Origin of the sequence: Mycoplasma milvi (assembly GCF_048284715.1) — a bacterium.
Lineage (GTDB): Bacteria > Bacillota_I > Bacilli_A > Mycoplasmatales > Metamycoplasmataceae > Mycoplasmopsis.
Window position 1 is genome coordinate 1 of sequence record NZ_JBLWAH010000002.1, and the last position, 201,698, is coordinate 201,698.

A 201,698-nucleotide genomic window follows, 5' to 3' on the forward strand; every position below is an offset into this window, starting at 1 on the left:
ATATTTTCCTATAGTTGTTAATTCAGGTGCATTAAATTCTTGAATGCCTGAATTACAGAATGCGCCTCATGTACCAAGATAAGTTTCAAAATAACCATCTTCTATTGTTGTTAATCTATTAAATGTGGCTTTTTTAAGCGTTTCTAAGTCTTTAAACGCCTTTGGATTCAATGATTCTAGTGAGTTCATTTCTACTTCAGTAATTTTAGTGTTGGCAAAAGGCTTTTCTCCTAAAGAGGTTATATTATTAGCAGTAATTTTTCCTTTTAATAATGTAGAATTAAATGCATAATCACTAATAGAATTTACATTTTCAAAATTAAAGTCTTTAATTTTTGAACCATAAAAACTTGACCTTCCAATATATTTAACATTTGAACCTTCAAATTCATTTAGTTGAGTATTTGCAAATGTAAAATCACCAATCCTTTCAAGTTTTGGAGCGAGCACTTTAGTTAATTTACTAAAGTTTTGAAAAACACCATCAATGCTTCTTGTATCTATAATTCTTATGTTATCAGCAGTAAATTCTTTAAGTGTGTTTTTTGAATCTGCAAATAGATATTTTGTATCTATTTTTTCAACACCAACATTAGCTTTTATTAAAGCGACATTTTTTAATGCATCATCTGAAATTTCATGCAATTTAGGCGCATTTAGCTCACTAATCTTTGTGTTGCTTAATGCACCAGATTTTATTGTCTCAGTGTTTTCTAGGTTAATTTCTTTTATTGATGTATTTGCTAATGCATAGTTTCCTAATGTAATTAATTTAGTTGATGGAAGATTTTTAATTGCTGTATTAGCCAATGCATAATCGCCAATAGTTTCTAACACAGGGAAATTATATTCTGTAATATTTTTGTTTTTATAGAACGCATATGAACCTAATGATTTTAGTTTTGGAGCTTCAAATGTTGCTAAATCACTAGCAGCACTAAAGGCACCAACCTCATTGCTACCATAAGTAATGGTTTCTAGCGCTTCGAATTTAGCTGATGTAATCTTTTTCATTCCTCTAAATGCTTCAGCAGGTAATTTGACTAAAGCTTTCATTTCAATTGTTTGTATATTATCATTTTTCGTAAATGAATCTGGATCTATTCGTGTAACCTTATTTGCTACTAGATTAATAATATTATTGTGTCTAAAGGCTTTTTCTCTAATATCTAAAGCTTCTGGAATATCTACATTTGTTAAGTTTTCACATGCATCAAATGCCCCAACCCCTATATATTGAACCTTAGGTAAAGATACTGTAGTTAATGCCTTGTTTGTATCAAATGCACCAACAGATGTTTTTCCATATTCTTCATTAACTTTTCAATCATTAATTCTAAGTAAGTTATTAAATGAAATAGATTTAAGTAGTGGGTTCTTGGCAAAAGCACCTGATTCCAATGCTTTAACTTCATTCATCTCTACATTAACTAAATTCTTAGATCCTGCGAATGCATATTCTCCAATAGAAGTAACTTTGTTTGCTACAACTTCTGTTAGTAGTGAGTTAAGAAAGGCTCCTGAGCCAATTGTCTCTACGTTACTAAAGTCTAGTGATGTAAGTGTTGAATTTTTAAAAGCATAATTACCAATAGTTTTTAATTTAGGAGCAATAAGTGCTTTAATTTTAGCTTCTTGGAAGGCTCTTTCTCCAATATTTTCTAAGCTTGCAGCACTAATTGTTAAATTAGATTGTGAATTGTAGAATGCTTTAGCTGAAATATTTTTTAAGCTAGGAACATTAAGACTATTTAAAGTATTTAATTCTTGGAATGCACTTAGTTCATTGCTGTCAACATTATCCATTGTTTTAGCGCTATTTAATGTAATATCATTGATTACTTTGTTACGAGCAAAGGCTCCAACTGGAATGGTTTCTAAAGCTTGTAGTGTTATAGATTTAAGTAAGTTGTTTCCAGCAAAAGCATATTTACCTGCTGTAGTTACTTTAGGTAAGTTAAGTGATACCAGTTGAGTGTTATAGAAAGCTTTATCACCTACTAAAGCTAATTCAGGAGCTGAAATTACTGCTAATGCTGAGTTTTCAAAGGCATGAGCTCCAACAGCAGTAGCTTTACTTAGTGTTAAATTAGAAATGCTAGAATTTTTAAAAGCGTTTTCACCAATAGTCTTAACTTCAGGCAACACTAAAGTTCTTAGTACTTTATTATTAGCAAATAATCCATCAGGAATATTTTCGAGCACAGGAAGTGTTAAGTTAGTTAAAGCAATATTGTTATCAAATAAACTTGTGTTACTTTCACCAGCTGAAATGGTTCTTAAACTAGCAAATGAAGCACTTCTAAGGCCAGTATCATTTGCAAATACGTCATTTGGTAATGATGTAACTGAATTAAATTGCACACTAGATAAATTTGGGTTATTAGCAAATGCTTTAGATCCAATAGTTTTTAATTTTGGAGCTACTAAAGTCACAATTCTAGTATTATCAAATGCATTATTGTACACTTGAGTAACTTCTGGAGCAATAATGGTACTTAATGAAGTTACATCTTTAAAGGCATTAGCTGGAATTATGTCAATGTGTCCTAAATTAATGCTCTTAAGTCCATTAAATTTAAATGGAGTTCCATTTACTTCCCTTAAATTAGGAAAAGCAAATGAATAATTTGAACTAGCTGACTTATAAGTATTATCAAAAGCATCAGCTTCTACTTTTCATACTTGTGGCAACACATAGTCACCTGGCTGTAAATTATCCACTCTAATTAAAATCCCATTACTAATAGTAAATGTAGCTTGATTCATTTCAATAGTTACATTGCCTTTAGCAAATGGTGCATAGTTATTAAAGTAGCTGGTTTCAACTGCTTGCATTGCTTGTTGCACCATTGAAGGTTTGATTAGTTTTGGATCTTCAATTTTTGCAACATATTCAGTAATTTTAGCTGGGTTTACTACTTTTAAGTAGTCATAAGCTTCAATTTCAGCTTTATATTGCATTTTAAGATTGTTTGTAGTTGCTTCATTAATTTGATTTTGTGGTTGAACTGTAGTTAATAAATATGTGGCAAATTCATCAATTTTATTTTCATTTAGCAATTGCAATAAATGTTCTTTATATTGAGCTTTTTCATTGTCTTCAAGTGCATCAAAACCACTTGTTAACTCATCAAGATATTTATCATAAATTGCTCGACTAATATCATTTTTAACTGTTTGATAGTAAGTTAATACATCAATAAAGTCTTTAATTTCAAGCTCTTGATTAATTTTTTGTTGTAATTGTTCTTTAGCTTGTGGAGTAACTTTACTATCATTTAAAATAAGGTAATTATTTAATTGTTCTTTAGCTGCTTGCAAGTATTTTGTACGGTAGCTTGTTAGTATTTCTTCAAATTTAGCATGGGTTTGAGCATAATCTAAACTAAGATCAATACCATTAATTGCGTTAATTAAATTTAACACAGTAGGTTGATCAAAGAAGACTAAGTTTGGTAATTTACTTGTTATAAAAATGTTTGCTTCACTAAGTAAATGAATTTGATTCTTGCTAAACTTGTTAAATGCTTCTAAAGTAGGTTCAATCGCAATATTAGCTAGCATATCAAGAGCTTTAGTTTTTAAAATATTAATTTTAGCATCATATCCATTGATTAAGGTTTCCAAGCTTCCTTTTGCTTGAGCTAAGTTATCTTTTGAAGCTGTTTGTAGTACTTCTTTAACGAAAGCGCTGTTGCTTGCTTGGTTTATTTCTCCAATGTATTTAGTGATATTGTTAGCGGAAATATATTCAAATGAGTTTGAGACTTGCTTTTTAGCCCATTCTTGGTAACGAGCAAAATCTTTTGCTTGAATCAGATCAAGGATTTGTTGTAATTGTTCTTCAGTTACAAGTGATCTTTTTAGTATTTCACTCTTAAACTCAACAATATCTTGTTCACTAAGACAAGGGAATTTTTCTTTTGTATTTAAGATTACATATAAGCTATTGATATTTCTAGCTTCTTGCATTACATTTTGAAATTCTTCAATTTCATTGTAATTATCTTTCATTTGTTCTAATTGAGTTAGAAGTCTTTGTTTCATTTCATTACTATAACTTGTGAAATGTTCATTAATTTCATTACTATAAATTTCAAATAGTTGATTTGCTACACTAGCTTGTGCTTCTTGTTGAAGTTTTTCCAATGTAGCTAAGTTTTCTGCAGAATATTGAACAATTGCTTTAACTTTGTTATCTAAAGAATCACGTAAAGCAGCTGTAAATTCCCGTGCTTGATTATTTTTAATAAACTCAATAATTTCATTTCTTAAATTATTAAAGTTTGCTTCTTTAGCAGCTTGTAAAATAGCATTATAAGGTTCTGATTCAAGTTTATTTTGAGACTTAATTTGGGTTATAAAGTCATCATATTGTTGTTTAGATAATCTCTTTTGTAACTTATTGAGTTCAACAATATAACTTGCTTGCTTATCTGCTAATAATTTATTAAAAGCATTTGTGCTTTCTTCCTTATATTGATTATAGATATCAAATAATGGCTTAATATCAATTGTTTTATCACTATTAGTTTGTAATTTTTCTTTAATTTCACTTGATAAATATTTATTTGACAAGAGATCTTGTTTAATAATGTTTTTATATCAAACTAATAAGCCATTTACAGCTGCTTGATATTTAGCTAATGAATTAATATTTAAATCAATGCTGCTATCTAATTGTTGATTAAATACCTTAAAGGTATTTTCTTTTACAAATGCAGTTAATTCACTTGCTTTTGCTTGTAAACTTGTTGCTTTTGCTTTAAGTTCGCTTAAATATTGGTCTACTTTTGTAACACTTGCAGCTCCTGCTATTAATTTAGTAGTTTCTTCTTTAGCTTCTGGTGTTACAAAATCATAAATTTTGTCTACTTTTAGTTCATTTAGCGCATTATCTTTGGCTTCTTGTACTGGATTAGAACAAGCTACTGCTAAGCTTGAAACTCCAGTTAATGAGACCCCAAGTATTGATGCACTAATCAGTTTTGTTTTTACTTTTTTATGCATATCGGATGCTCCTTTGTTTAGTTTGTTTATTCATTCATTTTAATTATTTCAAAAAAAAAAAAAAAAAACAAAGGGTGAGCAAGACTACACCATAATACTAAACAATTATTTTGTATCAAAAATAATAAAAAATCACAACCATATGATTAGTTGTGATCAATTTAATACATTAAGTATATATTAGTTGCTTTTTGCTACACGTGGACGAACTACGTGGTAAGGCATTAAAGCAATAAATCTAGCTCTTTTAACTGCATTTGCTACTTTTCTTTGGTGTTTAGCACATGTACCTGTTGATGATTTAGCTTTGATTTGTCCTGTAGCTGTTACAAATTTGTTTAATAATTCAACATTTTTGTAATCTACATATTCCATGTGGTTATCACAAAATTCGCATGATTTTCTTCTTCCGAAAGCTTTTTTGTTACGTTTAATGAAAGCCATAATTGTCTCCTTTATTAATCTAAATCATTTCCAAAGTCAAATAAGGCAGAAATGTCTTGTTCAACTTCATTTGATTTAGCTTCGTTATTATTAATTTCAGTAGTTACATTTGGAGTTTGTTTTTTTTCAACAGATGAATAATCAATGTTTTCATTTCTGGTATATGTACGTTGATTATTATTTGCTGGTGCATTGTTAAATGTTGGTGTAAAGCTATTATTTACCACTGGTGCAGCGTTATTTCTCATGTCGCGCACAGCTTTAGATTCAAGTGGCACTACACGATCTACGGTAACATCTAGTGATCTAACTAATTGGTTAGTTTGATTACTATTGTATGTTGATGAATGTAATGAACCTTCAACTAAGATTAAGGCACCTTTAGGCAAGTTATTGGCAATGAATTCAGCTGATTGTCTTCAAGCTACTAGCGGAATAAAATCAGTGATTTCATTGTTACTTCCAAAACTTGGTCTATTTACTGCAAGTGTTAATCTAACATATGCAATGTTATTTGAGGTATGTGATAATTCAGGTGTACTGGTTATACGACCAACAAGTGTAATTTTGTTATACATGCTACTCCTTTAAAATGTAAAACTATTTTTCTGAGTTTTCTTTACGAACTCTAGGTTGACGTGGTTTTGCAACTTTTTCTTGAGCATTGTTTGCGTCTTTTGTAACTCTTTTTCTTCCACGTGCTTTTGCTTTATCATCAGCTTTTTTATTAAATCCTTTTTCTGTATCAAGGTTAATAACTAGTACTCTTCAGATATCTTTAACGATATTTGAACGACGTGTAAATTCAGCAATTGCATTTCCTTCAGCTTCAACTAAAGCTAAAACGTATTGAGCGTGTTTTGATTTGTTAATTTCGTAAGCAAGTTCGTTCTTTTCAAGTTTTTCAACTTTAGAAACACCTTTTCCAAAAACTTCTGTTAATAAATCGTTTAAAACTTTAACATCAGCTTTAGGATTTACGATTGACATAATTTCGTATTTGTTCATTTTTTCTCCTTATGGTCATTTCTGGGCTATATTAGCCAAGGAGTATTGCTATATACTCTTGTATATTATACAAGAGATATTATTTTTCATTTACCTTGATTATTTTTTTAAACAACTATGGCATAGGCATTTTATAAATAATTTATCAAATAAAGAAAATATAGCATGATTAAATGCTATATTCCTAATTTGTTATTCTAATACAAATGTTTGAGTAACATCTACAAACTTATTATTAATTTTTTGTTGATATTTAACTGTTAAAGTTTTCTTTTCAGCATCGAATTCACCATCTAGATAGTAAGTTTTATTTTTTCCTTTTCCTTTTGAAATTTTGTCAAAACTAATATTATCTTTTGACATGCTGTCAGCAAATATTAGTATTTCATTTTTGGTATTTCCACCACTTGCAATCCCGTATGCATTTGGTTTTTTATAATATTGAAAAATATTTTTTGGATTTTTTGCCATTTTTTCTTTTATATTTTCGAATGTCGCATCTTTTCCAATTATGAATGCTGTACCTTCAGTTACACTAACTTCTGGAGAAGGAGTAACTGGTTGTGGCTCTGGTTGAGGTGCATTTTGTTTTAAGCCTTCTAGCGCAATAACAAATGTACCAACTTGGGCTTTAGCAGCATTTTCATCAGTTGTTTGTGCAATTGGAGAAGTTAACATATAAAGAGCATTTGGTTTAGTAACTGTATCAAATGTTACTGTTACTAATAACTTACCTTCGCTATCAAAAGCTTCAACTTTTGTCACTCTTCCATTCATTTTTGCAAGCATATCTGCTGTTATAACAAATTTATCTGCTTCACTTGATCCAACTAATGTAACTTCTTTTGTAGCTAAAACAATTTGTTCTGCACTAATTTCGGATGGAAGCACTTGGTCTAATGCTTTTCCTAATTTTTCAACAGTTTTTTCTACATCTACAGTATATGGTTTATTAGCACCATTTCCATAGAAGTTTGAAATAGTTTTGGCTGAAAGTACTGTAGTTGGTAATTCATTTACTGTAACTTTACTTGCTTCAGATGAAACATCACTTTTATCTTTATAGGCAAAAATGTAATCTCTTGAATATCTATCTAAATAGATTACAGGTTCTAAAACAGCACTTTGTGTTTTAGGATCACTTGAAATAATGTTATTATCAACTTTAATTTCAACGCTTCCTTCAGGTGAAACAACTTCTACAAGAACTAATTTCTTTAGACTCTTTTCTTCATATTTACCATTTAAGAATTTGTAAGCCTTAGTCATTCCTTTTGTGGTATCAGGTTGGATTTTAATTTGATTTTTATCAATATTAGCTACTGGTTTGATTTCTAAAGTTTTAAAGATTTCATTAGCACTAGCTTTTGAAATAAATCCAGCTACATCATAGGTTTTTTCAATAGTCTTGGTGTCACTTGCATCTTTCTTAGATGTCACTTTAATTGTATATGTAATTTCATTAATTCCATTTAGCATCTTAGTTTTTAAAGCTTCTTTAGCTTCAGGACTTAATGCAGAGTTTTTGCTTAAGGCATCTGCATAAAAGACTGGATCCAGTGCTTCAATGGTGTAATCTTTATTTTCAGCAAATTTAGGAGCAACAAAGTCTTCATCTGTTGCACTAAAAGCTGTTTTCTTGCTTGCAGTCTCTACTAGGGTTGGAACTGCTTCCCCCATAAGAGCTTCAATTTCATTTTGATCTAATTCAGCAGCTTTTTTGATTTCGTCTTTCTTTAATTTTAAATTATCAACTAAAGTTGCAAGATTCATTGTTTCTTTAACTAATAATTCTAAGTTTGATTGAACTGAAGCTTCTAATGCTTCATATTTGGCTTTTAATACAGCTTTAACAGCATCATAATCAGTATCATTAGGTAAAAGTTCATGCGCTTTTTGAGCTGCTGCTGCCTTCATTTCAGGTAGAAATCCTTGAATAGTTGCAAGCGCATTTACTGGAGATTCACCTGATTTGATTTTAAGTGCTTTTGCTTTTTGAGCAATAGCTGTGATTTGATTTTTAAAGAAATCACTCATTCCAGCACTCAATGTTTCTAAATTAGCTACATCTTTAGTGCTGTCATTTGTTTTTAATGTGTCAAATACTGCTTTTGCAACTTGACCAAAGTCATCTGCTTTAGCAGTAAGAACATTAGCAATATCTTCAATAATTGCATTCATTTTGTCTGCATTAATGAAGTCTTTAATTGTGTTTATCCCGGTTTCAGATTTTAGATTTATTGCATTTTGTAGTGCATCTACTAATACTTTATTTAGAACTAAAGCTACTTGATTGTAGATATTTGCTATCTTTTCGTTTTCGCTTGCTGGTAGCACGCCTTCTACAGCCTTAAGTACTCCTAAGCTTTCCTTTTCTAATCCTTGAGCTACAGTAGTTGCATATTGAGAAATTAATTGTTTTTGTTCTTCAGATAAAGCATTTGCTTCTCTATTAACAACTTCATTATAACTTGCTGCAACTGGTGCTAAAATGGTACTTGCTACTTCTTCAGCACTTTTAGCAACTGGAGTAACTGGTGTTGGATCAGGTTGTGGTTCTGGTTTAACTGATTCAAATTTAATTTGAGCTGTTTTTACCTTAGAAAATGCAAAAACACCCTTGCCTAAATTCTTATTAACTCTAAATTTAAAGCTAATTGTTTTATTATCAGCATCAACTTCAACTTTAATTTCTGCAGATGGATTTGTTACTGTCCCATTATTAGCAGTTTTTGTAAATAAGAATTCGTCAGCAGCAGATAAACCTAATTTTGATTCTGAACTAAAGACTCTATCTGTTTTAGATGTTATTTCTTTAAAGGCATTTTTGCCACTACCACTCTTGTAGTTTAAGATTCCATCTTTAAAGTAGTATTTAATAACTTTGTTGTTTTCTAAATATTTAAATAGTGCATCTATTTCTTTTTCATCTGTAATTGCTACAAATTTTGGTTCTGCTTGATCTAGTTGATCAATCGCACTTTGTTCAACTTTAGCAAAATCAGCTATAACAATGTCTTTTGTAACTTTGTTCTCTGGTTTTGTCTTATCAGCTAGTTCCACTGTAAAAGTAATTTTTCCTTCAGCATTATTTGCTTCCATTTTAGTTACTTTTACATCATATTTATTTGTATCAATCCCTGTAATTTGGGGTTTTACTTCAAATGCTGATGCATTTGCATGAGCTTTATATTTATTGCTGAACTCATCTAAAGCTAAGACTGCTTTATCTAATTCAGTTTTTAATGCTGCTTTTGCTGCATCAGCTGATGGAGTATCTGAACCCGGGTTAATTCCTCGGAGTATCCGTGTTTCCAGGTTGAGGTGTTTCAGAAGCTAATTTTAAGTTATCAATTAATTCTGCCAATTTCTTAGTTTCATTAATTAATAATTCTAAATTGCTCTTAACTGAAGCTTCTAATGCTTCATATTTTGATTTAAGAATTGCTCTTACAGCCATATATTCATTTTCATTTGTTAATAAAGCATGAGCTTTTTGGGCTGCAGCTGTTTTAAGTTCTGGCAATAAGTTTTTCATTTGAGCAAGAGCAGCTGTTTGAGATGTTCCTTCTGCAAATGATAAGTCTTTAACTTTTTTAGCAATTTCTGCTACTTGTGTTTGGAAGAATGCTGTCATTTCAGTTACAAATGTATCTAATGTAGCAATGTTTTTTGTGCTTTCTTCCATCTTTAATGATTCAAAGATTGATTTTCCAACATTAGCAATTGTTTCAGCATTTGTACTTAAAACATCAGCAACATTGTTTTTAATTTCACCCATTTTTGCAGGTGATAAGTATGCTTTAATTTGTTGGATACCAGTTGTTTTTGTTTTTGTTTCGATAGCATTTTTAAGCATATTAACTAGTACATCATTTAATTTAGAAGCAACTTGTGTATATAGTGTAGTTACAGTTGTGTATTGAGCTTCAGGTAATACTCCCTCAACTGCTTTAAGAACAGCTGTAACTTCAGTTCCTAAACCATTTTGTACTTCTGTAGAATAGGCATCAATTTTAGCTACTTGGTCTGCACTTAAATTGTATGTTTTATTACTTGTAATTTGTTTATATGCACTAGCAATGCTTTCTTTAACAGAATTTTTAGCAGCTTCTTCGTTTGCTGGTGATACTGTTGGAGCAACATATTTAACTTTAAATCCATCAAATTTAGCATCTAAAGTAACTTTTAAGTCTTTAAAGCTTTTTGATTGAATTATATATTTGAATGTTAATGTTCCTTCTGTATCATTTGCAACAAGTTTAGCAACTGGTTTTGCTTTCGCATCAGTTGCATTAGTTGTTTCAATTGTTACAGTAAATAATGATTTATTGTATCCTACAAATAACACATCTGATGCTTTTATTGATGAAGCATATACTTCACTCTTGTTGATTGTATCTAATAAAGATACTTTGATATTAGCTTTAGCTTGTTGTAATTTAGTTTCTTGATCTTGATAATCTCTTTGGTTTTTATAAATTACTGAAGGAATAGCAACAGCAGCTGAACCAATTGCAAGCCCTCCAACTACAACTAATAAAAATTTTCCGACTTTTGACATTTAATTGTCCTTTCAACTTTTAATAAGTTTTATTTTTCATTTTTGATTGATGCAAGTATCTGTTCGATTTTTTGTCCATTTTTAGATACTTCATCTAAGTAAAAGTGTACACTTGGCACTTTTCTTCAGTCAAGTGATTGGGAAAGTACCTTTCTTACATACCCTGAAGCGTTATTTAATGCTTCAAGCCCTTTTTGCTCATTACTTAAAAATGAAACAAAAACTTTTACATGTGATAAGTCATTAGAAAGCGATACATCCATGACTACTGGATCAATTACATTAGTATTAGTGATATCGTTAGCTACAATATCAGCAATTAACTGTTGTAATCTCGCTTCTTTTCTTTTTAAATTGATTTCATTCATATTTTAATTATAAATGTTTTTTGGCTAAATAGCCTAGAACAATAGCCTTTTTTGTAAATTAGGGTATTTTTCCATTCTAGCCTAATGCTATAGTTTGCTTGTAATATTTGTCTGGTTGGCCACTCAGCATATATTTAATAATAAGTTGCTTGTTTGTTTCATCTAAACTAGCATCTAAGAATTTATTTTTCCCTTTTGGATTAGTAGTTAAAACATTTTCCATACTTAAACCACTGTCTGCCTTTAGAGTAAGCACTTTATTACTTTTGTTTTGAGAATTAGCAGTAATTCCTAAAAATGGTCCTTCTTTTTTAGTTTCATATTTTTGGAGTGCACCACCCTTACTTAAAAATTTATCTTTCTTAGCATTTCACAAAGTAAGAATGGCATCAAAATTCATTGCAGGGTTTAAATCAAAAATAGCTTTTTCTTCATAAACTGATTCTTCTACAGCTTTAGGAGCTTTAAATCCAGCTTTTTTAACCACAAAAGTTCCTGTCTTGAATTGATTTGGATCTTGACTTTGTTCAATACCTTTTCCTAAATATATTGTGCCATTTGGATCATTTATTGGAATGGTATTAAATTCAAATGTTACATATAGGCTTCCTTCTTTTTCATTTACCTTTAGTTCACTAATGTGTAAGTTAGACTTAGTTACAAAATCAGATGTTATATCAAACTTATCATATGGATTATTAAGTCTACTTTGTACGCTTGTGTGATTAATATCTAAAGCTTGAGTTAGCATCTCAATAGTTACATCTTTAGGATCAATTTCATTAAGTTTCTTTCCGACTAATTCTTCAAGCTTAGCTTTAGAAAAACCAATTGCTTGATTTAAATTGTAATTAGTTGCGATAGCAAGTGCTGATAAAGCACGAGATGGTAAGTTATTAAATACTATTGAAGTATTTTGATCGTCTTCAATATATTGTTTACCATTGCGATATGCAAAGAATGTATTAATAGACTTATCATCTAAATATAAGAATGGTTCAATTCTTAATTCATTCTTTGCAGGGTTTACAGCTAGCTTATTGTATTCATATGAAGCTTTTGCTAGTATTCCTTCATTTTTAATACTGATAGCTTTATTTACAGATTTTGGATAGTAGGCTCCATAAATAAATTTATAAGAGTTATTGGTGTTTTTGAATTCTTCTCTTGAGCTATCAATGTCAATTTCTAGCTTGCTTTTATCAATTACATAATTCTCATTAGCAAGCAAATTCATTGAATTTGCAAAAATTTCATTAGCTTTTGTTTCTGAAATATAGCCAGCTAATTGATATGATGTAGTAAATTCTTTAGATACATTTGCATCTGATTTTGAAGCTACCTTAAAGTGATAATCAACTTTCATTTTCCCTTGTTTGAGTCAATCATCAAAGTGGCCAAGTCTTTCTTTATCATCTGGCATGCTAATAGATACAACTGAAACTGCTTCTGTTTCACTTGGATTAAATTCAATATCTTTTAAGTCTTCAACTTGAGCTACTCAAGCTGTTTTCTTTTCAAAAACTTCATCTTTCAATGTAGGTGCATGTTTTATATATTTATTTACTAATGCATCATTGTCCAAGACTAAAAAGTCTTTATTGATAGTAACACTGGTTGTTTTGTCTTTGTCATTTGTATTTCCTGATTCTGTGCCTTGCTGTGGATCTTTTGTCCCACTTTGAGTTGCTGGGTTAGGTGTTTCTTTATTAATTGGATCCGTTTTTTGCTTGTCGTCTTGTTTAGTAGTTTTTCCATCATTGTGGCATTGTGTAGCCACTAATGGTAAGGTACTTAAACAAACTCCTGACATAGATATAAGTAGTAATTTAATTTTTTTCATATTCCTCCATAGTTTATAACATTTAATTATATTAATTACTATATAGAAAGATAGGAAACAGCTAAAAATCAGCAAGATTTGTGGAAATTTCCACAAAATGTGGAATGTGGAAAAAAGCCACCTTGTTGCCAAGATGACTTATATCCTCTGTTTTGTCTTGCTACTTACGTAGCAAAAATATTTTACCACATCACAGCTAACAACAGGCTGAATTTTTATTTTTTTTAGCTCTATTTTATAGGAGTTTTAAACCTAAAATTCAGTTATTTGCTAAATCAAAGCCTATTTATTTTTACTAATTTAAAAATAGAAGCTAAATTCAATTGCACTTCTTCTATAAGTATTTTATTGGTAAAAATGTGCCTCCTTTTTAAACAAATTATATTTATATACCTACACCATAGTGGTTTTAGCGAAGTGAGCTAAAAAAATTAGGGCAATAAATTTTTGCTTTTTCTTATATAATTAAAGCATGAAAAAATTAGGAATTATTTTGGACTCATTTAGTGGTCTATATCAAGAAGAAGCTGAACAAGCTGGATTTAAATTCATTCCATTACAAGTAGATTTAGATGGTGTTGTTTATCAAGATGGTCTAGAAGATAAAATTACTGTATTAGAAAAACTTTCTAAAGTCAATAGTTTTAAGTCTTCTAGCCCAAGATTAGAAATAATTAATACCATTGTAAAAGAGGCAAGCCAAGAATTTGATGAAGTTATTTACCTAGGAATTCACCCAGGATTAAGTTCAACTTCAAGCCATGTGCGTACTGTAGCTAATGATTATAAAAATGTATATGTATTTGAAAATCACTGAAGTGGAATTCAATTAGTTAATGCAGCTAAATATGCATTAAAGCTTTACAACGATGGATTATCTATGAAAGAAATCTTTGATTTATTACAAAAAATCAATGATTCTTCTGCTACTTATTTAGTTCCATTCGATATGAAATACATGATTCAAGGTGGAAGATTGCACGGTGTAAAAAAATTCATTATGACTAAAATTAGTTTACTTCCCATCTTAGAATATACAACTGATGGAAAAGTTAGTCCCGTATTCTTAAAGCGTACAATGAATGGGGCAATTGCTAAAGCTATTGAAAAAGCATACTTCTTTCATGAAGGTGAAGATTTAGCTAATTATGAATTCAACTGAATGCATGGGTTGGATCTAGAAGTCAATGCTGAAGTACTTAAGCAATGTGCTGAATTAGATATTAAGCTAGCACATGAACAAATTACCTCGAGTGTTATTGCAATTCACACTGGTCCTCAAGCCTTTGCTATCACAGTGATGCCAAAGCTTAATTTAGAAGACTAATGCCTAAACAAACCACTACTAAAAGTAAGAAAACTAAAAAATCTAAACATGCAGCTTTAAAAGCTGAAATGCAATGTAATAGTACCACATCACTGAATGATAAACGTTTTACCAAACTTGTTGATAGTATTATTATCGAAAATCAACAAGATGAATTTGAGATAAAAAAATATCGCAAGAATAAGTGAGCTTATTTCCTTGCGATAGGTTCAATTATTTTAATCATTGCTTTAGTTGTGATTATTATCCTAGCCATTGTTTATAAATGAGCTGGTTAATGAATAAATAAAGCAGAATTATGATTAATTGGAAGTTCTACATAGACTAGTGAAACTAGTGCTGTTGAGACTATATAAGCTAATGCAACAAACAAGATGTAAGTTGTGTTAGCTTTTATTTTATCCCTATCATACACTAGTGAAACTATATAAGATCCAGTTGAAACATAAATGTTAGTTGGGAAAGATAAACGTAACATTCATGAAGCTACTAGTAAGATTAAATAAGTCAAAAGTCCAGTATAAGTAGAAGATAAAATGTAGTTGTTACTTTTCTTGTTAATAACATATTGAATAATAAAGGTTAATAAGGTAAAAACAAAGATAAAGCCTGTATCTCAACTTAATTCCTTGCTTTGAATTAAGGCTACATTCTTATATGAATTGTTTAAGTGAGCATTATTGCGCTTAATTCAAGCTCATAGCAATCCTCCAATAATTCCACCAATAAAGTGGCCTAGAATAATTAGTCAAATATTAGCAACATGGATTTGAGTCTTAATTGGATTAAAAACATAGGTAAAGACATAAAAGAGTGTAACCATTGGGTTAACTATTGGAGGGATACTGTTATTAATCTTTAAGTATATTGCTCTTGGCTCAAAAATTTGGGCTAGTATTCTTAAGATAGCAAATGAAATAAAGGCTGAAGATAAAGTTGCCAATGCATAAAAGAAGGCATAAGTGAAATTTCTACGTTTATATTTTTTAGCAAAGTGGGTACATAAAAAAGACATAAGTGTTAAAAACGCAACACTTATGAGTTCTGCTATAAAGAATTCTCAAATAAAGTTATTGGTTAATAAATATTGCACTTATGTCTCCTGAATAATTAATTATTTTTTATTCACTTGGGTTTTTGAATTTTGTTTCATGTGTTTTGTTCCCTTAGTTACATAAATAATTCCTGAAACTACGCTTAAGATTAAAGCAACGTAAATTGGGATGTTTAATACATACATGAAGTGGTATTGTGTAATAAAGTTTGTGTAAGGTAATCAAATTAACATTAATAATGTAATGCAAATTCCGATTGATAAAATTAAAGTTTTAATTTTTCCAAGTTTACCAGCTGCAACTGAAACTCCAATTTTAGCTAGAAACATTCTGACACCATCTACAATAATGTCACGCAAAATAAAGATAGCCACTGCTCAAAATGGAAGTACATTAATAACCCCAAAATAAATTAGCACTAAATTAGTCATTACTTTGTCAGCAATTGGATCTCATACAATTCCAAAGTCAGTGACTAGATTTTGTTTACGAGCAATTTTTCCATCAAAGAAATCTGTAATCATTGCTCCTGCAAAAATTGCTAAGATAAATCCAGTAATTAATGAGAAAGCAATTTTAAATCCGGTTTCATGTAAATTAGCTAAATTTCCACCAAATTCAGATCCCTTTGATAAGGTATAGTAACCAGCAATCATTAATAGGAAAGCTGGAATAACTAAAATCAAACGAAGTAAAGTAAGCTTATTTGGCTTGTTCATTGTTTTCAAACTCATTCTTGTACACTCCTCTTATTTTTTCTTTAATATCATTTTCATCCTTAAATAAGGATTCAATTTCTGTTTTATTGAATTCTTCTACTTTTTTAGCAAACTTTTGTGGTGCTGCTGCGAAGTATTCAATATATTTAACACCTTTTTTGTCTCATAAATTAGCATTTAAGTCTCTTAAAGCTACTAAGTTATGTTCAAGCTCATGGTATTCTGATGAAGGAATTTCTTTTATATAATCGCGGAATTCAGGTGATTTATATAATGATAAAACAACATTACGAGTATTTTTATTAATTTCTCCCATTGAGTATTTTCCAATACTTGGAACAAATTCATCTAGTGTTGCACGATTTAGAACAACTAATTCATTGATCATGATAGATAATTCATAAGCATAAACTGCAGCATTTTTGCTAATTTCAACCATTTGGGCAGCTGCCTTCTTTTTTAAACGCTTGTCTTTGATGTATTGGTATAGGATTCAACCAATAAATAACACCATTACGACAGCAAATAGTATCCAAATACCTATTGTGGCATTCATTTCCATATTTTTTTCTCCTCTATTTAGTTATTTTTAACACTCATTTTGAGTCTTTTTTCACCACGAATTGCTTCATGATTTCATCAAGTTGTTCTTCGGAATAAGTTATTCCTTGGATCATTGCTGTATATAAATAATTTGAATATCCTTTAAAATCAAAGGTTGCTTTAGGAGTTACTTCAGTGTATAAAATTTTTCCACCTTCTGATAAAGATTCAGATATAGTAACTTCTGTATCAGCAACTTCTTGCTTAATTTGTGTTAGATATTCTTTCATGTCAGCCTTAGCTCTTAAATAATTTTCAGCTAATAACTTAACTCTTTCAACATCTGCTACTTTCATTTAATCTCCTTATATTCAACACATAAAATGTGCGAATGCTAAGACACCGATGTTTAATCCAAAGAAGATTAAAGTAGAAATAGCATCACTTAATGTGGCTAAAATTGGTGCCGACATAACAGCTGGGTCTTTTTTATGTTTAATTGCTACAAGTGGAATTACTGTTCCTAAAAATTTAGCAAAAATAACTACTACAAAAAGTGAAATTGAACTAGCTAGAATAATGAAGGAAATTGGACCTCAACTTGCTTCCGTTCCATCACCATTGTCTCTAAAACTTGGGATTGCGAAATAAATATAAAGTCTAGCTACATTAACTAGGAATAGAATTGAACCAATTACAGCTCCAACTGAAATTTCCTTACGGATAACTTTTCAAATATCTTTATGTTCAATTTCCCCTAAGGCACTAGCCCGGGTAATAGTAGTTGATGATTGTGAACCAGCATTACCAGCTGACCCAGAAATAATTGGAATTAGTCCAACTATAATCCCGGTTGATACTGCTACACCTAAGCCTTTAATAAAGTTTTCTGAGATATTTGAAAATTGTTGAATGATGTATTGAGAAAAGGTAGCTGAAATCATTAGAATAATTAGTCAAACTACCCGTGATTTAACTATTTGTAATAGTTTGGTTTTTAGATAACTTTCTTCAGCAGCTTCAGGATTAATACCAGCAAGCTTATACATATCTTCAGTTGCTTGTTCTTGAATAACATCAATAACTGCATCAGAAGAAATCATCCCAATTAAACGATTATCTGCTGAAACAACTGGAAGAGTTGATCTATCGTGATCCGCAAAGATGTTAGCTGCTTCTTCTTTGTTATCGTATGGGTGCACTGTAGCAACTGCGTTATATAAATTATCTAGTGTTTCATTTTCATCATCAGCAAAGACTAATTCTTCTAAAGTAATATCCCCAACTAAGAAACCATCTTCATCTGTGATATAGAAGTTGTGGCTAAGTTCAATATTGCTCTTATAGTCTTTCTTAATCTTTCTGATTGCTTTTTTAGCACTTCAGGTGTCATTTAAGACAGAAAGATCCACCGACATAATGCTTCCTACATGTTCATCATCATATGAAAGCAAGTTATTTAATTTAGCTCTTTTTTCATCTGGAGTTTGAGCTAGTATTTTTTTAGTAAAGTTAACTGGTAAGTCTTCTAAAACGTCAACCAACTCATCACTTTCTAGATCTTGAAGAATTTTCATTCCTCAATCTTCAGTAAATGATTTAGCAAGGTTAACTTTAGTGGTATCTTCTAAATAAGAAAATACTTCAGCTGCTTCTGCTGTTTTTAAGACTCTTAAAACATATAGTTGTTCTTCAGCAGTTAAGCTTTCAACTGCTTCAGCAAAGTCTGCATATGGGTATTCTTCACACAATTCACGAACTGCAATAATTTTCTTTTCTTTAATTAATTCAACTAAATCATTAATTAAAGTTTCTTTTACTTCAGGAGTAAATTCCATTATTGTTCTTTCAAGTACTTGATTAATTGTTCTTGGAATTGTTCAAGTTTAACTGGTTGTATTATGCTTCCTTTAAGGATTTTAATACTTCCATCTTCTTCTGATACCACCACTGTAGTAGCATCACATTGTTCTGAAATTCCCATTGCTGCTCTATGGCGTGAGCCATATTTTGAGTCTACACTTTTACGTGTGATTTTGTAAAAAGTAGCTGCATAATAAATTTTATTATCTCTAATAACTACAGCTCCATCATGTAATGGACTAGTCTTATTAAAGATCGCAATTAATAAAGAACTTGAAATGTTTGAATTAAGTACGACACCATCAGTTCTTAAGTTATCAATATTGTCATTATTTTCAATAGTGATTAATGCACCTATTTTGTTCTTTGAAAAATATTCGACACTTTCTCTTAATTGGTTGATTAAACGAATTTGACTGCTTTTACCTAATTTTTCATATTTAGTCTTTTTAATCTTTGAAGCCACAAAGCTATAAATGTGTGGTCATAGGTAAAGACCTAAAATGATAAATGCTACAACTAAAACGATTGAAGCAATTACGATTAAAGCAGTAATTGATTGGCTTGAAACTGTAATTTCATTTTTGCTTACAGCTTCAGCAAAATATTTAACCACTATAACCCCTTAACTAAGTAAGCAATTAAGATAATAAGTATCATTACACTCAGTGCAACTGTTGCACCTAGAAGATTAAGAAATAAATCTCGCTTATATCAAGGCAACGCCTTTTGAGATGTCTTATATTCTTCCTTTTCATTTTCTTTTTGAGCGGAAAGAATGGCGTGTTGAATTTCTTGTTTACGGAATTCAACTAAATCAATATATTTTGTTTTTTTGGTTTCATTTGTTGTCTTTTCTGTGTCCATAAAACGCCTCCTTCTTTGTTTATTTAAATTTTAAATTTTTTTATTAAAAATAAAAACATTTAAATAAAAAGTTTATTAAAACGAAGATTTACTTTTATCCCTAGCACAGTGCTGTAAATGAACTTTGCAAGTATTTTTTTGTCCTAGTATATGTAACTACATAAAACTAAAATTTAGTATCTTAATTCTTATCTAGTTTTTATAAAAATATTTTTCAATATGAACTTGTATTTCACAAAACAGTAAAATTTAAATCCCTGTAATAAGAGCAAAAGAAAAATGTAGAACTAAATCTACATTATTTTTTAATTCTTTTTGGTTTTGAAATATTTAAAGATAGATATTTATCATAAGCATCAAGTAAAAATTGCTTTGGTGCTAGATTATTTAATTTTTTATAGGCCTTTTTTACTGAGAAGTATTTTGCTCTCTTTGATTCACCTTTTACATGATGTGGAACTTCTACATCTTGCGTATAGGCTAAAAAGTATGTTACTTCTTTATCGTTTCCAGTTTCTTTTACTACATAGTTATCAACATAAGATACATCTGAAATAATTTGGAAATTCTTAATAGTTGTTTCTTCCATTACTTCACGGTGTGCAGTTTCAACTGGGGTTTCATCACCTTCAATGTGGCCTTTAGGAAACACTCAAATATCATTTAATTGTTTAACTAAAAGCACTTTAGTTCCGAAACGAAATCTTCTAAAAATTATGGCCCCACAGGATTTCTCTAACATTATTTATTTAACTCTTTCACTTTCTTTTGTAATTCTTCAACTTTATTTAATTGTTCTCAAGGAAGGTTCAGATCACTTCTTCCAAAGTGTCCAAAATATGATGTTTGAAGGAAGATTGGTTTTCTTAAGCCTAAAGCATCAATTATTCCTTTTGGTGTAAGGTTGAATATTTCACTTACAGCTTGTTCAATTACATCTTCTGGTACTGTATTTGTTCCAAAAGTATCAAGCATAATTGAAACAGGTTTAGCAACCCCGATTGCGTAAGCGATTTGAATTTCAGCTCTTTTAGCTAGTCCAGCTGCAACAATATTTTTTGCAATCCATCTAGCTGCATATGCTGCTGAACGATCTACTTTGGTTGAATCTTTTCCACTAAAAGCTCCACCTCCATGACGTGCAGCTCCACCATATGTATCAACTATGATTTTTCTTCCAGTTAATCCAGTATCTCCAATTGGTCCGCCAATTACGAAGTTACCTGTTGGATTAATTAGAATATTTTTTGGTGCTGCTAAATTATATTGTTCCATTACAGGAAGAATAATATGATTCTTAATGTATGACTTAAATTCAGCTTCATCATAGTTTTTAGCATGTTGAATACTCATTAATACAGTATCTACAAAAACATGATTTGGATCAGTGTAGTCTAGTGTAACTTGAGATTTCATGTCTGCTTTAGCATTCTTGAATTCTAGGCTAGTTCTAAGTTTTTCAGCTCTACGAACTAAAGCGTGAGCTAATGTGATACCAAGAGGCATATATTCGGGTGTTTCATCTGTAGCATATCCAAACATAATTCCTTGGTCGCCAGCTCCTATTTCATCACCTAATTCAACTCCCATAGCAATATCTTCACTTTGACGTTTAATATCAGTAATAAAGCTGGTTTCATTTGTATAGTAACCTAATTGTTTTAAAATGTTTTTAGCAATTTCAATTACATCAACATCAGCATTTGATTTAACTTCTCCAGCAATAAAGATATTGTGACCTGAAGCCATGCATTCTACTGCTACTTTTGAATCTGGATCTAGAGATAAATAAGCATCTAAGATTGCATCTGATAATTGATCGCAAACCTTATCTGGGTGTCCTCTTCCAACTGATTCACTACTAAATAATTTTCTCATATTACTCCTTTTGTAAATGGTTATAAAAACAAGGATTACCCTTGTTTAGAAATAGTAAATAAATTATAAAAGAAAACTAGTTTTTTAGAAATCTTATTTTAAGCTAGCCTTCTTTTTTTAGTGCTATCTGATAGCACTAAAGGTATTATCTTTTTTTAGAAACAAAATTCTTATCATTTCTTTCAAGTAAGTTAAGTAATTTAGCTACAAAGTCAGTTTCCTCAACCGTACGTTCTTCAATAAGAATTTGACTATAATCAACGAAAGTATCAAATAAGAGTTTTCCTTCAATATATTCAGGCTTATGTTTACTATTAGCTAACTTCTCCAAGTTACATGTTTCATAAGCTAAAGTAGTTTTACGATTAAAGAAATGAATTTTGTTTGTTTTAACTTTAGCTGGAAATTCTTTTTTAGATTCACAATCTTTTAAGTATTCATAAAAAGTTTTTGCTTCTGGATTTTCAGCTAAGTTTCAAGCATTCATTTCTTTATTTCAAGCATAAATTTCACGATAAATTGTTCAAATTAATAGCCCTGTAAAGAAAACATCAAGTAATCATAACACTACAGCTACTCCAGTTTGTGTAATTTTTGCTATTTGATCATTATCTTTGTTAACTTCTTGAAAGATTTGAGCCACAAAAATGAAAGCAATTGGGGTATATGCAACCGTTAATGATGCAATAATAACTGTAATTATTGTAAAGATAACAAATCTCATCTTTCAATATTTGTATAAGTTTTGGTTTAAAATCACTCTTTGTAACATCTTTTCATTATTATGTAGATGTAAACGATTGATTTTAACATGATTAATAAATTTTGCTTGTGCTAGCACTAAGGCTATAAAAGCTAAAAATGGTAATAATCCTATAACTCAAATGGCTGCTATTGGGATCATAATTCCTCCTAAAATAAAAAACTCATTATTTGTAAATAATGAGTTAATTATACTATTTATTCTTGCTCTGTTAAACTTTTTAATTGAGCTATTTCCTTATAAGAAGGAATTATTTTGCGATATGAGTGTCCAATTTTACCATTATTAAAAGCAACAGGAGTTACTATATTTGCATCATAAATAATAGCAACTTGTTCTTGTTGTGATTCAAAAATATTTAACACTGGATCATTTGCTCAAGAAGCATCAGAACTATCTTGATATACCATCTTATATTGTGAACCTGTAATTTGATTTAATATATTTAAAATTTCATTAACTTTTTCAACTTGCTCATAATTAACTTCAGTTAATCCTAAAATATCAAACCCACCAGCTGCAATTATCTTTGCGATTGAAGTGTATTTAAATGGAGGCATTTTATCACTTCCATAATTACAAATATTTCAATGCCCAATTCTTAGTGTATTTACACCTTTGGCATATTTTTCAATTGCTTTGTTAGTTTTTAGTTCAAATTTTGTTTCAATATCAGTAAATACCGGTGCATGGTCTGAAACACCATATCTAATAGGTCCAAATCCTGCTTTTTTTGAATCATAACCAGTTATTTTTTTATCTTTTTCGTTTAAGATATTATCCTTAAAGGCATTTAAAATATCTATTTTAAACTGTTTTTCAGGTGTGTTAGCTGTGGTTAAAAATTTAAGTTGTTCTTTATTGACATTTTTAAAAAACATTTTGTCATATGGTTGAGAATAAGGATTTCTGACACCAATAGAGGTGTAATATCCTAATGGATCTTGACTGTTTTCTAATCGGGTAATTGTTGCAAAATAGTTAGAAGTAAAGTTATCTTGAAGTGCAAAATTTTGAGCAGTTATATTTGTATCACCACCGAAAATAATATTACTATTTGCGCTAATATTTTCAAAATCATTCATAACATTAGGTAAAGCTAGAAATTCGCTAAACTCTTGTGAGCCCATTTTTTCTACACCTTGATATTTATTTATAAATATTTCATCTTTGTCAGAAATTGCGCCTTCTGTATAAGCCTTCTTGCTTCGAGATCCTGGTGAATCTAAATGACCAAAAATAGTTGTAAAGTTAATATCATGATTATTTAACTTAAATTGTGCCCCAAAAGGTGGTCTAACATAAGCTGTTTTATATGGTGAATCTATTATAAATTTAGAAGTATCAATTATAGCATCAGTTTTTTTCGGCTCATTATTTTTATCATTATCCACGATTTCATTTCCATCTGTATCAGAACCATTGTCAGAACCATTGTCAGAACCATTGCCATCGTTTGTTTCTGAATCATCAATAAATTCATAATCAGGGTCACTATCTTTTAGTTCTTTAATTTCAGCTTCTAATTTTTTAATTTTATTATTTAGAGTTGCATTTTCTGCTTCTTTAGTTTTTAATTCTGATTTTAAATTATTAATAGTTTCTTGGAGTTGTGCAATTTGAATATCATTATTTGTATTTTCATCTTTATTTTTCTTTTGCAATTCTTTAACAGTTTTTTGAGCACTTTGTAATTGCTTATTAATACTGTCTTTTTCCCTCTTTAAGGCATCAAATTTAGCTTTCAATTCATTTGCCTTTTGAATTAATTTATCTTTTTCCTTTATTTTTATGGTTAATTCATCAATTTTAGCTTGTTTTTTATCACCATCAGGTAAGCAACTGGCAGCCACAGTTGAGGCAGCTATTATTGAGGTAATACCTAAGGTTAAAAACGTTCATTTACTTCTTCTCATATCTTTATTGTATCCTAGATAGATATATCGGGCAGAAAATAGCAGAAAAAATGTGGAAATAACTTTTTATTTCCACATAGCATTTTATAAATATGATTTTTTAATTGGGAATTCTTGAGTAAGAGCAATAACTTGAGCTTTCAATTGAGCTAGGTTTTCTTCTCCTTCAGGAGAGTTTAAGAAGTCTAAATTTCTAAGTGCATAATCAATGATGTCACACAATTCTTGTCACTTAGTAAATCCTCTACTTGTCATAGCAGCTGTTCCAAGTCTTATTCCACTTCCAAGAGTAGGTGAAAGTGTATCGAAAGGAATAGTGTTTTTATTAATTGTTATATTAATCTTTTCAAGTAGTGTTTCAGCTTGCTTACCATTAATATTGTAAGTTTCTAGTACATTAACCATAAATAAGTGGTTATCTGTCCCTCCAGAAACAATTACTGCTCCTTTATCTTTAAAGGCTTGGCAGAATGTTTGTGCATTGGTAATTATATCAGCAGCATATTGTTTAAACATAGGTTGCATTGCTTCATAAAAAGCTACAGCCTTTCCTGCAATAGCATGGAATAAAGGACCACCTTGGTAGCCTGGGAATACTCAACGATCTACTTTTTTAGCAATCTCTTCATCATTGGTCATGATAATACCTCCACGTCCACCACGTAGGGTTTTATGTGTTGTAGAAGTAATAATGTCAGCATATCCAACTGGTGAAGGATGTAATCCTGCAGCAATTAATCCAGCTATATGAGCAATATCAGCCATTAATTTAGCTCCACATTTGTCAGCAATTTCTCTAAATTTAGCAAAGTCTACTGTTCTAGAGTAAGCTGAATAACCACAAATAATTAAATCAGGTTTTTCAATTAAGGCTTGTTGTAAGATTGCATCATAATCTAATAATCCATCTTTAGATAACTCATAAGAAACTGAGTTATAAAAGATCCCACTAAAGCTAATTTTATAACCGTGTGTTAAGTGTCCTCCACAGTTAAGGGCTAGTCCCATAATTTTTCCACCAGAAGGTACTACTGAAGCAATCGCAGCAGCGTTAGCTACAGATCCTGAATATGGTTGCACATTAGCATATTTAACCCCAAAAATAGCCTTTAAACGATCGATGGCAGCTTGTTCAACTATATCAACATTTTCACAGTTACCATAGTATCTTCTACCAGGATATCCTTCTCCATATTTATTTGTTAACACTGATCCTTGAGCTTTAAGGACATCTTCTGAAACATAGTTTTCAGAAGCGATTAATTCAATATGATCTTGTTGACGTGCAAGTTCATTGTTAATTGCATCTTGCACAACTTTGTCATGTAATTCTAAATTCTTATACATCTATTCTCCTTTTTTATTGAATTTGGAATCAATAAGTGAAATTATTTGTTCGGTTCCCACAAAACGAACTGTTGTATTAACTTTGTCACCTTTTTGGAATTGATCAATGACTTTAACTGTTTGTAGTTCATTAGCAGCATTATCAATTTGATTGATAAAGTCAAGTGCCGGTGAAATATAATCATTTGCGTCTAATTCAAAGGTAATATCAAGTGTTTTTAAAGGTTCTAAGTTAACTGCTTGGAATTTTAGTTCTGAGCTTTGTTCATTAAACATAGAAGTTAAAATTTCAGCGTACAAGGTTCCATTTGTAGTGTCATATTTAGGGTGAATTTTTCCAATTCATCCTACCATTTGGTCATGGAAGATAATTTCAGCTGAAGCATTTGGGTGAATCATTTCATTATCTGCTAATGGAACAAATTTTAAGTCTTTTCCAGTTATATTAATTAAATCAAGTTGCATTTGTTTAAATGATTTAGTGCTACTTGCGATTCCATATACCATTACATTGTTATTAATCATCCCTTTTTCAAAGATATTAATATCATTCATTTTACGTTTTAAGTTGTATTCAACTACTCCAGCAAGTGAAGTTACAATTGAATTTCTAACTACTTCACGTTCTTTAGATACGTAAGTTTGTAAAACTTGGTTAGTTGTAAAGTTAAATGGATTAAAGAGTGCTTTTTCATGTGATACTAAGGTAAATGTTCTAACTTCTGAATATCCTTGAGCCACAAAGTTAGCTGGGGTAGGATTAGCTTTCATTGTTTTAAGAGGTACGCTTGGTAAAATTTCTTCTCCGATACCATCATATGAATAGAAACGTAAAATTTCTTCAATTACATCTTCCATTACATTAACATCATATCTATATTCAGGAATTGTAATCTTGCTTAAATCACTAGCTAACTTAAATCCTAAATTAGCCAGAGCTTGGTAAGCAAATTCTAAACGCTTAGCATCTAGTTTCCCTCCATAAGCAGCTAATTTATCTTGTTCAAATTTAATCGTTTTAGCATTATTTTGAGGTTCATTAGCAAACTGATTTTTACTTGGTTGCTTTAATAAAGCTTGTGCTAAAGAATTCATTCCTTGATATGCTAAATGCTTTGTAATAGGTCTAGAAGCTTGAGCACCAGCAGGATTTGAAGTCTTAATTTCTCTTAAGGTATGTCTAATTTCACTAGGCACAAAGGCTGCAACTTCAAATAAGAAGTTTCTTGTTTGTTCACTAACTTGGTATTGGTTTAGGACACTAACACCTGCAAGTGAAATTAAATCATTATTAGCATAAATAGCTAATACATCTTTAACTAAGATTTCTTTATCATCAATTGTTACATTTCCTGAGATTTTTTTAGCACTTAAAGTAGCTTGAGTTGGCAATTTATCCAAGTCATAAACTTGAGCCGGAGTTCCTGCCATTAGAAGCAACATATTAGCTACATTATTAGCTCAAGATTGATTAGTATCAAATCCATGTTTAGCTAGTAACATTTTATCAACTAAATCAACACTAGCTTGTGATACTGTAACTGGAAGATAAAATGCATCATTAATTGCTTTGTTATTAAGGTCTAATTTTAAATCACATACAAGTTCGCTAGCTTTAATTGTTGTATCCATTAATTGATAATTTACTTCAACACCATAATATGCAGCAAGCTCACGAGCTAGTACAAAATAACTATTAGCATCATTACGGTTAGCTGTAATTGAAATTTCAATTAGATAGTCATCTAAGCCTAATTTTTCAATTGGATCATCGTTTAATGAAGCAAAGCTTGGATCAAAAGTAACAATTTGGTCTTTTTGGCTTAATAATTTTCAATCATAACCAATTTCACTTCAAGCTCCAAACATACCTTGTGAAGGTAATCCTTTTAATTCTACTTCACTAAAAGTGAAATCACCTTTACTTGCTCCAACTGGGAAGCAAATTGTTAAATCTCCAGGTTTTAAGATACGGTTATTAGTTTGAATTGTATATTGACCTGATTTAGTTTTTACTTCAACTACGTCTAAACGATCGCTATTTGGATTAGGCTTTACTGAGATAACTTCACAGAATTGTAGGCCTTTAACATTACTAAATGGTTTAACTTCTTCAACCTCAAATCCAATGCAATTTAAGGTCTTTTCAACGTCACTTGCAGAAAGTTTAACTCCCTTAAGCAATGAATTTAAATGATTTAATGAAATTAACATTATGCCTCCTTATTAGTATCTCAATTAATTGCTGTGATACCTTTTTCTATTAATTTATCGTTGATTTCTTTAAAAATATGTGAGTTTTCAAAACCTTTTTTATAGCTAAATGGACTTGGGTGTGAAGTTATAATTAAGTTGCTTGCTGCAATTGGTAAATCTGCAACAAATTTAGCTGCTTGCTTACCAAGAGCCACTACAATGACATCAGGATTTTGTCTAACTACTTGTAATAAAACTTCATGAGTGAATTTTTCTCATCCAAAAGTAGCATGTGAATTAGCACTTCCTTCTGAAACTGTTAGCACTGTATTAAGTAATAAAACTCCTTGTTTAGCTCATGAAACTAATGAAGTATTATCTAATTTAGCATTTGGATAATCTTTTTTGATTTCAGTAAAAATGTTTCTTAAAGAAGGAGTTAACTTTCCATTACCAGTTGAGAAAGCTAAACCATCTGCATACCCAACAGTATGATATGGATCTTGACCTAAAAGGACAACTTTTGTTTCATGTACTTGAAAGAAATCAAATGCGTGAAACATATCCATTTGATGTGGTAAAACTTGAGCTTCCTTTTCAGCTACTTCTAATTTATTAATAATTATTTCAAAATAAGGCTTCTTACCTTCAACTTGTAAAATATTTAAAAAACTATCTTTCATGTCTAAATTGCTCCATTATTCTTAAATCATTTCTATATAAGTCTCTAATATCGTTAAATCCATATTTAATCATTGTAATTCTTTCAATTCCAAGACCAGCAGCTAGTCCATTAAATTCTGGATCAAAGCCCGCCATTGCTAAAACATTTGGATGTAGCATTCCAGCTCCTAAAATTTCAATTCATCTGCCTTTGTAAAGCACATCAACTTCAACACTTGGCTCAGTAAATGGGAAGTAGCTTGGTCTAAGTCTAATTTCAACTTGTTCTTCAAGTACATATGAAAGTAAATCTTTTAGTGTTCAAATTAAATTTCCAAAAGAAATTCCTTTTCCCACTGAAACAATATCAACTTGGGTAAATTGGTGTGAGTGGGTTGCATCATCTTCATCATTACGATATACTTTTCCAATTGCAAAGGTTGAAAATATTTTATTTGGATTTTCAGCTAAAACTTTAGCTGTAATTCCAGTGTTATGTGTTCTAAGTAATGTAGTTGGATTGAAGTATAAAGAATCATGCATAGCTCTAGCAGGGTGATCACTTGGAATGTTTAATCTTTCAAAGTTAAATAGATCAGTAACAATTTCACCTTCTTCTTGTTGATAGTAACCATGTTGGTAGAATCACTCTTTTAATCTGTTTTCAACGATTGTAATTGGGTGTAAACTAGCTGGCTTGCTTAAAGGCGCAGTTACATCAATAAATTCAGAATTAACTTTGGCTTGAATTTCTAATTCTTTAATTCTATTTTCAGCTTGTTCGAAGAAGTTATTGTATGCTGTTTTAAGTTGATTAATTTTAGCTCCAAGTTCTTTTTTCATTTCTACTGGTGCAGCTTTTAATTCATTTTGTAACTGCGCTATTTCACCTGTAGCACCAAAAGCTTTAGCTTTAGCTTGTTTTAAGTCTTCTAATGTATTTATAGTTTCTAATTTAAGCTCCATTATAGCTCCTTATTTTTTTTAATTAAATTTCAATATTTTTCTATATTTAATTCATTTGAATTTTGCTGAGGTCAATAAAATTGCATGTTTTTAATTTCATTAGGTAGATATTGTTGGTTTACATAATTATTGGCATAATCATGTGGATATTTATAATCATTTCCATCTCCTAATTTAGCAGCTGATGCATAGTGTGCATCCCGCAAGTGCTTAGGGATTTCATAAACTCCTCCAGAAGCAATCAGTTGTTCTACCTGGCTAATAGCTAAATATGATGCATTGCTTTTAGGTGCTAATGCTAGGTCTAAAATAGCAAAGCCAATTGGTAGACGTCCTTCTGGCATCCCTAAACGTTCAAAACTTCTAATAGCTTCTGCCACTCTAAGTGAAACATTAGGTGCAGCAAGCCCAACATCTTCGTATGCCACGCAAAGCATTCTTCTAAATAACCCATCTAGATCACCTGATTGTAAAATCAGCATTCCTCAATATAAAGCAGCATCTGGATCACTCCCTCTTAAAGATTTATGAAATGCTGATAAATTATTATAATGAGCACTTGAATCTAAATCTGAATAAAAGTTCACATTTGGCACAACTGTTTTAATCACTTCATCGGTTACTTCTTGTCCTTCATCAACACAGTTAGCTAGCATTTGTAAATTATTAATGCTAGAACGCAAGTCACCAGCTGATAAACGTGCTAGCGCTAGTAATTGAACACGTGACACTTTTAATCCTGGATAAGTGGATGCAACAATTTGTTCCAGTTTATTGACAATATCTACTTCAGAGATCTTATTGAATTGTAAAATTTGCATTCTGCTACGCACTGCTGGAACAACCTTAAAATAAGGATTCTCAGTAGTGGTTGCATATACAATTATTTTGTCAAATTCAACATATGATAACAAGATATCTTGTTTATCTTTATTTAGTCGATGAATTTCATCAATAATAATGCATTGATTGTTTTCTAAAATATTTACAAGTTTAGATTTTGAGTCAACTGAAGCATTAAAATAATCATATTTTAAGCCCAGATCATTTGCTAACGCTATTGCAGTAGATGTTTTTCCTGTACCAGCTTCTCCAAAGAATAAGAAGCTGCTTGTAATTTTATTTGCAACTACTTTTTTCAATAATTTTATGATATTTTGTTGGCCAACAATATCATTTAATGTCTGTGGTCTTAGTGCATTTGCTAAGTTTTGACTCTTCATATAAAACCTCATTTAATTAAATATAAATATTTAATTCAATTATACAACACTATATATTTTTATGCTTTCTAAAAAGATTAATATCAGTTGGTCATAAAGTAGCATGTATGTTCCTTATTTAACTAAATAAGCTGCTTGCTAATCAAAAAATATCTGGCATACAGTTCCAGATATTTTTTGATTGAAATTGTCCAATAAGACTATTGGTACATTTTAAATTATGCATTAGATTAAATGCATTTAAAGCTCACAAAATTTTATTCAATATGAGGATTAAGTGCTCTTTGCATTAATTCATTTACATATTCTTGAATTTTCTTAGTAAATTTTTCTTGTTCGTTTTTTGAAAGTTTAGCAGCTTTTATAGAAATACTTGTTAGTTTATCTGACATTTCTTGAGCAATCTGCATTGCGTTTTGTGGGTTAGCTGTGATTTTTGTTATCATTTCATCAAAAACTGTTTTCATTTCTTTTGAAATACTTTCAGAAGAAACATCAGAGTTGTTGCATGCTACAGCTGATATTGGAAGAACAACTACAGTTGAACTAAGCCCTATGCTTAATAATAATTTTTTAAATTTCATATTTTCTCCTTTAAATTATTTATCAAGAACGATTTATTTTTGCCATTAATTGCTATTTCTCTATTTCAAATTTATTATCAGAATTTATATGTTGCAAATTATAATATACATATTGAATTTGGTCCAATGCATCAACTTTTGAGATAAAAAAGTAATCAAGGTCATAATTGAACGAAAATAAAAAGTAAAATATTTTTTCTATTTCTTCATTATTGGCACCGAGATTTCTTCAAAATCTCATACTAAATTGTAATCTTTGCAATCTGGTTTTTTTATCTTTCGGATTGATATATCACGGCTCATATATTCTTATATTGAAGGATAATTTATCATATTGACTTTTTATATTTTTAAATGACAATTCTTCAATTTGATTTTTGCCTTCTATCAGCACTCGGTTTGAAATTATATCATGTGTAATATCTTTGCATAGAAGATATAAATTCCATGCGTTTATAGGGAACAACATAAAGCCCATTCAGCAAAATACATTAAGAAATGTTATGAATCCACCTTTAACCGCATAATTAAACGCTAAGCATTGTACAATTGCATAAATTATTCTAAAAATTGGCTCGCAAATTGCTCTAATTTTTACTCTTCTTTTAAGGCATCTTAAAATAATTTCATATACTTCATTATATTTCTTAATATTGCATATTACAGAATGATTTTCACTTATCTCTGTTCTTTTAGCTGTTGTAGGCATAACATACATTTGAGCTAACTTAAATCTCAAAAGATATAAGATATTCATCTCAAAGCAATATAGCAACACATAAAATAAATGCTATTCAAGATAGGGGTGATTCCAGGTTGCTTTTATAATGCATTCTTATCTCCGATTATTTTTAAATTCTTTATTTCTCTACGACATTGTTTTAGTTGATCTTTAAGTTAATATTTCATCTATTTGGCAATGAATAAAAAATCCCTATTAAACTATTTATAAGATGTTTAGAATACTAAGGTTAACACTTTTTTATCTATTTTATGTACTTTGATTAGCTTTCGAAAACATCTTATAAATTATTATAAATAAGAATAAAAACATTTTAATAAAATTGTAAAAAGTTTCCACATTTTGACTTTTGTTCCTATCTGCTAGTGAAAAATATGAAAAAAGCACCATTTCTGGCGCTTATAAATCTTACATAGTAGTTGATATACTTTAGTTATAGAATCCATCATTTAATCAACATTATAATGTTTTCAAATCTTCTTCTAGGTTGCTGATTAATTGTTGTATTATCACTTTAGTATCTGCGACTTGCTTATCTACATCGATAGTTATTTTGTTTGCTAACGCAGTCATGTTTATATATGACTGGATAGTACGTGTTCTCTCATTAAGACTATTTAATTCATTATTAAGTTTTTCAATTGCATTTTTTATCATTTCTCTATAAACAACATCAATTCCTTGTTCTACATATTCTTTAATAATAGTTTGTACATATCTTTCGCTTTTATCCATAAACTTAGAATTATCTTTGGCAGAATCAATATTCATATATCTATTCTTATTGATGAAAATTGTTTTTCTTAAAGCATCTTTAAGAATTTTAGGGCTATTGGAATCCGATATTTTGCTAATGATAAATAAGTCTTTAAAATTGTTGATTGCTTGCTGATTAGTAACATATTTTGTCTCAATGTATGAGTTAATTGAAAACTGCTTATCATCAATTGCAAACCTAGACTTATCCTCTAATAAGTCTGCTTTAACTAGTCTTTCTGGACATATTGTTCCTGCAAGACACCCATTTGTATCAAAGTATGAAACATCAAGCATTTGACTCATTAAGGTAGCTATCTTCAAATCTAAATTAACTTGTCAAAAAATATTTTCATTTTTTATTTTGCCTTCTAAATAGTTAATCCAATTCTTTGTTTCATTTGTGTCTAATTGTTTTAGCAATTTCAACATTCAAAAGTCGTGTTCATATTCTGTTGTTTCTTTTAGAAGTTCTGCAATTTTTAGATCTTGTTTGTAATTTCTTTCTACTGCATTTATATTTCGATTTCTATTTTCTTTATATTCATCAAAAATATGACTGATATGATTTTCTGAATTAGTTTCTGCTCTTTTGCCAAGGAATGTTGCAATATCATTTAATTCATCAATAATCACATTTAGTTTTTCGCTCTTGTCACTGATTTGAGAATCTTTTGCAATACGAGCATACTTAGCTAAAAGTTTATTTGTTTGATCAATAATACCATCTAGTTTTGAATATTTTGAATCATTATATAAAGCAGGAAAAGCTAGTAAATTACTGTAAATCCCTTCATTTATATTATCTACTGAATCAGATACCTTGCTATTTAATTTTGAAACATTACTATCTTTGTCAGTTTGATTGCATGAAAAAGCAAAAGCAAGTGGTGTAATTGCTAATGGAACTGCAAAATAGAATTGCCATGTTTTCTTCATTTTTCTCCTTTTATCTTACATATAATAAAATTATAAAGGAGAGTTGAATAATTTTGTGCAATAAGCAAAAAGTTTCCACATTTTGACTTTTGTTCCTATCTGCTAGAGAAAAATATGAAAAAAGCACCTAAGTGCTTATAAGTTGTGGTATGGTTCTTTAATGTCTTTTAACACGAATTTATATTCAGGGAGCATACCTGTTAAAATTTCATACATGTGTCATGCATAAACTTGCTCATCTAAATGAGGGACTTCTAAGATATTTGTATTCAATTGATCAAAGACAATTCAGTCACTTCATCTAAAATCGCTTGAAATGATCAAGTCTACTTGTGAGGCTAAATCATTTATTTGACCAATATACCCGCTACCTGATAAAATGGCTACTGTAGCATATTTGTCATTATATTTATCAGCTGGCACATTGGTTCTAAATGCAGATAAATGCATTTTATCTTCTAATAATTTTTTAAGTTCTAAAAGGGATTTATTTGCCTTAAACACAGCGCTAAAGGTTTGAGTCTTATCTCAATCCATTGAGGCTTCTAGACCCATATATTTAACGATTTGATATGAAGTTCCATATGGATCACAATCATAATTAGTGTGCATTGAATATGCTGTAATTTGATGCTTTCTTAATAAGTTTAGAATTTCACGTTTATAAGGAGCTTTCTTGTCTTCAGCAAGTCAAGTTGCTTCAAATTTAAATGGGTGATGGGTTAAAATTACATTGCAATCATTAGCAATAGCTTCTTGTAACACATCCATAGTTAAGTCAATGGCTAAAACTGCTCCTTTAAAGCGTTTGCTTTGAACAGTTTTTACACTATACCCAGATGGATCTCATATTTCTTTATTTACATTTGGATACATTGAATTAACTATAGCAATAAAATCTTTGATTTTTAAACTTTTTTCTTGGCGCATTTTAGTTCTTTAAATAATCCTTCAAGTTTTTACCATGTTTAACATTACTCTTTAATTTACGTAAAATCTTGTTTTCAATTTGTCTTACACGTTCTTTTGAAACACCACCACGGTCGATTGAAAGTTCTTCTAAAGAGTGCACTCTATATCTTTCACCATTTTCATCAACCCCTACACCAAAGCGCTTACAGATTAATTTTCTATCTTCTGGTTCAAGTTCACTAATCATATCATCAAGAATCTTGCTTAATTCTTCATGAGATGCATAATCAACTGGTGAAATGATGTTTTCATCTTTAACAAAGTCACTAAATGATGAATCATTTTCTTTACCAACTTGTTTATCTAATGAAATTGGGTCAATATTAATTTTTCTAATGTATCTAACTTTAGCAGCATCAAAGCCATTTCCGTATTTGTCTGCAATTTCATCATCGCTAGGTTCTCTTCCTAGTTCTTGTTGTAATTCACGTTCGATTTTAGAAATCTTATTGATTGTTTCAACCATGTGCACCGGCACACGAATTGTTCTAGCTTGGTCAGCTACAGCACGAGTAATTGCTTGACGAATTCATCATGTTGCATATGTAGAAAACTTAAATCCTTTATTAACATCATATTTTTGAACAGCTTTTAGAATACCAGAGTTACCTTCAGAAATAAGATCAATGAATGAAAGCCCTCTGTTCTTGTATTTTTTAGCATTGTTAATAACTAAACGTAAGTTTCTTTGGATTAGCTTATCTCTTGCTCTTTTTCCTCTGAAACCACCTTTTTCCATTTGTTCAGCTAATTTACGTTCTTCTTCAACAGTAAGTAATTCTCCATACTTACCAATTCATCTCATGTATCACTTAACAATATCGTTAGTTTCAGTTAACTTGTTAGATAAGTCAGCTTTTTTCTTAGGAGTTTCATTTAAGTCTACTGCTTCAACATAATCAAATGATAAAGCGTTTAGGTTAATATCAAGGTCATCAGATTCTTCAAAGAAGTTTTCATTTAATTTTTCTTCATCTTCTTCAGAATCATCGTCTTCTTCTTCCTCTTCTTCGATTTCTTCATCTGGAATCTTGTAATAATCTTCGTCAACTTCATCATCTTCAACGTAATCATCATCTACAAAGTCATCATCTTTGTCATCTTCGAAGTCAATATCCATATCATCGTTATCGATTTCTGGTAATTCCTCATCCTCATCATCTAAGTCAAGTGCTTTTGAAGTTTTGCTTTTTGCTTTTGACTTATTTTTAGCTTTATCTTCGTTGATTTCATCTAGAAAATCATCTGCTGAATAATCACCATCTAAATATTCTTCTTCATCTTCAGCAATGATGTTATTATCTTTTAATTCTTCAAGAAAATCATCAAATTCAGCATCATCAATAAATAAATTTTTAGCTGCTAGAACTTCTAGTAATTCATCTTGTGTGAAGTAATCCTTATGTTTATGTTTTAATTGTTGTTTTAGATAAGTTATCACTGTGTTATAGTCAAATTTATTATCCATACAACCCCCTTTATTTCTTTTTGAGCGTTAAACGCTTATTTTTGTAGTTTATTAGTAAACTAATTTGGTCCTGAATATATGTGGGAACAGGTACATTACCATTTTCTGGATATACAAAGTTTTTAAATTTTTCTCACTCAGCTACTTGCTCATTTAATGCTGGCATTAATGGAATTGAAGAACCATTTGTAACTTTTGCTTCATTAATATTTTCATCAATATAATCTTTGATAATTAAGTTATTAGCAGCAGAATTAGTATCAATTGTATTTAGCATTAGATTTAATGAGTGAGATATTTGATCAAAAATTTGTTTTGCATCTTGAGGCGTTTCAAGTGTAATAGTATATTCAAATAAATCTTTGATGTTTTCTGGCTTAGCAAAAATAAGCGCAACATCGGAAGTACTTTTGAGTAATTCTAAAATATTTTCATTACTCATTGCCCTAATTAGTAGAGCTAAACGATTTTGATTAGTTAATAAATCTACTTTTTCTTGGTAGCTTTTAGCATGCTTATAATCTACTAGTTCTTCATCATTATGAAATACATCATAATGAGGGGCATTATCCAACTCTTTTATAGTTAGTGTGTAATTATACTCTTTTTGTAGTAAGCCAGCTATATATTTTTGTTGTTCAATATCAAGCAGATCAATATATGATTTAAGCACTAAAATAAATTTAGAAAAGGCTTCATAATCTTTAAGAGTATCAACTTTATGCTTTTGCTTTAATTTTTCATAAATAAAGTTGACAGCTGATACTTGTGAGTTTTTAATTAGCTCAGTTAATGTTTCGACTCCATATGTATTTAAAATCTCATCAGCATCTTTTGAATAATTATTTTCAATTAAGGACACTGTAAAATTGTGCTCTAATAAAATTTTTACAGTGCGTAGTGCAGCATCTATTCCAGCTGCATCATTATCTAAGAATAAAATAACTTTGTTGTTTTTAATTAAATTTAAATGTTCCTTGGTTAGAGCAACTCCCATTAAGGCTACTACGTTTTCAAATCCAGCTTTATATAATGCAATTGCATCCATAAATCCTTCAACTATAATAACTTCTTTTTTGCTTGCAATTGCTTCTTTTGCATTATTGAAGTTATATAAGATCTTAGATTTATTAAACAATTCAGTTGCTGGAGAGTTAACATATTTTGCTACAGGGTGAGCTTCAATTGATCTGGCTGAAAATCCAACTAATTCATTGAATTCATTTCTAATTCCAAATGTAACTCTTTCTCAAAATAGTTCGTGTAGGTCACTATTAATTAAACCAGCCTTAAGCATGAGACCAGTGTCATAGTTGAGTGACTTTAAATACTCAAGGGTCTTATTTTTTGGTGCATAACCAATATCAAACTTTTCACGCAATGTTGCATCATCAAGTTTTCTAGCTTTAAGATATTCCATTGCAGCTGGATTAGTTAGCACTTGAACCTTGTAATATGAATTAGTAATTGAAAGCATATCAATCAATTCTAAAATTTCTTGTGAATAGGCTTGAACATTTTGTAAATTCTTTAATGAACTAAAATCATATTGAATTCCAGCTCTTTGAGCTAAGAATTCAAGTGCCTGAATAAAGTTTCAATTTTTAATCCGTTGTAAGAAACCTACAACATTACCAGAAGCTCCACAAGGGAAGCATTTAAAGATTTGTTTTTGGGGAGAAACTGTAAAACTTGGGGTAGAATCTTCATGAAATGGACAAAGTCCTACATAGTTATTTCCTTTTTTAGTTAAATTAATAAACTCAGAAATTACATCAACTATGTTAGAACTAGTAATTATCTGATTAACTAATTCCGTTGGGATTCTCTTGTTTTCCATTCTTTCTCCAAAATTTTAACTATTTATGTGAGGCTAAAAACTCATTTAGTTTAGAGGTTTCCACTCTAACTTGTTCCATTGTGTCTCTATTTCTTAATGTCACGCAATTGTCTTCTAATGTATCATAATCCACTGTTAAACATCAATATGTTCCAATAGCATCTTGACGACGATATCTTTTTCCAATTGAACCAGCTTCATCATATGTTACTGAAATACCTTGGTCAATTAAACTTGCAAAGATTTCTTTACTTGTTTCAGATAACTTCTTAACAAGTGGTAAGACAGCTACTTTGTATGGTGCAAGATCATAAGTAAATTTAAGCACAACTCTTGAATCATTTTCAGCAAGTGTTTCTTCATAGTATGCATCTGAAATGATTGCAAGCATTAAACGATCAAGACCAATACTTGGTTCAATTACATAAGGGATCACTTTTGTATTAGTTTCAGGATCTAAGTAATCAAGTGATTCACCTGTCGCTTTCATGTGAGAAGTTAAATCATAATTTGTACGGTTAGCAACTCCTAAAAGTTCTCCTCATCCAAATGGGAATTTAAATTCTATATCACTAGTTGCATCTGAATAGTGAGATAGTTCTTCTGGTTCATGAGCTCTAATACGAATACTATCTTGCTTGATTCCTAATTTTTGTACAAAGTTATAAGCCTTGTTAATGTAATAATCAAATCAAACATTTGCTTCTTCTGGTTTAGTGAAGAATTCAAGTTCCATTTGTTCAAACTCTCTTGTTCTGAAAATAAAGTTACCTGGAGTTACTTCATTTCTAAAACTCTTTCCTACTTGAGCAATACCAAATGGTAGTTTAGCTCTCATAGTTCTTTGAACATTTTTGAAGTTTACAAAAATACCTTGAGCAGTTTCAGGTCTTAAATAAACTTTTGATTTAGCACCTTCAATAACCCCTTGAGATGTTTCAAACATTAAATTAAATTTCTTGATTTCTGATCAATTTGTTTTTTCACCTTCATATTCTTTAATGTGATCTTTAACAAATTGTGTCATTTCTTCAAATGTCATTTTTTCAGGAATAATATTTTCATCATATTCTTGAATTAATTTATCAGCTCTATATCTTTTTCCATTAACTTTGTTTTCGATTAATGGATCAGAGAAATTAGATACGTGACCTGATGTCACTCAAACGTTTGGATTCATTAATATTTTTGAATCAATTAAAAAGTTATTTCCCTCTCTTAAAACAAATTCTTTCTTTCAAGCGTTTGCTATGTTGTCTTTTAATAAAGCTCCTAGTGGCCCGTAATCTCATGTGTTTGATAATCCACCATAGATTTCGCTTCCTTGGAATACAAATCCACTATTTTTTAAATGATTTACTATTATTTGCATTGAGTCTTTGTTATTTAGCATATTGCTATTTTACCACAATATTAAAAAATTATATTTTTTAATAGCATAATTTTGAAAAAATGAAAATAATTTTTCCACATTTTATTTTAGGCGCAAAAAAAGCACATAACGTGCTTTCAAAATAAAACTAAAGTGTTGGAATAATTCCGATTCCCATTAAGATCACAAGTGTGATTAGGATTCCGTATGACAATGCTAGTAAGAAGATAGCAAATCAGTTAACTGTGCTTTCAGTTCTTTCAGCCGGAACTTCTTTAACAACTTCTTTTTCTTCAGCTGGTGTTTGGAATACCATGAAGTGTTGTCTTTGAGCATCATGTCCAATGAAAATAGCGTAGTGGTATTGGTCTTTTGGTACAAATCCTACATGTTTATCATTGAATAAAACGTATGAAGTTTTTTGTGCTAATTTGATGTTTCCATTTAATGAACATACTGAATAAATGCAATTTTCAGCTGTGTTTGCTATTTCTGGTTTACCAATAATTTTTGCGTCAAATTCTTGTACTGATTTTGTAAGTGAGTACATAATTGCTGCAAGTAATTCTTTTAAGTCTTCTGCTTTAAGTTCTTTTTCTAATGCTTTAGCAACTTCTAGTACATCTTTGAAATTCTTTTCAATAGCTTTAACATCATCAACAGATGTTTCTGTGTATTCTAATTGAACTACTGTTGAACGCATTTTTCTAGCATAAATTGCTAATACTTTTAATTGTTCTTCAACAGGTAAGTCTCTTACATAAGCATATTCTACAATTTTGTCTTCGACTACTGAAACAACTGGAAGAACAACTTCTTCTTTTTCAATAATTACTTCTTTTGTTGCATCTTTTTCTAATTTTTCAGATTTTTCTCTTAATTCTTCAATTTCTTTTAATAGTTGTTCTTTATCTGAATCTGAGTCTTGTAATCTTTTGTAAAGTTCTTGTAATTCTTTTTCATAATCTGTTGCGTGTTTTGCTGATAATAAAGCTGATAATTCTGCTAATTTTTTGTTTAATTTTTCAATTTCAATATCTTTAGCTGATTTCTTTCTTTCAATTTTGAAATCATCGTCAACTGGGAAGTATGTTTCTGGGTCTTTTAAGATTTTGAAGTCAACAACAGCTTTTAAGTTTTTAGCTGCTTCTTTTTCATTTCTTAATCCTGTTTTAGAATCAATTGCTAATTCTTCTGCTGTTGCATCATATTCTAATCCACCATCGAATTTGTCAACATTAAATTCGTAGGCCATAACTTCTTTGTTGCCTCTTAATTCTTTTTCAGCAATTACTAATCCACCTCAGATTTTTTTATCTGTTTGGAATCATGTTGCAGCATCGTATCCTAATGATAAGAATCATGTCATAGCATCTTTACGTGACTTAAATAAAGCTAATGGGCTTTCTACTTTTGGGTGTTTTAAAGCTCATGGATAGTTTTTATCTTTATTTGGTCTATATAAACATTGTAAACGTTTCATTTTTCCTCTTTCTAATAGTTATATTAGCCTTTAGGCTAGTTATATTATTTTTCTATATATAAAAATTATATCCATTTCGTACCTTTTTTCTAATATTTTCACATTTTCTGTTTATCCTTAAAAAATAGCACTAAAAGTATGCAAAATGTAAAAAAAATAAAAAAATATTAGGTAATTTTAGGGCAAAATAGACTTTTGTGACTATACGCAAGTTATAAAATGCTAAATTTAATGGCGTTTTAACCTCTTGTGGTTAAATAAATTACTATCTAGTAAAATTAATTTTATCACATATTACTTTCGAGTTAATTTCCTCTAATAAATAAAAACTGTTTTATAATTCTATATATATGGAAACAAAATTATTATATAAAGTAGGACAAGTTGTAACAGCAAAGGTTACAAGAACAGGCAGCAAGTTTGCCCTCCTCGAAGATAAAAATAACAGTAAATTTATTATTTACAAAAATGAAGTAACTGATTTTTACAAAATGCAAGTGTACGATATTTTACAAGTAAAAGATATCGTAAATTTTGTTGTAATTGGATATGACCAAAATACTAATCAATATATTGGATCATTTAAAAGAAATCACCCTAACTTTTTAAAGAGTGAACAATATTTTAGTAACAGTAAAAATCGTAAAAATGAATTAAAGGAAACAAAAAATGGCTTTACTAATCTAAGAGAATTTACTTTATCTTATATTGATCCAGAAGCTAATGAAAATGAAGATACAAATATTAAGGAATAATTATGCCTTTAATTTCAATTAAGACTAAATATTACCAAGAAAAAAATACTCAAAATCAAGAATCTCAAGTAGCAAATGACATAATATCAAAGGTTAAGTCACTAAACTTTAAAGGTTCTTCTTTTTTAGGTTTTGATGATATTGCACTAAATTTTAAAATCAATGGGATTGATCGCATTGTAGATTTTTGTAATAAACTTTATCGCAGAAAAACTAACACCTTAATTATTTGATGCAAGAAAGAAAATCAAGTTGCCATTGATGCAGCATTACAATTCATCTTTGGAGCAAGCGATTATCACAAGGACAATAAGATAGAGTTGGTTTTTATCAATGAACAATTACCAGAACACATTGTTTCTAAGACTATTAATCATTATCTAAATATAAACAAGCAAGATAATATAGCTTTACTTTTTTTAGACTCACTAGGTTATGATGATAATCAGCAAGCTGCAGTAAAAAACTTTATCTCAAAATTCAACTATCAATCTAGCGAATTCTTAATTAAGAAATCCATCTATTTTATAGGTAGAAAAAATATTTTTAGCACAATTGATAACATCTCAATTCCCCGGGAAAATGCTTTTTTCGTGTCTAATGATATTCATTCCGATTATGCTTTATTAAGTGAAATTGGACTAATTTTGCTAGCTACTCAAGGTGTTAATATTGAAAAAGTTATAGCAGGTTATACAGATGCAAATAAAAACATCTTAAACCCTGATGTTTACTTTAATAACGCCTTGAAATTAGCGCTTTATTTAAATGAAAATGATACAAAAAATAATCCTGGTGGATTTATTAATTTAAATATCGCTTATGACTTATTCCTAGACAAATATGTTCATTTTTATGCTCAATCACTTAATAAAATTACACTTGAGGAAAGTATTCTAAATCAAGCAGTTTTATTTCCAAATGATATCCCTTGACAAGCTGAAGATATTTTATCTGGGCAACGCAATAAATTCATTTTATTTTGAACTTTAAAACAAAGATTTTTTGACTATCAACTCTCTTCAAACATTGAAAATGATGACTTAATTGATCAGCTAAAAAACTATACAATTAACCAATTTAATGAGAAATCTTATGACGTTTTCTTAAACTATTTAACTAGTTTTAATGATGATGTTAATGCTATTGAAATTGCGATAGAAAACAATAGCGAAGAAGCTTTAGGAGAGTTAATTTCACTTTGCTATTGAACCAAAATTTTCTATTGTATCATCAATGATATTGACCCATTTAAATAATAAAATATTATCTTTTAGTGCGCTAATGGCTTAAAAAAGTCTTGGCGTTTTTTCTTTGCACTTTACTTGTAACTCTATAATATAGTGATTTTAGTATATAAAACCATTTCCATAGGGCAGTGGCATAAAATTACAGATTTGTGATACTATTTATTTATAAATAAATAAATACCTATGTAAAGGGGAAATTATGAAGAAAAATAAACTAGTAACATCAACAGCAAGTTTAATTGCTTTTATGGGGGCTAGTGCCTTAACTGTTGCATGTAAGGCACCAGGTTCATCTCGTGGTATTGATGCTTCAGACCCAGTTGGTGACAAATATGGTAATAATCCAGGTGGGCCAACAATTAAGCCAATTGATCCAGGGAAAGAACCACTTCCAGAAGTTAAACCTGAACCAATTCCTGCACCTAATCCAGAAACACCAGCTACTCAACTTAGAGAAGTTTCACCAGTCTTTATTCAAGCTGACCAAAAAATTAAGCTTGTAGCTTTAGGTGACTCAATTACTGCTGGATTTGATGGTGGCCTATTGCAAGACTATCCAGGTCAAATGGTTAATGGACAAATTGAAGGAGCTTCATATCCTGTCTTTTTAGCACAGCTTTTAAATCAAAATAATCGTGTTGAAAGCTTCGGGAACTATGCTGCCTCAGGAGCAAGAGCAATTGATTGAATTATGATGCTTGGAGCCAACTATCAAAACCCATACAGTGATAGTCCAACTTGAGATAAATTAGATCAAACTTTTGCAGGTAGACGTGGATTTGGACAATTTAAAGCTGGGTATGCTCAAGAAGTTGCTAATGATACCATTGCTGCTTTAAAGGATGCTAACTTAGTAACATTAAGTATAGGTGCTAATGACTTTTTCTATTTACTTACTAAGCACTTAACGCAAGCTAATCCAATGCAAATTATTAATGAGTTAAAGAAACCAAATCCGGATTACTTGTTAATTTACAAGTTTGTTAATGATGCAATTAAAGCTACTATTCCAGAAGTTGCCACTCGTGTTAAGATTTTAATTGATCGCATTGCTGAATTAGCTCCTCAAGCTAATATTAACTTAGTAACTTACCCAATGCCTATGTCAGGCCTTAAGAAGTCTTTAGATGACTTTATTCAAAGTTTAATTAAAACCAACCTTCCTCTTGATCCAGTAGTAGTTTTACTTGACCAAATTAACTTACCATTTAAACAAGTTGATGAACTATTAAATCAAGAATTCGGTAATAAAAATCGTGTAAGTATTGTTAATGCTTACAACTCAAAATATTGAAGCTCACATTCAGCTGACTTGTCAGATGTTTATTTTGATATTCACCCTAACACAAATGGATATAAAAAATTAGCACTTGATATGTACCTTAAAATGACTAATCCGAGTGTTAATATTTCTCATTATGATCCTAATTTTGACCTTAATAAAGCCTTTATTGAAAGTGATGCTTTAACTTTAAAATATGAAATTGCTGTTACCCAAAGTCCAGTTGAAGTTATTGGTAATAGTACTCAAGCTTACTTAGAAAAAAGTGATCCTTTCTTAGATAAAATCAATCAAACTCGTTCACCATACAACTATGGTGAAAGATTACTTAGAATGTCACAAACATTCAAAAACATTACTGTAGAAGCTATTTTAGCTCTAACTTCAAGTACTTTCTACAAACAACTAGATCCTGAAGGAAAACTAGCTGAATTAATTTTAGATAGCGAAAATAATGGAGAAAATGGTTTTGAATCAATTATCCAAGAAATCATTGATGAAAAGATCTTACAAAAGATCATGGGTGATTTCCAAGCTGAATTAACCAAACGTAATAAAGCTGGAGTTTTAAAATTAAGCGATATTCCAAACATCTTTATTAGCAATGCTCTAACTGATGATAATTTATTTAGACTGATTAATGCTTTAGCTAAAAGTAACTTTATTAATCACAATAAAGCAGGACTAGCTGATGCATTAACTACAGTGATTGACAACTTATTTAAGAAGAATCAAGACTTTATCGCCCAAGCCATTGTTAAGGGAATTAAACCAACATTAGAAAAAGCTCAAATTGCTGCAAGCGATGTTGAAGGTTTAATTAAAACCATTATTTCTTCTTCACAACTGAATCAAATTATTAACGCTTTAATTAAGACTTTTATTTCAAATTCAGCTCAATTCCAAACTGTTAATAATTATCCTGAGTTAATTAAAGCCTTCTTAAGCGATGAAACAAATATCAAACAAGTAGCTAACTCACTTTCTACTTTTGCTTGAGATATCTTAAATAATCCAACCATTAAAGCTACCTTACAAGATATTGTTTGAAAATTAATTAATCAATATCATGTAAATAGCAACCTTACTCAAGAACAATCCAATGCCTTTATTTCTAGCTTACTTGATAATATCACTCAATTTAAGGGAGATAAAACCGATAAGTTTATTGCTGATTTCATTTCTCAATTCCTAATGGAACTAAGAAATACTGAATTTAATAAGCTTGATATTGCTTTAAATAAAGCCTTTAGAAATGCTTTAAATAATTTACTTGGTAAAGATGATATTCAAGGCAGTCTTTCTCCATACAAAGCAATTAATATCTTAGTTGATTCAAATCTTATCGCTTCAAATAAAGATTTCCTTAAACAATTACTGCACAACGTAATTGAGCAAGCTCCAAATCTCAAACTTGGTAATGTAATTTATTCAGTTCTACCAGCTAGTGCTAAAAGTGTTCTAGCTCAAGATGGATTTATCACATTATTTAATGTTTTAATTAGTAATGAACATTCAAATGCCATCTTAATTAGTGCTCTAGATCATTTAATTGATAACTTTAATACCTTAAAAGATAGCAATGATCTTGGAACCCTAGTTGCTAACATTTTAAAAACTCAAGATTTAGCAACCTTAAAAACTCATTTAAAAGCAATTGGTAATGAATTATTAACTCAAGAATCAATTCAAGATACTATCATTACTCTACTTCGTAAATCATTTGAAAAGATTAAGGAACCAGCAAACATTACTGATAATGAAATCTCTAACTTCTTAAAAGACTTCAGAAGTGAAGGATTTAGCTTTATTAGTCAACTCAAATTTATTGATCCATTAATTGATACACTATTTGACTCCTTAACTAAAATTAAAGATTCAGCTACTCCTTATGTTGAACTAAAAGCCTTACCACAAGCTTTATTAAATTCACTTAAACAAACTGCACTAAGTGATCCATGGGCTCTAGTTGATAAGTTAGCAGATAGTAAGACAATTAATCAAAATAAAGAATTTATCAAAAAACTAGTTAGCTACTTATTTACAAGTCTTAACAAGAACAATGAATTAATCCAACAAATTCATTCATTAGCTCAAAACGCTCTTAATAAAGCAAATATTGAGCAATATGTTGATAAGGGTGAAATTAATGCTTTATTAGATCAAATCTTTAAGCAAAGTCAAATTAATTCCTTTATTCCTGCTTTAGCTAACTATACTATTGACCATATTGACTATATTAAACTAGCTAAAAATCCAAATGAATTACTAGTTAAATTATTTAGTGATGCAACCTTTAAAGAATTAATTAAAAATCAAATTCAACCTATTATTCCTCAACTTGTGCCTAACTTTAAGGCACCAAAAACAATCTTCAAACTTGTTAAGTATCTAGCTCAAAGCAATAATATTAAGCTAGAAGCCAAGTATGATGGAGTTATTGAAAAACTTATTTCAAATGCTCTTGATAACATTTGAAATAAAGACAAGATTGTCTCTCTTATTAATTCACTACTAGAACAAGCTATCCAAACTAGTGATGTCAATGCCTTTGTTAAGTCTTTACCTAACCTAATTAAAGATAATGTAGAAATCAATGCATTTAACTTAGTCAAAGGCTTATTAGTAGTTCCTCTTGATAAGAATGAATTAGAAATATATGCACAATTATTAAATTCATTATTTGCTCAAGCTCAAGAACTAGCCAAAAGCAATGAGCCAAACATTTTAACTAAATTACTTGCAAAAATTTCACTGCCAGAGAGCTTAAAAGAATATAACATTCAAGCTAGTGATATAGCTAAATTTGTAATTAGAATCTTACAATCTAACTCATTAAATAAATTAGCTAATGCTATTACAAGTAGTGTAATTAGTAACCAAGAAGCTTTAAATAAAGCAACTAACTTTAAAGAATTAGGATTAGTCTTCCTTAAAGATGCTACATTTATTGAGCAAATTAAACAAGTTGCACTAAGAATATTTGCTAAATATAATGAAGTTCCTGAATTTGCTATTGCAAAGAATGCGTTTGTTTCAATTGCTGCCAAAGTTTTAAGCACAAATGAACAAACAGCGTGAATTTTCGCTCATCAAAATGATGATCAAAATACAGAACTAAAAGCTTTACTTGGTTCAGCTTATGATTTATTAATTAAATCTCAAGATAAACTAAATATTATTGAAATCTTATTCAGCGGAATAGAAAAATTTGCCAACGATGGTAATGTAACAACATATGCTTCACTTGGTAAATATATAGCTAATGAATTTGCTGACTTATTTAAGGGAGCAAACCTTGAAACTAATGTAATTAAGTTATTACATCTTTTTGGAGATAGCTTACTTAAACAACATGCTACCTATCTAAAACAAATTATTACAAATGTATATAACAAGATAGCAACTGATGATGGTTTCATTGATCAAATCTATCAATTATTGCCTCAAAATATTAAAGATTTAGTGGCTAAATACGCAACTAAAGAAAATATTACAACTGTTGTTAAATTTATCTTTAATAATGAAAATATCAAAGCAATCTTTACTAAACAATTATCAAATGTATTAGCTGCTTATGGAAGCTTTGAAAACATCAATAGTTTTAATGATCTACTTAAAGTAACCTTTGGAGCTGTTGACTTCAAGACAATTAGTAGCAATGTAACTAACTTTGTAACTGCTTTCTTTGCCGATAATAAAGTTAAAGAAGCTCTAATTAGCATACTTGATAAAGTAGCTCAAGATAAAATTGAATACATCTATACTCAAGGAATAAAAGGAAATAACAACCTAACTAAAGAATTTATTACTTCTGTAGTAAATAACTTCTTACCATTAGTTAAAGAACTTAACTTATATGATAGTATGCTTCAAGTGCTATTTGATAGCTTAGAACAAGCTAAAAGTGCAAGTGATATTACTAGTGAAATTAAAGCTATTGGGCCTAAATTATTAGCTGTACTATCAACTGAATTTAAGAAAGATCCAAGTGCCTTTATTAATAAAATCTCAGCTTCACCAATTATTACTAATAATAATGAGTACTTAAAATTAGTTGCTAAAATTTTAGTAACTAAATACATTAAGTCACCTGAACTTATTTCTCTAATTAATAAACAAATTCAAAATAATGAAGCAAAAATTACTCCTTATACAACAGTTGAACACTTACAAGCTCTAGTTGATAAATTGCTTAATGATAGCAATACTCTAGTAGTACTTATAGATGCAATTGAAGCTGGTTTAAGCCTTAAAGATTTAGGTGAAATTGTAACTAACCCTATGGCAGGAAGCTATCAATTAGTTAAAAATTCAAACTTATTTGCTCACTCACTTGAACTTTCTAAATTTATTAAACTTGTTTTAAATAGCGAAACACTTACTGATTTACTTGAAAACTTTATTAATAAGTTCCTAATTAGTAAAAACGTCTTTACACCAGAAAATACATTCCCACGTGAATTCTATAGTGGAGTTAGAAAAACTTTAGTTGCTTTACTTGAACAAGATCCAAGTTTATTAAATAAATTTTTCACTTTAGCTAAAGAACAATTGCCAAATAGCAATTCTTGAATTGATTTAGTAACAAATATAGCTCCTAAATTAGGTTCATTAGTTAATTTAAGTGACTTCGCTTTTGTTAAAACAATTCTTAATTCAGACGTTTGAGCCTACAGTGATAAGCTTAATGTCTTTGTAGATCGTGTCTTTAATAGTGATACAGCTAATGGTTTATATGATACTTATGCAGGTAAACTAGTAGCATACTTACCAATAGAAAAAATTGCTGCAAAATTAAACATTACAGATCAAGATAAAATTAATCAATTATTTAATAAGTTAATTGTTTCAAAACAATTTAAGACCATCTTACATGAAACAATTAAAGCTATTGTAACTAATGCTAACAATACAGCTCATCCAGAATTATCATTAAATGCTGCAAATAACTACAATGATCTAGTTAGAATCTTAGTAAGCAATGATGCTTTTATTGCTAAAATTAAGCCTCAAGTATTAGAAATTATTTCACAAGCAATTAATCAATTTGGTGTTCTAGATGTCTTAAAAGATATTATTACTCAAGCAATTAAGAATGAAAAAGTTGCCTTTGTCTTTAAAGATATTGAACCTGATAGAATTGATAGCTTAATTAGCAACATTTTAAGTCTTTACGATATAGTTGATACTAACTTTGGTATCTCAAACTTACTATTTGAAACTGTAATCAGCTATATGAAGCTACATGGTGCTAACTTTAGTAAGTTAAATATTGGTGCAGCTTTAAGTTCATTATTTAAAGATAAAATTGCTCATGATGCTAACCATGAATTCGAAGCTAAAATTGTTAAGACATTTGCAAGCATTTCAGGTTCAAAACTATTTAGTGAAAACAAACCTGAAATCTTACAAATATTGCAAAATATCTTTGGAAACTTAAGTCAAGAAGCTGAATTAAGTGATCCAGAAATAGTTGCCCTTTATGGAGATAGAGGTCCTAAAAAAGCAATTGAATTAACACATTCAATTCTTAAATTAATTCCTCAAGCAACACTTGAAAAGATTTATAGCTTTGTAGACAAACAAGACTTTGAAAAGTTCTTTGTCTTTGTGTTAACAAACCAAAACTTCCAAGGTGTAGTAACAAAAAGCATTAATAACTTAATTGAAAACATGGATCAATTCAGCTCTGTAACTTCATATGCTGATATTATTAAGAAAGTTGTAACTCTAGTTGATCTGGACTCATTAAGAAGTGATTTAATAGGCTTTATTAATGATTTACTAACTAACCAAAGTGTTCAACATATTGCTCAAAATGCCTTAATTAAAGGCCTAAAAACACTTGGAGTAGATACTGATTCTTACTCTGAAGAAAAACTAGCAACTATTAAAGCTTTAAGTCAAAACCTTAAACCATTATTAGATAAAGTTGAATTAATTAATGAAACAATCAATATTGTGTTTGAAGGATTAAAAGCAGCTGGAAATGAGACAGATTCAACTCAGGTAATTGCTAAATTTGCTTTAATCCCTCAACAAATTACTCATTTGATTGATGAAAAAGTCAAAAAAGACCCTCTTGCTTTTGTTAACAAAATTCTTAATCTTGAGTTTATTAAGCCTCATTACACAAGCTATATTGAAATCATGCAAGATGTGGTATTTGCCTTAATCAAGTCAGGTAAATTACAAAACATCGTAACTCAACAAATTACTTCACTAAATAGCAAGCTATTTGAATACGTAGATAGACAGCATTTTGCTAACTTAATTAACTTTATTTTAGGTGAAGTAACCACACAAAATGATCAAGTTTCAGTAGCTCAAAATGAAGATATTTTAACTTTATTAGCTGCTTACTTTAACTTAATTAAGGAACCTAATTTCCTTCAAGATGGTGATAGCCTAAAATTAGACCCTAATAAGTTTATTGCAGTATTAAAGAATGAACAGTTCCAACAACAAGCTAAAAATAGCTTAAAATCAATTCTAAATCGTGTATTAGCTTCTAAACAATTTAGCCAAGTTGTTGTAGATGCAACTAATGCAGCTGCTAAAATCTTCCGCATTGATTTAGGTACTGTAGATCGTGATAAATTAACACAAGATCTCTTATCAGATACAATCAAATGACTTGAAAGTACAAAATCATTAGATGCAGTATTAAATGCTTTAATCAATACAGCAGTACAATTTGCTAATAATGAAAGCAAACCTTGAAAAGAAAGAGCTTCATTAGCTGTTAAAGACTTATCTAGTCAACTATTAAAAATCTTTAACTTCAAGAAATATAAATTTATTCAAGCCTTCTTTGAACAAGCAAATAACTTACCAAAGAACAAAGATGCAATCATTAAACTAGTTGATATTATCTATGATGATATTTCTAAACGTGATGATGTAATTTACCAAATTATCACTATTTCAGGACTAAATAAATATCTTGATAAATTTGACTTAAAATACGATCTTGCTAATAAAGATATTAATGCAGATGCTAAGTCAGGTGAAATTATTGAATTAATCAAAGAAGTCTTAAACTTGCCACAAGCCAAAGCCTTCATACATGTAGTCTTAGAAGATGTTTTATCACAAGAAAACTGAGATAAATTTGCTCAAATTAAACTACCAGCCAACTATCAAGAAGGCGATCAGGCAACAGCTCAAGATGATGAAGCTTACTCAAAATTAATTCAGGCCTTAGTTTCTGACCCTAAATTTAAGCAAGCAGCTGTTAGTGCTATTAGAAACTGAATTTATCAAATTAATAAGAGTGATAACTTTGTCAAGATTCTTTCAAAAGTATTACATAAAGTACTTACAACTCTAGATGTTAGCTCATTTAGTGGCAAATTACCTCTAATTAGTCAAAATAAAGGTACCGATACAATTCCAGCACCCGAAATTACTTCAATGAAGTTTGCTCAATTATTTGATGGAATCACAAATCCAGAACCTTTATTAGCAGTCTTGATAAATAATCTAAGTGAATTTGATACCAACTTAGATTTAATTCCTCAATTATTGGATAGCTTAATTGAATTAGTCAAGGACAATGGCTTAAACATTTCAACCAGTGACTTTACCAACAAGCTTCTAGCTCTTGGAAAATCAATTTACAGTAATCCTAACTTCCAAGCTAAAGTGCTCGAATCACTTAAAACAAATGCTTTAGCTGTTAAAGAAAAGAACTTACAACAAGATGTATACACATTCTTTAGAAATGTAACTAAGTTTGCTACCTCAAATATTTCAATTGGAACTATTGCTTGAAATCTTATTCCTCAAGATAATGCTACAATTGTTAAAATTAAACAAACTTTAAATATTAATGATGAAGAGTTCCATACTATAGGACTAAACTTTAAATTCTTTATCGATCAATTAATGAACAATGATCGAATTCCTGGTTTAGTTGAAAATATTTCAAAATGATATTTAGAAAATCCAAATCAAATTGAAGGAATTACAGATTGATTTAACGGATTACAAAAATATCTAAATGTCAAAGAAAATGAACAAGCTACATCAAAAGCAATTATTGACTTACTCAAATCAGTACTCAATGATAATCAATATGCAAGAAACATTGCTCATTTACTTGTAAATAAAGCTCTTGTATTTGCTGGATTAGACTATAGTACTGATACACAAGGTAAGCAACGTCTTGATAAGATGGTTAACTTATTTGTTGATAATCTTGGAACCTTATTTGAAGAAACAGATATGTTTAAATCAATTATTGGTTCAATTGTTAACACAATTAAATCTGCTAATGGATTTAAAGACTTTACTTCTAAAGTTGGCCTTGCAATCTTCAATGGACTTGAATTTACAGAATTTAAGACAGCTAAAAAATTCCTGAAAGCAAGTCTAATTGTTAATAATAAAGATGATATTGTTAATATTACTCAAGAATTAATCACTAAACTACTTACTAGCTCAGCAAATGGTAAGAAAGGTAAAATTGAAGAGCTTATCCATACCTTTAATGTTGGAAATATGCTACTAGATGCCTTAATGCCAAAAGAAAAACAAGCTGAATTATCTTCAGAAAATCGTGCTAAAATTACAGCTTCAATTAATGATATGCTAGTTGAAGCAGTAGCTCAACCTGGACTAGCTAACTTATTAATTACCTTACTAAAAGATATCTTTGATCGAGCAGATGTATATACAAATGATCAACACAACTCATATTCTTCAATGTTAAGCGAATTATTTAATTCACCTAAATCAGAAGAAATTAAGAAAGATATTAAAGATTGATTTACAGCTATCTTATCAAACAGAGATAACATTATCTCTAAAGGTGTCGCAGTTATCTTACAAAATGTTTTATCTAACTCATTAAAGATTGACTTTAGCTCGCAAAAAGATTACAACCTATTGCAAAACGTCGCTAGTGGCCTATTTAAAACTATAGTAGGATCACCTGAATTAGATCAAGCTGTTAATGGCATTTACCAACGTATTAAAGAAACTCGCTTTGAACAAAGTCCAAACCGGATGAAAGATTTAACCAATGCAATTATTAAGGGTGCTTTAAGTGTTATTACGACTGAAGATGGAAATAACATTTCACTTGGTAAGATACTAGACAAAAATGAATTCCTAGCTAAATTGCTTGAAAATATTGGTGCTGATAATTACGTTACATTAATTAATCGTCTCTTTGAATCAAGCTCACTTGAAAACAATACTGGAATGTACAAGATTATTAAAGGAGTCTTAAATATTCCAACAGAAAATAATGCTGCTAGAAGTGCAATTGAACCTACTGAACCGGGTGAAACTCGTGCTGATGAAGGATTACAAAATCAACTTAAATTTGGATTCAAAGTGGACGTTAGCCTCTTTAGCGTACCTGGTAAATTCAAGGCTTTAATTAAAGCTTTATATTACCCATTATTCAAATATCAAATGTCACAAGTTATGTCTGATAAGGTAGATGTAACTGGAGTGCAATATGTAAAATCAGAAGGATACAAAGCTATGTATCGTTTAACAGCTACTCTACTTCTTTTAGTCAAAGAAAAAGGAAATGTTGGTAGTGTATTCTGAAACTGATCAGGAATCTCAATTGAAGGATTCTATAGAGATGGAATGGGTGATGCTTACAATGCTATGAAGGATGAAATACCTGGCTTTGATAGTATTCCATCTGATAAACGTGTAGCTATGGGTGCTCAAAAATATAATACAAAATACAACAAAGAATTTATCTTTGGAAACACCTCTTCAGGAACTAACCTAAACAATTACTGATCAGATCAATTATTAGTTTATGTTTGATGATTTGGTGATAAGAGTGCTATGGATAAATACAGCGATCCTAAAGTAACTATTCAACAATCATACTTTGAAGCTTTAAAACGTGGATACTTAATTCCATTTGGTACTAAATTAAAATAATGCTAAGCCTTAGGGCTTAGTTTTTTTAAAGGCATAATAAAAGTAGCCCATAGGCTACCATTATTATTTATTGAAATTATTGTATGCATCAATTTTGAGAAGAGCTTTTTTCAACTTGGTTTCAAGTTTAAGTTTATCAATAGAATCATTGTGTGAGGCTTCTTCAAGTTGACGAAGCACATTGTCTCTATCTTTAAGAGCTCTTTGAACATCAATATTTTTAACATTTATAATATCATCAGTTATGATATTGATTTTATTAGCATCAGCATAAACTAATCCACCACCAATATAGCATTTAATGGTATCTGGATGATTATCTCATCCAATGGTTAAGTTACCTATTTCAATGTTAGAAAAGAGTGGTGTACGTCCAGCTTGAAGACCAATGTAACCTGAAGCTGTCTTCAAGGTTACAATGTTTACATCACCTTCATAGAAAATTCCACTTGGTACTGTAATAATTAAATGTACGTTATTTTCGCTCATTATTGTCCATTAGCTTCGCTTTTTGTTGCATCAGCTTGGATTTCTTGATCTTCTACGCTGTTTGCTTCTGCTGCTTCAAGCTTAGTTTCTTTGTGTAGCTTGTTGTAACGTTCAATAACATCATTAATGCTTCCTGCATATCTAAAGATATCTTCTGGATAATCATCCAATTCACCTGAAAGAATAACTTTAAAACTTCTAATTGTTTCAGTTAAAGGAACATATTGTCCCTTAATACCTGAGAATTTTTCAGCAACTGTAAATGGTTGTGATAAGAAGTTTCTAATTCTTCTGGCTCTGGCAACTATTTTCTTATCTTCTTCAGATAATTCACCCATACCAAGGATAGCAATAATGTCTTGTAATTCTTTGAATCTTTGTAAGATAGCAACAACTTCTTGTGCTACATTGTAGTGTTCTTGACCAACAATTAATGGATCTAGTAATCTAGATGATGAGTTAAGTGGGTCAATAGCTGGGTAAATACCAAGCGCTGCAATGCTACGATCAAGAACTGTTTTAGCATCCAAGTGAGTGAAGGTTGTGGCAGGAGCTGGGTCAGTTAAGTCATCAGCTGGCACATAAACAGCTTGTACTGATGTAATTGATCCTCTACGTGTAGAAGTAATTCTTTCTTGAAGTGCACCCATTTCAGTTGCAAGTGTTGGTTGGTAACCAACAGCTGAAGGCATACGTCCAAGTAGGGCAGAAACTTCTGATCCAGCTTGGGTAAATCTAAAGATGTTGTCAATGAATAAAAGCACATCTTGGTTTTGTTTATCTCTGAAATATTCAGCCATTGTTAGCCCTGTTAGAGCTACCCGCATACGTGCCCCAGGTGGTTCATTCATTTGACCAAAGACTAGAGCTGTTTTATCTAAAACTCCAGCTGCTTTCATTTCATGGTAAAGGTCATTTCCTTCACGGGTTCTTTCCCCAACCCCAGCGAAAACTGAAAGACCATTGTGTTCTGTAGCAATGTTGTTAATTAATTCTTGAACAAGAACTGTTTTACCAACTCCGGCACCACCAAATAGACCAATCTTTCCTCCCTTAGCATATGGGATTAAAAGGTCAATAACTTTAATCCCTGTTTCTAAGATTTCAGAAGATGTTTTTTGTTCTTCATATGATGGAGAAGGAGCGTGAATTGGAGCTTTTTCAACGTTCTTTGGAAAGTCCATATTGTCAATTGGATCCCCAAGCACATCAAACATTCTTCCAAGCACTTCATTTCCTACAGGCACTTCAATTGGAGCACCTGTATCAAGTACTTTCATTCCTCTTTGAAGCCCGTTAGTTGATACCATTGAAATAGTTCTAGCGGTATCATCCCCAATGTGTTGAGCAACTTCGAATGTGAATTTTTGCCCTTCGTATTCTAAAGTTAAAGCATTAAGTAAGTGAGGTAATTTACCTTCGTCGAATCTAACGTCGACAACAGGTCCTAGAATTTGTACTATTGTACCTTCGTTTTTAACCATAATTATCCTCCTTTTTATTATGTAGCATCTGCACCAGCTACGATCTCATTAATTTCTTGAGTAATGTTGCTTTGACGCTTACGGTTGTATTGTAATCTTAGGTCTTTGATTAAATCGTCAGCGTTCTTTGTAGCATTTTCCATAGCATTTCTACGAGAAGCCATTTCAGAAATTTTTGAACTTGTTCCAAGCCCAAATACCATACTTGCTAAGTAAAGTGGAATTGAGTTTTTAAGCACCACTTCTGAGTTTGGTTCAAATTCAATTGTAGCATTAGCTTGTTGTTTAGCTTCCTTCTTTTCAGGAATATCAAATGGGAAAAGCTTAATTACTACAGCTTCTTGTAATATGTTGTTAATAAATTCTGTGTAATAGAAGAAAACATTAGCAATCTTTTTGTTTTGATATAAATCCAATGCTTTCTTAGCTATTAGTGTTCCAATTTCATAAGAAACTGATTCGCCAATTTCAAGATATTTCAGCACAATTTGTTCACTTGCACCCATCGATTGAATCATTGAGTAACCTTTTAAACCAATTACAATAATTTTGTCTTCTGGTTTAAGTTTAGTTTTAAGCAACTTAATGATGTTGTGGTTATAAGAACCACAAAGACCTAGGTCAGAGGTCATAACAATATGTAAGTCAGCTTTCACTTCTTTATTTTCAGGGAAAATATTAAAGAAATCTCTTGGTTCAACATGGGAGATTAATTCATCAAAAGTATCTTTTAATGAATTTAAATAAGCATCAACACTAGCAAACTCATTTCTAATTCTTCTTAATTTAGCAGTAGAAACAAGTTGCATAGCATTGGTAATTTTACGTGTGTTAGTAACAACTGAAATTCTATTTTTTAAACTGTTTAAGTTAGCCATTATTTATCTTCTTTAGTTTCTTCAACTAGATATTTACTTGGAAATGCTTTGTACATTTTTGGATCGTAGTTAGGAATACCTACAATAATATCTTTAACTATCTTAATTAATGCTTGTTCAATGAGCTTATAGTTTTCTTCGCTTATTTTTCCTGTATTAACGATGTCAGCATATAGTTTAATTCCTTCTGAATCGTTTCTTAAGTAAGCAAGTACATTATCACGGTAATCGTGGATGTATTCAGCTGGAAGTGGGTTAATAATTCTTTCTTTAACCCCAACTAAGATGATTGCTTGTGCAGGTTGAGAAATAGCAAAGTATTGTTCTTGTTTTAATAATTCGTAAACTTTTGCCCCGTGTTCTAGAATGGTTTTAGTTGAGTCATCAAGATCTGAACCAAATTGAGCAAAAGCTTGCATTTCATTATATTGAGCGAGTTCAAGTTTTAATGAACCAACAACTTGCTTCATAGCTTTAATTTGCACAGCTGATCCAACACGAGAAACTGAGAAGCCAATATCAACAGCAGGTCTTTGACCAGAGTTGAATAAAGCTTCTTTAGTAAAGATTTGACCATCTGTAATGGAAATAACGTTTGTAGGGATATAAGCAGAGATATCACCTTGTTGTGTTTCAATAATTGGAAGGGCAGTAATTGAACCACCTCCATTAGCTTTGTTTAATCTAGCTGCACGTTCAAGTAATTGAGAGTGTAGGTAGAAAACGTCTCCAGGATAAGCTTCACGTCCAGGTGGACGACGAAGAAGTAGTGAGAGTGTTCTATATGCAATAGCATGTTTTGATAAGTCATCATACACTATTAAAACGTCTTCTCCACGAGACATTCAATATTCAGCAATAGTTACCCCTGTATATGGAGCAATGTATTGTTGAGGTGCAAGTTCACTAGCTCCGGCTACAACGATTGTTGTATAGTCTAAAGCACCGAACTCATTTAATTTATTTACAATTTGTGCAACTGTTGAATTCTTTTGTCCAACTGCAACATAAACACATTTAACATTTTTATCTTTTTGGTTGATAATTGTGTCAATTGCAATTGCAGTTTTACCAGTTTGTCTATCTCCGATGATTAATTCACGTTGTCCCTTACCAATCGGGATCATAGTATCAATTGCAATGATACCAGTTTCAAGAGGCTGATTAACTTCTTCACGTGTCATAACACCAGGTGCAACTTTAAAAATTTCACTAGTTACTGTATTAGTAATTGGTCCTTTACCATCAATTGGTTGACCTAGAGCATTAACTACACGCCCAAGTAAAGCATCACCAACGTTAACAGAAATAACTTTTCCAGTTCTTTTTACTGTATAACCTTCAGATACTGAGTTGGCATCACCAAAAAGAGCAACCCCAACTGTTTCTTCTTCAAGGTTAAGAGCTAAACCATAAACACCATTTTGGAATTCAACGATTTCACTATTACGAACTTTATTAAGTCCTGAAACAACAGCGATACCATCACCAATTGAGATAACTTGACCAATTTCTGATCTATCTGCAGTTTTACCCATGTTTTCGATACGATCTTTGATAATTGCAGATATGTCATCTAATCTAATAGCCATCTATTACACCTCCTTTTCATTTTCTTTTTTAATAATTTCATTTTTGATTTTTGTTAAATCATGTAATAAGTTCATTTCTAAAACTTCAGTTTTTGAAATGATTTGGATTCCACTAATCAAGTTAGGATCAACTTCATTTTTTAGCACAACAGTTCTCCGTGTAACACTTTGAACTTTTTGTCTAATCGCATCAAGTTGTTCCTCTGATAATGGAAAAGCAGAACGGACGATAGCGAACCGAATTTTTAATTCGTTATTTGATAACTTTAAGTACTCAATTATAATTTTGACAATGTAAGAAGTCATTCTTCTTTGAACAATTACTTTTAATGTATTACTAATAATAATATCGAAATCTTTAAAGGCCAAATCAATAGTCTTAAATCTTTCTTCTTCACTAATTAAGTCATTTCCAAGATATGTAGCAAATTTAGGGTTTGTTACAAAGACTTCTTTAACTGCTTCAAATTGAGGCTGAATTTCCTTAAATTTATCTTGCTCTTTAACTAAATCATATATTGCTACAGCATATGCTGAAACATTTCTTTTTACATACATCTAATTAAAGTTCCTCAGGGGATTTGTTTGAATTTAAAAACTTATCAATAATTTCGGTTTGCGTTTCAGGAGTAATTTCTCTCTTTAGAATCTTTTCTGCTAAGTCTGTGGCAACTGTCACAATGTATTTTTTGGCATTTGAATCAAATTCACGTTTTTGTGAAGCAATATCTTGAGATGTTTCTTCAAGTAAACGTTTTGATTCTGCCTTAGCTTTTTCAGTATATGAATGTGATACTTCGCTAGCTTTTATTTTTGCTTTAGTTATTATAATATCAGCTTGCTTGTGCGCTTCTTGAAGTTTATTATTAGCTTCAAGTTTAGCTTTTTGACTTAATTCTTTTTCCTTGATAGAATCATCAATGTTACCTTGAATAAAGTCAGCTCTTCTTTTCATCATTTTCTTAACTGGTTTATATAATAATCAAGTTAAAATAGCGAAAACAATAGCAAAGGCAAGTATTGTTGCAATCATCATTGGGACACTTGGAATTAAATTTGCGAATTTTTCAGTAATCCCATCTTTTGCTGCATGTGGTTGATCTATTGCATAGTTTCTAGCAGCAAATGTTACAACGTTAGAAATAGTATTAATCATTGTAGTCTACTTACTATTTTAAGAATAGTAATAATAAAGCAACGATGAAAGCATAAATAGCAGCAGTTTCAGCAATCCCAGCACCGATAATTAACATAAGACGAATTTTAGATTCAGCTTCTGGATTTCTACCAACAGCTTCTGCAGCTTTACCAGCAGCATATCCTTGTCCAATTCCTGTTCCAAGAACACCAATTGCAGCAAGTCCAGCTCCAAGTGCAGCTAGTCCAGTTGTTAATGAACTACCTGATGTAGCAGCTTCTTTAACTGTATCTGCTTGTGAAGCATTTGCAGCTGTATCTAATAATTTTGTAACTGTTTCAATCATGTTATTCTCCTTTTATTTTAGTATATAGCTTGTAGAGAAGTTCATTCCTCAGCTTTTTCACTTAATGTTTCTTTAGCCTTTTTATCTTTCTTGCTTCCTTCTGCTCCAGAAGCTTCTACCACTCAGTAAACTGTAGTTAGTAGAGTAAAGATATATGCTTGTAAGGTTGACCCAAACAAGTCGAAATAGAAGTGGAGTGCAGGTGATACTAATAAGGCTAAAAAGTATCACTCATGGTTACCAGCTCCTATTCCAGGAATTAAAGTTCAAAAGTATCCAAATAGTGAGTAAACTAAGAAAATAACTGTAGTTCCACCTATAACATTTCCATAAATACGGAAACTTAAGGAAATAAGAGGCGAAACTTTTCCTGGTAAATCTAATGGATTTAGAAAACTCTTTAAGTATCTAACTTTTTGATAAATAGCACCAACTATAAAAATTCCAAGTCAGCTCATTAAAGCTAAGGTGAATGGAATTGAATATGAGGTTACAATCGGTTCAAGACCTATCATAGCTGTTAGATTACCAACAAGTATGAATGTAGCTAATGTAAAGATATATAGACGTGATTTTTGAATCTTATCGCCACCTGTTGTGTCATCAAAAGTATTGTCTATCAAGCAAACATAAGCTTCAGCAATTTGTGCAACACCTTTTGGTGCTTGATCTTCTTTGACACGACTAACTTTAACATAGACAATTATGCTTATTGTTAAAATAACAACAACAGTAACTACTAAAGAAAGTAATTGTGGCTGGTTTCAAGCCATAAAGTCCATTTTCATAACAAGCCTCCTTCCTTTTATTTATTCAAACTTAGTGTAATTTGTGCAAGCACAATTGCAACAAAGCTTGTGAGCAGACCACCCAAAAATGCAAATAAATTAATTGGACGATCAATCATTTGCAATAAGGTGTAAGGTTTGTCTATTTTAGGTTCTAGATGTTCTAAATGTGAACAGTTTATTGTAATCATTAAATAAATGATTAAAGCAACTATTGCGAAATATAATGTTGTTTTCAAAATAAAAAGTGCATACAATTTTATTTTCTTATTTCTAAGTACGAAATAAGAAAATATTCAATTTAATTTAAAAAAGACATACATTAATAGAGCACCTAATGCATATCCGAAAAATAATCCATAATTAACAGGGATTAAACACAACATCACTAAAATAATTAATAAAAAAATTCCCGTAAAGAAAATATCATATAGTTGTGTAAATTTCCTATTTTTAAGTATTTTTCTTACGAATTGCATACTTGTATTTTAATACTTTTTTAATCTAGTAAATACTTTTTTTTATTTTTTTATAAATATATTATTTATAAGTATCTAAAAAATAAAATTTTTTAATTTTTTTAATTTTTTTAATTCTAGTTAAATAACAATATATCTTTTTTCTTTATCTGTTCCACATTTTTCCATTTTTATACTTCTATCACAATACTAGTGGGATAAAAGTATAAAAAACTACCTTTTTATTAAGGTAGAATTTTAATTAAATTTGTTTAGCAATTTCTTGCATTTGTAAAAATAATTCATTAATTTGTGGATCATTAATATCAGTTTTCGTTAAGGCAAAAAAGTAATTTGAATATTGTTTATATTCAACGCCCTTAAAACGAACTTTTTTGACAGTAAAATAGATACCAGCATTAGTTTGGTTAATAGTACCAAGAGATATTTGCTTATCTTTTACATTTAATTTTGTAACTTTCTTTTCTTTAGAAATAAAGTACATTTCATAATCAGGATTATTAAGTTCAAAATTAACCAATTCCATTGTAACAGGTTGGTTTGCTCAATCCATTTTATTAGTATAGTTTGAATATTGGTATGTGTTTAGTAGCATAATGCTCATATTAGAATCAGAACTTTGTGCATTTAAATTTAAGAAAATTGGTTTAGTTTCATAAAAATCTGTGCTGTCTTTTTCATATGAATATCTAAATTTTAAAAATTTAATATTAGGTGTAATGTCCTCACTTCTTAGATATAAAGCATCAGCAGGTATATTTTTCATAATTTCACTATAAGATCCATCTTTCGTCTCTGAACCCAAAACAGTTACATATAATAATGAAAACTTAGGGTGAGCTATTTCTTCTAAATTCTGAAACATTAAATTAGAAATACTTAAACCATATTCTTGGAATTGTGCCTTAGGGCGATTGATAATTTCATTTTGACTACTACTTAACATAAGCTTTTGTATATTATTTGTTTTCTTGTATTCGCTAACTAGTTTATCAATTAAACTTTTTGCCACCGATAAATCAATAATTTCAATATTTTTAATGCAGTATTCTACTAAATTATTAAACTGTTTAACATCTTTAATATTAATTTGCCCTGGCAAGGCCCCAATTAAATAAGAATTTATTTCAACTTGCTTTAGTTTTGCATAATTTATTAAATCTTGTTGTTTTTGATGCTTACTTACAGTTGTTTGGTAAAAATTCTTTTGTTCACTATTCATAACTAACTTGTGATATTGGTTAGAAAAGTTTAAACTGTAAAATATACCCTCATCATTAGCATAAAAATTAGTAATATATTCTTTTTCAGCATCAGGCACTTCAATTTTTATTCATTTCGAGCTATCAGAATTTAAAACAACATAAAAACATTTGTTTACTTTTTGTTTATTAGAAACATAATTATTCCCTACAAGAATAAACTTATCTTTATAACTACTCAATAAATTATTTGTCCGATCAATTTGGCCATTACTCATTGAGGCCTGAATTTGTGCAATTGCCACAGCATCATCAATTAGGTCATATCAATCAACAACTTCTGGTGTATTTGAATTTAAGTCTTGTTTAATAAATGTTTTATGTATTCCATCAGTTCTTTTAACTGAACGCAATGCATAAAATTTACCATTGTTAAATTGATATGCTGATCTACTATCACTTATATCTCCAGCTGCACGTTCTAAAATATAGTTGTACATATATCCTTGTTTAAAGACAGGTGAAAGTACAGTTTTATTCTCTTCATCAATTTTAAATTCATAATCACCAACCACATATTTAACATTATCATTTTCTTTATTAAATAATTCAGGTCATGGTAAAGAGAAAAATTCTCCATTGCTAAATTGTGACTGATTTAATGGCTTATCGAAGCTTTTACCAATCGGTAAAAGGAATTCATGGTATGAAATTCCATTTTGAGGCGAATAAGCTAAAGGTGTTTTTTGGTATTTAAGTGTAGCATCTTTTGCTCAAGTTGCATCTGATAAATATCACATTGCTTCTTGTGTTCCTGGTAGTCTTAACTTAATATAAGCAACTTGATGAGTCTCACCATGATATGTTGGATCAACAATACCTTGACCAGTAATAATTGGCATTGCAGTCACACCAGCTAAATTTAACAACAATGAATATAAATGAGCATAATTGGCACATACACCCGATTGAGTTAAGACAGCTTTTTCTATCCTTATTAAAACATCTTTTAAAACATATTGTAGATATGAAGAAGTGTATTGTCAAAGTACAAAAGCTTTATCATAATCTTGCATTCCTGGTTTTATTAAAGCCAAACCATTCTTTATAAAGTTTTTAAAACTCTCATAATACGTAGATTGGCCTTGTCAATCAAAAGCAATTAATGGTCGATAAATTTTTGTAGCATAAGTATTATTATCACTTACTTCAAATTTTAAACTCACATTTGATAAAGAATAATATGGGAAGTATTTTCAATTTTCATAAAATCATTCACTATATGCTTCAGCAATAATGTTTGTGTTAATTTTTCTATCTCCAAAACTATAATCATAGATATTGTTACTTGAAGCAATGTAATTAAACATGTCTTTTAAATCGCTTTTAGTTATTTGTTCATCAGTTTTATGAACTAATGGTACTGTGCCATAGTTAAATCCTGCTTCTCCTTTTGTTAAATCAGCAGGATTATTAATTTTAGATATTGAACTATAAGTTGAGTTATTTAAGCTAAATAAATTTACTTTTAAAGCATCTTGTAACAATTTTTCTTCATCTGTACTAAGTTCAGCAATTGGTTTTTTATTTATTTCCGAATCATTGCTATTTGAATTATTATTTAAATCTTCTTTTAATTTTGCAATTTCTTTTTCAAGCGCTTGATTTTTTGTTTTTAATTCAACATTTGAGTTATTAAGTTCATTAATTTTCTTTTCATTTGCCAGTATTGTGGCTTTCGCTGCTTGCAAATCTACACTAAGTTTATTATTTTGCTCTTTTATTTGCTTAATTGAAGTTTGCAACTTATTTATATTATCATTCAAAGCATCAATTTCTTTTTTCTGTTTTTCAATCTCGCTGTCTTTATGAGTCAATTGTGCTTCTAAATCCTGTAGTTGTTGATTAAGTGTATTTGCATTTTTGTTTAATTCCGATATTTTTTCTTGATTTTGTTTTATTTGTAAAACTAGTTCTTCATTTGAATCGGTTTCTTTGCCTAATTTAACTTCTAATTCAGTAATTAAGTTTTTTAATAAAGTTAATTCATTTTGAAGATTTTTTATTTTTTCTTCAAGTTCTGCTTTTTGTACCACAAGTTGTTCATGGTCATCATTAAGATTTTGAAGTTGTTTGTTTAACTTATTATTTTCTTCTTCAAGTTCATTTACTTTTAAATGTAATTCTTGAATCTTGTTTAAATTCTGTTCTTGATTTTTTCTTAATTTAATAACCTGATTATTTGCCTCTTGATTTTGAAGACTTAATTTATTAATCTCTTCAATTTTTGCTTCTAAATGATTTTTAGAATTGCTCAATTGATTTTTTAAATCAGCTATTTCTTTTTTCAACTGTTCAACTTCAGATTCATCGCTCTTGTTATTACACTTTGAAGCCACAAGTATAGGGGCCAAACTCAATGGAGAAAGGCTAGTAATAATTAGTCAATTTATATATCTTTTGTTCTTCATATATTCTCCTGTTTTATTAAAGATATTTATATTATAAAATAATATAATAAATATACAAAAGTGCTAGGAGAATAATGCAAGAAAAAGATCCAATAATTATTAAATGAAATACATTCAAAAAAGTTTTTTACAATAATCCTGCAATGATTTATAATACCTCTAATTTGCAAGATCGGATTATTGAAACTGAGTATAAGAAAAAATGAGGTTATAACCCAGAAGATCATAGAAAATTATTACTAGAAATTGAAGAAGATGAAACTGGGCTTGCTGAAAAGGATGATGAAAACATATCAGCATTAAATGAGATGGATATATTTTTCCAAGTTATAGATGATCATTTTGAAGTGGATGTAAATCAAAATATTGATTTTGATAATATCTCAGAATCTTACATCAATATACATTTAGATTCATATGTTAAATATAAAAAAGATGCTATTAATTGATATATTAAAACATATTATATCGATCCTAAAAGAGTAGCTTTTATACGTCCAACAGATAAGCTAGATAACAAAATACAAAACACTAAAGATTTCTTACAAAGCCAAGATATAGATTTAATTATCGATCCAGTTCTATGTTATCAAGTTACTGATGATCATAACAATACATTTAAATTCGTTAGTGATGGATTGTTTTATGATAAAAAAAATAAAAAACTTTCAACTTTATCATATGTTTCACGTGCAAAAAACACTCAATTTTATCATTTTTGATTCTTGCAAAAAATCTTTAAGCGCAATGGCATAGACTTAAATGAGTGTTCTACAATCATAATTGATCCTATATCTTCTGTGAAAAAAACTGTTAAACAAAATGAAATATTATTTTATGAATCCTACTCTGCTTACCCCTTAAAAAGTATTGCAAAATCAAACAGTAATAAGCTAACAGCAGATTTAATTGATCTTGACTTTATTTTAAAGAAAACAGGTGATGCTACATTATTGGGATATAATGGCTATTATGAGCGAAATAACATGTTTTCTTTTTTAAAAGTTGCAAAAAGTGGTCTAGTAATTCAAACAGGAGTTGAAGTAGATAAAAATGCTATTGCTGCAGCAGAGGAAAATGATTTAAATCTAGATAAAATTACAAGTTCATATTTAGATATATCAATATATCAAAAAGCCTTAGAAGGTTATTTACCTTTTAAATTTAAAGGAAAAGGTGATTTAGTTATTCGTCAATTAGAAAATTTTGACTTCTATGTAGACTTAATGATAAAAAGTTGATACGAATTTAACAACGAAAACTCTTTTGATTATAATGCTATTAAATATTTCTATGCTGTAGATTCGAACGAAAATGACACCAAGGTAAAACGTTGAATGCAAGATGGTTTTATAGGAAATATAGATGAACAAATTTTTACTTTTCCAGAATATTTCAGTCCATTAGAGCGTGCTACTATGTTGAATTACATTTTAGGCAATAAATATGATTACTACTCAGGAAATGCTTTTAAACCTGCTGAAAAAAAATCTTATGAATTAATATCTAATAAAATTTTAAAGCTCAAAAATAATATTAATTTCTTTAATATCCAAGCATTAAATGTTGTTAAAAAAATACATATAAAAGATGCCAGAATCTGCTGATATGATTATGAAGGTTTTATGAGTTTATATCCAATAATCGATAACGTTCCTTCATATAATCAAGTGATAAATCAAGTATCAATTATATTAACGCAAAATGGTAATGAAATATACAAAGAAAACATTGTTATAGATACGCTGAATTTAAAATTAATTGATATTGTAAAAATGTTGAAAGCTATTTATTGTGATGCTGCTGATGCTTACGTAGTTTATAATAAAAGCTATGAAAATACCCGTAATAAAGAAGTTTTATCCCTTGTTCGTAAGCAAATATTATATGGTGATGGTTCAGCAAATAACCTTGAATTTATTACTCAATTTGACAAATTATTCCCAGAAGGTTTAAAAGAGTTTGAACACATAATTTTTCATATAAATACTAATACAATTGATCTGGCAGATTGCTTTAATCGTTATGCTTCTGAAAAATTACCAGTAAATAACATGGATCATGAACTTAGTGAATATATCTTTTTTAAAGATAATGAAGAAGAACATACCATCGAAGTATTAAATGATATAGACTATGAAAAATTTCAACAAATAACATCATGAAATAGTCATATTATTTCAATTAATTATTTAATGTACTATTATTCAATTAAAAAAATAGAAAAATACATTACACACTTAGCATTAAAACTCAAAACGTTAATTACGCCTTATAAGGATTTAGAGATCCAAAAAGGAACAATGGCTATGGAAAAAGCTATGCAAAGAAATGCTGGCATAATTGGAGATACATTATGAAATGAATTAACAGTTCCTGCGCTAAAACTTTATTGCGAAAACGATGTTAAGGCAATGATAATGGTCTATGAGCTTATCATGTATTTAGCAAGATTAAAATTTAAAAATGAATTAGACCTTTTTGAATACAAAATAGAAGCTCAAAACTTTGAATACTTTATTAATGATGATAAAAAATTAGATATTAAAATCATGTAACTTAATTAGTCAGCCTAAAGCTGGCTTTTTTATAAATAAAAACAAGTTAGCCTAAGCTAACTTGCTGTATATTTATTAATTATAATTTTACAAAGTATTCTACAGTTCTAACAAGTTGTGAAACGTATGACATTTCATTGTCATATCATGAGTATAATTTGTACATTTTTCCATCAACTGTATCTTTTGCTGAAGTCATTAATGAGTCAAAGATTGAACCGTGGTGTTGTCCAATAATGTCTGAAGATACAAGTGGTAAAGTTGAGAATTCAAGTGTTTCACTTGCTGCTTTCTTCATAGCTTCATTAATTTCTTCTACTGTAGGTTGTTTTTCTAACATAACTGTTAAATCAACTAATGATCCTGTAATTGTAGGAACTCTAACTGCAACACCATCAAGTTTTCCTGCTGCTTCTGGAACTACAAGTCCAATAGCTTTAGCTGCACCTGTTGAAGTAGGAACCATGTTTTGAGCTGCTGCTCTAGCTCTTCTTAAATCTTTGTGAGGAGCATCTTGTAATCTTTGGTCAGCTGTATATGAGTGGATTGTTGTCATGTATCCTGATTTTAATCCGAAGTTGTCAACAAGAACTTTAACAACTGGTGCTAAACAGTTTGTTGTACATGAAGCTGCTGAGATTAATTTGTCTTCTGAGTTTAATTCTTTGTGGTTTACATTGTAAACGATTGTTTTAACATCTTTGTCAGATGGTGCTGATACAACAACTTTTTTAGCTCCAGCTTTTAAGTGTTTTTCTGCACCTTCACGTTTTGTGAAGAATCCTGTTGATTCAACAACTAGGTCAATTCCCATTTCACCTCATGGAAGGTTTTCTGGATCTCTTTCTGATAAAACTTTAATTTCTTTACCATTTACAACAATTGCACCTTCTTTAACAGAAACTTCTACTGGTAATTCATGGTATGCTGTATCGTATTTTAATAAGTGAGCTAATGTAGCTGGGTCTGTTAAGTCGTTAACAGCCACAACTTCCATATCTGTTGATTTAGTTTCTAGTAATCTACGTAAGAATAATCTTCCGATTCTTCCAAATCCGTTAATTGCTACTTTTTTCATAATCTTCCTTTCAAATAGTTTAATTATTAATAAAAAGTATCCCTTTTTATGTTCTGTTATATTATATTAGTTTTTTTATAACTAGTTACAGTTTTTTTATTTCTTTTCAATTTATTTTTTTGCTTCATTAAATGCAAAAAGTTAAAAAAGTATATTAATTTTTAGCTAAATATTATCTTTTATAAAATTAGCTAATAAATAAAAGTCATATTACCACTAATTTAATTAGCATTTTTACCAACTTGGAAAAAAGTTAGCTAAATTCCCTAGTTTCTTATATTATAGGGGTAAAAATGCTTAACTTTTTTATGACGATTTAAATTCAAAATAGTAAAATATAAAAACTATGAATAAAACAGTTTCAAATAATAAATATGATGCAATAGTAATTGGTGGAGGTCATGCTGGAGTTGAAGCAACTTTTGCTTTAGCAAATATGGGGCATAAAGTTGCTTTAATCAGCTTTGACCTTTCGAGAATTGCTATGATGCCATGTAACCCATCAATTGGGGGTCCAGCTAAAGGAATCATTACTCGTGAAATTGATGCCTTAGGAGGAGTGCAAGGTTATTTTTCAGATCTAGCAATGATTCAAATTAAAATGCTAAATGAATCAAAAGGACCAGCAGTTAGAGCAATGAGAGCTCAAATTGATAAAGAAAAATATTCAAGAATCATTTTAGAAGCTTTGCAAAAACATCCAAATGTTACTTTGATTGAAGGTGTGGCTGAAGAAATTTTAGTTGAAAATAACTCATTTAAAGCAATCAGACTTGAAGGTGGAGAAATTTTAGAAGCTAAAGAACTTGTTATTACAACAGGAACTTATATGAATTCTCGTATCCTAAGAGGTGATCAAATCACAATTTCAGGTCCTGATAATCAAAAAACCACTCCTAAGCTTTCTCAATCTTTAGCCAAACTTGGTTTTGAATTGCAAAGATTAAAGACTGGAACTCCTGCTAGAGTTTTTGCTGATTCAATTGATTTTTCTAAAGTTGAAAAAGAAAACTTAGAAGATACTTATTTATCATTCTCAACTAGATCAAATGTTAAGTTAGATAAACAAATTTCATGTTATCTAACTTATACCAATGAAAAAACACATGAAATTATTCGTGAAAATATTGGACGTTCAGCCATGTATTCAGGTTTAATTGAAGGAATTGGGCCAAGATACTGTCCAAGTATCGAAGATAAGGTAATGCGTTTTTCAGATAAGCCACGTCACCAAGTTTTCTTTGAACCAGAAACAGTAGATGGATCAATTATTTACGTAAATGGAATGTCAACTTCTATGCCTGTAGAAGTACAAGATTTAATGTTACGAACTATTCCTGGACTAGAAAATTGCAAAGTTCAAAAATGAGGATATGCTATCGAATATGATGCCTTAAACCCATTACAAATTTCACCTTCTTTAGAATCTAAAGTTATTAGTAATATCTTTACAGCTGGTCAAATTAACGGAACTAGCGGATATGAAGAAGCTGCTGCTCAAGGATTAATGGCTGGAATTAATGCTGGAAGAAAACTTGAAAATAAAGAACCTTTAATCTTGAAAAGAGATGATGCTTATATTGGTGTTTTAATTGATGACTTAGTAACTAAAGGAACTAAAGAACCATATCGTATGCTAACAAGTAGAGCCGAATATCGTTTATTGCTTAGAAATGATAACCCGGATTTAAGACTTGCCAAATATGGAAATGAAGTTGGATTAGTTTCAAATGAACAATACCAAAAAGTAGTTAATAAATATGCAAGTATTCAAGCCAAAATTGATGAATTAGCTAATTCATATTTATCTTCAAAAAGTCCCTTAGCACAACGCCTAGGGATTGAAAATGGTGTTTCGCTCCTAAGAGTCCTTGCTAGACCAGATGTTGAAGCAAGTGAAGTGGTTGGCGATTATGAATTCAAAAATGAACTAACCATTATGGTTAGATTAGATGGTTATATTAAGAAACAGCAAGCTGAAGCAAATAAAATGAATAAACTTGAAAACTTTAAAATACCTCAAGATATCGATTATGATAAAGTACCTAATGTGGCTACTGAAGCAAAACAAAAATTAACCAAAATTAGACCTTTAACAATTGGCCAAGCATCTAGAATCAGTGGAATTAACCCTGCTGATATCCAAATGTTGATGTTTTATATTGAAACTAGAAATAAATAGAGACTAATTTCAAATAATATTAGTCCTTGTTCCGGGAGGAAAAATGAAATTAAATATTATTTGTGTTGGATCCTTAAGCAAGGAATTTAAAGTTCTTTATGATGACTATGCAAAGAAGATAAACTATTTTTGCAAGCTAAATGTTATCGAAATTAAAGAACAAAAGATTGAAAACATTGAACTAAAGAAGCAAAAGGAAACTGAATTAATCTTGGAAAAGATTCCTAAGAATTCTAAAGTATTTTACCTATCTCTTAGAGGTAAACAATATTCGAGTGAAGAATTTGGTGATCTCTTTTTAGATATTGATAATGTAACATTTGTTATTGGTGGCTCAAATGGTGTAATTGAATCTTACTTTCCAAATCAAATAAATTTTTCAAAAATGACATTTCCTCACCAACTCTTTAGAGTTATGCTAGTGGAACAAATTTATCGTGCATTTACAATTCGCAATAATATTACTTATCACAAATAGGGGCTAGTGCCTCTTTTTTAATACAAAAAAAGCCACTGCTGTGGCTTAATAAGTAATTTTGCGTTTTTGTTTTAAAACACGTTGATCAAAGTAGTCAAGAGTTGAATAAATAGTAATTAATAGCACTGTATAAATTGGGATCGAGATAAATGAACGCAGTACAATTGGAATCATAAAATAGATGTATTTATCTTCAAGTAAGTAATTCTTTCCATTGAAGTAATTCATATATTTAATATAAACATATGGTCCATAAATTCATCTTGCAACTACAATAACTGAGATAACTAACCCAAATGAAATTAATAATTTCTTAACAAAAACTAACTTTGGTACTAAATTAAATTGCTCTTGGCTTAAGTGACGCATCTTAATTCAAATAATTGCAGTAAGTGTTATAGCAACTGCTAAAAATGCTCCACTTAATGCTATCATGCTTCAAATCACTGTATCAGATAAGGTTGAAACACCAAAGGTACGAGTAATTCTTCATCCCATTGCATTTCCATTCTTCTTATCAATACCAAAGAAATTCTTCAATATTCCTGAATCTGGATCAATGTTATGTAAATAAGCAGCATATGCTGTAGCACTTAATAAAGCAACAAAAATTATGGCTAATATAATAGTTGTAATTAAGGAAGCTGCTTTTGTATTTGCTTTATACATTCATAGAAAGGCTTTAGCAATCAACACTACTGCCACCGGTACTATGGCATACATTCAGAATCATGATCAAATTCCACCGGTAAATAGTAGTGAAGCAAAGTCAGCTATTAATCCAAGTAATGAAGCTTTAAAAGTTGAGAAAAATAAGGCAAATATAATATAAAAAACATATTCGAAGCTTAGTCCAACTTTAGATAATCCAGTAAATTTTGTTAATGTTGTAATTATTAAGAATAGCCCAAGTAAAACGCTTGACATTGTTAAGTCTTGGACTGAGAATGCAAATTCATCTTGGATCACTTTAGTAAACTTACTATTACTTGTTAAATTAATTAAATAGCGAATATTGGTAAGGTCTTGTAAAGCATTAATATTTTTATTTTGGGGTACTAGGTAGTTTTCTAATACTAGAGTTTTGTATAGTAAGCTAGAAATAGGTAAAAATGTCACAAATCAATCTAGCTTAATTAATTTGTTATATTCTTTAGTGCTATATTTTAGCGAGCTAAATACTGCTTTTAAACGATAGTGTAATTGGTAGGTCTTAATGTAAATTCAAAAATTATAATATACAAAAATTAATACAGCAACAATAATATAGGTGTATCAAGTTTGATATACAGCTTGATTTTGTGTTTTATAAGCATTAACTATTCCTAGAGCTAAGAATGTGATAAATAAGGCTTGATAAATGAAGTGAGCTGCAAAAACTGCAAAGCGTTGTTTTCTTGTTTCGCTATGTAGTAGTTGCAGTCTCTCTTCTAAAAATCAAGTATTACTGTCAAATGTTTGGCTTGTTTTGTACTTTCTCTTTTTCTGGTCTATAATCATATGGTAATATTTTAATACAAAAACTTTTTTTTCAACTATTTTAATAACAATTGTTATTGGTTTTAGGCTTAATATTAATTGAAATAAGTTTTGAGATCTTAAGCTTTTGCTCCAATACTTGAACAAAAGCATCAAGCAGTTCTAGCTCACTACTTTCAGCTATCTTTTCTCCAATAATTTCATTGTGTATGTTGGTAAACTTCTCTATAAAAATTCTTAATGGTATTTTATAAATAGTTTTAAATTCAACAACATAGTTAGTAAGTTTAGATCAAGTATAAATTAATAATTGTTTACAAATAGTGTTTTCAGGATAAGTTTTTATTTTTTTAACTTCACAAAATAATATATCAGTTTTTGAAACTAAAATAGGCATAACATAATTAGATTCAATTTCTTCTTGCTGTGCAATTAGATTACCAATCTCATCATTCATTTGATAAATTTCAAATAATTTTAATTCTGTTTCCATCATTTCCTTTCATTATATAAATTAAAAAATAATGTAAAGCGAACTAAAAAAGTAAAAGAACAGCAAAAAAACACTAGAATACCTTCTAATGTTTAAAACTTTTTAGCTATTTTTAATCTTTAATAAGACAACTGTTTCAATATGAGCAGTATTTGGGAACATATCAAATCCCTGAACATATGAAATATTGTAATTTGAAGCTAAGTCTTTTAAATCACGGACCAATGTTTTTGGATCACAAGACATATAAACTACATTATCAATTTGATTTTGCTTAATTCAAGTAATAAATTCTTGAGTAATTCCGCTACGAGGTGGATCTAAGATTAGAATTGTATCTTGTAAGTTCTTAACTTGCTTTTTAAAAACTGTACCTGCATCGCCAATATAGTATTGGCCATTTATTTGGTTATGTTGTGCATTGATTTTTGCATCCAATATAGAAGAAGAAACTATATCACTTCCAATTATTTGCTTGTCGCCACCTACCAGTTGCCCAATAACTCCAACTCCGCAATAAGCATCTAAAAGAACTTTGTTTGGAATTGAGGTAACTATCTCATGAATTTTGGTAAAAATTATTTCTGCCATTTCACTATTAATTTGAAAAAATGAATTTATATTGCAGTTAAATTGCATATTATTTAATGCCATTGTAAATGGTTTAGTGCTATATAAGTTAATGATTTTATCATTCTTTATAATATTGAAATCCACAATTGCTTGATATTGTTGAATTTTAGCTAGCAATTTAGCAGGTAAATCATAATCAGAGTTAATTTTTAGTGCTAATGAAATTTCATTTTGCTTATTAGCACGCAAAGTAATTTCTTCATAGAAAATTAGGTGCTTTTGTTTATTATTAACTAAATAGTAATTATTTAATACGTCTAATAAATAGTTTATTGTTAGATTAATAGCTTGACTATTTTGGCTAAAATTGTTTGCTAAATGTAAATTATTTGACTTAATATCATATTCAGCCACAAATAATTGGCTTTCTTGAATAATAAAAGGGTAGCGTACTTTATTGCGATAACTGTTTGTCACTGGGCTAGGGGTAAATGTAACATAATTTTCAAGTACTTCTGGGCCTAAATTTCAAGCTAATAATTTACTTAAGTATTGATCTTTAAATTTAATTTGTTCTTGATAATTTAAATTAATTAAAGGAGCTGAATTGATGCAATCTTGTTTTTCAGCATTGCGCATTAAAGAAGGAACTAGCAGCTCACTAACTTTAGCAAAAGCAAACTTGCTATTGACTTTTAATAATTGAACTTTAGCTTTTTCCCCTGGAAATAAGTCACTTGTAAAAATAGCATACCCGTTTTCATCCCGAGAGGTTCCAAGTCCTTCGTAGCTTAATTCGCTACAAGTTACTTCAATAATTTGATTCTTTTGATATTGATTTAGTTTTGACATAAAAATAGTATCTCAATCTTTCCATATTTCTTGCTTTTATAAACTTTTAGACCATCAGGCAAGGCTATTTTACTAAAGTTGTCTGTTTCAACAATAATTTCAAAATCCTCTTTGAGTAATGATTTTTCAACTAGTTTAGCTAAGCAAGCTGAAACCAAATCATACTCAATAAAAGGTGCATCAATAAAAACAAAGTCATATTGCTTATTGCTATGAGATAAAAAAGCTAGCGCATCTTCATTAATTAATTCAATGTTATTAGCTTCAGGTATTTTATTAATATTACCTTTAGTAGTTTTTAATACCACTTTATTTTTTTCAATCGAAGTTACAAAACTAGCTCCTCGAGAAATAGCCTCAATACTTCAAGCTCCAGATCCTGCAAATAAATCTAGGCAAGTTGCATTTTCAAGCTTAAATTGTAGGGATGAAAAGACTGCTTCGCGCACTTTATCTGTGGTTGGACGAGTATATTTTTCATCTGGTTGTTCAATTTTGTACCCGCGGTACTTTCCTGCAATAATTCTTAACATGTTGTAATTTTATCAAATTTAAACCATTTAACTTGCTGGTTTTAAATATAAAAAACTTGCAATTGCAAGTTATTTTTTGGAATATAGTCCCATTTTTTTCATTAACTTATTTAAGTTATGTGAAGCAATTTGAGAAGCTTTTTGGGCCCCTTGATCAGTGATTTGATCAGCTATTTTTAGTGCGCTTTCATATTTTGCTTGAATATTAATTAATAAGTCACGAACAACTGTAGCAACAGCTTCTTTAAATTCTTTGTAGTCTTTATCTTTAAATAAAGCTTCAGCTTCTTGTAATGTAATATTACTTAAAGCAGCATAAATATTTAATAAGTTTAATATTCCAGGTTTTTCAGGCGAAATATAAACCTTACCTTCTGAATCTGTTACAGCTTTCATAATTTTATTGTAAGCTTGTTGAGGATTTTCAAGTAAATATATTGTTGATTTAGTACCATGTTCACTTTTTGACATTTTACTATTTGGATCAGTTAAAGATTTAATTCTAGCCCCGACTTTTGGTATGTATCCTTCAGGTAAAGTAAAACTAGTGTGATATTTAGTATTAAATCTTTCAGCAATATTTCTAGTTAATTCAAGGTGTTGAGTTTGGTCTTCACCGATTGGAACTAAATCAGGGTTGTAAAGTAAAATATCTCCCGCCATTAATGTTGGATACATTAATAAGTTAGTTGGAATTTTGCTAGTTCCATTTCCTTGCTTAAGCTTAGTTGCTTTATCTTTATACTGTGTCATTCTTTGTAATTCACCAAGTGTAGTTTCTGAAGCACATAATCATTGCATCATAGCGTGTTCACTAACTTGTGATTGGTAAAAAATAGTTGCTTTTTCAGGATCTAGCCCACAAGCTATATATAAAGCTACTATTGTCTTACGAGCTTTTTTTAGTTCAATTGGATCCACTGTCCCTGTGGTTAAGGCATGTAAGTCTGCTACAAAGAAGTATGAATCGAATTCATCTTGTAAAGCCACAAAGTTTCTTAATGCTCCAATATAATTTCCTAATGTTAAATCTCCAGTAGGTTTAATCCCACTTAATAATCTTTGTTTCATTGTTCTCCTAATTAGTATGAATTTATTATAATCAATTTAATTTTTTCTGTATTAAAAATCCCATAAAACATTGATTTTATGGGATTAAATTATTCCTAAAAAATATCATTTGAGTGGTATGTATTTGGTTTTGGCTGAGCAGTTTGTTGATCACTTGCTAAAGCATGCATTGCTTGAGATGCGGATACAATTAAAATAATGTTTCCTATTGGTAGTAGGCAAAATGTAAGCCCAAAGCCAACCCATGTTAGAGTTTTTGCAGCATCATGGTTTTGATTAAGGGAACCAGCTGTATTAGTGATGCAAACAAAAACAATATTTAAAATCATGCATATGCCTATAGCAATTAATGTGATAACCAGAAATACAAAAGGAATTAGTTGTACTCCTCCAAAGATATCTTCGAAATTAGGCGTTGAATTATTATTCCCATCCATAGAGTTTGTCATATTTACGGTATTGAGGGCAAATAATATCAACCACAGAATAAGGAAAAATATACATAAAAATATTAAAACTAAAAAAGCAATATTAAGCCCTTTAATTTTCTTATATCCATTATATAAATCTGTATTCATTTTTGCTCCTTTAGATAATTATACGACTTTTAAGGTTATAATTAGCACTCTTTGTGCATTTTTAAAATCTTATTTTGTTTTACAGCTAACACAATATTTGCTATTGCAAATAAGAAAAATAAGGTAAAAACTAACCAAACAACCATATCATTTCTTGTTGCTTTATCTTCTTGTGACTCAAATAATTTAAAAAGTACAATATGCAGTATTATATTTACCATTTCACTAATTAATCATAGTGCTCCTAAAATTGAACAAACATAGGCACCGATACTGTAGAAAAACAATGTAAATATAAAATCACCAGAACTTGTTGCATTGATTATAGATGGTACAGCAAAAAATATTATTGCAGTTAATGCAACTATAAAAAATAATGTTGCTGTAATAATATTTGTATTTTTAACCCTTTTTAATTTTTGAATTTTATTCATTTTTCGTTTCTCCTATAAAATAAAATTATTATATAAAAACTTTTGTATCTATATTTTAGCACTTAATTAATTAAATTAAATAGTTATGCAAATATAGTAATCTGATAAAATAAATAAGCATAAAAACAGCAGTTTATTATGATTGGAAAATAATTTTAACGAATTATTCTTGTTAGTAAGTTAGCTGCTTAGCTGAAAACATTAAGTTAAACTTATCCAATTAGAAATAAACCCTCTCATTATGCAGAAAGAGGAAAATCATATGTCAAGATACACAGGACCTGTATTTAAAAAATCACGTCGTTTAGGATTTTCAATTCTTGAATCAGGAAAAGAATTTGCTAAAGGAAAGAAAAGAACATACGCTCCAGGGCAACATGGAAACAAAAGAGTAAAATTATCTGAATACGGATTACACTTATACGAAAAACAAAAAGTAAAACACTTATACGGAGTTAACGAAAAACAATTACAAAAAGTATTCCAAAAAGCTGTTAAAGCTAAAGGAATTACAGGGACAAACATGCTTCAATTATTAGAAACACGTTTAGACAACTTAGTTTACAGAGCAGGATATGCTACAACACGTAGACAAGCACGTCAATTAGTAAACCACAACCACTTTGTTGTTGATGGTAAAAAAGCTAACATCCCTTCAATGGTTATCTCAGTAGGATCAGAAATTACTCTTAAAGAAAAATCAAGAACAAACAAACAAATCTTAGAAGCTATGGAAGCTCGTGAAGCTGCTTCATGATTAACAAGAAAAGACTTTACTACTAAATTAGATCGTTTACCAGAAAGAAATGAATTACACCCAGAAATCAAGGATGCTTTAGTTGTTGAGTTCTACTCAAAATAATAACTAAATCTAAGGAGAATTATTATGAGACAAAACATTCACCCAGAATACCACACAGTTGAAGCAACTTGCTCAACATGCCAAAAATCATTTACTTTCAAATCAGTTAGACCTAACTTTACAGTAGACGTTTGTTCAGGTTGCCACCCTGTTTACACAGGATCAAAAGCTCAAGTTAAAGCAACAGGAAGAATCGACAGATTCAACAGAAGACTTGAAAAAAAGAACGCTAAATAATAATGCGTTCTACAGTAGCTTAGGCTACTGTTTTTTTATAAAAAAGTGAATAATATTAAAGTAACTAAGCTAAATATTATTCACTGTATAAATGTAATAACAAAAATAAGAATAAATAAACCAAATAATGTTTTTCTGATTTAAATATTCTTATTTTTTTATAAAAGTATCTACCTTTAAATCATGTGTTGAAAAAATAAATACTGAAAGAGATAAGCAAAAAACAAAAAAGTATTCTATGTAATTTCTATATTTCAATACTTATTCCCTTCACTATTTTGTTTTCTTGTTATTTGGATTTAATTGATTAGATCTATTGTTGTTAACATTTTTGTAATCTTTATTATTATGACTCATATTTGTATTATTTGAGTTCTTTTGATTTGATTTTTGATCATTATTATTAAACATAATTCCTCCTTTCTGTGGATTAATAAGTCTACAATATTATTTTTTCAAAAAACAAATCCCAAAATCCCTAAATTGTAGGCATAAAAGAATTTTTTTATCTAAAAAGTCTATAAGTCAAAATGCAGAAAAAAATATAAGACTATTTTGCCTTATATTGTTCAATAATAATTTTAGCCTTACTTGACCCTATTACTTTAGTTAATTCTTCTAGTGAAGCGTTTTTAATTGCTTGATAAGTTTTAAAGTGCTTTAATAATGCTTTTTCACTTTGAGGGCCTATGCCTTTAATCTTAGTTAAATCATTGCTTCTTGACTTTAATCCAAAAGATCTGCTCATTACATTTTTAGCATAACGATCAACGCTATATTGCATATTAGAAAGTAAGTTATAAGCATTCTTACTAATGTTTAAAACTTCATTTTTGGAGTTAATTAAATTTCTTGTTCTGTGATTGTCATCTTTTACTAGCCCATAGACTTGAATGTTATTAATATCCTGTTCTTTGAGAGCATATAAAGCTTCATTAATTTGCATTATAGCTCCATCCACTATAAAAATAGTACTGTTATTAAGCATAAAACGTTTTTGGGCTATAAATTTAGCAACAGTTAAATACATTAGTTGCACATCAGATTTCTTATCCATAATGGCTAGTTGCTCACTGTGATCAAATTTAGAACTTTTTGCATCTATAGCAGAGGCATTTTCTCAACAAGTCACTACTCCCACAGGAGCACTTAGGCCAAAATGAGAGTTATCAAAAATAAAGATCGAAGAAATCTTATTGCCTTGATTAAGCACTGTTTCTAACTCAGCTCAAGCATTTAATAAGTTAGCATTCTTACGATATCATTCATCATAGTTTAACTTAATGTTTTCTTCATTATTTTCATTAGCTAATAGTAAAATTTTTTGCAATATACCTTGCATTGGGAAAGCTATTCGAGAACTAATTTTAGGATTATTAAACTCAATATCACTATATGTGTGAGATAAAAGTATTTTATCGGGTAGTTTATTGTTTTTATAATATGTTTCAAGATATTGGATAATAAAATCTTCCAGTAAAATATCAGATCAATAAAAGCTATGTGCATGTTGAATTTGAATACCAGAACGATAAAAAACTTTTTGTACAGCTACTACATTATCATGTGGAATGAATGAAAAGACATCAATATCATTATAGTTTTGCAATTCAGCAATTTGAGTGGTTTTAATATTCTCTAGCACACTTATAGCATCCCGATATTCCATTGCTAGCTCATAGTTATAATTGCTTGCAGCAGATTGCATTTTTTCTTGCAACTTATCAATAAAGCTATTATCCTTAAATTTCAAAATATTAATAATTTGATTAAACTTAGCTTTTGAACTAGTATAAGTAAACTCTTTGATTTTTAGTCCATTTTCATAAGTAAAATTACGTTCCAAGATATTTAATAAATCACGGAAATTACTATTGGTTGGAAATGGACCAAAGTAAAAGCTATCTTTTTGATATTTATCAAATCGATAAACTGATGAAATTACCAACTCATTATTCTTTTTAATTTGTAAAGCTAAATATGGATAACGTTTATCATCAGTTAAATCAATATTATAAGCTGGCTTATATTGCTTAATATAGTTTGTTTCTAGGGCTAAAGCATCTTTTTCACTACTACAAAGGAAGATTTCAAAATCAAAGATTTCCTCTAGCATTTTTGGAGTTTTATATGAATTAATCGTTCCTTTTAAATATTGATTTAGACGCTTATTTAAAGCTTTAGCTTTTCCTACATAAATTACTTGCTCAAAGCGATCTTTTCATAAATAAACACCAGGTGTATTAGGGACATTTTTTACTTTATTTTTAAGTTTTTCTAATATGGCTGCATTCATATTTTAATTTTATCATTAAGGCAGAAAAAAACTCACGGCTGTGAGCAAATTTCTATCCTTTGTATTGTGTAAAGTAGAAAGTACTAATTTGTGATAGTAATTCTTCAGATACTCCTTTGATTGCAAAATGTTGAATTCCATTTTTATCTTCAATTTCATATATTGCTAATGCTTTTTGATCTACTTGATTATCTTGAATAAAGTAATTACGCTTGATAAATAAGTAATCTAAATAAGTAGTTGGTGTATAGTTAATAAAGTCAAAGTTATTCAAGTTAGCATACTTATCAGCTACTACTGTAGCAAATTGTTCATTTGCTAAATCCACATGATTAATCAAGTTAATAATTAACTCTTTAAGGTTAATTGTATCCTTAGTCTTAAATAGTTTATCTGAGTATAAGATGAAGTTTTGTTTGATTAAATTATCGCTTAATAATTCATCAACGACAAATCGATCATATAAGCTAAGTTTACTAATATCATCTAAAGTCTGATTATATAAATCAATTAATCTTTTTTCTACAGTTGCATATTTTGCAATGTCTTTAAATATAGGTTTAAGCACTGAGTCTAGATAATCTTGATAAATTTTTAAGCTGTATTTTTTATAAGTTTCATTTAAATCAAAAGTATTATTAGCTTTTGAAAAACGTCAAGTTATATTTTGCAGCACACTTTCATTTAATGTTTTATATAACTTACTTTCATAGTTAGAATCAATATCATTTCTAACCACTATTCCATCAACCAGTAAGACATTTTGGCCTATTTTTAAACCTTCAACAGTACCATTTGGTACTGTATCATAATTATTGTCAGAATAATACATATCTAGCATATCACCATTATAAACAATTCCACTGTCAGTTTGTTTATTACTTGGATCAAGTAATCTAGCTACAATATTTTGCCCATCTCCATCAAGAGTAATGTAACGTGAATTGCTTACTGGGTATGAAGTAGCTGCTTGAATAACATTTCCAAATTGTACAATTTGTTTCTTATAATTTTGTTCTGTAGAAGTTCCGGTAAAAGGTTGTAAGGTTAATTTATTATTTTGAAAGTCATAACCTGAAGCATATAACATATTAGTACGAATTGCATCAGTAATAATGTAGTTTCCATAGCCACTTTTTGAAATTAAATTAAGCTCATTTAATAATGAATATGGCTCAATAGTAGTTTGATATTGATTGCTTAAGGCTACAGCATTGGCTTGTAAGTTTTGAGCATTAATTTCTTTACCATTGATAGCTTTAGACTTATTGTAAGCAATCATTCCATCTTGAGCATAATAAGGAATAAAGTATTCTCATAAGTGTACTGGATTAGCTAGTTTTTTGCCATGAATGTCAGTGGTTAATTCATCATCATAAGAAGCAAGGTGATTAAAAACAATTGGTGAATAAATTTCTTTTAGTACATTAGCTAAAAACTCTGTATCACCTAATTTATTAAGCAATGCTTCATCAAAGTTAGCATGATCTACACTTTTAAATAATTTTTTGAAATCAATTTTCTTAATGTGACCTTTTTTAATTAAATCAATTGCTTGGAAGTCACTTCCAATTCCAGCAATAGCTTTATTATTAACTAGTGCATTGGTAAATTCATTGATTTCATCAAAAGTTTTATATGTAAAGTCTTTTTGAATTTTGTCAATATTAGTTTTTGACATATAAGACTTATAGTTATAAAACGCAGGCTTAAATGGGTGAGAAAATTTAAATGCAGAAAGTAAAATTACCACTAAAGCAATTATAAAACTGCCAATTGCTAGTAGTGCAATTTTGATCTTCTGGAGAGGGGTTTTTTCTTTCATAAATATCCTTTTTCTTTAAATATGCATTATTTTAATACAATCCAGAAAAAAATAATTAAAAAACACTCAAAAAAATTGAGTGTTTTGCATCATAAGCCGTGTTCTGTTCCGCACAAAATTGTGCGGTGCTGACAATTTATCTAATATCTTACGATATTCCCAAGCTTCATTCAGTTCTTAGCTTGAGTTCCTCTACCAAAATTTGAGTTTCTAGCTTGCGGAGTTTACCCGTTTCATTTCTCTCGTCTCTGTGGCACTAGTCGTCTACAATTGCTTGTATCCAGGGCTTATTGGGCCAAGCGCAATCACTACCATCATCGCAGATGGTGCTAGCACGGACTTTCCTCTACATTTCTGCAGCTGTCAGCTGTATGCTTATATATAATACCATTAATCTAATAGAAATTAAGAATTTTCTTAAAAGTCGATATTAGGAATTTCCAAATGATTATTTATTTGCTTAGAAGATAATTTAACGTCCTTATTTAAAACAAATTTTGAATAATCATAAGCGAACATATTAATATTAGCTTTATATCCATCAATGTATAAGTTATGTGCATTAGCTAGTATCATCAAGCTATATGCATGTATTTTCTTATCTTTGATTTTTGCTGGTTTAGTACTTTTAAATCAGGCTTTATTAACAATCGAGATATTAACTGGTTCCTTTTCGCCTTTAATCTTATCCAGAGTTTTGTTATCCACAACAATAAACTTGTGTCTACCTGAGCAAACTGAGACTTGATGATATTTTTCAAGTGCATCAGCTTGCAATATATTTTCAATTAAATTTTCGTCATCAAATTTACTATTAGCCATTTGTCATTCTTGAAAGATATTTATAAAAGAATTACTATGTCTAATATAGATTAAAGCATAAATTATTGATAAGAATGACAATCCCGCTACCAGTAAAAGCATTATACCAATAATAAATAATGTTACAGTTTCCTTATCAATAGCAATAAAGCAAATCGCTAAAATAAAACTTGGTACAAATAATACAACGTTATAGGTCATTAAGTATTTTAAAGTCTTCTTAAACTTAATTCAGTAAGCTAAAATATCTTGAAAGTAAAAATCTTGAACTTTGATTTTTTTCGAAATGTAATAATCAATGTTTGTGTCTTGTCTTTGTATTAATTGTGCCATTGTTCTAGGTTGAAAAATCATATGCAAAATATATATTAATGTAATAATCATACCTATTTAATTATAAAAAAATATAAGAATTATATTAACAAGCTACATAATTTAATTATTAAACCTTGTAAGTAACAAATGAGCTAATTTTAAAATAATTGGATATAATTTTCCCATGCAGAAAACAATTGAAATAAAAAAATCAACATTTCACCAGTGAACTAAACTAAGAAAAGCAACATTATTTGCCGGAATTGCTATTTTGGTTTTAATCTTTATTGCAACTTTATGAAGATGAGCAATTACAGCAAATGATATTGTTAGCATAATTGATAAATTTAGCCCTGAAGAAAAAGCTAAACTAGTAGCAGAAAAAGCTGTTCCAGCAGTATTGCCAAGTTTTTGAGCAATTACTGGAACATTTACTTGGATTAGTAACCTAGCTATTGGAATTGGACTAATACTTTTTGCCATTTATCCAAAAAGTTGAATTGCACAAAGAGCTTTATTTTTAGTTAACACCTACATTACAATTACATTTGTTGTCTTTTGAACATTAATTTTTCCAGTTAGCATAAAGTACTTCCAAGCTCAAAGATTTATAAATAGTGCAATTGTGCACTTTCTAAATCCATTAATTTGCTTTATTTTTGTGATCTTAAATCGCAAAAACATTCAAGTTACTAAAACTACCATTTGACTTTCTAGCATTGTACTAGTGGCTTACTGGTTCTTTGCTCTATTCTTATTTTTCTTAGGGCAACCTGTACTAGATGCTTTAGAAGTTCAAAATCCAGGTCCAGATCTTTATAAACAATTAGCTCTAGTTGTCTATGATTTCTTGAACTTCAAACATCCTCTTTTCTATAAAGGCGATAGCGTTACAGTTGTGGTGCTTTTAAACTTAGTTATTTTCATTGTAGGATTCTTACTTACACCTGGAATTGGATTTGCTTGAAAATATGCTTTAAAAATTCCTTATGATAAAGTAACTGAATCATGAAATATACAATAATCCCTAGAAAATAGGGGTAAAAATCTAGTTAGCAAAGAAAAGTTAGCTAGATTTTTCTTGCTCTTTTCACAATATATATTAAATAATGCTTTATAATTAAACTAAATTATGATTACAGAAGAATTAATTGTTAAAAAGTCCACATTTATTGGTTATTTAATACCTTTATCATCAAAGGATGAAGTTAAAGATATTATTACTCAATTAAGAAAAGAACACAAGAAAGCTCGCCATGTTTGCCATGCTTATTTAATTAATCAAAATGGAGCTGAATCAGCTGGATTTAGCGATGATGGTGAACCTAAAAATACTGCAGGTAGACCTATTTATGATCTAATAACTTTAAAAGGAATATCTAACGTACTAGTGGTAGTAGTTCGGTATTTTGGTGGGATAAAGCTTGGAGCTGGAGGTTTAATTCGTGCATACCGTGAATGTGCTTCAATGACAATTAATAAATATCTTGAAGAAAGGAAAGAAAATGTTAAAAATTAATTATGATAAGCCAGGTTCAAGCCTACGCTTAAAAGCTGCTTTTGAAGGTCAAAACTTCCCTCAATGAGTTGCTAAAAAACAAGGAAGAATTACAAATAATTTACAAACAAATGAAGCTTATGTATATTTTGATGCTAAACACCAAACATTAGATGAATTATTAGCTTTCTTTAAACAATTACCAGAAAGCATTAACTATTCATATGATATTGATGTTGAAAGCTTTGCATTAGAAGGAAAAATTTCTTACGATGCTACTTTAAGAGGAATTTATTCTAAAGTTGCATTTGGATCAGCTAAACTATTTAAGAAAACAATTGAAAAAGAAGAAAAAGAATCTAATACACTTTCTTTATTCTTAAACAGATCTCAAACTCAATATGGTGAAGAAATTAAGAAACTTGAAATCATTGCTAAGGCAGTAAATGACACAAGAAACTTACAAATCATGCCAGAAAACTTCTTAAACTCAGAACAATTAGCTGCTGCTATTGCTTCTGATTTTAGTGGAATTGCTAACTTAGAAGTTCAAGTGTTAACTAAAAAAGAAATTGAAGAATTAAACATGGGATTACTTCTTTCAGTTAACAAAGGAAGTACTCATGAAGCTCGTGTAGTTATTGTTACATACAAAGGCAACAAAATGAATAAAAAAGACCATGTGGCTATTGTTGGTAAAGGTATTACATTTGATACCGGAGGTGTTAACACTAAAGGATACCACATGGAAGGTATGAAATACGATATGTCAGGTTCTGTAATTGCAGCTTATGCAGTTAAAGCACTTGCACAAATGAAAGCTAAAGTTAATGCTTCAGCAATTATGTGTATTACAGACAACAGAATTAATGCAGATGCTTCATTACCAGAAAATGTTTACCAATCAATGAGTGGAAAATGAGTTGAAGTAGTTGATACAGATGCCGAAGGACGTTTAGTACTTGCTGATGGAATTTTCTATGCAGCAGATAGAATTAAACCTTCAACAATTATAGATGTTGCTACTTTAACTGGCTCAATTCTAGTTGCACTCGGAAATACATATTCAGGTATTTGATCAACTAATGATGATAAATATAGCCTATTTGCTCAAGCTGCAGCAAATGCCCAAGAAAAAGTATGAAGAATGCCCCTTCATGAAGATTACAATAAAGGAAATAAAGGATCAAAAGTTGCTGATTTAGCATCATGATCACAAACAGTTCGTGTAGATTCTTCACAAGCTGCTATGTTTTTAAAAGAATTCACTAAAGATATCGACTTTATTCACTGTGATGTTGCTGGAACAGCTGACGTTCAAGGTGAACCGCAAGGTTGCTTAGTGGCTACTTTAGTCGAATATGCTTTATTAAGTCAAAAATAATGACCATATTTAGTATTATTTTAGGCTTCTTTGCTTGTTTACCAGTATTATTTGGAAGTTACAAATTAATAAGAACTAGACACGTTGATGGCTTTTCTGTTTTTAGCATTATGGTTTCACAAACCGGATCATTATGCTATTCAATTATGGGGTGAAATAATCCAACATACTTGGCAATTATTATTTCAGGTGGTGCAGTTTATTTTGCTAATGTGCTACTAATGAGCATTTACTTTGCTTTTAGTAAGAATGTTGTTACAATTAGAAAATTAAAATTAGATCACTGGGCTCAATTTAGTTTAAATTTAGCAATGTGATGTGCTTTTTACATAATTATTGCTATTGTATTTAGTTTTGTTCATGTAGAATCACCTATCTTTGAAGCAATTCTTTCATTCTTAGCACCATTCTTAATTGCTTTTGCAGTTATGCCACAAATTATTGAAACATTTAAGACTAAAGATGTTAAAAATCTTTCTCTACCAATGTTTTCAATTAGCCAAGTCTTATGTACTTGCTGACTTGTTTGATGATCTATTAATACTAATGCTGATGCATCAGCAGCCAATATCATTGGTGTCTGTGCTCAAGTATTTTTCTTCTCAATTAATGCTATTCAAATTGCTTTAATAATAAAACATAGATACATTAAGAAGGATCAAGTTTAAATAAAAATAAATAACTACCACTTTAATTAAAAAGGGTAAAATATAACTACTTAGTTAAATACAAATTAGAAGGAGAAAATTATGTTTATTAAAAACGTTGACAAAACAAGAAATAATGCAATGTTATTAAAAGCTGTTTTCAAAGGTGATTCATATGATAAAACACTTGTTGAAAAAAACAATGTTGTTACAGATTACTTTGATAAAAACGAAGCTTTAGTATATTTAGGTGAAGGTGATAAATTCAAATATGAATCATTATATGCCTTTGCTAAAGGGTTCTTTGCTTCACAAGCTAGAGAATACCAAATTGATTTAGCAAGCTTTGTTAAAGGAAACTTAACATTAGCTTTAGTTGTTAAAGCATTTGTTGAAGCTTACAACTATGTAAATGCTGACATTTATTCAGCTAAAACTGGAAAGAAAGATGAAAAATTTGCTGTTTCATTACTTTCAAATGCAAACGAAGCTGAATACAAAGCAGAATTAGATAAAGCTGTAATCTTATCAGAAGCTGTTAATTTTGCAAGAAACTTACAAGTTACACCTCCAAACATCTGTAACTCAGAATGATTAGCAGACCAAGTTGTTGCTGATTTAGCTAAATACGATAACTTAAAAGTTACAGTATTAGATAAAAAAGCTATTGAAGAAAACAAAATGGGATTATTACTTTCAGTTAACCGTGGAAGTGTTTATGAACCACGTGTAGTTGTAATTGAATACAATGGAAATCCTGATTCAAAAGAAAAAACAGTTTATGTTGGTAAAGGAATCACATTTGACTCTGGTGGATACAACATTAAAACTGGAAGAAACATGCTTGGAATGAAATATGACATGTCAGGTTCAGTATTTGTTGCCTCAGCATTAAAAGCTATTGCACAATTAAAACCAAAAGCAAATGTAGCTGCTGTAATGTGTATTACAGATAACAGAGTTAATGGAGATGCTTCATTACCTGATTCAGTATGAACAAGTATGAATGGTAAAACTGTTGAAATCAACAACACAGATGCTGAAGGTCGTTTAGTAATGGCTGATGGATTAACATACGGTGTTAGAAAATTAGGAGCAACAAGATTAGTTGACGTTGCTACATTAACAGGTGCAATCTTAGTTGCTTTAGGACAAACATATACAGGAGTTTGAGCTACAAGTGAAAAAGCTTGAGAAGAACTTTCTGCAGCTGCTAAAGAATCAAATGAACTTGTATGAAGAATGCCTTTAGATGAAGCTTTTGCTAAAGAAATTAGAAACTCAGTTGTTGCTGACTTAAAGAACACAGATTTAAGTGGAATTGGTGGTGGATCATCATCAGCTGCTATGTTCTTAAAAGAATTTACAGAAGATGTTGAATACATTCACTTAGACGTTGCTGGAACAGCTGATATTGCTTCACGTCCAACAGGTGTAATGGTTAAAACATTAACACAATTAGCTTTAAATAATAAATAATTATTATTTTTAAGATAGCACATTTTGCTGGTGCAAATATGCTATCTTTTTTTGAAATAAAAAAATGAAACTAAAAACTACAGAAATTATAAATTGGCAAACTATTAATCTTGACTATATAATACTTAAGAAAGATAATAATTTGGAAAGGTTTAACAATGTTGTTAAAGGCAAAATACAAGGATAAACCACTATATAAATACAATGCTGCTGCATCATTTAATAATGCATTAGCTTCTTCATTTATTTTTACACTAATAGGAATTTATTGAATTTATCATTTTAATCCATTATACTTGCTAATTTTTGCTTTTAACCCAATTACAATTTTTTACTATTTCCAAAGTTGTATTTATCTATTTAAATACATTGCTTATATACGTAAATGTTCAAACCCTATACCAAATAGTCCAATTGTATATAATGACCTATGATATGGTGTCCAAATGACTATCAAGTCTAGAATTAGCTTTTCTTTTCAGCACTCTGGCCAATTAAGTCAAATATATAGCGACTTGCCAAAAACTGATGAACAAATCAAGACAGAATTCGACAATTTTTATGCCTACATAGTTTCAAAAACCTGAACACAGCAATACCGTAAGTACCCTTGAGATATTTTCAATAAAGCAAGCAAAAGTCTTTTATCAAGTTTTTTGACAAGATATCAAAAGAAACTTTCAGTTCAAATTAAAACAATTCATTTTATATCTAATTTATTTGATGCTTTATTTAAGTGATCAATTATTTCTCTTATCTTTGGTTCAATTTTTGGATTTGTTTGCATATTTTCACTGCCTTCTATAGGAACTGATGAGGGATTTCACTCAGTTAAGCAAATTGTTTTTCATACAGCTATGTGCTTTGTTAATATTTTCCCCACATTTATTTTCTTATTTCTTGGAGTTCCATTAAAAGAAGGCTTGCTTAAAAGAATGTCATATTACACAGTTATTAAAACATGCAGTAATTTAGACAATAGCATGTTAGTGTCAATACTATGCTGCTATGATGAAGAATTTATTAAAAAATTTATCTCTTATAGTAAAAGAAGCAGAATTAGAAGCTGAAATAATATTTAAATCAATTTTATTTTATAAAACATCTTTTAGAGTGTGTATTTACACTTTAAAAGATGTTTTTTTGATATCTTAAACTTTTTAATTTAAAAAATGTGGAACAAAATCATAATTTCCACATTTTTGTTGCTTTTGCCTATCTTAAAGTAATAAATTATTATAATTAAACTATATGAAAGGAAAATTCTAATATGAACAGTCGAAAATACAAATTAATTCTATCTAGTGCAATTGTAACTAGTGGAATTTGCTTACCTGTTATTTCTATCTCTGTAAACACTACTAATGAGACAATTAGTGTTCAAAGAGATAATGTAGACCCTTTACAAACAAGTAAAGATGAAATAACTAATATTATAAATACAGATAGTCAATTATCACCTGCTCAAAAGGAGGTTTTTAATACTCAAGTCTCAAATGCTAAAAGTGATGATGAACTAAATAAAATTAAAACTGAAATAGACAGTTTTAATAAATTAATACAAGAAATATCAACATTTACCACTCTTACAACTAGCTATCAATACAAACTTTCAACAAAAGAAGAACAAGATGCATTTACTAAAGCATTCACCGGACTAGATGAAGCTAAGAAATCTTATGTTCAAAGTATAGTAGATAAAACTTATCCTAGTACAACAATACAAACTATTAGTGAAGAATTGAAAGACTTACTTATTGCATATAACCAACTAAGTGGTATTAGAACATATGAAATAATTAAAGATGCATTATCTAATGAATCAATTATTAGAGCTTACAATTCAAAAAATGCCACAACTTTAGATTCAGCATTCAAGGCATTAAAAGAAGTTCAAAGCACTGCTCTAACTGCAGAATTAACTTTTGACTTAGGCAAGATTAATACAGCAATTGAAGCTATAGGTCTAGAAAATATTATTGCCTCAATTCAAATTTCCAATGCTAGAAAACAACTTGGTGATGCGCTTGAATCTGCCACAGCTAATCCAGCTATCCCATACATCAGCACATTAATATCATTGGGAAAAAGTTTATTATTGAATAATGGTAAAATTGTTGCCACACCGGCTGCTGCATTAAACACAGTTTATGCTGAACTAAATACACTTATTAAAGAAGCTTCAACTGTTGCTGATTTATCAAACTTAGTAAGTAATACTAATTCAGAAATTGCAGCTTTAGAATCATTTAAAACATCAAGCAACAAAGAATTAGCTAGTTTAGCTGAGAAAGTAGCTGCAATTATTACTTTATATGCAAATGCAGCAAATAAAGCTTCTAATGATTATAAAAAGAACCTTCAGGATAACTTAATTAACTTTATTATTGAATCAAATAAACAAGTAAATAGCTTATCTCTTGAGGCTTACAACACTCAATTGGTTAAATACAACCAAGCTGCTAATGCTGCTTTAGAAGAATTAAAAACAACTATTACACCACTAGTTCAAACATTTGATCCATTATTTGCTCAAACAGCTGGATTAGCAACAGAAATGGATAAGGTTACTGCTGAACTTCAAGCTTCTGCTCAATATGCTAACACAACACAATATCTAAAAATACAAATTGAATTATTAAACCAAGAACTTAAAAAGACTTTAGCTGAAGCCAGAGAAATCGATTCTCAATTCCCTGGTTTCCCAGCTTTCTTAAATGCAGATAATTCTAACTTTAACTCCAAATATATCAACATTCTGAATACTTTACAAGATATTGAAACTAAATTTGCTAACATCAAGGCAGAAATTAGTAAATTTCCTGATACTCCACTTGTAAATGGAAAACAAGCAGCAGTTATTGAACTTGAACAAAAATTAAGTATCTTTACTCCTACAGCTAAACAACTATTTGAAAAACAATTCCAAGCACTTCCTACATATGAAGCTACCATAGGTTTCATTGCTAAAGCTGGCGATTATAATACTGTAGTAAATAAACTATTTGTTTACTCAACTAAGAGCTTAGATTCATCAACAAGCTCACTAAATGCTTTGATTAGTGATCTTGGAACATCCGAAAAAATTGCACCAGCAGCAAATAACTTACATGTAGATTCAAGTGTGCTTACTTCATTAGCAAGTTCGAATTTAGATAAAGACTTTGAACAAGCAGTTAAATTAATTGATAACGCCTTTATTAATTTACAAGAATTCATGTATCAAATTAACAAATTTGAAAATTCAACATTTGATACTAATATTCAATATCAAGAGAGCTGTGCTGATGTAACTAAAGCAATTGCTAAATTTAGCAATGATACCGAAGCAAATATTAAACTAGCAGAACTATTTAACTCAGTAATTGATGTTGCAGGATTTAATGCAGCAAATGACACTAGAATTAAAGAAAACACTCTATATGTTGAATTAATTAGTGCAATTGAAGCAAAAAATGTAGCACAATTTAATAAACTTGCTAAACAACAAAGCTTAGATCCTCGCATTATAAACTTAGTGAAATACATTAAAGAAAACAATTACTTCAAATACACTCAAATACCAGCAGCTAAATTCACTACTCAAGATAGAAATATCATGAATAATATGATTAATTCGAAAGAATTTTATGGTTTATCACCAATTGCTCAAGATGCATTAAAATTTGATTACTCAGCACAACATCAAGGATTCTGACTTGCTATGGGAATTCTAGGTGCTCTAGTTGCCATCTCAGGAATTGGACTTCTTGTTGGAAAAAGAGTAAAAAGAAACAAATAATTAAACTTTTATATGCACACATATGTGTGCTTTTTTATACAAAAAACTGCTCGAGGCAGTTATTTGGTTTGTATTTCATATTCTTTATCTAAGATATAGTTCTTTAATCTTAATTTTAATTTAGGAAATAAATTTCTAGCTGGAATAACACTATTACTTTCAGCTTCTAAAAATGCTTTAGCTTTAGTTTTGTCAACTAATTCAACTAGTTTATCAAATCTTGAAAAGTCATTATAATTTTCTTCATTTGGCCCATAATTAATATATTCATTTAATTCAGCTTCTGGTAATCCAAATGCAAGTGCAAAATTATGTATATTTGTAGTTTTAGTCGTGACTTTTCTTTCATTAATATAGTCTCTAAAGCTTTTATCCGGAGTAATAATTAATTCACCTGATTGAATTTCAAAAATCAATGAGTTAGCTATACTTTGTTCTTCTTGTGATAAGGTTGCAAATGATGATTGTAATTCTTGCAATTTATTTTGCACTAGTTCAGCATCTTTATTTATTTGTAACTCCTTAGTTCACTTAGTAAATTTTTCTTCTAAGTAATCTTTATCAATTCTAGTTGCATCCATTTCTATGATGGTTGTATCTACATCATAGGCACTTTCGCCAGCTGTTGCATATTCTTTTTTAGCTAGTTCTTTTAACTCATTATATCTTTGCATTAAGACATCATAAGTTACACGTTCTAAATCACAAGTAACTTGTCTAGGTTTCATTCCTTCTTCAGGATCAAACTCTGTGTAATGAGTAACTTTTTCTCAGTTAAATCCTTGTAAGGTTGCAGCTTGAATTCTTCTTCATAGTTTATTAAATTCACTAGCAAATTTAGCCTTTGCTGCCTTAGATTCAGGGTTTTTCTCAAAATTATAAATTCCTTCAGCCATAAAGATTTGAGAGATTTCTTTAAATAAAACATTAACTGTAACAATATTTTGGCCAATTTTATCAACGTAAGCTACACTAGCTTTATTTCCTGAGTAAACCTTAAAAGCTTCCTCAATGTTTCTTACCATGGTATAAGGCTTTTTATATAGTTTGATATTTCCTGATTCCTTACGAATTGTCTCGATCCGGTTAGTTCTAGAAAAGGCTTGAATTAGGCCACTATATTCAAGTATTTTATCTAAATATAAGGTATTAACATATTTAGAATCATATCCTGTTAGCATTTGATCAACTACAATAAGTAAATCCAGACGTTTTGAAGTTTCTTTTGCAACTCCAATGTAAGCTCCCTTGTGAGCTAGTCGATTAGCAACATCTTTTTTAAACTTATCTCAATCAGTTACCATAAAGCATTGGTCAAAGTTAGTATTGTAATCTTGCAAGATTTCAGCTTTACCATCTTCTTTAAATAATGAACGTTCAGTATCAATGTTGTCAATATTAGGGTCAAATAAACAAGTAATTTTTAATTGAGGCCCGTTTGGATTTTCTTGCATACGCAACTTAAATAAACGATAATACATGATTGCTTCAGGAATTGAACTTACAGCCATAATTGCACTGTAAATTCTGCCCATACTTAGTACTTCTCAATTCTTTAAAATATCACTAACAACCATATTTTTATGTGTTTTTAAATTAGTTGCTTCTTCTTCTCATGGTCGCTTATATTGCACTTCAGGTATTAAATCTTCTAGCCCGGTTTTTCTTTTACCTAATGAATCAATATAGCCAGCATTAGGAAATTTTTTAGGATCATTGTAATATAAGAAAGCTCCTTCTTTATCTGGATTATTAAACACTTCACTTTCATTATTAGCTTTCGCTTCACGTAAAGCAATTTGCTTTCTAATTGCTTTATAATCTAAAGTAATAACAGGTGTGTAGTCAAATCCTAGCACACTTTTATCTTTAATCCCATCCACAATGGTATAACGGTGTAGCTCATCTCCAAAAATATCAACTGTAGTACTATTTGACTTCATGTTTTCTTCTTGAATTGGAGTTCCAGTAAATCCAAAGAAGATAGCATTTTTAAATAATTGCTTAATTTTGATAAACATATCTCCGAATGTTGACCGGTGGCATTCATCTACAATAAAGACTAAACGTTTATTATTAATAATTTCTAAGTCTTTCTCTGTGCGATATTCAGTATCAATCCGATTCATCTTTTGAATTGAAGTTACAATTAAACTATCGCTAGCTGCATTAGATTTTAGTTTTGAAATAAGTGAATAAGTATTATGGGTGTCTTGTACAGACTCTTGATCTTCAGCAAAGTTACGATATTCATTTAGTGATTGAGTACTTAATTCAATTCTATCTACTAGGAAAATAACTTTATCTGCATCTTTTGAATTAGCAATTAATTGAGCTGTTTTAAAGGAAGTAAGTGTCTTTCCCGATCCTGTGGTATGTCAAATATAACCACCTTTAATCCCTTTTCTTCCCCAGTTATCTTCACGATTAATTTTTCTAACTTGTTCCGCAATTGCTCTAGCTGCGTAAATTTGGTAACTACGCATAACTTTAAGGGTTCCAGTTGAGCGATCATTACCATCACTTTCAGCTACTGTATAAAATCCAATTAACTCATGTGCCATTGGAATGTTTAAAAAGAAGGTTGATAATTTACGTCAATCATTAATTACATCGTTATTCATATCAGCATAATGGAAGAAGAATTTTTCATTAAATTCACTATCTCCAGGATTAGCAAAATAAACCATTTCTTCCGGTGTCATAGCTACAAAAATTTGTACCATGTTAAATAAACCAGTAAAGCATTGTTCAGCTTTATATTTTTTAATTTGGTTAGTTGCTTCTGAAAGAGAAACTCCTGAACGTTTTAACTCAATATGAATTAAAGGCATTCCATTAATAAGCAGTAATAAATCACCTCTACGATCGCTTTTAAGTGGGTTATCAATTCTGAAAATAGGTTGTTCTACTATTTGATAAGTTGAAATTCCAGCTGCAATTTCATCACGATCATAAATTTTAAGGCTGATTTCTCTGCCATAGTTATTAATATCATCTTTATTGTCGCGAATAATTGAAATAGTTTTACCATTCACAAACTTATTAATATGATACGGAGTAGCATATCTTACTTTTTCTAGAATTTGATTCATTTCACCCTTGGTTAATGGGTAGTTACCTAAACGATATGAATCACGGTTATTCTTATATAAGATATCTGCTCAGTTTTGGATTAGTTCTTCTTCTGTTTTATTCTTGAGCACTTGAGTTTCTCACCCATTCTGGGTTAGCTTTTCAATTAATGCTCGTTCAAATTTTAATTCTGAGTCAAAAGTCATATCTACCTTTCTTTGAGAACGTCTTCATTATATAAAGAATTAGCCCTAGGCATAGGGCTAAATGCTTCATATTAATTCATTGATAATAATTTTTTGAATTCTTCTAAACCTTTTTTGTCTTCTTCATTAGCATCAAGTTCGTCAATTAATGAAATTAATGTGTTTGAAACTTCTCTAATATCGTTTTCAATATCCATTAAGGTGTTTTGGTATTTTTCACCAAGTTTCTTAAGATTATCAGCATAAGTTTCAAGAATAGTTGTAGGTAAGCTTTCAAGTGATTTAATTACTGGAGTTACTCATTTAATAGTAATTAATTCTCTAGCATCAGCATCGCTTAAAGTATCATAAATAGCAATAGTTTGTTTTACAAGTTCTTCAGCTAGTGCCTTACTTTGTTTGGCTACTTCTTTTTTCTCTACACCTAGAGTTGAAATTTCAACAATTTTAGCTTCAAATCCTTCAGGATCATTGCTTGCTACTTTACTAAATTCTTTAAATATTGATTTGACTTCTTTATCAATTAATTTACCTGTGTCTTCAGCAAATAAGTTACTGTAAGTTTCTTTATCTTCTTCAGTGATTTCACCAGTTAATTCTTCAATTCTAGCATCAATGTCTTGTACTTTTTGTTCAAGAGCTACTTGTTGTTGTTTTAAGTCTTGAAGTTTAACTTCTTGAATTAATTCAAAAGGTAAGATGTATCCCATGTAGCCATCTTGTACTTCGATTGGATTATTGTTTTTATCTTTCTTAGAAACCATTTTAGGTTTAATAGCTTTGATTACATTAAAACCTTCAGCTTGAATTACTTCTAAATCATTAGAAACAACTTTTCATTCATCATCCATCAATTGGTAAGCTTGATAGAAGTCTACTAATTTTTTATTTTGTAAGCTAGCTGCTAAATGATTACTGATGATATCTTCTTCTTGGTGGATGTTTACTTGCATCATTCCATCAATTAATTCTTTCTTTAAGAAGGCTTCAAATGAACTTAAAGAATCTTTAAAATCTTGTTCATAAGCTTTAACTTCACTATTAGCAAAAATATCTTGATAAATGTCTTTGTTTTTAAGTTCTGAATATTTATCATTAATTGGAGCAAATAATTCTGCCTTAAGAGTTGGGAAAGCACTTCATAGATCATTGAATGCTTCTAATTCAATGTTTGGAACCCCACCAAACATTGAAGCATAAATATCTCATGATTCTGCTTTAGCATTAGAGTCTACATAACGTGGAATGTTAAGGTTGAAATCATTTTGTCTGATTTCTTCTCTGGAAACTTTACGTGAGAATTTATCTACATTAGCTCTTGCTACATAAGTGTCAACAATCTTTTTGATATCAGAAGATTGCAATCTATTGTTTTTACCATCTTTAATAAAGTTTTTAGATGCATCAATAAAGAGCACATCATCATTAACTCTATCTTTTCTAAGCACCATAACAATTGTAGGAATACCCGTTCCAAAGAAGATGTTAGCTGGTAAACCAATAATTGCATCAATATTGTTCTTTTCAATTAAGTTACGTCTAATTCTTTCTTCTTCACCACCTCTAAATAACACTCCGTGAGGTAAAACAATTGTGAGTACTCCATCACTCTTTAAGTGGTATAAATCATGTAATAAGAAAGCATAGTCAGCTTTAGATTTAGGAGCAATACCATATTCAGCAAATCTTGGATCATTTTCCATCATTTCTGGATCTCATGGTTGAGAATATGGAGGGTTAGAAACAACTGCATCTAAATATAAACGTTCATAAACTTTGTTTTCATCAAAGTATGGTCAATCTTCTTTTAAAGTATCACCATTTCTTGTTTCAATGTTGTTGGGTAAAATACCCCTCATGATAAGGTTCATACGAGTTAAGTTATAGGTACTATCTTTTAACTCTTGAGCATAGTATTTAATGTTTGACTTATCAATGTATTTAGACATACTTTTACCAATGTTAATTAGTAAAGAACCTGAACCTGAAGTAGGGTCATAAATACTAATAGTTTCTTTGTTTCTAAGCACATGAGAAACAATTTCAGCCATTAATACTGAAACTTCATGTGGTGTATAGAATTCACCAGCTTTTTTACCAGCATTAGCAGCAAACATTGAAATTAGGTATTCATAAATAAATCCAAGTACATCATAGTCTTGTTTATCATCCATTGGGATATCTTTAATTATGTTAATAATAGAAGCAATTTCCTTGGTTTGTGCTCCAGTACTATCTCCAAGCTTCGAAAGTCCTGTTTCAAGGGTGTTAAAGATTTTATTAAATACTTTCTTGTGTTTTGGACCAATATTGCTATTAAAACGTGCCAGTCCTCTATGTACTGTATCAATCCCAAAGTCTTTACCCATTTTTAATCAAGTTGAGAATAAATCATCATATTGAATGTAGTATCCAAGTGTTGATTGAATATCAACAATAGTTTCAATCATAGCTTGATCATCTTCTGATAATGTTTCAAGTTCTTCCTTGTTATTGATTAAAGATAAGTCATATTTATTTTCACCTAAGTATTTAAGATCTTCTTTGCTTCAGTTATATTTAGAAATTAAGTATTTTTCTTCTTGTTCAGATAAGAATTTATAGAAGATAAATCCAAGGATATAATCCTTGTATTCATTAGCTTCTATTTTTGAACGCATATTGTTAGCTGATGCTCAAATTCTATTTGCTAATTCTTGCTTGTTCATATAGTGCTCCCTTTAAATTAATTTATTAATAAATTAATTTTATCATATCGCTGACTTTTAGCACGCAAAAAGGACAAATGGATCATGAATTTATTACTTCGTGGTGTAATAACAATTTTCTTGCTTCAAAATTAAAAAATGCAGCCATAAGACTACATATTTTAACAAAACATTTTTTCTAATAAAGCTTGCTTGATGTTGTTTAACTTTTCTAGTTTTTGCTCTTGAGAATGGATAAGTAGATCAATACTATTTAGGAGTAAACCAATTTTTCTTTGTTCGAGAAATGTTGATATTTTAATATAAATTGTATCAAGCGCGCCCGCAGTCAGCTTTGCTCTATCACCACCAGTTAGTAATGGTTTAAAATCAATCTTTTTTAATAAATAATTTAAAAACTTGTTATCAATAGTGCCTATAGTTCCTTGAAGAACATGAACGTGGTTATTTGCTCAAAATCTACCATTAACATAATTAGAAGGATAATTATCTAAATCATTAGCACCATCTTCCGCAATTAAGACAAACTCTCCATTATGTGTAAATCCAGAAACATAATCTTGAATCCCGTTAGCTCCATAATATGGGTATGTTCCTTTTGTTCTTAGAGATTCAGCTACTGGAACTCTTAAATTGTCAAATTTCAGAACAACCTTAGATAATCTTGTTTGTTTTCATTCCTCATCAAACCCCTTGAACCTTATTTCAGGCATTTTTTGGTCATATGAAGCAAACATCTTATTTAATAATGATTGTTTTATTGTTTGAAGTTTTTCCAGTTTTAGTTCTTGAGAATGAATAAGAGAATCTAAATTTGAGAAGAATTGTCCTATTTTTTGTTGTTCATTAAAATTAGGCATAGTTAATTCAAAATTATTTAATTCATGCTTAGTTATTGTTTTAATTACAGCCCCAGGTGCAAGTAATGCCTCTTGCTCGAATTTATTTTTAATTAAAATAGCAAATAAGGTTTTGTCAAGTAATTTTCTATATGAATTAAAATACAAAATGGTTCTGTCAATGAAACAATCATAATTTGTTAAAGCTACTCTTCCAATTGTTCCTTGCAGTGTTACAATAACAGAATCTTTTGGAACAAAAACACTAAAAGGCATCGCTATTTTGCTAATTAGCTGGTTAGTCACACTATTTAATGATAAGGCATTTCCTACATCTGCTACTTGTACAAAAGGCATTGCTCCAGGGCCTGAATATCATTTTTCTTCACCGTATGGTTGTGGAAAAGAACCTCTTCTAAATGTAGTTAATTCCTTAATTTTTTCTTTACTTCATTCCTCATCAAACCCTTTAAACCTAATCGCTGGTACTAATTTTTCCTTTTGCATATATCCTTCCATCTCAAGCTAACTTGTTATAAATTAATTGTATCATATGCTAAATTTTCTAGTCTAAAAAGGGCAAATAAAAAGTCAGCAACTACTGTTGCTAACTAGTTTTAAGCATATATTACAATAATAAATGCGATTGAAAGAATTAAATACAGTACTGAGGCAAAAACAAATGGGAATTTGGTTTTGGGATGGCTAGCTGCATAATCCTCTCTTTTTTGTGCTTCAAGCTTTTTCTTTTCTAAATAAAGACGTTTTTCTTCATTTGGCATCTTTTTGAGGTCTTTTTGTTCTTTAGCATCATGAATATTATCAATTGATAATTTCATTTTCTTAAAGGTACGTTCTAAAAAGCCAAGTTTAAGGACTAGAGCAATAATTGCAATAAAGAAGGTAATAAAGGCTGGAACTGAAAAGGCATCAATAGCTTTATTATAGTTTCAGTTATCTTTATTAACAATGTAATAAGGTATTACTATTGCAAAATATAACACTAGGAAAACTAAATTAATGAGGTAAAAACGTAAGCTTGTAAACTCGTTTTTAAGTTTTAGCCCTATCTTATAGGTATATTTATTCATGTTTATTCTTTGCTAATCATTTTTCAACTTGACTTTGAGTTCCGTATACATAGTGCAATCCATCTTCAACTTCAAATTGAGTTGCAATGTTAGGGAACATTTGTTCTTCTAAGTAAGAAAGTTCAAATTTAACATCTTTGAATTTTTCATTAGCATTTGAAATTTTTGGTATAGCTTTAAATAAGTTAATTGTGTAAGGGTGAATTGGGTTAGCATAAATTGCTTCAGTTTTTCCTGATTCAACAATTTTACCAAGGTGCATAATTTGCACTCTATCAGCAATATATTCAATCATTGAAAGGTCGTGAGCAATAAAGACCATACCAATGTTTTTCTTCTTACATAAGTCTTTTAGCAAGTTAACCACTTGCGCTTGAATTGAAATATCAAGTGAAGCAATTGGTTCGTCAGCTACAATGATTTTTGGTTCAGTTATTAGGGCACGAGCTATAACAATTCTTTGTCTTTGACCACCAGAGAATTCGTGTGGATAACGATAAGCAAATTGTTTAAGCAATCCAACATCTTCTAAAGCTTTATAAATAATTGATTGTGTATAAAGATTTGAAATACGTCTCATTCTTAGTGGTAAACCTAAGCTTACTAGTAAAGAACCAAATTTACCCATTTTCTTGTATTTTTGATCCTTACGAGTAATTCCCATTAATAAGTAAACACTGTAAAGATTTTTGTTAAGGTATTTTTGTTCAATTTTGAATGAAGCAATTCCATTTAATCTATCTTCTACGTTAGTTTTATAAACTTTAAGGTCAATTTGACGTTGTAGGTATTTCTTATAATCTTTGCTATTCTTTTTAGCTTTTGATAAAGGAGCAATAACTTCTTTTTCAAAGAACTTCATGAAGTTATCATTATTTTGCATAAATTGTGCAAAGACTTTTTTATCTCTAGCGCGTAAGTCTTTATCAATCGCACTAGCTTGAGCAATTTGTTCCTGTAGCTTTTGGATTCTTTCACGATATGAAACAATGTATTTTTTAGCTTCAGCATCAAATAAGGCTTGGGCTTGTGCTAATTGTTCTTTAGCTTGCATACGACTAGCATAGTAGTCTGGAGCATATCTAAAGGCTTCAACAAACATTTTAGCTTTAGTTTTGTTTATCGCTTGTTTAGATTTTTTGTATTGAGTTTTAAGTTGTCTTTGTAATTGTAATGATTGCTCAATATATGAATCTAAATTAAAGTCATATTCTTCTTTAACAATGTTTTTAAGTTGTTTAATTGAAGCTTTTGAGCTTGTATCAATATTTAATTTAGTTGCATAGAATTCTTGAGAATACTTTCTAAATTCATCTGACATTTTTAGTAACTCTTCAAATGAAAGGAATTTTAATTTTGAATAGTTGGCTTTTAATTCTTGATATAAACGATGATTAATTAAATATAGTTTATATTCATGGAAGTAGTAATCTAAAAATGTTGTTGAGAAGGCATCATTTCTATGCATACGGTATTCATTTTTAACTTCAGCTAAAAAGTTTTTAATTGAGGTTTTAGAAATTTTAGCTGTATCTTTGTAATTAGTTTTATCTTCATCAAAAACTACTTTTTGCTCATTGTATAAGGCCTTAAGGTCATAATATTGTTGAGTAAATCAAAATAGTTCTTTTTCATGTTTATATTTATTTCTAGCTTCTTCAAGTTCAACTTCGTCAAAATCAATTTTCTTATCTCTAAAGTCTGCTTGTTTTGCTTCATATAAAGCTAGTAATTCTTCAGTGTTTTTGTATAAGTTGTTAATAACAATTGAATTGATTTTAGTTCTTTCTTCTAAGTAAGCAAAATATGAGTTAAATTGGTCATCTAAATTATTTTGCACATCAAAAGTAATTTGATTACCAAGGTTTTCTCATTTTGTAATGAAAGGTTCGTGTAATTTATTTGAAATTAACAAGCTTTTTAATTGGTATTGTAAAGCATGTTCAATAAAAGTAAATCTAAAGTTACCTTTAACTTTACGTCAATCTTTACTAATATCTTTACGTTTATTTTTAATAATCCCATTAACAATTAAAGGTTCTTTTAAAATACTATAAATGGTATTTTGCCCATTTAATGAAGCCATAGGATCTTGGAAGATCATTTGAATATTCTTGTGCATAAACTTTTTACGTTTACGTGAAATTCTTTTCCCTGAAATGATTTTGCCATCAAGACGCACAAATCCATTGTAGTCATCATAAAGTCTTAATAATGAACGTCCAATAGTTGTTTTACCTGAACCTGATTCTCCAATCAGTCCTACGATTTCACCTTCTTTAACATCAAAAGAAACATTGTCTACAGCTTTATTAACTGCATTTTTATTAACGAAATATTTCTTTAGGTTAATTATTTCTAAGATTGTCTTTTTATTACTCATTAAATACCTTCTTAAAGCTATCTAATCTAGCTTGTAATTCTTTTGATAGTGTTACTTTTGGTGCATCTGGGTGTAGTAATCATGTGGCTGCATAGTGATCTTGACTAACTTCGAATAAAGGTGGTTCCTTTAAGAAGTCAATTTCTAAGGCATATTCATTTCTCGGGGCAAAAGCATCACCAAGAGGTAAGTTATTCATGTCAGGTGGTGTTCCATTAATTGAATATAAACGATCTTCACGATTTTCAGGGATAGCTGAAATTAAAGCTCAGGTATAAGGGTGTCTTGGGTCAGTAAAGATGTCTTTTTTACTTCCTCTTTCCACGATTTTTCCAGCATACATTACATAAATGTAATCACAGAATTTAGCAACAACTGAAATGTTGTGACTAATTAAAATAATTGTAATTTGAAATTCTTGTCTAATTTGTTCAAATAATGCTAGCACAGAGGCTTGCACAGTTGGATCTAGGGCAGTGGTTGGTTCATCAGCAATAATTAAGCTTGGCTTAAGTGCTACCACCATAGTAATAACTACCCGTTGTTTCATCCCTCCTGATAAGGTATGAGGGTACATATCAAAAACTTGTTCAGCATTTCTGATTCCAAATTGTTTTAATAATTTGACTAAATAAAGTTTCTTTTCATTAGTTGGTTTATCTTTTCAATCTTCATTTTTATTTAGCGCATCTAGTAGTTGCTTTCCAATCTTTCTAGTTGGGTTCAGAGAAGTTAAAGGATCTTGAGGAATGTAACCAATTTTATGTCCTCTAATTTTTTCTCAGAATGAATCTTTTTTATGTTCTAGTAAATCAATACCATCAATTTCCATTTTATCAGCTGTAGTAAAGGCATTATCATTGATATTAAGCAGCGCTTTAGAAGTAACTGATTTTCCTGAACCAGATTCTCCTACTATTCCAATGATTTCTCCACGATTAATAGCTAAGTTTACTCCACGTACGATAGTGATGAATTTATTTCTTCTCAATTTAAATGAGACTTTTAAATTTTCTACTGTAAGTAGTCTTTCTTTTTGTTCCATAAATTCTCCTATCTTGTTTTAATAACTTTTGGATCAAGAGCGTCATGTACTCCTAAAGCCACGAAGTGAAGTGAAATTGAAATTAATAATAGAATCATAGCAGGCAGTACTAAGATAAAGGCATTATCTCCAGCTTGAGCAGCTGCTGATGATAGAATTGCCCCAAGGTTAGCTTGATCTGATTTGAAGAAACCAAGGAAGGCAAGTGATGATACTGACATAATAATACCTGGGATAGAAGCAACATAACTAGTTGAAATCTTTCCAATAATTGCAGGCAAGGCATGTTTGTAAATTAATCTAGCTTTTGAAGCACCAACTGATTTAGAAGCAGTAATGTATTCTTGATCCTTAACTGTAATGATAAACATTCTAGTGCTTCCAACAGAACCAACTCATCCAATAACTACTAAAGCAACTCCTAAAGTTAAATCAGTAGTTCCAAATGTTGAAGCAAAGATTAATAATCAAATAAGTGTAGGAGGAGCCACAAAGATATCAATTAGACGCATGATAACTGTATCGATTCATGATCCAACATGGAAACCTAAGTAAGCCCCAATTGCTACCCCAATAATAGTTTGAATTGTAGCAACTATAATTGCAAGTCTAATAGCTTGTCAAGTTCCAACTCATGATAAGGTTCAAATATCGATTCCATCTTTATTTGTTCCTAAGTAAGTTGATAAGTTTAATTGAGGGTTAAGTGCAATAATTTTATCAATCATTGCATTCACTTGGTCAATTGGAGCATCTTTTGCTAAACCTGAATTTTGCAACGCAATGGCAATATTACGAGTCTTTAAGAAAGCATAAGCATTAACTGAGACACTTTGAGTATCGCTATTAATTTGCACAATCTTAATAGCATTATTAATATTGTCATCACCAAAGTACATAAATCTATTTCATAACACTCCACTGTAGTAGTCACTACTTGCTCATTCTTGAGTTATCTTAAAGAAGTTAGGAATATTTTCTGAAGAATATCAAGGTGAAAAGAGCGGAGGTAAATTTTGTACGTTTGGTGATGATGTTTCTAGCATTTTGCCATCTGGTAAGTAGATTGGTACAGTTTGGGATAATGGTACAGTAGCTGAATATTTAGCAGCAGCTGTAACCACAATTGAAAGTACCAAAATTGCGATAAAGACAATTAGTGAGAGTACTGAAACTCAACTAGTAAAGAAACGTTTAAAGATTTCAACTAGTAATTTCTTTGGCTTTCCAGCAATATTATTAAGTAGCGATTCTTCACGTGGAGCAAACTGAGTAACGCTGGTTCTAAGTTGATTTAATGATAAGTTATATTTCTTTTCGAACTCTTTAGCATTCATTATTCATTTTCTCCTTTCGCTACGATTTGATTCATTTTAAATTGTTTATTTCTTTCTCTTCTAGCTAACATAAATTTAGTATAGCTATATGGAGAAGCAGCTGTATATTTAATTCTAGGGTCTAAAATTGCAAATGATATATCTACAATAATTGTTGTAAATAAGCTCAAGGTTGTAAAGAAGACAGTTGAGAACATAATAATGTTAATTTCTCCTCTAGGGAAAGCTTGAGCTATAACTTGAGAAGTACCAGGTACATTTCAGTAAGTTTCAATAACAATTCCACCACTAAGTAGTCCAATATATGAAGGAATAAGAATAGCTGCTAATGGAATTGAAATATTTCTTAAAACATATTTAAAGAAGATTTCTCTTTTTGATAGTCCTTTTGATTTAGCAATCAAAATATAGTTTGATGTTAACACAGTAATTACTTGGTTACGTGTATATGTAATATATCCTGATAGTGAGCCTAATACAATAATTGCGATAGGTGGAATTCAAGATACTATCATTTTGCCCACACCATAGGCTTCTACATCTGTTTGGTTATTAAAATTAATAAATTGTGGTGGGATGTTAACTGAGAATAAAATTGAAATTAAAATTGGTGCAATTACAAATGAAGGAAGCGCTATAAAGACTAATGCAAAGAAGTTAATTCCAGCATCAAGCACACTTCCTCTTTTATATCCAGCAACAATTCCAAGTGTAATCCCTAATATAGCAGCAACTACAAAGGCAGGAAGGGTAATGATAATTGAGTATTTAAGGTATTTGAAAAAATATTGAGAAATACTTGTAGTATCAGTTTGTTGGAAAATAGTTTGATCATATGGGACACCAAATGGGTTAGTTTGATTGGTGAAAAGATTTTGAATTCAGTAGCCAAAACGAATAAATGGACTAAGCTTCATAGTCATTCAAGTTTCTTTAACTTGTTCATAATTTAAATTATTTGGAATTAAGTGATATTGCACTGATTTGTCATATAAATCTCTTAATTCTTTTGCAGTTGAGTTACCAGAGCTTCCAGCAGCTTGTTGTGCTTGCATAGCTTTCAGTGCAAATGGGTTGTCAGAAAATTGTGCCACCAATAAGTACACCACGCAAGTAATTGCAACTAGTGTAACAATTGCAAACCCGATCCGTTTAAGTATATACTTTCACATAGTTTCCTTTCTATTTCTTTGGTTTTGCTACTCTATAGTTGGTATTATCAATAAATCCATTAAAAGTAATAGGTAAGATGTAATTTGGATTAGTTAGTGCTTGAGCAAAAGGTGATTTTGAAGCTGTTAAATTAAACATATCTGGAACAGCTCCAGTTATATTTGAAATTTCTACTGCTAAATCAAGTAAATCTTTTTTAGTTACGCTTGGATCATTATTATATTCAAGTCAGAACTTTGCATTCAAGTCACTGTATCCAATATAATCACTATTCATTTCACTTTCTTCAAGTGGAACAATTTGACCATTAGCATATTTACTTGTGCCAAGTCAGTTTTCAATATTTTGTAATTCTGCTGAAGTAAGATTATTTGCAATATCCTCCAGTGAGACTGAAAGTTTGTGTCCTGGTGCTGAAATAAATTTATTAAATGCTTGGGCAGCTTTATAAATTTGTGGGTATCCGATTTTTAATTTATTTGCAAATTCTTGATTAACTAAAATATTAGCAAATAATGCTGTTAAATTTAAACTTTGAGAATATGCTGTTAGCCCTGAACCAATTCCATTATAATCATATCCTCATCCCATTCTTAAAAATGGTGTTGTATCACTTAATCAGTAATCAAAGAAAGCATTTTTGTTTTCAGTTGGGAAATCAATAATTGTGAATTTGATTCTTGGATCAAGTTCATTAATTGTAGCAGCATAATTTTGGTATGCCAATTTTTGTGTTTGATTAATGTTTCCATAAGGTCACATAATTTCAATCTGAACTTGTTGATCCGAAATTTCAGGATGTTGTTCATAAACTTGATCTAGTAATGCTTTCATGCGAACTTGCATTTGTTGGTATACTACAGATTTTGAAGCATCTTGAGCTGCTACATTAAGATTTTTAGTGTCTGATGGTTTTAAGAATGTTTCGCCAGTTGCTTCGAAAACAACTCTCTCACCTGTAGCTGCATCGATTACAAATGAACCATTAATAATATCATGGTTAGGTCTTAGACTGTTATTTGGCAATGAATTGTCAGAATCACTTGATTTAATATTTGCATCAGGTGCAAGCGCAGTAATTCATGGGTATGAAGGGTTTCCAATGCTTAATTGATCTGCAAATGACGCCCACGCAATAGCAGAAGAAAGAATATTTCTAAATTCTCCCCCAAGTCCAACTGTAGTATATGGAAGAATACCTTTAGCTGTTCCGCTAGTTAATTCTTTAAGTGAAGTTCCAAACATTGCATAAGCAAAGGCCTCATTAAAGTGTGGTTTATTAGATGCTTTAGGGATTAAACTTCAAATGAAAGATTTAGTCAATGAGTCAGCTGATAGTACTTGTACATATGATAATCCATAAGCTTTAGGATCTTTTAAAACTAATGATTTGTTATTTTGTGTCAGGTCACCAAATTTATAGCTTGCAAGCCCACCTGATAAATATTTATTATATGAGCTAACTTTGTATGATTCAGGATCCATTGGAGATTGTAAATAATTAGTAGTCATTTTTAACATAGTTTGCTTTGAACCAGTATATGTTGTATCAAAGTAATATGGATTTAGGTATTGAGATAATGAGAATGTTTCAGCATCATAAGGTTTTCCGTAATATTTACCAGCAAATAAAGTGGTTTCAGGATTTATTCCATATCAGTAAATTCCGGTTTCTCTAGCTAGTCCAGATGCTGACTTTACTGCTTCAACTATTTCGTTATAAGCTTTTTTATCATTTCTAATGCCTACTTCTTGTGCAAATATATCTTCTGTATTATTAATTGTCATTTGATTAATGTATGCAGAAGGTGCAGGTACAAAATCATAACCTGTTGCAATAGTGTTAAAGAATTCAATAAATTGTGCAGGTGAAGAATCAACTTTATTAACAACAAATAAATCATCCATTATTTCAGGATTTTGTGGATTAGGCACTTGTTGCACACTATTTGCTTTATTAAGCATTCCATAAATATCAATATTAAATAAATTATAAATATAAGCATTAGGGAAGGTGCTATCAGCTGAAAATGTTTTTCCTGGTGTAGTCATTAATTTTCTAGCTTCAGCATCTATATAACTATTTCCTCCATGTGAACGTCTAAAACTTGCATCATTCATAAATGTTCTAACAATAGAAGAATAGAAATCCTCAGCTTTAACTGGATATTTAGTTCTTTCTCCATTAGCTGTAACTCAAAATTGACCAGGTCTAATTCTAAAGGAAATTTTTGCTGCTTTATTTAAGGCTTGAACAAATTCATCAGAATTAATTGACCGAGGGTTTGATGAACTACGTTTAATTACAGTTGTTGAATACGTTCCATCTGGATTATCTCCTTTTGGCGCAATTCCGGCATCATCACTATCAAATACCTTAGTTTCATAAGTAGTTGTTCCACTAGCATCAGTAGTTGGGATATACACATAAATAGCATCTGCCAACTCTAATTTATATCTTTGTAGTTCAGGAGAAATGATTCCTTGTTTCACCTGTTCATTTACACCATTAGAGTTAATTTCATACTTAATTTCTTTATTTATATCTGGTCTTCCCAATGTTTCAATTGAAATAAAACTTAATGTAGTTGAATCAATTGTAGAAGTTGAAACCCTTCCTCCATAAGAGGCAGAGAAATCTGCTGGATAAGCTGAAAGAGCAAATGTTGAGTTATAAGCATTTTGATAAACTCTAGCTTGGGCAATTTTATCCCCAACTGGATAGTTACTAAATTCAATATCTGGATTAATTATTGCTTGTAATTCTTCTTTAGTTAAGTTTGTTCCTTGTCCTTGTTGTGGGTCAATTCCTGTTTTATCTAAAGCTTCTAAATCATAGTTATAGATATCTGTATTAAGTTTTTTAAGAATATCAAATGTAGTAGTATATTGATTATATGCTGTTTCTAAATCTGGAACAATAGCTGCAATCTTTTGATCAATAGTAGCTTTAAAACTATTATATTTGTCTGTTTGAATCTTTAATTCATTCTTAGATTGTGCGATAACTTTTTCTTGATCAGCTATTTTTTTCTTTAACTCAGCCACTTTAGCATTATATGCTTGAGCATTTCCATGTAAAGATTCTTTTAATAAAGCATTTTGAACTTGCATTATGAGATTTTGAATTGTTTCAATATCTGCTTTAGCTTTTGCAATTTCTTTATCTAATTTAGGTGTTTCAACCTCTAATCTATTTTTTATATCTGCCTGTGTTTTTTCTATTTTTTCTTGGATTTCTCCTTTTTTAGCATCATCTTTTTCAGTTTCTAGATCACGTTGAAAAGCCTTAAGACTAATTTTTAAGTTATCAATTGCTACATCATTTTTGCTTAACTTATCTTCTAGTCCAGACAAACTACTTTTTGCTTTATTTAATTTACCCTCCACTAGGTTGTAACTAAGTTTTTGCTCTTGACCATTAGTTTCAATATTGAATTTAATATTTTTCATTGACTCAAGTAAATCTTTGATTGCACTATTAAAAGCATCATTAGATAACTCAAGAATAGTTTTATTAAATGTAGCAAAATCTTTAGCTTCTTGAGCTAGTTTGTAGTATTGAATATGAGCATTTAAAGTAGTGATTTCACTTTGTTGTAATTGCACTTTACTTTCTTGGTTTTTTACTAGGTTTGATTCCTGCAATAACGAAGCAAGTAAAGCTGATTTTTGACCATCTAGTTTGCTGTATTGTTCCCATGCTGTATTTGCAATTGCATTGTATTGGGCTACTTTTTGTTGTGCTTCTTCTAGTTGCTTATCATTTGTAATGCTCGGCTTTTCATCTGCTTGTGGATCATTACAGCTAGAAGCCAGCATTGGCACGCTAAGGGTTGGAACCAAGAACAAACTAGAAAGTAGTATTGGTCTTTTTTTCATATGCTCCTCCTATTTTTTGATTTTGAAAATTTTATTTCCGAGTTTAATTCATTGATCAATTAAGTCTGCTACATAGTCAAAACCTAATTGATAGAATTCTTCACTTTCTAAATTAACACCAACACTTTTTAAAATTTCGATTGGATAGTCTTTACATCCTGCCTTTAAAAAGTTGTTAATGTAATTTTCTAACGCACTTGTACCTTCTTTTTGATATTTAGCAAAGAAGTAGTTAGCTACTAATTGACCTATGGCATACTTATAAACGTAAAATCCATAATAGAAATGTGGTACATAAATTGCTTTTAGATTTTCTTTAGCATCGTATTTATAGGTTTTTTTCTTATCACTCTTATATTTTAAAGAATTTTTAAAGTATATATCAGATAATGTTTCATAACTACCAGAAGCATTTCCAGCAGCTATTGCATTATATAAGTCGTATTCATAATTAGCTCATTCAACTTGGCGCAATACTGTGCCAATGAAGCCTGAGATCATGTTTCCTAGTATTTTAAATTTTAATTTGTCGTCATTTGAATTTTTGAGTAAATAATCAAACAACATTAATTCATTAAAGATTGAAGCAATTTCAGCTAAAAAGATTGGATATTGAGATTTAACTAATGGTTGATAAGTAGAAGAGAAATATGAGTGCATTGAGTGTCCTAATTCATGAGCTAAGGTTTCAACACTATCTAATCTACCATCGAAGTTCATTAAGATGTATTTTTTCTCAATTCCATAAGTTCCGCCAATACTGTAAGCACCAGAACGTTTATTATCCACTGGCATAAAGTCAACTCAATTTTGGCTAAAGGCTTTGGCTACTTGAGCTTGATATTCAGTTCCAAAAGGCTTAGTAGCTTGTGATACGATATCTTTGGCTTCCTCTACAGTATATTGTGACTTAACATCAACTAATTCTCTTGAGCCATCTCATTTTTGCATTGGTTCCTTGAATTTAGCTTGATAAAACTTTTTATATGCTTGAGTATATTTTTTAAAGATTACACTACGGGTTGCTACTTGGTCAAAAAGTTTTTGTAAGATAGCATCCGTTACTTTATCTGAGTTAGTTAACATTGCTACTGCTGAAGGATAATTTCTAATTTTAGCCTCCACCACAATACTTTTAAATTGTTGGTAAAGGGTTTCAGCTAACACTTGTCTATGTGCATAATAAGCATCCCAATAGTTAGTGTAAGCTTGTTTTCTAACTTCTTTATTATTTGATTTAGCAAATGTTACTCGATTAGTTGGATTCATTTTCATTCTTTTCTTATCTGAAAGTGTAATATATCCATAATCAAGTTCACTGTCTGTTATGATTGAAAAAATGTTGTGAGGATCAGGTTCTCCTAAAGAAGACTTAATAATATATTCTTCTACTTCGTCGCTAAGTTTGTGAGAATATTGATCAATAAAGTCTTCAATTTCTCTTTTATATAGAGCTAGTCTTGGATCTTCTTTTCATTGTTTCATTTGCTCAATGTGAGCAAAGAAACGATTTGTTTCTGAACCATATTCCTCTTCTAATTGTTGATTTAAGAATTCTCATTCCTGTATTAACTGCTTAAATTTAGGATCAACTATATTGATGTTATGATTATTTGATAAGTAATTATCAATTTTATAACTTATTATAGTTTGCTTTTCTGATTCAATTAAATCTTGTAAGTATGCATCTATGTTATTGTATTTTGTATCTTTATTTTTTATTCTTGCTTGAAATATTTCTTTATATTGTGTAATCCATGATTCTAGGCTTCGCCCTTCAAGTATTGCTTCAAGATCCCAACGGTATTGAGTTGGTACATCAGAATATTTTTTATATTGTTTAGCTGCCATGTTATCTCCTTAATGAATATGAAAAAGAAAGTTTTGTAGGCTACAAACCTACAAAACCCATAGCAAAAAATTATTTTTTATCCCTGGAATTTGTAAATCTATAGCACCAATGTTTTTAAACAAAGAGTAGAAATCTTTTATGCTTTTCTACCAGCATCTAGGCTGCCACCATCAATGCTTCGGCTTTTATATCCTTTCAATATTTATTATCGCATGCCTGCTAAAATATTTACTTTTACTAAAAGCTCCTCTATAGTTTATCTTTAGCAATAACAGATTTCTAGGTTGAATCTGTTATTTATATGAGCCAAAAACAGATACAACTAAAATACATTCATCATAATATGTCAGTGACGACGGATGAAGGTAATAATAATATTAGTTGTAATCACGTTTCTTTCTTTTTTCATGGGTTTATTATAACACACATCTAACACAAATCATGGAAAAAATATTTGTTCCACATTTTTTCCATATTTTGACTTTTAGCTTTATCCTATAGGAATAAAGGAAATTACGATAATTACTTAATAAGATATATTTTCATTTGCTGAAAGAAAAAAGTTAATTTTATCTGGTAAAAAAGTTAAATTTTTTCCTTTATAGCTTGCTAATAACATCAAAAGAAAAACTAAGATTGTTTATCAAATGGTAGAATACAATAGAAAGGATATTATGAAAACAGCTAAAACAAAAGTTGCTAGCAAAGCTAGCTTTTGAGAAGTCTTTCTTTTTATCATTAAAGTCACGATCATCGGTTTTGGTGGTGGAAATGCTCTTATGCCTGTTATTCAAAGGGAAGCAGTTGGAAAGAAAAAATGACTTACAGAAGAAGAATTTGATGATATTGTTATAGTTACCAATATGTTACCTGGTGCTTCTGTAATTCAAACCTTATCTTATATCGCAATAACTTTACTTGGAAAAGTAAAAGGAACCATTTTAACTTTAGTAGCAATTTTGCCGCATGTTCTTTTAGCTTTTGCTTTCTTAGTTGTGTTAACTAAGTATTTACCAGCAAATTATTTAAAAATAGTTTCAGTTGGGGTATTAGTAGCTATTATTGCATTTCTAATCAACTTTGGAGTTAGATATGCTAAACAAGCACATAAAACTATGGCTACTCCATTATGAATAATTATTTTTCTTTTTTCAGCAGGATATTCATTATTTATCCCTGCACCATATAATTTACCAGTAGTTGCTATTGTAGTAGTGATTGGTATTTATAGTATTTGATATTTAGCAACTAGAAAGAAAAGACAATTAAGTTCACCAAAACAACAAGCACTCGAACAAAATAAAATTTGTGAGATCTCTAAAGAAGAATTAGAAGAAGCTGATATTGAAAACAATATGCAATGTATAGAAGTTGAAAACAAGGAGGATAAATAATGCCAATAATTGGTCTTTTAGTTTGTATTCCTTTAATTGTCTTTATATCACTTTCTGTATTTGGGGGCGGGCAAGTCTTTATGCCTATTTTCCAATGGTTATGAAACTTGATGCATTCAACATTTGGGGTTGATAAATTAGATGAAGCTGCTATTAATAATATTTTTACAGTAGCTAACACTACCCCTGGGGTTGTTTCAACTAAGTTTGCTTTCTTTACAGGTTATGTAGTTGCTAATGGTGCTTGATGAGGATATTTAGCTATGTTTGCTACTTATTTAGTCTTTTGTCTCCCCGCCATTGCAGTTATGGTTATAACCATGAAATATGTAAAGAAATTTAAAACAAATAGCTTTGTAGCAAACATGCTTATTGTTATGAAGCCTATTGTAGCCGGAATTATGATTTCACTTGCTATTTCATTACTAATTTCTATTTTAGTACCTGAATACTACTTTAATTCATCAACTAAAGGATATGTAGGAATTAGTGAAAATAACTACTTTACTGGTTATAAAAACATTTTACTTAAGATATATGTTCCATTAGGAATTATAGGATCATATATTATGGCAAAAAAGAAAGTTTCACTCTTTATTATTATTGTAGTAAACATTATTATTTCAATAATTCTGTTTGCTCCATATGCAGGATAGTCGCACCTAGGTGTGATTTTTTTGTATAAAAAAGCATGCCCTGATTATTTAGGCATACTATATTTAACTTATTAAAATCTTAATCATTTTGCACTTCTAAAGAAGCTGATACATGAGCTACTTGTTCAAATGTTTTATTGATTGAATATTGATTTGAAAGTGATGAAGCAAAAGCGTTATTTACTGAATAGTTTTCACCCACGTATGTTGGGAATGCATTAGGGTTCTTATATGATAAGTAAGCTCTAAATACATCAAAAGCAACTCATTTATTTGAAGCCTTATCAAAAACTTCTAATCAGTAAATTCCTTCTTTAGCATGTTTAATTTGTTCATTTAAATTATCTTTTTCAAATTGAACTTTTGTGTTAGCTAATTGGGTTTCTAAATCAGCAATTAAAGCTGCATTTGTACCTTGAACAATTTGTACTTGGTATCCACCATTAGCAAATAGTAATTGAGCATATAGATCTACAAGTGAATAAACATTTGTAACTGTTTCTGTGATGTGTTTGTATAAATTAGCAAAACTTTGTGCAATACCAGCAGAAACAATAGCATTCTTACTAATCATTGAATCTTTAGCTATTGTAGCATTATTAACCATAACTTTAATAATGTCACTTAATTTAGCAATTCTTTCATTATAGATTTTAGTTTGTTCTTCTTCTGTACCATTAATTGTAGCTTTATCAACTAAGTCAGCTGATAATTCAGTTCCACCTTTTAATGTAATTAAGGCTTTTACAAAGTTGATTTGGCTATCAAATAGTGAGCTTAAATCAGTTAAAGTTAATGTTTCGCCAGCATCTTTTTTAGCTTGTAATTTTGTAATATTTTCATATGCAGGAAGAATTTCTCTAGATGAATATGTTTTAATTGCGTCTATTTGGAGTTCAATTTCTTGAATTTTGGCTGTAGCAGTTGCAATAAGACCATTTGTAACTTTAATTAAGCTGTTAACTTTTTTGGCTTCAGCTGATGTTTTAGCTGCTGCTAGTTGTTTTTCAAAGTTAGCGAGGTTTTGTTGACTATTTTTTAATGAGCTTTGAACCTTATATAGTTCACTAATGTTTACTAATCATAGGTGTGATCAGAAGAAATTATATGGTTGAGCAAGGAATTCTCTTTGTTCTTCTTCTGATAGTACAGAAACAATAGTTCCATTTGCACCTTTTAATGTGTTGAAAACTTGGTATTTGTCGTTTTGAACTGGACGTCCTTTGTCATCTAAAGCATCTGGGTTAACTCCTGTAATTAAGTATTCAGGTGCGAATCCTAATGCCATACCACGTTTATCATCTGCTGCTAATGAAACATTATAGTTCTTGTAGTTGTCAAACATCATTTTGTAGATTTTCTTAGTTGCTGCAACTTCATCATTCGCAACAGAAGCAAAGTCGAATTTTGAAACTGAATTAAATAATTCTCTTTGTGTTTTTTGAACTACAGCTGATGGAATTGTGTTGTAAAGTTTTGTAAGAACTTGGTAATTGAATACACCTGATTTAGTTGCATTGTTTCATACAAACATTTTTGATGATGCATTATCCTTAGTTGTTATAGGATATTTAGCTTCATTCATTAAGTATTCTGCATAAAAAGGTGTATCTTGTAAGAAATGTTTAATAACTGCTTTAACATCAGCTTCTGTAATTTCATCTTCTGGTTTAGGGAAGCTGAATGTTTTAACACTAGAATAACTTTTTAGTTCTTCAACTATTCCTTTAACATATCCTTTTAATTCAGTGTCTTCAATTTCTTTATCGATTGAACCGTTAGGTTTAACAGTTGGGAATTTGAATGAGTTAAAAGCATCTGTTGTTAATTGTGTAGCTTCTAATAGACCTGAAAATGATCTAAAGATTGGAGGAATTGCTTTATATTCTTTTTTATTAGCTTTTATACCTTTTAAATATTCAGCTAATGTAGCATTTAATTCTTTAATGTTTTTAAGTGCATCTGCACGAATTGCTTCATTGTCAATTTTATCGATATTAGCTTGATTAATATCTAATTGTTCTGTTTTATAGTTTGGTGTAAAAAGATTTTTAAAATCCTTTAAATAGTTGTTATTGTCTACTGAAACACTGTTTTGAGGGCTGTAAATAAAGTTTGAGAAATTATATTTTAGTAATTTACTTTTAGTAATTAAATCATTTTCAAATTTTACTAAATTCGGTTTATTGTATTGTTCTTGGCTTGTTAAATGTTCTTTAGCGCTAAATCCATTACCATCTTTTGAAATAAATTTTTCAGCATAAAGTACTGTTGAGTCATCTCTATAGAAACAAGATACTGCAGTTGCTGGCAAGATAGCCATAGCTGCAAATGATCCTAAAAATAATTTTGCTTTCTTAAAATTAATTTTTTTGTTCATATTAATTAAACATTTCAACATATTTAAGTGATTTGAATCCTGAGTAAGTAATTACTGTACCCATAACAAATAATAAACATGCGAATGCTATCCCTCCTATAGAATATGATTTAACATATTGTGCTAAATCAACGATTTTAATATCAAGTGTAACTTTTTCGTTTAAATCAATTAATGGTTGTACTTGTGAAATTAGAATAGAAAGAACAATAATAGCAATAAGTGCTAGCACTGAAATAATTGCTCAAGTAATAACTTTTCTTTTGTAATTTTTCATAATTATCCCTTAATTGTTGAACCTTGTCTACTAATAGCAGCCATGATTCTCTTTCTGAAGATTAAGTAAACAATAAACATAGGTAAGATAACCATTAAGCTGGCTGCAAGTTTAACGTTTTGCATTACGTTTGCTCCTGAGTCAGGATCGGTTGGGTCAATACCAGCTTTGAATAGTCAAACTGAAACAACATCTAATCTAGTTGAAGCAATTGTAGAAATAATAGATGGTCATAAGTATGAGTTTCATGAAGCAAGAGCTGTAAGAATAATGATTGTTAATGTTGTTGGCACAACCATTGGAAAGGCAACTTTAAATAAGTATTTAAGTCCTGAAGCACCATCAACAAGTGATACTTCCTTAATTCTTCCAGGAATAGCTTCGAAAGCATTTTTATACATTAATGTGTTAAAAATACTTGCAGTGAAAGGAAGTGCGATAGCAAATAGGAATCCGACATAATCTCTGGCTATTTTCGTTTTAAGAACAACGAAGTATTGTCCTGATAGCAACGCAACTTCTGGTAAAACTAATAGGGCTAATGCAAAGAATCAAATAAGTCCTTTTCCTCTTCAATTACGTAAAGAGAATGCATATCCCATTAAGAATGTAATGAAAACTTTTAAAGTAACAGATACTATTACGTTTAAGAATGTTAATAACATGGCACTTCAATATCCTGAAGACATAGCTCTACTGTATGTATTTGATACAACTTGAGTTCAAGGAACGAAGTTAAGACCATGTTGCCCATCGGCGTTAATGTAAGTTAGACCTTCACCAAATGAAGGGAAAAATCTAAATTCGGTTTTAAGCGCAGCAGCTTGTGAATCATCCATCATTGAGATAGAGATCATGTAGAAGAATGGGAATAAAATTAATACCCCAAAGAATACTAAGAGCAATAGTTTAAGTACGCTAATAAGAATAACTTTTGTTAAACTGTGCTCTGTAACTTGTGAAGAAACTCTTTCTTGGTTCTTACGAAGTCTTTTTTGCATAAAGTGCTTGCGTAGCTTTAACTTTAACTCAAACATTTCTTTCTCCTAGATTATTTAATGTTGTTTGTATCATGAAGAATCCACCTCTAACCATTGATGAGAAGGTTACTCCGATGATAAATAATGAAATTGATGCTGCACCAGCTAAATGTATATTACCTGATTGAGTTTGTAAGTATACATAAAGCATTAATGAACCACCACCAGCATTAAAGGCATTTTCTGGTTTGTTTTCAAATAATGCAAGTGGGAAAACTTTTAATCCACCAATAATTCCTAGTGTAACTAAGAAGTTAATTGTACTTTTAATTGATGGAAGTGTAATTGCGAAAAATTGTTTAAATCCATTTGTTCCGTCGATTGAAGCTGAACGATATAGGTTTTTGTCAACACCTAACATAGCTGTTGTGAAGATTAAGATATTGAATGCAAGTCCATTTCAAATACCATTAATAATCATAGCTACTAAAGCATTAAATGTATATTGGTCATTTGTTTCAAGTCATGGAACATTTGTTCCTAAAATTTTGTTTAATAATCCGTATGTACTGAATAATTGGATGAATGCTAAAGAAACAGCAACCCCATTAGTTACATAAGGCATAAAGAACACAGTTTGTCAAAAACTTTTTGCATATTTTCTATATAACTTAGCTATAACAGAAGAAATAACTAATGAAATAATCATAACAAATGGTAAGACAAACATACCATATATGAATGAGTTTCTAACCCCAACAGCAAAACGAGCGTCTGTGAAAACTTTTTGGTAGTGTTCTAAAGTAACATTACCTGAATCGGTTCTTAATGATTCAACAATGTTAATTATCATAGGGGTAATAGTAAATAGTAAAAGCAATACTATACCAGGTAATAATAATAACAATGGTTTTCAAGCAGGAGTTCTCTCATCAAGTATAGAGTGTGATAAAGTAGATTTCTTAGATGCTTGCTTTTTAACTGATCAGTTAAAAAGAAAAGGTAATTTCTTTTGTAAAAATAAATGTGTTTTATTATTTAACAATTTCATATTGTAGTCTTTCTTCACTAGCAGCATCAAAAATGTGAAGTTTTGCTAGCGGTACATCGAAGAAGATGTCATCCCCAATACGGAATTCATAGTTATTGTCAAGTAAGAAGTTAATTCTTCCAGCTCCTTCAACATCAACAACTAATTTACTTTCTTTTCCGAAGTTTTCTTGTACAACTACTTTACCTTTGAATGAATAATCTTGACCTTTTTCTTTAATAATAAAGTCTTCTGAACGAACACCAATATTTAATGTGATATTGTCTTTTCCAACTAATTTGATTTGTGGTAATTCAACACCTGCCATTGTTAATTTTCCATTAACAACTTCAGAAGCGAATAATCCCATTTCTGGCATACCAAGGAATCTAGCAACGAATTGGTTTTTAGGTTTGTTGTATAGTTCAAGTGGTGTACCCATTTGTTGAACTTTAGCCATTGACATACAGATAACAATGTCAGAAATAGACATAGCTTCTTCTTGGTCGTGAGTAACAAACACTGTTGTAATTCCTAATGATTGTTGGATTTCTCTAATTCATTGACGTGTTGAAATACGTAATTTGGCATCAAGGTTTGAAAGAGGTTCGTCCATTAATAAGATTTCAGGTTTTTTAACAATAGCACGAGCGATTGAAACACGTTGTTGTTGTCCCCCTGAAAGTCTTGTTGGTTTCTTTTGAAGAATGTGAACAATTTCAACACGAGCAGCAACTTCCATAACTTCGTTGTGGATTGCTTGTTTTAAAGTAATATCAGCTTTTGCTAATTCTTTAATGTGTGCTTTTTCTTCTTCGTTTAAGAAATCATTATTGTCTTTTTCTTGTTTTAAAACATTTTTAACATCATATTTTTCAACAAGTTCTTTAGCTTTTTGTTGGTAAAGAATTTTAGCAACAGTAGGTAATCTTTTTGAGTCAGATACTAATTGTTTATATTCTTCATTTGTTTTTAAAAGTTCATTGAACTTAGCTTTTTGTTCTAAATAGTTTTTCTTTGTTTGAGCTTTAAGAACTTCATATCTGTTTACAATTTCTTCTTGTTTAATTAAGTATTTGTATCTTGTAAGTGTTTTTAAAGCTTGTTCCTCTAACTTAACAATTCTAATTCTGTCTTTTAAAATTAAGTTTGAGAAGTCTACTAATAAAAGCTTGCTTACGAATTCTTGGATTTCAATAATTCTTTGTTCCATTTCTTCAGCTGTAGCTAATTTTTGGAATTTGTAGTTTGCTTTATCTAAGTCTTGTAAGATTTCAGCTTTTTGTAGTTCTGGAAGTAAATTATTTGCTTTATCTGAAGCAAATTTTTCCTTGATTTCATTAATTTTTTGTTTTGAATCTTGTCTAATTTTTTCGTTAGTTTTGATTACATTCTTTGTTAATAGTGAAATCTCAGAATCTTCATGCACTAAAGTAATTTTGTATTCAGTGTGTGCTTGTTCATAATCATTTACCATTTTTGCATATAGTTCTGCAACTTTGTGTGATGATTTTTCTGAAATAAGCATAATAACGTCAAAAGCATTTCTTAATTCTGCAATTTCTTGTTCTGTAGCCCCAAGTTTCTTAAGATATACGATTTGAATTTCGTTTCTTGCTTTTTCTCTATTTAAATAGAATTTCTTTTGTCATTCAGGGTCATTTTTAAGTGGGAATGCAATATTTGCATAAACACTCATGTGTGGATATAAGGCATAGTTTTGGAAAACAAACCCAATTTTTCTTTTTTGAGGCGTAAAGTCAGTAACGTCTTTTCCTTTGAATAAGATTTTTCCTGATGTTACTGTTAATAGACCTGCAATAGCATTTAATGTTGTAGTTTTACCTGATCCAGATGGACCTAATAAGGTTACTAATTTACCCTCTGGTATTTTAAAACTTACATTATCAACAGCTAATGTTTCACCAAAATCTATGTTAAGATTTTTTAATTCAATAGCAGGGAATGATTCAGAATCAATGTTAGCTAGTTGATTTGTATAGTTTTTGATTCTATTTAAATCATCTTCACTAACTTTTGTTGATAATTCCTTTACATATGAAATTAATTTATTAATTAGTTTCATTAATTTCCTTTCTTTTTGTTTTACATATTTATGATTGAAAAATAAATACTTAATAATTTTACATTAATTATTTTTTTAAGGTTAAAAATGACTAATAAAAGTTATTTATTTTCATTCTTTGCAAGTCACTTTTTATAAATGTTTTCAAATGTTGCATATGTAGAGTTATTTTTTGCTAAATAAATGAATGTTGAGACTTGACTTGGGGTAGCAAAATAGTGGAAGAATCCTCTTTTTGCTTCAATAGCATCAAACATAGCTCCTGCAAGTTGTTCATAAATACGATCTTCGTATGAACCTTTAACACTGTGAATGTTTGAACCATCAGCTTGAACATTTGAGCTAGGCATTGGAAGTGTTAATCCAGCTCTTACAATTTCAACATTATATGAATATTGATAGTCTTCTCCAAAAAATACATCAGCTGTTGTTCTTCCATATGCATCATGACCTAGGAATGCAACACGAACATGGTCTCTATAGTTCATATCTTCTGATCATAATTTTTCAGCAAAGTGAGTAGGCATTAAAGCAAATGCATATTCAAATGGTGATGATAATTTTTGTGAAACAGCTTTTTCAGGTGTATCAATTCCAGATAAACGAATATTAGGTTCAATTTTTGGATCTCTTTTTTGATCATGTTTATCTTTAATTGGGTTTAATCCTTTTTTGAATTTACCTTCAAATGTATCTTTATCTTCATAAAGTTCTACAGCATAGGTATCTCCATCAGAAACTGTTGTGATTCTTCCGTCAAAGTAATTTCTAGTGTCGACTTTGCTTCAGTCAATATTTACTTTTTTAAATATTTTTGGATCTGGAGCTGTTGAATAATCACTAAATGTTGGGTTTATTTTCATAACTGTATCTTTAGATAAAGTAACAAGCAAATCTTTTACATTTTTGTAATCACCCATACTTAAAGCGCTGTATTTAAAATTATTTATAGCTGTCATTTGTTTAAGTTTTAAAGCTTTAGAGTGAACTTCTTCATTTGGTGATTCATTAACCCCTAATTTTTCACCTGTTTTTCAATCAGCAAATTCTTGGCTGAATTGTGATAAAACATAAAGTAATTTAATAGTTTCACCTTTAGGTTGTTTAATTTCTACTTTAAAATATTTTGGTAAATTTGAAAATGTACTGCTATTTGGTAATAAGTATGTTGTTTCGACAGGTGTATAAGTTAATTGAACTAACTCTGCAATTTTGTTTGATATCATTTCGGTTAATTTGGCAATTGATTTTGCAAGAGCAACTTTACCATTTGTATTTAATTTTTTAACCGATGAGATCTCACCATTTTTAACTATAAAAGGAGTTGAAGAATTAAATTCTATTTCAATAGTCTTATCAAGGCCATTTATTGTTTTAATTCCTTGTAATGATTGCTCTTTCTTAATAATGTTATCTGCTCTTTGTTCATCTGTTAAACTACATGATGAAGCAACAATTGGAAGTGCTGTCATTCCACATCCAATTGTAAGCATTAAAATGCTTTTTATTTTTTTCATATTTCTCCTAATGTCTCCATACAAGAAAATATAATTTATCTCTCGATAAATTATATTTTGACAGATATAGATATTTTTAATTATTATTTTGAAGCTTCTGTTACGAACTTAGTAAAGTCTTGAACTGCTTGTCCTGTTGTTACTGAAGTTTGTAATCCATCTCATGCAGCGTCTAATTGTTTTCTATATGAATCTGCTTTTAATGAACCAGGTTCTTCGAAAATTACATATGTAGGGTCAGTAGCAACTTTCTTGAATTGTTCAAATGCAACTTTTAAGTATGCATTTGTTCCAATGAAGCTTGCTGTAGCATCTTCTAAAGAAACATTTTCAAATCCTGCATATGGTAAGATATAGCTCATTTGTTTTTGAATGTAATCTCTTGGTGTGTATTGAGTTTGTTGTTTATCATCTGGGTCAAATACATATTTAGTTGTAGATGTAATTAATCATTTCATGAATTGTTTTGTTGCTAATTCATCTGTTTGGTTTGAAACTAGACCCATAATAGAAGGACCTTGTCCAAATACAACATTCTTAGTATTTTCTTTTACTCATTTTGTAGGAGTTGGTAATGAGATTAATTCATCTTCTCCTAAGAAGTTTGCTTGCGATTTCTTTTCAATTGAATATCCTAATGATTCTAGTGTTTTATTTGCTGATTCTGAGATAGCATATGTATCTGTAACACCATCTTTAAATGCTAAGATAATTTGATATGTGACTTTATCTTTTGAGTCATTTTTAAGCATTCCAGCATATAAGTTTTTACTTTTAGCTAATTCTAAAAATGCTTTTTGATCAGCTTTGCTTGAATCATATGGTAATACAAGGAATCCGATTTGTGAAATAGTTTTTCTTGAGTTAACAGCTGCATCTTTTACAACACCTTCAAATAATGTTTGATCTTCTTGTGTTGCAAACATTTGTGAATATTTACCTGGAAGTGTATTCTTTAATGCTGTGGCTGTTAATGCATTGTATGCATAAATTCCGTTCATCTTGCTTCCTAATAAATATAATGGTGTAACTTTATCAGCAGGTGTTTCAGCTTGTGCGCTTTGAAGACCAGGAGCATCTGGTAATGTTACTAATTGGTAACCTGTTCCATAATTTTCTCTAACATCACTAAATTTACCATTCTTATCATTAAAGTTTAATGCTGAAACTTCTTGACTATTTAATGTTAAAACATAGTTTGTTATCTCACCTTTAACGAAGTTGTGTGAATATCCAGCTGTTGAACCGATTGAGAAAGCAAATTTATGTTTTTGTTGGTCTCTAGATGAGAATTGTCCACCAGGGAATAATTTTGTTCCACCTGCTTCAACTGAAGCTTTAATAGCATCATAAATTTGTTTTGATCCTTGGTTAGCAGCTGAACCATCTTTTTGAAGTGTTGTATATGAAATTTGAACACCATCATTGTTGTGATTTACTGATTGAATCATTTTTGATGTATCACCATCTAGAATTGAAAATAAAGCTTGTTCATATAATGATGTTGCTGAGTCAACCCCAAAAATGTGAACTTGTGCATTTGCAGGTTTTTGATTATTTACTGATTTTTCAAATAGGCCTTGAGCAAATTTAGCAAATTCTAATAATTCTTTGTAATTTTCAAAAATTGAGTATGAAACTACATAGTCTTTACATAAGTCTTTAATGTTTGATACAGGTTTTCCTCATATTCCTGAAACCACTGAAGCATCTGCAGCACCTTTTTCTTTAATGCTGTTATATAAAGCTGTCATTTTATCATCACCTTCTTTAATAACACCACCATTTTCTAGGATTGTTCCTAAAATGTAGTTCATAACAGGTGCATTTAATGATAATACATTTGTACTCTTTAATGCAGGTAATATTCATGATGAAGGTTTATCAACATTTTGAGTTTCAGCATTAATTGCTGTAAAGTTGTTAGAAAAGTTTGTTAAATCTAAGTTAAGTTCTGGTTCATTGTCATTAAAGCTTAATAACATATTTTTGCTTCCTAATGCTGAAGCAACTGGTGCATAGTTTAAAACAATGTCAGCAAAGTTAGGGTTACCATTTTGAACAGCTTGTGTAACAGCATTTGCCCCTGCTGAATATCCTGAACCTAAAGGTTTAGTATCAACTTCTTTAGCAGCCAATGAAAGTCCAACTGGCGAAACAAAGTTAAGTCCATCTTGATCATCAGCATGAGTTTTCTTATATTCTTCAAATGCTGCTTTGTTCTTTTGAACTAGGTCATTATATACAGCAATGATTTGGTCAATACCAACTGATTGTACTGAACCTTGAGAAAATGTGTGTCCGATAACAATTTTTGTTTTTACTTCTTGTGCAAATTGTGCATTTGCTGCGTCTGGATTTGTATTTGATTTATTTCCGACTGAGTTAGCAACACGTTCTGCCATTGTAGAAGTTTGACCCAATAAAGTAATCGTTCCTAATTCAGGGTTGATTTCTCATGGAGCTCTTGTATCTTTGTCATCACCATCAACAGGTTTAACCTTATCGTTTTTGTCATGACATCCAGCTGAAAGAGCAACTGTTGTTACACCAACTAGCCCTGCAGCTCCTAATAATATATTTTTAAATTTAAAATTCATAAATTAAAACTCCTTAATAAACAAATATAAAATATTTGCTCTTGTTTTGTGTTTTGTATTTTTCAAGAAATGTCTGAGCAATTTAAAAAGTCTTTAATTTGTATCCTGCTCAAGTTACAATTTCTATAATTAATTATAGAGCATTTATTTTTTTATGCTGTGGAAAAAATTTATTTCCACATTTTGTTCCACATTTGCAGATTATATAAAAAAGCTCGCTTTTTATTATTTAGCGAGCTCTATTTCATAGACATTTTGGACTGTTTTAGACATTTTTCTAATAGTTCCAAATTCTTTTTTAAATTCTTCTAACTGGTTAAAAGCCTCAAAAGATTGCTTTGAACTTCAACGTTCAATAACGAGCACTTTATCTTCAGCCTCTAAACCATATTCAAAAGAAAGATTTTCTTCTTTCATTCTTGTTTTTTTAGTTAGGATATATAAATAATCAATGAATCCTTTCATTTTTTCTGGATTAATTATATATCTTGTAGCTTTTGCAAAAATCATATTAAATACTCCTAAACATAGTATTTGGTATTGCTTAAATAAATACTATTTCTTAATTCTTGAAAAAAGAATAAATTCTTTCCCTTGATTAATGTTATCAAATTTAGACCAGTTTGTTACTAAATCAAATGAAAAATTATTTATTCCTAGAATTTGAGCCACTTCTTGAGTTTTTCTTGGCAATACTGGAGCTAAATATAATGAGACAGCATAAATACCATTGAACAATCTAACAAGAATTTGTTCTAAACGTGGTAAATCTTCTTTTAAAGTTCAAGGTTTTGTTTCATCAATATATTTATTTAGTTCACTTGAAAGATCAATTGCCACCTTTAAAGCTTTATCAACTTCTAAGGCGTCAAAGTGAGCTTTGTAACTAGCTAGTGAGCTAGCTATTTTTTCTTCAATTGCTAGATCTATAGCAAGATTAGAAACTTGATAGTGTAATGGATTTTCAAAACTATTAGCTTTCATCTTAACACTACGAGCTACTAAGTTTCCATAGTTATTAATTAAATCAGCATTAATTACATCTATAAAACGATTTTCTTCTCAAATTCCATCTTCTCCAAGAGTAATTTGTGAAGCAAAATAATATTTAATCATTTCTGGATGATATTTTGCTAGCAATTCATATGGATCAACAACATTATTTTTTGATTTAGACATTTTTCCAGTTGGTGTAACAAGTCAACCATGAGCTTGAATTTTATTTGGTTGTTTTAAATTTAAAGCTTGTAAGAAAATTGGTCAATAAATCATGTGGAAACGAGAAATTTCTTTTCCAATTAAATGAACAACTTCAGATTCATTTCAATATTGTTCAAATTCTACACTTTGGCTTAAATTTTTAACGTCAAAGCCGAGGGCAGTTATATAGTTACATAAAGCATCTAATCATACATATAAGGTATGAGTTGGATCTTCATTAATTTTAATTCCTCATTCAATATTGGTTCTAGTTACTGATAAATCTTCTAGTCCCTTGAGTAAGAAATTGTTTTTCATTTCATTAATAATTTTATTTGGCCCTAAAAAGTCTGGATGTGAATCAATGTATTGAATTAATCATGGAGCAAATTGATTCATTTTAAAAAAGTAAGAATCTTCTGAAACATTAATTAATTGGTGACCACTTTGAGGGTGGTAATAAGCACCATCCTTATATATAGCTTGAGTTTCAGTTAAAAATTCTTCATCACTCACTGAATAAAGACCTTCATATTTACCACGATAAATGTAGCCCTTATCTAAAAAATATGAAAAAATATTTTTAACACTTTCACAATGGCTTGGAGCACTAGTGCGAGAAAAGATATCATAGTCAATATCAAAATCACGTCACATTTGTTGGTATTTTGCAACTAGATTATTTACAAACTCTTGTGGATCTATGCCTTGTTCTGCAGCTTTTTGTTGAATTTTTAAACCATGCTCATCACTTCCAGTTAGCATTTTAACATTGTAACCATCAAGTTTTTTATAGTTAGCAATTACTCAGGCTAATGTAGTGGTATATAGGTGCCCTATATGCAAGTTACCACTTGCATAATAAATTGGTGTAGTTATATAAAAATTCTTTTTCATTTTTGCTCCTTAAACTTTTTTAGGCTTATATAAAGCTTTAATTTCAGGTAAATAAGCATGATTATTCTTATCATTACTGTCATGTAAGTAAAGGTTAGGAAGAAAATGCACCCCTCACCCAGCTTGATAACGAGCTTCAATTAAAGCAAATTTAGGTTTATCATCAATTCTTGGTAGGATAAATTGAATGCGTTTGGGTTCAAATTTATACTTACGTAAATATTCAAAAGTATCAACTAATCGTTCTACAGGTAGTACAATAGTTAAAAACCCTTTTTGTTCTATTATTTTACTGCAGCCCATAATTAATTGCTCTAAATTTAAATAAATTTCATGTGTGGCAATTAGCTTTTCTTGACTAATATCTTTTTTAATTTTACTTTTATCATATGGATAAAAAGGTGGGTTACAAAAAATGGTTTGATATTTAGCTCTAGCTTCTTTAGTATGTTGCTTTCAAAAATCATTAAAGTCAGCACAAATAACATTAATTTGATCTTGCATTTGATTCATTTCGACATTATGCCTAGCTAGTTGTGCAGCTTTTTCTTGTATTTCAACTGCATCAATTTGCAATTTACTTGAACGTGAAGCTACAAAAATTGATAGTGCACCATTATTTGTACCAATTTCAAGTGCTTTAGTAGTTTTTTGAGTTAAATAAATAAAGTTACCAAGTAAAATGGTATCAACTGAATAGTTGAACATAGTTTTATCTTGGTAAACATATAAATTTGAGTCAAAACCCAAAGAGTTTTTTACAAGTTTATTTTCTTTGTTTCTTAAACTTTGCATTGTTTCTTTCAGCTTCTTCTTTTTGTTTTTTATTCATATAATCTTGGTATAAATCAGCTAAAACACAGTCAACTTTACCTTCAACTAAATCCACTCCAACAACTACTACATCAACATAATCCCCTAAAGTAAACTTACGGTTAGCTGAGACTAATTTGGTTAATACATCATTAGCTTCATATTCACCATCAATTAAGGTACTTTTATGTACTAAACCACTAGCTTTAAATTCAAATTCAACAAAGAATCCAAAGTTTAAAATACTTAAAATTTGTACCTTAAAGGTTTTTCCAATTTGATTTTTTAAGAATTCAGCAAATTTTAAATCATTAACATTCCGTTCAATTTGAACAGCCTTTTGTTCACTCTTGGTATTTAGATCTCCAAAAATAGGCAGCATTTCTCTGTATTCATCTAACTTGTCATACTCTTTATTAATTAAAAAGTTTCTAATAGTACGATGAATTACTAAGTCTGGATATCTACGAATTGGACTAGTAAAGTGGCAATAAAATTTAGATGCTAGTCCAAAGTGGCCAATATTATTATCGGAATAAATAGCTTTTTGCATTGAACGTAAAAACATTAATTTAACAAAATCATCATCGCGTTCATTTTTAACTTTTGTAACAAAATCAGCAAATATTTTAGGTGTAATTGTATTAGCTTTTAATTCAGCTGCTGATACATTAATTGCAGCTAGTGAATTCTTTAATAAAGTTAATTTATCTTCATCAGGTGTTTCGTGCACACGGTAAAGTACAGGTAATTTAGCATCAAATAAATATTTAGCCACAGTTTCATTAGCTCTAACCATGAAATCTTCAATTAGGACTTCACTAAATCCACGAGGGTTGATTTCAATGCTTTTAACTCTTCCTTCCTCATCAAGTTTAATTTTAGGTTCTTGAATTTCAAAATCTACATAACCTTCATTAATTTTGTAATTATGTAAAATTAAACTTAATTCCTGGGCAGTTAATAACATATCCTTTAAGCGTTTAACTTGATTAGGATCATCATTTTCATTTAATAAACCTGTTTTATAAAACTTGTCAACATTCTTATAAGTTAATCTAAACTTACTTTCAATAATTCCTTGAGAGATTTCAACATTAACATTATTACCTTGTGGGTCAATTTCCATTTCACAAGCTAAAACAAAACGATCTTCGTTTGGATTAAGCGAACAAATTCCATTAGATAATTCAACTGGGAGCATAGGAATAACACGATCAACAAGGTAAATACTTGTTCCACGTTTTAAGGCTTCTTCATTGATAGCTGTTTCTTCTCTAACATAATAAGAAACGTCAGCAATATAAACTCCTAAAAAGTAGTTTCCATTAGCAAGCTTTTTAACTGTAATAGCATCATCAAAGTCTTTAGTATCGTCACCATCAATAGTAACGATCATTTCATCACGAAAGTCTTTCCGATTACTTCAATCTTCAGCCACAATTGTACTTGGTATTTGTCTAACTTCCTGTGCCATATTTTCTGGGAATGATAATGGTGCTTTAATTTGTTCAAGATATGATTTAACAAACACCATTGGGTCAGCTTCATTTGTTATTACACGAGCAACTTGAATATCTATACAGTTTCCTTCATAAGCTAAAATATTACAAGTTACTAAATCATTTAACTTAGTTGGAACAGTAGAAGAGATTAATTTTCACTTGCTAGTTTTCAATCTATTGTCAACTGGCACAAAGTATTTCGTGTCATTTTTTTCTTTTATAAAGCCTACAACCTCTTGGTTATTTCTTTGTACTATTGCAGTTACTACACCATGAGTTAAATCATCTCCTCCAGGAAGATCTGATTTGTAAACATTAACTTTTACAGTATCGCCATTAATTGCTCCATTAAAGTTAAATGATTTAACATAGACGCTTTTCTTGGTGTTATTTTCTTCATCAATATCATAGTCAACAAAACCAAAGTTTCCTTTTTGAGAAACATTTAAAATACCTTCAATAGTTTGCTCTAGCACTGGCGCATAGTACTCATCACGATTATTTTTAAAAACTAAATACTCACCTTGAAGTTCTGAAAGCACTCTTGTAAGCGATTTGTTATCTCTTGGCGAAATTTTAAAGTGTTTCGCAATTTCTAAGAAAGCTTTTGGCTTTCCATTTTTTATATAGTCATAAATAAGATTTTTTTTCATATTACATTAAGATTCTAATTACTAGTGACCCCACTATGATTAATGTTCCTAGTGTAATCATTGAATATTTTAAAATCTTTTTTACCCCTCTCTCTTTTGAATGTTTAAATAAGTCCAAATCACCAGATCCAACTAAAGCCCCTGAGAAACCATTTGAATCAGGTGACATTAAGAATGAAACTATGATAATTAAGAAACCTATAATTAGTAATACAACTACTAAAGAAGTCATCATTCCTCCTAAAATATTTAAATAGTATTTAAATAATACCACAAAAACTTCAAAAAATGTTGATTACCATTTCCTTTTATCCTTTTGCATAAGCTTTAAAAAAATCTTTTTAACTTTTAGCTTATAAAGTTTCTTCTTGTTTAGGACTTTTATACATATTTTCTAGTAAAAAAATCAAAAGACAAATTTTACTAATATGCCTACATAATAGGAATATTTGTAAAATAGTCTAGTTAAACTTGATAAAATTCTTAGAGATTTTATTCAAGTTACCTAAGCTTTTTAATTTAGAGAGTATAATTAAAATTATGAAGAAAATATATAGAAATTTATTATTAGCTAGCTCAGCTATAGCAAGTATTACCTTGCCAATGGTTTCAAGCAGCTGTAATCACAAAAACAAAACAGAGCAAAATGAAATTATTAAAAGTGTAGAAGCTTACAGAAATGTCTGCCAACTTTATGTAAATCAAGCTAATAAATACTTTACACAAGTAATTATCGATACTAAGAATGACAAATTCTTAGCACCAATTGCTGATAAATTTTATGGAGAATTATCACTTTCAAGCCCTAATGGTAAGCTTGATAATCTTTTTTACAACTATTACAATGATATTAAGAATGTAAATAATTTTGCAAGTCAAATGCAACAAACATTCCAAGCAATTTTAACTAAAATAACAAATGTTGATATGGAAAAGCCTATTGACTTTTATAGAAATGTATTGCAAAATCACAAATCAATCGGTGATATGTTTAATAACTTTATCCAAACCTATGCGGCTATTCTTGGACAAGCAGAAAAAGTAAATGCTGAGAAAGCAAAAGCATATCAAGACAAATTTGTTAATGACTTAGATGGTACCAAAAAAGTCTTTCAATTTTCACTAGTTCCAACAGTTTTACTCCAATTAGAAATTAAAAACTATGGAATGCATGATATGTTGTCATCCTTAAGCAAGACATTAAAACAACCAAATAAAGAACTTACGCAACTAATTGCAAGTAGTGAAAGTTGAATTAATAAATGATTAAAATATGTTAATGACTTTCAATTGCAAAATATTATCAACGATAAATGAGAATTAAGCGATATTATTACCAATATTCATAATGAATTTGAAAATAATGTTACTAAACCTTTCTATACAAAATTTATGGTACAAGTATTACAACAAAGACAACCAGAAAAAATGTTAAACGATCAGTTTAATGCTAACCCAGTGTATATTAAGTTTAATACCTCAAATCAAAATGTTAATGAATTAACAACTGCTGATCAAATTTTAAAACAAGATGTAATAGCAAAAGATAAAAAAGCAAGTGAAGCAATCCAAAATTTACTAACCAATTACAGCGATCATGGGAAAACATTAAATCCTAGTTATATGAATGATAATTTTGCTGGTGGTGAAAATGTGGACATTAAATTAGCTTATATTTCTAGTTCACAAAAACAAGAAACAGATAGTCTACAAGCTACTCTATATAACCGTGATGTTGCAACTAAAAAGTTTGCTTCTCAACCAGATATTACTACAGGATTGGCTCAAAAGTTTGATGCAAGTAATGTTAACCATGTAATAAAAGTAAATATACCTAGTCAAGTAGCAGGTGCATTAGGTTTAATTTTATCTCCATCACAAGAAAATTCAGAAATGAAAAAATTCTTTGAAACTACTAATGGATATTTACCATTTGGTATTAGAGGACTAAATGCTGATAAAAACTATTTAATAGGGCAAAACTTATTGGTCTTTTATTCTTTATATGCTGGATTACAAGGAAATAGATCTATTATCAATCAATGGGATCAGCTAATTTTTGAAAACTACAATTTTGTGTTAGCTAGCAAAGATACAACATTGAATGTAGAAGCTTATATTGGCATTAATGATGACTTATATAATAAGTTCTTTAAAAAAGATAATAAAGATAAAATACCAGCATTGATTAAAACTAGACAAGAATTAGAAAATAAACAAATAGTACTTGAAGATACATATTTACCATGAGTAAAAAATTTCTTAATTCCTAAATACCAGCCAAATGATAATACGAATTCAACAGACTATTACAATAGTCAGTTGGCTCGAATAATTACTGTTAAAGATGGAAAGAATTACATTACTGTTGACAAATGAATGCAAGCATTAAATAACATATTAGATTATTTAGATGCTGCTCCAAGCAAAGAACAAAGTGAAAAAACTATTCAAGATGCCATTAAACAACTTGAGTTGCAAAAAGATAGCATAACTAAAGACTATAACGATGAAATTAAACCAATTAATGATGAAAAAAGCAAGCAAGAAACAATCCTAGCTTCAAAAGATTCATCAACTGAAGATAAAGAAAACGCTAAAAAAGTTCTTGAACAAATTAAAAGTGCTTTAAATACTGCTAAAAATAGGTATTATAAAAACATTGAAGCATTAGACTCTCAAATTGCTGATGCTAAAGTAACAATCCAAGAATGAATTAGCAAAGCTCAAGACCATGGTCTTTCAATTAATCAGTACAGTGATATAGCAACAATTAAGTCTGAAGTTACTTCTATTTTAAATACAGTTAAAGCTCCAATTGATCAAGTTCAAAATCAAATTGACAAGCTTAATGAAGTAGAACTATTAAGTATCTTATTTAGATTACAAAGTAATAATTAAGGAGTAATATGAAATGAACAACTCTAGTAAAACTACTTGCACTTCCAAGTATTTCTCTAATAGGCCTTTCTAGTAGCTGTCAACATTCACAAACTCAAAATAATAATCCTATTCATAATGACTTATATGCTAAAGCTTTTTCTTCTGAAGCAAAAGTTTTTATAGATAACTACACCAACATGCAAAAACAAATAGTTGACTATATTTTGCAACAAAGTCAAGTCAACTTAGCACTAAGAGAGCAAATTAAATCTTATCGGCTAGAAAAGCCAAGCAGTTTTAATAAGTATTTTTTACCTTTTGCACAACAGCAAGTACAAAATGATAATATTTTTACTGCTAAATACAAGGAATTTCAGGCTATTTTTCAGCAAGCAAATATAACTAGTTTTATTTTGACTCAAGCGATGAAAAACTTTGTTGATGAAACCATTAATGAATGTAATGAAATGCTAGTGACATTAAATCAATATTTTGATATTAATCAAAACTTTTCTTACAATCTCCAAGAGGAATTTGCTAATGTGCAAGCTATTTATCAAATTTATTATCTAAATTCAATTTATGGTCATATATTAACCAATATAACTATCCTGAAGTCTAATAAGTCAATTAATTTAGATAAAATAGCTCACTTAGAGCAAACTATTAACAATAATTTAAAACAAGTTAAGTCTTTATATCAAGTTAAAAACAACAGCATTAACGTAAATACTTCATATAATGCAGGAATTAAACTATCCTTTAATGATTTGGATCAAATTATTGCTACTTATAAAAAAGAATTTGGGTCACTTTATTTAAAATCACTTGATTTAAATAAAAATAATAGCTTTACTTCCTCAATTAGTTCAATGAATAATCAAATGAAAATGCTTATTAGTAAGGAAGGAAATAACTTAGTAACTGACTACTTGTTCATTGATCCACATGCTTTTACACTAACTGCAAGCCAATTAGGAAATGATACTTATATTAATGAATTGAATAGATTAAGAAGAGAAAATTACCATATACTTTCAAATTACATTATTGATGATCTAGTTTATGATAAAAAAATCCACCTAAAAAGCAACTTACATAACAATGTGCAATTTGATATATCTCTTGTAGCAAAAAAACAAGGTAGCTTTAATACACTAGCAAATGTCCCAAGTCCAAACTTTGGTACAAAACTATCACAAGATAAAGAGCTGATAAATACAGATTACTTAATGCGCTTACAAGTTAATCAAAATCAGCTCAAATCACTTGGCATTTCTCTTATTTCAATCTTACAAAATCCTGTATTCAATACTCAAGGTAATGTGATTCTAGCTCAACCTGAAAGCTTAGCTGCTACATTAAACTTTGAAGGCGAAAAATTACAAATCTCACTAGCATATAAGGATGAAAATCATATAGTGCCCGCTGGTTGAGATACAGTATTATATCCAAATAAAAATATTGCTTTAGCTTATAACTTCCCTAAAAATGTTAAATTAAGTATTTTTAACATCTACCTAAAGTTAGACCAAGCAACTTATAACAAATTAGATCAAATGCAAAATAATGATACATTTGACTTAAAATTTATATAGAAAAATAACTACTAGTTCGCTAGTAGTTATTTTAGTCACTTATTATTTATATGCAATTTTTTCTGCGTATACTTCAGGCGAAAATTCTTTAATAAATTCTGTCATTAAATCAATTGTAGCTTGAATATCCACAAGAGAACATGAACCGATTGGTGAGTGTAAGTATCTTTGAGGAATTGAAATTGTCATTACTGAAACTCCACCTTCACCATATTGTAATTCAGCAGCATCAGTTCCACCACCTTCAGCTACATATTTATAAGCAGGAATATCTTTTCTCTTTGAAATATCCATTAAAACTGCAAGTAATTTTGGATCAGGCAATGTACCACCATCTTTAACTAGTAAAGAAACACCTTTACCAAGCACTGGTGTACCAGGTTTACATCCAGTTGTATCATGTGAAGCACCTGTATCAACTGCAAAAGCTACATCTGGGTTGATAATTGAAACTGAAGTTTTAGCACCTCTAGTTCCAACTTCTTCTTGAACAGTTCCAACTAGGTATAAATCACAAGCTAAATCTAAGTCAGCTAGGTTATTAGCAATAAATTCTAAAGCTGTAACACCAGCTCTATTATCCATAGCTTTTCCACCAATAATGTTATTAGCAAAGTGAATTGTTTCACCTGATAAGAAAATCTTATCTCCAATTTCGATTCCAGCTTCTAGCACTTGTTGTTTGTTTGCATACCCAAGGTCAACAAATAAGTCAGCTTCTTTGATTGCTACAGTAATTTTGTCTCTATCCATGATGTGAATTGATGTGTGTCCAAATACACCTTCAAATCTTTTTCCAGTAGCATTTGAAACAACAGTAGCTTTAGTTCCAATTACAACACTTGGTCATACACCACCAATTGTTGTAACTAAGATATTTCCGTTGTCAGCAATTGATTTAACCATGTAACCAACTTCATCCATGTGAGCTGCAAGCATTACTTTAGGCGCATTTGCAACTTTTGAAGGTTTATGGAAAATAATTGAGCCAAAAGCATCTCTAGTGATTTCGTATTTGTTTTTGATGTTTGCTCTTAGTTCATTTGCAACTGGTTCTTCGAAACGAGATATCGCTTCAATTGACATATATTTAGCTAAACGAGTAGCTAATTTTTCGTATTTTTTATCCATTTTAATTTTCCTTTAATAATTCATTTAATTTAGCTTCCATTGATTTGAAATCAACTTGCTCATTTGTGTTTTCGTTTATTTGCATATATTTAATCTTGTTTTGATCATCTAGTATAAATAAAGAACGAGCGCATAATTGTAATTGTTCAATTAATACTCCAAGACCACGAGCAACATCGTGTGCTAAGTAGTCTGAATATAATTGCACTCTACCTGTTTCGTGGTCTTCTGCATAGTTACTTAAAGCAGTTGGAAGATCCATTGAAAAAGTCACAAAATCTACATTTTTATATTTATGTGATAATTCAGCCATTCTTAAAATTTGCATATCACACACCATTGTATCAGCAGATGGGAATGTCCCTAACACTAAATACTTGTTTTCACGTTTTGGTGCGCTTTGGTCAAATTTACCTTCTTTGGCACCTTGAAGTACTACTTCATTACCAACAACTGGTGCTGTGCCAGCAAGGTTATAATCTTTATTTGCGAATTTAACTGTTCTCATAATTCTCCTTTATTTTTTATTTATTCAATTTTACTAAATGTTAGCTTTTGTGATAATAATTTTTACTTCAAAAATACTCCATTTAATAATCATATGGAGTATTTTCCTGAATTCTTAAATACAGTGCAACACCCTATATAATATTTATGGGGTGTTTTTGTATATTCTTGCATAAGAAAAGCACCCTGTTTAATTGACGAACCGAGTGCTTAAATAATTATATAAGTATGCAGAGAAAATACAAACGATTATCTCGAAAAGAAAGAGAAAATATTGAGGTGTTATATTTTACTACTCATCATTCAATAAGAGATATCGCTAGAATTATAAATAGAAATCCATCAACTATTTCAAGGGAGTTAAAACGAAATACTGTTAATAATGAATATGAGTCTCAAAAATCATTTTTAATATCTATGCATAGATATCATTTTAAAAGATCGTTTCCGTGAATGGATGAGAAATATTCAAAATTCCTTAAACATTTTAGGGCTGAATATTCTAAGAGTGTAATGGGTATCGAAGCAACATGGCATAAAGTTAAAAATAAATGGGATTGTTTTATGCCATCAATATCTACAATTTATCGCTGAATAGACTATTATCAGTGAAAGCCGGACTGATTAAAAAAGCCAAGATATAAGGCAAAAAACTCAAAGCGCAAACCCGGAATTCATAGACTAACTCATAATAAATATACTTTTCCAATTGCACTTAGACCCCATAAAATCAATGATAGAAGTGAATTTGGACATTAAGAAATAGATTTGGTTATAGGTAAAAAAGCAGGGATTCATGATCATTTATTAACGCTAGTTGAAAGACAAACAAGACTTCTTAAAATTATAAAAGTTCATGGAAAGGACCCATTTGAAATTAATAAAAAACTCTCAAAACTTATAACGATAATGGAAAGTGAAGGGATGTATGTTTATTCAATCACAGCAGATAATGGGTTAGAATTTGAAAAGCTTCAGTTTGTTGCTAAAAGAAAAGGTTTTCAAATATATAAGGCACAGCCTTATTGTTCTTTTCAAAGAGGAACCAATGAAAATGCAAATGGATTAATTAGAAGAAGATATAAAAAAGGAACAAATTTTGATAATGTAAATGAAAAATCATTGCAAAAATTAGAGAATGAAATTAATTCAAAACCAAGAAAAATTTTTAAATGAAAATCTGCTCTAGATATGTTTGAAAAACTCAAAAAAGAAAGGAAAAAGGCACTTAGTTCACTTCGGAAAATTAAATAACAATCGCAAGAAAAAATCTACGCCACAAAATTAGGTGTAGATTTTTAGTGTTGCACTGTACATAAGAATACAGGAAAATACTCCATTTAATAATCATATGGAGTATTTTTAGGTCTAGGAATTAGTAATAAAAGATAATATCAAAGATTTTCTTATTATCATTTAATTTTGAGTGCACTTCTTTTTTAAAATTAATATATTTAATTGCATTTTCATTAGAATCAAATATCGCATCATAATCATTAGGAAGTGCTGATGAAGCTATAAAAGTTTTATCTTTCAATATTCAATCTATTATTTGCTTTGCGATTTGCGCGCTCATTCTTGCATATGGGTTATCATTAACTTTATCAAAATTAATGTTATATATGTAACCACAACTTGGTTCAATATATCGCTTACTTCAGAATGGATTGAACTGTATTGTTGGAGCAAAGACATCTAAGTCTATTTTTTCATTTACTAATAGACAATCATCATTTGATGTTGCTCATAATATCATTTGTACTAAATCCCATATCTTATGGCGAACTTCGAACATATCCGAACTTCTTTCTAGCGTAAGTGATGTGTGACTTTCATCATTTATAATTGAATTAAGTCTATCGCACATTAACAAGAATAAATGTTCTGCCTTAGTAATTTTCTTCTTAGCAATTGTTTTTTTAAATCCTTGATAATTAGATATATTTTTCATTTTAAAAGATGGAAAATCATTGTCCACAATTTCATAAAGACTATCTAAATTTTCGATAGCATTGATTAATTCTTCCTTATCTTTTTCGTTCAATATTTTACTATCAATTGATCTAATGGCTTTTTCAGAACTTTGATCAACACTTTTATTTTTTAGAAAGCATAAATTTGTATAAGCCTTTACCATAAGCTTATAATATTCTTTATCAGTTATTTTAGTTCCTATATTATCTTGCTTTATATAAGTTGATAATTCACTTGGAATGTCTGCTTTACCAATTTTAAGATTTTGATTATCTGTTTTGTTATTGCTGGATTCATTTGTACTATTGTTATTGCAATTAGTAGCTATTGTACATATAACTGGTAAAGTAATAGTACTTAAAGTAATTAATAAATTCTTTTTCATGTTTACTCCTGTATCATCTATTTATTTTTATCTCATTTTTATTATATATTTTTTAATCTACTATTCAAGATGCTGGAAATATTTACAAATTAGGACACAAAAAAAGACTCCGAGGAGTCATATGGTGCCTTAGACAGGACTTGAACCTGCACGGATTGCTCCAGCGGATTTTGAGTCCGCAGCGTCTACCATTCCACCACTAAGGCAATAAGCTATATTATTATATAGCTTTTTATTGTAGAATTAGTAATTATTTGCAATTCTTTCATAGTTCTTGCGATTTTTTGCTTCATAAGCTGCAAATAAATCATCATAATTGTAACCTAGCATGACAAAACTTCCAAGTGCAACTTGAAATGCTTTAAGAATGTTAGTTTTATTAATTTCTTTCATAATATCAGCTATTGCAATAAATAGGTGTTGGAATTGTATGTTGATATCATCGCTTAAAATTAAAGGTTCAATTTCGGGATCAATTTCAAATTTATATGAAAAATTAACTAAAAAGTGAATTAAATCAGCAAATTCTTCAGTTACTGCAGATTTTTTAATATCCTTGTGAATTTTTCAGTATTTGAAACTTTGTACTTCATTAATATATTCAGCTGCTTCAATGATTAGTGCTAGAGTTTTTTGGACTTTGATATCTTCAACATTTAAATCAGGGTTTGCATCTTGACTCTTTTTAGCAATTTGTTTATCGAGTTCTTTTTGCATATCAAAAATTTTTGTTAAATTCATAGCTGTATTATATTACTTTTATTTTTATCAGTTAATAAAAAAACAGCCACTTATTTGACTGGTGAATAAAATCGTAAATGATTAAAAATAAAAAAACTATTGCTTGTACTACTCTAAAGCGTGCTAAATTATTAACAATTTCTTCGTTTTTTTATTGCTTATACAAATATTGTACTACCCTAAAACCACTACCAGGTCAAGCTGAATTATTGACTAGTTATTGCTTATACAAATATTGTACTATCTAGGAAAATCAAGGTTTCGCCTTTAACGGTGGAGCCTTTTTATTTAAAAGCTCCTAAAAATCACACAAAAGAAAAGGACACGATTATGAACAAATTAGAACACTTTAAAAGCTTATTAACACAAAACGCAGAACTATACTTTAACTCAATGGAAGAGTGAGAACAAGAAGTTGAAGTTAATCAACTAGACAAAATAATTAGAGACGTATTAGACGAAAAAACAATTTTCTTCAGCCTTGAACAACTTCAAGAATACTTCAAAGACGGAATTGTTAAAGATATCGACGAATTAGGATACTTTAGAAATGAAGAAACTGGAGAAGAATATAAAAAACTTATTACAGATAAAAACATTTTAGACCTAGAACTTGACGGAGATTGCCTTGTTGGAGAAGAAGGAACAGTTGGAGTATGAGAGTCAATTAAAAGCACATTCCCAACAATTCTAGACATTAACGAAGTACTTGATCGTTTTGATTATAAATTAGTTATTTATCTAGAAGAATACAGAGACAAATTATACCTTACACCAAAAGTTTTAGAAAGATACGACAGAGTTAAAAACGAATATCAATTTAATAAATAAAAAAAACAGGAGACAAATTATGAACACAACAAACTTATTAATTAAAAAGCGGGCGTAAAGCCCACCTATTCTTATAGCTCTAATTTAGTAGCTATATCGTTTGCTAGCACCTTGTTATCTATATTAGGTGTTATTCACTTTACGAACCAGAAAAAGTTACAAAGGAACTCAACTATAAGAGCTAGCTCTTTAATACTATAACTTTCAAAAGGTTGAGCAAAATAAAAGAATACAACATTTCCTACTTGGTAAAAGTTTGTATAAGCATTCTTAAATAGAGTGTTATCACCCACCTTTAAACCACGTGTGGAATTAAAAACTAACTTAATTTTTTTAGAATTATCAACTCTTAATTTTCTTAATTTTTGAGTTCTAAAAGTTTTTTGGCCGTGGCACTTAATACATAAAGTTTGTAAGTTTTCTGGATTTAAAAAATAAGTTTGATTATTACCGTGTTCAATTATGTGATCGACTTGTAACTGTAAAGTAGTTTGACAAGCAACACAATATGGTTGAGAGTTTAAATGTTTGTCGCGTAATGTAGCCCATTCTTTTGACATATATGGAAATTTTCAATTTATCATAACTAAATTTTACAAAATAGGAGCACTAATGGATAAAGAAAAAAATAAAGCTGTCAATGAAAACACACTTATAAACATAGAAAAATATTTATTTAAGTATGCTGTCTACAAAATCGACTATGAAAAGTTTAAGCAAATATTTAAGGATATTACTTTTGCTGATAATAACAGTGAGCCATTGAATGAGACAACACTATTTTTTGAAAACAAAATAAAAGAAGCATATCAAGAATATACAAATGCTGTGTTAGATTTAGTAGCAAGCGTAAAAATGGAATGAAATGTAATAAATAACTACTTAAGCACAATTATGAATGGATTTAACTTTTTATGTAGCAACTACGTTAGCAGCAAAAATAAAAGCGCTTATATAGCAATTGGGCAAGAAGAAATCCAAAAGGTTTATAAAGTTATTATGAAAGGACTTACTAATTATGAACTCTTTAAAGACACAAATAAAACTCAGAAGACTGTCTAAAAAGTTAAAAACAACAACTGGAAAAGAGCAAATGGAAGCAGCACTAGAACTTGATTATTTAGCTGGAGATTGACGTATTCCTAAAATTGAGGATATTTATGAAGATTAGGATTAAACACATATTTCTTCAAAATTTTAAAGGTGTTGACTTTTATAATAGTCTCATTTTAACAGATTACAGCTTAACTAAACCGCTAGCAATAGCTCCAAATGGTTGGGGAAAAACGACAATACTAGAAAGCATTACATTCTTGCTTGCGGGTAAAGACCTAGAAGGCAAAAAGCTAAATCCACAAAATATTAATAGCGTTCAAAAACCGGTTGCAGAAATAACACTTACTATTGATAATAAAGACTACATATTAAGTTATAAAAACAACTTATTTTACATTAATGATAATATCTATGCTACTAAAAAATACTTTAAAACAATAAATAGTTTATTAAAGACACAGCAAAAAATTTTATTAAGTATTATTTCCCCAGCATATTTTTTTACACTAACTCCTAAAGAAAAAAGAAGTCTGTTTGTTCAAGTTTTTAGTCAAAAATATGAAAATGACTTTTATAAAGAATTAGGTAGTGAGCTTGAGCAAAGAACTTTCCGAGTTTTAAAAGCACTGGATTGAGATAGCACACAATTAAAAGCTGATTACAATAGCCAAATAAGAATACAGCAAGAAAATTTAGCAATCAAGGGAATACCAACACAGCTTATTAAAAAACTAACTTCTTACAAAGATTTAAAAACAAATAAATATCTTGAACCTAAAAACGAAGTTGATAAGTTCCTGTTACCTTTTGCGCAAGAAATTGAAGTAAGCCAACAAAAATCTAGAGACGAATTACAAAAGCTTAAAATGGAACTTATAGCATTAGATCAAGTGCTTTATAGCTTTACTGAATACATTTCTCAAATTCTTAAAAAATTAAAAAGTGACTTCACTATTTCTTTAATAAATGAGAACAAAGAAAAAGAAGAGTTAGTAATTAAACATAAAAATATTAGTTTGCTAGAACTTAACACAGCAAAGCAGATAGAAATAAGCATAAGTTTAAGCACTTTATTTAGTAAATTAGTAGATTTAGACAGCTTTATTTTGCTTGATAATTGTGAGCATATCGATAGCAACAACTTAAACACATGAGCTAAAAAATATAGCCAACAATTTTTAATTACAAAGGTGGTAAATTAATGAAATTATTAAGCTATGGAAGTAATTCAAGTGGAAATTGTTATTTACTACATAATAACGGATTAAATCTTGGTTTTGATATAGGGAAAAATCCTTTTACAACTCAAAAAAGCAAACTAGCTTGAATATTTCTAAAATACCTTTTTATAAGTCATGAGCATACCGACCACACAGAGTTCCTTGTTACATTTTTAAAAAACAACTATAACGCAAAAATATTCATTAATAAAAAGTGCTATGAAGTTTTAGTTATTCGAGATAAAAGTGGTTGAGTTAGAAGTCATATATGACGGTTCATTTTTATAAGTGATTACGATAATACTTGGGAAGACGAAAACATTCAAGTTCGAGCTTTTAAGGTGAATCATAACTCAATGGCGAATAATGGTTATGTTATCAAGTTTAGAAAAACGCAAGAAAAAGTAGCATTCTTTACTGACTGTGGAAGCTTAAACTACATAACAACTAATAGTGATATTTTTAATAATTGTAAAGTTTTATTAATGGAGCTTAATCATATTCCAAATTCATTTCCTAAAACAATTAAGGAAGAAATTCAGTTCTCAAATTTTGGACACTTTTCAAAAGCGCAAGCAATTGAATTCCTGCAAAAAGTTAAGCATAAACTTTTACCTAATAGCAAAATATTTTTACTACACGCTAGCTTAAGTAATTACAACATGGAAAAGCACGACAACGACGTTGCTAAAAAGTTTCCAGAGTTCAGATTTCAACGTGTTGAACCATTAGGGACACACTTGTATGACACCGAATCTGATTAAGGAAAAGAACCTAGAAAACAGAATAAAAAAGATACTGAAAGATAATAACATAAATTATTTTAAGTTGTTCGCAAATGGAATACAAGGGGCTGGGCTAGCAGACTTATGAGTTTTTAATAACTTTTATGCCTACGCTATAGAGATAAAAAGAGACTTCAAAGTTAATAAGCCTACTATGCTCCAACTCGCAAAAGCACAAGAATTTAGAAGCAACGTAATATATCTTTTTGTGGACCAGAACAATTATAAAGAAGTTATTAAACTGATAATTACTAATAAAAATGAAGAATTAAAACAGATATCAAATCAACAATTGGAGCAATTTATAAATGACTAAACAACTATATGAATACCAAAAGCAAGGAATAGTTCAAGCGTTAAAAAATAAAAGGTTCTTGCTAGCACTAGATATGGGACTAGGGAAGACTTTTACAGCTTTAAACTATCTCCACATTTTAAAAACCAAATTACAAAATAATACACCCACTTTTATTATTGTAGATAGTAATAAAGTCGACGATTGAACGCTTGAAGCTTCATTCTTTAATTTTAAAAACTTGTACAAGGTTAAAAAGTCAAGCGATTACGACAAAATAGATAAAAATACAGATTTTATTGCGATCATAAGTTACAGAGTGCTTTCTAACCTAGTTAAAAACAAGGTAATAAATTTAAGTAAAAAATTCAACCTAATTATTGACGAAGCACAAGCACTTAAAAGCCCTACCTCACTAATTTCAAAAACACTACTCAAATACAATAAATATTATGATCGTGTCTTGTTATTGAGTGGGGACCCATTATCTAATGGTTACGAAAACTTGTATGTTTTAATGAAATTATTACAAATTTTTGACGATAAATCTACATATTTAGACTTTATGAACTGTTTTACAAAATACTACACAATGCCAAATAACAAGAGTCCTTGGGGTAATCAAGTACGCATAATTACGGGATACAAAAATGTAGAAGAGCTAATTAAGTTAGTACATTCTAAAAGCTACTTTTTAAAGAGTGAAGACGCTATAGAGCTACCAGCCAAATCACAAGAAATAATAAATGTAAAAACTTGCGATCAGTATTATGAAATGAAAGCGCAAAGAGTCACAGATTTTAATAAACCAACTCAAGTGGTTGCCGATAATTCTATTAGCCTACTACACAGTTTAAGACAGTTAGCAAGTGGAGTTATTAAAACAGATATTGGAAGTTATAAATTATATAGCTACTCAAAGCTTAATGCCTTAAAAGATATCTTAAATAGCACGAAAGAAAACTTAACGATTTTTTACAACTATAAAGCAGAAGCAGTTTATATCAGAGCTTTACTTAATGAACTAGAAATTAAGTCTTTTACAATAAACGGCCAAGGTAATGAGCTAGCGGCAGCGCTTGAATATGAAGGTAGAAAAGTGGTTCTAATTCAGTTTATTAGTGGAGCACGGGGAATTGACGGACTTCAAGAAATTAGCAAAACACAAGTCTATTTTTCACCTCCATTAAGTGGTGAGTTATTCAAGCAAAGTATTAAAAGAATACACCGAATTGGACAAAAACAAGACTGTAAATACATTTTTCTAGTAGCACAAGACAGCATTGAATTAGATATTTATAAAGCACTTAAAAACGCAAAAGACTACACACTTAAAATTTTTGAACAAGAATATAAAGGAGAATAAATGGAATTAATTTACACTCACGCTGTAGCGCAAGATAAAGAGACTGGGCAATATTATCTAGTATCTATACAACCTAGCCGCTATAGCTATACACCAGCACGCACAATTGGAGTTTTTAAAATAAATTCTGATAATGTGGAGCAGCTACAAGCCAACGCGCAATATGAAGACAGCTTAACCGCGTTTGGGAACATACCAACATTAAAATCATTAGAAAAACAATTAACTTTTAAAGGAGAACAAAATGGCAATTAATTTTACAAATGATTGAAATAAACGTATCGAAGAATTAAACAGAAAAGACGATAACAAACTACCAGCTGGAGACTATTCTGGAGAAATTATTGATGCGCAACTTTTAACAAAAGAAGCAGACGGAGCAAGATACCAAGTTGTTGAAGTTGTAGCCAAAATTTTACAACCAGCAGCATACAATGGGAAAACAGTTAAAAAGGTGTTTATTATAGACCAAGCTTACAAATATGCTTGAAGAGTACAAAAGGACCAAAACGAGCTTGACACCTTATTTATTGAGCTAAATAAAAGCTATAAAAATGAGTTTGAACTAATAAAAGCACTTTACGAATTCAAGTCTGAATTAACACCAATCCAAATTACAATCACCAATAGAGAATCAAAAGATAAAACAAAAACTTATTATGACGTCACAATTCACAGTTTAAAAACTAAAACAACGTCAGCAACATTAGAAGCTAAAAATGAACTTAATAGTTTAAAAGAAAACAGAAAAGACGAAATTAGTAACTCAATGGAAGACTTATTTAATTTAGTTTAATGAGTGTAAAAAGTAATTTCGAACACGTTAAAAAACAAAAAGAAACAGTTAAAACAAAGAATGTGCTAGACAATTTTACAAGCTTTCAAAATAAACACGAAACCTTAAACGGTGCTATGAATGTAGCTAGAAAAGCTAAAATGGACGAATGATATACACCGTATGAGACTATAGAAAACGAAATGAATGTTTGACTTGAAATCAATCCAGAGTTTTTTAAAGATAAGCACATAGTTTGCCCTAGCGACAGAGTAGAAAGAGAACTTTTTGGAAAAGTAACGCCAGAGACAGCTTCTCAATTTTGAACCTATTTCCATTTAAATTTTGAAAAATTAGGACTAAAACAACTAACAGCTACTTACTTAAAAAATGATAATGAAGAGCATTCATATCGATATGACTATTTTGGTGGAGACGATAATAATATATTTAGTTTTAAAAAGCAGCAGTTAGAAAATGACGGGAACTTCTTTAATGAAGAAATAATTCAAATCCTAAAAGAAGCTGATTACACTATAACTAATCCACCTTTTAGTTTATGGAGTAAATGATATAACGTCTTACTAGAAAATAATATCAACTTTATTGTGATCGGTAATAAGCTATCTGTAGGTTATAGCAATGTTTTTCCTCATTTTATCCAAGGTAAATATAATCTAGCATACACCACTCCTAAATACTTTTTAAAATATCCTTCTGGTGCTGGTGGAAGTGAAGAAGAGAGTCTAGTTTCTTTATCGGGATTAACGTCTTGAATTACTAATTTACCAGTTGCTTATAAAAAACGAGATATTTTTAAGGAGCAGGAAGTAAAAGAGTATGTTATTGAATACATAGACGGAACTGATATTGTCAATATTAATAAATTGAAAGAAATAGAAGACTTCTTTAAAGACTATACTAAAGAGTTAGCAGTTCCAGTTACATTCGCTTATAGTTGGGATAAAGACGCGTCTCCTTATAACATTTTAAGGCAGCTGGAGAAAGATAAATGTTTTGTTAATGGTGTTCGTAAATTTACAAGGCTAGTGATTAAAAAGAAAAATGCTTAATGGCTTCAAAAGAAAAACGATCAAAGTTTTAGCCCAATTAATAACTACTATTGAGCACCAAGAAGAAAAAATTAAACAACTAGAAAAAGAAATAAACAAATTAAAAAAGCGACGACAGTCGCCAATAAGAAAACATAAGGAAGAATAATGAAGCAACAATATCCAGAAAAATTTTTATATAGATTATGAGTTGTGGATAATGCTATAACGCTATATGCTGACGCTGATAATCCAGAAGATTTTATTGAGTATGGAGAATATGAAACACTGGAAGAAACGGATACAGCAATTAAAGAATTTATAACTAATACACTGTGGGAATGAGAGTATATAAGCTTTATAAATCCAGACACTTTAGAAATAGAAAGTAATTATATGAATTTTAGAAATTTTAGTTATGAAGATATAAAAAACAACTTTAAAGTCGAAAAAGTTTATGTCTTGCTGAATGGTGAAAAAAAGACAGCTTGAGAATTAGAAGAAATGGAGAAATAATGTATCAGTCAAAAATTAAATTGTTAAGAGATTATATAAATAACGAAACAGAAGAAGTTATCAAAATTTTAACTGAAAAAATAGATACTAAAAGAGCAACAAATAAAGTTGTTTTAGAAATGTTTGCTAAAGCTGGATTATCAAGAAAAAGCAAGGTGTGATATAGATTAAAAAAAGAAACTTACCGCGACGCAACATTTTTAGAAGTAAGTGTTGGCTTTAGTAGTAAGTTCAGAATAATTTTAGTGGAACGCTTTAAATATGGTGTATATCATTATGACTTCTGAATAATCAAAAACGACTCTATAAACTTTATTCACGACGAAAGCTTTTGTACAAAATGACAGTTAAAAGACATTAATGCTATAAGAGTAAAATTAAAAAATATATGAACACATTACTTTCTAGCTAATTCGTATTCAATGAGTACAAGCCAAATTCTGGGATATTTAAAATTAATCTAATGAGTATAAAATTATTAGAAACTTTTGCTGGTTATTCCAGTCAAGAATTAGCTTTAAAACAATTAGGTGTAAATGTAGAAACTGTAAATAAAGTTGAATGATATGTTTATGCGATATTAGCTAACTACACTTTAAGTGGTGTAAAATGCGATCCTGAAAATAATAAAACAAAAGAACAAATGATAGAAGAGCTAGCCAAATACAACTTCTCACTAGACACCAAAACAGTAGCAAGCGCTAAATCTTGAAATTCATTTAGTAAAGAAAAATTGGCTTCAATGTATCCATATTTAATTAAGTGAGCAACAGAATTTAGTGTTGATATTTCTCAAGTGGAAAACATTAAAAGTGAAGTTGATATATTTACTTATTCATTCCCATGCCAAGATATTTCTAACAATGGAAAAAAGGCTGGTTTTAAAGATAATACAACTCGAAGTGGTTTAGTTTGAGAGATTATTAGAATACTAAAAAACAGTGATATAAAGCCTAAAATTTTAGTAATGGAAAATGTATCAAATATAGTCTCTTCACGCTTTATAGAAGATTTTAACAGCATTATTCAAGAGTTAAACGAGTTAGGATATGTATCAACTTATAAAGTTCTAGACGCAACAAATTTTGGAGCAAATCAAGGCCGTAAAAGAGCATTTATGGTATCAGTTCATAGAGACTTTTCTACAGTTCCTTTTGATTTTAATTCACTTGAAACTTATCAAACAAATAAAACACTAGGAGAATTTTTAGATTTAAATACTGATCGTAAAGAAGTGGTAGAAAGCACTAATGTTTTAGCTTCAGGAAATTACAAAATTCGTAAAACTGAATACGGAGAGCAAAACATTGACTTACTTTATCGTTCATATAAAGCTGAAAACAGAGTGCTAACTTTAAATAATAAAATAACTCCAACTATTTTATCTTGTGTCCCAACACACCCTTGTTTAACATATGATAATAAAGTTTTTCAATTCAATAATAAGGATAGATTAATGCTTATGGGCTTAAGTGATAAACAAGCAAGTAGTCTTGTACAAAACGATTTATTAACAGCTGGAGCACTTTTAAAATTAGCTGGAAACAGTATCTATGTAGGAGTGCTAAAAGAACTATTTAAACAGATTATTAAACAGTATTGAGAGGATTAATTATGGAATGAACAATGGCAGAATGAAAGCATAACTACAAGGAGCTAGGTCAAGCACATATAAGTAGTGATAATAAAATTGGAGAAATATTTAATTCATTTTATTGAGATAAAAAAGAAAACTTTAATTTTGACGGGGTTGTGTTCGCTAGAGAGTTAGATATGACAGATGGAAAATATACTTGAGAACTTAGCCTAAAAATTCAAAAAGTAGAAAACAATGAATAATATTACTGAAAAACTTAATTCAATTCCTTGCGACATCTGAATTTACGACTTCGAAGTTTTTAAAAAGTTTTGGTGTGTTACATTTTATAACTTAAAAACTAAAGAATTAATAACTGTTAAGAATGATTATTTTGCCTTAAAACAATTAATGACTTTTAAAATTAAGGGAATACTAGGTGGATTTAATTCAGTAAGATATGACGACTGAATACTAAAAGCAATTCTTCAAAATTGTGACCCATATGCTTTATCACAGTGAATTATTAGAGACAAAAAAGCACCTTGAGAATATAGTGCTGTAAAGCTTAAAAACTTACCTATAGCAACTTTTGACGTAGCAGACTTAATTTCCCCAAGTCGTATGAGTTTAAAAAAATATGAAGCGTTTTTAGGTGTTTCTATCGAAGAAAGTGACGTCCCTTTTGACTATGTAGAAGACTTAAACGAGCAGCAAATTGAAGCAGTTGTTAAATATAATATTTACGACGTTAAGGCAACAGCCTTCTTACTATTAAAGTTTATTGATCAACTGATAATTAAAATGAATTTAGTAACTGATTATAATCTTCCTACAGCTTCCTTAAGCAAGACAAACAGCCAAATAACAGCCACAATTTTTAAAGCTGATAAAAACAAATTACCACATTATACATACTACAAATACAAAGCACCACAAAACATTAAAGAGCTTTATCAAAAGTATGCTCCACAGTATAAGTGAATAATAGAAAAATTCGAAAGTATTACATATAAAACACAATACGCAACAGATTACATTAAAGAGCAAGTAGAATTCGACTTACCATTCCAAGATATGAGCCTAAAGTTTGCTTCTGGTGGATTACACGGAGCTGTGGAAAACTATTTAAGTACTAAAGACGAAAATATAATAACAATTGATATTACTAGTAACTATGGAGCGCTTATAGCTAAATACGGCTATGGTAGCAGAGCAACACCTAATATGAGTGAGCAAATGCAGCAACTTTTTAATGAAAGAGTAAAAATAAAACATATAGATAAAATAAAGTCAGCATATTTAAAAGACTTGATAGTGCGCCCTTTTGGGGCTATGGATTACAAGTATAATCCACTATGAGACCCACAACAACGCCAAAGTATCTGTATTACAGGGCAGCTTATTATATTCTTGCTTACCGTTATGTTAAGCCCTTACGTTTATTTCCTACAAGTTAATACTGACGGTATTTATTTCAGACTTGATAATGAAAAGCATTTAGACAAAATAAAAGAGCTAACACAAATATGGGAGCAAGAAACAAAAATGGGGCTAGAATGGGACTTTAACAAAAAGATATATCAAAAAGACGTTAATAACTACATATTAATAAATAACAAGGATAAAGTTAAAGCAAAAGGAGCCCAAGTTAAGTATTGAGATAAACAGTTCGATAACCTAGATTACAATACAGTACGTGGAAATGTAAATAATAACTTAACTGTAATAGATAAGTGCGTAGTGAATTATTTTGTCTATGGTATTCCAGTTATGGAGACTTTAAAGGCTGAAACTGAACTAATTAGATTTCAATTCGTTTTTACAATTAATGGTAATTTTACAGATACCTTTTTTGGTGATATACAACTCAAACCGCGAAAAGTTTGACGTATTTTTTACACTAAAAATGGAAGTCCTATTTTTAAGGCTTACAAGCAAAATGAGGTATGAAAAAAGGATAAAGTCCCACAAAGCAGTGAGCGAAATACAATCATAACAACTGATATTAGAAAACTAAAACCGCAAGACGTAGAACTCGATTACGACTATTACGAAGCTATTGCGTTAAATCGAATTAACTTATATAAATACGGAAATGGTAGCAACAAGGAAACAATAACAAACACTTATCCCGGTGAAGCTTACGAGTGCTATTTATGTGGAGCTTCATTACTTAACGAGAGTGTAATTAGAAAAATTTTTGATAATGAAGTTTGTATGGAGTGCTACATTAAACAATAAGGAGAGAGTATGGAACAACAAGAAATGAAAGAAAAAGTTATAAGTTTTTATAATAAATCTAATTTTATAATTCTTAATGAAAATAAGGTTCCAAAAGCAAGCATTAAGTCAAAAAGCAACTGACAGACTTTTAGCAATTGTGCTAGTGAAAGCAACCTTGGAATTATTCTTGAAGACGACTGAATAGTTATCGACGTTGATAATAAAGATAATCCCCTTTCTTCAACAAAATTAATAGAGCTAATAGAAAAAGAACGCTGAATTGTGAATATTATGGAAACTGAAAGGGGACACCACTTTTGATTTAAAGCACCAAAAGACTTCAAAAACGCAGTTGATATTATGCTTCCACTTGGTATTAGAGCTGATATCAAAACTGTTAATAATGCTTATGTTGTAGTTAAAAAGAATGGGACTTTTAGAAAGTGAGTAAAATTCTACGGATTTAATGTTGATAAGCTCCCTATTGAACTTACACCTTTAAGCAAGCAAAATTCTTACACGGATATCCCTTGTCCAACTAATTTACAAGAAGGTTCACGTCGTGATAACTTGTTTAGTAGAATTCCGTTTTTAGTACGTGAAGGACTTGCTAAAGATACAATCAAAAGAATTATAAGTTTAATCAATACATACTTTTTTGCTGAGCCTTTAGGGGCTTCTGAAGTTGCTGGGTGCTTTCTAAATTTTGACCAATTTTTTAATCAAAAAGAACAAGAGTGAGCTGGTGAAGACGGTAAGTTTAACCTACATAAATTTATAGCGTTTTGTATTAAAGAATTCAAGATTACACGCTATGCGTCTCAAGTTTATTTTTACGACGAAAAGAAAAACATTTATGTGCGTGACGAAGCTAAATTACAAGGAAAAATATATGAGCTTTATCCTACTTTATCGGTTGCTCGTCTTAATGAAATATTAAATAACTTTAGAATTAATTCCAACGTTCCAGACCGTGAGCCAGAAAAAAATATCATTGCTTTACAAGACTGTTTGTTTGACGTGGAACGGTACGAAGCTAAACCTTTCTCCCCAGTTTATTTTGTTATTAATAAGATTAATGTTTGATATTCTAATAATCGCCACAACCCAGAAGAAATAGACACTTTTGTTCGTCAAGTATGTAATAACGACGAAGACCTAGTTAAAGTGATTTATGAATTTATAGGCTACTGTTTAACTTTTGATTTAAAATTTCAAAAATCCTTATTAATTTTTGGGCAGACAGCTTCAAACGGTAAAAGTACATTTTTAGAAGTGCTCCATTACTTTTTTAGTGCTGAAAACATTTCGAACTTATCTCTAGAAGACTATGAAAGACGTTTCAAAACAGCGCAACTCCTTGATAAAATGATTAATATTGGGGGTGATATTTCTACCAACCATATTCAAGAGCCAGCAGAATTTAAAAAAGCGGTTACAGGTGACCCAATGAGCACTGAATTCAAAGGTAAAGACGTCTTCTCATTTAAGAACAGAGCTAAAAATATTTTTGCTACTAATAAGCTACCAACCACAAGCGATAAGAGCGACGGGTTCTTTAGACGTTTTATAATTGCTAATTTTAACGCTGATTTTCGTGGTGCTAAACGTGATATTAATATTCTTGATCGCTTACTTACAAAAGAGAATATGACAGCATTATTTAACCTAGCTCTTGACGGATTAAAACGTTTAAGAGAGCAAAAGCAATTTACAGAATGTGGAGCTTCTGATAAAACATTGCTAGAGTATTCAGAAAGCAATAACAGTGTTATATTATTCTTTAAACAGTCTCCTGAATTTAAAGACGAAGACTATAGCTCTGGGGAAATTGTAATTAATAAGTCAGTACTTCAGCTTTACGACCAGTACAAAACATTCTGTGAAAGTTCCAAAAACAAAATGGTTACATTAAACAACTTTAAAAGTGAAGTATTACAGATTTATAATCATTTAAACTTACAAGTTGTTAAAGTTCCGGAAAATGGTTTATATCAGCTTAAATTTTTAGAAAGTAATTAGTATAATTATTAATGTAAAACAAAAAGGAGAAATTTATGAGACGAATACCAAAATGAGCAAAAATTGCTTTAATAATGCTTTCTATATTAATAATATTGAGTGGTGTGGTATTTTTACCATTAAGCGCTTTAGTTTTTAAATCAGATAAAGCTGTAACCGCATTTGGAACAATTTTTGTGCTATGTACTTTAGTTGCTGGTGGTTTAGCAATTTATGGTGGTGTTGAAGAAAGACGTGGAATAGAAAGAACTCGTCAAGCGACTTGAAATATAGAAAAAATATTAAGAGAAAATATGGCTAATAATCAAAATCAAAAAACAACTCCAACTAGCACTGATAGTAATTCAAGAATTCAAGAACTTGAAAAAGAACTCAAAACACTAAAAGCTGATAAACAAGTAAACTCATATTTTGAGTGAGAAAATAAACGTTAATTAATACACTTTAAAGGTGTATTTTTTTATATGGGTAAAGAAAAAGAAGTCCCCAGACTTCTACTACATAAACTTGTCGTATTCTTCTTGTTTTTGACGTTTATTAATATTTAAGTATCCAAAAGTAGTGTTTATATTACTGTGTCCCATTTGCATTTGTACTGTTTTAGGATTAGCTCCATTTAGCAGCATATGTGTTGCGAATGAACGTCTTAAAGTATGTAAGCTAACATTTTTCTTATAAAATATCTTTTTAAGGTAATAACGCATTTTTTCATATTTCAAAAGTTTGTTATTTCTTTTTTTAACTTCTTGTTTAATTCCTTCTCAACTTTCTTTCTTGTATAGGATTTCACGAGTTTTTCTACCTTTACCTTTAACATATAAGCTACTACCAACTTGTGTTATATGGTGTATTTCGTCAGCACGAATTCCAGTTTGGAACATAAACAAAAAGAGTTTTTTATAAAATAGTATTAATTCTTGATCGTCTTTTTTAGGCTTTAAAAACTTTTCAATTTCTTCTTTTGTAAGTACAGTTCTATAAATCACACCTTGAGTTTCCAGTTTTAAAAATTTAAGTTCATTAGCTTCTTCTGTTTTGCCTAAAAATTCAAAATACATTGCTAGTATAACTTTATATACGCTTTTTGTTGACGGTTTCATTTTTGATGTAACAAGCATTTTTTTAACTTCATTAATGGTTGTACAGTTTTGAAATTTTTTTAATACTTTTACATAGCTATTAATTGTTCCGATTGTTAAATTTTTACGCTTAGTATATTTAATAAAATTCTCAATATCGTTAAACATAACTATCTCCTACTCTAATTATAACTCACATATAAAAAAATATATAAATAAAAATTTAAAAGAAAAAGCACGCTAGGTGCTTAAATAGAATTTATAACGTTTTTAATTTCTTTTAAACTTGTATCAACTCCCACTGCTTCAAGCGCTTGAGTTACTTTTATTTTCTTTTCTTTCTGTGTATCTGTTAAATTCTCGCATATATCTCTGATTTGAAATAATGTGTTAGCGTCAATGCGTTGGGCTGTTTTACTTAATACATACGCTAACTGATTTATAATTTTATCAATTTTTGCTTCATTTTTGGTAAGTTGTTTAAGCATTTCTTGTTTTTTCTCCTTGATTTCTTCTTTGGTTAAAGTAATATCTTCGTGTTTTAATAATTCTTCTTTTATCAGCTTTTTATATTTTCTATGTAGCAAGGTTTGAGATATTTTAAGTGTTAAACTTCAAGCAATAAATATTCAGACACTAATACCACTAATAAATTTTGAAATATTAGCACTGTTTCAACTATCTGTATTAAATTCAGCTAATAATATTTCAAGCGTAGAGCCATTTTTAAAAGGTATTAATAGCATTAAAAGTGTAAATAGTACGATCACACAAAATACTAAACACGCTACTAATATTTTTTTACTTCTGGCTGTTAACGGCTTTTTACTTAAATGAAAATATTCTAGTGGATTTTTATTCATTATTGCCTTCTTGTTCTTCCTGCTCTTTTATTGCTTCATTTAATAGTTTAAGTGTTTCTCTTTTGCTTTTTCTTTCGTTGGCTTCTATAACTTCAAAAATGTTAAGTAATTGAGTAAATTCAGCTTCTGGAATCATATTTTCACGGTATGCGGTATGAATGTTATATTTAATAAGTCCAATAGATACATAACTTAATGAACTTGTAATCATTAAACATAACGCAAAAAGAAGTGTCATTGTAGCGATAAAGAATCCGAAACCTAAAGCGTTTTGCTCTTCAACTTCTGTGTAAAAAGTCCCACCATAAATTTCTTTTACTTTTGCTACAACTTCAGGAGCTATATTACTTTCTTTTGCTACTTTTTGAAATTGTTCTCACCTTGGGTCAACAATAGGCTCTTGCTTATAAATGTAAAAAGCTTTAGCAAACTCGTTATAACCGTCGTGCGCTATCGAAGCAATGATAAGACAGAAGCTTAAAATACTGATTAAAATAGCGCTAATGTAAATTATTCTTTGCTTTGTTTTTGAAAGCGTTTGTAGTCATTTTAACATTATTTAGCTCCGTTTTCTACAGCTGGTGCTGGTTGTGCTACTGGTTGAGCTGTGTTGTTTTTATCTGCTGGTTTTACTTTATCAATAATCTTTTTGAATGGATTTTTGAATTTGTTTGTACAAGAAGCTGACGCAACAAGTGGTGCTGCTACAACAACTGGAGCAATAGCTCCTAAAAATAAGAATTTTTTATTCATTGTTACCTCCTTTCTTGGTAATAATTCACTTATCATATAAGCGCTGTTCTCGACGCGTAAGTCTAGCATTCATTTCTATTTTTTCCTTTATCATTTTAAGCTGTTCTACAGTTTTAATACTACGTTCCCCACGGTTAAATATTCAACGTCATATCACTGGAAGACCTTTAACTAGGAATACACTGGCTTCAATAAGCCCCTCAATACACATAGCAAGCACGAAAGAAGCTCTAGCTGCTCTACCAAGAGCACTCCACTGTGTTAAGTCGGTTATAGCTTTAACTTGGTCTAGCTGCTCTTGACTTGCTATAGTTGGTATTTTGTTTAATATTTGAGCGTCTGTGGCTGGTATAAAGTACAAGATTATAAATGCTATTAATAATATCAATGTTGCCTCCTTTCTTGCTTATGCTGCGATATAAACACATACAGCTTCAATGCTCTTAATTCCATTATTTGAAGTGCTTCAAGTCGCATTGTAAAGAGTGTGATATCCCGCATATTTAACATATAAATCACGCCAACGACTAGCATATCCACTTGAACCATTTGGACGAACTTCAAAATAGTAAGCTCTAGGTTCTCCACCGTCTCCATTTGCGATCACATTAAAACCGTATTTAGTAGTTAAGTTATCTGGCACAAAACTAAATGTTCTGCTGTTCCCATTGGTAAAATTAATGATAATATTAATGCCTAAAATAGTATCTGAACCACCATTTGTTAAATATCATAAGTTTAATTCAGAATTGTATGCTGGACAGTTACCACTCTTTTTGACTGTACTTAATGGTTTAATACTTCCACCAGCTGGTTTTTCTTTCAGCTGTGATATATCACTTTTATTTTGATTTATTGAGCTTTCTAATGTTTTTAATTTTTCGTCGTGGGTATTTGTTAAACTATCAGTAGTGCTTTTAAAAGTTGTAAATTCGTCGTAGTTTGTATTAATGCTGTTTTTTATCTCATTAATATCTTGCGCTCTGATTAAATTTACTTCATTGACGTTAGCGGGGACTGCTATATCTTTTTTATCTTTAAAATTTACTTTTGCCATTTAGTCTCCTTTTATGCGTTTAGTGAATAAATAATATCTTTAATAATAATTTCAGTGTTGCTTGCGATTTCTAACTCGTCTTCTCATTGTGTTAGTTTTCTATAACTGTCTGGATTATCACCACCAATTCTGAAGTTTTTAATTACAAAATCTAAACTTGCGCTTTTAGTTGTGTAGACAATGAATGGAACTTGAACTCATACTGTGTTATTTTTAATTGTTTTTTCGTATTTTGTCATATCTAACTTATGATTTGCCACTTCTAACTCCAAGCTTCCGTCTGGTTTCTTTAAGTAGACGTCACATAGAATGTTGTAGCTCTTAAGTTTCTTGATATTATCAGCATTTGAAAAAATAGAAGCTACTAAAACACTTAATTCTTTATCAACTTTAATGCTGTCAGTCACTTGATCATAATATCCAAAATTCATTTCAATTGTTGCCGTAAAAGTAATATTTTCATTTGCGGTTTTTATTATTTTGTTGTTGAAAGTAGCTAATTTAGAAAAGCCGTCATTTCCTATTAAGTGTCAAGTGCTATCAATATTATTATTACTAATATAGTTGAGTACGTTCTCATTCATATATGAGTATGCTGTTACCTTATTTTCTATTTGTTTAACGTCGTCAATTGGTAGTGATATAAGCATATTAGAACTCTCAAACCTAGCAATTTCTACCGCATCTCCAAGATATCTGTAATTTTCTCTACCGTTTTCTAATTTATAAATGAATGGGTTTTGGATAATTGTGTAAGGCTTTTTGTTAAATAATGTACTTCAGACATTACCTGTTCCGTCCACGAATTGGAAAACATTCTCTTCTCAAAATACAATAGGCACAACTGGCATTTTTAATAATTCACGTCTAGTTTCATTTGTATAAAAGTCTCCAGTGATTTGAAGCATTTTGCTGTCTTGCGTTCTGTCAGCGCTTTTAATATAGTAGTGTAATGAATATAATTCTGTGTCGTCTTGGTCTTCGTACATACTTAAAAGTACAAGTGCGTCAGTACCTAGTTGACTAATCTTATATATTTCTTTTACTTCGTCTCTGTCAAAAAAAGCTATTCCATTTTTATAAGGTTCTAATTTTCTAGGTCTGACATTATCTGGTTCTAGTGTGTTATCTTGGCTTAAATTGAAAGGTATTACATAATTAACATTATCAACGTCAGCATAGGTATAAATAAGCTCGTTATTGATTATAAGTGGTTGAGTTACATAGTCTTGAAAGTATTCATTATAAAATTGTTCCACTTTAAAATTAAGTTGGAAAGCTTTTTCTTTATCTTCTTCAATTAGTAATGTAAAAGGACACCTTCCTACCAGTTTATATTTATTAATTTGAGTTGTATATTGTGGTAATCTCATTTCAAAAAGATTAACTCTAAAAAGTGTCTCGTAATTAACTGTCTGTCCAGCTTCATTCATTATTAAACTTCTAGGGAGTTCTAAAGATACTAACACCTTATTACCTAAATAAAAGTCAAGTACGTGATTATTGTTTTGAGCGTTACGTCTTATTTTATAACTTGTTTCTAGTTTAACGTTATCTTTTAAAAATAATGAGTTTTTTATTAAGTTGTCAACATTTTCTATATTTTCTTCAAGAAGGAGATCGTATTCTATGCTGTTCATACGCTTAATTAAATAATAAACCACTTGCTCGTAAAATTCTTCAGCGTCGTAACTTAATGTAAATTTTAAATTGTGGACGTTTCAAGAACGTGTTTCTTGTGTTGAATTGTTGAGAATAATATTTTTTTTCTTATTTAAAACAAAGGTTCCATTAGGAAGACTTGGGTTAAGAATATCAAGCCCAATTTCAATTTCTACCGGTTTTTTTAATTTAAACCTAGCAATATCAGAAACCTCCATATTTGAGAAGAATTTACGTCAACCGTCTTCAAAAGTGAAATCTTTTTTTCCAGTAAAACCGGCACGAAGTGTTCTATGTTTTTTCTCTTCATTTGCGGTAGAAATAGCATAACCTAGTTTAGGACGTGCTTCTTGGGCTTCTAAACCATAATTTCCTTTTCACTTTTCTAATCATTCTTCTTGGGCTTTGCGATCACTATCACTTGTAGTATCCCACGTAATGTTTTCTGGTAAGGTTGTACGACCTATTTTGTAACTTTTTGCCTCTTGACTTAATTCTAGTAACAATCTAAACTCACTTTTAGTAAGCAATTGTTCATATCCAGTTAAGCCGTCAACTTCTTCATAGTTATATTCTTTAGGTAAAAAGACTACTCTTAAAAATTCGTCTGCGTCTTTGCTTTCAACATAGCTAATAATTTTAATATCTTTAGCGTCTGTATATCTAGCATATAAATTTGGGCTTGTTTGTTTTTCTAATGTGATATATCCACCACGTAATAACTCAATTTTATTATTTAAAATATCTACTTTAACTCTACCATATCAAGTGGTTCCAACTTTTGTATGTAGCAAGAAGTCGTAGGTATCTGTTTCTTTTGCGCTTTCGTTGAAGTCAATTAACTTAACGTCTTCTTTTCTAGGTGGTAATGCTCTTCCGTCTGCGCCTTCTTCAAGCGCTGATTTAAGCTCTTCAATTTCAAGTGATAAAGCGTCGAGTTCTTTCTTTTGGTTGTCTAAATTACTTTGTGCCAAGTCTAGTCATTGCTTTTTATTTTTATAACTTTTTTGTCCAGTTATAAAGTCAGTTATATATCCACCAGTAAAACTTGAATTTTTTTCGTTTTCTTCTCTTTGACGTTTTAAGGTTTCATAACTAGCTGTCTTTTTGCCGACTTCTTTTTGTTTTTCAATATATTGTTTTTGAATTGCTTCACGACTTAAGAGTGTTCTTTTGTCGAAACCTAAACTTCACAAGTTAAACTTGAATAATGGTCTAACAGTTTGAAATTCTGGGTTATCTATAAAGTCATTAAGCTTGATAAAATTACCTTCACGATCAAGAATTAAAATGTAGTTTAATTTAGATAATTTAACTTTTCAAGGTACTGGTAATAGTTCTGGGTCTTTTGAGTTTCCATAGGTAAAAACATTTCGAATAGTTGAAGGTGCTTCTTCACCATTGATAACTTTAAAGTTGTTATATGTAAGTTGTAAGTTGCTAAACTTTTGGTTATTGTCTGCTGTTAAAACACGTCATTGAACTAAAACATTGTACTTATGAATGTACTCATTTAAATAAATGTTATTAATATCTTTATATTCGCTATTTAATCTTTGGAGTTGCGCTGGTAAAGAAGCACTTTCAGCAAGACCGTTTGCTAGTATGTTTGAAATTTCTACACTAGGATTAAGTAAGACATTTATTAAAGCGTTAATACCATTTGTTTTTAAGTTGCTACTCTTTTCAAAAAGCATTGAGTTATATTGTTCTTTGTACTCAGCTGAGTAATCTTTTAAAAACTGATAGAATGTGCTGTCTAAATTTGGGTACCTAAATTTTAAGTTTTCTTGTTTTCTCTGAATTTGTTTAAGACTAATATTTTTTGGTATATCCATATTAGTACGCTTGGGAATTTTTGTATCCTTGGAAAACATATAAGTAAATAAGTCTGTTATCCACTTCTCCCCTTTATCTGTACTATTTTTAAATGTTTCATAATCAAGTAACGGGTACTTTTCCATTTTTGCTCCTTTTTTAATTTTTTAAGAATTTTTATATAATTTAGTTATGAATAATAAGAATATAAAACACGAAAATGTTAAGAAGTCATTCTCTTTAGTTCAAAAAAGAAAACACGAACTTAACAAAATCAAACTATACATTACCTTAACTTTATCCATAACCTTAATCTTTGTGGTTATTTGAATTTTAGCTATGATACCTAGTACCTTTTCAGCAAAATTAAGGGTCTATAAATATGACGGTTACACTACTGATTGGAAAGAGTGAAGATTACCTATCAAGGATTACGAAAATCCTAAACCATTATTTGTTTATAATGAAGACTTTCTCTTCTACTCTGGAACACTAGGTGCTATCGCATTTTATTCAATAGCTTTAATTTTAGCTTGCTTACCTTTTTACGCGTTTGCTTATTTCTTTTTATACAAGAGACTCTATGTTAGAAAACTTCAAGAATTTGATAAAGCTAACACAAAATGAAAGGACGCTGTTTCAAGTCAACAATAGGTTGGCTTTTTTTATTTATTCGCTGTAATAGGGTCTGACTTATCTAATAGTATTCTATTTCGTGTGTTTTCAATTTTGACATTTCTAGTGTATAAAGTACCATAAGGAAGGTATTGTGGTAAGCCTACATTTTTTATAAAATATGAACCATTTTGTCTTATCTTAATATTCACTTTTCAGTGTAGAAAGTTTGTAAAGTATTTAATGTCTTGATATTTTGACTGTAATTTTTCTTTTTTTCTAGCTGGGTTATCTCTAAACGCTTGACTGTCATAGTAATTGAGTATTGTGTCTGCGTCTAGGGAACTAGCTAAATAATAATTAATTTTTAGAGTGTCACTTGAACCTTGATAGGTACCACTGAATGAATTACAGATATATTTACCGTCAACTCCATTAATTCCACTGTTTAGGTTGATACTATCCCCGATATTTAGGAATGGTACTTCACAAGTGAGATTTAAGTTATTAACAAGTTTGCTTTTTAAATCTAGTTCGTGTTGAGCGAATTTATACAAGTCGGCTATATTACTAAAGTCATTATATTTATCATAAGCGTACACGTCTCCCCTGAAATTAGTTAGCTCATTTATTCTTTTTATTTCTTTAGAGTTTTCTACAGTAACCGCACTTTTACGCTTTATAAAATAACTTAACGTTACTATTTTGTTTTCTGGTGTAAATTCTGGGTGTCTAATTATTTCATTGTCTTCTGGCGTGTAATAAAAATGATAATTAAATCCCTCACTCGCTTTAGATTTAGGAATTACAACAAGGGGAATTTGTTTTTTATCCTCTGAAGTAGTATCAATGTAGAAATTAAACTCTTGATCGTCGTCTCAATAAGCAATATTATTTTTTAATACAACACTGTCTAAATTTTTGTTTAGTATTTGAGTTTCTCTTACTGGCTTACTGCTTATAATATTTTCACTTTCAAAACGAATTTTATTTATATAGTGATCAGAATTAGTATCTAGCGTAATATCTGTAATTTTTAAATCTTTTCAATTTTGTGGTGATACGGTTAGTGCTTCTTGTGCTTTGAACTCTTGTTCACTTTTAAAATTAATAAGTAAATTCCCATTTTTGTCAGTTGTAAAGTATAAAAAGCTTTTCGTTTGGGTTGCTATGATTTCTTTAAGAATTGAGTAAGCATTCTTATTAACTGTATCGTAGGCATTAATATTATCGTTATTTGTAAAATTGACTTTTCCTATTTTTATTTTAGGTTCGTCTAATGCTTCAATAAAGGCGTTTAAAGCTCGAGTTGGGCTTAAGTTGATAAATTGTATATCTGCCGGTGTTTTTTTGCTTAATCACTCTCTTATATCGCTTATTTCAATGCTAAAATCTTTAACCTTGTTGGGGTGAAGACTAAGTCTTCCAATAGAAGTTATAATTCCAGTAAAAAATGTAAGTCCGTTACTGCTTAAGGTAGCAATTGAGTGTAAGGGTATTTTATCTAAAACGTTTAAATATTCTAGGTGTTTGCTTTTGAATTGACTTCTATGGATTACATTATTTATATTTACTTTTGAATAGTTAAAAGCGTGATAACTAAACTTAATATCGTCATTAAAAGCCCAGTTCCTGTCTCCATTTATTGTTAAAACTAGGTTACGGTTAAAAGCTTTAATATTCATTAACTACCACTTCCAAAATTCGTTTGTACTTTTCTACTTCCACCATTTGCTCTAGAAACTTCAGATAAAGTACCATAGCGATCTTGAACTATATTAACGTTTAAAGCTCCTTCAGCCCCTGGACCATTTTCTGGAAGAGTTGTTCTATCTAAATCCATACTATCTATAGCGTTTCCGGCAATAACTGAACCACCTATTAAGGCACCTATACCAGCTAAAGCTATTGCTCCTTGTGCTAATGCTGCTGCGGTTACTCATACACTACCAGTTGCGATTGCCTTTGATACTCCCATTGCGACATTTCCTAAAACTACTGCTGTTCTATACGCTGTAAAAGCCACAAGGGCGAATTTTAGAGTTCTACTTAATCCCCCAAACATATCAATAAGGTTAGATATAGTACCTAAAAATGCTTGCCCTAGGGCTTTTTGTAAGTCTTCACTAGCCTTTTTCATTTTAACCATATTAGCTATTCCTTTTGGCATTTCTCTAGCTTGTTTGTTATATAGCCTATTTCCATTTTTTAGCAAGTAGTTAAGACGTTCTTGCGCTGAAGCATTAGCTAGAGTTGACTTAGTATTTTTATCTAGATAAATACCAACGGTTTGAAGACTTGTAGCTTTTCCAGAAATAATAAATTGAGTGAATGCGTCATTAGCTGCGTCTGCTGAATATCCTAAACGCTCGAAGTTATCTGACAATTGGAACACACGATCACTCGCTTCTCTTCCAAAACCAGCTTCTTGTAAGTTGGCTGCTAGGCGCATTTTAGCCATATATTCTTGAATAGATTTATCCGCTCCAGCAAAAAGATAACTTCCAATTTTAGCAGCAGCAAACATATTTTTAATGTTGTTTATTGAGTTAGAAAACTTTTTCTGCATACTCTTTAAAGTTCTATCAATACTTTTGACGTCTAGACCAATGCTTAATTCAACTTTACCTACACTCATTTGTTACTCCTTTATTAATTCATTTGCTCATATACTTAATATATCTGTGTTTGCTTCTTGTTTTTCTTCTAGTGAAAACTGTCTTTTCAGTTTTAAAATGTTATCGTCTGTAATATCCAATTCACTTGTAGTTCTTAATTGAATTATTTTGCTTAACATTGAACTTTCTGGAAGCGAATTAAGATATACACAAAATAGCTTAAAATGTAAATTTAAGACTTCTAAATAGTCAATGTTATAATGCTTTTTAAAGTCAGCAATTATAAAGTCTAAATCTTGATTGAAGTCTATTATTTTAGCTACTTTTTTTCGGAATTACCTTCTTCTATTTGCTCTGGGAATGTATTTTCTTGTCAGAATTGAAATACTTGTAGCACTGCTATATCTTGTTGCTTTGGGCTTAAAAGAGAATGATTTACAAGCATAAGGAAGTCTTTGAATTGTTCTGGATACTTAAAGAATATTTTTAAAAACTCTTCCCCTTTTCCCATAAAATCTTCTGCTGTTGTTAAGTCCTTATTTTCTTTTAAAAATTTTTCTAATCTAGCTACACTTTTGAAACTTGTATCAATTGCGAATTTTTTGTGGCAAAACTCAATGTAATGGTCTTCACCTAATCTGATTAAATCGTCAAGTTTTAATATGCTCATTTTGTACTCCTATTTATATTCTCATTTGTCGTCTTGTGGGATAATATCGAATTGGATTTTGATTAGTTCGTCTACATTACCGCTTGGAATACCGTTTTTGAACTGAATAACTGCTTTTCCAAGTAAATTTGTAACTGCTTGATTTTTTGAACTTGTTTCAGTTGCTTTTTTGATACCGTCAAGCTCTAATTTTATGAATTGATTATTACATTTGTAAGGTGCGCTAGTCATTAAGTGAATTAAATATTGGTGTAATTCGTCTGAACTATCGTAATCTACACTAACTGATAAAGAAGTGCTTTTTCCCGTGATAATTGAAGTAGTTTCTCCACCGTTGTGAAAGTAGTTACGATCTTCTTTTTTACTTGAGTAGTTAAGTTTTAACTCTGTAATAAATTTAAGTTCTGTGTACTGCGCATTTTCTTTTGTTGTACTATCAGTTGGATATAAAGCAATATAAAGCTTATTTCCATTGTTTGTTTTTAACATATTTATTCTCCTTTTTGTTTAGGTTGTATCAATAACTCATAACTAATTAAATAAGACTGTGTTGTTGTATCATAATTTACATTTACAATGTTATCTGCTTGAGTTATGTAGCTATTGTTATCTATAATAATGTTATTAATTGCTTTAGCTAGTATTGTAAAATCTTTTAATTCTTTCAGTTCAGCTAGTTGCTCATAAATCAATTTATAGGTGTTGAGTTGCTCTATATGTGATAAAGCGTCAGCAATGAAGTAAAGGTCAAAATTAATAACAATAACGTCGTTATTTAGATATCTACTAAAAACATTTGGATTAGCTTGTTTAAAGAATAAAGCGTCTGTGTTTTCTTCTATTATTTGATATCAGTAAGGTGGTTTATACTCAAGTTTTAAAGCTTGGTAAATTTGACTGCTAATTATGTTACCTACACTTCTCATTATTTATCTCCTTTATCAATTTCTTTGCCATATTTTTCATATGCTTGTATCACTTCGCTTTTAATCCCTACCATTTTTTGTTTAGCTGTTTTTCTTAATAAGTCTGGGTTTCTACTAGTTTTGAAATCAATTCAGTTTTTGTTATCGTAGTACCTTTTTCTTCTTGAACCCCATAACTGAACCAGTGGATATACTGCTCTAGGATTTTGCTTTTTGTTGATACCGGTAACGCGTATAGAAACGAATAATTCCCCACTTGTAGCTTGTTTTTTAGAAATTCTTTCAGTTATTTTGAAACGATCCCTCATATGCTTCTGTTTGTTATATCTATCTCTTGTGTTTCTTGTATCATATGGTAGCTGCGCTTTAACTTCTGAATATATACTATTACCACGACGTCTTAAAATGTTTTGTGCTTCAGGTTTCTTGCTAAAATCAGCTAACTTATTTTTTAATGTAGGGTCTAGCTTAAACTTAACATAGTCTAGTTCTATCATTATGTAACTTACTATTTACCTTGTTTTAATTCTTCCTTGAGTTTTTCGATATCGGTTTTTGATACCATTGTTTGCTGAATTTTATTTAAAGTTGAATTCATTTGTCATACAAGATTAGCAAAATCCGAAAACTCATTAACAGTTCTATAAAGACTATCAAAATCACGACCAAAATTGTCTAATGAGCTATTCATTTGTTTAACTTTTTTATCTAAATTACTTAATTTTTCTTTGACTTCTTCAGCATTGTGTAATAAAAGTTGATTAGCTTTATTTTTGTCTTCTGGAGCTAAATTATCAAGATACTTTTTAAGATTAGGCATTGCGTCTATATTTTTAAAATATGTTGCTACAATTTTTTGCTCTTGTAGATTAAAAAGGTCTTTATCAATTGACGTAATGGTATAAATCTTTTTGTCTCTATAGACAAAATCGCCAACTTCAATGTTTAGTTCTGTTTTTCTAAATTTAATAGATAAAGTATCGTTTTCACTACGTCCTTCAGCTTCAACTTGTGCTTGTTTTTGTTGCATAATTGACGCAAATACTAATCTACTGTAAAATGTTTCGCCTTGAGTATCAGTTTCGAGCATTCCCATATTCGTAGCTTTTTTGATTTTTATTAGTAAAAAGGGTTCTCTATAATCTCTTGGATCGGTGTATAAAATTCTAGCCATAATTTACTCTGCTCCCCAGTATTTTGTATAGCATTCTTTGGTCTATGACAGTGTTATTTGTTTCTGTTGTCGTAGTTGGATTAGAAAAGTATAAAGCTGCTAAATGTAGTGTCCCTTGTTTTGTTACAAAATCATACGCTCAAGGGTGATTACTAGGTACAATATCATTTTCAAGTGCTAATTGGTAGTACTGTGTCCAGATATTTCTATGCGCTATAGCAATATATTCAGCTAGAGTATCATTTTCGTAATCGTCAACAATTGCCAACCGCTGCTTAAGACTTTGAATTCAGTCATATAGGACTGCTGGGTCTAATGGTGTTGTTATCATATTATGAAAAAATAGCAAGCTAATAAAATTAACTTATTTAACCTGCTACTCCTTTCTTTTTTTATTTAACTTCTAAAAATCTTGTATATACGAATGGGTCTACTAATTTAACTTGTCCACGTGTTCCAACAATGGTGTAGTGGATACCACGACTTAATCCAGAATATGGGTCGTCTTGTGCTACAACTGATAATCCATAAACCATAACTTGGTCTTTTGGTAAGAATAAAACTGGTTTTTTACCTTTGGCTCATTCTTTTTCTGGGTATTTATCTGTGACGATAATTTTTGCGCCTTTGAATGTATCATTCTTGATATCATATAAATCTTTAATTAAAGCTGATTGAGTATCATTAATCAATGAACGTTTTAATTCAGCGTATACGTCTGGGTGTGTAACAATAAAGTAATTACTTAAAATGTTTTCACCGTATTGAGCTCTGATTTCTGTCGCTACTTTATCAACGTCAGCGAATGTGATTTTGTTTGTTTCGTTTGTTAAACGTTTAGCTTCAGAAGTTGCTCCACCTGTATAAGTTTCAGCATTAAAAGCTGTTCCAGCGTGTTTAAAGATATCAGCGTAAAGACCTTTTCTAACACTTTCAAGAATTGCGTCTGTTGCGTTTTGTACTTGTGCTGATAATAATTGTTCTTTAAGTGTTAAGGCGTTGTTTTGTGCTACTTTTACACTACGTCTTTCTGGTGCTAATGTAACTGCGAATGTTGAACCACCAAATTCAATACTTTCTGCCGCTTCAGCAATAGTTGTAACGTCTTTTCTGTCTGCTACATAAACACGAGTGCTTAATTTATCAAGTCCTGATAATGGTACTCTTCTAGCAAAATCTGTAAGTTCTGGGAATACTGTAGCAATATCTGTTAGAATTCCGGCTTCTGTTAGTGTTTCAACTACAGCTAGTCCTTTAAGATTTGTTGTACCGTCAAGCGCTCTTGTGTTTAAGTTTTCAAGAACTACGTCACTTTGTGCTGCGATAAGTTCAACTTGTTTTTTGTCTGCTTCTGATAAGTTTTGGGCGTTTGCTCTATAAATTGCGTCAAGCTCTTCAGAAGTTAGTTTTTTATTTCTTTTTACTTTGTTTTTGATTTCTTTTAAATCCACATTTTCTCCTTTTGTATTTAATGTTTCAAGCACTGCTCTTGTAATTGTGTTTTCTTGTGGTTGTGGTTGTGCTTGGATAATTTCTTCTGCTTCTGTTTCTGGTTCAGCTTCAACTTCTTGTGCTTTAGCTGCTCTCTTTTCGAATTCAGAAACTAGGTTATTTAGTCTATTATTGATATCTTCAAGAATATTGTTAGCTCTTTGATTAAATTCTTGCTCTTGTTTTGTAATAGTTTCTTCAGCTACTGTATTAACTTCTTGAGTAACTTGTTCTTCTTGTTGTTGGGTTTCTTTTTCTAGAATTTCCATATACTCCTCTACTAAAAAGTTGTTATTTTTGTCGTATGCTCTACATTTATCTTGTGGGTAAAATCCCTCATAGACAGGGTCTATACTAATAAGTTTTCCACGCTTATGAATAACTTCAAGCACTAAATTATTAACAATTTCTTCATTTTTATATTGCTTGTATTCTGTTTCAATCGGTTGAAAAATAAAGCTGTTTGAAGTTATTACACCATTTTGAATTAAATCAGCTGTTTTGCGTGATAGCGGATCGCTTTCATTTACTTTTAAAGTGGCTATAATTTTTGAACCGTCTTTTTTAACTTCCATTGTTTTGTTTTTTGTGCTGGCTAATAAATGCTCAATACTGATTTTGTGGTCTAGGTAGCTATTAAGCTCTAATTCTTCAATTGGGGTTTCAAAATCGAAACAATTTAAGTCTATTTTTTCACGATATTGTTTGTCGTCGTATAACTTATATTGGGGACTTCAACTGTCTAATTCAATAGTTAGTTCTATAGTTCTTTCTTGTGGCTGCTCTGGTGCTTGATTTGCGTCTCTTTTAACTACAGCATTTAAAGCTGAATTTACATATACATATTTATTTTTTTCCAACGTCTACCTCCTTTCTATTTTCATTGGGGGTTAGGTTTTGATTGTTTAATAAATTAACTGGTGTAAGTGTTCCGTTAGCTAGAAGTGTATCCCCGTCTGGGTGTTTTGGTAATCCTATAAGTTCTCTAACTTCATTAGGTGTTAAATATCCACTATTTATTCCACTAGACGCGAACTCTTGAAGTGCTTTAAGGTCAATACTTAATAAATCCATTATTTTAAAGCTAATTTCTTCATTTGTGTTTTTACACAAGGCATAAGTTAAACGTTGCGTAATGTTGATTAAAAGGGGCTTTAGACTGTTATCTATGTATGCTTTATTTAATTCACTTGAAGAGTTATATTTATTTGGATCGTCATATCCAAGTTTTGCTGGTGGAATACCTAAATTGGACGCAAACTCTCTTCCAATGCTGTTTCTGGTTTGGAAATCAATTTTTCCACTGGCTGTATTCATAGCATTACCAAAATCCCATTTTTCGTCAATAACAACAGCAAAACGACCTTCACGTTTTTGCATTTCTAGCATTTCAGCCATAGCTTTGTTAGCTTGCTCTCTTTGTTTTTGGTCAGTAGCATTTTGAATTTTTAGAAACATTGAGTAACTAAAATCATTTTTAATAGCGTTTAGCATTGCTAATTCATTCTCTCTAACTTTTGAGATCGTACTTTTAAATAGCTGTCTAAAGCTAGTGTCGTCTATTCCACTAATGATTTCATATTCTATCCATATCAACATATTGTTCGGAATGCTTAAAGGTTCTGAAGTATCAGTCTTTTTAAGAGTAAAGGTACCGTCTTCATTCTTTGATATAAAGCTGGGGTGAACTGGTATTAATTGAGTTATATTATTCTTGTTATCTCTTTCAATAAAAATAGGTGCTTTCCCAAAAATTAAAAGATTTCAGACTAAAACTTTTTTAAATTCCCAAGGCGTCAAATTATTACTTGGGTGTTTATTGAGTAAATAAGTGATATTATTTTGAACTATGTTTTTAGTTCCATTTTTTTCCACAAGGTACTGAAAATTAACTTTTGCTATATCGTTAGCAATCATTTGAAATGCTCTAACAGCACTTGAATATGTTAGTAATTCTGTTGGAGTTAATGTATTGATTAATTTACTCTCTGTGTTGTACTGTAAAGACGTAGAAAAACGCTCATAACCGTAGTTGTTATAAGCAATAGATTTAGGTTTGAAAAGTTTTGTAAATCAGTTATTAGCCACTAGCACTCCCTTACTGGGAAGCATAGTTAATTTAAAATTGTATAATAGCTAGTTTGTTCTTTTTGTTCATTGAATTGGTATCTATAAGCAACACTGTTTAAAAGCGCCATTGCTAGGTCTATTCTTCTGTATTGCGATATCTTTTTTATAAAGTAATTTCCTGTACTTGTTTCTTTTATGCTCACATTTAGTAGGTGGTTTATCAACATTTCGTTGTCGTCAATAATATATATCTTCCGTAATCTAATTTTTCTATCTAATTCCTTAAAAACTGGGGTAAGGTAGACACCTTGTTTGACAGAAATTAATTCGTCGCTTCTAAAAATATTCTCGTCAAGAAGATATCTTTTAACTATGTTAAAACACCAGTTATCGTATAACAATATTGTATCATAAAATAAATTTTTTCATAATTTTATATAACTTTTTAGTTCTGAATAGTCAACAACGTCCCCTTTTGTGAGTTTAAGTCAGTTTTTGCTTGCTCATTCTCGATAAGGCACGTGGTCGATATCTTCTTTCCGTTGAATATTACTATCTGGTAAAAATCCCATTCCCTTGAATACTCATATGCTATCACCGTCTTCTTGCGGTATTTCTCAATGTTGTACAACTGCTGTAACGTCGTGAATACTTGAAAGGTCTAATCCCATAAGTGGTTTAAGGTCTTGGAAGTTGTTTTCGATATATGGACGTACAATTTGGGCGTTAGTTTGCTGATTTTCTAGAATATCAAAAAGATTAAAGTAACTTGACGCATTATTAACTCACATACCAAGTCGTTTAATTTTGAATTCTGTTTCTTGAGAATTGCTTGTTATCTGACTGAATTCGGTTTGTAAGTCTTTTAATGATACTGTAACGTCTAGACCGGGATTAGCTTTCTTTCACAGCGAACTATCTTGTCAGTTTTCGTAATCTTCCTCGTCAAGTTCAGCACAAAAAAGAAAAATATTAGCGTTATCGTGTAATGTGTGTGGGTCTCTGATTTGCTGCTCTAAAAAAGTTTTATAAGCTTGCTCTCTTGAATAGCACACAGAGTCTGTTTTAGTACCTTTGGTAGTATCATAAACCAACATTAAGTTTTTTCTTGAGGTGTTTTTGGCATATTTTGCTGATTTTTGCATTGTGTCGTCTTTATGTAGGTGATACTCGGTTAAAATAACCATTGACGGGTTTTTTCCCTCAAGTGCGGCTGTATCAAAAGCAATAGCCTTAATTCTTCCTCTTTTTTTGCTTAATATTTGAATGGTGTTGGCTTTTTGGTAGTTTTTAGCTATTTTAGGACTTTTATAAATGTAGTTCAATGCTATTTCATATGGAATACGAGAACTATCACGAGTGGGACCAGCAAAATAGATTTCTGGGTTTCCGTCAAGTAGCAGCCCCATAGAAACACACAGAGCAATCATAGCCCAAAAGCTACTTTTTCATTGTTTCCGAGCTTCAATATCAAACACTTCATTGGTTAAAAAGTGGTCTTGCTCGTCTTTAAATACTCAACCCCAGATAAACCCACACATAAACTTTCTGAAATCTGTAAAAATAAATGGTTTAGAAATTTGGGGAATAATGATTTTATTAGCGTATGAAATAATGGCGTTATAGTACTTACTTGTATAAACTAATTCAAAAGCTGAATCGTGTTTTTGACGATACAAAAATAATAAGTGGCGTGCTGCTTGAAAAAACACCATTTTACTTGTAAGTATCTTTTTAGGATCGTTATTTTGACGATATACAACATTGTAAGCATATTGAGTTGGCTCGTCTAGCTGTTGATAATCTCACTTTTCTACTTCACGCTCTACCTTTTTTCAGTAGGGATTTATTTGGATTAAATCTTTAAAAGTCAAACTCGTCCTCTTGCTCTTCTTCGGATTTTGAAAGTATTGCTTGAAGTTTTTCTTTTGAGATTTGAATGTGTAAGTTATTTAAGATATGATCAGAAATTATTTTGTAACTCTTTTGTAGCTCGTCATTTCTTGAAGTTGTTTTACCATTTTCGTCAACAACAAAACCTTCGTTTGAATTTTCAAGTTGTAATATCTCCTCTTGGTGTTTTTTGACTTGAAGTTTTAAGTCATTTATTAACTTGATACTTTTTTCAAGCCACTTTTTGTTATTGTCGTAAAAAATTACTTCTGATACATTATCTGGCGTTAAACTTTTGATAAATTCAGGTGTTATTAGCTTTTGTTCTGCTTGAAGTCGCTGCTCTAGCACTTTGAGTTGTTTATTTTTATCCTTAATTAGCTCGTTAAGGGCGTTTATACGCGTCGGTTTTACTTCGTTGATAAAATACCTATGGAGCTTATTAATCTCGTTTATTTTGCTTATTACATCGTCAATTACATAAAGCATTAGTGAATTAGAAAAGTCACCCCAATCAATATCTGAATTAGAGCTTTGTAAATTCTTTTTTAATTCTTCTAGTTGTTTCTTATTTTTTATATTCATTCTAAACTTTTCACTCCGTTACTTGAAGGGAAGTTTAGCTTATTAATATTGTTTATAAAGTTCAGCGTGATTTGTTTTAGTGTGTTCGTTATCGTTTTGTCTTCTTTAAAAATTAAGTTATACTCTTCGAGGTGCTTTTGAAATAGTCCGCTTATGCTGTAACTATCTAATTCTCCAAAAGTAGCAACTAAATAAATTATAAGTTGATATTGCTCTATTAAACTTGGATATTTTTTATTAAGCGGTTGCTTATGGTAATTTTTTAATTTAGTAATTAGTATTGCGTGGTCAATGTTAAAAAAAGCCATTAATAAATGGGGTGCGGTTACGTCAAAATTTCAAGCTTGACGTATTTTTTTTATTCTTTGGTTTGTATATTCATAAAGCGCAAGGAATAGAGCGCGGTGTATTACAGTGTTAAGTCTCTCGTTAAAAATAACATTAAAAAGCGTATTAGCATACTGCTGCTTACGTTGTGCTAGTGGAATAACTCTTCAGCGTCTATAGAGCAGGTATTGCGTTCATAGAGTTTCTACCGGCTTTAAGTCGTCAATCGTTTTAAATTGCTTGGAATTAAAAGAAGCATACAGCTGGTAATAATTATTAAGTGATAAAAACGAGCTATCTTGTTTCATTTTGGTTTTTATATCAGCTTCAAAAATTTGTAGCATATTGTTAAGTGCTAAATTACTAATTTTGTTGTTTAAAAAAGCAAGCACTTGATTAGTGTTGTAACTGTCTTCTTTTATCTTCCGCATATTTATATTTTAGCATATAAAAAAATATATTAGTTATTTTTGTGGAATATATGTGTTTTTCTTGTTGCGGTATCAAGTTAAGTGAAGCTCTCCCTCTCTGCGATCAACATTGAAATAATATAGTTCTTTTATATTTTCCATTACACTGAAAGATATATCTATTAAGTCTCTTAACGTGCTATTGTCTTCTGGATAAATTAAAAAATAAGGTTTTAAGTGCTTTCATAGCAAGCTTTTTAACGCAAAAATAGAAATATCTCCGAATGAAACAACAAAATAAGCAATGGCTGTATAAAGTTCAATTAAACTTGGATATTGTCTGTTAACTGGTTGTTTTTCAAAATTACGAAGCATTGAGACTTGAATTGGCGTCTTGATATTAAAAATGGTCTGAATTATTTTTGTTGTACTATAGTCATAATTTCAATTAATACGTATTTGTCTAAGTCTGCCTTTAACAAAATCATATATAGCATTAAATAGCGCTCTGTGAATTAGAGTTTGCGCTTTCTCTGTAAAAATAACTCTGAACTTCTCACCGGCATAATTTTCTTGACGTTGCTGTGCTTTTATATTTCTTCATTTTCTCAAGAATACAAAATTGGTTCAGTCTATTTCGTCGCTTGATATTTCACCTATAGTTTTGTGGTTGTGATTTTTTAAGTATGAGTTGTAGTCGATACATTCGAAGTCAAGGAATTTTTTACTGCTTTCTATTTTTGGAATTATGTTTTTATAAAAGTATTCACTTCATAAATCTAGACCACACTCTTCCAAACGTTCGTTAAGGTATTTCATTGCTTCTTGAGGTGTTAATGTGTGCTTATTAATTTTACGCATTTAGGCTCCTTTTTGGTTGAGTATATAAAATAATATAACAGCGGAATTTTTAATCACTCCTTACTCACTATATACTATATACACCCCTTTTTACCACTTTTTTTATTTATTATTTATATATTATTAAGCTATTATATTATTATATATATTATATATTATATATACTAAAAAGTAATAAATAGATATATAAATACTATAAGAATAGTAGTTTTTGTCTAATTTGGGGTGTGTTTTTACACTAAAATTATACTATATAAAATAATATAAATAGATTTTTTTAGTTTTTTTAGTAATTTTCCCAATTTTTATTTATATTACTTTATATATTACAAAAATCCCCAAAAATTCAAAAATTTGACTTTCCAAAATTCCAAAAAACGCCCGCAAAGGAAAAGCGGTGGGGCTAAATTCCCAACCCCGATTTTTTTCAACTCCCCCCTAGGGTCCCACCTAGAGTCCAACTCAAACCCATTCTGTCCCAAGTTCCCAACTCTTACACTTTCAACTCTTCCTATTCCAACCAACTCACTCCCTGCGATCATATTTAAATCGCTCTAGGTGCTCAAGCCTAGACCCACCCCTATATAATATAAGGGACAAGGGCAAAGGAATGAAGTCAAAAGATAAGGGCAAAAGAAAAGCGGCCTTGCGGCCGGTACTATTTCAACGTGAGTCTTTGTTGGAAGAGATATTAACAGGATAAAATTACGAAACTGTAATACGCGTTGTTAGATACTTGATATGAACACTGATTAAAACTGCTGATATAATTAAAACAATTTTATTTACTATACTTCACCTAAATGCTTACTAATCTCTTAATAAGCAATAATATTATATTTTTATATTTACACAATTCTTTAAAATGGAAAATCTTTTATTTTATATATAATTTTATTAATATATTTTTTTATAGTGAAGTTAGTAAAAAAAATAAAAAATTTTTATACAGATTAGTTTTTCTATGGTATAATTATTACAGTTAAAGGCGAGGATAACCTCAACTTGAAAACCTTCCTAAATATTGTACTACCCTAAAACCTCATTTTGCTAAAAAATATTATTTTTTAAGCTCAATTTTATTTTATGCATTTCTTTATCAGACATATTAACTAGGATATCATCGCTAATTTCCTTTTCAAACAATTCTTCTAAAAAATATTCAAATCCATCTATGCTTTCTATTTTTATTATTCTACTGTTTTGCTCATCAACTAAAGCATATGCTTCAAATAATTCAAAATTATTTTTCAAGTCATAAATAATATCATTTTTCAAAACAATTATATTATTAATTGTTATATAGTTTGATAGCTCAAAAAGTTTCAAATTATTAAAGTCTTTTAATATTATTGTCTTAGGCTCATTTTCGTATTGTAATAAATTTAAATAATTTAATACATCATCTTCACTAATAAAATCATCAGATATATTAATTAAAGATTTTATAATCTTAATCGAAGAGTTGTCTACAGATACAATATCATTATTAAAGTTTTGGTTAATTTCGTGTAATATATTATTTGAAATATAATCAATATTTAATATATTAGCATAGTCAATATTAATTATTGATAACAATTTAGTAATAACATTTTTACTATTGAATGCAAATAGATCAGAATATTTCGTTAATGGAGATATTATGACACATTCAGATAATCAAATGTTTTTGTTATTAATTTCAATTGATGCATCTTCTTTTTGTTTTTCATAAATAAACATTTCTTTTAAAAAATTTGTAGTATTTGCTACATCTAAAAACAGTAGCCCATTAAAGTTTTTAATTTCATTATTATATGTTTTAATTTTCATTATAGTTCTATATAATCCTCTCTATCATTATAAATTTCATTAAGATTTTTTTCACCTGTTAAAATCTCCATATTTTGGTATTGATTTTCTGTCAACATAATAACTCTAACATTTGCCTTTATTGGCAAAATTTTTTTAATTTTTTCTAATTCATATTTGTACATAGTATGTGAACCAATGCATTTGCAATATATTGAATACTGCAACATAAAATATCCAAGTCCAATTAATCTATCTCTAAATTTTTCCGCAGCTTTATCTTTTTCATCAGTTTGATAAATATCATAAAAAATTAATATTCTCATATATCTACTCTTAGTCTCAATCAATAATATATTCCTCTTCGTCAATATCGCCTGAAATGATAGACTTAATAAATTGATCAATTGAATCATTTCAACTTCTATGGTTTTTAAACATTAAATTTTCAAACGCACTAAACAGTGTCTTTTTATATTCTGTAAATGATTCATTTTTTTCTTTAATCAAAAAGTCATAAACAAAATAATCTATTACTGGTCTAAATATCTCCATTATGTCACATGCTAAAGCAAAATAATTATTAAAGCTTTTATGAAAAATTCCTAATCTATTATCAAGTCCATTTTTAATTAAACTTCTTGAAACATAACTCATAAGAACAATATAGCCAAAGTTTAAAAACTTATTTATTACGTTGTTATCATCTGAGCGGTTAAAGGTGCTGCCATATAATAATTTAAAACTAAGCTTAGCAGCATGACCTTCACAATTAGTTTCATCTCCTTGTTTAACATTAGAATAATATTCAATTAATTTATTAATATCATCATCAGATGCAATATCCAAATGATAAATTAATTTAGCATAATTAATAATTTTAAGTCTAATAATGTGCTTTCACATTTTATTTTTAAAAGTTTCATCTCATCGTATTTGAGCTAAATAATTCTTGTTTGAATAATATGAATTAATCGGATTTATTTGTATTGTTGGCTGATATTTATTATTACAAATAATTAAATTTATATTATAAGCAACAATTTTATTAAGTAATGGAACAGTAATTAAACAAAATGGGTTAGTAATTAATATTGTGTCTATTGTTCGTAAAGGAATTGTAATGCGTGATCCATCCTTGTTAATAATTAACGTATCCAAAAATAAAGAAAGATATTCAGTTTGAGCTATTTCAATAACTTTTTTAGACATATAAAAAGAAAAAACCAGAGTAAACTCTGGCGGTTACGACAGTCATATAAATATGACGTCTTATTTTAGGGTATGACAATATTTGTATAAGCAATAATTTTATTGTCATATATATGATACATTATTTAAAATATTTGTCAATTAAAATTTTATTTAATCCTAAAATATCTGGTTCAGAAGGAGAACCGTGCTTTCCATCTAAAATAATATAATTACTCAAAAGGTTATTAAGTGTTTTTGGCATTCTTTTTTCTTGTACCTTATTTTTTCTAACAACCTTGTCATTTGATCTTCTCACATATTTTAATTCATTTCAGTCATTAATATTTTGGAATGATGAAATATAAAATAGTTCTCTACTTTCCTTTTCTATAAGTATCGTTCCTCTAGCTAAAATTCTTCAAATATCATAATTTTGATCGATTTGTTTTTCTTTTAAATATGTAACAAATTTTTTATCTTTTGAAAAATCATGTTTTAATATATTTAATTCATTAGAATCAAGATGAGCATTAAAAGTATTGATTGGAACTCTTATATATTGAGAGCCTTTTTCGCTCACATTATCTTTCTTCTTTAAAATAATTAAAGCAACAGAATTAACTGATGTTTGATATGCATTAGGCAATCCAGTATGACTATCTTTACTTTTGATAACTAATTGAGATATATCATTTAATTTATCACCTTTCACTTTTAAATGTTTTATTCTAAATGTGTTTTCATTAGTAGAATCATAGAATACAACTGTCTTGGAATTAATCATTTTAGAAATAAATTCTTCAGAAAATTTATTAGGATAATTTGCAGATAAATCCCTCATATATTTATTAAATACAGCTAAATCAGAGTCTTTATATTCAGCCTCATATTCAAAATAAACTGATTTCATTAAATCAAATAAGTATGGATTAGTTTGTGCTAATAATATATTTTCTTTTTCAGAATTAAATAATTTATCAATATCGGACTTTTTACTAAATAAACTTTTCTTGTTAATTTGTCTAAAACCATCTTCTTCTTTCTCCATAGAGTAGACTGTACTATTGAATAATTCTAAATTTGACTTAATTTCTTTTTTACGAGAAAATTGGACTCTAAAGTCTATGTTATCAAGATTTTTTTCCATTTCACGTGCTATTTGACTAATTTCATTTTGAATTTTTAATTGTTTTCATGTATTACTATCAATTTCAGTTATTTCACCAGTTTTTATATCTTCTTTACATCATGTACCAGTTGAAGCAGATTTATAAATTTTATAATTACTCATGTTTTGCAATTGATGATATAAAGTTTTAGTTTCATTAGCAAACATAGCTATAATACTTGCATCAATAGCATGGTGAGAATAATCATCACGATCTTTCTTTCTCAATTTTTCATTTTCCATACTTTTTCTTATAAATGAAGTAACTCCCCCATTTATGGATATTACTGAAAACTTAGATTTAGCATCGCTTGAAACATTTTTTGAATACTCTAGTAAGGCATCTCTGAACACAATTGTAGCATATCTTGTATCATTTAAATTACGAGCTAAAAATCCAATATCAAAAGAATTTTGTTCTTCTTGAGCAAGTAGTTTCTTGTATTTTTTAGTCTTATCAAGATAATTTGAAAATCCTTCATTACTATTAGCATATCATCTATCACAATTTTTAACATATTCTTCTCATGTAATTCCTGCCATACCAGAGGTTATAAATTCATATGGTGTTCTTTGCCCTTTTAGTTGATTAGATTTTTTAAATACAAGAACTTTGTTACTACTTGAATCGTCAAATGATTGGCTATAAGGTAATATGTGGTCAATTTCTGTATTAGTGAATATTTCTTCAAAACGTATTTCTTTACCAGAATATAAATCATTATGATCTTGTTGTAATCATAATAATGTTTTATAACTTTTGATAGGTGATTTTAAAATATCTTCTATTAGATTCTCGCTTATATTTAAATTCTTTAAATGTTTTTCAACAATTTCCTTATTGCTTTTTATTAGCTTTTCATAGTTCTTTTTATTTTTTGTTATATCATCATCAGATAATTCTCTAGCTAATTCAATAACAACTTTAGAAATTTCAAATTCTTTCCCAAATTTCTTCTTAATTGCGTTAAAAACTTTAGTTGCTTCTCTAAGTATTTTTTTAACACCTGGTGATAAAATCGCTTCATCAACAAAACTAGGATTTAAATATTTCGATGTTTTTTTGTTAACTACTACACCATTTTTAGACTTTGCAATTTCAGCTTTAAAAGATTCATCGTAATTTTTTAAAGCTTCAAAATTTCATCCTTTGTCTTTTTCTTTGTTATAAGGAATATTTTGAAGACCAATCATATTAGAAATAACAAGTTTAATTGCTTTTTGCGATAATGAGTGAGTTTTAGATAATTGATCACTAAAATCCTCTGAAATGCTTTTAAAGAGACTGCATAAAGATTCATATTCATTCTTTACTAAAGAAGCAAAAATTTCATCTTTTTCACTTACTAATGCTAGATTATCCTGATTTATTTTATCTAAATATGTGTAATTACGAGATAAGTATAAAAACATATCATCTAAGAAGTTTAGCTTTTCTTCTAAATTATATTGTGATAGAAATTTTATATCAAGGTGTTCTTTTAATTTTTGCACAAAATCTGCTAATTTTGTTAAATCACCAAATTCAAATTTTCCATTTTTGTTAATTTTTAAGCCGGATAATTTCAACTTATGCTCAGTTTTTTCAGTTGTTTCTCTTTTTTCAAATTCAGATATTCCATCAATATTATGTTCTATTAAAAACTTATTTGCAGACTCTTCAATAGTTTTGTTGATTATCTTGTCTATTTGTCCTTTTTTAATCTTTGTATCTTTATCTAAAGAAAACAAATAATTAATCAGATTATTTAAAAAATTATATTTTTCTTCTTGCGTAATGAATCAGCCACTTAGTAAATCTGATTTGCTTCTAATAGTGCTTAGTTCATTTAACTCATTAAAAATTAATGCACTTGGGAGATTCTTAGGAGCACGATATTCTTCATTAAATATGCTACATTTACCGGTTGTCTTATCTCAGATATTTTTGTATAGTTCTACAACCCTTTTTTGTTCTTTATCATAGCCATATATACCATATGGGCTAGCGCTATTTAAACTACCTGGACCTTTAGACATTTCACGAACAAAACTAAATAAATTTAAATATTCTTTAATAAATTCTTCAGGTAAATTATCTTGTGAATTTAATACTTGTTTTATTTCATTAAGTCATTGTTTATTTGAAAAATTAAAATCAGTCATTAATTGTTCATCATTTATTTGATTTTCATCATTTAAATCAATAATTCCATTATAAAAACCATATTTATTGTAATGTTCTAATAATTTTTCACTAGGATAAATATTAACATTTTCATCCTTTTCATAGAAATACCCTCTATTTTGTAAATAATCATGTAATATTCAAGCTAATTGTTTAGGCTCAATAGTGCTATTTAGAGCTAATACTTTTAAATTTAAAACAATATCATTTTCTTGTTGTTGCTTTGAATTATTTGCTACTATTTCACTCTTATCATTGAATTGGAAATAGTCATTATATTTTCAAATTAAGTTTACTAATCTTTGATTCTTGTATTTTCTTCTACGAATTAATCTTCTTGCTCCTCTGAAAGCTCTTCTTTCTTGTGCTGTTTGTGCAGATGAAAACAGTCTACTTCCTAGATAGTAGATTTGATTAGTTTGTGAATCTACAACAGATCATCCTACAGATCCTACACCAAGGTCAAAACCTAATGTAACTTGTTTTTTTGCAAAATTTTCATTATTTAAGTTATTTTTCATTTTTCTCCTTTACTTATAAATAAATTTTACTTGATTTTACTGTCTATTAGATAAAATTTCCATATTTTCACATTTTGGACTATTTTAGTTCAATACTTGTGAAGTTATATAAAAATACAGCACATAAGTACTGTATTTATAAATGATTATTTAAAGATATAAGAATTATTCTTCATCATCCATGGTATCGTCTTCGTATTCATTTGCAATTTCTAATACATCATCATCAATATCAAAGATTTCTTGGTTTTCTTCATCATCTGTCATATCCATATCATCTTGTGTTTGTAATAATAATGAATCTTCATCGAATGATACTGGGATTTCAATATCATCAAATGTTGAGTTAATTTCATCTTGTTCTTCTTGACTTAATTCAAAATCACCATTTTCTGGATCAATTTTACCTGTGAAGTAAGTTTTAGGATCACGAATGTCATATTTTCCTTTTAATTCATAGTTAGCATTTGTTCCAGCTGGAATCTTATGTCCAAGAATAATGTTTTCTTTAAGTCCTTCAAGATAGTCAACTCTTTTAGCAATAGATGAATTAACAAGAATTTTAGCTGTTTCTTGGTATGAAGCAGCAGCTAGGAATGAATCACTTAATAAAGGAGTTTGTTTAGCTCCACGGATCTTAACTTCACCGTAAGCTGGACGTTTTCCTGCAGCAAGTAATTTTCCATTTTCTTTTTGATATACAAAGGTGTCAACAAGACTTCCAGTAAAGAAGTTTGAATCTCCTGGATCTGTAATCATAATTTTTGAAAGCATTTGTCTAATGATGATTTCAATGTACTTATCTGAAATTGTAATACCTTGTAAACGATATAATCTTTGAACTTCTTTTAATAAGTAGTTTTGCACAGCTCTTGTGTCAGCTGCTTCAAGAAGTTGGTTAAGAATAATTGGTCCTTCAAAGATCTTTTGACCACTTACAACCTTATCTCCTAGTTTTACACGTAATTTTTGTGAAACTTTTCCACTGTATGTTTCGGTAGCAATGCTTCCATCAGCTTTCTTAGTTTCAACATCAACTAGTAAGATATCAGTACTGTCTTTTCCATTTTTATCTGTAGCAGGTGCAATTCTTGTTACTGTTCCATAGACTGTTGAAATAACAGCAGGTTTTCCTCATGGGAAGTCATAAGCATCGATAAGTTCGATTAGCCGACCAAACCCACCAGTAATATCTTCAACCCCAGCAACCCCTCCGGTGTGGAATGTACGCATTGTAAGTTGTGTACCAGGTTCCCCGATTGATTGAGCAGCAACAACCCCAACAGCTTCACCAATATTAACGATTCTGTTTGTTGCCAAGTCTTTTCCATAACAGTGTTTACATACCCCATTTTTAGTGTGACATGAAAGCACTGAACGAATTTCAACTTGACTTTGTCCATATTCGTTAACAATTTTATCTGCAAGATCTGGAGTAATTAATGTGTTTGCGGCTACTAATTCATTACCATTTTCATCTAAGATAGCTTTGTTTGTAAATCTACCTTCAATTCTTTCTTGTAATGATTCAATAACAGTATCAGTTTTAGTATCTTTAATATCTTTAACAACAAATCCAAAGTCAGAACCACAATCATCTTCTCGAACAACGATACCTTGTGCAACATCAACAAGTCTACGTGTTAAGTATCCTGATTTAGCTGTGTTAAGCGCTGTATCTGTAAGCCCTTTTCTAGCACCGTGAGTTGATGAATAGAATTCATAAGCAGTAAGCCCTGAAAGGAATGATGATTTAACTGGGATTTCAACTGTTGAACGAACCACACGGTCGTTTTCAGCATCGGCTTTAAGCACTTTGGTGTTGTTATTCATAAGTCCACGCATACCAGCAAGTTGGGTAAAGTTAGATGAGTTACCACGAGCTCCTGAGGTGAACATCATGAATAGAGGGTTATCAATATCAGATTTTGTAACTTCTTTCAAGTCTTTTTCAATAGAATCTTTAACTTCTGATCATTTTTGAATTGTTAATGTATAACGTTCGTCATCAGTTAAGTATCCTTCTTCAAAGAATTTCTTAAGTTGATCTGTATATTCTTCACCTTTTTTAATCTTTTCAGCAGTTGTATCTAATGTAGTAATGTCATTCATAGAGATAGTTGTACCTGAAATTGTAGAGAATTTAAATCCAAGGTTCTTAACTCTATCTAGTATAGAAGCAACATAGTTTGTGTAATCGAATCAAACTTTTTCAAGAACTTTAGTATATTCAACTAAAGTTCAAACTGGTTTCATTCCTTCTGCTACATTAGGGTTTTTCTTACTTCATTCATAGTTAATTGCTTCAAAGTGTTCTTTAATTGAATTTGAAATAATTCTTGCATGTGAAGTAGGAATTGGTGCATTAGCAAAATCTACTAATTCTGCACATTCTGTGAAACGATCTTCAAAATTATCTTGTGTTGTATCGTTAATAATTGAAGCAATATCTTCCATTGTTACAACAGCAACATATTTTTCATATACTCTACGTACAATTTTGGCAATGTCTTTTTTAGAAAGAGCTAAGTTAACTGGCATATTTGCAATTTTAGCTCTAAAGTCATCACCATAGTTAAGTACATATTTGTTCAGATCTTTATCTGAAGTATCAATCTTTTCGCTTTCGCTTACTTTGATGCTTCCATCTGGTTGTACAACTTCTTTTCTTGTTACGTATTTACCGAAGATAAATTCAAAATCAGATGGGAAAGCACGGTTAAGGATAAATTTACCTACTGTAGAAACTAAGTAAGGAGCATTTGTGTATTTTGATACTGATTCTTTGCTCATAGCTGAAATTGGAAGCACAACTCTAGTATGTAAAGTAATGTAGCCATTTTCATAAGCAAGCATCATATCATCAAAACTTGCATAGAAGTTTCCTTCTCCCTTAACATTAGCTTTTTCAATTGTTAAGTAGTAAAGACCTAAAATCATATCTTGAGAAGGGTTAATAATTGGTTCACCATCTTTAGGTCCAAGAATGTTTTTAGAAGCAAGCATAAGTTCTTTTGCTTCACGCACAGCTTGATCTGAAATTGGAACGTGCACAGCCATTTGGTCCCCATCGAAGTCAGCGTTGAAAGCTGTAGTTACAAGTGGGTGAAGTTTAATCGCTTTTCCACGGATTAAAACAGGTTGAAAGGCTTGGATTGAAAGTCTGTGAAGTGTAGGAGCACGGTTAAGAAGAACAGGTCTTCCATCAATTGCTTTTTCTACGTATGGTCAAATAATTGGGTTTAAAGTTTCAATCATTTTCTTAGCTGATTTAACACTTGTAATTGAAGGTTCGCCTTTAATTAATTCTTTAATAATTCAAGGTTCAAATAATTTAGCAGCCATGTCACGAGGAATACCAACTTCATGCATTCTAAGTGAAGGTCCAACAACGATAACACTACGACCAGAGTAGTCAACACGTTTTCCTAAAAGGTTTTGTCTGAAACGTCCTTTTTTACCAGTTAAGGCATCTGAAATAGATTTTAAAGGATGAGAATCTTTTGATACAACTGGTGTTGGTTTCTTTCTTGCATTGTCAATTAAAGCATCAACTGCTTCTTGAATCATACGGTATTCGTTTTGCTTAATAAGCATAGGAGCATCAGCTTCATTTCATTTAGCTAAACGATTGTTTCTAATGATAATACGACGATATAGTTCGTTAACATCACTAGTTGAGTGTCTTCCACCATCTAACTGTACTAATGGACGTAAGTCAGCAGGAATAACTGGAAGGTTGTAAATTAACATGCTTTTTGGATCTTGTCCAGATTTAATAAATGAGTTAATTACTGTTAAACGTTTGTATAGTTTAGCTCTGTCTTGTTCTTTAGTTGATGATAATCCGTTGTCTAAGTCCATTTCAGAGTTAATTTTATCGATTTCAGCTTGAACAGCTGCAGCTTCTTCAGCTAAATCAATGTGAGTTAATAAGTATTCAACAGCACGAGATCCTGTGTCAATTTTAGCATCTGAATATTCGTGAATAATTTCGTTGTATTGATAGAAGTCAATCCCGAAATCTTTCCCAATTTTTGATTCAGCATATTCTCTTAATTCAATTAATGCTGTTTCAATATCTTCATATTCATCTGTATCTTTTTCATAATTACCAAGCATTTCCTCTAATGCTGCTTCATAAATATTCGCAGCTTCGTTAATGTCAATAATTGTGTTTTTCTTTAAGCTAGTTAAGTTTCCAGCTTCAAGTACGATGTGAGATTTATAATAAATTAATTTTTCTAAATCTGCTTTTGTTACTTGTTTAGTAGAGTCAGCAACTCTAAGACCAAGTAATTTTGAAATAATTGAGTGATCTATTTTAAAGAATCAGAAGTGCACAACTGGGTTGTGTAACTTAATGTGCCCCATTCTGCTTCTACGTGTGATTTTAGGTAAAATAACAGGTCTATATTTTTCACAAGCAGGGGTTTTGGTACATACAGAATTTTCATCACTTTTCTTGTATTTAGTATTACAGATTGGACATTTATAATCTGTAACTGGTCCGAAAATTAATTCATCAAATAGCCCATCTTTTTCAGGTCTATATGATTTATAGTTGATGGTTTCTGGTCTTGTAACTTCACCATGTGATCATTCTAAGATGTCTTGATCTGTTGCAAGTGAGAGAGTAATTTTATTAATTTGTTCAACTAATTCATCTTGTTCTTTATCAAAATTATTCATAACCTTCTCCCCCTATTTCATTTGTATCAACGTATTGATATTGTGTATGATCGATATTTTCTTCTTCATCAAGTGATCTTGTTGAAGCATCTAATTTCATTCCAAGACCTTTAAGTTCGTAGCTAAGAACATTAAATGATTCCGGAATTCCAGGCATTGGTAATTCTTTTCCAGATACTAATGCTGAATATAAGGCATTACGTCCTGCAATGTCATCAGATTTAAATGTAAGGATTTCTTGAAGTACATTTGTAGCTCCATAAGACTCAATAGCTCATGTTTCCATTTCTCCGAATCTTTGTCCCCCATTTTGAGATTTACCTCCAAGAGGTTGTTGTGTAATAAGTGAGTATGGCCCAACACTACGTGCATGCATTTTATCATCAACCATGTGGTTAAGTTTAAGCATGTACATTACACCAACTGAAATAGGTTTATCAAATTTTCTACCTGTAATTGGGTCAATTAAGGTTTGTTTTCCACTCTTGTCAAGTCCTGCTTCAACTAAAGCGTTTTCAATATCAGTTTTCTTAACACCATCGAATGAAGGAGTAACAAATTTAACACCTAATTTTCTAGCTGCCATTCCAAGGTGAAGTTCAAGAACTTGCCCAATATTCATACGTGAAGGAACCCCTTGAGGGTTAAGCATAATGTCAAGTGGTGTTCCATCTTCTAAGTATGGCATATCTTCTTCTGGTAATACAATTGAGATAACCCCTTTATTACCGTGACGTCCAGCCATCTTATCTCCAACTTTAATCTTACGTTTTTGAGCAATAGAAACTTTAACAATTTTATCTACGCCTTCTTCTAAGATATCTCCAGCTTCACGTGAAAGTACTTCAACATGGATAACTGTACCAGCGTGTCCATTTTTAACTTTTAATGAAGTATCTTTAGTTGTTTGTGGACGTTGTTGAAGGATAGCCATAAGAAGTTTTTCTTCTTGAGATGGGTTATCTTCTCCTTTAGGTGAAAGTCTACCTACAAGTACGTCTCCAGGTAATACTTCAGAACCAACTTTAACAATACCTCTTTCATCAAGGTTTCTTAAAGCAAATTTTGAAACGTTGTTAATTGCGTTTGTTAATTCATCATCACCAGCACGTGATGTTCTGAATTGAATAGTTTGTTCTTCGATATGAATTGATGTATAAACATCATCTTTAACAAGTCTTTCATTGATGATAACAGCATCCTCAAAGTTATATCCATTTCATGTAGTGAATCCTACAAGTACATTTTTACCAAGTGCCATTTCTCCATCTTTGAATGAGCTACCATCAACAAGTAAGTCACCTTTTTGTACTTCTTGTCCAACTGTAACAATAGGTTTTTGTTGAATTAAAGTACCTTGGTTACTTCTTTCGAAGTTTCTTAATGAATATCTATCTGTGTTACCTTTTTCGTTCTTGATCATAATTTTTGATCCATCAACAAAAGTAACAACTCCAGGGTTTTTAGCAACTAAGTTGTATGAAGAGTATTTAGCAATATCTGCTTCAATTCCTGTAGCAACAAAAGGTGCTTCAGCTTGAAGAAGAGGAACTGCTTGACGTTGCATGTTTGATCCCATAAGTGCACGGTTAGCATCGTCGTTTTCTAGGAATGGGATAGCTGCAGCAGCAACAGAAACTATTTGTTTTGATGAAACCTCAATATAGTCAATTTCATCTGGTGTACCTATAATATAGTTATAGTCACGTCTAATTGTTAAATATGGATCAACAATTTTGTTGTTATCATCAACTCTAACTGAAGATTGAGCAAATGAGAATCCAATTTCTTCAGCAGCTGTTAGGTAGTGAGTTGTTGTGTAATCAACAACACCATTGTTAACTTTAAAGTAAGGGGTCTTTAAGAATCCTAAATCATCAACTTTTGCATATGTTGCGTAGTTAAGGATAAGACCGATGTTAGGTCCTTCAGGTGTTTCGATAGGACAAATTCTTCCGTAGTGAGTTGCATGAACGTCACGAACTTCAAATTGTGCAGTATCACGGTTAAGACCACCAGGCCCTAGAGATGTAACACGACGTTTGTTTGAAACTTCAGCAAGTGGATTGATTTGATCCATGAATTGTGAAAGTTTTGAAGAGTTAAAGAATTGTTTCATTTGGTTTGTTACAAGTTTATTGTTTGTAACATTTTTAGCTGTAACTTTGTCAGCTTCTTTAGCTCCCATACGTTCACGTGTTGCTTTTTCAAGTTTAGTTAAAGCAACTGATAATTGTCCTTCAAGTAATTCCCCAACTGAAACAATACGTTTATTTGTAAGTGAGTCGGGATCATCATCTTGGCCAATACCATCAATTAAGTTAAAGTAGTAATTAATTGCAGCAACTATGTCTGAAATTAATAGGTGTGTTTCTGTTGATTTTGGATCATTACCAATTACTAAAACTGGTTGATCTTCTTTTTCTTCCATTCATTTTCTAGATGGATATACACTTAGTTTAACGATATTAATTCTTTTTGCTAATGTCTTGTTTTGGTTAATAAGCTTGTGATATACAATTTCTGGATCAATACCAGGAATTTTTTCACTTCTTACTAAACCTTCATTAAAGGCATTTTGAATTTCTTTAGCTTTCTTAATGTCGATAAATGTTCCTTTAGGATATAAGACAACTTTTTCTCCTAATTCAACTGATTTAACAACAAAGTCTTCAGCTAAGTATGTGTTTGTTATACGATCAACAAGCGAAAGTTTCTTATTAAGCATGTAACGTCCAGTTGTTGATAAGTTGTAACGTTTTTTATCAAACAACATTCCAGGGATAAGTGAACGTTTTGCTTCTTCTGAAATACGATCACCTTTTCTTAACCCTCTGAATAATTCTTCTTGACATTGATCAAGAATTTCAGCTTCAGTAAATTCTGAATTTTCAATTAACTTGTCTTTTTTAAGTGTTTCTTCAAGTAATTCACTTGTTCCAAATAATTCTCTAATTGTTTTTGGTGTGAATCCAAATGACCCTAAGAAAGTTGCTAAGTTAACATTCTTGTTTTTATCAATTTTGATTTTAACTGTGTCTAATGTTGAAGATGTAACTTTGTGTGACACTTCAAGTCATGACCCAATTCTTGGTAAAATTTCTAATTTGTTGAATAAGTCATCTGATTGTTTGTTACGTACACCAAGTCCAAAGTAGGCACCAGGTGATCTTATTAGCTGAGAAACAATAACTTTTTCTGACCCATTAATGATGAAACTTCCACCAGAAGTCATGTAAGGAATTTCTCCTAAAAGAACTTCATCAATTTTAACTTCTCCAGTATTTGTGATTTCTCTTTTTAAGCTGATATAAACTTTAACACTGAAGTTAATTCCTTTAGCTTTACATTTTTTAAATTCTTCGCTTTCGCTAGTAATTTTCTTAAATGGTAGTTCTAATCTAACTGACCCTTTAACATAATCTAAACGAACTTCTTTGTTAGCAGCTTCGATTGGATAAACTTCAAGTAGACATTCTTGAATTCTTTTGTTAATAAAAAGTTCGAAACTTTCTTTACTTGTTTCAAGAATATCAAAAAGAGGTAAAGATTCTTTTGTTACTGAGTAATCTCTTCTCTCTGTGACAGGACCAAATTTACGAATTTTATAATTTTTTTGCTCCATATATTTATTCTCATCCTTTCTGAAAATATAGACCTCTAATTAAAAAATACATTATTAAAATGTATATTTACGTAAGGTATATAAATTTTATCACATAAGATTTTTTTTAATTGTAGGAAATCAACTTTTTTAGTGTATAAGAACTTATTGTTAAAATAAATAAAAAAGCATCCTGTTTTTATTTAAAAAACAGGGTACTATTATATCTTATGCCTCTATGCTATAGGCTTGAATAAAACTTAGCATATCGAGTACTTATTTTTGTTAAGTTCGTATTTCTATTACTTTTATTATGTAAAAAAATATTTTTTTCTTTATAAATTCAAAAACTAATTTCTAAAATTATGAAAAATATATAAGCTGGAAGTATCACTGGAAAAATCTTGTTATACTCTGACTTGTCTTGATATTGTAGGACTAAATTATAAATTCCTAGATTAGCAAAGGTGCCATATGAAATAGAATTTCTAACAGCATCCTCACCTTGGAAGATAAAAACTGAAAGCAATTGTTTATTAACGTAAGGTAAAACATAATAACGATAAATTTTAAATTTGCTTCAGCCCTTTACCTTATACAACGCAATAACATTACTTGGTAAAGTGTTAATTGATTCAGCTATTTGTTTCACCATTTTCCTAAATGCAGAAACAACTAAAGCAATTGTAATAGCAGTGACTGAATCCATGAGTGGATTAAAAACTAAAAATCAAAAATAAGTAGGAACTACCTTTATAAAAGCTAATACTATTTTACTTGCAATAACTGAGTAATTTTTATTGATTCTTTCAGCAAGCATATAGGCATACATAATAGCTAAAAAATAAGCTAGTGTTATCGAAATATAAGCTTGTTGTAGGATTATAAAGTATTGTCCCATTAACCCTCAATTAAAGGATGAGAAATCAAATGCAAAAACACTTGTAAAGTATTGCTTTAAAGTAATTGTATATACTTTAGAATCCGCTAGTGAAATAAGTCCTCAAATCAGAATTACAAAATAGCAAACCAGCATTAAGGATAAGACATATTTTTTTCAATTATAACTTCAACTTTTTATGGTTTGTTTAGAAGCGTGTAATTGAGGTTTTTGCACAAGTAAGACTTTATTTAATAAGTATAAAATTCCTTCAATAATAAGGATAAATATTGCAATAAAGAGCAATGTTATTCCAAAGCTATCTTGGTAGTGTTTCGGATCAGCAAAAACAACACCAAGACCATTAATTCCAACTAAACCAAGAATAGTTAATCAGCGAATATTGGATTCATATGATAAAAAGAAGTTGAGGAAAAACTTAATTTTTACCTGTTGAAAAATATTCTTATAAAAAGACTGTAATTTGTTAGCCCCTAAAGCTAAGTCACGAAAGTATTGCTTAGTTGAGCAACTTTCAATTAAATCAGCAATATAACGATTCATTCACAGTCAAGTGAATCATAAATAAATAATAAAAGAAGCTAATTCAGCACTAAAGGCATTTTTGAACAGCAAGATAAAAACAATGACTGGAAAAGCTCTTAGCAACATTAAAATAATTTTTACTAGAAAGGGAAAATATTTATGTCTATGAATATTTGTTGCACTGCAATATCCAGTTATTAGCGCTAGTAAGAAACCAAAAAAGGTTCCAATAGTAACACTCTTTAAAGTGACTAAAAAGTAATTTCAATTAATAAGTCAAATATTGCTTGATAATTCTTTATTATGACTTGCAAAACTAAAAATAGATTTCAAGTTATCTCAAGCATCATGTCAACTTGGAGTGTTTACTGAATAGAAAAAGTTTAAACTATATAAAGAATAGAAAAAGAAAGCTATCAGAAACAAGATTAGTATTGATTTAAAAACTCTTCTTTTACGTAATTTAGTAGTAAAAGTTACTTTATTCATCAAAATATAACGCTAAAAGCTCCTTATTGTAGTCTTGTTTCTGGATTATATCAACTATTTTTCCACCTTTGATTGCCACTAGTCGATCACAATATTGCATAGCTAAATCAATATCATGAATAGCTGTAATTATTAGTTTTTGGTCTTTTAAGCCTTCTAGATAGTTAAAAATCTTATGAGAGTTATTTATATCTAAATTGCTAGTGACTTCATCACAAAGTAAAATTTCAGATGCATTAAATACACCAGCAATAAAATTAAAACGTTGTTTTTGTCCACTAGAAAGCATACTTAATGGGGTAAGAGCATAATCTTGTAATTCAAAATGCACAAATAGCTCTCATAATTGATTTACTTGTGTAACGGTTAAATGATGAAATAATGCATTTATACGGCTGCTATAGTTATTAAAGTTAAACAAAATGTTTTTATAGGCATCATAATCTGATAAAGAAAGTGTCTCAGCATCAATAAAGGAAATAAGGGACTTATAACGTTTAAGTCCCCTTTTAGATAATTTATTTATAACTTGGCCTTTATAGATAATTTGACCCTTTAGCACTATATCTAAGTCAAAAATAGACTTTAATATAGTGCTTTTTCCTTGTCCACTACGTCCAATTAAGCCAACTATTTCTCCTTTATGAAAATCTAAATTCAGATTTGATAAAACTTCCTTATTTTCATAGCTGAGTGCTACATTCTTAAATTCAAGCATTATTCTCCAATTATTGTGTCAATTTTGTTTTTAAAGTTTTGTAATGTGTCATCACTATAAGACACAAATCCTATATTTCTCCCATAAATAGGATTTGAACCAGAAGCTAATTCATTTAATGCTTCTGTAACTAGTTTAAGATCATTATTAGCAACTTGCTTTGAAGCAATACCAATGTTGTATGGTAATGGATCAGTTACAGTCAAGAATGAAATCTTTTGATTTGGACGAATGGTGTTATTTACAGCATATGCATATTGTTTAGAAGTTTTAAAGTGTGTAAATGCATAAACACCTTCATTATCAAAGAATATGTGAATGTTGCTATTTTTAGGATCGTTAGCATCTTTTAAAGCAGCTTTTACAAATGTATTTTGATATTGCTTGTTAGATTGTAAATCAGCAAAAGAAAGAAATTGTCTGTTATTTGCTGAGTTAAATTGTTTTTTCATTAAAGCTTCAGGCAAGATGTATTTGCTTCCTGAACTAGCTTTTCCAAGACCAATTCCATATGAAAGGAATTCTGCTAAATTCTTGTTAGCTCAAGCTTGTTTAATTTTATTTGTCATTTCATCATCTGCTACAATAGCAATTAGCCCTCTTTGGTAACTAACTAAATTATCAACAGATGCTGAAGAGTAATTTTGATAAAACTTAGTATAAGCACTACCATTTCATCCATTCCCATTAGTTGTATCATTTCATTGTTCAGATCAAGGAATTAAATCAAATTTAGCTTGCTCATTTTGAGCAATTGTTTCTAAGCTGCTATCTGTAGTTGAAAATGTAGCATCTTTAATATCACCTGCAAATTTTGAAGTTCAAGTTTGAATGATATTTGGATTAAAGTTTGCCAAATAATTCTTTTCTGAAATGATACTTCCAGAAGAAATAAATCCCAAGTCAGTTTCTCCTTTAGAAATATTTTGAGCTACTGTTTTATATTTATCATCATTGACCATCTTAACTTTAACAGTAAAGTGAGCTTTTTTAGCAGTTAGATATTGATTCATTCTATCTTCAATATTGTTTCTTAAACTTGCAATACCTTGAATATTGTTTTCAAGTTCTCATGGAGTAATTAAGTCAATTTTAAGTTGTTTAGAACTCACAACATCTGAGTTTATGGCATCAGAATCTTTACCATCTTGACCACCATTGCATTGCGACGCAATAATTGGGAGAGTAGTTGTAACTAAGCTTGCTCCCATCAATAATATTTTAAATTTGTTCATAAAAAAATCCTTCCTTGGACAGGGAGGAACGTAAAAAGAGAAGACTCGCTACGCTAGTATTAACTAGATCAGCTCATAAGAGTATTTCTCAACCTGTTTTTCAACAAGTACCTCTGTCCTTGGAAGAATTATATAATAAAATTAAAATAATTTACTCTCAATTTCAGGAGAAATTATTTCACCTTCAAATTCATGATTATCAATATGATTGATTAACTTAATTTCTTTAGTAAATTGTTTGTCATCTTTATCATAAGGTTCTGGTATAAGTTTAACATTAAGATCAGTTAAAATAAATTCATCATTAACAAAAACAGATTGGAACTGTTCACTAATTTTAGTATCAGAAGGCTTACCATCACTAAATAAACGTTCGGATTCACTGGTTTGATTATTTTTATTAATCATGTTTCATTTTTGATATTCACTTAACGTACAGTAAACAAAATGTGAAGGTTTAGAATCTAAAGTATATAGTCCTTGTTTTATGAATAATTGTACATAATCTCGATTTAATTGTTGATTCAATGAAGAGATCTTATGATTAATTAGCAATTTAATATCTGGATTAACTGGATGAGCGAAAATTTCCTTTACTTTTGCCCCTTCTAGCAATTGCATATCATTGAAGAAATAAACATAATCCATTGTTTCTTTAATGAATTTTAGATTTGAGGTAATAAAGACTGTTGCAATATTATTAGCTTCAACTATTTTAAATAACACCCTTAAAAATTCACTACGTGCTTCTTCAGAAATATTTTCCATGTTATCTTGTAGCAGTAAAACTTCAATCTTACTGAGTCCAAACTTTGTAAGCTTAATTTTAGCTTTATCAATAATGTCTAGATCTTTAAAAGGTTTAACATAGTTAGGAATTGAAACTGAAGCAGTTTCATATGATTCAATAAAACGAATCATTGCAGCTGAATCCTTTAAAAATTTCTTACTTGCCTTTTGTTTGTTAGATGAGTAATTAATTAAATCCATTAACAAGTTGCAAATTCAATTTTTAGTTAAGAATTTTTTAAAATCAACAAGTGTTTTAATTGCTACTTCATTATGTAAAAGTGTCATTTTAACTAAGAGAGAATTTATGATAGAAATTACTGTTCTTTCAGTACGCCTAACATTTAATTTAAGTCGATTAAGTTTGAATTCTTTTGATTTCAGTAAGGAATTAAATAGTTTTTCTTCAGAATACTTAGATCAATCCAGTTCAGCTTGAGCATACTTGATTTTTTCTTCTAACTCATGTACTGAGACTACATTTTTATAATTAGATAAATGATTAAAACGTAAATTCTTTACTTGACGAATAGCATTTTGATTATTAGATATACGCTCAGTTAATTGGTCATACATGTTTTTTGACATAGCAATATAAGGTTTAATATTAAATGAGAATTCTTGGTTTATAAACTCTTTAATTTTAGACACTGTAGCATTCTTATACTTATCTTTAGTTTCAGTAAAATTATTAGTAATAAAGATACTAATTTCAGAATCAATCATTAATTTGAGGTCTTCCAGTTGTTGCTCATTAAGATATTGAATTCGTCTAAAGTTCTTAATTCAAATATTAAGTTCCTTTTTCTTAATTAAAATATCCTTTAATAAATCAAAATACTCATCATTAATTGAAGGAAGTAGCTTTTTCTTTTGTTCAAGCAGACTAATTTCCTTATGTATTAGGGATATTTGATAATACATAGTTTTTTTAGCATACTTAGCAATTGAATTTTTTAATTCTTTGTAATATATAATTTCACTAGTTAAATCACGTATTTTTAAGTCATTTTCAACTTTAAGCAGTGAAACATTATTAATTTGGTTCATATATGAGAGCTTAATTTTGCTTTGCTCAATTAAATTTTTTTGTTCATTTATATTGCTTGTTTGAATACCACTTTCGAGTCTACGATATTCATTTTTTAGTTCTTTAAAAACTTCAAAGTATTCCTTGATTGTAGTAACAATATAAGAATTAATTACAAAATTTAAATTTTCAATATGGCTACTTAATGCATCTTGATCATTATTATTACTTGAAAATAATAAACTTTGTTCTAAACCACGAATAGTTTTAATAAATTCATTATTAGTGTCCATAATATTTGAAGAATGATTCTTTAAAATATTAAAGATCAAATTCTTCATTGTGTAGTCTAAATTGGAATAAATATTATTTAAGTTAGCAAGGTTAATTACACTTTTAATGGAGTTTTGACAATCAGCTCATAATTCAAATAAAGGTATATTCAAATCATCTTGGTCAACAATTTCATTAATATTGAAGTAAGAAACTTTAGTTAAAATATCCTTTTTCTTGGTAGAGAAATTTTGATAATTATTAAAATCATAGTATTCCTTAACATTTGGATTATAGTATGTCATAACTGTGTTTTTATCTTTTAAAATAAACTTGCCTAAATTATGAAATGTAATGTTTTCATTATCACTAGGAATATAGAAAGCTGTTTTGTTATTTTGATAAATAGATAAAAAAGGGATAGAAATATTAGAACTTGGTCAAATACCTGTTCTATTTTTGCTATACCCTTTAGGAATAAAGATATTTTCAATTGTTAGTATTTTCTTATTTTTTGCCATACACCCTTCTTAATATGCTAAATGTTCATTTTTATTAATTAACTTAGAAACTACTTGATAAGCATAATAAATAACAAAAACATTAAATCAAATTTTAATTGGACTCGTTAAAATATGTTGCGTAATTCATACAAAAATATCAGCTGTCTCACTATTTCCAAGTGAATATAAGTCAGCGAATGAAAGAATCGGAATATTAACAAGCTCCAAGAAGGCACAGAAAACAATTATAGGAACGAAAACTAAGTATTTATCAGTGCGCATTGCAAAACGACCAACTAGGATAAAAATAACTAGCAATGTCATTCCTGAAGTCATTAATGCAAGTAGAATTCATCTGTTTTTAATAAATCCATTTTGAATAATATCATCACTAACAAAAAAACCAATATATCAAGCAATAATAGAAATGGCAAGTACTAAAAATAAAGCGCCCGAAATACAGTAAACATTTTTTAAAGCAATATTTGAGGAGTCTTGGTTAATAAATTGTCTTTTATTATTAAGTTTTACAATCTTATTTGCGATTTCAATTGCTTTTTTTCTATTTCCAGCAGCAGATTCAAATTTATATTTATAAGCAAGTAAATTAATCTTAATAGAGAGTCTATTTAAACGATATTCTTTTGAGAATGCAAAACGTAAAAATCCCATATAGTATAAACCGAATATTCCTGAAATTAAGCCATTAACAGCTGTAGCAGCAGTATAAATCGGATTATATCCAGCAGGTGGAACAAATAATAATGAAATTAAATCAGCAACAATTCCTACAAAAACTCCAATTACTGGGCCAAAAATAAAACCAGAAATTTTTACAGGTAAACCAATAAATGAGAATTTATAAGAGGGTATATTAACAATAGGAATAATTTGAGCTGAAACTACAGTGAAGGCAACTGAAATAGCAATTAAAATAGCAACAAAAACCATTTTACGAATGGTTCATTTAGGAAAAAGGCCCAAATCTGAAAGTTTGACTTTAAATTTATTGACTGAATTAATTGCTGGTTTTTTCATATTTAAATTTTATATTATTACACTGTAAACATAACAAAAATTATTAAAACTTCTAACACTTATTCTAGTATATGTTTGTTTCTTTTTGCTTTAAAAAATAGGAAAAAAAGAAAAAAAGCGAGCTTGCTCACTTAATTATTTGGTTTTAAGTTTTTGTTGAGATATTGCTCTTTTTAATTCAAAGTCTGAACGATATAAATAATCATCAATCGCTTCAGCTAGCCCATCTTGCTCAACAGCACTAGTATAGAATTTTGCAGCTGCCTTGGTTGACTCATCAGCATTGTCCATTGCATATGAGTACCCTGCTGCTAAAAACATAGGAATATCGTTAGCACTATCCCCAATTGCCATGACATCTGCTAGATCAGAATGAAAGACATTTTCACATAGTCATTTCATTCCAGATGCCTTTGATATCCCAATATTAGTAATTTCAATGTATTTATTAGAAACATTAATAATGTCTAGTTCTACACCACTAGCTAAACAAGCTTGATAGAAGGATAAAATAGCATCAGGTGTACCGTATGCTTCAATTTTATGTAAGTCTTGATTAATTCTACCATCTGTAATCCAATCATTATATTCATTAAAAGTGGTTAGAAATTCTCTAGTTACATCATTACTATTGTACATATAGTATTGATCACTACCCATGTAGTATAATGTGACACCATGTTGTAATGCTAATGGTCAGATAACTTCAGCTTTCTTTGTATCAATATATTCAACATGTAAAGCTTTCTTTTCTAAATTGTCATATATCATTGCTCCATTTGAACAACATAAATATCTGGCATTTAAGGTATCGGCTAAACGTTGAATTTTTTCTAATGGTGGATTCCCAGTGTTGATTACAAATGGGATATTTTTGTCAGCTAATTCTCTTACTTTTGCCTTATTAACTTCTGATAATTGTTTGTGTGGAAATGGGTAAATTGTGCCATCCACATCACTAAAAATTGCTCATGTTTTATTCATGAGTATATTATAGACCATTACTGTATAAAAACAATTTTTTAATGCATTTTTTAGGTCTATTTATATGTTTTTTAACCCACTTTCACATCTAAAATGTTTGAGAAAAATCAGAATGTTATACAATTTTTATATGCAAGAAATTATCAAAAATTTAACCAAGAAATTAGAGAAAGATAAGCGAAGATTAAGACGCTATAAAATGCTAGATGACCTATTCTCGGTATTAATTGCATTTTTAAATATTGCAGCAATTGTACTAGCCTCTCTAGCATTGTCAATTTTGTCAAAAGAAACTCCAAACAAGCAATCACAAGCTGACTATAAATCTTATGTTAATGTGGTTGTACTAGCAAGCTTTATTATTATTTCATTCTTTTTAAACTTATTTATAGCAATTTATAGATACAACACCCACAGTGATTTGTATAAAAAGATCTATACCACAATCTCATACTTACAAGTTAAATATAATGCAAATGAAATATCTACAGAAACTATGGAAAATATCATTGATGCTTTATGAAAACAAGCTTCTACGCGAAAAAAAATTATCATAGCTGAAGTTTTGAAGTCAGAATTAACTAATGGAGGTAAATAATGAAAAGTAAGAATAGTTTAACTAGTTACCAAGCTTATTTACTTCTAGTGAAAAAAGTTAAAATTAAGGTAGGTATTTATGGGTTTATGTATTACTTATTAAACTCATTAATTATTATATTTACCTTGCTTAATGGTCTAATTGCAATTTTATATCTAGCTGGAGCTAGCAAGAACTTTGCTACAACAGATGGAATCACTTACCCAAATAATAACCCATATTATACTGATATGTTGAATGGAAATTCTAATTCTAACTATGTTATTATGACTACTATAATTAATGCTTCAATTACTTTTTTAACTGGTTTATTAACATTTTTTGTTATTAATAAAAAATACACTTTTTATTTAAGTAAGTATAAGATTTTACAATTTGAAGCTGCAATCTTTAAACAAAGAATCTTTGTTTATAAGAATCTTGATAAAATTAAAGCTGAGTTTTTATTCTATAAACGTTGCTTAGCAATTATGGAAGTGGATCGTTTTAAATCAAGTGACTTTACAGGAGGATATTTACATGGATAAGCATTTAATTGATATTGATAAAGTTAATCTACACGCTAAAAAAGATGATTTTAAACTAAAAGATGAAAAAATAAAAACATTAATAGCTGAACATAAAAATAATACTAACCTGCATAATAAAGTACATAAGCTTAAGAGAAAATCATTTAATAAATATATTATTTCAAGAAGTTTTTTTGTTTTTCTTAATGTATTAGCAATTTTTATTGCTGCAAGTATAGTGATCTTAAACTTATATTCAATTAGATTTAATAAATATCCTGATACAACTATGGTTTATTTTGTGCTAATTGCTGTACTTTCTGTAATTACCACTTTAGTTGTTAGTTTGCAAAGTTTCTTTGGAATCACGGATAAGAAAACAACATTGAAGGATACCATTTCTAACCTTGATGAAGTGATAAATGCCATTTCAGCTAAAGATGATCTTTCAACTGAAGAATATGACAAAATTATTAAATTATTAGATTAACTCACAGATGTGAGTTTTTCTTTTGTTTGTAATAAAAAACCAGGATTGCTCCTAGTTTGAAATAGAAAATATTATTTTTCTATTTTAATTTTAACACTTGGTCCCATTGAAGCTGAAACTGTTAAGTTTAAGATATAAGCACCTTTAACTGCAGCAGGTTTTAACTTCTTGATTAATGAGATAAGTGTTTGTGCATTATCTACTAAAGCTTCTGTAGACATGCTTGTTTTACCAATAAGAGAGTGTACAATTCCAGCTTTATCTGTACGGTAATTTGCTTTACCTTTTTTAAGTTCTTCAACAGCTTTTTCAGGAGTTGGAGTAACTGTACCTGTTTTAGGGTTTGGCATTAGACCTTTAGGCCCAAGTTTTTTCCCATATTTTCCAAGTAAAGGCATCATAGCTGGGTCAGCAACCATAACATCAAAATCAAAGTTATCTTCTTTAATTTTTTGTTCTAAAGCTTGAGCATCAACAACAATGTCTGCTCCAGCTTCAGTAGCTAATTTTTGTTTTTCAACATTGTTTGTAGCTACTAATACACGAACTGATTTACCTGTTCCATGAGGAAGTAAAACAGCACCACGTAATTGTTGATCAGCTTTTCTAACATCAAGATTTAAGTTGAAAGCAAGGTCAATTGAAGCATCAAATTTAGCATATGAAGTTTTTTTAGCAAGTTCAATAGCTTGTGCTAAATCATAAGCAACTGTTCTGTCAAATGATTCACGAGCTGCTTTTAAATTTTTAGAAACTCTTTTAGCCATAATTATTCTTCTCCTTCATTTGCTTTTTCATCTGTAATAACATTAACTTCAATAGCTTGACCTTTTGTATTAACAAGATCTTCTAAATCATTATTTAAAGCTTCTTCTTTAGCAGCTGCTAATTTTGCAGCTTTTGCAGCAGCTTTAGCTTCTGCTTTAGCTTTAAAGATATCGTCATATCCTTCAACTAAAACACCCATTTGTCTTGCTGTTCCAGCTACTGTAGCCATAGCTGAGTAAATGTCATCTGTGTTAAGATCTGGCATTTTGTATTCAGCAATTTCTTTAAGTTGATCTTTTGTAATAGTTGCAACAATTGTTGTCTTAGCGTTTGCTGCTCCTGTTTGAATTTTAGCAGCTTGTTTAATTTTAAATGATGCTGGAGCTGTAAATAATTTGAATTCAAATGATTTGTCTTTGTACACTGTAATTTGAACTGGAACTGGTTCTCCAGCTCTGTCTCTAGTAGCATCGTTAAATGCTTTTGTAAATTCAGGCATGTTTACACCTACACCAGCCAATGCTGGTCCAGGTTTAGCTTGACCTGCAGGGAATTGCAATTTAGCAATACGTTGTATTTCTTTTTTTGCCATTTGTATCCTTTCGATATTGTGGTCTAGCGATATATTTGATATCTCCCACTAGTAGAGGCAATATAAATATTGCTTATTTATTATATAAAAAAAGTTGTTTTTTCCTAATTTAATGCTAAATTTAATTAGTCCAAAAATAAGGGATAAAACAATATAAAATATAAATTATTAATATATAAATCACATAATTTGCTTTTTTAGTATAAATAAACCCTTGCCTTTATAGCAAGGGTTATAGCAAGAAATTACAACAAAACAGTTTAGGCCTTTCAATTTATTAGTTTCTGTTCAAAAGCTTCCACTTTATTTCGCACTTGTTTTCTTTTAGCAAAATCTTGTAACTCTTTAATAGATAAATCATCGCATTCATTGATATTGTCTTGATATTTAGCATAACTTAAATTAATTTCATCTTTCATATGTTGTTCTTTGGCTTTTTTAGCAGTAACTACTTCCACTTCATAGCCCTTATTAACAACCCCTTCAATAAATTGTGCATTATGCATTTTTCTATATAAAGCACTTAATTTCGCACATTTATTTCCATTTTTAACTTCGAAAATACCTTGCGCGTTGTAAATGGATTGCAAATAATTTATAGTATTATTTTTTAAACACTTTCATAAATATTTTTCTGCTTGTCTATTCCCATTATTTAAAATAATTTTAGTTATTTCTTTTTCGAATTTCGGTTTGCTACCATCTAATAATTTTCAAAAATTATAGTGTATTAATTCTTTTAGTTCATCAATGGTTTCAATAATGTATCACTTTATGTTTTTTATATTACTTGCAAGGATAGATATATTAACATTATTTGATAAACTAAACATGTTCATTATGTAAGTTGCTGATTTAGATTTTAGGTTAGAAACAATTTCTTCTTCTGAAATATTATTAGGCAGTGACTGTCCTTTGTCATGGATAAGTCAATTTATAAAAATAGCAATATTATTATTTGAGTCAATAAGGGAAAAGATTTTTTCAGTTTTATTCTTATTATTTAGAAAATGTCTTGACTTGTTATTTTGCGTAATCTTTTGCTTTAAACTTTTTTGTTGTAGCATTTTTTCTTGCTACATTCTTATTATTGCACATTTAAAGTGATTTTTTCATGAGTGATTAAAAATTTTTTTATTCAATATAATTCAACAAATTTCGCCCGAGTAAAAATAATTTCTAGCCCTGTTTTTTGGATGTAAAAAATAATTCTTATATACCTATATAATATATGGAATAGTTTTCATTTTTAAGGATATTTTTAAGAAATTTTTTTTATTTTTGAAACTAAATTAGCTAGTTACACATTTTTTTAATATTTTTAATAATTTTTCTGATCTTTTTTAGGTATTTTTTATTTTGAAATATTTACTTGTTTTTTTAAAAAAATAAAAAAACGCCTTTAGCGTTATTTACATGTTCTTTGGAAACTGAATAGTAATTAAATAATTCATTAAAATGTCTGAATACATTA

General features: G+C 29.8%; 161 protein-coding genes, 1 tRNA gene, 1 other RNA gene, 1 pseudogene and 2 riboswitches. Of the genes and pseudogenes, 44 read left to right on the forward strand and 120 right to left on the reverse strand.

The window, feature by feature from the left end; all coding sequences use genetic code 4:
• The 8 genes from ACNQ13_RS00805 to ACNQ13_RS00840 form a co-directional block, all read right to left on the reverse strand.
• Positions 1-5,013 (reverse strand): leucine-rich repeat protein (locus ACNQ13_RS00805; protein WP_418035437.1); only part of this gene is annotated, 5,013 nt, incomplete at its 3' end.
• A 180-nt stretch (positions 5,014-5,193) separates the two neighbouring features.
• Entirely contained in the window at positions 5,194-5,457 is a 264-nt protein-coding gene (rpsR, locus tag ACNQ13_RS00810; RefSeq protein WP_416742023.1) for a 30S ribosomal protein S18, read from the reverse strand.
• Between the two features lie 14 nt (positions 5,458-5,471).
• On the reverse strand, positions 5,472-6,035 hold the full coding sequence (locus tag ACNQ13_RS00815) for a single-stranded DNA-binding protein (RefSeq protein WP_418018946.1): 564 nt from the start codon (positions 6,033-6,035) through the stop codon (positions 5,472-5,474).
• 22 nt (positions 6,036-6,057) lie between these two features.
• A complete protein-coding gene (rpsF, locus tag ACNQ13_RS00820) occupies positions 6,058-6,465 on the reverse strand; it encodes a 30S ribosomal protein S6 (protein ID WP_416742021.1) in 408 nt (135 codons plus the stop codon).
• Positions 6,466-6,657: 192 nt separating this feature from the next.
• Positions 6,658-9,567 carry a hypothetical protein gene (locus ACNQ13_RS00825; RefSeq protein WP_418035439.1) on the reverse strand — a complete coding sequence of 970 codons (2,910 nt, stop codon included), beginning with the start codon at positions 9,565-9,567 and terminating at the stop codon, positions 6,658-6,660.
• Between the two features lie 187 nt (positions 9,568-9,754).
• Positions 9,755-11,029 carry a lipoprotein 17-related variable surface protein gene (locus ACNQ13_RS00830; RefSeq protein ID WP_418035440.1) on the reverse strand — a complete coding sequence of 425 codons (1,275 nt, stop codon included), beginning with the start codon at positions 11,027-11,029 and terminating at the stop codon, positions 9,755-9,757.
• Positions 11,030-11,058: 29 nt separating this feature from the next.
• Positions 11,059-11,397: a 30S ribosome-binding factor RbfA gene (gene rbfA / locus ACNQ13_RS00835; RefSeq protein WP_416742017.1), complete on the reverse strand. Its 339-nt coding sequence runs from the start codon at positions 11,395-11,397 to the stop codon at positions 11,059-11,061.
• Positions 11,398-11,473: 76 nt separating this feature from the next.
• Positions 11,474-13,240 (reverse strand): hypothetical protein, encoded by a 1,767-nt coding sequence (locus ACNQ13_RS00840; RefSeq protein ID WP_418035441.1) that lies wholly within the window; start codon positions 13,238-13,240, stop codon positions 11,474-11,476.
• Positions 13,241-13,712: 472 nt separating this feature from the next.
• Between ACNQ13_RS00840 and ACNQ13_RS00845 the strand changes: the two genes are divergently transcribed.
• Positions 13,713-14,567 carry a DegV family protein gene (locus ACNQ13_RS00845; protein WP_418027654.1) on the forward strand — a complete coding sequence of 285 codons (855 nt, stop codon included), beginning with the start codon at positions 13,713-13,715 and terminating at the stop codon, positions 14,565-14,567.
• Entirely contained in the window at positions 14,567-14,845 is a 279-nt protein-coding gene (locus ACNQ13_RS00850) for a hypothetical protein (RefSeq protein WP_416742014.1), read from the forward strand. The genes ACNQ13_RS00845 and ACNQ13_RS00850 overlap by 1 nt, the downstream gene beginning before the upstream one ends.
• Here ACNQ13_RS00850 and ACNQ13_RS00855 read toward each other — a convergent pair.
• From ACNQ13_RS00855 to ACNQ13_RS00970, 24 genes are all read right to left on the reverse strand, one after another.
• Entirely contained in the window at positions 14,842-15,660 is an 819-nt protein-coding gene (locus tag ACNQ13_RS00855; protein WP_418034279.1) for a hypothetical protein, read from the reverse strand. The genes ACNQ13_RS00850 and ACNQ13_RS00855 overlap by 4 nt on opposite strands.
• A 21-nt stretch (positions 15,661-15,681) precedes the next feature.
• Positions 15,682-16,356: a CDP-diacylglycerol--glycerol-3-phosphate 3-phosphatidyltransferase gene (pgsA, locus tag ACNQ13_RS00860; protein WP_418018948.1), complete on the reverse strand. Its 675-nt coding sequence runs from the start codon at positions 16,354-16,356 to the stop codon at positions 15,682-15,684.
• Entirely contained in the window at positions 16,325-16,903 is a 579-nt protein-coding gene (locus ACNQ13_RS00865) for an MHJ_0274 family protein (RefSeq protein WP_418035442.1), read from the reverse strand. The genes pgsA and ACNQ13_RS00865 overlap by 32 nt, the downstream gene beginning before the upstream one ends.
• A gap of 13 nt (positions 16,904-16,916) precedes the next feature.
• Positions 16,917-17,240, reverse strand: a complete 324-nt coding sequence (locus ACNQ13_RS00870; protein ID WP_416742010.1) for a hypothetical protein — start codon at positions 17,238-17,240, stop codon at positions 16,917-16,919.
• 9 nt (positions 17,241-17,249) lie between these two features.
• On the reverse strand, positions 17,250-18,722 hold the full coding sequence (gene mgtE, locus ACNQ13_RS00875) for a magnesium transporter (protein ID WP_416742009.1): 1,473 nt from the start codon (positions 18,720-18,722) through the stop codon (positions 17,250-17,252).
• Positions 18,722-19,363 (reverse strand): diadenylate cyclase, encoded by a 642-nt coding sequence (locus ACNQ13_RS00880; protein WP_416742008.1) that lies wholly within the window; start codon positions 19,361-19,363, stop codon positions 18,722-18,724. Before ACNQ13_RS00880 ends, mgtE begins: the two co-directional genes overlap by 1 nt.
• A complete protein-coding gene (locus tag ACNQ13_RS00885) occupies positions 19,363-19,614 on the reverse strand; it encodes a hypothetical protein (protein WP_416742007.1) in 252 nt (83 codons plus the stop codon). Before ACNQ13_RS00885 ends, ACNQ13_RS00880 begins: the two co-directional genes overlap by 1 nt.
• A gap of 298 nt (positions 19,615-19,912) precedes the next feature.
• Positions 19,913-20,356 carry an NUDIX domain-containing protein gene (locus ACNQ13_RS00890; protein ID WP_416742003.1) on the reverse strand — a complete coding sequence of 148 codons (444 nt, stop codon included), beginning with the start codon at positions 20,354-20,356 and terminating at the stop codon, positions 19,913-19,915.
• Positions 20,356-21,492 (reverse strand): methionine adenosyltransferase, encoded by a 1,137-nt coding sequence (metK, locus tag ACNQ13_RS00895; protein WP_416742002.1) that lies wholly within the window; start codon positions 21,490-21,492, stop codon positions 20,356-20,358. Before metK ends, ACNQ13_RS00890 begins: the two co-directional genes overlap by 1 nt.
• A gap of 145 nt (positions 21,493-21,637) precedes the next feature.
• Positions 21,638-22,396 (reverse strand): hypothetical protein, encoded by a 759-nt coding sequence (locus tag ACNQ13_RS00900; protein ID WP_418035443.1) that lies wholly within the window; start codon positions 22,394-22,396, stop codon positions 21,638-21,640.
• A gap of 56 nt (positions 22,397-22,452) precedes the next feature.
• Complete coding sequence (locus tag ACNQ13_RS00905; RefSeq protein WP_418035444.1) at positions 22,453-24,171, reverse strand: hypothetical protein; 1,719 nt, start codon at positions 24,169-24,171, stop codon at positions 22,453-22,455.
• A gap of 84 nt (positions 24,172-24,255) precedes the next feature.
• On the reverse strand, positions 24,256-25,518 hold the full coding sequence (gene glyA / locus ACNQ13_RS00910) for a serine hydroxymethyltransferase (protein ID WP_418035446.1): 1,263 nt from the start codon (positions 25,516-25,518) through the stop codon (positions 24,256-24,258).
• Entirely contained in the window at positions 25,519-27,732 is a 2,214-nt protein-coding gene (locus tag ACNQ13_RS00915) for a phenylalanine--tRNA ligase subunit beta (RefSeq protein ID WP_418035447.1), read from the reverse strand.
• Positions 27,732-28,397, reverse strand: a complete 666-nt coding sequence (locus ACNQ13_RS00920) for a uracil-DNA glycosylase (RefSeq protein WP_418035449.1) — start codon at positions 28,395-28,397, stop codon at positions 27,732-27,734. Before ACNQ13_RS00920 ends, ACNQ13_RS00915 begins: the two co-directional genes overlap by 1 nt.
• Positions 28,387-29,343, reverse strand: a complete 957-nt coding sequence (gene pheS / locus ACNQ13_RS00925) for a phenylalanine--tRNA ligase subunit alpha (protein ID WP_416754925.1) — start codon at positions 29,341-29,343, stop codon at positions 28,387-28,389. Before pheS ends, ACNQ13_RS00920 begins: the two co-directional genes overlap by 11 nt.
• Complete coding sequence (locus tag ACNQ13_RS00930) at positions 29,343-30,566, reverse strand: replication-associated recombination protein A (RefSeq protein ID WP_416741995.1); 1,224 nt, start codon at positions 30,564-30,566, stop codon at positions 29,343-29,345. Before ACNQ13_RS00930 ends, pheS begins: the two co-directional genes overlap by 1 nt.
• A gap of 257 nt (positions 30,567-30,823) precedes the next feature.
• Positions 30,824-31,150: a hypothetical protein gene (locus ACNQ13_RS00935; RefSeq protein ID WP_416741994.1), complete on the reverse strand. Its 327-nt coding sequence runs from the start codon at positions 31,148-31,150 to the stop codon at positions 30,824-30,826.
• 52 nt (positions 31,151-31,202) lie between these two features.
• Positions 31,203-31,859 (reverse strand): hypothetical protein, encoded by a 657-nt coding sequence (locus ACNQ13_RS00940; protein ID WP_418035450.1) that lies wholly within the window; start codon positions 31,857-31,859, stop codon positions 31,203-31,205.
• 492 nt (positions 31,860-32,351) lie between these two features.
• Positions 32,352-33,587 carry a hypothetical protein gene (locus ACNQ13_RS00945; protein ID WP_418035451.1) on the reverse strand — a complete coding sequence of 412 codons (1,236 nt, stop codon included), beginning with the start codon at positions 33,585-33,587 and terminating at the stop codon, positions 32,352-32,354.
• A gap of 135 nt (positions 33,588-33,722) precedes the next feature.
• Positions 33,723-34,517 (reverse strand): Nif3-like dinuclear metal center hexameric protein, encoded by a 795-nt coding sequence (locus tag ACNQ13_RS00950; protein WP_418018599.1) that lies wholly within the window; start codon positions 34,515-34,517, stop codon positions 33,723-33,725.
• A 1-nt stretch (position 34,518) separates the two neighbouring features.
• A complete protein-coding gene (locus ACNQ13_RS00955) occupies positions 34,519-36,027 on the reverse strand; it encodes an RNA polymerase sigma factor (RefSeq protein ID WP_416741990.1) in 1,509 nt (502 codons plus the stop codon).
• A gap of 10 nt (positions 36,028-36,037) precedes the next feature.
• The gene (gene dnaG, locus ACNQ13_RS00960) at positions 36,038-37,867 is read right to left on the reverse strand and encodes a DNA primase (RefSeq protein WP_418035453.1); all 1,830 of its coding nucleotides are present in this window, start codon (positions 37,865-37,867) and stop codon (positions 36,038-36,040) included.
• Positions 37,868-37,886: 19 nt separating this feature from the next.
• The gene (locus ACNQ13_RS00965) at positions 37,887-39,260 is read right to left on the reverse strand and encodes a glycine--tRNA ligase (protein ID WP_418035454.1); all 1,374 of its coding nucleotides are present in this window, start codon (positions 39,258-39,260) and stop codon (positions 37,887-37,889) included.
• Positions 39,261-39,387: 127 nt separating this feature from the next.
• Positions 39,388-40,722, reverse strand: a complete 1,335-nt coding sequence (locus ACNQ13_RS00970) for an MAG3090 family protein (RefSeq protein WP_418033301.1) — start codon at positions 40,720-40,722, stop codon at positions 39,388-39,390.
• A 350-nt stretch (positions 40,723-41,072) separates the two neighbouring features.
• On the opposite strand from ACNQ13_RS00970, the gene ACNQ13_RS00975 reads away from it, so the two are divergent.
• From ACNQ13_RS00975 to ACNQ13_RS00985, 3 genes are all read left to right on the forward strand, one after another.
• Positions 41,073-41,477, forward strand: a complete 405-nt coding sequence (locus ACNQ13_RS00975) for a S1 domain-containing protein (protein ID WP_416741986.1) — start codon at positions 41,073-41,075, stop codon at positions 41,475-41,477.
• A 2-nt stretch (positions 41,478-41,479) separates the two neighbouring features.
• Positions 41,480-42,736, forward strand: coding sequence for a hypothetical protein (locus tag ACNQ13_RS00980; protein ID WP_416741985.1), 1,257 nt, complete (start codon positions 41,480-41,482; stop codon positions 42,734-42,736).
• A gap of 190 nt (positions 42,737-42,926) precedes the next feature.
• Complete coding sequence (locus ACNQ13_RS00985) at positions 42,927-53,930, forward strand: GDSL-type esterase/lipase family protein (RefSeq protein WP_418035456.1); 11,004 nt, start codon at positions 42,927-42,929, stop codon at positions 53,928-53,930.
• 63 nt (positions 53,931-53,993) lie between these two features.
• Here the strand turns inward: ACNQ13_RS00985 and atpC are convergent, their stop codons facing one another.
• The 10 genes and pseudogenes from atpC to ACNQ13_RS01035 all read right to left on the reverse strand — a co-directional run bounded on the left by atpC (position 53,994) and on the right by ACNQ13_RS01035 (position 64,797).
• Positions 53,994-54,419, reverse strand: a complete 426-nt coding sequence (gene atpC, locus ACNQ13_RS00990; RefSeq protein ID WP_416741983.1) for an ATP synthase F1 subunit epsilon — start codon at positions 54,417-54,419, stop codon at positions 53,994-53,996.
• A gap of 98 nt (positions 54,420-54,517) precedes the next feature.
• Positions 54,518-55,903 (reverse strand): annotated as a pseudogene (gene atpD / locus ACNQ13_RS00995) (F0F1 ATP synthase subunit beta); the annotation flags it as partial.
• Positions 55,904-55,920: 17 nt separating this feature from the next.
• Positions 55,921-56,781 carry an ATP synthase F1 subunit gamma gene (gene atpG, locus ACNQ13_RS01000; RefSeq protein WP_416741982.1) on the reverse strand — a complete coding sequence of 287 codons (861 nt, stop codon included), beginning with the start codon at positions 56,779-56,781 and terminating at the stop codon, positions 55,921-55,923.
• Entirely contained in the window at positions 56,781-58,373 is a 1,593-nt protein-coding gene (atpA, locus tag ACNQ13_RS01005; RefSeq protein WP_416741981.1) for a F0F1 ATP synthase subunit alpha, read from the reverse strand. Before atpA ends, atpG begins: the two co-directional genes overlap by 1 nt.
• Before the next feature lie 3 nt (positions 58,374-58,376).
• Entirely contained in the window at positions 58,377-58,931 is a 555-nt protein-coding gene (atpH, locus tag ACNQ13_RS01010) for an ATP synthase F1 subunit delta (protein ID WP_416741980.1), read from the reverse strand.
• 4 nt (positions 58,932-58,935) lie between these two features.
• The gene (atpF, locus tag ACNQ13_RS01015; RefSeq protein WP_416741978.1) at positions 58,936-59,529 is read right to left on the reverse strand and encodes a F0F1 ATP synthase subunit B; all 594 of its coding nucleotides are present in this window, start codon (positions 59,527-59,529) and stop codon (positions 58,936-58,938) included.
• A 13-nt stretch (positions 59,530-59,542) separates the two neighbouring features.
• Positions 59,543-59,857 carry an ATP synthase F0 subunit C gene (gene atpE / locus ACNQ13_RS01020; protein ID WP_416741977.1) on the reverse strand — a complete coding sequence of 105 codons (315 nt, stop codon included), beginning with the start codon at positions 59,855-59,857 and terminating at the stop codon, positions 59,543-59,545.
• Between the two features lie 17 nt (positions 59,858-59,874).
• Positions 59,875-60,645, reverse strand: coding sequence for a F0F1 ATP synthase subunit A (locus ACNQ13_RS01025; RefSeq protein ID WP_416741976.1), 771 nt, complete (start codon positions 60,643-60,645; stop codon positions 59,875-59,877).
• 17 nt (positions 60,646-60,662) lie between these two features.
• On the reverse strand, positions 60,663-60,884 hold the full coding sequence (locus ACNQ13_RS01030; RefSeq protein WP_418018604.1) for a hypothetical protein: 222 nt from the start codon (positions 60,882-60,884) through the stop codon (positions 60,663-60,665).
• 481 nt (positions 60,885-61,365) lie between these two features.
• Positions 61,366-64,797, reverse strand: a complete 3,432-nt coding sequence (locus ACNQ13_RS01035; RefSeq protein WP_418035458.1) for a hypothetical protein — start codon at positions 64,795-64,797, stop codon at positions 61,366-61,368.
• Between the two features lie 74 nt (positions 64,798-64,871).
• On the opposite strand from ACNQ13_RS01035, the gene ACNQ13_RS01040 reads away from it, so the two are divergent.
• Positions 64,872-67,355, forward strand: a complete 2,484-nt coding sequence (locus ACNQ13_RS01040) for a UU173 family protein (protein WP_418035459.1) — start codon at positions 64,872-64,874, stop codon at positions 67,353-67,355.
• Between the two features lie 79 nt (positions 67,356-67,434).
• Here the strand turns inward: ACNQ13_RS01040 and gap are convergent, their stop codons facing one another.
• Entirely contained in the window at positions 67,435-68,433 is a 999-nt protein-coding gene (gene gap, locus ACNQ13_RS01045) for a type I glyceraldehyde-3-phosphate dehydrogenase (protein ID WP_474623450.1), read from the reverse strand.
• A gap of 346 nt (positions 68,434-68,779) precedes the next feature.
• Here gap and mnmG point away from each other — a divergent pair, with 346 nt between their 5' ends.
• Both mnmG and ACNQ13_RS01055 read left to right on the forward strand, forming a co-directional pair.
• Positions 68,780-70,615: a tRNA uridine-5-carboxymethylaminomethyl(34) synthesis enzyme MnmG gene (gene mnmG, locus ACNQ13_RS01050; RefSeq protein ID WP_416741972.1), complete on the forward strand. Its 1,836-nt coding sequence runs from the start codon at positions 68,780-68,782 to the stop codon at positions 70,613-70,615.
• A gap of 43 nt (positions 70,616-70,658) precedes the next feature.
• On the forward strand, positions 70,659-71,093 hold the full coding sequence (locus ACNQ13_RS01055; RefSeq protein WP_416741971.1) for a 23S rRNA (pseudouridine(1915)-N(3))-methyltransferase RlmH: 435 nt from the start codon (positions 70,659-70,661) through the stop codon (positions 71,091-71,093).
• 45 nt (positions 71,094-71,138) lie between these two features.
• Here the strand turns inward: ACNQ13_RS01055 and ACNQ13_RS01060 are convergent, their stop codons facing one another.
• The 7 genes from ACNQ13_RS01060 to ACNQ13_RS01090 all read right to left on the reverse strand — a co-directional run bounded on the left by ACNQ13_RS01060 (position 71,139) and on the right by ACNQ13_RS01090 (position 77,106).
• On the reverse strand, positions 71,139-72,593 hold the full coding sequence (locus ACNQ13_RS01060) for a hypothetical protein (RefSeq protein WP_416741970.1): 1,455 nt from the start codon (positions 72,591-72,593) through the stop codon (positions 71,139-71,141).
• A gap of 40 nt (positions 72,594-72,633) precedes the next feature.
• On the reverse strand, positions 72,634-73,065 hold the full coding sequence (locus ACNQ13_RS01065) for a hypothetical protein (RefSeq protein ID WP_416741969.1): 432 nt from the start codon (positions 73,063-73,065) through the stop codon (positions 72,634-72,636).
• A 102-nt stretch (positions 73,066-73,167) separates the two neighbouring features.
• Positions 73,168-74,490: a 23S rRNA (uracil(1939)-C(5))-methyltransferase RlmD gene (gene rlmD, locus ACNQ13_RS01070; protein WP_416741968.1), complete on the reverse strand. Its 1,323-nt coding sequence runs from the start codon at positions 74,488-74,490 to the stop codon at positions 73,168-73,170.
• A complete protein-coding gene (gene rsmD / locus ACNQ13_RS01075; protein ID WP_416741967.1) occupies positions 74,478-75,023 on the reverse strand; it encodes a 16S rRNA (guanine(966)-N(2))-methyltransferase RsmD in 546 nt (181 codons plus the stop codon). The genes rlmD and rsmD overlap by 13 nt, the downstream gene beginning before the upstream one ends.
• 69 nt (positions 75,024-75,092) lie before the next feature.
• Entirely contained in the window at positions 75,093-76,094 is a 1,002-nt protein-coding gene (trpS, locus tag ACNQ13_RS01080; protein ID WP_416741966.1) for a tryptophan--tRNA ligase, read from the reverse strand.
• A gap of 95 nt (positions 76,095-76,189) precedes the next feature.
• On the reverse strand, positions 76,190-76,672 hold the full coding sequence (locus tag ACNQ13_RS01085) for a hypothetical protein (protein WP_418024549.1): 483 nt from the start codon (positions 76,670-76,672) through the stop codon (positions 76,190-76,192).
• Positions 76,673-76,713: 41 nt separating this feature from the next.
• Positions 76,714-77,106 (reverse strand): hypothetical protein, encoded by a 393-nt coding sequence (locus tag ACNQ13_RS01090; RefSeq protein WP_418035460.1) that lies wholly within the window; start codon positions 77,104-77,106, stop codon positions 76,714-76,716.
• Positions 77,107-77,368: 262 nt separating this feature from the next.
• Between ACNQ13_RS01090 and rpsD the strand changes: the two genes are divergently transcribed.
• The gene (rpsD, locus tag ACNQ13_RS01095; RefSeq protein ID WP_416741963.1) at positions 77,369-77,968 is read left to right on the forward strand and encodes a 30S ribosomal protein S4; all 600 of its coding nucleotides are present in this window, start codon (positions 77,369-77,371) and stop codon (positions 77,966-77,968) included.
• A gap of 24 nt (positions 77,969-77,992) precedes the next feature.
• Positions 77,993-78,205, forward strand: a complete 213-nt coding sequence (gene rpmE / locus ACNQ13_RS01100) for a 50S ribosomal protein L31 (RefSeq protein ID WP_416741962.1) — start codon at positions 77,993-77,995, stop codon at positions 78,203-78,205.
• 273 nt (positions 78,206-78,478) lie between these two features.
• Here rpmE and ACNQ13_RS01105 read toward each other — a convergent pair whose 3' ends face one another.
• The 5 genes from ACNQ13_RS01105 to ACNQ13_RS01125 all read right to left on the reverse strand — a co-directional run bounded on the left by ACNQ13_RS01105 (position 78,479) and on the right by ACNQ13_RS01125 (position 83,481).
• Positions 78,479-78,616, reverse strand: coding sequence for a hypothetical protein (locus tag ACNQ13_RS01105; protein ID WP_416755696.1), 138 nt, complete (start codon positions 78,614-78,616; stop codon positions 78,479-78,481).
• Positions 78,617-78,755: 139 nt separating this feature from the next.
• Positions 78,756-80,501, reverse strand: a complete 1,746-nt coding sequence (gene uvrC / locus ACNQ13_RS01110; protein ID WP_418018610.1) for an excinuclease ABC subunit UvrC — start codon at positions 80,499-80,501, stop codon at positions 78,756-78,758.
• A 52-nt stretch (positions 80,502-80,553) separates the two neighbouring features.
• The gene (locus tag ACNQ13_RS01115) at positions 80,554-82,326 is read right to left on the reverse strand and encodes a type 2 periplasmic-binding domain-containing protein (RefSeq protein WP_418035461.1); all 1,773 of its coding nucleotides are present in this window, start codon (positions 82,324-82,326) and stop codon (positions 80,554-80,556) included.
• A gap of 87 nt (positions 82,327-82,413) precedes the next feature.
• Positions 82,414-82,701, reverse strand: an RNA gene (gene rnpB, locus ACNQ13_RS01120) — RNase P RNA component class B.
• A gap of 42 nt (positions 82,702-82,743) precedes the next feature.
• Positions 82,744-83,481: a hypothetical protein gene (locus ACNQ13_RS01125; protein ID WP_418035462.1), complete on the reverse strand. Its 738-nt coding sequence runs from the start codon at positions 83,479-83,481 to the stop codon at positions 82,744-82,746.
• A gap of 166 nt (positions 83,482-83,647) precedes the next feature.
• On the opposite strand from ACNQ13_RS01125, the gene ACNQ13_RS01130 reads away from it, so the two are divergent.
• The 7 genes from ACNQ13_RS01130 (at position 83,648) to ACNQ13_RS01160 (ending at position 92,252) form a co-directional block, all read left to right on the forward strand.
• Positions 83,648-84,487: an MAGa3780 family membrane protein gene (locus ACNQ13_RS01130; RefSeq protein ID WP_418035463.1), complete on the forward strand. Its 840-nt coding sequence runs from the start codon at positions 83,648-83,650 to the stop codon at positions 84,485-84,487.
• Between the two features lie 108 nt (positions 84,488-84,595).
• Positions 84,596-84,982 carry an IMPACT family protein gene (locus ACNQ13_RS01135; RefSeq protein ID WP_416741955.1) on the forward strand — a complete coding sequence of 129 codons (387 nt, stop codon included), beginning with the start codon at positions 84,596-84,598 and terminating at the stop codon, positions 84,980-84,982.
• The gene (locus ACNQ13_RS01140) at positions 84,969-86,345 is read left to right on the forward strand and encodes a M17 family metallopeptidase (protein WP_416741954.1); all 1,377 of its coding nucleotides are present in this window, start codon (positions 84,969-84,971) and stop codon (positions 86,343-86,345) included. Before ACNQ13_RS01135 ends, ACNQ13_RS01140 begins: the two co-directional genes overlap by 14 nt.
• Entirely contained in the window at positions 86,345-87,013 is a 669-nt protein-coding gene (locus tag ACNQ13_RS01145) for a PQ-loop domain-containing transporter (RefSeq protein WP_418035465.1), read from the forward strand. The genes ACNQ13_RS01140 and ACNQ13_RS01145 overlap by 1 nt, the downstream gene beginning before the upstream one ends.
• Before the next feature lie 81 nt (positions 87,014-87,094).
• Positions 87,095-88,471 carry a M17 family metallopeptidase gene (locus ACNQ13_RS01150; protein WP_416741951.1) on the forward strand — a complete coding sequence of 459 codons (1,377 nt, stop codon included), beginning with the start codon at positions 87,095-87,097 and terminating at the stop codon, positions 88,469-88,471.
• A gap of 158 nt (positions 88,472-88,629) precedes the next feature.
• On the forward strand, positions 88,630-89,553 hold the full coding sequence (locus ACNQ13_RS01155; RefSeq protein ID WP_418035466.1) for a hypothetical protein: 924 nt from the start codon (positions 88,630-88,632) through the stop codon (positions 89,551-89,553).
• A 188-nt stretch (positions 89,554-89,741) separates the two neighbouring features.
• On the forward strand, positions 89,742-92,252 hold the full coding sequence (locus tag ACNQ13_RS01160; protein WP_418035468.1) for a hypothetical protein: 2,511 nt from the start codon (positions 89,742-89,744) through the stop codon (positions 92,250-92,252).
• A gap of 59 nt (positions 92,253-92,311) precedes the next feature.
• Here ACNQ13_RS01160 and ACNQ13_RS01165 read toward each other — a convergent pair whose 3' ends face one another.
• From ACNQ13_RS01165 to pepF, 10 genes are all read right to left on the reverse strand, one after another.
• The gene (locus tag ACNQ13_RS01165) at positions 92,312-95,533 is read right to left on the reverse strand and encodes a type I restriction endonuclease subunit R (RefSeq protein WP_418035470.1); all 3,222 of its coding nucleotides are present in this window, start codon (positions 95,531-95,533) and stop codon (positions 92,312-92,314) included.
• Positions 95,534-95,604: 71 nt separating this feature from the next.
• Entirely contained in the window at positions 95,605-98,241 is a 2,637-nt protein-coding gene (locus ACNQ13_RS01170) for a type I restriction-modification system subunit M (RefSeq protein WP_418035471.1), read from the reverse strand.
• Positions 98,242-98,402: 161 nt separating this feature from the next.
• Positions 98,403-99,587, reverse strand: coding sequence for a restriction endonuclease subunit S (locus ACNQ13_RS01175; RefSeq protein ID WP_418035473.1), 1,185 nt, complete (start codon positions 99,585-99,587; stop codon positions 98,403-98,405).
• Between the two features lie 110 nt (positions 99,588-99,697).
• Positions 99,698-100,171 carry a DUF3899 domain-containing protein gene (locus ACNQ13_RS01180; protein ID WP_418018194.1) on the reverse strand — a complete coding sequence of 158 codons (474 nt, stop codon included), beginning with the start codon at positions 100,169-100,171 and terminating at the stop codon, positions 99,698-99,700.
• Positions 100,164-102,554: an ATP-binding cassette domain-containing protein gene (locus ACNQ13_RS01185; protein ID WP_418035475.1), complete on the reverse strand. Its 2,391-nt coding sequence runs from the start codon at positions 102,552-102,554 to the stop codon at positions 100,164-100,166. Before ACNQ13_RS01185 ends, ACNQ13_RS01180 begins: the two co-directional genes overlap by 8 nt.
• Positions 102,547-103,599: an ABC transporter ATP-binding protein gene (locus ACNQ13_RS01190; RefSeq protein ID WP_416741943.1), complete on the reverse strand. Its 1,053-nt coding sequence runs from the start codon at positions 103,597-103,599 to the stop codon at positions 102,547-102,549. Before ACNQ13_RS01190 ends, ACNQ13_RS01185 begins: the two co-directional genes overlap by 8 nt.
• Positions 103,600-103,607: 8 nt before the next feature.
• On the reverse strand, positions 103,608-104,936 hold the full coding sequence (locus ACNQ13_RS01195; RefSeq protein WP_418024518.1) for an ABC transporter permease: 1,329 nt from the start codon (positions 104,934-104,936) through the stop codon (positions 103,608-103,610).
• Positions 104,936-106,108 (reverse strand): ABC transporter permease, encoded by a 1,173-nt coding sequence (locus ACNQ13_RS01200; RefSeq protein ID WP_418035476.1) that lies wholly within the window; start codon positions 106,106-106,108, stop codon positions 104,936-104,938. Before ACNQ13_RS01200 ends, ACNQ13_RS01195 begins: the two co-directional genes overlap by 1 nt.
• Positions 106,109-106,118: 10 nt before the next feature.
• Entirely contained in the window at positions 106,119-109,991 is a 3,873-nt protein-coding gene (locus tag ACNQ13_RS01205) for an OppA family ABC transporter substrate-binding lipoprotein (RefSeq protein WP_418035477.1), read from the reverse strand.
• A gap of 9 nt (positions 109,992-110,000) precedes the next feature.
• Positions 110,001-111,842, reverse strand: coding sequence for an oligoendopeptidase F (pepF, locus tag ACNQ13_RS01210; protein ID WP_418018626.1), 1,842 nt, complete (start codon positions 111,840-111,842; stop codon positions 110,001-110,003).
• Positions 111,843-111,935: 93 nt separating this feature from the next.
• Positions 111,936-112,103, reverse strand: a riboswitch (Lysine riboswitch).
• A gap of 414 nt (positions 112,104-112,517) precedes the next feature.
• On the opposite strand from pepF, the gene ACNQ13_RS01215 reads away from it, so the two are divergent.
• Positions 112,518-113,237, forward strand: a complete 720-nt coding sequence (locus ACNQ13_RS01215; RefSeq protein WP_416741938.1) for a chromate transporter — start codon at positions 112,518-112,520, stop codon at positions 113,235-113,237.
• Entirely contained in the window at positions 113,237-113,893 is a 657-nt protein-coding gene (locus ACNQ13_RS01220; RefSeq protein ID WP_418035478.1) for a chromate transporter, read from the forward strand. The genes ACNQ13_RS01215 and ACNQ13_RS01220 overlap by 1 nt, the downstream gene beginning before the upstream one ends.
• Positions 113,894-113,972: 79 nt before the next feature.
• On the opposite strand, the gene ACNQ13_RS01225 is transcribed toward ACNQ13_RS01220, so the two are convergent.
• From ACNQ13_RS01225 to secG, 12 genes are all read right to left on the reverse strand, one after another.
• Positions 113,973-116,273, reverse strand: coding sequence for a hypothetical protein (locus ACNQ13_RS01225; RefSeq protein ID WP_418024515.1), 2,301 nt, complete (start codon positions 116,271-116,273; stop codon positions 113,973-113,975).
• 1 nt (position 116,274) lies between these two features.
• The gene (locus tag ACNQ13_RS01230) at positions 116,275-116,550 is read right to left on the reverse strand and encodes a hypothetical protein (RefSeq protein ID WP_416754841.1); all 276 of its coding nucleotides are present in this window, start codon (positions 116,548-116,550) and stop codon (positions 116,275-116,277) included.
• Between the two features lie 2 nt (positions 116,551-116,552).
• Positions 116,553-117,587 carry a carbohydrate ABC transporter permease gene (locus ACNQ13_RS01235; protein WP_418024513.1) on the reverse strand — a complete coding sequence of 345 codons (1,035 nt, stop codon included), beginning with the start codon at positions 117,585-117,587 and terminating at the stop codon, positions 116,553-116,555.
• Positions 117,532-118,581, reverse strand: coding sequence for a carbohydrate ABC transporter permease (locus ACNQ13_RS01240; RefSeq protein ID WP_416754838.1), 1,050 nt, complete (start codon positions 118,579-118,581; stop codon positions 117,532-117,534). The genes ACNQ13_RS01235 and ACNQ13_RS01240 overlap by 56 nt, the downstream gene beginning before the upstream one ends.
• Complete coding sequence (locus tag ACNQ13_RS01245) at positions 118,565-120,646, reverse strand: ATP-binding cassette domain-containing protein (protein WP_418024511.1); 2,082 nt, start codon at positions 120,644-120,646, stop codon at positions 118,565-118,567. Before ACNQ13_RS01245 ends, ACNQ13_RS01240 begins: the two co-directional genes overlap by 17 nt.
• A 101-nt stretch (positions 120,647-120,747) precedes the next feature.
• Complete coding sequence (locus ACNQ13_RS01250; RefSeq protein ID WP_418033143.1) at positions 120,748-122,163, reverse strand: thermonuclease family protein; 1,416 nt, start codon at positions 122,161-122,163, stop codon at positions 120,748-120,750.
• An 83-nt stretch (positions 122,164-122,246) separates the two neighbouring features.
• Positions 122,247-124,763, reverse strand: a complete 2,517-nt coding sequence (locus ACNQ13_RS01255; RefSeq protein ID WP_418024507.1) for a P68 family surface lipoprotein — start codon at positions 124,761-124,763, stop codon at positions 122,247-122,249.
• 225 nt (positions 124,764-124,988) lie between these two features.
• A complete protein-coding gene (locus tag ACNQ13_RS01260) occupies positions 124,989-125,273 on the reverse strand; it encodes an antibiotic biosynthesis monooxygenase family protein (RefSeq protein WP_416738721.1) in 285 nt (94 codons plus the stop codon).
• Between the two features lie 45 nt (positions 125,274-125,318).
• On the reverse strand, positions 125,319-126,860 hold the full coding sequence (gene metG, locus ACNQ13_RS01265) for a methionine--tRNA ligase (protein ID WP_418035479.1): 1,542 nt from the start codon (positions 126,858-126,860) through the stop codon (positions 125,319-125,321).
• A 9-nt stretch (positions 126,861-126,869) separates the two neighbouring features.
• Positions 126,870-127,655: a tRNA1(Val) (adenine(37)-N6)-methyltransferase gene (locus tag ACNQ13_RS01270; protein ID WP_416741928.1), complete on the reverse strand. Its 786-nt coding sequence runs from the start codon at positions 127,653-127,655 to the stop codon at positions 126,870-126,872.
• Positions 127,627-129,831 (reverse strand): ribonuclease R, encoded by a 2,205-nt coding sequence (gene rnr, locus ACNQ13_RS01275; protein ID WP_418024503.1) that lies wholly within the window; start codon positions 129,829-129,831, stop codon positions 127,627-127,629. The genes ACNQ13_RS01270 and rnr overlap by 29 nt, the downstream gene beginning before the upstream one ends.
• 1 nt (position 129,832) lies before the next feature.
• Positions 129,833-130,063 carry a preprotein translocase subunit SecG gene (gene secG / locus ACNQ13_RS01280; RefSeq protein ID WP_416741926.1) on the reverse strand — a complete coding sequence of 77 codons (231 nt, stop codon included), beginning with the start codon at positions 130,061-130,063 and terminating at the stop codon, positions 129,833-129,835.
• A 308-nt stretch (positions 130,064-130,371) separates the two neighbouring features.
• On the opposite strand from secG, the gene ACNQ13_RS01285 reads away from it, so the two are divergent.
• Together ACNQ13_RS01285 and ACNQ13_RS01290 are read left to right on the forward strand one after the other, a co-directional pair.
• Entirely contained in the window at positions 130,372-132,732 is a 2,361-nt protein-coding gene (locus ACNQ13_RS01285; protein WP_418035480.1) for a hypothetical protein, read from the forward strand.
• Positions 132,733-132,740: 8 nt separating this feature from the next.
• Positions 132,741-134,312, forward strand: a complete 1,572-nt coding sequence (locus ACNQ13_RS01290) for a hypothetical protein (protein WP_418035482.1) — start codon at positions 132,741-132,743, stop codon at positions 134,310-134,312.
• Positions 134,313-134,354: 42 nt separating this feature from the next.
• Here ACNQ13_RS01290 and ACNQ13_RS01295 read toward each other — a convergent pair whose 3' ends face one another.
• Positions 134,355-135,443 carry a zinc-binding metallopeptidase family protein gene (locus ACNQ13_RS01295; protein ID WP_416741923.1) on the reverse strand — a complete coding sequence of 363 codons (1,089 nt, stop codon included), beginning with the start codon at positions 135,441-135,443 and terminating at the stop codon, positions 134,355-134,357.
• Between the two features lies 1 nt (position 135,444).
• Positions 135,445-135,951 (reverse strand): redoxin domain-containing protein, encoded by a 507-nt coding sequence (locus ACNQ13_RS01300; protein ID WP_418035483.1) that lies wholly within the window; start codon positions 135,949-135,951, stop codon positions 135,445-135,447.
• Positions 135,952-136,178: 227 nt separating this feature from the next.
• Between ACNQ13_RS01300 and ACNQ13_RS01305 the strand changes: the two genes are divergently transcribed.
• Together ACNQ13_RS01305 and ACNQ13_RS01310 are read left to right on the forward strand one after the other, a co-directional pair.
• Entirely contained in the window at positions 136,179-136,709 is a 531-nt protein-coding gene (locus ACNQ13_RS01305; RefSeq protein ID WP_418035484.1) for a helix-turn-helix domain-containing protein, read from the forward strand.
• Between the two features lie 9 nt (positions 136,710-136,718).
• The gene (locus tag ACNQ13_RS01310) at positions 136,719-137,204 is read left to right on the forward strand and encodes an IS30 family transposase (protein ID WP_418035485.1); all 486 of its coding nucleotides are present in this window, start codon (positions 136,719-136,721) and stop codon (positions 137,202-137,204) included.
• Between the two features lie 121 nt (positions 137,205-137,325).
• Here ACNQ13_RS01310 and ACNQ13_RS01315 read toward each other — a convergent pair whose 3' ends face one another.
• The 3 genes from ACNQ13_RS01315 to ACNQ13_RS01325 all read right to left on the reverse strand — a co-directional run bounded on the left by ACNQ13_RS01315 (position 137,326) and on the right by ACNQ13_RS01325 (position 139,050).
• Positions 137,326-138,309 (reverse strand): hypothetical protein, encoded by a 984-nt coding sequence (locus ACNQ13_RS01315; protein WP_418035487.1) that lies wholly within the window; start codon positions 138,307-138,309, stop codon positions 137,326-137,328.
• Positions 138,310-138,431: 122 nt separating this feature from the next.
• Positions 138,432-138,515: transfer RNA gene (locus ACNQ13_RS01320), tRNA-Leu, on the reverse strand.
• Positions 138,516-138,552: 37 nt separating this feature from the next.
• Positions 138,553-139,050 (reverse strand): dUTP diphosphatase, encoded by a 498-nt coding sequence (locus tag ACNQ13_RS01325; protein WP_418027924.1) that lies wholly within the window; start codon positions 139,048-139,050, stop codon positions 138,553-138,555.
• Positions 139,051-139,380: 330 nt separating this feature from the next.
• Between ACNQ13_RS01325 and ACNQ13_RS01330 the strand changes: the two genes are divergently transcribed.
• Positions 139,381-139,881: a hypothetical protein gene (locus ACNQ13_RS01330; protein WP_418035488.1), complete on the forward strand. Its 501-nt coding sequence runs from the start codon at positions 139,381-139,383 to the stop codon at positions 139,879-139,881.
• A gap of 71 nt (positions 139,882-139,952) precedes the next feature.
• Here ACNQ13_RS01330 and ACNQ13_RS01335 read toward each other — a convergent pair whose 3' ends face one another.
• The gene (locus ACNQ13_RS01335; protein WP_418035489.1) at positions 139,953-140,441 is read right to left on the reverse strand and encodes an HNH endonuclease; all 489 of its coding nucleotides are present in this window, start codon (positions 140,439-140,441) and stop codon (positions 139,953-139,955) included.
• A 52-nt stretch (positions 140,442-140,493) separates the two neighbouring features.
• Here ACNQ13_RS01335 and ACNQ13_RS01340 point away from each other — a divergent pair, with 52 nt between their 5' ends.
• From ACNQ13_RS01340 to ACNQ13_RS01415, 16 genes are all read left to right on the forward strand, one after another.
• Positions 140,494-140,943: a hypothetical protein gene (locus ACNQ13_RS01340; protein WP_416741918.1), complete on the forward strand. Its 450-nt coding sequence runs from the start codon at positions 140,494-140,496 to the stop codon at positions 140,941-140,943.
• Entirely contained in the window at positions 140,900-141,052 is a 153-nt protein-coding gene (locus tag ACNQ13_RS01345; RefSeq protein ID WP_418035491.1) for a hypothetical protein, read from the forward strand. Before ACNQ13_RS01340 ends, ACNQ13_RS01345 begins: the two co-directional genes overlap by 44 nt.
• Complete coding sequence (locus ACNQ13_RS01350) at positions 141,042-142,139, forward strand: hypothetical protein (RefSeq protein WP_418035492.1); 1,098 nt, start codon at positions 141,042-141,044, stop codon at positions 142,137-142,139. Before ACNQ13_RS01345 ends, ACNQ13_RS01350 begins: the two co-directional genes overlap by 11 nt.
• The gene (locus ACNQ13_RS01355; protein WP_418035493.1) at positions 142,139-142,921 is read left to right on the forward strand and encodes an MBL fold metallo-hydrolase; all 783 of its coding nucleotides are present in this window, start codon (positions 142,139-142,141) and stop codon (positions 142,919-142,921) included. Before ACNQ13_RS01350 ends, ACNQ13_RS01355 begins: the two co-directional genes overlap by 1 nt.
• Positions 142,902-143,258 (forward strand): hypothetical protein, encoded by a 357-nt coding sequence (locus tag ACNQ13_RS01360; protein ID WP_418035495.1) that lies wholly within the window; start codon positions 142,902-142,904, stop codon positions 143,256-143,258. The genes ACNQ13_RS01355 and ACNQ13_RS01360 overlap by 20 nt, the downstream gene beginning before the upstream one ends.
• On the forward strand, positions 143,251-144,603 hold the full coding sequence (locus tag ACNQ13_RS01365; protein ID WP_418035497.1) for an SNF2-related protein: 1,353 nt from the start codon (positions 143,251-143,253) through the stop codon (positions 144,601-144,603). Before ACNQ13_RS01360 ends, ACNQ13_RS01365 begins: the two co-directional genes overlap by 8 nt.
• Positions 144,604-144,858, forward strand: coding sequence for a hypothetical protein (locus ACNQ13_RS01370; protein WP_416741913.1), 255 nt, complete (start codon positions 144,604-144,606; stop codon positions 144,856-144,858).
• Entirely contained in the window at positions 144,848-145,399 is a 552-nt protein-coding gene (locus ACNQ13_RS01375) for a hypothetical protein (RefSeq protein ID WP_418034357.1), read from the forward strand. Before ACNQ13_RS01370 ends, ACNQ13_RS01375 begins: the two co-directional genes overlap by 11 nt.
• Entirely contained in the window at positions 145,399-146,451 is a 1,053-nt protein-coding gene (locus ACNQ13_RS01380; RefSeq protein ID WP_418035498.1) for an adenine-specific methyltransferase EcoRI family protein, read from the forward strand. The genes ACNQ13_RS01375 and ACNQ13_RS01380 overlap by 1 nt, the downstream gene beginning before the upstream one ends.
• A gap of 147 nt (positions 146,452-146,598) precedes the next feature.
• Positions 146,599-146,946, forward strand: a complete 348-nt coding sequence (locus ACNQ13_RS01385) for a hypothetical protein (RefSeq protein WP_418035499.1) — start codon at positions 146,599-146,601, stop codon at positions 146,944-146,946.
• Positions 146,946-147,410 (forward strand): hypothetical protein, encoded by a 465-nt coding sequence (locus ACNQ13_RS01390; protein WP_418035501.1) that lies wholly within the window; start codon positions 146,946-146,948, stop codon positions 147,408-147,410. The genes ACNQ13_RS01385 and ACNQ13_RS01390 overlap by 1 nt, the downstream gene beginning before the upstream one ends.
• On the forward strand, positions 147,410-148,558 hold the full coding sequence (locus ACNQ13_RS01395; RefSeq protein ID WP_418035502.1) for a DNA cytosine methyltransferase: 1,149 nt from the start codon (positions 147,410-147,412) through the stop codon (positions 148,556-148,558). The genes ACNQ13_RS01390 and ACNQ13_RS01395 overlap by 1 nt, the downstream gene beginning before the upstream one ends.
• A gap of 2 nt (positions 148,559-148,560) precedes the next feature.
• Complete coding sequence (locus tag ACNQ13_RS01400; RefSeq protein ID WP_418035503.1) at positions 148,561-148,785, forward strand: hypothetical protein; 225 nt, start codon at positions 148,561-148,563, stop codon at positions 148,783-148,785.
• The gene (locus ACNQ13_RS01405) at positions 148,778-150,766 is read left to right on the forward strand and encodes a 3'-5' exonuclease family protein (RefSeq protein ID WP_418035505.1); all 1,989 of its coding nucleotides are present in this window, start codon (positions 148,778-148,780) and stop codon (positions 150,764-150,766) included. The genes ACNQ13_RS01400 and ACNQ13_RS01405 overlap by 8 nt, the downstream gene beginning before the upstream one ends.
• Positions 150,767-150,775: 9 nt before the next feature.
• Positions 150,776-152,770, forward strand: a complete 1,995-nt coding sequence (locus tag ACNQ13_RS01410; protein WP_416741905.1) for a phage/plasmid primase, P4 family — start codon at positions 150,776-150,778, stop codon at positions 152,768-152,770.
• Between the two features lie 35 nt (positions 152,771-152,805).
• Positions 152,806-153,204 (forward strand): hypothetical protein, encoded by a 399-nt coding sequence (locus ACNQ13_RS01415; RefSeq protein WP_418035506.1) that lies wholly within the window; start codon positions 152,806-152,808, stop codon positions 153,202-153,204.
• A 63-nt stretch (positions 153,205-153,267) separates the two neighbouring features.
• On the opposite strand, the gene ACNQ13_RS01420 is transcribed toward ACNQ13_RS01415, so the two are convergent.
• From ACNQ13_RS01420 to ACNQ13_RS01450, 7 genes are all read right to left on the reverse strand, one after another.
• Entirely contained in the window at positions 153,268-154,017 is a 750-nt protein-coding gene (locus ACNQ13_RS01420) for a tyrosine-type recombinase/integrase (RefSeq protein WP_418034377.1), read from the reverse strand.
• Between the two features lie 80 nt (positions 154,018-154,097).
• Positions 154,098-154,712, reverse strand: a complete 615-nt coding sequence (locus tag ACNQ13_RS01425) for a hypothetical protein (RefSeq protein ID WP_418034379.1) — start codon at positions 154,710-154,712, stop codon at positions 154,098-154,100.
• Positions 154,705-155,268, reverse strand: coding sequence for a hypothetical protein (locus ACNQ13_RS01430; protein ID WP_416741901.1), 564 nt, complete (start codon positions 155,266-155,268; stop codon positions 154,705-154,707). Before ACNQ13_RS01430 ends, ACNQ13_RS01425 begins: the two co-directional genes overlap by 8 nt.
• Positions 155,268-155,465, reverse strand: coding sequence for a variable surface lipoprotein (locus ACNQ13_RS01435; protein WP_418034381.1), 198 nt, complete (start codon positions 155,463-155,465; stop codon positions 155,268-155,270). Before ACNQ13_RS01435 ends, ACNQ13_RS01430 begins: the two co-directional genes overlap by 1 nt.
• Positions 155,458-155,853, reverse strand: coding sequence for a hypothetical protein (locus tag ACNQ13_RS01440; RefSeq protein ID WP_418034383.1), 396 nt, complete (start codon positions 155,851-155,853; stop codon positions 155,458-155,460). The genes ACNQ13_RS01435 and ACNQ13_RS01440 overlap by 8 nt, the downstream gene beginning before the upstream one ends.
• A gap of 18 nt (positions 155,854-155,871) precedes the next feature.
• Positions 155,872-156,522: a hypothetical protein gene (locus tag ACNQ13_RS01445; protein WP_418035508.1), complete on the reverse strand. Its 651-nt coding sequence runs from the start codon at positions 156,520-156,522 to the stop codon at positions 155,872-155,874.
• An 11-nt stretch (positions 156,523-156,533) separates the two neighbouring features.
• The gene (locus ACNQ13_RS01450) at positions 156,534-160,148 is read right to left on the reverse strand and encodes a hypothetical protein (RefSeq protein WP_418035509.1); all 3,615 of its coding nucleotides are present in this window, start codon (positions 160,146-160,148) and stop codon (positions 156,534-156,536) included.
• 46 nt (positions 160,149-160,194) lie between these two features.
• On the opposite strand from ACNQ13_RS01450, the gene ACNQ13_RS01455 reads away from it, so the two are divergent.
• Positions 160,195-160,656 carry a hypothetical protein gene (locus ACNQ13_RS01455; protein WP_418035510.1) on the forward strand — a complete coding sequence of 154 codons (462 nt, stop codon included), beginning with the start codon at positions 160,195-160,197 and terminating at the stop codon, positions 160,654-160,656.
• Positions 160,657-160,667: 11 nt separating this feature from the next.
• On the opposite strand, the gene ACNQ13_RS01460 is transcribed toward ACNQ13_RS01455, so the two are convergent.
• The 27 genes from ACNQ13_RS01460 to ACNQ13_RS01595 form a co-directional block, all read right to left on the reverse strand.
• On the reverse strand, positions 160,668-162,302 hold the full coding sequence (locus ACNQ13_RS01460; protein WP_418035511.1) for a hypothetical protein: 1,635 nt from the start codon (positions 162,300-162,302) through the stop codon (positions 160,668-160,670).
• Entirely contained in the window at positions 162,302-163,255 is a 954-nt protein-coding gene (locus tag ACNQ13_RS01465; protein ID WP_418035512.1) for a hypothetical protein, read from the reverse strand. The genes ACNQ13_RS01460 and ACNQ13_RS01465 overlap by 1 nt, the downstream gene beginning before the upstream one ends.
• 3 nt (positions 163,256-163,258) lie before the next feature.
• Complete coding sequence (locus ACNQ13_RS03325) at positions 163,259-163,549, reverse strand: Gp15 family bacteriophage protein (RefSeq protein WP_474623452.1); 291 nt, start codon at positions 163,547-163,549, stop codon at positions 163,259-163,261.
• Between the two features lie 5 nt (positions 163,550-163,554).
• Positions 163,555-163,905 (reverse strand): hypothetical protein, encoded by a 351-nt coding sequence (locus ACNQ13_RS01480; protein WP_416741892.1) that lies wholly within the window; start codon positions 163,903-163,905, stop codon positions 163,555-163,557.
• Between the two features lie 9 nt (positions 163,906-163,914).
• Positions 163,915-164,394 (reverse strand): phage tail tube protein, encoded by a 480-nt coding sequence (locus ACNQ13_RS01485; RefSeq protein WP_416741891.1) that lies wholly within the window; start codon positions 164,392-164,394, stop codon positions 163,915-163,917.
• A gap of 2 nt (positions 164,395-164,396) precedes the next feature.
• Positions 164,397-164,831 carry a hypothetical protein gene (locus ACNQ13_RS01490; RefSeq protein ID WP_418035516.1) on the reverse strand — a complete coding sequence of 145 codons (435 nt, stop codon included), beginning with the start codon at positions 164,829-164,831 and terminating at the stop codon, positions 164,397-164,399.
• Positions 164,831-165,328 carry a hypothetical protein gene (locus tag ACNQ13_RS01495; RefSeq protein ID WP_418035518.1) on the reverse strand — a complete coding sequence of 166 codons (498 nt, stop codon included), beginning with the start codon at positions 165,326-165,328 and terminating at the stop codon, positions 164,831-164,833. Before ACNQ13_RS01495 ends, ACNQ13_RS01490 begins: the two co-directional genes overlap by 1 nt.
• 11 nt (positions 165,329-165,339) lie before the next feature.
• Positions 165,340-166,005: a hypothetical protein gene (locus tag ACNQ13_RS01500; protein WP_418035519.1), complete on the reverse strand. Its 666-nt coding sequence runs from the start codon at positions 166,003-166,005 to the stop codon at positions 165,340-165,342.
• Positions 165,998-166,336, reverse strand: coding sequence for a hypothetical protein (locus ACNQ13_RS01505; protein ID WP_416741887.1), 339 nt, complete (start codon positions 166,334-166,336; stop codon positions 165,998-166,000). Before ACNQ13_RS01505 ends, ACNQ13_RS01500 begins: the two co-directional genes overlap by 8 nt.
• 61 nt (positions 166,337-166,397) lie before the next feature.
• On the reverse strand, positions 166,398-168,356 hold the full coding sequence (locus ACNQ13_RS01510; protein WP_418035521.1) for an HK97 family phage prohead protease: 1,959 nt from the start codon (positions 168,354-168,356) through the stop codon (positions 166,398-166,400).
• Positions 168,343-169,584, reverse strand: coding sequence for a phage portal protein (locus ACNQ13_RS01515; RefSeq protein ID WP_418034409.1), 1,242 nt, complete (start codon positions 169,582-169,584; stop codon positions 168,343-168,345). Before ACNQ13_RS01515 ends, ACNQ13_RS01510 begins: the two co-directional genes overlap by 14 nt.
• 26 nt (positions 169,585-169,610) lie before the next feature.
• On the reverse strand, positions 169,611-171,440 hold the full coding sequence (locus ACNQ13_RS01520) for a terminase TerL endonuclease subunit (protein WP_418035522.1): 1,830 nt from the start codon (positions 171,438-171,440) through the stop codon (positions 169,611-169,613).
• Positions 171,430-172,044 carry a hypothetical protein gene (locus ACNQ13_RS01525; protein ID WP_418035523.1) on the reverse strand — a complete coding sequence of 205 codons (615 nt, stop codon included), beginning with the start codon at positions 172,042-172,044 and terminating at the stop codon, positions 171,430-171,432. Before ACNQ13_RS01525 ends, ACNQ13_RS01520 begins: the two co-directional genes overlap by 11 nt.
• Positions 172,035-172,802: a hypothetical protein gene (locus tag ACNQ13_RS01530; RefSeq protein ID WP_418035525.1), complete on the reverse strand. Its 768-nt coding sequence runs from the start codon at positions 172,800-172,802 to the stop codon at positions 172,035-172,037. The genes ACNQ13_RS01525 and ACNQ13_RS01530 overlap by 10 nt, the downstream gene beginning before the upstream one ends.
• A gap of 33 nt (positions 172,803-172,835) precedes the next feature.
• Positions 172,836-173,642, reverse strand: a complete 807-nt coding sequence (locus ACNQ13_RS01535; RefSeq protein ID WP_418035526.1) for a hypothetical protein — start codon at positions 173,640-173,642, stop codon at positions 172,836-172,838.
• Positions 173,643-174,692: 1,050 nt separating this feature from the next.
• The gene (locus ACNQ13_RS01540; protein ID WP_418018642.1) at positions 174,693-175,457 is read right to left on the reverse strand and encodes a hypothetical protein; all 765 of its coding nucleotides are present in this window, start codon (positions 175,455-175,457) and stop codon (positions 174,693-174,695) included.
• A complete protein-coding gene (gene cas2, locus ACNQ13_RS01545; RefSeq protein WP_418035527.1) occupies positions 175,457-175,762 on the reverse strand; it encodes a CRISPR-associated endonuclease Cas2 in 306 nt (101 codons plus the stop codon). The genes ACNQ13_RS01540 and cas2 overlap by 1 nt, the downstream gene beginning before the upstream one ends.
• 10 nt (positions 175,763-175,772) lie before the next feature.
• A complete protein-coding gene (cas1, locus tag ACNQ13_RS01550) occupies positions 175,773-176,648 on the reverse strand; it encodes a type II CRISPR-associated endonuclease Cas1 (protein WP_418035528.1) in 876 nt (291 codons plus the stop codon).
• A 121-nt stretch (positions 176,649-176,769) separates the two neighbouring features.
• Positions 176,770-180,486, reverse strand: a complete 3,717-nt coding sequence (gene cas9, locus ACNQ13_RS01555) for a type II CRISPR RNA-guided endonuclease Cas9 (RefSeq protein WP_418035529.1) — start codon at positions 180,484-180,486, stop codon at positions 176,770-176,772.
• A gap of 165 nt (positions 180,487-180,651) precedes the next feature.
• Entirely contained in the window at positions 180,652-185,178 is a 4,527-nt protein-coding gene (locus tag ACNQ13_RS01560) for a DNA-directed RNA polymerase subunit beta' (protein ID WP_418035531.1), read from the reverse strand.
• Positions 185,171-188,803 (reverse strand): DNA-directed RNA polymerase subunit beta, encoded by a 3,633-nt coding sequence (rpoB, locus tag ACNQ13_RS01565; RefSeq protein WP_418035533.1) that lies wholly within the window; start codon positions 188,801-188,803, stop codon positions 185,171-185,173. Before rpoB ends, ACNQ13_RS01560 begins: the two co-directional genes overlap by 8 nt.
• Before the next feature lie 220 nt (positions 188,804-189,023).
• A complete protein-coding gene (locus tag ACNQ13_RS01570; protein ID WP_418035534.1) occupies positions 189,024-190,334 on the reverse strand; it encodes an ABC transporter permease subunit in 1,311 nt (436 codons plus the stop codon).
• A 355-nt stretch (positions 190,335-190,689) separates the two neighbouring features.
• The gene (locus ACNQ13_RS01575) at positions 190,690-191,415 is read right to left on the reverse strand and encodes an ATP-binding cassette domain-containing protein (RefSeq protein ID WP_418018647.1); all 726 of its coding nucleotides are present in this window, start codon (positions 191,413-191,415) and stop codon (positions 190,690-190,692) included.
• Positions 191,415-192,650 carry an ABC transporter thiamine pyrophosphate-binding lipoprotein p37/Cypl gene (cypl, locus tag ACNQ13_RS01580; protein ID WP_418035536.1) on the reverse strand — a complete coding sequence of 412 codons (1,236 nt, stop codon included), beginning with the start codon at positions 192,648-192,650 and terminating at the stop codon, positions 191,415-191,417. Before cypl ends, ACNQ13_RS01575 begins: the two co-directional genes overlap by 1 nt.
• 28 nt (positions 192,651-192,678) lie before the next feature.
• Positions 192,679-192,775, reverse strand: a riboswitch (TPP riboswitch).
• Between the two features lie 16 nt (positions 192,776-192,791).
• A complete protein-coding gene (locus tag ACNQ13_RS01585) occupies positions 192,792-195,263 on the reverse strand; it encodes an MAG1360 family OppF-related protein (RefSeq protein ID WP_418035538.1) in 2,472 nt (823 codons plus the stop codon).
• A gap of 9 nt (positions 195,264-195,272) precedes the next feature.
• Entirely contained in the window at positions 195,273-196,283 is a 1,011-nt protein-coding gene (locus tag ACNQ13_RS01590; protein WP_416741870.1) for an ECF transporter S component, read from the reverse strand.
• Positions 196,284-196,418: 135 nt separating this feature from the next.
• Positions 196,419-197,267, reverse strand: a complete 849-nt coding sequence (locus tag ACNQ13_RS01595; protein WP_418034429.1) for an HAD family hydrolase — start codon at positions 197,265-197,267, stop codon at positions 196,419-196,421.
• Positions 197,268-197,379: 112 nt separating this feature from the next.
• Between ACNQ13_RS01595 and ACNQ13_RS01600 the strand changes: the two genes are divergently transcribed.
• Genes ACNQ13_RS01600 through ACNQ13_RS01610 form a run of 3 tightly spaced genes read left to right on the forward strand, consistent with a single transcriptional unit; the run spans position 197,380 to position 198,864 of the window.
• Entirely contained in the window at positions 197,380-197,865 is a 486-nt protein-coding gene (locus ACNQ13_RS01600) for a hypothetical protein (protein WP_418018650.1), read from the forward strand.
• The gene (locus ACNQ13_RS01605; protein WP_416741867.1) at positions 197,865-198,392 is read left to right on the forward strand and encodes a hypothetical protein; all 528 of its coding nucleotides are present in this window, start codon (positions 197,865-197,867) and stop codon (positions 198,390-198,392) included. The genes ACNQ13_RS01600 and ACNQ13_RS01605 overlap by 1 nt, the downstream gene beginning before the upstream one ends.
• The gene (locus ACNQ13_RS01610) at positions 198,385-198,864 is read left to right on the forward strand and encodes a hypothetical protein (RefSeq protein ID WP_416741866.1); all 480 of its coding nucleotides are present in this window, start codon (positions 198,385-198,387) and stop codon (positions 198,862-198,864) included. Before ACNQ13_RS01605 ends, ACNQ13_RS01610 begins: the two co-directional genes overlap by 8 nt.
• A 71-nt stretch (positions 198,865-198,935) precedes the next feature.
• On the opposite strand, the gene rplA is transcribed toward ACNQ13_RS01610, so the two are convergent.
• The 3 genes from rplA to ACNQ13_RS01625 all read right to left on the reverse strand — a co-directional run bounded on the left by rplA (position 198,936) and on the right by ACNQ13_RS01625 (position 201,291).
• Positions 198,936-199,631: a 50S ribosomal protein L1 gene (rplA, locus tag ACNQ13_RS01615; RefSeq protein ID WP_418018651.1), complete on the reverse strand. Its 696-nt coding sequence runs from the start codon at positions 199,629-199,631 to the stop codon at positions 198,936-198,938.
• Positions 199,632-199,633: 2 nt separating this feature from the next.
• Positions 199,634-200,224, reverse strand: coding sequence for a 50S ribosomal protein L11 (gene rplK, locus ACNQ13_RS01620; RefSeq protein ID WP_416741864.1), 591 nt, complete (start codon positions 200,222-200,224; stop codon positions 199,634-199,636).
• 260 nt (positions 200,225-200,484) lie between these two features.
• Positions 200,485-201,291, reverse strand: a complete 807-nt coding sequence (locus tag ACNQ13_RS01625) for a hypothetical protein (RefSeq protein WP_418035540.1) — start codon at positions 201,289-201,291, stop codon at positions 200,485-200,487.
• Between the last annotated feature and the right edge of the window lie 407 nt (positions 201,292-201,698).